The sequence below is a fragment of the Leeuwenhoekiella nanhaiensis genome (assembly GCF_002744755.1).
Taxonomy (GTDB): Bacteria; Bacteroidota; Bacteroidia; order Flavobacteriales; family Flavobacteriaceae; genus Leeuwenhoekiella; species Leeuwenhoekiella nanhaiensis.
The window spans coordinates 57672-262916 of record NZ_KZ319291.1 but is presented as its reverse complement, the minus strand read 5'-3'; the positions used below and the strand labels follow the sequence as shown (position 1 = coordinate 262916).

The 205245-nt window shown below is 43.2% G+C and carries 160 protein-coding genes, 4 tRNA genes, 2 rRNA genes and 1 other RNA gene (2 of these 167 running past the window's edge); 95 read left to right on the top strand and 72 right to left on the bottom strand.

Annotation, left to right across the window (positions count from 1 at the left end; translation table 11 throughout):
* The 4 genes from CJ305_RS11740 to CJ305_RS11725 form a co-directional block, all read right to left on the bottom strand.
* Positions 1-1903, bottom strand: a 23S ribosomal RNA gene (locus CJ305_RS11740) (its annotated part extends 604 nt beyond the left edge of the window); the annotation flags it as partial.
* Positions 1904-2143: 240 nt separating this feature from the next.
* Positions 2144-2220 (bottom strand) — tRNA-Ala (locus tag CJ305_RS11735).
* Positions 2221-2424: 204 nt separating this feature from the next.
* Positions 2425-2498 (bottom strand) — tRNA-Ile (locus tag CJ305_RS11730).
* Positions 2499-2635: 137 nt separating this feature from the next.
* Positions 2636-4163 (bottom strand): 16S ribosomal RNA (locus CJ305_RS11725).
* A gap of 933 nt (positions 4164-5096) precedes the next feature.
* Here CJ305_RS11725 and CJ305_RS11715 point away from each other — a divergent pair.
* On the top strand, positions 5097-5507 hold the full coding sequence (locus CJ305_RS11715) for a DUF2141 domain-containing protein (RefSeq protein ID WP_099646473.1): 411 nt from the start codon (positions 5097-5099) through the stop codon (positions 5505-5507).
* A 107-nt stretch (positions 5508-5614) separates the two neighbouring features.
* Positions 5615-6568: a hydrogen peroxide-inducible genes activator gene (locus CJ305_RS11710; RefSeq protein WP_099646458.1), complete on the top strand. Its 954-nt coding sequence runs from the start codon at positions 5615-5617 to the stop codon at positions 6566-6568.
* 36 nt (positions 6569-6604) lie between these two features.
* Here the strand turns inward: CJ305_RS11710 and CJ305_RS11705 are convergent, their stop codons facing one another.
* From CJ305_RS11705 to CJ305_RS11695, 3 genes are all read right to left on the bottom strand, one after another.
* The gene (locus tag CJ305_RS11705; protein ID WP_099646457.1) at positions 6605-6802 is read right to left on the bottom strand and encodes a hypothetical protein; all 198 of its coding nucleotides are present in this window, start codon (positions 6800-6802) and stop codon (positions 6605-6607) included.
* 143 nt (positions 6803-6945) lie between these two features.
* The gene (locus CJ305_RS11700) at positions 6946-7746 is read right to left on the bottom strand and encodes a TIGR00266 family protein (protein ID WP_099646456.1); all 801 of its coding nucleotides are present in this window, start codon (positions 7744-7746) and stop codon (positions 6946-6948) included.
* Positions 7747-7937: 191 nt separating this feature from the next.
* Entirely contained in the window at positions 7938-8393 is a 456-nt protein-coding gene (locus CJ305_RS11695) for a DUF4442 domain-containing protein (protein ID WP_099646455.1), read from the bottom strand.
* 145 nt (positions 8394-8538) lie between these two features.
* Between CJ305_RS11695 and CJ305_RS11690 the strand changes: the two genes are divergently transcribed.
* The 10 genes from CJ305_RS11690 (at position 8539) to CJ305_RS11645 (ending at position 19964) form a co-directional block, all read left to right on the top strand.
* Entirely contained in the window at positions 8539-9051 is a 513-nt protein-coding gene (locus CJ305_RS11690; RefSeq protein ID WP_099646454.1) for a DUF4870 domain-containing protein, read from the top strand.
* A 73-nt stretch (positions 9052-9124) separates the two neighbouring features.
* Positions 9125-9469 carry a PadR family transcriptional regulator gene (locus CJ305_RS11685; RefSeq protein ID WP_099646453.1) on the top strand — a complete coding sequence of 115 codons (345 nt, stop codon included), beginning with the start codon at positions 9125-9127 and terminating at the stop codon, positions 9467-9469.
* Positions 9462-11186 carry a PspC domain-containing protein gene (locus CJ305_RS11680; protein WP_099646452.1) on the top strand — a complete coding sequence of 575 codons (1725 nt, stop codon included), beginning with the start codon at positions 9462-9464 and terminating at the stop codon, positions 11184-11186. The genes CJ305_RS11685 and CJ305_RS11680 overlap by 8 nt, the downstream gene beginning before the upstream one ends.
* A 40-nt stretch (positions 11187-11226) precedes the next feature.
* Positions 11227-11961 (top strand): head GIN domain-containing protein, encoded by a 735-nt coding sequence (locus tag CJ305_RS11675; protein WP_099646451.1) that lies wholly within the window; start codon positions 11227-11229, stop codon positions 11959-11961.
* A gap of 155 nt (positions 11962-12116) precedes the next feature.
* The gene (locus CJ305_RS11670; RefSeq protein ID WP_143469379.1) at positions 12117-13028 is read left to right on the top strand and encodes a geranylgeranylglycerol-phosphate geranylgeranyltransferase; all 912 of its coding nucleotides are present in this window, start codon (positions 12117-12119) and stop codon (positions 13026-13028) included.
* Positions 13029-13030: 2 nt separating this feature from the next.
* Positions 13031-13618 (top strand): Maf family nucleotide pyrophosphatase, encoded by a 588-nt coding sequence (locus CJ305_RS11665; protein ID WP_099646449.1) that lies wholly within the window; start codon positions 13031-13033, stop codon positions 13616-13618.
* A gap of 32 nt (positions 13619-13650) precedes the next feature.
* On the top strand, positions 13651-14544 hold the full coding sequence (locus tag CJ305_RS11660; RefSeq protein ID WP_099646448.1) for a septum formation inhibitor Maf: 894 nt from the start codon (positions 13651-13653) through the stop codon (positions 14542-14544).
* Between the two features lie 90 nt (positions 14545-14634).
* Positions 14635-17130, top strand: coding sequence for a PIG-L family deacetylase (locus tag CJ305_RS11655; RefSeq protein WP_099646472.1), 2496 nt, complete (start codon positions 14635-14637; stop codon positions 17128-17130).
* A 108-nt stretch (positions 17131-17238) separates the two neighbouring features.
* Positions 17239-18969 (top strand): sodium:solute symporter family protein, encoded by a 1731-nt coding sequence (locus tag CJ305_RS11650; protein ID WP_099646447.1) that lies wholly within the window; start codon positions 17239-17241, stop codon positions 18967-18969.
* 14 nt (positions 18970-18983) lie between these two features.
* Positions 18984-19964, top strand: a complete 981-nt coding sequence (locus CJ305_RS11645; RefSeq protein ID WP_099646446.1) for a Gfo/Idh/MocA family protein — start codon at positions 18984-18986, stop codon at positions 19962-19964.
* 74 nt (positions 19965-20038) lie between these two features.
* Here the strand turns inward: CJ305_RS11645 and CJ305_RS11640 are convergent, their stop codons facing one another.
* Complete coding sequence (locus CJ305_RS11640) at positions 20039-20878, bottom strand: DUF2911 domain-containing protein (protein ID WP_099646445.1); 840 nt, start codon at positions 20876-20878, stop codon at positions 20039-20041.
* A 291-nt stretch (positions 20879-21169) separates the two neighbouring features.
* On the opposite strand from CJ305_RS11640, the gene CJ305_RS11635 reads away from it, so the two are divergent.
* The 4 genes from CJ305_RS11635 (at position 21170) to CJ305_RS11620 (ending at position 24027) form a co-directional block, all read left to right on the top strand.
* The gene (locus tag CJ305_RS11635) at positions 21170-21682 is read left to right on the top strand and encodes an SRPBCC family protein (protein ID WP_099646444.1); all 513 of its coding nucleotides are present in this window, start codon (positions 21170-21172) and stop codon (positions 21680-21682) included.
* A 5-nt stretch (positions 21683-21687) separates the two neighbouring features.
* Positions 21688-22386 carry an SDR family NAD(P)-dependent oxidoreductase gene (locus CJ305_RS11630; RefSeq protein WP_099646443.1) on the top strand — a complete coding sequence of 233 codons (699 nt, stop codon included), beginning with the start codon at positions 21688-21690 and terminating at the stop codon, positions 22384-22386.
* A 53-nt stretch (positions 22387-22439) separates the two neighbouring features.
* Positions 22440-23744, top strand: a complete 1305-nt coding sequence (locus CJ305_RS11625; RefSeq protein WP_099646442.1) for a cryptochrome/photolyase family protein — start codon at positions 22440-22442, stop codon at positions 23742-23744.
* Between the two features lie 85 nt (positions 23745-23829).
* Positions 23830-24027: a quinol oxidase subunit 4 gene (locus CJ305_RS11620; protein WP_143469378.1), complete on the top strand. Its 198-nt coding sequence runs from the start codon at positions 23830-23832 to the stop codon at positions 24025-24027.
* 27 nt (positions 24028-24054) lie between these two features.
* Here the strand turns inward: CJ305_RS11620 and CJ305_RS11615 are convergent, their stop codons facing one another.
* Genes CJ305_RS11615 through CJ305_RS11605 form a run of 3 tightly spaced genes read right to left on the bottom strand, consistent with a single transcriptional unit; the run spans position 24055 to position 25777 of the window.
* Positions 24055-24810, bottom strand: a complete 756-nt coding sequence (locus CJ305_RS11615; RefSeq protein WP_099646440.1) for a class I SAM-dependent methyltransferase — start codon at positions 24808-24810, stop codon at positions 24055-24057.
* 3 nt (positions 24811-24813) lie between these two features.
* Positions 24814-25500 carry an ATP-binding cassette domain-containing protein gene (locus CJ305_RS11610; RefSeq protein WP_099646439.1) on the bottom strand — a complete coding sequence of 229 codons (687 nt, stop codon included), beginning with the start codon at positions 25498-25500 and terminating at the stop codon, positions 24814-24816.
* Positions 25481-25777 carry a hypothetical protein gene (locus CJ305_RS11605; RefSeq protein ID WP_099646438.1) on the bottom strand — a complete coding sequence of 99 codons (297 nt, stop codon included), beginning with the start codon at positions 25775-25777 and terminating at the stop codon, positions 25481-25483. The genes CJ305_RS11610 and CJ305_RS11605 overlap by 20 nt, the downstream gene beginning before the upstream one ends.
* A gap of 133 nt (positions 25778-25910) precedes the next feature.
* Between CJ305_RS11605 and CJ305_RS11600 the strand changes: the two genes are divergently transcribed.
* Positions 25911-26432 (top strand): 5' nucleotidase, NT5C type, encoded by a 522-nt coding sequence (locus CJ305_RS11600; RefSeq protein WP_099646437.1) that lies wholly within the window; start codon positions 25911-25913, stop codon positions 26430-26432.
* A gap of 104 nt (positions 26433-26536) precedes the next feature.
* Here CJ305_RS11600 and murA read toward each other — a convergent pair whose 3' ends face one another.
* The 3 genes from murA to CJ305_RS11585 all read right to left on the bottom strand — a co-directional run bounded on the left by murA (position 26537) and on the right by CJ305_RS11585 (position 28985).
* Positions 26537-27850: a UDP-N-acetylglucosamine 1-carboxyvinyltransferase gene (gene murA, locus CJ305_RS11595; protein WP_099646436.1), complete on the bottom strand. Its 1314-nt coding sequence runs from the start codon at positions 27848-27850 to the stop codon at positions 26537-26539.
* A 19-nt stretch (positions 27851-27869) separates the two neighbouring features.
* On the bottom strand, positions 27870-28514 hold the full coding sequence (locus CJ305_RS11590; RefSeq protein WP_099646435.1) for a DUF4290 domain-containing protein: 645 nt from the start codon (positions 28512-28514) through the stop codon (positions 27870-27872).
* Between the two features lie 177 nt (positions 28515-28691).
* Entirely contained in the window at positions 28692-28985 is a 294-nt protein-coding gene (locus CJ305_RS11585) for a DUF493 family protein (RefSeq protein ID WP_099646434.1), read from the bottom strand.
* Positions 28986-29128: 143 nt separating this feature from the next.
* Here CJ305_RS11585 and CJ305_RS11580 point away from each other — a divergent pair, with 143 nt between their 5' ends.
* From CJ305_RS11580 to CJ305_RS11560, 5 genes are all read left to right on the top strand, one after another.
* The gene (locus CJ305_RS11580) at positions 29129-29668 is read left to right on the top strand and encodes an AAA family ATPase (RefSeq protein ID WP_099646433.1); all 540 of its coding nucleotides are present in this window, start codon (positions 29129-29131) and stop codon (positions 29666-29668) included.
* Positions 29665-31569 carry a RecQ family ATP-dependent DNA helicase gene (locus CJ305_RS11575; protein ID WP_099646432.1) on the top strand — a complete coding sequence of 635 codons (1905 nt, stop codon included), beginning with the start codon at positions 29665-29667 and terminating at the stop codon, positions 31567-31569. The genes CJ305_RS11580 and CJ305_RS11575 overlap by 4 nt, the downstream gene beginning before the upstream one ends.
* Positions 31566-32522 (top strand): methionyl-tRNA formyltransferase, encoded by a 957-nt coding sequence (fmt, locus tag CJ305_RS11570; RefSeq protein WP_099646431.1) that lies wholly within the window; start codon positions 31566-31568, stop codon positions 32520-32522. Before CJ305_RS11575 ends, fmt begins: the two co-directional genes overlap by 4 nt.
* A gap of 190 nt (positions 32523-32712) precedes the next feature.
* On the top strand, positions 32713-32985 hold the full coding sequence (locus tag CJ305_RS11565; RefSeq protein WP_099646430.1) for an HU family DNA-binding protein: 273 nt from the start codon (positions 32713-32715) through the stop codon (positions 32983-32985).
* Positions 32986-33093: 108 nt separating this feature from the next.
* Positions 33094-33654: a YqgE/AlgH family protein gene (locus CJ305_RS11560; RefSeq protein WP_099646429.1), complete on the top strand. Its 561-nt coding sequence runs from the start codon at positions 33094-33096 to the stop codon at positions 33652-33654.
* Positions 33655-33658: 4 nt separating this feature from the next.
* Here CJ305_RS11560 and CJ305_RS11555 read toward each other — a convergent pair whose 3' ends face one another.
* Both CJ305_RS11555 and CJ305_RS11550 read right to left on the bottom strand, forming a co-directional pair.
* The gene (locus tag CJ305_RS11555; protein ID WP_099646428.1) at positions 33659-34498 is read right to left on the bottom strand and encodes an aminotransferase class IV; all 840 of its coding nucleotides are present in this window, start codon (positions 34496-34498) and stop codon (positions 33659-33661) included.
* 53 nt (positions 34499-34551) lie between these two features.
* Complete coding sequence (locus CJ305_RS11550) at positions 34552-34944, bottom strand: START-like domain-containing protein (protein ID WP_099646427.1); 393 nt, start codon at positions 34942-34944, stop codon at positions 34552-34554.
* A gap of 625 nt (positions 34945-35569) precedes the next feature.
* Here CJ305_RS11550 and CJ305_RS11545 point away from each other — a divergent pair.
* The 11 genes from CJ305_RS11545 (at position 35570) to CJ305_RS11500 (ending at position 53117) form a co-directional block, all read left to right on the top strand.
* Positions 35570-35643 (top strand) — tRNA-Met (locus CJ305_RS11545).
* Positions 35644-35973: 330 nt separating this feature from the next.
* Entirely contained in the window at positions 35974-36468 is a 495-nt protein-coding gene (locus tag CJ305_RS11540; RefSeq protein WP_099646426.1) for a hypothetical protein, read from the top strand.
* Entirely contained in the window at positions 36461-36607 is a 147-nt protein-coding gene (locus tag CJ305_RS19480) for a hypothetical protein (RefSeq protein ID WP_189319435.1), read from the top strand. The genes CJ305_RS11540 and CJ305_RS19480 overlap by 8 nt, the downstream gene beginning before the upstream one ends.
* 100 nt (positions 36608-36707) lie before the next feature.
* Entirely contained in the window at positions 36708-37214 is a 507-nt protein-coding gene (locus CJ305_RS11535; protein WP_099646425.1) for a hypothetical protein, read from the top strand.
* A gap of 253 nt (positions 37215-37467) precedes the next feature.
* Complete coding sequence (locus CJ305_RS11530; protein WP_099646424.1) at positions 37468-40755, top strand: VCBS repeat-containing protein; 3288 nt, start codon at positions 37468-37470, stop codon at positions 40753-40755.
* 124 nt (positions 40756-40879) lie between these two features.
* Positions 40880-41917 (top strand): LacI family DNA-binding transcriptional regulator, encoded by a 1038-nt coding sequence (locus tag CJ305_RS11525; protein WP_099646423.1) that lies wholly within the window; start codon positions 40880-40882, stop codon positions 41915-41917.
* Positions 41918-42034: 117 nt separating this feature from the next.
* Positions 42035-44185: an alpha-glucuronidase family glycosyl hydrolase gene (locus CJ305_RS11520; protein WP_099646422.1), complete on the top strand. Its 2151-nt coding sequence runs from the start codon at positions 42035-42037 to the stop codon at positions 44183-44185.
* 1 nt (position 44186) lies between these two features.
* The gene (locus CJ305_RS11515; protein WP_099646421.1) at positions 44187-44927 is read left to right on the top strand and encodes an SDR family NAD(P)-dependent oxidoreductase; all 741 of its coding nucleotides are present in this window, start codon (positions 44187-44189) and stop codon (positions 44925-44927) included.
* Positions 44928-46094, top strand: a complete 1167-nt coding sequence (gene uxuA / locus CJ305_RS11510) for a mannonate dehydratase (protein ID WP_099646420.1) — start codon at positions 44928-44930, stop codon at positions 46092-46094.
* 16 nt (positions 46095-46110) lie between these two features.
* Positions 46111-48915 carry a glycosyl hydrolase 115 family protein gene (locus tag CJ305_RS11505; protein ID WP_099646419.1) on the top strand — a complete coding sequence of 935 codons (2805 nt, stop codon included), beginning with the start codon at positions 46111-46113 and terminating at the stop codon, positions 48913-48915.
* A gap of 152 nt (positions 48916-49067) precedes the next feature.
* Positions 49068-53117: a hybrid sensor histidine kinase/response regulator transcription factor gene (locus tag CJ305_RS11500; protein ID WP_189319434.1), complete on the top strand. Its 4050-nt coding sequence runs from the start codon at positions 49068-49070 to the stop codon at positions 53115-53117.
* 12 nt (positions 53118-53129) lie between these two features.
* Here the strand turns inward: CJ305_RS11500 and CJ305_RS11495 are convergent, their stop codons facing one another.
* The 16 genes from CJ305_RS11495 to CJ305_RS11420 all read right to left on the bottom strand — a co-directional run bounded on the left by CJ305_RS11495 (position 53130) and on the right by CJ305_RS11420 (position 78724).
* Complete coding sequence (locus CJ305_RS11495) at positions 53130-54491, bottom strand: glucuronyl esterase domain-containing protein (RefSeq protein ID WP_099646417.1); 1362 nt, start codon at positions 54489-54491, stop codon at positions 53130-53132.
* A 62-nt stretch (positions 54492-54553) separates the two neighbouring features.
* On the bottom strand, positions 54554-55873 hold the full coding sequence (locus CJ305_RS11490; RefSeq protein ID WP_099646471.1) for a family 43 glycosylhydrolase: 1320 nt from the start codon (positions 55871-55873) through the stop codon (positions 54554-54556).
* Positions 55874-55893: 20 nt separating this feature from the next.
* Entirely contained in the window at positions 55894-57471 is a 1578-nt protein-coding gene (locus tag CJ305_RS11485; protein WP_099646416.1) for a glycoside hydrolase family 43 protein, read from the bottom strand.
* 6 nt (positions 57472-57477) lie between these two features.
* A complete protein-coding gene (locus tag CJ305_RS11480) occupies positions 57478-58623 on the bottom strand; it encodes an endo-1,4-beta-xylanase (protein ID WP_099646415.1) in 1146 nt (381 codons plus the stop codon).
* 297 nt (positions 58624-58920) lie between these two features.
* Positions 58921-61092, bottom strand: coding sequence for an endo-1,4-beta-xylanase (locus CJ305_RS11475; protein WP_099646414.1), 2172 nt, complete (start codon positions 61090-61092; stop codon positions 58921-58923).
* Positions 61093-61121: 29 nt separating this feature from the next.
* Entirely contained in the window at positions 61122-62156 is a 1035-nt protein-coding gene (locus tag CJ305_RS11470; protein ID WP_099646413.1) for a DUF5627 domain-containing protein, read from the bottom strand.
* A 30-nt stretch (positions 62157-62186) separates the two neighbouring features.
* Complete coding sequence (locus tag CJ305_RS11465; protein WP_099646412.1) at positions 62187-63929, bottom strand: RagB/SusD family nutrient uptake outer membrane protein; 1743 nt, start codon at positions 63927-63929, stop codon at positions 62187-62189.
* Positions 63930-63954: 25 nt separating this feature from the next.
* Entirely contained in the window at positions 63955-66990 is a 3036-nt protein-coding gene (locus CJ305_RS11460; protein WP_189319433.1) for a SusC/RagA family TonB-linked outer membrane protein, read from the bottom strand.
* A gap of 46 nt (positions 66991-67036) precedes the next feature.
* Entirely contained in the window at positions 67037-68932 is a 1896-nt protein-coding gene (locus CJ305_RS11455; protein WP_099646411.1) for a RagB/SusD family nutrient uptake outer membrane protein, read from the bottom strand.
* An 11-nt stretch (positions 68933-68943) separates the two neighbouring features.
* Entirely contained in the window at positions 68944-72135 is a 3192-nt protein-coding gene (locus CJ305_RS11450; protein WP_099646410.1) for a SusC/RagA family TonB-linked outer membrane protein, read from the bottom strand.
* Positions 72136-72736: 601 nt separating this feature from the next.
* On the bottom strand, positions 72737-73078 hold the full coding sequence (locus CJ305_RS11445; protein WP_099646409.1) for an L-rhamnose mutarotase: 342 nt from the start codon (positions 73076-73078) through the stop codon (positions 72737-72739).
* The gene (gene fucP, locus CJ305_RS11440) at positions 73075-74409 is read right to left on the bottom strand and encodes an L-fucose:H+ symporter permease (RefSeq protein ID WP_099646408.1); all 1335 of its coding nucleotides are present in this window, start codon (positions 74407-74409) and stop codon (positions 73075-73077) included. The genes CJ305_RS11445 and fucP overlap by 4 nt, the downstream gene beginning before the upstream one ends.
* A 3-nt stretch (positions 74410-74412) precedes the next feature.
* The gene (locus tag CJ305_RS11435) at positions 74413-75210 is read right to left on the bottom strand and encodes an SDR family oxidoreductase (RefSeq protein ID WP_099646407.1); all 798 of its coding nucleotides are present in this window, start codon (positions 75208-75210) and stop codon (positions 74413-74415) included.
* A gap of 3 nt (positions 75211-75213) precedes the next feature.
* On the bottom strand, positions 75214-76041 hold the full coding sequence (locus CJ305_RS11430; protein ID WP_099646406.1) for an amidohydrolase family protein: 828 nt from the start codon (positions 76039-76041) through the stop codon (positions 75214-75216).
* Positions 76042-76050: 9 nt separating this feature from the next.
* Positions 76051-77067: a zinc-binding alcohol dehydrogenase family protein gene (locus CJ305_RS11425; RefSeq protein WP_099646405.1), complete on the bottom strand. Its 1017-nt coding sequence runs from the start codon at positions 77065-77067 to the stop codon at positions 76051-76053.
* Between the two features lie 13 nt (positions 77068-77080).
* Entirely contained in the window at positions 77081-78724 is a 1644-nt protein-coding gene (locus tag CJ305_RS11420) for an alpha-L-fucosidase (protein WP_099646404.1), read from the bottom strand.
* A gap of 206 nt (positions 78725-78930) precedes the next feature.
* Between CJ305_RS11420 and CJ305_RS11415 the strand changes: the two genes are divergently transcribed.
* From CJ305_RS11415 to CJ305_RS11385, 7 genes are all read left to right on the top strand, one after another.
* Entirely contained in the window at positions 78931-79809 is an 879-nt protein-coding gene (locus CJ305_RS11415) for a helix-turn-helix domain-containing protein (RefSeq protein ID WP_099646403.1), read from the top strand.
* Positions 79810-79818: 9 nt separating this feature from the next.
* A complete protein-coding gene (locus CJ305_RS11410; RefSeq protein ID WP_099646402.1) occupies positions 79819-80688 on the top strand; it encodes an AraC family transcriptional regulator in 870 nt (289 codons plus the stop codon).
* A 102-nt stretch (positions 80689-80790) separates the two neighbouring features.
* Complete coding sequence (locus CJ305_RS11405; protein ID WP_099646401.1) at positions 80791-82110, top strand: L-fuconate dehydratase; 1320 nt, start codon at positions 80791-80793, stop codon at positions 82108-82110.
* Between the two features lie 4 nt (positions 82111-82114).
* Complete coding sequence (locus CJ305_RS11400; RefSeq protein WP_099646400.1) at positions 82115-82891, top strand: SDR family NAD(P)-dependent oxidoreductase; 777 nt, start codon at positions 82115-82117, stop codon at positions 82889-82891.
* Positions 82892-82909: 18 nt separating this feature from the next.
* Entirely contained in the window at positions 82910-83767 is an 858-nt protein-coding gene (locus tag CJ305_RS11395) for a fumarylacetoacetate hydrolase family protein (protein ID WP_099646399.1), read from the top strand.
* Between the two features lie 256 nt (positions 83768-84023).
* Positions 84024-87146 carry a SusC/RagA family TonB-linked outer membrane protein gene (locus CJ305_RS11390; RefSeq protein WP_223248866.1) on the top strand — a complete coding sequence of 1041 codons (3123 nt, stop codon included), beginning with the start codon at positions 84024-84026 and terminating at the stop codon, positions 87144-87146.
* 16 nt (positions 87147-87162) lie between these two features.
* Positions 87163-88779, top strand: coding sequence for a RagB/SusD family nutrient uptake outer membrane protein (locus tag CJ305_RS11385; RefSeq protein WP_099646397.1), 1617 nt, complete (start codon positions 87163-87165; stop codon positions 88777-88779).
* A 117-nt stretch (positions 88780-88896) separates the two neighbouring features.
* On the opposite strand, the gene CJ305_RS11380 is transcribed toward CJ305_RS11385, so the two are convergent.
* Positions 88897-89595 (bottom strand): FadR/GntR family transcriptional regulator, encoded by a 699-nt coding sequence (locus tag CJ305_RS11380; RefSeq protein ID WP_099646396.1) that lies wholly within the window; start codon positions 89593-89595, stop codon positions 88897-88899.
* Between the two features lie 124 nt (positions 89596-89719).
* Between CJ305_RS11380 and CJ305_RS11375 the strand changes: the two genes are divergently transcribed.
* From CJ305_RS11375 to CJ305_RS11350, 6 genes are all read left to right on the top strand, one after another.
* A complete protein-coding gene (locus CJ305_RS11375) occupies positions 89720-91132 on the top strand; it encodes a glycoside hydrolase family 28 protein (RefSeq protein WP_099646395.1) in 1413 nt (470 codons plus the stop codon).
* Positions 91133-91134: 2 nt separating this feature from the next.
* Positions 91135-93294: a sodium:solute symporter family protein gene (locus tag CJ305_RS11370; protein ID WP_099646394.1), complete on the top strand. Its 2160-nt coding sequence runs from the start codon at positions 91135-91137 to the stop codon at positions 93292-93294.
* 75 nt (positions 93295-93369) lie between these two features.
* Positions 93370-94233, top strand: coding sequence for an inositol oxygenase family protein (locus CJ305_RS11365; protein WP_072982827.1), 864 nt, complete (start codon positions 93370-93372; stop codon positions 94231-94233).
* Positions 94234-94254: 21 nt separating this feature from the next.
* Positions 94255-96513 (top strand): alpha-N-acetylglucosaminidase, encoded by a 2259-nt coding sequence (locus tag CJ305_RS11360; protein WP_099646393.1) that lies wholly within the window; start codon positions 94255-94257, stop codon positions 96511-96513.
* A 9-nt stretch (positions 96514-96522) separates the two neighbouring features.
* Complete coding sequence (locus CJ305_RS11355) at positions 96523-97653, top strand: acyltransferase family protein (RefSeq protein ID WP_099646392.1); 1131 nt, start codon at positions 96523-96525, stop codon at positions 97651-97653.
* A 37-nt stretch (positions 97654-97690) separates the two neighbouring features.
* Positions 97691-100183: a glycoside hydrolase family 95 protein gene (locus CJ305_RS11350; protein ID WP_099646391.1), complete on the top strand. Its 2493-nt coding sequence runs from the start codon at positions 97691-97693 to the stop codon at positions 100181-100183.
* 87 nt (positions 100184-100270) lie between these two features.
* Here CJ305_RS11350 and CJ305_RS11345 read toward each other — a convergent pair whose 3' ends face one another.
* Together CJ305_RS11345 and CJ305_RS11340 are read right to left on the bottom strand one after the other, a co-directional pair.
* Entirely contained in the window at positions 100271-101233 is a 963-nt protein-coding gene (locus CJ305_RS11345) for a glycoside hydrolase family 43 protein (protein ID WP_099646469.1), read from the bottom strand.
* Positions 101234-101395: 162 nt separating this feature from the next.
* Positions 101396-102115, bottom strand: a complete 720-nt coding sequence (locus tag CJ305_RS11340) for an NUDIX hydrolase (protein ID WP_099646390.1) — start codon at positions 102113-102115, stop codon at positions 101396-101398.
* A gap of 120 nt (positions 102116-102235) precedes the next feature.
* On the opposite strand from CJ305_RS11340, the gene CJ305_RS11335 reads away from it, so the two are divergent.
* From CJ305_RS11335 to CJ305_RS11315, 4 genes are all read left to right on the top strand, one after another.
* Positions 102236-103726, top strand: a complete 1491-nt coding sequence (locus CJ305_RS11335; RefSeq protein ID WP_099646389.1) for a xylulokinase — start codon at positions 102236-102238, stop codon at positions 103724-103726.
* 10 nt (positions 103727-103736) lie between these two features.
* A complete protein-coding gene (gene xylA, locus CJ305_RS11330; protein ID WP_099646388.1) occupies positions 103737-105047 on the top strand; it encodes a xylose isomerase in 1311 nt (436 codons plus the stop codon).
* A 432-nt stretch (positions 105048-105479) separates the two neighbouring features.
* Entirely contained in the window at positions 105480-105752 is a 273-nt protein-coding gene (locus CJ305_RS11320) for a hypothetical protein (RefSeq protein ID WP_099646386.1), read from the top strand.
* Positions 105753-106054: 302 nt separating this feature from the next.
* Complete coding sequence (locus CJ305_RS11315; protein ID WP_099646385.1) at positions 106055-106513, top strand: GNAT family N-acetyltransferase; 459 nt, start codon at positions 106055-106057, stop codon at positions 106511-106513.
* Between the two features lie 16 nt (positions 106514-106529).
* Here CJ305_RS11315 and CJ305_RS11310 read toward each other — a convergent pair whose 3' ends face one another.
* The 12 genes from CJ305_RS11310 to CJ305_RS11255 form a co-directional block, all read right to left on the bottom strand.
* On the bottom strand, positions 106530-107420 hold the full coding sequence (locus CJ305_RS11310; RefSeq protein ID WP_099646384.1) for a transglutaminase family protein: 891 nt from the start codon (positions 107418-107420) through the stop codon (positions 106530-106532).
* Positions 107420-109981, bottom strand: a complete 2562-nt coding sequence (locus CJ305_RS11305) for a circularly permuted type 2 ATP-grasp protein (RefSeq protein ID WP_099646383.1) — start codon at positions 109979-109981, stop codon at positions 107420-107422. Before CJ305_RS11305 ends, CJ305_RS11310 begins: the two co-directional genes overlap by 1 nt.
* 15 nt (positions 109982-109996) lie before the next feature.
* A complete protein-coding gene (locus CJ305_RS11300; RefSeq protein WP_099646382.1) occupies positions 109997-113350 on the bottom strand; it encodes a transglutaminase family protein in 3354 nt (1117 codons plus the stop codon).
* 206 nt (positions 113351-113556) lie between these two features.
* Positions 113557-114582 (bottom strand): threonine aldolase family protein, encoded by a 1026-nt coding sequence (locus CJ305_RS11295; RefSeq protein WP_099646468.1) that lies wholly within the window; start codon positions 114580-114582, stop codon positions 113557-113559.
* 61 nt (positions 114583-114643) lie between these two features.
* Complete coding sequence (locus tag CJ305_RS11290; RefSeq protein ID WP_099646381.1) at positions 114644-115453, bottom strand: SDR family oxidoreductase; 810 nt, start codon at positions 115451-115453, stop codon at positions 114644-114646.
* Complete coding sequence (locus tag CJ305_RS11285; RefSeq protein WP_099646467.1) at positions 115447-116544, bottom strand: type III polyketide synthase; 1098 nt, start codon at positions 116542-116544, stop codon at positions 115447-115449. Before CJ305_RS11285 ends, CJ305_RS11290 begins: the two co-directional genes overlap by 7 nt.
* The gene (locus CJ305_RS11280; RefSeq protein WP_099646380.1) at positions 116520-117221 is read right to left on the bottom strand and encodes a methyltransferase domain-containing protein; all 702 of its coding nucleotides are present in this window, start codon (positions 117219-117221) and stop codon (positions 116520-116522) included. The genes CJ305_RS11285 and CJ305_RS11280 overlap by 25 nt, the downstream gene beginning before the upstream one ends.
* Positions 117218-118366, bottom strand: coding sequence for an NAD(P)/FAD-dependent oxidoreductase (locus CJ305_RS11275; protein WP_223248864.1), 1149 nt, complete (start codon positions 118364-118366; stop codon positions 117218-117220). Before CJ305_RS11275 ends, CJ305_RS11280 begins: the two co-directional genes overlap by 4 nt.
* A 122-nt stretch (positions 118367-118488) precedes the next feature.
* Positions 118489-119193 (bottom strand): YiaD family glycine zipper/OmpA-like lipoprotein, encoded by a 705-nt coding sequence (locus CJ305_RS11270; RefSeq protein WP_099646379.1) that lies wholly within the window; start codon positions 119191-119193, stop codon positions 118489-118491.
* Positions 119194-119241: 48 nt separating this feature from the next.
* Positions 119242-119727 carry a lipocalin family protein gene (locus CJ305_RS11265; protein WP_099646378.1) on the bottom strand — a complete coding sequence of 162 codons (486 nt, stop codon included), beginning with the start codon at positions 119725-119727 and terminating at the stop codon, positions 119242-119244.
* A gap of 28 nt (positions 119728-119755) precedes the next feature.
* On the bottom strand, positions 119756-119914 hold the full coding sequence (locus CJ305_RS11260) for a DUF1328 domain-containing protein (RefSeq protein ID WP_072984756.1): 159 nt from the start codon (positions 119912-119914) through the stop codon (positions 119756-119758).
* 155 nt (positions 119915-120069) lie between these two features.
* Positions 120070-122049, bottom strand: coding sequence for an alpha-ketoacid dehydrogenase subunit alpha/beta (locus CJ305_RS11255; protein ID WP_099646377.1), 1980 nt, complete (start codon positions 122047-122049; stop codon positions 120070-120072).
* Between the two features lie 118 nt (positions 122050-122167).
* On the opposite strand from CJ305_RS11255, the gene CJ305_RS11250 reads away from it, so the two are divergent.
* The 7 genes from CJ305_RS11250 (at position 122168) to CJ305_RS11220 (ending at position 129970) form a co-directional block, all read left to right on the top strand.
* Entirely contained in the window at positions 122168-123811 is a 1644-nt protein-coding gene (locus tag CJ305_RS11250; RefSeq protein ID WP_099646376.1) for a carboxypeptidase-like regulatory domain-containing protein, read from the top strand.
* Positions 123812-123903: 92 nt separating this feature from the next.
* Positions 123904-124854, top strand: coding sequence for an isopenicillin N synthase family dioxygenase (locus CJ305_RS11245; protein ID WP_099646375.1), 951 nt, complete (start codon positions 123904-123906; stop codon positions 124852-124854).
* 3 nt (positions 124855-124857) lie between these two features.
* The gene (locus CJ305_RS11240; protein ID WP_099646374.1) at positions 124858-125190 is read left to right on the top strand and encodes a translation initiation factor; all 333 of its coding nucleotides are present in this window, start codon (positions 124858-124860) and stop codon (positions 125188-125190) included.
* Between the two features lie 11 nt (positions 125191-125201).
* Complete coding sequence (locus CJ305_RS11235) at positions 125202-126137, top strand: DUF1835 domain-containing protein (protein WP_099646373.1); 936 nt, start codon at positions 125202-125204, stop codon at positions 126135-126137.
* A gap of 1 nt (position 126138) precedes the next feature.
* Complete coding sequence (locus tag CJ305_RS11230; protein ID WP_099646372.1) at positions 126139-127011, top strand: nucleoside phosphorylase; 873 nt, start codon at positions 126139-126141, stop codon at positions 127009-127011.
* 73 nt (positions 127012-127084) lie between these two features.
* Positions 127085-129133: a polyphosphate kinase 1 gene (gene ppk1 / locus CJ305_RS11225; protein ID WP_099646371.1), complete on the top strand. Its 2049-nt coding sequence runs from the start codon at positions 127085-127087 to the stop codon at positions 129131-129133.
* A 3-nt stretch (positions 129134-129136) separates the two neighbouring features.
* On the top strand, positions 129137-129970 hold the full coding sequence (locus CJ305_RS11220) for a substrate-binding domain-containing protein (protein WP_099646370.1): 834 nt from the start codon (positions 129137-129139) through the stop codon (positions 129968-129970).
* Positions 129971-130296: 326 nt separating this feature from the next.
* Here the strand turns inward: CJ305_RS11220 and CJ305_RS11215 are convergent, their stop codons facing one another.
* Positions 130297-130962, bottom strand: a complete 666-nt coding sequence (locus tag CJ305_RS11215; RefSeq protein WP_099646369.1) for a uracil-DNA glycosylase — start codon at positions 130960-130962, stop codon at positions 130297-130299.
* 75 nt (positions 130963-131037) lie between these two features.
* On the opposite strand from CJ305_RS11215, the gene CJ305_RS11210 reads away from it, so the two are divergent.
* The 4 genes from CJ305_RS11210 (at position 131038) to CJ305_RS11195 (ending at position 136275) form a co-directional block, all read left to right on the top strand.
* Positions 131038-133212, top strand: coding sequence for an endonuclease MutS2 (locus tag CJ305_RS11210; RefSeq protein WP_099646368.1), 2175 nt, complete (start codon positions 131038-131040; stop codon positions 133210-133212).
* Positions 133209-133610 carry a thiol-disulfide oxidoreductase DCC family protein gene (locus CJ305_RS11205; RefSeq protein ID WP_099646367.1) on the top strand — a complete coding sequence of 134 codons (402 nt, stop codon included), beginning with the start codon at positions 133209-133211 and terminating at the stop codon, positions 133608-133610. Before CJ305_RS11210 ends, CJ305_RS11205 begins: the two co-directional genes overlap by 4 nt.
* A gap of 73 nt (positions 133611-133683) precedes the next feature.
* Complete coding sequence (locus CJ305_RS11200; RefSeq protein ID WP_099646366.1) at positions 133684-135603, top strand: DUF4139 domain-containing protein; 1920 nt, start codon at positions 133684-133686, stop codon at positions 135601-135603.
* 9 nt (positions 135604-135612) lie between these two features.
* Positions 135613-136275, top strand: coding sequence for a haloacid dehalogenase type II (locus CJ305_RS11195; protein ID WP_099646365.1), 663 nt, complete (start codon positions 135613-135615; stop codon positions 136273-136275).
* Here CJ305_RS11195 and CJ305_RS11190 read toward each other — a convergent pair.
* The 3 genes from CJ305_RS11190 to aroC all read right to left on the bottom strand — a co-directional run bounded on the left by CJ305_RS11190 (position 136255) and on the right by aroC (position 140180).
* Positions 136255-137379 (bottom strand): lamin tail domain-containing protein, encoded by a 1125-nt coding sequence (locus CJ305_RS11190; RefSeq protein WP_099646364.1) that lies wholly within the window; start codon positions 137377-137379, stop codon positions 136255-136257. The genes CJ305_RS11195 and CJ305_RS11190 overlap by 21 nt on opposite strands.
* A gap of 126 nt (positions 137380-137505) precedes the next feature.
* Positions 137506-138957, bottom strand: coding sequence for a dicarboxylate/amino acid:cation symporter (locus CJ305_RS11185; protein WP_099646363.1), 1452 nt, complete (start codon positions 138955-138957; stop codon positions 137506-137508).
* A 158-nt stretch (positions 138958-139115) separates the two neighbouring features.
* On the bottom strand, positions 139116-140180 hold the full coding sequence (aroC, locus tag CJ305_RS11180) for a chorismate synthase (protein WP_099646362.1): 1065 nt from the start codon (positions 140178-140180) through the stop codon (positions 139116-139118).
* A 158-nt stretch (positions 140181-140338) separates the two neighbouring features.
* Here aroC and CJ305_RS11175 point away from each other — a divergent pair, with 158 nt between their 5' ends.
* Positions 140339-141163, top strand: a complete 825-nt coding sequence (locus CJ305_RS11175) for a UDP-2,3-diacylglucosamine diphosphatase (RefSeq protein ID WP_099646361.1) — start codon at positions 140339-140341, stop codon at positions 141161-141163.
* Here CJ305_RS11175 and CJ305_RS11170 read toward each other — a convergent pair.
* Both CJ305_RS11170 and CJ305_RS11165 read right to left on the bottom strand, forming a co-directional pair.
* Complete coding sequence (locus CJ305_RS11170; RefSeq protein WP_099646360.1) at positions 141160-141651, bottom strand: hypothetical protein; 492 nt, start codon at positions 141649-141651, stop codon at positions 141160-141162. The genes CJ305_RS11175 and CJ305_RS11170 overlap by 4 nt on opposite strands.
* Before the next feature lie 59 nt (positions 141652-141710).
* The gene (locus CJ305_RS11165) at positions 141711-144032 is read right to left on the bottom strand and encodes an ATP-dependent helicase (RefSeq protein ID WP_099646359.1); all 2322 of its coding nucleotides are present in this window, start codon (positions 144030-144032) and stop codon (positions 141711-141713) included.
* Positions 144033-144280: 248 nt separating this feature from the next.
* Here CJ305_RS11165 and CJ305_RS11160 point away from each other — a divergent pair, with 248 nt between their 5' ends.
* Genes CJ305_RS11160 through CJ305_RS11135 form a run of 6 tightly spaced genes read left to right on the top strand, consistent with a single transcriptional unit; the run spans position 144281 to position 149428 of the window.
* On the top strand, positions 144281-144826 hold the full coding sequence (locus CJ305_RS11160) for a DsrE family protein (RefSeq protein ID WP_099646358.1): 546 nt from the start codon (positions 144281-144283) through the stop codon (positions 144824-144826).
* A 29-nt stretch (positions 144827-144855) separates the two neighbouring features.
* A complete protein-coding gene (locus CJ305_RS11155; RefSeq protein WP_099646357.1) occupies positions 144856-146139 on the top strand; it encodes an amidohydrolase in 1284 nt (427 codons plus the stop codon).
* 12 nt (positions 146140-146151) lie between these two features.
* Entirely contained in the window at positions 146152-147768 is a 1617-nt protein-coding gene (locus CJ305_RS11150) for an FMN-binding glutamate synthase family protein (RefSeq protein ID WP_099646356.1), read from the top strand.
* Positions 147769-147771: 3 nt separating this feature from the next.
* Positions 147772-148290, top strand: coding sequence for a DUF7935 family protein (locus CJ305_RS11145; protein ID WP_099646355.1), 519 nt, complete (start codon positions 147772-147774; stop codon positions 148288-148290).
* An 11-nt stretch (positions 148291-148301) separates the two neighbouring features.
* Positions 148302-148814, top strand: a complete 513-nt coding sequence (locus CJ305_RS11140; protein WP_099646354.1) for a DUF3124 domain-containing protein — start codon at positions 148302-148304, stop codon at positions 148812-148814.
* Positions 148814-149428: a MarC family protein gene (locus CJ305_RS11135; protein WP_099646353.1), complete on the top strand. Its 615-nt coding sequence runs from the start codon at positions 148814-148816 to the stop codon at positions 149426-149428. The genes CJ305_RS11140 and CJ305_RS11135 overlap by 1 nt, the downstream gene beginning before the upstream one ends.
* A gap of 3 nt (positions 149429-149431) precedes the next feature.
* Here CJ305_RS11135 and CJ305_RS11130 read toward each other — a convergent pair whose 3' ends face one another.
* Positions 149432-150355: a patatin-like phospholipase family protein gene (locus CJ305_RS11130; RefSeq protein WP_099646352.1), complete on the bottom strand. Its 924-nt coding sequence runs from the start codon at positions 150353-150355 to the stop codon at positions 149432-149434.
* On the bottom strand, positions 150356-152425 hold the full coding sequence (locus tag CJ305_RS11125) for a M1 family metallopeptidase (RefSeq protein ID WP_099646351.1): 2070 nt from the start codon (positions 152423-152425) through the stop codon (positions 150356-150358).
* 198 nt (positions 152426-152623) lie between these two features.
* On the opposite strand from CJ305_RS11125, the gene recG reads away from it, so the two are divergent.
* The 4 genes from recG (at position 152624) to CJ305_RS11105 (ending at position 158566) form a co-directional block, all read left to right on the top strand.
* Positions 152624-154729, top strand: a complete 2106-nt coding sequence (recG, locus tag CJ305_RS11120) for an ATP-dependent DNA helicase RecG (RefSeq protein ID WP_099646350.1) — start codon at positions 152624-152626, stop codon at positions 154727-154729.
* A 120-nt stretch (positions 154730-154849) separates the two neighbouring features.
* Complete coding sequence (gene pheT, locus CJ305_RS11115) at positions 154850-157276, top strand: phenylalanine--tRNA ligase subunit beta (protein WP_099646349.1); 2427 nt, start codon at positions 154850-154852, stop codon at positions 157274-157276.
* Positions 157277-157343: 67 nt separating this feature from the next.
* Positions 157344-158063 carry a hypothetical protein gene (locus tag CJ305_RS11110; RefSeq protein ID WP_099646348.1) on the top strand — a complete coding sequence of 240 codons (720 nt, stop codon included), beginning with the start codon at positions 157344-157346 and terminating at the stop codon, positions 158061-158063.
* Positions 158060-158566, top strand: coding sequence for a putative signal transducing protein (locus CJ305_RS11105; RefSeq protein WP_099646347.1), 507 nt, complete (start codon positions 158060-158062; stop codon positions 158564-158566). Before CJ305_RS11110 ends, CJ305_RS11105 begins: the two co-directional genes overlap by 4 nt.
* Before the next feature lie 79 nt (positions 158567-158645).
* Here the strand turns inward: CJ305_RS11105 and CJ305_RS11100 are convergent, their stop codons facing one another.
* Together CJ305_RS11100 and CJ305_RS11095 are read right to left on the bottom strand one after the other, a co-directional pair.
* Positions 158646-159185: a hypothetical protein gene (locus CJ305_RS11100; RefSeq protein WP_099646346.1), complete on the bottom strand. Its 540-nt coding sequence runs from the start codon at positions 159183-159185 to the stop codon at positions 158646-158648.
* 46 nt (positions 159186-159231) lie between these two features.
* The gene (locus tag CJ305_RS11095) at positions 159232-160857 is read right to left on the bottom strand and encodes an ABC-F family ATP-binding cassette domain-containing protein (RefSeq protein WP_099646345.1); all 1626 of its coding nucleotides are present in this window, start codon (positions 160855-160857) and stop codon (positions 159232-159234) included.
* A gap of 173 nt (positions 160858-161030) precedes the next feature.
* Here CJ305_RS11095 and CJ305_RS11090 point away from each other — a divergent pair, with 173 nt between their 5' ends.
* Complete coding sequence (locus CJ305_RS11090) at positions 161031-162443, top strand: TlpA family protein disulfide reductase (RefSeq protein WP_099646344.1); 1413 nt, start codon at positions 161031-161033, stop codon at positions 162441-162443.
* 78 nt (positions 162444-162521) lie between these two features.
* Here the strand turns inward: CJ305_RS11090 and fsa are convergent, their stop codons facing one another.
* The 3 genes from fsa to ffs form a co-directional block, all read right to left on the bottom strand.
* Positions 162522-163178: a fructose-6-phosphate aldolase gene (gene fsa / locus CJ305_RS11085; protein ID WP_099646343.1), complete on the bottom strand. Its 657-nt coding sequence runs from the start codon at positions 163176-163178 to the stop codon at positions 162522-162524.
* 133 nt (positions 163179-163311) lie between these two features.
* Positions 163312-164115: an SDR family oxidoreductase gene (locus CJ305_RS11080; protein WP_099646342.1), complete on the bottom strand. Its 804-nt coding sequence runs from the start codon at positions 164113-164115 to the stop codon at positions 163312-163314.
* Between the two features lie 48 nt (positions 164116-164163).
* Positions 164164-164263, bottom strand: an RNA gene (gene ffs / locus CJ305_RS11075) — signal recognition particle sRNA small type.
* 88 nt (positions 164264-164351) lie between these two features.
* Between ffs and CJ305_RS11070 the strand changes: the two genes are divergently transcribed.
* The 5 genes from CJ305_RS11070 to CJ305_RS11050 all read left to right on the top strand — a co-directional run bounded on the left by CJ305_RS11070 (position 164352) and on the right by CJ305_RS11050 (position 171288).
* Positions 164352-165410: a glutaminyl-peptide cyclotransferase gene (locus CJ305_RS11070; protein ID WP_099646341.1), complete on the top strand. Its 1059-nt coding sequence runs from the start codon at positions 164352-164354 to the stop codon at positions 165408-165410.
* Positions 165411-165417: 7 nt separating this feature from the next.
* Entirely contained in the window at positions 165418-166965 is a 1548-nt protein-coding gene (locus tag CJ305_RS11065; protein WP_223248863.1) for a hypothetical protein, read from the top strand.
* Positions 166965-169457, top strand: coding sequence for a T9SS type B sorting domain-containing protein (locus CJ305_RS11060; RefSeq protein ID WP_099646340.1), 2493 nt, complete (start codon positions 166965-166967; stop codon positions 169455-169457). Before CJ305_RS11065 ends, CJ305_RS11060 begins: the two co-directional genes overlap by 1 nt.
* 17 nt (positions 169458-169474) lie before the next feature.
* Positions 169475-169795, top strand: coding sequence for a gamma-glutamylcyclotransferase family protein (locus CJ305_RS11055; protein ID WP_099646339.1), 321 nt, complete (start codon positions 169475-169477; stop codon positions 169793-169795).
* A 182-nt stretch (positions 169796-169977) separates the two neighbouring features.
* Positions 169978-171288 (top strand): hypothetical protein, encoded by a 1311-nt coding sequence (locus CJ305_RS11050; RefSeq protein WP_143469377.1) that lies wholly within the window; start codon positions 169978-169980, stop codon positions 171286-171288.
* 23 nt (positions 171289-171311) lie between these two features.
* On the opposite strand, the gene CJ305_RS11045 is transcribed toward CJ305_RS11050, so the two are convergent.
* Positions 171312-176585, bottom strand: coding sequence for a DUF7379 domain-containing protein (locus tag CJ305_RS11045; protein ID WP_099646337.1), 5274 nt, complete (start codon positions 176583-176585; stop codon positions 171312-171314).
* 235 nt (positions 176586-176820) lie between these two features.
* On the opposite strand from CJ305_RS11045, the gene CJ305_RS11040 reads away from it, so the two are divergent.
* From CJ305_RS11040 to CJ305_RS11005, 8 genes are all read left to right on the top strand, one after another.
* Positions 176821-177522 (top strand): HAD family hydrolase, encoded by a 702-nt coding sequence (locus CJ305_RS11040; protein ID WP_223248862.1) that lies wholly within the window; start codon positions 176821-176823, stop codon positions 177520-177522.
* An 84-nt stretch (positions 177523-177606) separates the two neighbouring features.
* The gene (locus CJ305_RS11035) at positions 177607-178656 is read left to right on the top strand and encodes a M28 family metallopeptidase (RefSeq protein ID WP_099646336.1); all 1050 of its coding nucleotides are present in this window, start codon (positions 177607-177609) and stop codon (positions 178654-178656) included.
* A 93-nt stretch (positions 178657-178749) separates the two neighbouring features.
* Positions 178750-179352, top strand: coding sequence for a GNAT family N-acetyltransferase (locus tag CJ305_RS11030; protein ID WP_099646335.1), 603 nt, complete (start codon positions 178750-178752; stop codon positions 179350-179352).
* A 586-nt stretch (positions 179353-179938) separates the two neighbouring features.
* Positions 179939-182230 (top strand): catalase/peroxidase HPI, encoded by a 2292-nt coding sequence (gene katG, locus CJ305_RS11025; protein WP_099646334.1) that lies wholly within the window; start codon positions 179939-179941, stop codon positions 182228-182230.
* Positions 182231-182461: 231 nt separating this feature from the next.
* Complete coding sequence (locus tag CJ305_RS11020) at positions 182462-182692, top strand: putative signal transducing protein (RefSeq protein ID WP_189319432.1); 231 nt, start codon at positions 182462-182464, stop codon at positions 182690-182692.
* A 66-nt stretch (positions 182693-182758) separates the two neighbouring features.
* Positions 182759-183595, top strand: a complete 837-nt coding sequence (locus tag CJ305_RS11015; RefSeq protein WP_099646332.1) for a hypothetical protein — start codon at positions 182759-182761, stop codon at positions 183593-183595.
* A gap of 168 nt (positions 183596-183763) precedes the next feature.
* Positions 183764-184489, top strand: a complete 726-nt coding sequence (locus CJ305_RS11010) for a phytanoyl-CoA dioxygenase family protein (RefSeq protein WP_099646331.1) — start codon at positions 183764-183766, stop codon at positions 184487-184489.
* Between the two features lie 49 nt (positions 184490-184538).
* Positions 184539-184946 carry a hypothetical protein gene (locus tag CJ305_RS11005; RefSeq protein ID WP_099646330.1) on the top strand — a complete coding sequence of 136 codons (408 nt, stop codon included), beginning with the start codon at positions 184539-184541 and terminating at the stop codon, positions 184944-184946.
* Positions 184947-185004: 58 nt separating this feature from the next.
* Here CJ305_RS11005 and CJ305_RS11000 read toward each other — a convergent pair whose 3' ends face one another.
* The 4 genes from CJ305_RS11000 to CJ305_RS10985 form a co-directional block, all read right to left on the bottom strand.
* On the bottom strand, positions 185005-186174 hold the full coding sequence (locus tag CJ305_RS11000) for a hypothetical protein (protein ID WP_099646329.1): 1170 nt from the start codon (positions 186172-186174) through the stop codon (positions 185005-185007).
* 154 nt (positions 186175-186328) lie between these two features.
* A tRNA-His gene (locus tag CJ305_RS10995) sits at positions 186329-186404 on the bottom strand.
* A gap of 165 nt (positions 186405-186569) precedes the next feature.
* Positions 186570-187286: a bacillithiol biosynthesis deacetylase BshB1 gene (gene bshB1, locus CJ305_RS10990; RefSeq protein ID WP_099646328.1), complete on the bottom strand. Its 717-nt coding sequence runs from the start codon at positions 187284-187286 to the stop codon at positions 186570-186572.
* 98 nt (positions 187287-187384) lie between these two features.
* Positions 187385-188560 carry a trans-sulfuration enzyme family protein gene (locus CJ305_RS10985; protein ID WP_099646327.1) on the bottom strand — a complete coding sequence of 392 codons (1176 nt, stop codon included), beginning with the start codon at positions 188558-188560 and terminating at the stop codon, positions 187385-187387.
* 123 nt (positions 188561-188683) lie between these two features.
* On the opposite strand from CJ305_RS10985, the gene CJ305_RS10980 reads away from it, so the two are divergent.
* The 5 genes from CJ305_RS10980 to CJ305_RS10960 all read left to right on the top strand — a co-directional run bounded on the left by CJ305_RS10980 (position 188684) and on the right by CJ305_RS10960 (position 192016).
* Positions 188684-189148, top strand: coding sequence for a GNAT family N-acetyltransferase (locus CJ305_RS10980; protein WP_099646326.1), 465 nt, complete (start codon positions 188684-188686; stop codon positions 189146-189148).
* 111 nt (positions 189149-189259) lie between these two features.
* On the top strand, positions 189260-190060 hold the full coding sequence (locus tag CJ305_RS10975) for an MBL fold metallo-hydrolase (protein ID WP_099646325.1): 801 nt from the start codon (positions 189260-189262) through the stop codon (positions 190058-190060).
* A gap of 148 nt (positions 190061-190208) precedes the next feature.
* Positions 190209-191339, top strand: a complete 1131-nt coding sequence (locus CJ305_RS10970; protein ID WP_099646324.1) for a lactonase family protein — start codon at positions 190209-190211, stop codon at positions 191337-191339.
* Between the two features lie 37 nt (positions 191340-191376).
* On the top strand, positions 191377-191688 hold the full coding sequence (locus CJ305_RS10965) for a nucleotidyltransferase family protein (protein WP_099646323.1): 312 nt from the start codon (positions 191377-191379) through the stop codon (positions 191686-191688).
* On the top strand, positions 191669-192016 hold the full coding sequence (locus tag CJ305_RS10960; protein WP_099646322.1) for a HepT-like ribonuclease domain-containing protein: 348 nt from the start codon (positions 191669-191671) through the stop codon (positions 192014-192016). Before CJ305_RS10965 ends, CJ305_RS10960 begins: the two co-directional genes overlap by 20 nt.
* A 124-nt stretch (positions 192017-192140) precedes the next feature.
* Here CJ305_RS10960 and CJ305_RS10955 read toward each other — a convergent pair whose 3' ends face one another.
* The 4 genes from CJ305_RS10955 to CJ305_RS10940 form a co-directional block, all read right to left on the bottom strand.
* Positions 192141-193775, bottom strand: coding sequence for an amidohydrolase (locus tag CJ305_RS10955; protein WP_099646321.1), 1635 nt, complete (start codon positions 193773-193775; stop codon positions 192141-192143).
* A gap of 98 nt (positions 193776-193873) precedes the next feature.
* On the bottom strand, positions 193874-195625 hold the full coding sequence (locus CJ305_RS10950; RefSeq protein WP_099646320.1) for a TonB-dependent receptor: 1752 nt from the start codon (positions 195623-195625) through the stop codon (positions 193874-193876).
* Positions 195626-195661: 36 nt separating this feature from the next.
* Positions 195662-196039: a four helix bundle protein gene (locus CJ305_RS10945; RefSeq protein WP_099646319.1), complete on the bottom strand. Its 378-nt coding sequence runs from the start codon at positions 196037-196039 to the stop codon at positions 195662-195664.
* Positions 196040-196101: 62 nt separating this feature from the next.
* The gene (locus CJ305_RS10940; RefSeq protein WP_099646318.1) at positions 196102-199119 is read right to left on the bottom strand and encodes a tetratricopeptide repeat protein; all 3018 of its coding nucleotides are present in this window, start codon (positions 199117-199119) and stop codon (positions 196102-196104) included.
* A 224-nt stretch (positions 199120-199343) separates the two neighbouring features.
* Here CJ305_RS10940 and CJ305_RS10935 point away from each other — a divergent pair, with 224 nt between their 5' ends.
* Entirely contained in the window at positions 199344-200027 is a 684-nt protein-coding gene (locus tag CJ305_RS10935) for a cell division ATP-binding protein FtsE (protein ID WP_099646317.1), read from the top strand.
* A gap of 55 nt (positions 200028-200082) precedes the next feature.
* Here the strand turns inward: CJ305_RS10935 and CJ305_RS10930 are convergent, their stop codons facing one another.
* A complete protein-coding gene (locus tag CJ305_RS10930; RefSeq protein WP_099646316.1) occupies positions 200083-201189 on the bottom strand; it encodes a glycosyltransferase family protein in 1107 nt (368 codons plus the stop codon).
* Between the two features lie 61 nt (positions 201190-201250).
* Between CJ305_RS10930 and CJ305_RS10925 the strand changes: the two genes are divergently transcribed.
* A complete protein-coding gene (locus CJ305_RS10925; RefSeq protein ID WP_099646315.1) occupies positions 201251-202183 on the top strand; it encodes a glycosyltransferase family 2 protein in 933 nt (310 codons plus the stop codon).
* A gap of 104 nt (positions 202184-202287) precedes the next feature.
* The gene (locus tag CJ305_RS10920) at positions 202288-202806 is read left to right on the top strand and encodes a transposase (protein WP_099646314.1); all 519 of its coding nucleotides are present in this window, start codon (positions 202288-202290) and stop codon (positions 202804-202806) included.
* A gap of 61 nt (positions 202807-202867) precedes the next feature.
* Here CJ305_RS10920 and CJ305_RS10915 read toward each other — a convergent pair whose 3' ends face one another.
* On the bottom strand, positions 202868-203878 hold the full coding sequence (locus CJ305_RS10915) for a glycosyltransferase (protein ID WP_143469376.1): 1011 nt from the start codon (positions 203876-203878) through the stop codon (positions 202868-202870).
* Between the two features lie 111 nt (positions 203879-203989).
* On the opposite strand from CJ305_RS10915, the gene CJ305_RS10910 reads away from it, so the two are divergent.
* Entirely contained in the window at positions 203990-205132 is a 1143-nt protein-coding gene (locus CJ305_RS10910; RefSeq protein WP_099646312.1) for a glycosyltransferase family protein, read from the top strand.
* Between the two features lie 2 nt (positions 205133-205134).
* Here the strand turns inward: CJ305_RS10910 and CJ305_RS10905 are convergent, their stop codons facing one another.
* On the bottom strand, positions 205135-205245 hold the end of the coding sequence (locus tag CJ305_RS10905; protein ID WP_099646311.1) for an O-antigen translocase. It continues 1185 nt past the right edge of the window; the window shows 111 of its 1296 coding nt (coding positions 1186-1296); its start codon lies off the right edge, out of view — the gene reads right to left on this strand; the stop codon is at positions 205135-205137.

Below are 205245 nucleotides of genomic sequence, written 5' to 3'. Positions count from 1 at the left end.
ACTTACCCGACAAGGAATTTCGCTACCTTAGGACCGTTATAGTTACGGCCGCCGTTTACCGGGGCTTCAATTCAATGCTTCGCGTAAAGCTAACATCTCCTCTTAACCTTCCGGCACCGGGCAGGTGTCAGGCCCTATACTTCATCTTTCGATTTCGCAGAGCCCTGTGTTTTTGATAAACAGTCGCCTGGACCTCTTCACTGCGGCCCATCCGAAGATGGGCGACCCTTCTCCCGAAGTTACGGGTCGATTTTGCCTAGTTCCTTAGCCATGAATCTCTCGAGCACCTTAGAATCCTCATCCCAACCACCTGTGTCGGTTTACGGTACGGGCTGCTTCACTCGCTTTTCTTGGAAGGATCTCCTCTGGATTATCACCGTGGCCGTAGCCGTAGTGTACTATCACAACCTTAACAGTTGCTTCAACGTGCTATTCCGTCAGCACGCACCAAACTTGATCCTCCGTCACTTTTAACGTGAGCAGGTACAGAAATATTAATCTGTTGTCCATCCACTACCCCTTTCGGGTTCGCGTTAGGTCCCGACTGACCCCCGGCTGATTAGCATGGCCGGGGAAACCTTGGTCTTTCGGTGTGCGGGTTTCTCGCCCGCATTATCGTTACTTATGCCTACATTTTCTTTTGTAACCAATCCAACATACCTCACAGTACATCTTCAACTTTGTTACAATGCTCCCCTACCCATCTTAAAGATGCCATAGCTTCGGTAGTATGTTTATGCCCGATTATTATCCATGCCGGACCGCTCGACTAGTGAGCTGTTACGCACTCTTTAAATGAATGGCTGCTTCCAAGCCAACATCCTAGCTGTCTGGGCAGTCCAACCGCGTTTTTTCAACTTAACATACATTTGGGGACCTTAGCTGATGGTCTGGGTTCTTTCCCTCTCGGACATGGACCTTAGCACCCATGCCCTCACTGCTGATCAACATTTTATAGCATTCGGAGTTTGTCAGGAATTGGTAGGCGGTGAAGCCCCCGCATCCAATCAGTAGCTCTACCTCTATAAAACTATAAATCAACGCTGCACCTAAATGCATTTCGGGGAGTACGAGCTATTTCCGAGTTTGATTGGCCTTTCACCCCTACCCTCAGGTCATCCCAAGACTTTTCAACGTCAACGGGTTCGGTCCTCCACTATGTGTTACCACAGCTTCAACCTGCCCAAGGGTAGATCACACGGTTTCGCGTCTACTCAACCTAACTAAACGCCCTATTAAGACTCGCTTTCGCTACGGATCCGATGCTGAACATCTTAACCTTGCTAGATAAAGTAACTCGTAGGCTCATTATGCAAAAGGCACGCCGTCACCCCCAAAGGGGCTCCGACCGCTTGTAAGCGTATGGTTTCAGGGTCTATTTCACTCCCTTGTTCAGGGTTCTTTTCACCTTTCCCTCACGGTACTGGTTCACTATCGGTCTCTCAGGAGTATTTAGCCTTAGCGGATGGTCCCGCCAGATTCATACAGGGTTTCACGTGCCCCGCACTACTCAGGATACCACTATCTATAACATTCTTTACCTATACCGGGCTATCACCGTCTATGGCCACGCTTTCCAACGTGTTCTAATTCATTATGCATAAAATGTTGTGGTCCTACAACCCCGGGCCTGCCGTAACAGAACCGGTTTGGGCTAATCCGAGTTCGCTCGCCGCTACTATCGGAATCACTATTGTTTTCTCTTCCTCCGGGTACTTAGATGTTTCAGTTCCCCGGGTTTGCCTCCTTGCGGATACTTGACCTTCAATCAAGTGGGTTGCCCCATTCGGATATCTGCGGATCAACTTGTATGTGCCAATCCCCGCAGCTTTTCGCAGCTTATCACGTCCTTCATCGCCTCTGAGAGCCTAGGCATCCCCCATACGCCCTTATTTAGCTTATTGTACTTCTTGCTCTTATAAGGACTATAGTTATTACACTAAGCCTTTTATTATTGTATTCTAATGAGTTCTATCTATAACTTTAATTAACTATTACTAGTAAACTAAAAATTTGTTTCTCTCGTATTCTTATTATTTCCCAATATGTCAATGAACGATCGCGAGTCGCGATAGACAATTAAATCATCTATGCTGCTCACTGCAAGCTCTGAAGATAATATTTCATATCTCCAGGCATTGCCTGGTGGAGAATATCGGAGTCGAACCGATGACCTCCTGCGTGCAAGGCAGGCGCTCTAGCCAGCTGAGCTAATCCCCCATTTTTTATAGCCGGCAGTTTCAGTATTCAGTACACAGTCTTAATTACTGCTAACTGCTCCTGCTTACTGCAAACTGGGTTACCCAACTTCTAAAATTTCCTTCAATTTCTGTTTATGAACTTCCTCTAAAACAAAGTCTGTGACTCTAATCTTAAAGATATCCGCCTGCGCGGATAGTACTTTCGCAGCATAGCTGCTTCAAGTAGTCTCAGGCAGACTCGAACTGCCGACCTCTACATTATCAGTGTAGCGCTCTAACCAGCTGAGCTATGAGACTGTCCTATTAATCAATTGAATGGTCCTGAAATAAATTCAGGACCATCAACTGAAAAATATCTTGAATTGACAACTAAAAACTAAAACGAATCCTTTCCTTATAGTCGTGGCTTTGTCTGCTAAGCAGCAAAGCTCTAGAAAGGAGGTGTTCCAGCCGCACCTTCCGGTACGGCTACCTTGTTACGACTTAGCCCCAGTTACCGGTCTTACCCTAGGCCGCTCCTTGCGGTGACGGACTTCAGGTACCCCCAGCTTCCATGGCTTGACGGGCGGTGTGTACAAGGCCCGGGAACGTATTCACCGCATCATGGCTGATATGCGATTACTAGCGATTCCAGCTTCACGGGGTCGAGTTGCAGACCCCGATCCGAACTGTGATAGGTTTTATAGATTCGCTCCGCCTTGCGACGTGGCTGCTCTCTGTACCTACCATTGTAGCACGTGTGTGGCCCAGGACGTAAGGGCCGTGATGATTTGACGTCATCCCCACCTTCCTCACGGTTTGCACCGGCAGTCTGGCTAGAGTTCCCGACATTACTCGCTGGCAACTAACCACAGGGGTTGCGCTCGTTATAGGACTTAACCTGACACCTCACGGCACGAGCTGACGACAACCATGCAGCACCTTGTAATCTGTCCGAAGAAAAAGGTGTTTCCACCCCTGTCAGACTACATTTAAGCCCTGGTAAGGTTCCTCGCGTATCATCGAATTAAACCACATGCTCCACCGCTTGTGCGGGCCCCCGTCAATTCCTTTGAGTTTCATTCTTGCGAACGTACTCCCCAGGTGGGTTACTTATCACTTTCGCTTGGCCACCCAGCCCTCAATTAGGCCGGACAGCTAGTAACCATCGTTTACGGCGTGGACTACCAGGGTATCTAATCCTGTTCGCTCCCCACGCTTTCGTCCATCAGTGTCAATATATTGTTAGTAACCTGCCTTCGCAATCGGTATTCTATGTAATATCTATGCATTTCACCGCTACACTACATATTCTAGTTACTTCACAACAATTCAAGACTAACAGTATCAATGGCAATTCTACAGTTAAGCTGCAGACTTTCACCACTGACTTATCAGTCCACCTACGGACCCTTTAAACCCAATGATTCCGGATAACGCTTGCACCCTCCGTATTACCGCGGCTGCTGGCACGGAGTTAGCCGGTGCTTATTCTTACGGTACCGTCATCGTGCTACACGTAGCACTTATTCTTCCCGTATAAAAGCAGTTTACAACCCATAGGGCAGTCTTCCTGCACGCGGCATGGCTGGATCAGGCTTTCGCCCATTGTCCAATATTCCTCACTGCTGCCTCCCGTAGGAGTCTGGTCCGTGTCTCAGTACCAGTGTGGGGGATCTCCCTCTCAGGACCCCTACCTATCGTTGCCTAGGTGTGCCGTTACCACACCTACTAGCTAATAGGACGCATGCTCATCTTGTACCGTAACCTTTAATATAAAATTGATGCCAATTCTATATACTATGGAGGATTAATCCAAGTTTCCCTGGGCTATACTCCAGTACAAGGCAGATTGCATACGCGTTACGCACCCGTGCGCCACTCGTCAGCGGAAAAGCAAGCTTTTCCCTGTTACCGTTCGACTTGCATGTGTTAGGCCTGCCGCTAGCGTTCATCCTGAGCCAGGATCAAACTCTTCATCGTAGTGTCTTTAATAATATCCCACGATATAAGGAAATTTAATCACACTCTTAAAGAGTGCTCAAAATGGTCGTTCTAGTTTTAATTCAATCCTGATAATTATCAGGACGCGTTGTCAATTCAATATGTCAAATAACTTTTCTCCTTAATGAATAAAGAAGAAATCTCTGCTAAGTGTAAGGGAATCGAACCCTGTTTCTAAATCACCAAATCACTCTGTTTCAATGTGCGTTGCTCCCCTCGAAAGCGGCTGCAAATATACAACCTTTTTTGAATAACAAAGAAACTTTTTTAAAATTATTTTTTCTTTTGTTTAGCAACTCTTTTAAGGAACGTAAACCGCTTTTTTATCAGCGATTTTGGAGCGGCAAATATAGAACGAATATCCTATCCCGCAAGCACTTTTTAAAAACTTTTTTTCAAGTATTCAACTAGACCCTTATTGCCAATTACTTAGGACTGAAAATAATTTTAAAATTTTCTAAAATACCAGCTTAAGAAACACTTCTACTCAACCGAACATCCGAGTAAAAACCGCAAATCCCTTGATAATTCCACAAAAAAACGTCGAAATGCAATTAGGCGTCCTAGACTATCAACTTTAAATTTTTCTCCCAAACTTTATTTTCAGCACAAGACATCCTTCTTCAAGACGTCAACAACCGAAAAAAGTCCAATCAAAATATGCCTTTTAAACTCAAAAGAAGCACCCTCACCTATGGCTTAGCGATGGAGCGGCTTGTTTGAGCTCTTTTTTACGACCGCAGGGAAGTGAAAAAAGCGAGTAGCGACAGCGCGGTGATTGCCTAAAGCAATCAAAGCCCCCTAAATAAAACACAACTCATACCTTATATATGACAATTGAGTGCTTTATACTTTTTGATCTGCTTTGACCTGTATAGTTTAGCTCTACTATTCACTTATACACGATTTATTATGAAAACTCTTTTTACTCTTTGTTTATTAGCTATAAGCACTTACGCCTTTTCTCAGGAGCCGGTTAACCTTACAGTTACTGTCACTAATGCGACAAGTGATGAAGGTACTGTCCAATTTGGTCTTTATAGTCAAGACAATTTTATGAAAGCACCGCCATTAGAAAGTGCGAGTAGTAGTATTAAAGACGGAAAGGCATCTATAGTATTTGAAAATCTTGAACCGGGTGTCTATGCCGTAATCTGTTTTCACGACGCCAACGGCAATGATAAAATGGATTTTGAACCCAACGGGATGCCTAAAGAATCTTACGGCACTTCAAATAATATTATGACTATGGGACCTCCAAATTGGGATGCCAGTAAGTTTGAGCTAGGAAAGGAATCTACTGCTATTGAAATTCGGTTTTAGATTGCACACTATACCGACCGGGATTTAAATCAAAAGTTTTTATTTTCCTTTTGTTTTTCATTAAAAAACCAAATGGTCATTCTATTTTTGAACTATAATATATACGTATGACCATTACACAACTGAAATATGTTTTGGCAGTTGCCGAAAATCAAAATTTCACCAAAGCGGCCGAAAAGACTTTTGTCACCCAGCCTACTTTAAGTATGCAGATTCAAAAGCTGGAAGACGAGCTGGATGTTTTGATTTTTGACCGAAGCAAAAAACCTATTGAACTCACCGATGTGGGTCAAAAAATCGTTCAGCAGGCTCGCAATATTGTTAATGAAGCCAATCGCATCAGCGATATTGTTGATCAGCAAAAAGGTTATATAGGCGGAGAATTTAAGCTGGGGGTGATCCCAACGGTGATGCCTACCCTCCTACCGATGTTCCTGCGGAACTTCATCAAAAAATATCCCAAGGTAAAACTGAAGATTGAAGAGCTACCGACTGAAACTATTATAGAGCGGCTTGAAGAAGGACATCTGGATGCAGCCATTGCAGCAACACCACTGATGCTGCAAAATATTAAAGAGCGCCCTTTGTATTATGAACCTTTTGTGGCCTATATGCCTGAAAACCGGGAGCTGGAGGTTAATGAAAAGATCGATGTTTCAAGCCTGGATCTTGATCACATGCTGCTATTAGAAGACGGACATTGTTTTAGAGACGGGGTTATCAATCTCTGCAAAACCAACCGTAATTATGATGATGAGATTTTCTCACTAGAGAGCGGAAGTTTTGAAACGCTGGTAAAACTTGCTAATGAAGGCCTGGGAATGACTTTACTGCCTTATTTACATACCTTAGAGATCAAAGAATCAGAGCGGAAACACCTGCACCATTTTAAAGACCCGGCTCCGGCTCGTGAAGTAAGTCTCTTATATCATAAAAGCGAGTTGAAAATGCAAATCATTGAAGCTCTGCGCACCACCATTGCCGGGGTGGTGAAAGGAGCCATTACCTTTCAAAATGTGCAAATCATCAGTCCGTTGCCACAGGGCAAGCAAAAGAATTAAAAAAGAAAAGGCTTCTCGTTTGAGAAGCCTTTTGATTTATACATTAAGATAAATAATACATTGATTTAATTCGGGATTTGCCTTGGTCAGGTCCTGAATCCAAACTCGTAATTCCTCAATTTCATAAGGAAGTAAACGTTTTGCAGCTTTTTGTAATTCTTTGCAAAAAAGCACACTATCAAAACTCACTTTTTTTAAAACAGTTTTGGTGTACTCAAACATTGCTCTTGCCATATTTGAATTGTTTTTGGTTAAAGTATTGTTTAAGTAGTTTTGGGTCGAATATGATTTGGTTTTTATTTTAAAGACTCTTAAAAATAGCTTTTTAATTCATAACAAATTGTTAAAATCTGAAAAACCTATCAACCAAATAGGGATTAAAATCGATTATCGCCATCCAGCAAATCGCCAAGTCCTCCCAGGATACTGCCTTCCCCTTTATCTTTACCACCTCCCTGCGGTGCTGCTGCCCAAACGCGTTTAGCCAGACGGCTAAAAGGTAAGGACTGTACATAAACAGTTCCGGGACCGGTGAGGGTTGCAAAGAACACACCTTCACCGCCAAAAAGCGTATTTTTAATACCGCCTACAAACTCAATATCGTAATTTACCGTATGGTCAAAACCTATGATACAGCCGGTGTCCACTTTAAGCTTTTCACCTGGATGTAATTCTTTTTTAAAGGTTGTACCGCCGGCGTGAACGAAAGCCATCCCGTCGCCATCAAGGCGTTGCATAATAAAGCCTTCTCCACCAAAAAGTCCGCGGCCCAGTTTTCTGGAAAACTCGATTCCAATTGATACACCTTTAGCTGCGCATAGAAAAGCATCTTTTTGACATATAAAGCGACCTCCATTTTTAGAAAGGTCAATAGGAATGATTTTACCGGGATAGGGTGAGGCAAAGCTTACGCGCTTTTTGCCCATCACGGTATTGTAATAAACCGTCATAAACATGCTTTCCCCGGTAAGCAGTCGCTTTCCGGCACCGAAGATTTTATTTAATAAGCCGGTGTCGTTCTTTGAACCGTCGCCAAAAATGGTTTCCATCCTGATCCCGTCTTCCATCATCATAAAGGTTCCGGCTTCGGCAATAACGCCTTCCTGAGGATCGAGTTCGATCTCTACATATTGCATTTCTTCGCCGAAAATCTGATAATCTATTTCGTGTGCTTCCATAGTATATTCGTTTTTGATTGGATTGGATTTAACCAATAAGTAGCGCGAAATTTGGTTTTGTTACAATAGCTTTTTCAATCCAATCAGAAAAATTCAGAAAAAAAGGAAGAGAGGAACAATCAGATGTATGAACAATTCCGGATTCAAATTCTCGAACTCGAATTGAATTTTGAGCTTTGAACTTTGAATTATTAACGCTTAACCCTTACTGTCCATTCAAAATCAAAGGTGCTTACCACTACCCCATCCTGGTTTGTACCCACACTTTGCATCCAGAAGGTTTGGCCCTCTCCGGTTTCTACCGTGGCGCGAATGGCCTCTTCGATCTTATCTCCATCTTTACAGACAAAGGTAATTTTACCGGTTGCTTTCTTGGTAAACGAAGCCTTGTTGTTGGCGACCAGCATCGAGATTTTATGACCGCTGTTGCGTATTTGATCAATAACCATAGTTCCGGTGCTTAACTCCGCAGCCATACCCTGCACTGCCCAAAACATCGAATTAAAAGGATTTTGATTAATCCACCGGTGCGTTACGGTTGTGGTACAACTTGTCGCAGAAATTTTACGCACCCGCACACCACAAAGCCAGGCAGACGGCAGCTTAAACATTAAAAAAGTATTGAATTTCCCTGCAGTAACAGCCATAACTAGTGATTTTAGACTCCAAAAATAGACTTCTAAAATGACATTCCACAGCTTTTTAATATGTTAAGTAAAAGTTAATTTTTAGTACTTTGCATTGCATAATACCTTTTTTTAGATATATATTTGCATAAGAAATTAATAAGCAATGGAAACTAGCATTACCACAAGTCAGAAAAACACCGCTACTTTTATACACCTTTCGGTGTTTAGTCAGTTCCTTTTTACGTTAGGAAATTTTATTGCGCCGCTAATAATCTGGGCAGCTTTAAAACGGGATTCGCTATTTGTAGAAAATCACGGAAGACGGGCCCTGAATTTTCAGATGAGTACCTTTCTCTACGCCATCGGCTTAGTTCTTATAGCCATTCCCTTTCTGGTTTGGCAAGGTCTTATAGCTGCCGGGGAACAAGGCTATATCAGCGAGGAGACTTTTGACAACATGGTTTTTCCGGGACAGGCCAGCGGACTCATCATTACCGCACTGGTATTTGCCCTGCTCCTGCTCGCGTTATTTGTCATCACGCTATTCTCGGTTATTTCGGCCGCAGTAAGTGCCAGTAATGGAGAAGAATACAAATACCCGCTTAGTATCAACTTTTTAAAACCGCTTAAGTTTTCTGAACAGGAAACCGCTTCAGCCTCATCAACTGAAGTTTAGGCAACCATCATCAATCAATTTCCGCTTTGCGGAACAAAACGAACAGTTATTAATCGCTTAACAATGAGAATCTATGAAGATTGAAAACACAAAGGCGCAGATGCGTAAAGGTGTTTTGGAGTACTGCATTCTTTCTATCTTAAAAGATGAAGATGCTTACGTAGCCGAAATACTAGACACGCTCAAAGACGCCAAGCTACTGGTAGTTGAGGGTACCATTTACCCGCTTCTAACCCGTCTTAAGAATGCCGGCTTACTCAATTACCGCTGGGAAGAATCAACTAGCGGGCCTCCCCGTAAATACTACGGTCTTACCGATACCGGCAAGCTCTTCTTAAATGAACTATCATCAACCTGGGACGATCTTCAAAAGGCCGTAACCCTGGTAACCAATCAAAAAGCTAAAAACAATGAATAAGACAATTAATATAAATCTAGCAGGCTTGTTTTTTCATATTGATGAAAACGCATACGCCAAATTGCAGCGCTATCTTGATGCCATAAAACGCTCGTTTACCGATGCTCAGGGTCGCGACGAGATCATTCAGGATATTGAAGCCCGAATAGCGGAGCTTTTTACTGAACGTATCAAAACCGAACGTCAGGTTATAGGTCTGGCCGATGTAGATGAAATCATCAGCATTATGGGGCAGCCCGAAGATTATCGTCTGGACGAAGAATTGTTTGAAGACGAACCTGCCAAAAAACAAAGATACACTCAGGAATCGGGTAAAAAACTCTATCGGGATACTGAAACATCCTATATAGGTGGAGTTTGTGCCGGGCTGGGTCATTATTTTCAGATTGATGCCGTCTGGATCCGCATCGCACTGATCCTGCTCACCATATTCTCATGGGGTGGTTTTGTATTGATTTATATCGCTTTCTGGATTTTTGTTCCGGAAGCGAAAACCACCTCAGAAATACTGGAAATGCGGGGAAAGCCCGTCAACATAGACAATATTCAGCGTAAGGTCAAGGAAGGTTTTGACTCGGTTGCCGAATCGGTAAAAAATGTTGACTATGTTAAGTATGGAAACAAAGCTCGTGAAGGAGCAGGTTCGGTTGCCGGTACGCTGGGCAAGATGATCATGTTTGTACTTAAAGTGTTTGTCAAATTTATAGGCATACTGCTTATCCTCATTGGCGGAACCACCCTGATTGCTCTTTTTGTTGGCTTATTTACTGCAGGGAGTCTGGACTTTTTTGGGGGCAGTATCGCAGATTACGTAGAGATGGCAAACACCTCGGGAGCTCCGTTTTGGTTTCTGGTGATTCTGACCTTTATCGCAGTAGGTATACCCTTTTTCATGCTGTTCTATCTGGGCTTACGCATCCTGGTTACTACACTTAAAAGATTAAGCCTTACGGCGAAATTAAGTCTGCTCGGGATTTGGCTTGTAGCTTTAATTACAATTGCCGTTCTAGGCGTACGTCAGGGAATTGCGACAGCTGTAGAAGGGGAATCTGTCACGACTGAAGTTTTACAAATTCAACCCAGCGATACCCTGACCGTCAAGATGAAAACGCAAAACAAATATGGTGCAGATAAATACCACAACCGCAACTGGAAAATTCGCACCGATGCAGAGGGTAATAAAGTAATTTACAACAGAGATGTAGAGTTGAGCATTCAGAAAAGTGATTCTCCGGAAGCTAAGCTGATCATTAAGAAAATCGCTCAGGGAAGCTCGTATGACGACGCTCAGGCTCGTGCAGAGAACATCGTGTACAATTTTGAAACAGAAGGAAACACCTTGCTGCTTGACAATTTCTTTGTTACAGAGCTGAAGAATAAATTCAGAGATCAGCAGATAGATCTTATTCTGGCGATCCCTGAAGGAATGACCTTGTTTACCGATGAAAACGTCGCAAGCTATCACAGAAATTGGTATTCTGATCTATTAGATCGCAAATCCATAGGTCATCATACGATTATGCAGGATTCCAAACTCGTCTGTACAGATTGTCCTCCTGAGGAGGTTAAAGCAGAATCTAATGACTGGGAATATTCAGAAACCGTTGAAGATACTACGGTAACCAATAATCCTGCTGAGTACAAAGAACAGGTTGCTCCTGATCGCGATGCGGTTCAGGTTCAGGAAACTGTAACAAAACGGGATTCTATAGACTAAAGAAGTAAACCAAATTCATCAACCAAAAAAACAATCAAAAATGACAACACTAATCAAAATTATCGTCACTGCACTTACTGCAGCATGTATGACCTCCTGTAATTTCAGTTTTGAAATGGGGCAAATAGAAGGTACCGGGAATGTAAAGACTAAAGACCTCAACATGACTCAGGCTTTTACGAAAGTGCACAGCAGCAACGGCTGGGATGTAGTACTTCAAAAAGGAACCTCTCCTTCAGTAACCGCAGAACTCGATGAGAACCTCTTCGAATATCTGGATGTACATTATGAAGGAAGTACCTTACGTATAGAAACTACAGACAATTCAAACATAGGCAGTGCGACTTCCAGAAAGGTTTTCGTCACCTACGTAGATGCTCTCGAAAGCTTAAAAGCCAGCAGTGCTTCAACAATTATTGCGGAAAGTACGCTGACCGGAAGTCATATTGATCTTGATGTTTCGAGTGCCGGAACGATTAAGATTCCGGTAGAAATACGAGAGATCAATGCCGAAGCCAGTAGCGCCGGAACTCTTGACCTTAATGGCGAAGCGCAGAGCCTCAAGTTTGAAGCCAGTTCGGCAGGCACCATCAATGCCAAAGATTTAAAAGCACAGGTATGTAATGCTCAGGCTTCAAGTGCCGGAACGATTAAAGTTTACGTAACCAAAGAACTCGAAAGTCAGGCTTCAAGCGGTGGTGACATCAACTACTGGGGTGAGCCTGAGAAAGTAGCAGTTTCTGAAAGTTCAGGGGGTGACGTAAGTAAACAATAGCGAATTCCATCAATCAAAAATCAATCAGTTAAAAACCGCCTTAGATCTTAAGGCGGTTTTGCTTTTGGTCTCAATTGTAAATTTTACAATTCTAAGTGCGGTTTACCTTCAACTTATCGAAATTGCTATATTTGAGTTTTTACTAATCCGCTCCTTTGGCTTTATTACATTTTATACGTTTTAAAAACCTGTTGATGATCCTGCTCACTCAGGTATTGGTGCATTACGGCTTTTTAAAAGCGCTAAATATTCCGGTTGCACTTACTGATATTCAGTTCTGGATGTTAGTTACAGCTACCCTTTGTATAGCTGCGGCCGGCTACATCATCAACGACATCAATGATATCGATAGCGATCGCATCAACAAACCCGCTAAAACCTATATCCCCAAATATTTTTCAGAATCGGGCGCGTTTAACCTGTACCTCGCTTTTAATATTGGCGGTGTGGGACTTGGCTTCTTGCTGAGCTATCAGATGGGATTGACCAATTTCGCTACTGTTTTTGTTCTCATTTCGGCATTGCTTTACGTGTACGCCAACTTTTTAAAACGGGTCATTTTGGTGGGAAACCTCGTCGTAAGCATCGCGGTAGCAGCTTCTATTTTTATCCTGATCATTTACGATATGCTTCCGCTGCTCAACCAGTATCGGGAAGAACTTGTAACGCCTGTTTCTGTACTCAGAGACTACGGGCTTTTTGCGCTGATGCTTAATTTCTTACGGGAAATTATTAAAGACATCGAAGACGCACGCGGTGATCACGCCGTAGGAATACAATCCCTGCCTATTGCACTGGGTTTAGAACGTACTGCGAAGCTTTCGGCTTATATCGCTGTGGTGTATATTTTTACAATTCTGGGATATATCTACGTATGGCTGCAAACAAACGTATGGACTTCGATCTACCTGGTTGCTGCAGTGGTTGTTCCTCTGGTTTATTTTTGTATCAAAGCCCGCTATGCGGATAAACAGGCTCATTACGCACACCTTTCTTCAGTATTAAAACTGATCATGTTCCTAGGGATTTTAAGTTTAGGTGTATTGACGTTGACTTTAAAATTTTGAACATGCTCCAACACCTCCTTAAATCCAAAAAACTCATTCTCGCTTCACAATCGCCACGCCGGCAGGAATTACTCGCTGCGCTGGAAGTGAATTTTGAAGTCCGTCTTAAGCCGGTTGATGAATCCTTCCCTTCCGGTATGCAACCCGGTGAAATCGCGGAATACATTGCCCAAAAGAAAGCGGCTGCTTTTGAAGCAGATTTACAGGCTGACGAAATTCTGATTACCGGAGATACGCTTGTTTTTAAGAATACGGAGGCTCTGGGCAAACCCATAGATGCTGCAGAAGCTAGGCAGATGCTTCAGCTGTTGAGCGGTACTTCACACGAAGTTATTTCTTCCGTTTGCGTGACGACCTCAACTCAACAAGTTGTAGGTCACGATAAGGCTACGGTTCATTTTAGAACATTTACAGAAGCTGAAATTTCGCATTATATCAATACCTATAAACCTTTTGACAAAGCCGGTGCCTACGGTATTCAGGAGTGGATAGGCCACGTGGCTCTTCAGAAATTAGAAGGTTCGTACAACACGGTGATGGGCTTGCCCACACACCTGCTATATGATTTGCTAAATAAGGTGGTAGTCTAAAGACTTTTAGTAATTTAGATAAAAATTACGCCATGCAAAAAAAGCTGTTTTCCTTGAGTTCGTTATTCCTGTTCCTGTTCACATTGCTACTCTTTTCGTGTAAAAATCAGGAGAATTTTGAGTCCGTAGCCCGCGCTGAAGACCGCCAGCTTTCTCAGGAATTTAAAGACTATTGGTATTCCGGCGAAGCCGAAATCACTTCCTATCAATTAAAACAACCCCGATATGGCGAATTGCGCAGTGGTGAGGCGGTTTTGATCTTTGTTACCGAAGATTTTCTACCAAAGGTTCAGGTAAAAGCCAATGCGCAAAACCCCGATAATATTCCGGTTTTAAAACTGAATACCACCAAAAATTACGTGACGGGCATCTACCCCTACTCGATTATGACGAGTTCCTTTTTGCCTTTAAACGCCAAAAATCACGCCATCAAAGTCACTAACAGCACTCAGGAATGGTGCGGGCAAATGTACACCCAGCTCAATAATCGCGGGGAATATTACGTAGAATCACACACCTATTTTGAAGGAGAAGCCGATCAAAAATTTACCTTACCCCGTGGTACGGTTGAAGATGAAATCTGGGCACTTCTGCGGATTGACCCCAAGGAGTTGCCTCAGGGAACAAAAAAGATCATTCCATCTATTGAATACCTGCGTCTGCACCATCTCGAACTCAAACCTTACAAAGCGGTTTGCACCTTGTCAAACGGCAGCTACAGCATTGATTACCCTGAGCTCAGCCGCACGCTTACCATCAATTTTGAGAAGGCTTTCCCCTACGCCATCACCGGCTGGACCGAGCGTTTTCCTAGCGGAAATAGCGAGATGACCGCTACCGCCACACGCATCAAATCGCTTAAAACGCCCTATTGGAAACAGAACGCTGAAAAATTCACTTCCTTACGAGATAGTCTGGGGCTTTAGAATTGTTAAAGAAGCTTTAATAGAATGGGCTTAGATAGCGTTTTACCTATCTTTGAGAGCATCTCAAAAATCACTAAACCTGACCTTATCATGCGCTTTTTAATCGCTATGCTCTGTTGTGTTTCCTTACAGTTACACGCTCAAAAACCCAAAAAGCCATCCTCTTCTGAAATTTATGAGCAGCTGCAGCAGCTTAATTTTTTAGGCACCGCCTTATACCTTGCGGCGCATCCTGACGATGAGAACACCGCATTAATTTCGTATTTGGTCAACGACGTTCACGCACGCACCGGCTACCTTGCCCTTACACGGGGTGATGGAGGGCAAAATTTAATTGGTCCTGAAATCAGAGAACTTCTGGGCGTCATCCGTACGCAGGAATTGCTGGCGGCACGCCGCACCGATGGTGGCGAACAGCGTTTTACGCGCGCAAATGATTTTGGTTATTCTAAAAACCCCAAAGAAACGCTGGAGTTTTGGGAGAAAGATGAAGTGCTACGCGACGTGGTTTGGGCGATTCGCAATTTTAAACCCGATGTAATCATCAATCGTTTTGACCATCGCTCTCCCGGAAGCACTCACGGACATCATACGCTCTCTGCGATGCTGGGCGTACAGGCTTTTGATTTGGTAGGCGATGCTTCGGTTTTTCCCGATCAGTTGAAGTATACCGAAACCTGGCAACCCAAACGCCTATTTTTCAACACGTCTTGGTGGTTTTACGGCAGCCGTGAAGCGTTTGAAGAAGCCAACAAAGACAATCTGGTTTCAGTTGACGTGGGCGGCTACTACCCTGCTTATGGACTCAGCAATACCGAAATTTCGGCCCTCAGCCGCAGTCAGCATAAATCGCAGGGTTTTGGCAATACCGGTTCGCGTGGCGAGCAAATAGAATACCTCGAACTGCTTAAAGGAGACCTGCCTTCAAACGGAAATCTTTTCGAAGGGATTGACACTTCATGGAATCGCGTTCAGGGCGGTGCTGCAATCGGCGAAATTCTAAATGAGGTTGAAGCAAATTACGATTTTAAAAATCCGGCGGCGAGTTTACCGGGTCTGCTTAAAGCCTATCCACTTATTCAAAATCTGGAAGATGCACACTGGCGCGAACTCAAAACCAAACAACTTACCCAGCTCATCAAAGCCTGTGCAGGTCTGTATGTAGAAGCCGCGACAGGCCAACAAACCGCAGTGGCTAATGAAAACATAAGCCTCAATCTGGAAGCCATCAACCGTAGTGAATTCCCTATAACGCTGCAAAGTGTTGTATTGCCTGGCGGCGAAAAAATTGAAGTATTAGAAAACCTGGTATTCAATAGCGACTTTGAAAAACAGGTAAACATCAATACCGGTGCTGCCGATCTTACAACGGCGTATTGGCTGAAAGAAGAAGGTTCGGTAGGAATGTATAAGGTTACCGATCAAAGACTCATTGGTCTGCCCGAAACACCCCGGGAGTTTAAAGCGATTTTCAATCTGCAAATGGGAGATCAGTTTATCCCGATAGCGACTGATTTGGTGTACAAATACAACGACCGTGTAGATGGAGAGGTTTATGAGCCTTTCGAGATAGTTCCGGAAGCTTCGGTAGCCGTGAAAGATCCGGTGATCATTTTCGCGAATGCGCAACCCAAAACCATTACCGCTGAAGTCACGGCTTATATTTCCAATCTTAAGGCTCAGGTTGCGCTAAAGGTGCCACAGGGCTGGCAAGTAAGCACACCTCAGCAAATTAGCATTGCTCAGAAAGGGGAAACCAAAGGAATTGATTTTACGGTTACGCCACCTGCAAATGCCAGCGAGGGCGAACTCAAACCGCAACTGCAAATCAATGGAAAGACCATCACTACGAAAACGGTCACGATAGATTACGATCACATCCCCTTACAAACTCTGGTACTGCCCTCCACCAATAAACTGGTACGGCTAGATATCGCTAAAAAAGGAAATTATATAGGCTATATCGCAGGCGCCGGAGACGTGATCCCCGAAAGTTTACAGCAAATAGGGTATACGGTTGTGACGGTAGATCCAGATCAAATCACTGCAGAAAATCTTGCGGAATTTGACGCTGTGGTAATGGGTGTACGGGCATACAACGTCGTTGAAGAACTTCAGTATAAACAACCCATCCTGCTCGATTATGTAAAAAATGGAGGGACCATGGTGGTACAGTACAATACCGCCCGGGGTTTTGATTTCCCAAATCTGGGGCCTTACCCACTTGAGTTAAGCAGCGACCGGGTTACCGATGAAACCGCAGAAGTAAAAATCCTCGATCCCAATGCAGAGGTTTTAAACTATCCCAATAAAATAACCCAAAAGGATTTTGAAGGCTGGGTGCAGGAGCGCGGTCTGTATTTTCCGGATCAATACGACGCGTCTTACGAGCCGGTGATTTCCATTGGCGACGAGGGCGAAAAACCCAGCGAAGGGAGTTTACTGATAGCTAAATACGGAGAAGGTCATTATATTTATACCGGCCTCAGCTTTTTTAGAGAGCTACCCGCCGGAGTTTCTGGGGCGTACCGGCTTTTTGCCAATATGCTTTCGATAGGAAAGAACGACCAAAAAATCAAACAATGATAGAACCAAAACGAGAAGGCTGGTCTAATTTTTACACGCTTGTACTCGTGCTGAACGTGGTGTACATCATTGTTTTTTTTATACTTATGAATACTTACGCCTCCTGATATGCAAGATATAGACTGGATTGTTCTTGTTGCTACACTCGCCTTTATCGTTATCTACGGTGTTTACCGAACGCGCGGGCGTAAAAATGTGCAGGATTACATACGCGGAGGTAATGAATCGAAATGGTGGACGGTAGGTCTTTCAGTAATGGCGACTCAGGCCAGTGCCATTACATTTCTAAGTACACCGGGGCAGGCTTTTAATGACGGAATGGGCTTTGTTCAGTTCTATTTTGGGCTTCCCATCGCAATGGTCATCATCTGTCTATTCTTTATTCCCATTTACCACCGCCTGAATGTCTATACCGCTTATGAATATCTCGAAAACCGCTTTGATCAGCGCACGCGCTCTCTGGCTTCAGGTTTGTTTTTGCTTTCCCGTGGTCTGGCAGCCGGGATAACTATTTTTGCACCTTCCATAATTCTATCAGCCGTTTTGGGCTGGGATCTCAATACCCTAAACATCATTATTGGTTCGCTGGTGGTGATTTATACCATTTCGGGAGGAACCAAAGCAGTTACCGTCACCCAAAAGCAACAAATGGCGGTCATCTTTTTAGGGATGTTTGTCGCCTTTTTCCTCATCATCAGCTACCTGCCGCAAGACATCAATTTTGCCAATGCATTAGAAATCGCCGGAGCCAGCGATAAGATGAACATCCTCGACTTTTCGTTTGACTTTGATAACCGCTACACTGTATGGAGCGGTATCTTGGGTGGTACATTCCTGATGCTTTCTTATTTTGGAACCGATCAAAGTCAGGTACAGCGCTACCTGAGCGGGAAGTCGATGCGCGAAATGCAGCTGGGTATGATTTTTAACGGCATACTAAAAGTACCGATGCAGTTCTTTATTCTGCTGGTTGGGGTTATGGTTTTTGTGTTTTATCAATTCAATCCTACCCCGCTCAATTTTAACCCTGCTGCGACTCAGGCTGTACAGGGTACACCATTCGAAAAGGAATACAACCTGCTTCAAAACGAACTTAACGAATTGCGCTCAGACAAGTCTGAACTCAGTCACAAAGTTGTCTCTTCTCCGGAGGCTTCGATAAGGCAGCCCGGCGGCAGCGGCGAAGTTTCAGTTTCTGAGGCTTTACGGGAAATCAATCAAAAAGAGGATGCCATTCGTGAAAAAGCCCGTATGGTAATAAGCCAGGCTGATAAAAATGTAGAAACTAATGATAAAGATTATGTCTTTATCCATTTCATCTTAAACAATTTGCCGCGTGGTCTTATAGGTCTATTACTCGCTGTGATACTTTCGGCAGCGATGTCATCTACCGCCTCAGAGCTTAATGCGCTTGCCGCTACGACTACAGTAGACTTTTACCGGCGCAATCTGGATGAGGAGAAAGACGAAGCCCACTTTGTAGGAGCCACCAAGTGGTTTACGCTAAGCTGGGGAATTCTGGCCATTTTAATCGCCTGTACCGCAAACTTATTTGACAATCTCATTCAGCTGGTAAATATCATTGGTTCTATTTTTTACGGAACGATTCTGGGGATATTTATGAGTGCCTTTTTCATCAAAAAAATCAAAGCCAAAGCGGTCTTCATTTCTGCTCTGATCACACAAGGCGTGGTTATTCTACTCTTTAGCCTTGATTATTATGAAGTGATCAGACTGCCCTATTTATGGCTCAATTTTGTAGGTTGTGGTCTGGTTATTTTATTGGGGCTGATTTTACAAAGCTCCCTCGGCACCAAAGACAAACAACTAACAAACTAAACTAACTTAGTACTATGAAAACGATACGCTGGGGAATTCTCGGGCTGGGAAAAATTGCTAACAGTTTTGCAAAAGATATGCAGATCGTGGAAGGCTCTGAAGTTTATGCCGTGGCCTCACGCTCACAGGAAAAAGCAGATGAATTTGGGGCAACCTATAAGGCTGTGAATTGCTACGACAGCTATGAAAAGCTGGCTAAGGATCCCAATGTCGACGCTATTTACATAGCAACTCCACACGTACGGCATCATCAGGATACCTTACTCTGCCTACAGCACGGGAAAGCGGTTTTATGCGAAAAGCCTTTTGCAATGAACCTAGCCCAGGTTGAAGAAATGATCGCAACCGCAAAACAGCATGATGTTCTGTTGATGGAAGCCCTTTGGACGCGTTTTATGCCGCATTTTAAATTTGTACAGGATGAATTAGCCACCGGAAAATATGGCGCTGTAAAAACACTAACAGCCGATTTCTGTTTTGATGCTCCCTTTAATCCCGAAGGCCGGTTATACAACAAAGACTTAGGTGGCGGTTCGTTGCTTGATATTGGTATTTACCCCGCTTTTCTGGCTTTGGCTATGTTAGGTAAACCCGAGACTATTTCGGCGAAAGCCAAAATAGGAAAAACCGGGGTTGACGAAGAAACCGAAATGACCTTTACCTATTCCTCTGGCACCAAAGCGCATCTGGCTTCCAGCATTAAAATTAAAACTCCGTCACTAGCGACCTTTGTTTGCGAAAATGGGATGATCATTATGCAGGGGCAGTTTCATATGAAAGATAAAGTCACCACCGTTCTTGACGGCGTAAAAGTAGATCACGATTTTGGTTACCAGGCAAAAGGCTACCACTTTGAGATTATGCACTTTTCAGACCTGCTTAGAGCAGATAAAAAAGAAAGTCCTATAATGACTTATGATTTCAGCCGGATGCTGATTAGCACGTTAGACACCGTGCGTGAGCAGATAGGTCTTGAGTACGATCTTAAAAGTTAAAAGCTAACTTGAAGACATAAAAAAACCGCCGTTCACTTCGTGATCCGGCGGTTTTATATTTTAAAGAACTAAAATTACATCGCTCCCCACTCTTTTAAAGAGTCGGTATTCATTTTGATATAATCTGCATTGCCGTAAGCCTTAGCTCCCTCCAGTGATTTTTTAGCAGCTTCGATAGCAGCTTTCTTATCTCCTGCTTTAGCAAGAATTAAGGATTGCTGACGATATTGCCAGAATCCCGGCTTTTCAGTCATATCCATAGCCTTGTTCATCCACATTTTAGCTTTCTCAATGTCCTTGCCTGAATTCAGGTAATAAACAGCCGCATTGTAATAGTCACCGGCACTTGGCCCGGCAAGCGCAAGATCGATGCTCTTCATAACTTCAGCATCGGTCATCACATTAAATTTAACAGGCACAACGGTATTTGCCCAAAGAATATTCAGCACTGCGCTGTCTGCCATCACATCATCTATTACAATCGTAAAGGTTTCCATATTCATAGGCATTTCCATCGGCTCAACCATTGTACGAAGTGCAACTTTCTCTTCTTCAAATTCAGTAATCAACGGGTTTGAATCATCGGTATAAAAAACCACTTCCCACATATCTTCACCGGGAACAGTGTAAAGGCTATAGGTTCCGGGCTTCAATTCCTTTCCGGAAATCATAACCGGCTTGTCAATCATAAACTTGGTGGTAGCATTTGCTCCGGTACGCCAGATCGCTCCGTAAGGAACCAGGTCTCCAAAGATCTCGCGCCCTCTCATGTTGGGTCTTGAGTAATCTACTTTAACCTCAGTCAGGCCTACTACCTGCTCCAACTCGGCGTGTGGGCTAGCCGCTGGTGTTTGAACCTGGGCATTTACGTTTAATGCAAAGATTAATAAGCCCGCTAAAAAAATTCGTTTCATGTGTAATAAGTATTTGATTATCAGAATATAGTTAAATTAAAAAAATGTTTTTGAATATACCTCATCTATAGGGAATTTAAGTTAATAGATTCTTAATAATCGCATTTCGGTCAGAGGTATTAGCCTGGCGGAGTTATTGTCGAAATATTCTGACCTCCCAATATTTTTATAACTAACTGCTGAACTTTAAATTTTGTTTAACTTTTAAGTCTTTAGCTTAGACAAAACACCTCCTATCTTTACAAAACTTGCTCTTATAAAGCGGGTTGTCCCAATTAAGAATTAGAATTTATGAAAATTTACACCCTGCACGAGAAACAGAAATTACCCATAAGCTTAAAGGAAGCCTGGGATTTTCTGTCCAATCCGGCTAATTTAAAGACCATCACGCCAGACTATATGGGTTTTGAAATTCTTTCGGGAGCAGACCGCCCTATGTATGCGGGGCAACTCATACAATATATAGTTACCCCTATTGCCGGCATTAAAACCAAATGGGTTACCGAAATCACGCACGTACAAAATCTGGAGTTTTTTGTTGACGAGCAACGTTTTGGTCCGTATTCCCTTTGGCATCATAAGCATTTTATAAAAGAAATTCCTGGTGGTGTGGAGATGGAAGATATTGTAGACTACAAACTACCTATGGGTATTTTGGGTCAGTGGGCCCATCCCTTTCTGGTAAAACCAAAACTTCAGGAAATCTTTAAATATCGAAAACAAAAGCTGACGGAACTTTTTGGCACTTACACTGAAAATCAGACTGCAGAAGATGGAATTACCCGTCACGACATATTAAACTAATAACTATGAAAAAGAATATTTTACTTATTGGAGGTTCACACGGTATTGGCCGCGCGATTGTTGAAAGCCTTAATCAGGATCATAATCTGTTTGTAGCATCACGTACAAGCGAGGAGCTTGGTGATGTCGACGTCACGCATATCGAATACGATGTAAACAGCGGTAGTCTCGATACTTCAGACTTACCAGACAGGCTTGATGGCTTTGTCTATTGCCCGGGTACTATTAACCTGAAACCTTTTAAAATGTTGAGTGAGGAAACCTTTGAAGAGGATATGCAACTCAACTTTTTTGGCCTCATAAAATCATTAAAAACAGTTACCGATCGCCTTAAAAAATCAGAACAGGCCAGTCTGGTGTTCTTCAGTACTGTGGCTGTAAAAATAGGTATGCCTTTTCATACCAGCGTAGCTGCTTCCAAAGGTGCGATTGAAGGTTTTGCCAAAGCTTTAGCAGCTGAATACGCACCGGCTTTTCGCGTAAATGTCATTGCCCCATCCCTTACCGATACGCCTTTGGCTGAAAAACTTTTAGGCAATGATAAAAAACGTGAGAAAATGGATGAGCGTCATCCACTTAAACGCGTAGGAACGCCGGAGGATATTGCGAAGATCGCAAGCTTCCTGCTAAGTGACGACAGCAGCTGGGTTACCGGTCAAATACTTGGTATTGATGGCGGTATGTCTACCTTAAACGTAAATTAGAAAGGAGTCCCTAAATCCGATCTAAACAAACCTAACCAACCGATATTGAAAGCATGAGTACAGTAAACATATTTTGGTTCCGAAGAGATTTGAGACTTGATGATAACGTAGGTTTCCTTGAAGCTTTAAAAGGCGATCATCCCGTTTTACCTCTTTTCATTTTTGACAAGGAAATACTCGACAAACTTCCTGAAGATGATGCCCGGGTGACCTTCATTTTTGAAACGCTCCAAAAAATGCGAAATACCTTGCAGGATGAGCACGGCAGTTCGCTGGCGATGTACTACGGCAAACCTGAGGAGATTTGGAAACAAATACTGAAAGATTACACAGTTAACAGCGTATATACCAATAGGGATTATGAGCCCTATGCCAAAGAACGCGATGAAGCCATTGAGAAATTACTAAAAGACCACGATATCGAGTTCAAAACTTTTAAAGATCAGGTGATTTTTGAAAAGGATGAAGTCGTTAAAAATGATGGTGATCCCTATATCGTATATACACCGTATAAAAATAAATGGAAGGAACACTTCGATGCAGATGAGCATTTAAAAATTCATTACACGAGTCAGCACCTTGACAATTTAATCGAAAACAGTCGTTTGCCGAATCTCAGTCTCAGCGATATGGGCTTCAAAAAGTCAAGTCTTGAAGTGCCCGATTATGATGTTACGCCTACCCTGATTCAAAATTATGAAGACACCCGAAACTTTCCGGCGCAGGAAGGTACTTCGCGCTTAGGTCCGCATTTGCGATTTGGTACCGTGAGCGTTCGTAAAATGGTGAAAAAAGCAATTGCAGAGAAAAACGAAGTATTTTGGAGTGAGCTGATTTGGCGCGAATTTTTTATGCAAATTCTGTATCACTATCCCGAGACGGTAGACAATGCTTTTTATAAAAAATACGATCGTATTGAATGGCGCAATAATGAAGACGAATTTGAAAAGTGGAAAAAAGGCCAAACCGGTTTTCTGCTGGTAGACGCCGGAATGCGCCAGCTCAACAAAACCGGATATATGCATAACCGGGTGCGTATGCTGGTGGCCAGTTTTTTATGCAAACATTTGTTGATTGACTGGCGTTGGGGCGAAGCCTATTTTGCTGAAAAGTTACTGGACTATGAGCAGGCCAGCAATGTGGGCAACTGGCAATGGGCAGCCGGAAGTGGTGTAGATGCCGCTCCCTATTTTCGCATATTCAACCCCATGACGCAGGTTGATAAATTTGATAAAGACAAAAAATACATCAAAGAGTTTGTACCCGAATACGATACAGACGATTATCCCGATAAAATGGTAGACCATAAAGAAGCCCGGGAACGCTGCCTCAACACGTATAAAGCTGCGGTTTCTTAAAACCTGCTAAAGTTCTTCTAAGCTTTACTTAACAGGCTCGGTATGTTCTTTGCAGCTTAATAACTTTACAGATAAAGAAAAGGTTATGAGAAAATTGATAATGATACTGAGTATGGGTGCGTTTGTACTAACCGGTATATCGTGCTCCAGCACTTATGGAGTGAATCGCTCTAACGGAAATAACGCTGCACCCGGCCAGGTAAAGAAATATTACGGAGCCCAAAATGCTAAAGCTTTCGCTCCCGGTCAGCAAAAGAAACGCAAGAAAAATAAAAGGAATTAAATTAGATCCAATTTAGAATCCCGGCCATCAGGTCGGGATTTTTGATTTTAGGGTTTTGCCTACCCGCACTAATAACGGAAACTCAAATACTCTAAATGCATCAGAACCCCAGTTTTTCTTCACTGCTTCAGCTATTAAATCAATTGGATTTAAATGATGCTTCTTTTCATAATGTTTTACTGCAGACCAGGTATTGAGATAATTAAGCAGTTGGTCCTGAGTCCAACTTACCTGCATTTGAAACTTCGGCAGTTCTACCTCTTCAAACGGAAACGGAATACTTTGATAATGGGCATCCAGATATTTTCGTTCGGGATCCCAATACTCATTCGTGATTTCGGTATAAAAATGCTGGATTATATCATTCAGTTTTCCATCAGTTCCTAAAACGGAATAGCCAATCACAGCCAAAACTCCTTCCGGCTTTAAATGCAAATAAACCTGTTCATAAAACTTTTCAAAATCAAACCAGTGAATAGCCTGTGCCACAGTTATTAGATCAAATTGTTCATACGCATCAAAATCTTCTTCGGCAGTTTGCACGCGATAAACAATATTCGGTATTTGAGGCGCCTGCTCCAGTTGTTGTGCGCTTAGATCTGTGGCCAAAACCCGCTTGAAGTTTTGAGACAAAACGGCTGCAACCTGCCCGTTACCCGTCGCAACATCCCAGGCAGCTTCGGTATTCTTCACTAAACTATAGAGGTGATTATATAGGGCTTCGGGATAAACGGGCCGATACTTCGCATAATCAGCGGCGTGGTTCGAAAAATTATCTTTCATCGTTTAATTAATAGATCGTAAATATCCGGCTTTTATCAATTCTTCCAGTTCAGTAATCGGAGTCAGTTTACCGCTTGTCAACACCATTTTCCGATCTGATAATTGCCAGACATCGTGATAATAATGATCGGTTATTAAAATTCCTTTTTTAGCTTTCAGCGAAACTAAAAACTCGTGAATCAAATCTTTAAACAGGGGTTCAACCATTGAAAAAGGTTCATCAAGTAGCAAAAAGGGATGATCCAGATTACCAATGAGCAATACTTCCAGGTAGCGCCGTTCACCCATGGAGAGTTCGCCTACTTTTCTACCCGCAATTTTGGGCATACGCGGTGCCTGAAACACCAAATCCTGCTCCTGTCCCTTAAGGTATTGCGGAATGACATCCCAAACCTTAGCCCCTTTTGGCAGAAAGCTGAACTGCGGCAGATATCCTATTTGCTGACTTTCAATAATTCGGGATTTGTGCCAAATGTTCTTACGAACCGGATAATAGCTCTCGTTCATCTTAAGCCTTCCCGCTTCAGCAGTTTGAGTGCCGAAAAGGATTTTTAAAAGCGTACTCTTTCCGGAACCATTTCGCCCAAAAACGCCCAGTATTTTACCGGTTTTTAACTCAAAATGGACCTCATCTAAAATGGATTTGGCACCGAAGTTTTTCTGTATGCAACTAACCTTTAAGAGCGCCAAAGCCAATCAATTTTAAGATGATAAAAACAAGAAGCAGCAACACGGGACTCACTAAAAAATTAACCATCCAGGTCCTTAAGATTAAGTAGCGCCTGCTAAAGCCCCGATTGTAATAGCCGTAAAACTCGTGCTTGTGAAAATAACTATACATCAGCAAACCCACCGGCGTTCCAAAAATGCCAAATACAACTACAGCCCCATACAAACCCGCCAGCGGTATGCTGACCAGAGCGAAAAGCAGTGCATAAAAGGTAATATCCTTATAGAATTTGAACATGGAGTTAACTGGGATTTTAAAAATACCCAATTTCAGATGCATATAAGGGCTTACGGAAGGTTTTTTAAGGAGAATTTAAAATGGTTTTCAATTCAAAAATGTATTTTGGCAACTTACCTAAACTCTAAAAATTATGACCCTATTTGTAGATATGGACGAGGTGATCGCAGATACGTATCAGGCGCACATCGATTTGTACAACAAAAAATACAACGCAAACCTTAAAAAAGAAGATTGCATAGGCTCTGAAGTCTGGCAGATGGTTCCGGAAGAGCATCAACACTACGTACGCAATCACGCCAACGAGCGCGGTTTTTTTATTGATCTTGAAGTGATGAAAGACAGTCAGGAGGTATTACGCGCCCTGCAGGATAAATACGAGGTATACATCGCCTCAGCTGCGATGCAGTTTAAAACCAGTCTTGAGGAAAAAGCAGATTGGCTAGATGCGCACTTTCCGTTTATACCCTGGCAAAACCGAATCCTCTGTGGACATAAACATATTTTAAAAGGAGACATTTTAATAGATGACCGCTCCTACAATTTGCAAGCTTTTGACGGCAGAGGCATTCAGTTTACTTCACCTCATAACGTGCACACCACAGGTTTTGACAGGGCAGACACCTGGGAGGATATCGCGAAGATGTTGCTTTAGTCTGATCCTATCCGGGAATACTCCCTTTTGTTGTACTCATTAAACATAAAAAAACCTCACCCGTTTCAGAAACCGGTGAGGTTTGTAGTTGAATCAGCTGCTTCTTAAGCAGTACGTATGATTTTGGCACCAATAGCGCGTAAACGCTCATCAATGTTTTCATAACCGCGATCAATCTGTTCAATGTTGTGAATAGTCGAAGTTCCTTTGGCACTTAAAGCAGCAATTAGAAGCGAAATACCGGCCCGTATATCAGGCGAGGTCATTGTAGTCGCTTTTAAGGTAGATTTAAAGTTGTGACCAATTACAGTAGCACGGTGGGGATCGCACAAAATGATTTTGGCTCCCATATCAATGAGTTTATCTACAAAGAATAAACGGCTTTCAAACATTTTTTGGTGTATCAGCACTTCGCCTTTAGCCTGTGTTGCCACCACGAGCACAATACTCAGCAAATCGGGTGTAAAACCGGGCCATGGAGCGTCACTGATGGTCATAAACGATCCATCAATAAACGTTTCGATCTCGTAACCGTCTTTATGTGCCGGGATATAAATATCGTCGCCTTTTTTCTCCAAGGTAATCCCAAGCTTTCTAAAAGTCGCCGGGATCAGTCCCAAATCATTCCAGCTCACGTTTTTAATGGTGATCTCACTGCGGGTCATAGCTGCAAGACCTATCCACGAACCGATTTCAATCATATCGGGCAGGATGGTGTGTTCGCAGCCATTCAGGCTTTCTACGCCTTCAATTTTCAGCATATTTGACCCAACTCCGCTAATTTTTGCACCCATCTTATTGAGCATTTTACACAGCTGCTGCAAATAAGGTTCACAGGCCGCGTTATAGATAGTGGTTTCGCCTTTAGCCATTACCGCAGCCATCAGGATATTTGCGGTTCCGGTTACCGAAGCCTCATCAAGCAACATAAACGTACCGCGCAGACCTTCAGGAGCTTCCACTCCATAAAAACGCTCCTCTTTGTTGTAGCGGAATTTCGCTCCCAGCTTAATCATTCCCTCAAAATGCGTATCCAGACGACGGCGACCTATTTTATCACCTCCGGGACGCGGAATATAGCCTTTACCAAAACGAGCCAGCAATGGGCCAACGATCATGATCGATCCGCGGAGACCACCCCCTTCTTTCTTGAAGCGCTCACTTTCGAGGTAATCGAGGTTGAGTTCGTCGCTGATAAACGAATATTTACCTTTACCCAGCTTCTGAATTTTCACCCCAAGATTGCTCAGGATATCGATGAGTTTATTTACGTCAACGATATCGGGGATGTTATTGATAATCACTTGCTCAGGCGTTAGCAATACCGCACAAAGAATCTGTAAAGCCTCATTTTTTGCACCCTGCGGCTGGATGGATCCTTTAAGCTGATGCCCTCCTTCTATCTGAAATGTTCCCATGAAATTGTAATACTAGAAATTAGTAACGCTTTTTACCACGTCCTGATTTTTTACGGTAGTTCGATTTGCCAGAATTGGATTTGCCGGACTTCTTACCACGCATCAGTTTTTGCGCTTCCTTAAGGTCCTCATCTTTTTTAGCCAGATTGATCTGACCATCACTCAGTTCAAACAGGTGTTTAAAGATCACCTCATCGTCAACCGTGTCTTTATTCCAATTGAGGAAACACTTTTTCATATGATTGGCGATCGTAAACTCAAGCGCTTCCCGCTTTTGACCTTTTTCCCACTGCACGGCCACATCAATCATACGCTTGATGTTGTTACCATAAAAACGGTACTTAGGATGGTTTTGTGGGTAATCAAGCGGCTCAGGACGCTCTTCGAGTTTTTCACGAGAGGGTTTCCCATAAGGCGAAACCGCATCCAGTTTAAAATCACTGATGATAAACAGCTGATCCCAAAGTTTGTGCTGAAAATCAGGCACGTCACGCAAATGCGGTTGCAGATTTCCCATCACCGCGATAATGCTTCGGGCGATGATGTTACGCTTTTTCTCGTCTTCTTCGGCTACTGCCTGATTGACCATTTTTTGAAGATGACGGCCATATTCAGGTATAATGAGCTTTTCACGCTCGGTATTGTATTCTAATTGATCTATCAATTGTAAAATTTTAAATGAATTACATCGGCAAAGCTCACCATATAAAACTTAATCTGTCGGGGCGAGCCACCGAGCTTTTAATCTCGATATTCGAGTGAAGTACGTTTCACAAAGAAACATTTAGCAAAGTACTAAAAAATGTCTAAAAGCCCACATGGAGCATCAATTTTAGCCTTCTTATAACGAAATTACGCCTTCAACCACCGATACTTCCTTGTATTTGTCGATCACAGCATCCGGATTTTCCATTTTTACGTGTATGGAAACACTGGTATAGGTGCCCTTGCTGGAAGCTTTAGTATTGATCACAGCTCCCATATTATCAAAGATCGCTTCAATCTCTGCGATTTTTTGATTGTCTGAAGGCACGATGAATTTATATAAATAGTCTAAAGGCCATTTGGCTGTGGTCTCTTCTAATCTTCCTTTTAATTTGGCATAAAATTCTTCCGGATTCTTCTCGGTGCTCATAGCATTATTTTAGGGCACAAAGATACCATTCTCCAGCTAATTTTTGAATCGAAAGCTATTTGAGTATTTTTACCGGCAATCGGGAGTGCAAATACCTTTTACGCGTACAGCCCGTTAACCTAAGGAACTAAATTCATAAGCATTTGATACCAAAACGTATAGTCCTGATTGGAGGCCCGGCTACCGGCAAAACAACTCTTTTAAATGCGCTGAGAAGCAGAGGCTATCAGTGTCTGGAAGAGGTTTCGCGACAGGTGACACAGGCGGCTCAGCAAGAAGGTGTTGAACAGCTTTTTTTAACCGAACCCCTGCTTTTTAGCGATAAATTACTCGAAAGTCGCATCAAACAATATTTTGAAGCGGCAAACCTCAAATCCAATTTGGTATTTATAGACCGGGGCATCCCTGATGTAAGCGCTTATATGGATTTTATAGGTCAGCAATACCCTGAACGTTTTACACAGGCTAACGCCAATTACCGCTACGATCATATTTTTCTCTTACCCATTTGGGATGAAATTCACGAAACCGATGAAGAGCGCTACGAAAGCCTGGAGGAAGCAAAAAAAATACAGGACGAACTCGTAAAAACCTATACGGGTCTGGGCTATGAGCTGATTGAAGTACCCAAAACTTCGGTGGAAAATCGTGTGGATTTTATTTTACAAGAACTCAACCCATGAAACGTACACCCCGGGATGTGCTCAAAACCTATTGGGGTTACGATTCATTTAGGCCGGGCCAGCAGGAATTGATTGATGCCGTGCTTAGCGGTCGCGATACCTTTGCCTTATTGCCGACGGGTGGCGGCAAATCGGTGTGTTATCAAATACCGGCATTGCTCCTAGAAGGTATTACACTGGTGATCTCGCCTTTGCTATCGCTGATGCGCGATCAGGTGATGCAGTTGCAAAAACGCAACATCAAAGCCTTATACATTCCCGGGGGCATTCCCTATAGCGAACTCGACACCTTACTTGACAATTGCATTTACGGGAATTACAAACTGCTTTACCTCTCGCCCGAACGTCTGCAAAGCGAGCTGGTACAAGAGCGCATCAAGCAGATGAATGTATCCTTAATTGCCGTAGACGAAGCCCATTGCATTTCACAATGGGGACACGACTTTAGACCGGCCTATCGCTCTATTTCACGCTTTCGCGAAAACCTTCCGGAAATAAATTGCATAGCCCTTACGGCAACGGCAACAAAAAAGGTTCAGGAAGATATTGTAGCGCAATTGCAGCTGGAAAATCCAGCGGTTTATAAAAATTCGTTTGAGCGAAAAAATCTCGCATACCGGGTCTTGTGGGAAGAAGATAAGCGCAACCGGCTTGTACAGGGATTTAAACGCGTTCCCGGTAGCGGAATCGTTTATGTACGCAGCCGCAAAACCGCAATAGACTACGCGGCTTTTCTGCAACAAAGTGGCATTTCTGCACAGTATTATCACGGGGGTTTAAGCAGCGGAGAGCGCCAGGTGCGTTTTGAAGCCTGGTCTGCCAATAGAGCTCAGGTGATGGTGGCAACCAGTGCCTTTGGTATGGGTATCGATAAAGCCGATGTCTCAACCGTCGTACATGTAGAACTTCCCGAAAGCATGGAAAGCTATTTTCAGGAAGCAGGACGTGCGGGTCGGGACGGAAAAGCCGCTCAAAGCATCATTCTCGTCAATCCTTCCGACGAATCGCGGCTGGCCAATCAATTTTTAAATGTTTTGCCTTCGGTCTCTTTCGTCAAAAAAGTATACAAAAAGCTCAACAGTTTTTTTCAGGTTCCCTATGGCGGCGGCGAGCAGGAAACCTTCCGCTTTGATTTCAGTTCGTTTTGCAAAACCTACAGCTTTAATACGCTGATTACCTACAATGCTTTGCAGCTTTTAGACCGCAACAGCATCATCATACTTTCGCAGGAATTCTACCGCAAGGCAAGCCTGCAATTGCGGGTTTCACCGGTGCAACTCACCTATTACCTCATTCAGAACCCGGCTTTGGAAAGCGTCGTTAAAAGCGTGCTGAGAACCTATGGAGGTATTTACGATCAGCCGCTGGCGGTAGACCACGTTTTGATTTCCAAAAAGGCCGGCGTATCGCTTCCTCAAGTGCACGAGGCCTTTCTGCAACTCCAAAAAGACGAGCTTGCCCTTTACGATCATACGCAGTTTGACACGGCGATCACCTTCCTGGTGCAGCAGGAAGATGAACTCACCATCAACCCGATCGCCCCCGCTATCAAAGCGCAAAATACACGCAAAGTAGAACAGGTACAGGCCATTTTAGGCTATGTAAAAAACAACGAGGTATGCCGCAGCAAACAGTTGCTGGCCTATTTTGAAGAAGATCAAAAAACGCGCTGTGGTATATGTGATGTGTGTCTTTCGCGCAAAAAAGATAAAAGCGCGCAGCCGGATTCAGATTTAAAAGAACACCTACTTTTGCTGCTACAGGAACGGGAGTATTCTTCCCGGGAGCTTGGTGAAAGGCTTGATGCTTATACCGAAAAGCAAATTATCAGCGCTTTAAAAGACTTACTTAACCAAAAAAACATACGATTAACCCCAACCAACCGATATACCATACTATGAGAGATTTACGCATTGTATTTATGGGAACGCCCGATTTTGCCGTGGCGGGCCTTCAGAAACTATTAGAAGAAAAGTACGAGGTCGTGGGTGTGATTACTGCACCCGATCGTCCTGCGGGGCGTGGTCAAAAGCTGAACGAAAGCGCGGTAAAGCAATTTGCCGTAAGCCAGGATCTGAAGGTTTTACAGCCTACCAATTTAAAAGACCCCGCTTTTCTAGAAGAATTGAAATCACTTAACGCCAACCTGCAAATCGTGGTGGCCTTTAGAATGCTGCCCGAAGCGGTTTGGAAAATGCCCGAATACGGTACCTTTAACCTACACGCTTCCCTCCTGCCCGATTACCGGGGTGCAGCACCCATAAACTGGGCGATAATAAATGGAGAGACCGAAACCGGCGTGACTACCTTCTTCATCGACGAAAAGATTGATACCGGCGCTATACTGCTTCAAAAAAAGACTGCAATAGGTTCTAATGAAGATGCCGGCAGCCTGCACGACCGCCTGATGCATTTAGGCAGCGACCTGATTTTAGAAACCGTAAAACAGATTGAAGCAGGAACGGCTGCTACCCAAAAACAGGAAGATCACAAGGAACTGAACACGGCCTATAAGCTAAACCGCGACAATACCCGCATCAACTGGGACAAACCGGCAAAAGCAATTTACAATCATATAAGAGGACTGAGTCCGTATCCTGTGGCTTGGACGCTTTTTACCAATGGAGACGATAGCGCGCAGCAGCTCAAAATCTATAAAGCCTCTTTGGAGGAAACAGGTACGCAAAACCCAGAATCTATCGGCAAACTAATTGTTAATGGCGACAAACTGTATATCCCTTTAAAAAAAGCCCGTCTAATGCTGGAAGAAATTCAGCTTCCCGGAAAGCGCAGAATGCCGGTAAAAGATTTATTAAATGGATTTAGTTTTCACGAAAAGGCAAAAGTTATCTAAGACCGCATCAATACTAGGCTGGCTGAAATTTTGTTAAAATACGCAATCGTTATCAACAAAACGTTAAAGTTATCAACATAATGCCCGATTTCCTGCGCTATTGCTTGCGTGGTTGAATTATCCGTCTAAATTTGTTTAAACAATAAACAAAAGTTTAACCGACAATTAATTTTTAAAATTCAATTACATTATGAACAAATCAGATTTAATCGACGCAATGGCAGAAGATGCTGGTATCACTAAAGCAGCAGCTAAAAAAGCCTTAGAATCTTTCTTAGGAAATGTTGAAAAATCACTTAAAGGTGGTGACCGTGTTTCTCTAGTAGGTTTTGGTTCTTGGTCTGTATCTAAACGTGCAGCTCGTGAAGGAAGAAACCCACAAACCGGAAAAACCATTCAAATTGCAGCTAAAAACGTAGTTAAGTTTAAAGCAGGTTCTGAATTATCAGACGCAGTAAACTAATTATTCTGCCTATACGATTCAAAAGCCCTCTCACGAGGGCTTTTTTTATGCCTGTTATTTTTTTGTTAATATCAAAAAATAGCTTAGTTTAGAAGAAATTGTTTCCCCATGACTACAAACAAACCTCAAAAAGGCCATTTACTTATTGCAGAACCTGCGATCATAGGGGATATTTCATTCAACCGCTCTGTGATTTTGCTTGCCAATCATAATGAAGAGGGTTCTGTTGGTTTTATTCTTAACAAACCTCTGAATTTCACCCTTGACGAACTCATTCCCGAGGTTGATGTGGAAATGCAGATTTATAACGGCGGCCCTGTAGAACAGGACAATCTCTATTTTATACATAAAGTGCCCGAATTGATTCCGGATAGTATCGAGATCTCAAGCGGTATTTACTGGGGTGGTAACTTTGATACGGTAATCGAATTGATTTCTTCTAAAAAGCTTTCTGAAGATCAAATTCGGTTTTTTCTGGGATATTCCGGTTGGGACAGCGATCAGCTGGAGCATGAGCTTCACGAAAACGCCTGGATCGTTGCTGAAAACAACTACCACAAAGAAATCATCAACAAATGTTTCCCCGATTTCTGGAAGGAGAAAATGATTGAACTGGGCGGCGAATATCTGATCTGGTCAAACGCGCCCGAAAATCCCAGCTACAATTAAAAGCCTAGCCCAAGCGTACTTTAGCATTCAGTTTACCCAGCAAATCTTTGGCCACTGTATTGTCGTAACTCTTTTTACGGTATTGGGTGATGGGCTGAATTCCGGTAATCGTATTGGTGATAAACAATTCATCAGCCTTCTGCAACTCAAAAGGAGAAATGGAGCTTTCTTCAAGCGTATAATTTTCAAGCTTCCCAATGATCTCCATAAGCTGCTTGCGCACAATCCCGCGTAAACACCCATCAGTAAGTGGCGGCGTTTTAATCGAATTCCCTTTCACTAAAAAAAGGTTTCCGTTTAAAGCTTCGGCTACCGATTTATTGGTATTGAGCAACAGGCAATTTTGAAAACCGTTTTCTTCGGCATAAATACTTCCGGTTACGTTGATCAATTTATTGGCTGTTTTTAAGGTCGAAAGCAAATCGGCATTCAGGTAATGATCTTTGTAAAGCTCTACCTCGTAGGGTCCGTCGCTGAGAGTATAAAAAGCCTGATCGAGTTTGCTCGCCATCGCGTAATAGAACACGCCCTTATCTGTAGGAAGGTATGTGCCTCCCTCATTTCGTATAACCGTAAGTCTGATGCGGGCCGGTTTTCCGGTTAAATCACAGGCTTCCACCAGTTTTAGGAGTTCGTCCTGAAAATACTCCGGTGTAAACTCCATTGGGATTTGCATACGTAAAATACGCATAGAAGCCATTAGCCTGAAGTAATGATCTTCCCAGAATGCAATCTTATCTCCCGTGTAACGCAGGGTTTCAAATACAGCATCCCCGTAAAATATGCCCCGGTTATTGGGTGAAAATTGCGGGTTTTCTGTAAGAGTTCCGTTGAAATTAACCATAAAAAAAGTCCCTTTTTTAAGAAGGGACAAATATACGTTTTATGTACTGCTTTCTAGTTAGAACCGATGATGTGTTTCAGTTCTGAAATTTGATTTTCCCAGAACATCTTGCCTTCATCCACTTCGTCAGGCTCAGCAAAATCAGTCACGATAAGCGAGACGTCTTTGGTGATCTCATCAACTACAATACGCAATTCAAAGAAGTACAGGTTTTCATCCTCTACATCATCCATCCAACGGAATTTGATGCGCTCGTCACTCTTTTTACCCAGGAGTTTTGCTTTCTCCTCGCTGCCGTTCCAGATAAAGGTATAATACTCGCCGCGGGAGTTTACATTATCTGCAAACCACTCAGACATGCCTGAGGGAGAGGACATATATTGATATAATAAAGACGGTGAAGCCTGTATGGGAAATTCTATTTCAAATTTTACTTTTTCTTCCATGGTACTTATTATGGTTGGGTCGCCAATATAAATATTAATTGTACAGTAAAAAAGATTAGGAGTATTTTTTTATTTTATCGATGCTTTCCAAAGGCTTCTTCGATGATTTACGGAAGAACATGCAATTAATACTACAACTAAATAAATTTTAATGATATGATCTAATATATTCTTTAGGCTTCTTTTTCTTCAGCATAGCAAAAGATCCCCGTTAAAAATTTTCGAAACCCTGGAGAAAATTTAGGGGGAGTTTTGCGGTTTTGCCTGCTAAGGCAAAAATGCCTTAGAAAAAGTGTCCTTTCTTTTGGTTCGTTTTCTTTGGACAAGCAAATCGACTTTAGGAGATTCACGAGCTCCAGAACCAACCAACAATAGCGAGCTAAAGAAAATGAACAAAATACTATATCACACTAATCACATTCTTAACAGAAGTGTTTTCTATAGAACTCAAAGCGATTTTTATATCGTAACAGGTTTCGAAGCCTACTACTAAAAGAGGAAACTTTTTACAGATGCATTTTTATTTGACAGCGGGGTGTTATTTTATAAATATCCTGCTTGCCAGCTAAACAAATGTTTTTATATTTGCACCCGCTTAGGGAAGGCCTGAGTAGATTTACATTTTGGCGAGGTAGCTCAGCTGGTTAGAGCGTCGGATTCATAACCCGGAGGTCGGGGGATCGTGCCCCCCTCTCGCTACACATTTTACAGGAAAGCAGTTGCATTTGATGCAGCTGCTTTTTTTTTGCGGTAAATTGAAAGTTTGGGTATTGCTAATCCTTGGTAAGAATAAAAAGTCTGGCTTTATCCTAAACCTGGTTTTTCTTTTATTTAGATAATGAGGTATTCCGTAACAGACTTATACTGTGTTGATTTATATTTAGAGAAATAGTAAAGTGGATATAACATAACTGGTTACATTATCCATACGTTGTGATACATTTTCATAAAACATTAACTGTCAATAGAATGTTAATAACCCAACTTTTATATTTCTGATTTTCAATTAATAAAAGCTAATTTTATTATATGAATAAAGTATGGTACGAATTAACCAATATAAAATATGGCGAAGTTTACTTATCTAAATATTTAAACTTTCAAAGAACGCTTAAAAAGACTTTTCAGATTTTAACACTATTAGTATCGTTAAGCGGTATTTTGAGCTGGAAACATTTTGAAAACTATGTTTGGATTGCATTCTCTCTTATCGCAATTGTACAATTATTGCTGCTAATTGAAAATCAAATTATTCGCTCGGACAAAGAAATAGAGGAAATTGCAAGATTGCGAATGATGTACACAAAGTATTTCAACAAACTCGAAAAGTTGTGGACTAAATATCAATACAACCAAATAACAGAAGAAAAAGGACTTGACAAATATTTTGACTACAGACAATCTGACTGGGAGCAAATTGAGGAAATTGACACAAAGCTGAATATTAAAAGATATAAATGGTTGATGAAAAAAACCGAAATAGAAACAAATAATTATTTAACTAAATATCACATCGATGGCTAAAAAGAATATACCGAATAGCAATCCTAAACCAACTGGACCAAGTGGAAAACCGACAAATAATCCTGGCGGAAAAGTAATAATAAAAGGAAATGTACCAACTATGCACAATCCACCGCCACCGCCACCGAAAAAGAAATAAAAAAAAGTTCCACAACATCGATAGTAGTTGCACAAGCCCATAATCCCTAGAAAAGATTCTATCTTATAGCCAGGAATAACCCAAACTGATCATTCACCAAATGGCCCAATCGGATCTGATTCTTTTTAACCTTAACGAAATACGAAGAAGAAGCATCAGACTTTGGGAAGCCTTCTCTGCCAAACCAAAAACACTATACCTTCTCCTAATTGGCTGGACAATTTTTGGCTTTTTTACAAAACTTGACTATACACTACTATGGGGTTGTATTGTTTCGTATGAGCCCACCTTTTCTACTGAAAATATCTTTTTTAGTGGAACGGCTATTGGACTTTTAAGCTTTGGGGTTTTTATTCCAAAAAAGCAGGTTGGAGTACTATTATTATTTGCTGAATTACTCTTTTGGCTCTTCAAACTTTTCTTCATTAAAGGCGGCTATGTCGTAGGAATTGGTGGGCCATCCTATGACGTGCTCACTTTTGATTTTATAGCCTTAAGTTTGCGACTGCTCTTACTAAAACAGCTTGGACTATTGCCTGTGCGCATTTTCAAAGTGTTAATTCTGGTTTTTCTCATTATGCTACTAAAGATCTTCTTTTTTATTTAATGAAATAAAAAAAGATCAACCCCGGTAACCGTCGCACAAGCCTCTAATCCCTAGAACAGATTCTATCCTTTACCCAAAAATTTTTTAAGAAGAAGCATTAGGATTTGGGAAGCACCACCTCCAAACTAAAACATAAACGGCTTAAAAGCCTGGGCTTTCCGCTTTCTAAATTCTCTTCAACTCAAAAGCTCTTTTGTCTTCAGGGGATATTATAGTATATTCGACTATTAGTATCCTGAGTTCCGTAAAAGCTATGAGTTTTAAGTTCCCTACCCTTTTGATTATTATGGTGTTGCTAATGACCAGTTCCTGTGAGCAAACTCCATCCAAAAAAAACAATCCAACTTACGAAACCCTGTTCACCAAAATCCCTGCAGAACAAACAGGTATCAGCTTTATCAATGCAGTACAGGAAAGCGAAGATTTTCACCCCTTCAACTATCCCTACATTTACAACGGCGGCGGAGTTGCCATTGGCGACATCAATAACGACGGCCTGGATGATCTGTATTTTACCGCAAATCAAACGGCAAATAAGCTCTACCTCAATAAAGGCGATCTAAAATTTGAGGACATCACAGACCGGGCCGGAGTCGCAGACGCGCAGGGTTGGACCACCGGCGTCTCGATGATCGATATCAATAACGATGGCTGGCTCGATCTGTATGTGTGTAAATCGGCTTCGCGAAATGAGCCGGCATTGCGTAAAAACCTCTTGTTTGTCAATCAGCAAAACGGGACTTTTAAAGAGGAAGCAGCCCGATGGGGTATTGACGACGACGGCTTTTCGGTGCAATCCTATTTTTTAGATTACGATAACGATGGAGATCTCGATTTGTTCCTCATCAATCACCGGGACGATTTTTTCAACTCCATAGATCTTGATGCGCTGCTGGCTGATAAAGACTTTTTTCCGCAGACTTCAGACCATTTGTACCGCAATGAGGGTTCGTTTTTTACCGATGTCACCCTCGAAAGCGGCATTATAAATAAAGAATTTAGCCTCAGTGCTTCGATAGGCGATTTCAATAACGACGGCTGGCAAGATATTTTTGTGGCTAACGACTTTATCACGCCCGATAAATTGTACCTCAACAACCGGGACGGTACGTTTAGCAATCACATCAACACACGGGTTAAACATACCTCGTACAGCAGTATGGGTTCTGACTATGCAGACATCAACAACGATTTTCTACCCGATTTGCTGGTGCTTGATATGTCTGCCGAAGATCACCAGCGCGGCAAGCAAAATATGCCCAGTATGGACACAAACGGGTTCCTGAAGACCGCCCTTTCCGGCTATCACTATGCCTATATGTCTAATGTGCTTAACCTCAACAACGGTAATGGCTATTTTAGCGATATCGCCCAGTATGCGGGCGTTGCCAAGACCGACTGGAGTTGGGCGCCGCTCCTGGCCGATTTTGATCAGGATGGGCATAAAGATATTTTTATCAGCAATGGGATCAAGCGCGAACTCGGCAATCAGGATTTTGGGAATCTCATTCACAATTCGGGTAAATTCAATGTGGGCGAAACGCCAATCGCCACAATTTTAGAGCAGTTGCCCAGCAATAAACTGAAGAATTACATCTATAAAAACACCGCAGATCTGGCTTTTGAAAACGCGATAACCGCCTGGGGATTTGACGAAGCCATCAATACCAATGGCGCTGCCTATGGTGACCTGGACAATGATGGCGACCTGGATCTTGTTCTCAACAATATGGATGACCGGGCTTCGGTGTATCGCAACAACTCAAACGCCAATTTCCTTTCGGTTAAACTTAAGGGTCCCGGGAAGAATACCACTGCATTGGGAGCTACCGTTCGTATTTACACAGACAGCCTTCAACAGGAACAGCAAGTGTATCTTTCAAGAGGCTTTCAGTCTTCGGTATCGCCCCGATTGATTTTTGGCCTGGGTACTGCTGAAAAAATCAATAAAATCGAAGTAATCTGGGGTGATGGCAAGGTATATACCGAAGAAGATCTGGATGCAAACCAGTTTCTGGAAATCAATTATGTAGATTCAAATCCGCTGAGCAAGGCTCGGGTTCAATCGCTGCCCGCTGAATGGAAAGCGATTAACCCCAAAAGTCTGGGCCTGGAGTACGCCCATCGTGAAAATTACTACAATGACTTTGACCGGCAGGTGCTGCTGCCTCAGAAGCAATCTCAAAAAGGCCCTGCCTTTGCTGCAGCTGACCTCAATAATGACGGTCTGGAAGACTGGTACATAGGAGGTGCTAAAGATCAACCCGGCATCATTTATTTGCGGGAACAATCGGGCGGGTTTAAGGCCCTGTCGCAACCCGTAATAGAAGCTGACCAAAAATACGAAGATCAGGGCGCGGTATTTTTTGATGCTGATGCTGACGGCGATCTCGATCTTTATGTTACCAGCGGGGCTTATGAGTTTGATGAAAACGATGCGCTATTGCAGGACCGACTGTACCTCAATGACGGAAGTGGCAATTTCTCCAATTCCAAAGCATTGCCACAAATGTTGACTAATACCAAAGCAGTCGTGGCTTACGATTACGACGGGGACGGAGATCAGGATTTAATTGTGGGTGGTCACGTGGTTCCCGGCAAATATCCCCTGAACGCACGCTCTTATATTCTGGAAAATACCGACGGAAAATTTACAGACGTCACACGTGAGGTGGCACCTGATTTGGAAAATTTAGGCATCATAAACGATTTGCGCATCAGCGATTTTGACGGCGATGGCAAAGACGAATTGATCGCTGTTGGCGAGTGGATGCCCATACAGTTTTTTGATCTTAAGGATTCAAAATTTTCAAGAAAAGAGGTTGATGCTCTAACAAAAACTTCCGGCTGGTGGAATACCATTGCCGAAATGGATTTTGACGGAGACGGTGACCTCGATTATTTTGTAGGCAATCTGGGCGGAAATAACAAATTTCATCCTACTCCTGAAAAACCGCTGTACATTTTTGGCAGCAACTTTGACAACGACAAAACCTACGATATGGTACTCAGTAAAACCTATCAGGGTAATTTGGTTCCGGTGCGCGGCAAAGAGTGTTCTACGGCTCAAAATTCCTTTGTAAGCGAAAAGATCAAAACCTTTAAAGAATTTGCAAACTCCTCAATGGAAGATATCTATGGAAGCGAACAGCTTTCCAATTCATACAAACAGGAAGTTCACGAGTTCAAATCCATCTATTTGGAAAATACCGGAAATGGAAACTTTAATCTGAAATACTTACCGGCAACCGCCCAACTGGGACCAACTATGTCTTTTGCCTTTGTTGATGTGAATAAAGATGGATACATCGATGTCATTGGCGCAGGGGCAATTTATGAAGCCGAAGTAGAGACCGTGCGTTACGATGCCAATGTGGGCTATATTTTGCTGAATGATACCAAAGGAAATTTCACGCCCTATAAAGACCGAAATTTTTACACCGGTGCAAACACGCGCAACATTCATCCGTTTACGATCGATACTGAAAATTACCTGCTAGTGGTTAATAACGACCGACCACTTTCGGTTTTCAGGTATTGAAACATGAAAAATTAAATGCCAGAAAAAGATGTTAAGCTAAAAAATAGAGAGTATTTAAGCCGTTTTTTGATTTTTCAGTAATGAAACCTTAAAAAGCTATATTTGTTCAACTAACCCTAAGCAAATGGAACAAAAGAAATCCTTTACCATTTACGACCTCGCGCGTAAACTGAATTATTCTCCCAGTACGATTTCACGGGCTTTAAAAAATCACCACAGTATCAGTGACAAGACCATTGCTATCGTTAAAAAAGCTGCGGAAGAAGAGGGTTACCGGCCTAACATTCTGGCGGCCAGTCTGCGCAACAATCAAAGTAAAACTATCGGGGTTTTGGTCACGCGCATCAACCGACCGTTTATCTCCTCGCTGATCAGCGGAATCGAGAACGCAGCCAGCAAGGAAGGTTACAATATTCTCATCAGTCAGTCTAATGATGTTTACAAAAACGAGGTGACCAGTGCAAAAGCACTTTTTGACAGTAGGGTTTGTGGCATTATCGCCTCACTGGGAATGGAAACCGAAAGCATCAATCATTTTAAGCAATTTTCAAAAATGAACATTCCCGTGGTTTTTGTTGACCGCGTACCGGCAGATTTTAAAAGTTATACGGTGGTCATAGACAATTACACTGCGGCATTTAATGCCACTACTCATTTGATAGAACAAGGCTGCAAACGCATTGCGCATTTTGCAGGAGCACAACACCTCAATGTTTATAGAGATCGAAAAAAGGGCTATGTAGATGCTTTGGTAGAAAATGGTCTTGCTGTTGACGACTCGTTAATCATCACCATGAAGAGTTTAAGTGCGGAAGAAGGCGAAGCCTCAACCGAGCAACTGATGCAAACCACCAATCCGCCGGATGGTATTTTTTGTTCTAACGACACCACAGCGGTAAGCGCCATTTTAACCCTTAAAAAGATGGGAGTCAAAATACCCGAAGAAGTAGCGGTCATTGGCTTCAATGACGATCCTATTTCCTCCATTGTTGAGCCCGCGCTATCTACCGTATCGCATCCGGCCATGGAGATGGGCGAATTGTGTACCCAGCGCATCCTGCAACATGTGCTTAAAAAGGAAGGTACTCCTAAAATTGCCGAATGCAGCGTGCTCGATACGCATCTCATTATCAGAGCTTCCAGCACCCGAAAAAACACTTAAAAAAACAGATCTCGGCCGAAATACTTTGCAATTAACGCAATCGATTGTCTAATTTTCAGTAAATTTCCGTTTTTGATTGCCTCTGCAATCGATTGAGATTAAAGACTCCTTTCATTTATGAAAAACATCATTACGCTAGTTTTCCTATTCTTTGGTCAGATCCTGATGGCTCAGGATGGTTATAAACTTTGGCTTCAGTATGCCGAAATCAAAAATCCAAAGCTTGTAGAAGACTATAAAAATTTGAACGCTCAGGTACAGCTTGACACCACAACCGCAACCGGAAAAGTAATTCTTAAAGAGCTGAATCTGGCATTTGACGGAATGCTGAATCATACTGTTGCTAAGAGCTCAGAACAGCCGACGCTGCTGATACTCAAACATGCAGCCCTTCCACAAAGTCTAAAAAAAGAATTTAAAGAACTCGAAGATCTGCCGGAAGATGCATATAAAATACAGGCCACGCGCCTGGATAAGCGCGAGGTTATCGTAATCAGTTCTACTACTGAAACAGGACTGTTGTATGGTACGTTTGCCTACCTGCGAGAAATGCAGCGGCACAAAGACCTGTCGCAACTGGAAATCACCGATGCTCCGAAAATCAAAAAAAGACTGCTCAACCATTGGGATAATCTGGATCGCACTATCGAGCGCGGTTATGCCGGCTTCTCGATCTGGGACTGGCATTTGTTGCCTAATCTCATCAAAGAAGAGTATATAGATTATGCCCGCGCCAATGCGTCAATCGGCATTAACGGTACGGTTTTAAACAACGTAAACGCCAGCGCTTACATCCTTCAGGACGATTACCTGCAAAAAGTAAAAGCGCTTGCAGACGCCTTCAGACCTTATGGAATACAGGTGTACCTAACCGCACGCTTTTCGGCCCCCATAGAAATTGGCGGACTCCAAACTGCAGATCCGCTTAACGCTGAAGTTCAAAACTGGTGGAATGAAAAAGCAAAAGAAATCTATACGCATATTCCTGATTTTGGTGGGTTTCTGGTAAAGGCCAATTCAGAAGGACAACCGGGACCTAACAATTACGGCAGGTCTCACGTAGACGGCGCCAATATGCTGGCTGAGGCCGTGGAACCCTATAACGGAATTGTGATGTGGCGTGCTTTTGTGTATTCCGATGAAAAGCCGGAAGACCGGGCAAAGCAGGCCTATAGCGAGTTTGTTCCCTTCGACGGAAAATTTAAAGATAACGTACTGGTTCAGGTAAAAAATGGGGCTATCGATTTTCAGCCGCGTGAGCCTTTTCATCCTTTATTTGGCGCGATGCCCGAAACTCCATTGATGATGGAATTTCAAATCACTCAGGAATATCTGGGCGGAATGTCTCATCTGGCATTTTTACCCAAACTTTTCGAAGAAACGCTACAGGCAGATACCTACGCTAAAGGAGCCGGAAGCACGGTAGCTCAAGTGGTTGACGGTAGCCTAACAAACAAAAAATTAACCGGTATGGCTGGTGTCTCAAACATCGGTAATTCGCGCAACTGGACCGGGCATCCTTTTGCACAGGCAAACTGGTACGGCTTTGGCCGCCTGGCCTGGAATCCTGAACTCAGCGCAAAAACCATCGCCGAAGAATGGCTGGCACAGACCTTTACGCCTGATCCCGAATTTGTAAAGCCTATGACCTCCCTCCTGCTCGATTCGCGCGAAGCGGTCGTAAACTATATGACGCCGCTGGGACTGCACCACATCATGGCCGAAGGACATCATCAGGGTCCGGGTCCCTGGGTTAAAGATTTGGGCCGGGAAGACTGGACCTCGGTGTACTATCACAAGGCAGACAGCCTTGGGATTGGTTTTGACCGCACCTCCACCGGTAGCGGTGCGCTTGCTCAATACGCTCCTGAAATTGAAAACGCCTATAAAAACATAGAAACCACACCACAAGAATATCTGCTTTGGTTTCACCATGTGCCCTGGGATTATAAGCTTGATAATGGCCAGACGCTTTGGTACAATCTGGCGCGAAAATATCAGGATGGTGTGGAAGAAGTTGAAGCGATGATCAACACCTGGCAGGATATGAAGCCATATGTGGGCGAACAGGTTTATGAAAAAACGCGGATGCTTTTGAGCATTCAACTTGAGGAAGCCCAATGGTGGCGCGACTCGTGTCTGCTGTATTTTCAGCAGTTCTCAAATAAAGAAATGCCGGAGTTTATTCCGGAAGCCAAACACACTCTTGATTATTATGAATCCATCCGGGACCGGTATGCTCCCGGTATAAAACCCTCTTGGGATTAATATGAAACAACTTGTAGCATTAGTTACCGGCGGCAATGCCGGTTTAGGTTTCGCAACCGCAAAAAAACTCTGTGATGAAAACATCATCACCTACATCATAGGCCGCAACGCCGAAAAAACGGAGCAGGCCCGGCAGGAGCTGGGTCCCAATGCCCGGACCTATATTCTTGACCTGGCGGAACTCGATAAAATTCCGCAGGCCATAGCACATATTGCAGAAGAAGCAGGCAGCATTGACATTTTGGTGAACAATGCGGGGATTAACATGAAAAAAGACTTCCTCGAGGTTACCGATGACGAATTTCAGCGCATCATTCACACCAACCTGACCAGTGTGTTTGTGGTGTCTCGTGAAGTGACCAAAGTGATGAAAAGTCAAAATTCGGGCAGCATCATTAACATCAGTTCGATGGCAGCTCAGTACGGGATTCCCAAGGTGGTCGCCTACACGGCCAGCAAATCGGCGATTGAGGGAATGACGCGTTCTATGGCGGTTGATCTGGCGCCCTTTGGTATACGGGTGAATTGCGTGGCACCCGGGTTTATCAAAACCAATATGTCGAGCAAAGCGCTTGACAGCGACCCGGAACGCAAGAACAAGGTATTGGGCCGTACCCCGATGGGCAAACTGGGAGAGCCCGCAGACATTGGCGATACCGTTTATTACTATGCTTCCGATCTTTCTAAATTTACAACTGGCACCGTGCTTTGTGTAGACGGTGGAAACTCAATAGGATTTTAAATGAATACAACCATTATCAAAACAATGCGCTGGTATGGAGAGCGCGATTTATTAAGCCTTGAAGACTTACGTCAGGCAGGTATTACCGGAATTGTAACTGCTTTGCATCACATTCCGGTCGGGGATATTTGGTCTCCTGAAGAAATTAAAAAAACCAAAGATAAGATTGAAGCCGCCGGAATGACCTGGGATGTGGTAGAGAGTTTACCGGTGCACGAAAACATTAAAAAACGCACCGGAAACTATGAGGAGCTTATTGAAAATTATAAAGTAAGCCTTAAGAATCTGGCCGATCAGGGCATTTACACGATCACCTATAACTTTATGCCCATTCTGGACTGGGTGCGCACCGATCACCGCTTTAAAAATGCGGTAGGTGCCGAAATTTTAAAATACGATCCCGTAAAGTTTAAAGCTTTTGACCTGTTTATTCTGAAAAGACCCGGAGCCGAAAGCGATTATACCGAAGCGCAGGTCGCCGAAGCCAAAGAAAAATACGACTCGCTTTCTGAAGAAGAGCGCGAGGTGCTTAAAAAGAGCGTGATGCTGGGCTTACCCGGCAGCACCGTAGATTTCACTACCGAAGACCTCCTGAATCAACTCGCCGAATATAAAGATATTGATGAAAGCAAATTGCGCGAACACCTAGTACTATTCCTAAAAGCAGTAACGTCTACCGCTGATGCCGTGGGTGCCAAACTGGCCATTCACCCGGATGATCCGCCGTTTTCGGTTTTGGGATTACCGCGCATTGTGAGCACGGCAGAAGACCTCAACTACATCTTTTCGCAAATCGAATCAACCTCTTGCGGCCTTTGCTATTGCACTGGTTCGCTGGGCGCCAACCCGGCAAATGATTTGCCTCAGATTTTTGACACACATAAAGAGCGGGTACATTTTCTGCATTTGCGAAATGTTCAAAAATTTGAAGACGGTTCATTTTATGAATCAGACCATCTGGACGGCGACGTACCAATGAAGCAGGTGATGCGGCAAATCATCGATTATACCACCACCAACGGTAAGCGAATCCCGATGCGCCCAGATCACGGGTATTTACATGCACTGGAAAAGCACAAACCTTATTATGTGGGTTATTCCTTTATAGGAAGACTGAAAGGTTTGGCAGAACTCACCGGTCTGGAGCTGGGATTACAGAAGAATTAAATCAAACAAATCAATTATGTTTTTAAAATCATTCAAGCTAAACCTTCAAAAACTGGTAGTCGCTATTGCCCTGATATCTTTTCAAGGACTCTTTGCACAGCAAAATGTGGTATCCACCACACCTGCAACCGGAGCTTTTACGCTGAGTGATTCAAAAACAACCGCAAATCTGGTCGTCGACGCTGCAGATTACGAAGGCGTGCATATCGCCGCTAAAAACCTGCAGCTCGATCTGGAGCGGGTCACCGGTAAAAAACCGGAAGTTTTCAACAGACTTTCAGGCAAACCGCAATTGATTATTGGTACGCTTGGGAAGAGCAGCTTTATTGACTCGCTGGCACAAACCGGTAAACTGAATGTTTCCACTATTAAAAACCAGTGGGAAGCCTTTAGCATACAGCAGATAGACGGAAATCTGGTTATCGCCGGTAGCGATAAACGCGGTACGATTTACGGCATATACACGCTTTCGGAAGAAATAGGGGTTTCGCCCTGGTATTGGTGGGCAGATGTACCGGTCAAAAAATCAGAGCAGCTTTATGTGAATACGGCAAACTATACCAACCCGGGGCCTAAAGTACAATACCGGGGAATTTTCATCAATGACGAGGCCCCGGCTCTATCGGGCTGGGTGGGTGAAAATTACGGCAGTTTTAATCACGAGTTTTACGAGCACGTTTTTGAACTGATTTTAAGACTGAAAGGCAATTACCTCTGGCCGGCGATGTGGGGACGCGCCTTTTACGATGATGATCCTGAAAATGCCGTACAGGCCGAAAAATACGGCGTGGTGATAGGCACTTCGCATCACGAACCCTTGATGCGGGCTCACGTGGAATGGGATCGCTACGGGGAGGGCGACTGGAATTACAATACCAATCCCGAGGTTTTACGGGATTTCTGGAAAGCGGGCATAGAGCGTATGGGCGATAATGAAAGTATCGTAACCGTGGGAATGCGTGGTGATGGTGACGAACCCATGACTGAGGGAACCGCCATTGAACTGCTGGAAGGGATTGTAAAAGACCAACGTCAAATTATTGAAGACGTTACCGGAAAGCCTGCAAGTGAGACTCCGCAACTCTGGGCCTTGTATAAAGAAGTACAGGATTATTACGATCAGGGGATGCGCGTACCTGATGATGTTACGCTGCTTCTGGCGGATGATAACTGGGGAAATATTCGCAAACTGCCCAATCCGGAAGATGCAGAGCGCAGCGGCGGTTATGGTATTTACTATCACTTTGATTACGTGGGCGGACCGCGTAACTACAAATGGCTCAACACCAATCAAATTTCACGTGTTTACGAGCAGATGTCCCTGGCTTACGAATATAACGCCCGTAAAATCTGGATTGTAAACGTGGGCGACATTAAACCGATGGAATATCCCATCAGCTTCTTTCTGGACTATGCCTGGAATCCGGAAAGCTTCGACCTTGCCGATTTAAAAAAATACCCTAAACAATGGGCTGCAGCGCAATTTGGCGACAACTACGCTTCTGAAATTGCCGGGTTGATTCAGACCTACAGCACACTGGCAAGCCGTCGCAAACCTGAGCTATTGAGTCCGAAGACTTTCAGCCTCAATCATTTTAATGAAGCGGAACGCATCCTTCAGGAATATGACAAGCTGGAGCAGGAGGCGAAAAGAATTAAAGAACAACTCGACGCGTCGTATCAATCGGCTTATTACCAACTGGTTTTGTTTCCCATTGAAGCGATGGCAAACCTCAACAGGTTGTATATCGCCGCGGCAAAAAACCATTTATATGCCGAACAGGGCCGAAATACCGCAAACGCCTATGCGGAACAGGTAGCCGCATTTTTTGAAAAAGACAAAGAACTCACCAAAGCCTATCACAGCCTCAACGACTCTAAGTGGAATCATTTTATGGATCAAACCCACATAGGTTATACCTACTGGCAGGAACCCAGGCAAAATGTCATTCCCGAAACTAAACAGATTGAAGTTCCGCAGGAAGGAAATCTGGGAATCTCAGTAGCAGGAACCGAAGCCTATTTCCCAAAAGATCAGGTTTTGAATGTGTTGCCTTTTGATCAGTCGCATCAGCATCAGCAACTCACCCTGTTCAACACCGGAAAGGAAGAGGTAGACTACAAAATCAAGAAATTACCAAAATGGCTGAAAGTTGATCAGAAAAAAGGAGCCGTAAAAACGGAACAGCAGCTGACTTTAAGTTTAATTACAGGCAAATTACCTGCTTCAGATCAGGAGGGTATCATCACTATCCAATCTGACAATGGAACCGCAAACCTAAATGTACGTTACAATCCCTATCCTGCTGATGCTAAGGGAGCAGTATCCTACGCCGGAATGATCAGCATACCTACTAACGCATTTACCGCAAACACGGGTTGGGAGCAGATCCCTGATCTCGGCAGACAGGACATCGCCCTGCGACCTGAGAATACATTCTCAAAAGATATCACACCTGAAAACACCACTCTTACCTACGAGTTTTACGCTAACGAAGCTATTGAAGGTACGATCACGTTTAACCTGTCTCCCACCCTGGATTTTAAAAATCAGGGCGGACTACAATTTCAATATCAGATTGATGATGAGCCTGTACAAACGCTTAATATGCATAAAAACACTCCAGACAACTGGAACAGCAGCGTGGCTAATAATGTAACCCGTGTTGTGGCACCTGTAAATTTAAAAGCAGGTCAGCACACCTTAAAAATTTACGGTATAGATCCGGGAATTGTTTTGCAAAATCTGGTACTGAAAGCAGAATCAAATAATCAGTCTTTCTACCTGACTCCTGTAACGTTTGCGGGATTAAAAGACTAACTTGTGGAAACTGTTTTCAGTTCCTGAAAAAAGTAACATCTTGCAAGCTAGTCGATAGCTTGTAACCTGAAAATCTGTATATTAATCAAGTACTGACAGCCAAAATGAACATCGGCTTGCAAAGCGCGTTAAAACATCATAAACTGTTTATCTTGAATCTAAGAGTAAAATTTTTCATACTGCTGCATGTTCTTTTCGTTTTAAGTCTTTCGGCTCAAAATGGAAGGATTTTTTCTTCAGATTCAGAGTTATCAAGTAGCTTAATCAATGCTATTTATCAGGATCATAAAGGCTATGTCTGGATTGCCACTGAAGATGGACTCAACAAATACGACGGAGCTAAATTTGTCACCTATAAGAAGAATGCTCAGGACTCTACTTCTCTTTTAAACAATTACGTAAAAAGCATTTTTGAAGACGACAAAAACAACCTCTATTTTGGGTTTTTCAACGGGCTTCAAATTTACGATCACGCCACAGATTCTTTTAAACAGATTCCCCTCTCGATTAACGAAGAATACACTTATGACGCGCATGTGACCAATATTACCCAGCGCAAAACCGGCGAAATTCTTATAGGGACATCCGGGCGTGGGGTTTTTAGACTTCAAAAAAATGGAGATGATTTTCTGGCCGAAAACCTTCCAAACTTCTTGCCCACTGCTTTTGTAGATCATATTTTTCAGGATAGCAAGCATAAACTCTGGTTCATAACTCCCGAAAGTGGCTTGTATGTTGTAAATCCAAATAATACGGTTACGCCGTACTTTCAGAGAGATAGTGTTCGGGCGTCACTTTCTGCTATTGGGGAAGATCAGGAAGGAAACATTTACGCTGCCAGCTACACTCAGGGCTTGTTTAAATTAAATCCGAATCGTTCAGCTTTTGAAGCGATCCCAAACACTAAACATCTGGTCATTCACAGCCTGTACCTCAATTCAGAAAACGAGATGCTCGTGGGTACAGACGGGGATGGATTGTTTCGATTTGACCCTGATACGCAAACACTTTCCCCCTATCCCATTATGGTTTCAAGCTTTGATTCTTCAAAATCAAAGGTACACGATATAATTGAAGATGACTCGGGCAATACCTGGCTGGGACTGTATCAAAAAGGCGTAGTGCTGCTTCCTAAAAAGATCAATAATTTCAACTACATAGGCTATGAATCGAGTGAACTCGACATCATTGGCTCTAACTGTGTAATGGCCGTCTTTAAAGACTCTGAAGGTGTTTTATGGGTTGGTACAGATGGGGATGGTTTGTATGCCATTTCGCCAGAAAACGAAGTGATTCGGCATTACAAAGACCAGAATTATCTGGGCAGTAAACTAAACACCGTGGTCTCCATTTTTGAAGACAGCCGTAATACCATTTGGATAGGAACCTATCTTAACGGACTGGCAAAAATTGAAGAAAACACGGATCAAATACAATTTGTCAATAATCTGGTTGACGAGCTGGGGAATCCGGTTAAAAGTATTTATACCATTGTTGAAGACGACGGTGATAACTTATGGCTGGGCTCAATGGGATCGGGTCTTTTTAAACTAAACCTAAAAACCAATGCGATCACTTCGTGCAATGTAGAAATTGCAGACGGTCCTGAAGGTCCAAAATTTTTCAACAATAAGTGGATTAACAACCTCTTGCTCGATCGCTCAAGGGGAATCCTGTATGTGGCCTCTTACGACGGTATCAGTCAGTTTGACCTGACTGATCAAAAATTTATTACTTACAAAAACGGCATCCGGAAATTTGATGGAGAAATCATTTACACCATCCATACTGATGCCGATGACAATTTGTGGCTAGGAACCGCAAACGGACTCAAGAAAACAGACCGGGACTTTCAGCTGCTTGCCCATTATACTATTGAAGACGGTCTGCCCAACAATACCATTTGTGCTATAGAGCAGGACAGCAATGGGATGCTTTGGGTGAGTACTAATCATGGTATCTCTGAATTTAATCCGACTAAGAAGACCTTTCTCAATTACTATTTCAACGATGGTTTACAGGGCAACGAGTTCAGTAAAAATGCGTCCTATCTGTATCAGGAAAATCAGTTGATTTTTGGTGGAATGAACGGGATTACCTATTTCAACCCACAAACCATTGTAGATACTGAAAAGCGACCTGAAATCTATATCATAGACATCTACCTGCAAAACACACCCGTGCGTAAAGGAATGAAATCAGGCTCCTACGAGATTCTTGATAAAGCCATCATTGAAGCAGACACCATAAATCTGGCCTACCGGGATAATTCATTCAGCATTGAATTCTCTTCGATGGAGTACCGAAACCCAAACCGGATCTCCTATGCCTATTCGGTTAATGATGGGCCCTGGATCAATCTTACTCCGGGAGTAAATACGGTAGCTTTTGACAATCTGGAAGCCGGAACCTACAATTTCAAATTGCGCGCTAAAGACTATGATCAGTTTTCAGAAATTAGAAACTTCACAGCAATCATACACCCGCTCTGGTACCTATCAACCACTGCAAAACTCATTTATTTTCTCCTGTTTGTTATTGTAACAGCGATTGTAATCTATGAGTTAAAGCAGCGCCAGGAAAGTAAAAACCGCCTTCGTGAATATCAAAAATCGAAACAAATCAATGAGGCGAAGCTTCAATTTTTAACAAACATCTCGCACGATATACGCACCCCGCTTACAATGGTTATCAATCCATTAAAAAAATTGCTGCGAAATGATGAGGATCCTGTAAGACGTAAATCGTACGAGACGATGATGCGCAACACAGACCGTATTTACCATCTGGCTAATCAGCTTCTGGACGTTCGAAAAATTGATAGTGGGCAACTGGAACTTCATTTTGAACGTGTGGAATTAGTCAAATACATCGCTGATATCTGTGCCATTTTTGAAGATCAGATTGAAGCAAAACAAATTCAGTTTGAATTTAAACATCAGATGGATGAGCTCTTTGCGTGGGTAGACCCAAATTACTTCGACAAAATCATTCAAAATCTGGTGGCAAACTCGCTGAAGTTTGTGAGCAAAGGCGGAAGCATTGAAGTGTTGCTTGAAACCAAACCTCATCAAGAGCAGGCAAACCACCCGGGATTCTTTGAAGTAAGTGTTATTGATGACGGAATAGGAATCAAGAAAGGGATGGAAAAATTTGTCTTTGACCGCTTCTATCAGATTAAAGCAACACCCCACAATCTGGAAGGAACCGGCATCGGGCTCAACCTCACCCGTTCAATTGCAGAATTGCACCATGGTACCATCTATGCCGAAAATAATGAAAGCGGTAAAGGCTGTAAGTTTGTAACACGAATTCCTCTGGGCGATGCGCATTTAAAACCCCATCAGTTGTATCAGGGTGAGTTAAAAATGACGGCTTCCGAAGATATTGTAGAACCCTTAGCAGCCCATAATGGAAAAGAGATAAGCTCTACGGGTCACAAAATTCTGGTTGTTGACGACGATCTGGAAATTCGTAAATACATCAAACGGGAGTTGGCGCAAAGCTTTAGTATTGATCTCGCCACTAATGGGAAGGAAGCTTTAAGCTATATTCTGAAAGAAAATCCAGACCTGGTAATCAGCGATATTATGATGCCCGAAATGGATGGTCTCGAACTTTGCAAACGCATCAAGAAAAACATCAACATCAACCATATTCCGGTGATTTTGCTTACAGCGAAATCAACCCAAGAGCGTAATCTGGAAAGTTTGAATCTGGGTGCTGATGCTTATATTCCCAAGCCTTTTGACGTGGCTATTCTACAGAAAACAGCACTGAATCTCATTCAAAACCGCAAGCTTCTTAAAAATAACTACGATGGCAGTCAATTGCAGGAAGACAAGGTTAAACAGATAGAGCTGGAAAGTTCTGACGAAATTCTGTTGAAAAAGGTAATGGGCTATATCAATGAGAATATGGACAACCCTAACCTCAATGTCGAAATGATCGCTAATGCTGTAGGTATTAGCCGCGTGCATTTGTATCGAAAACTAAAAGAACTGACCAACCAATCGGCTAGTGATCTCATGAAAAACGTGCGTCTGAAACAAGCAGCAGATCTTTTGGCTTCAAAATCTATAAGTGTGGCTGAAGTAGCGTATGCGGTAGGCTTCTCTAATTTATCTACCTTCTCAACCAGCTTTAAAAACCTCTATGGGATTCCACCTAAAAAGTATCAGGAGACCCATCTTAAGGAATAAATTTAAATACTGTTAATCCCAGTAGCGCCGTGCCCAGGCAATCCAGGTACTCCAGTTGGGGCCGGTAGAATGCCCACCACCGTGCTGTCTAAAAGCGAGTTCGCCAGAGGTCAGCGCAGTTCCCATAAACGGAAAATCAGTGGTGCCAGGCCCACGGAGACCGTACAATTCATACACCGGCGCAGCTTCAACAGCTGCGTCAAACATTCCTTTAGCATCTACCCACTGTCCTTCAATTTTAGCAGAACCCGCGCTTATAAATACAGGTCTGGGTGCACAGAGCGCAATGAGCTGGTGTGCATCTACAGGAAGGTCATTAACGGTTTTGATACCGGCATATTTGAGAAAATTCCCGGCAAACCAATGGTATTCTGCCGGGGATGCGAGGTTTTCAAGCATTTCGCCAAAATTGCGGCGTAATAACGAAGCTCCGCCGGCTCCTGATGATCCAATAAAACCGAGTGAGATCCGCTTGTCAAAAGCCATAGCCACCAAGGCCGCTTTCCCGTATCTCGAGGTTCCTTCAACTGCAACCCGTTTGGAATCCAGATCTGTTCGTGTGTCGAAATAATCAACTAGTTTGCTCGCACCCCAACCCCACGCACGCAAAGCACCCCATTGTTTTGGAGTTCTGGATTGACCCTGATTGACCAAACCTATGATGCCAGCATCGAGGCCGGCACCGTAATCTGCCTGAATGGAAGAAACGTCTAAAACGGCATAAGCCCAGCCCTGATGCGCCAGTTGCTGTTTAAAGCCGGGCTCAAATGGAGAAATAAAAAAACTGCGGGGTTCTTCTACTTTTCCAAATGGAGAATTTAAAAACCCAAACTGAATTACCACAGGGACCGCTTTATCATTACTCTTTTTTGGAATCCCCAAAAGCGCTTCGATGGCTACACGGAGTTTGGGGTACCTGCTGTTATCTACGGTACCTATAAGATGCTGTTCGCGTATAGGAATACCGCCAATCACGGTATCTTTTTCCGATTTAATAGTCCAGGAAATTGAGGGTATGTCATCAGGCACAGCACCGTACATCTCGCTTTCAAATGCTGCAATTAGCTCCGGTCGTCTGTGATTTTCCCAATCTGCTACCGAATTGACTTCCATACCCGATTGGGTGGTCAATAGTGAGGGTAAAGAGTATTCGTGTACCTGACTCTCATCAAAATTAGCGGAATTGGGATCATTGGGATTTCCGGAAGGACCGGGCCTGTTTTCCTGCTCAATCCCAAGCGTTTTTTTCATCTGTAGAAAATCGGCATAACTATACCGATTGATACTGTCTCGTAATGCCGAAGTATTTTGAGCATAAAACGAAAAAGGGATGAGTACCACGATAAGAAAACGACACTGAATACGTCTGCACATAGGTTTAGTTTAAATTATATCTAAAAAACCAGCGCAAACACTCTTAGATTCTAAAACTACGCTTACCTGAACTGAATCCAGTCTATTGCTGCTGCGCCGGAAATTACTTTGATTCCAACATCGTGAACACCTTCAGTCACGGGGTCAAGATCAAAATCAAGAATACTCCAGTCTGCAGTGTTGGCAACTTTTAATTCTACGATGGGTTCATCCGAATCTGCAAATGTAAGTTCGAGCACTGCTCCTGCTTCCGATTTCACGTGAATCTTCAATTTAGAAAGCTTAGTCTCAAAATCAACCCGATTGTAGCGGATAAAGTCGCCTGTATTTAAAACCGCGTTCCAACCTTTAAACGGCGCTTCGGGATCGTTAAATTGAACCCTTGCCGAGTTACTTTTACTGCTGTAACGGTCTATTTGAATCGTTTCGGTAGCTTTATTTATTCCAATACCACGCAAAGTAGGCTGCACTTTTACAATAGTACCATCCGCATTAAATGAAAGGCTATCTGCCCGTATAGAGCGATTTTTATCAAAATCAGGAGACAGGTCATTATGATGGTAGAACAGATACCACTGGTCTTTAAAATTTACTATAGATTGATGGTTTGTCCAGCATCCCGTAGGGCTTTCATCCATAATGACTCCGGTTACCGTAAAAGGACCTTCAGGCGTGGGGCCCATAGCATACTCTAAACGTTCGGTTTTATTTTCAACGTGCGGATAGGTAAGATAGTAGCTCCCATTTCGCTCAAAAACAAAAGGCCCTTCCTTAAGACCTTCCTGTGGGAGGTTTGCAATTATTTGAGGTTCTGAAGCCAGTTCAGTCATATTAGGCTTCAGTTTGGCAACAAAAATATTTCCGCCAGACCAGTATAAGTAGGCCTGCCCATCGGCATCGATGAAAACATTAGGATCGATTCCGTTTACACCGGCAATCGGCTCTTCAAGTGGAACAAAGGGTCCTTCAGGCGAATCACTGATTGCCACGCCTATTTTGAAACCTTTCTCGTCCTTTGGCTTTGTTGGAAAGTAAAAATAATATTTGCCGTCGCGCTCCACGCAATCAGGCGCCCACATACTGTAGCCCGAAGGATCTGCCCAGGCAACTTCGGTCTGATTTAAAATCTCACCGTGATCTTTCCACGCTGTGAGATTATGTGACGAAAACACATGATAATCTTCCATACAAAACCAGCCAACACGGCCTTTATCTTCGGTACATAAAATATCGTGCGAGGGATAAACATACAACTTGTCATTAAAAACCCGAGCTGTAGGATCTGCGGTATACTGGTCTAAAATCAACGGGTTCTGAGCCTGAAGGGCAAAAGAATACAGCCAAACTGCACAAAGTGTAAAAAAGATGATTTTTGAACGCATACGCATAAGTGATCTTGCTTTTATTTCGAATGCCTGATGGCATCTTCGATCTCGAAATAATCAAAGTCTACCCAGCCTCCGGGAGTTTCTGTAGCATAGTTAAACAGGCCGAAGCGGTAACCCATAAAATGAGGCAAGGTGTACTGCATTTGCAAAACGCTGCCCAACTCATTCCAGGTTTTTCCGTCAAGACTGTAATAAAAATAGGCTTTGTCTGTGCGGTTTCTAAAATCGCATTCAATCTTAAAAAATACCTCATTCTGATTTAAGGGCACGGTTGCGATAACACCCCCGTCTTCCGCATTTTTACTCATGTAAATCTGCTTAGTATCTGCGTCACAACGTACTCCGATAATCCCATATTTTTTTTGAAGAACCGTGAGACCGGCGCGGTCACCGGCTTTCATTTGAGACACATCAAGTTTTACAGTTCCGCTAGAAACCGGTCCCAGCGTTCGTTGTGTCAATGTATTTTTAGCCTGAACAAAAGCGGTATCAATTCTTCCGGTTTTAAGTCTTAAAAAACCGGGGCGCTCTTCAACAGACCACAGGTCGTTATTCGGGTTGTGATTCCATTGCCAAACTAATGGTAAAGACCCGTCACCCTTCTCGCGACTGAAATCATCTGAATGGGCTATTCCCGGAATCAGACTTTTGTTTTCGGGTAAATCAAGTGTTTCGGGCACTTTACCCTCTACACCCAAAACGGGCCAGCCGTCTTTCCATTCTACCGGAACCAGATAGGGAATTCTACCCACAGCCCCGCTGTCCTGAAATAAATAAGCATACCAGTCGCCCTCTGGGGTATCGATGAGTCCGCCCTGAGCGACACCCTGATCTTGCAGGGCCAGGCGACCTTCATAGGGCCCCATGATATCATCTGCACGGTGAATGATCACCGTACGCATCCCCCCACGAGGCCATGCGATGTTGAATAGATAAAATTTACCGTCGTGCTTAAAAAGCTGTGAACCTTCCGCAGGTAAGATAATATTTGACCCAATAGGTGCGGTAGCATTTTCAATTAAGATCTTTTTAGTCTCTTCTTTTACCCCGGATAAATCAGCATTTAATTCCACAATACTTAACTCACCGGCACCCCAGATCATATAAATCTTTCCATCTTCAAAAAACAGCGTGTGATCGTGGTAAGCCGGTTTAAATTCGTGCAGTTCCCAGGGACCGTTTTCGATGTCTTTTGTGGTATAAATATGAGTCATCCCTGACGTAGCTGAAAAAGTTGACAGGTAATAGACACCCTCGTGATAGCGTAACGAACTTGCCCAGGAACCCCGTCCGTAGGTTTGCTGACCGTTATCCAGATTCATCGCATCATTAGCTACTAAGGTATCGTATGCATAATTCACCAGTTTCCAATTGGTTAAATCCTGAGATTTCATAATGGGCACACCGGGATTCATATGCATCGTCGTGCTACTCATATAGTAGGTATCTCCTACCCTGATTATGGACATATCGGGTACGTCAGCGTAAATCAGTGGATTTTGAGCTTTTTCCTGAGCCTGGAATTCACCAATCAATGCACACGTAAAAACTGAATAAATAAAAAGGGACTTGAGCAGGCCTTGTAAACGCATAGGTTTTTATTTTTTGGCAAGAAGTACAATAGAATCTACTACACCTTTAGGCTTGTTTTGACGATCAAAAAGCAAGGGGTAATCGGTACGCCCGCCAACCGGCCAGTTGTTTCTCCACGAATTGCCGTCGTTAACTCCCCACATGGTTACTTTATCAAGTTTATCCTCGTGCTTTAAAAAGAGCTTGAAAAATTCCAGACAACGGGCATTGAAAGCCGTGTTTACGCTATCGGGAAGCTTCTCTGGATATGGATTCATTCGATCTTCATAGTCAAAGTTTGCCGAAACCTCAGCCCCCTGATTTTTCCAGGGAGAAGGCAAAACGGTAATATCAAATTCGGTAACGGCAACTTTAAGTCCAAGATCTGAGAAAGCCTCAATGGTTTTTTCAAATTCCTCCAACTCCGGATAATCCATCCCTACGTGTCCTTGCATACCCACACCATGAATGGGTACGCCCTGAGCCTGTAGGTTTTTAATCATACGCACGATACCATCCCTTTTTTCAGGAACCGCTGTTGAATAATCATTGTAATACAGCTCTGCATCAGGATCGGCCTCGTGAGCTGCTTCAAAAGCTATTTTTATAAAATCCTCACCAAGTAATTTGTAGAATTTACTTTCTCGTAAACTTCCGTCATCTAAAACAGCTTCGTTAACCACATCCCATGATTTAATACGCCCCTTATAACGGGTGACCACGGTTGCTATATGCTCTTTCATCCGCTTAGTAAGTTCTTCCTTATCAATCTCATTACCCGCGTCGTCTTTAAAAAACCATTTAGGTGTTTGAGAATGCCAAATCAACGTATGCCCGTGTACGACCATACCATTCTGCTCTCCAAAATCGACAAACTTATCTGCGGTTTCCCACTCGTATTTTCCCTTTTCAGGAACCAGGCGTTCACTTTTCATACAGTTTTCGGCAACGATAGAATTGAAGTTTGCCTTTACAACCTCAAGCTCTTCCGGATTGAAACCATTTATTTGACGCGCATTGAGTGCAGTACCCATTAAAAATTTACCGGCAAGGGCATCTTTAAGAACAAGAGGTTTTTCCACCTCTAGCATAGCAGTGTCTTTTTCTGATTCCTTTGGTTTACAGCTTAGTACAAGCGTGAAGATTGTGAATAGATAGATTAGGTTTTTCATTAAATTAAATTTTAAACATACAGTGGTTTAGGATATTCTATTTCTTAAAAATGGGTATTCGATCTAAATGGTATTAAGCTATTGAAGTTCTCAAAATTAGAACTTTGCTAATTTAAGCAATCGATTGCGTTGTTCTACTATGATCCCAAAATAATTTTTGCTCGATTACTAGTTTCAGGGAAACCCTTCATTACCGGTAGATAATTAGGATGTATTTAAGTCGAATCGTGTAAGGCGATTTTAAAAACAAACCCCAATGTGTACAGGCACATTGGGGTTTGACTCTTAAAAAACCAACTAATTCATAACGTTTCCTCCGAGTCCTTCAACCACACCTCTATAGGCAGGTTTACGGGTCAGACCCTGCGTCCAGAGACCTATGGGTTCACCGGCTCTCCAGGAAGAATTTTCCGGGCTGTCTGTAGGACTCCAAATTGTAATGCCATATTGCTGCGCCTGAGGAATAAGGGTAAAGTATTGATCTAATACAAATTTGTACATTTCCTCCTGAGCCAGATACAATTCTTCGGTAGCATCTGTAGTTTGAACACCAACGCCAATATCCAATTCAGAAATTTTTATCATTTTACCGGTCGCTGCCAGTAGTTTGAACATTTCGGTAATATTTTCTTTATTTGAGTCTAGGCTAATGTGCATTTGGGTTCCTATACCGTCAACACGGGCTCCCTGTTCCTCTATATACTTCACATATTCAATAATCCCTTTACACTTGTCCAGATTGTATTCCAGATTGTAATCATTTATAAATAAAATGTCATCTGGATTGCCATACATTTCAGCCATTTTAAACGCCTGTACTGCATAATCTTTCCCCAGATAATCCTGCCAGTAAAATTCGTCTGCAGCCTTATCGGTTTTGCCTATTCCGGTTTTAAGCTCATAAGGATTACCATCATCCATAGGTTCGTTAACCACATCCCACGCACGTGTATTAGACTTGGAAACCTCCATAATACCCGATATCCATTTATTAAGATGGAAGGTGAGCGTATCTCTTTTCTCTTCGGGAGTTTTCTCAATAACAATATCCTGACCCGCTTCTTCATTGAACCAGCTTACCACCACATTATCAAAATAGTAGGTCGTTGCTGTATTACCTAAATTGAAAGCGATCGTATTACATCCTGAAGTATTGTCTGCGATGGTTACCTCAACGGCGATATGTTTCCATTCGGTCTCGGCAGCAATTGTTCCAAAGAAATTCCAATGTTTATAACCGCCAGGACTGGTCTGAGCCTGCGTGGCCATACTGGCATTGGTATCTGCCTTCACATCCATTTCCAATTTATACTTCTCTCCCACTGCAGTGGTTTTTGGAAAAGTCACAAATAATTGAGATTGCCAGTCATTGGTTTGTTTAGCAGGATTGGTAACTGTAAGTGCTCTACCGGTATTATTAGCACCTGCTCCATCAGCAGTGTACCCCAGCACAGCATTAGCTCCATTACTTTGATATCCTGTCGTTGCATCAGTCTCAAAAGATTGCTCCAGTAAATCTTCCCAATCTGGACCTGCGCCATTTTCATTAAATTTGAAAACTTCAACATTATCAAAATAATAGCTTGTTGCTGTATTACCCAGATTGAATGCAATTGTCGTACACCCCGAAGTATTTTCTGCAATGGTAACTTCTACTGAAATATGCTTCCATTCAGTTTCAGCAGAGATTGCTCCAAAGAAATTCCAATGTTTGTAACCTCCGGGACTCGTTTGAGCCTGCGTGGCCATACTGGCATTAGTATCTGCCTTTACATCCATTTCCAGTTTATAGACCTGACCAACTTCTGTTACTTCAGAGAAGGTTACAAATAACTGAGACCTCCAGTCATCAGTTTGCACAGCAGGGTTGGTAACCTTGAGTGCCCGGCCTGTTGCCTCTGCGCCTTCGCCGTCTGCGGTAAAAGAAAGTACTGCATTTGCTCCATTACTCTCATAACCCGATGCATCATCGGTCTCAAAGTCCAGATCTAATACTGACTCCCAGGTGGGTGCAGATGAGGCCGGTATAATAGTAGGAGCAATAGTGCTGTTTAAAAAAGTGGCATTTTGATTGGCATGCCATGCCAATGTATGCCCATATATAGAAACTTCATTCTTTGCTGTATTCTCCACAAATTGAGAAACAGCGTCAAGACTTAGGCTCCCATCATTCTGAACTACCGCACCGTGCTTCATCGCATAACCGGCGGTAACTTCCTGAAAATTGGTATTAGCCAGCATGTACATAGCCCCAAGATTATTGTACGAGCCCAGGCTTACACCCGCTCCTAGTTTGAAATTAGGATTAGCTACATAGGTCTTGAGGTTCTGTAAACCATCTATTTCTTCCTGATTCTCTATACTAAGAGGCTTTTCGACAGTATACTCAGGCATTTCCATTTCGGCGCAACTGCCCAAGCAAAGTGCCAAAACAGCCGCAGGAATCACTTTTAAATTTATACTTTTCATAATTCGTATTTTTTTAAAATCAAAAGATGCTATTCTAAAATTGGAGTAAAAGTTTCTATAGTCACACCGCGATTTCTAACCACAAGTGTATCTGTTGAAGTCACACGCACATCGTCGAGGTCTAATTCGTAGTTTAAATACAGAGCGTCACGGTCCTGACTACCCCAACTATTTTTTTCACCATCTTTTACGAAGGAACCACTTCCTGTTGCTGTATATACATCGGGTTCTGATGAGCTAACCGTAGCATTCCCCTCATCGTCAATAGTAACCAGCAGTACGATGTTACGATCAACACCTCCCCCGTCTTGTAAGGATAAAGGAAATCGTACCTGTCGCCTGCCTGTTGAAGTTAATTTCACCACCTCATCATCCTTAACATACTGCTCCTGACGGGTAATGGTCTCATTTAAATCTGTGTTACCATTTTTGCCCACGATCACATCTTCACCTCTACGCAGATAAAATGCCTCATAAGGATTGATGTATTTTACCGCATAAAAAATGAAATCCTTGGGTTGTGTAGCCCAGTCTGTACCTACCCCTCTGCGAGGATTAGCTACCTGAGGGTCTCCAGATAAAATGGTATCTACAACGGTAGCATTAGTCATACGTAAGGGGATCACGTAATTTCTCCCTAAAGATTTAGGGTCTGCGAAGAAAGCCTCTGTTAACTGAACTTCGACACCTCCTGCAATTTCACCGTTTGGAATTACAATTTGATCATCAGCCAAGGAATAATGAGTTGAAGGAAGCGCCAGTACAGGATCTCCCGAGCCTTCAAATACAAAACCATCTACCATAGAATTATCTACCTGAAAGTCTACAGTTACGTTCGACTCATTCTCGTACAGACCACCCAGAGTGGCCATAATCATACATTTACCCTCATTATCTAAAGTAGTATCAAATATATCCTCGCCTAAAGTGATTGTTCTCACGGGATATTGATAGGCAAAATAGACAACCTGATACTCGTAGTCAGGGAAATCCCATTCTCCGTTTTCACAAGAACTGAAAAGGGTGATAAGAAGTAAAAGCGTTATATAAATATTTTTTTTCATTGTCATCTCATTAAGTATTTAAATTGAGTTCTACCAACCCCGGTTTTGTTCAAGTGCATCAAATTTTAAGGTCTCATTGTAAGGCACAGGTCCATATTGCATATAATCCTGATACTCGCGTTCTTCCACTTCGATTCTGTTGTGAACACCATTTACTATTGATACGCCATCGGCAGTTTCGGTAAGATTGAGTCCCCAGCGACGTAAATCCCAAAAGCGGAAGCCTTCAAAGCAAAGCTCCAGGCGACGCTCATTGCGGATCAATGTGCGCATCGCGTTTTTATCTCCACGTATAGATTCTAAATACGCATCAGGTTGTGTAATCCCGGCGCGTTCACGTAGAGCTGCAATCACATCATAAGCCGAAAAACCAAAGGATCCGGTACCGGTAGGTCCCCAGGCCTCATTTGCGGCTTCAGCATAGATCAGATAAAGTTCGGTATACCTGATACGTGGTTTGTAGTGTAACTGCTGTGTAGTTGTTGCTGTGTTCAGGTTAACATCCTGTCTTAATAGTTTTCTCATATAATATCCCGTACGCGTTGAGGTAGCTTCGGCATTCAGGGCATCGTTGGTAGTTCCATCTGCAGCTGTTATAATGGTTGAACCATTTACACCGGCGGTTGCACGATTTACCAGAATATAGGTACGTAATCTTGGATCGCGATTCGTATAGGGATCATTAGGATCATAATTACTTGCAGGATCTGAAATAGGATAGCCATTTACTGCAGGAAAAGCATCTACCAGATTCTGAGTAGGATTAAGTCTTCCGTCTCCATTTAGGGTTGGTGGAAAATGATCTGACTCCAGGTTATTGCTATTCCCCACATCGCCTCTCCATAAAATTTCTTCCGGATTTGTTCCTCCGCCTAAATCTGCTATCTCTGAAATATTGGTGTACCAGGTATGACCGTTATCATCAATACCGCTTATTCCTCCATTCAGTGCGAGAACCTCTCCGGCGTAGTTTGCGGCCATATCCCAGTTGACATCACTTATATCACTATACGCCGGGCTAGCTGCCATAAGAGCAGCCTGAGCCTTTATAGCTTTTACAATTCTGCCACTTACCCGTTGTCTTCCACGCTCACCGAAAACCCGGTTAAAGTCATTTGTATTGGTAATACCGTTGGGTAATAAGCTGGGGTCGCTTATATCCTCATAATCTAAAGCTAACATTTCATCTGCCTGATTAAGGTCGTTCATTAACTGCGTCATACACGCATTGAATGTTGCTCTGGGAAGGTTAAAATCAGATTGAGGCGTTTCCGGTTCGAGAATGATAGGAACACCCAGCAAATCTCCATTTGCAAAACCTGCGTGCGATTGTAACAGGTAATACATATGTAGTCCTCTTAAGCCGTATGCTTCTCCCTTTAATCTTCGGTTGTATAAGGCATTAATATTAGGGTCTGTAGCCCATTCTACATTATCTGCTTCCGAAAGGAATATATTCAAATATTGTATCGCTGCTCTGGAGCGTTGCCACTGGGTAAAGGGGTCAAAGTTTGAAGCCCATTGTCCTGTAGCTGCTCTTCTATACGCATTTTCAATATCATTTGAAACGGCATCATCAGTAGCCACGTCGTTAAATGACCAGTTTAAAGTAGGGATTCGTAAATAGCCATTGAGTAATAATCCCTCAGCATAAGTAGGGTCATTATACGCGTCTTCTAAATCCCGGTTATTTTCAATTGCAGGTTCAAATAGATCGTCACAACCTGTAAGTGATACAATAGCGAGTAGAAAAAGTAAAATCTTAGTATTCATATTTTTTTGATACATATAGCATTAATTAAAACAGCGCTTTGAGGCCAAGGTTGTAAAATCGCGTTTGAGGAGCACCTCCTATATTCAGCTCCATCAACTCGCGCTCTGATGAGAATGTAAAGAGGTTTGCACCGCTTACATAAATGTTTAAATTTCTCAGAAATGAATCGCTACCCAGTATTTTAGAAGGGATATCATAGCTCACCTGAACTTTAGCGAGATCTATACGATCTGTACTATACATCCAGAAATCTGAAGATCTAAAATTATTCTCTCCATTTTGAGTGGTAAGTCTGGGATAAGTTGCCGTATCAGCCGTTTCTGGTGTCCAGCGGTCTCTAACCACAGTTGAATATTTATCTTCACCATCTATCCAGAAGTATGAACTGTTCTTCATAGCATGAGCACCAGTCTGTCCGGTAGCCAAGGCGAAGAAGGTTAAATTCTTCCATTTAGCGCTTAAGTGAATTCCGGCTGAAAGTGGTGCTCCGCTCCAACCCCATTTGCCCAGATAAACTTCGTCTTCATTATTGATAATGCCGTCACCGTTTTGATCTACATAACGTATATCACCGGGAGCTACATTACCCAGGGCAGACTGACTGGGTGCACTAGCGATTTCGTCTTCTGAATTGAAAAACCCATCGCTTTGCAGACCCCAGATTGCATCGAGCGGTTTACCTTCTCGGTTTTGATAATCGTTTTCATATAATTCTGCCCGTTGAGCTGCTTTGGTATCGTAATAAATACCTGCTAATCCCACCGTCCAGTCGATACTACCTATAGTTTTAGAATAGGTAATGTCAAAATCAAAACCTATACGATCATCGTTATTGTAGTTGATATATGGTATAAATGAACTTGCAGGGAAAAACGTTGAAAAATAATTAGGATATAAAACCGAAGCCTGAATGATATTCCCTTTCATTCGGTTAGCAAAAAATGCGGTTTGAAAGTTTATCGAATTATTGAAAAGTGACCCCTTTAGCTCTACATTGATTTCCTTTCTTCTGGCGAAAGTCAAATCAGGATTACCTCCCTGCAACGAATTTGTTGATCGTGTAAGCGCTCCATCTCTCCAGCTAAACCAGGCCCCTTCTGTTTGTGAAAAAATATTTTGATGAGCATAATATTGATTGGCTTGCAATCCCATATCAGTACTCAACACCCCCGCTGAAACCGAAAGTTCTAAATCATTTACAACCGATGAATTTTCCAGGAAGGGTTCACGCCCAATTTTCCACGCGATTGTAGCCGTAGGAGAATATCCTGTGCGCTCGCCCTTGGCAAAACGAGCAGAGTGCACAACGGCTTCATTAAACAATACGTAATATCTGTTTTTGTAATTGTACGCGAGCTGTAAACCTAAATTTGCACTACTAATGCGGTGGTACTGCCCCGAAATGGTCTGTTGCCAACCCGCGGCCACCAGCATTGCAGATAGATTATGATCTTCGGCCAACTCTGTTTCATAGTTTAATTGGCTTGAAAAAGAAATCGTTTGTTGGTAAGCACTATTATTGATGTTTTGAATACCTGTTCTGGCATCTTCACCATATCGTACTAAACGTTCTATCTCATCTTCTCCATTTACATTAACCCAATCTGCCGCATAAACGGAATACTCATTATTATACGATTGATTATAGGAAGTTGAATAATCAACACCAAACATCGTATTGAAAGTCAATCCTTTTAAAGCACGATTGAGATCTGCATCTATAGCGGTATTAAACTGAAATTCTCTGCTTGTAAACGTATTATATCCCCCTGCATAAATAGAAGCGAAAGCATTGGTTTGATCTAATTGAGAACCCCCCAGCAAAAATCTGTCATCTATAATATTTGAACTGTTTTGAGCCAGTATTCTGGTGCTCTCATTACCTTCAGATATAAAGTCTATAGGAATGAGGGGTGCAAAGCGATTGGGTCTCACAGTTGCTGCATCTCCCCAATAGTTTGCATTAACTCCTCTGCCGCTATAGTAGATGGCGTTTGCGCCTAAGGATGCAGAAATCCAGTCATTTAGTTTTAGGTCTACATTACCCCGTACATTAAAGCGCTCCGTTTTATTGTTTACGGCTTCACCAAAATCAATTTGGTTACCGGTTCTAAAAAAGCCTATATCGGTATAATAGCGTGCTGCTTCATTTCCGCCGGAAATTTCAACAGTAGCATCGTAACGCTCGTAAACCGGCTTTAAATAATCATCACTATAAAAATTGACGCTTGGATACCTATACGGGTTACTCCCTGATGCGTGATTGAATATTTCTTCCTCTGAATATAGAGGATTCAAACCGTCATTTGTTCTTGCCTCGTTATAATAGGTCATATATTCTGCAGAACCCAAATACTGCGGGTAACGCTTCGGAACAAACAAACCTGCATCTACACGTGCACTTATTTGCTGCTTGCCTACTTCACCATGTTTGGTCGTAATCTGAATAACTCCCTGTGCCGCGCGGCTACCGTATAATGACACTGCGGTAACACCCTTTAAAAAACTAACCTGCTCAATCTCTACAGGCAAAGCGCTTCCGGGACTTCGGGGCACTCCATCTACAAGAACCAGGTAATTACCCATTCCCCAGATATTGCCTCCGTTGAAGCCTCCTACAAAAGCATTTAAACCATCCAAACTATAGGTTGTATAATTCTTCTCCAGTATTTCGGGAAGATTAACATATGACGTACCTCCTGCAACAATTTCACCTTCTTCCACCTTTTGGAATGCAATCTGAACTTCACTGTTTGATCCTTTAACAAGAACCAGGTCTTCCTGGTACTCATCAGCAGTGATTGAAACAGATTTAAAACCTTCCGCAGTTATTTGGAGAAATGATCCCGGGTTTACCGAAATTGTAAATTGGCCGGTTTCATCAGTTATAGTAAAAACATCGTCTTGCTTATTTTGAACTATAGCGCCCTGAACCGGATCGCCGGATTCATCCAAAATTCGGGCTTCAACAACAATTTGCTCCTCGCTCTGAGCGGTTAGGTTAAGCGAAGTCAATGCAATTAAAGCAAACAAGACAAATTTTGTTCGTAAGTATTTCATTTAGTGTTTCGTTTGGATTATTTAATTAAAGTGCGGTCTTATGAAATTACCAACCCGGGTTTTGGCTAAACTCCAGATAAATATTTACATCTGAATTCTTAAGAGGAAGCCAGTAATGCTTCATAGCGTAGTCACGTTCCAGAATTACTTCTTCTCTTAGGTTAAGCACACGGTTTGCGGTTGGATCTTCAGTATCAAAATTACCGGCACGGTCAAACTCTAATGATGTTTTAAGCGTATACGGCTTTTCGATCAAAAGCAACCATCTTCTAAGATCATTAAAACGGTGTCCTTCAAAAGCAAGTTCTACTGCGCGCTCTCTGCGCAGTTCACTCATAAAGCCCTGAAGTCCTGCCGGTACAGCCCCTACTCCAAGTTGAAGACTTTCAACTCCCGCACGATCACGCACGGTATTGATAGCTTCGGTGGCATTCTTTGAAAAATTTCCTGATTTCCCTGTAGGGCTTCCATAACCCTGAGCAGCTGCTTCTGCATACATAAGGTATACATCGGCCAGACGCATCCAGGGTAAATGCAGGTTTAAGTTTGCACCATAGTTAAAGCCATCATCATATCTGTTTGCAGTAATGGGTATAAACTTATAGTTCAAAAACCCGGAGCGACTACCCGTACTTACATCACGATAACTACCACCTGTATATAAATTGGCATATCTATGCTGCTCTACATCGGCCGGCATTGCACCCTGCACTACCTGCACCCCATCGTAAATGATGTCGTGATAAAATCTCGGGTCGCGATCTCTCCATGGATATTCAGGATCATAACCTGATACCTCGTCTGGCTTGGTTATGTCTGGAATAGGCAACCCGTTAGCCATACCGTAATAGTTGACATAATTTGCAGTAGGCATAAAGTTGCTACCGTCCTGAATGATTGCCGGTTGGTATTGTTTACTCGTCCCCCAGTTTGAACCGTTTGCCCCAAAATAAGGACCTCTGAAAATAGCTTCGGTTCCTCCAGGAATTCTCCATCCCTGACCGGTAGTGTAAAAATTATTGCTATAATCTTCAAAAGGAAGTAGAGAGTAAGGCGTATCACCATTCTCTACCAAGGTAAGGAGTTCTCCGAAGGCATCTGCTGCTTTCCTTGCATAATCTGAGTTGTATTCACGAGAACCTGTTGATTCTAAATTCATCAAGGGACTAGCTGCCCACAGGTAATTTTTACCCAAATAGCCTAAGGCCATTATTTTATTGATTCTTAAATCATTCTTACCACTGGTTGCAGCACCAGGCTGCGTACCGTCCCAGTTCACCGGTAAAAGATTTGCAGCCTCTCTTAGATCTGCAGCTGCTCGATCGGCACACTCGTGGTAACTTAAGCGCGGTAAGCGTAAAGGTTCATCACTGGGAAGTACATAATCTATGTAAGGAAGACCTCCAAAATATTGGATCAATTGAAAATGGAACCATCCTCTAAAAAATAAGAGTTGTCCTTTTATAAAATCACGTTCTTCCGGTGTTGCATCTACCAGTAGATCAAGATTCTCTAATCCTAAATTTACCTTACGCAAACCATACCAGCCGTTTCTCCATAAATCCTTTTGGAACCGGTCGTCATTTCTTGAAGCATCAGCCTGATTTAACCAGGATGCACCCCAGCCGTCATACTCACTTTGCCAGCCCCAAAAATTACCATCGTCAAACTTATGAATGACGTGGAAGTTCATATCTGCGGAAGTGATCTCATCATCTCCCCAGTTCCAGGAATTGGTCCAGTAAGCATTAGAAAAATCGGGTATACAGTGGTATAATTCTTCTGTAAATCCCTGAAAGTTTCTGAAGTTTTTAAAAGCTTCTTCTTCTGAAATGATTGATTCAGGTTCCTTATCAAGGTACTCCTCACAAGAGGTCACCATCAAAACAGAAACAATCACCAGGCAATAGTTAATTAAATTTTTAGTAGTATACATTTTCATAATAACAATTTTTAAAAGGTGATATTCAATCCAAAATTGAATCGCTTTACGGTTGGGTAAGCTCCCTGAGAAGCCCATCCTGTACCTGCGAAGTTTGATTCTCTATCATCAGGCATTTTGGTCCAGACGTACAGGTTATTTCCATTCAAAAAGAGGCGAAGGCTATCAAAGCCGAAGGTCTTTAGTAGTTTAGAATCTGCAGTAAAGGTGTATGCGATCTCGGCATTCTTTAATCGTACATAAGAGGCGTCGTAGAAAAAGCGCGATCCGTTACTTGCTCCGTTTGGCGTGGATACCCATCTAGGCACGGGCGCGTCGGCATTCGTATTGTCTTTGCTCCAGTAGGAGCCTTCATCATAAACAATATTGTTTTGGTTACCCAAGCTGTTAAAAACAACCTGTCTGGTTACATTGTTTGCTCCAAAGAACTGTACAAAAGCGCTTAAGCCTTTCCAGTCAAAACCAACTGTAGCATTATAGGTGTTTTGTGGGGCTCCGGCAAAAGCATAAGGAGTCTGATCAAAGTCATCAATAACCCCATCCCCATTAAAATCTATGATTTGGTATCCTCCCGGAAGTTTTTGATTGTCGTTTGTATTATGTTGTGTAGTACCGTAGAGTTCATCCCAGGTATTATAGAAACCGTTGTCAATAAAAGTTCGCGCCTGATTAATAGCGTAGCCCTCAAACTTTTGATAGCCTGGTAGCAGTTCTGCATCATCGCGATCTATAGTAACGTTTTCGGCATGGGTCATGTTTAAGTCAGCCCACACTCTTAAATCTGGTGTGAAATTATGATTAAGGTTAAGTACCAGCTCATAACCTTTATTTTTAACTCGTCCCAGGTTAGCCACCGGCGCTTCCGTACCATAATAATCTGGAATTGCACGATCACCACCTCCTACTAATACGTCTATACGGTCATCACTGAAGTAATCAACACTTCCGCTTATAGCATTATTAAAAAATCCGTAATCAAGACCAATATTTGTTTTCTTTACCGATTCCCAGCTTACACCCGGGTTACCCACCTGGGTTTCTCTGTACCAAACATACGGGCTTGCTTCTGCCTGCTCGCCGGTCACTCCCAGACGAGATTGCCCGCCATAGCCCCAGGCTGTGAGGTATAAAAATCGGGCTCCAATATTATCGTCTCCTATTTGACCATAAGATGCTCTAAGTTTAAGGTTATTTACAAAGTCAGCTTTATCCATAAAGCTCTCATTCATAATATTCCATCCTATACCTCCTGAAGAAAAGAAGGCAAAGCGTTTGTCAGCCGCAAACTTCTCAGACCCGTTATAGGCCCCGTTGTATTCGATCAAATATCTGTTATCATAACCATAGGTAGCTCTAAACACCCAGTCTTCACGGTAAAAAGGGAGAATACTACCGGTGGCAAATTCATTTCTATTGAAAAGCCCCATCGCGGTTACATCGTGCTTATCCTCAATAGTCGTGGTATAATTAAGCTGTGTTTGATAAAATAATCTTCGGTAGGATGCTCCATTGTTTACACCTCCACCCTGAGCCGTCCATCTTACGCCCTGAGCATAGTCAAAGCCGGTATTGGCATCATAGGTTCTTCTATACGTTTCAATCCCGGTCGTAGGATCGATCCATTTCTCCTGAGGGTCATTGAATAAATCATTTACCCCCCGGTTGGCTTCAATAAATGTATTATCAAGAGCGATTGTACCGTTAAAAGTCAATCCTTTAGCAATTACATCTAATTTTTGTTCCAGGGTGAAATTGGTTTGTAATTGTGTGGTAGTCAGATATTGAACTCCACTAATAGCTAAATTACGTACCGCATTCCCCTGACCTCCACCTGATGGTGCATCGTAGCCCCAGGTACCGTCAGAATATTGTGGCAGATAAATATCTGGCGGTGTAGAATATGCTGCAATCCAATACACGTAATCGCCACCTCCAAAACCCCAGGGTGTTTTACGTACACCGTAAGAACCGGAAAGACCTACCTTAAGTACCGTACTTGGTGTAAGTTGAAAATCTAAATTGGTACGTACATTGAAGCGATTGTAGTTAAATCCGGGTTGGTAACCCCTACTATTATTATATTCTCTAATCAAATCGCCTTCGTATTGAAAATCAGCTCCGGCGAAGTATTTTACAAATTCAGATCCTCCACTTATATTTAAGTTTGCATTGTAAGCCGGTGCAAAATCTTTGAAAAGAGCCTCGTCCCAATCTACGTTAGGATAGCGCTCACTTTCAGCCAGATTTGCCGGAAAACGGTATTTATCTATAATATCCTGAGACATGTAGGCCCCCCAGGATTCCGGACGAATAGAAAGTTCGTTTTCAATAGCCTGATTACGCACCAAGAAGGTATCGTAAGAATCCTTTTTCCCCGGAAGTTTCGACGCTGTCTTTAAAGTTGTATTCAATCGCGCACGCAGAACTGCCCTGCCCGATTTTCCCCGTTTGGTCGTAATGAGTATTACCCCATTTGCACCCCTAACCCCATAAACTGCAGTTGCGGAAGCATCTTTAAGTACAGATATTGACTCAACCGAACTGATAGCAACAGTATTCATAGGTCTTTCTATACCGTCTACCAAAATCAGAGGTTCACCTCCATTAAACGTACTCAAACCACGAATAAAAATGCGAGGATCCTCTGCTCCCGGTAAGCCGGTACTCGAGGTGGTAATCACACCAGGAACATTCCCTGCAAGAGCAGAACCAATGTTCGGAACGTTACCCGCCCGCTCTAGTTCTTCACCGCTAGCCTGAACTATCGCAGCAACAACACTTTCTTTCTTTTGCTGACCATAACCTACAACCACAACCTCTTCAAGTGAGTTTTCATCTGTAGCCATTTGTAAGTCAATAGTTGTATTTGAACCTACCTGACGTTCTGCAGTTTTAAAACCTACAAAACTGAAAACCAGCACGCTTTCTGATGAAGGTACATTAATAGTGTACTTTCCATCAAAATCAGTAACAGCCCCCATCCCGGTCTGCCCTTTTACGATGACGTTTACACCCGGTAAGGGTAATCCATCATCAGCGGAAACAACCGTACCCGAAACGGCTACTTGTTGTTCAGTAATTTTCGTCTCGTAAGTCGTATAGGTATTAGACCTTTCTTCTGCTGTTGCAGTAAATAATGGGAATAGAATCCCTAAAACCAAAGTCTTTGAAACGTGAGCAGTTTTAATCAACGGTATTTTCATATTATAGTTTAGCTTTCCTGTTTTTGATTTAAGAAATCGATTTCGTAAATAGGCTCTTATGATTTATTTAAATGTTTATTTCGATAACACTCCTCCACTCCCGTAACATCAAAACTTCGTGTTTCCTTCCGTTTTAAAATGCGTTTTCTTCTTAAGAGAGCAACCTGGTTCTGTTAAGGTTATTCTAAAAATCAGCTCCGTATTATGAAATGTCTAAAATCGAGTGTTGTTCATTATCATATTCTCAACACAACATCACGTAACAAATGTATTTGCTAATACCAAAGCCCTGTAACAATGGTGTTACATATACTTTTGTGTAGGTTACATGTACACGCAAACAGGCGTTTTTTGTTACCTAATAGAAAAAAATACCCTTGAAAAAGGCGGAAAACAGGACTTGAAGCTGTTAATTTTTTAAGAAAATATTCCAATCATAAATGCTGCTAACTGTAAAATTTTTAACGAAAAGATTTCGAAAAGAAGAAGAGAAACCAAAAACAGTCCATATTGAAACTTGCACCAGATGCTCCAAAAAAGAAAAATCCCCGAAACGAATTTGCTTCGAGGATCTTTAATGTAAAAAATAGCCTGCCTGAGATTAATCAGGTAGTTTAAAAATTTGTTTCATTTCAACCCACTTTTCACCGGGATTGGCAAATGGAAGTGCTTGTTGATATTTCCACATCAGATTCTCCCATTCCTGAACTTTAGGATTGCTCAGGTCCATCTGCCTTTTACGTCCGGGGTCGTATTCGGGAGTGGTTTCCATTATCATAAAGAGGCGATTGCCGCAACGGTAAATTTCCATATCAATGATTCCGGCATCTTTAATGCTTTTCTGTATTTCGGGCCAGACCGCTTTATGATGGGTTTCATATTCAGCAATAAGCTGTTGATCATCTTTGAGATCACAGGCAAAACAATATCGGTTTGTTTTCATCCTTCAAGATTCAAATTGTACTTCTTATATACGTCTCTTCCGTAAATCCCAATAATCACAAAGCAGATAAAAGGCAGAATAAAAGAAAAATTGACTTCAGGCACTCCCAAAATGCTGATATCGGTATAACCTGCTCCACCTAAATCGAGAATCAGCCCCTGAAGTGTGGGCATCAGAGCGCCGCCTACAATCGCCATAACCAGAAAAGCTGCACCAAACTTCGCGTCTTCTCCCTGTCCTTCTAAGGCGATCCCATAAATGGTAGGGAACATAATAGACATAAAAAATGAAATACTCACCAAGGCGATTAGGCCTGTCATTCCCGGTACCATAATCGTAATCAGGGTAGCGAGCGCTGCTCCAATAGCAAAAAACAGCAACAGTTTCCCAGAGTCTACATACTTTAGCAATGCGGTTCCTACCCATCTGCCGATGAGAAAAACCACCAGCGCAGCGATCCCGTAGTTCACAGCTTCGGTATTTTCAATACCAAAAGATTCTGCATACTGATACAGATACGTCCAGCACATGATTTGCGCTCCTACGTAAAAAGCCTGCGCGATCACTCCGCCGGTGAATTTGCGGGATTTAAAAAGCCGTTTGATTGATCCGCCTATCTTCACTTTGCTTTCCTGATGCGCGTTTTGTGGCATATTTACCAGACTGATTACAACCAAAAATCCAATAACCACAATCCCGAGCAACACATAAGGATCGCGTATTACCGCCAAATCTGCGGTACGCACCACAGCCTTTGCCTCCTCACCTAGTGTCGAATAGACCGTGGTTCCGTCAGGTAATAAATCGTCTGATTGTAGCGAGGCTAAAATGAATTTTTGAGCCACAATCAGACCGAGCAAAGCACCCATCGGGTTAAAGGCCTGGGCCAGATTGAGACGCTGGGTTGCAGTCTTTTCGGCGCCCATAGACAGGATGTACGGATTTGCTGTAGTCTCTAAAAACGCCAGACCAAAAGTCAGAATATAAAGCGCCGCTAGAAAGAAACCAAACTCCTCATAAGCCGCAGCGGGGTAAAACAATAATGCTCCCACAGCATACAGGCCAAGGCCCAGCAAAACTCCCTTTTTATAGGAATAACGGTTTACAAAAATCGCCGCCGGCAGTGCCATTGTAAAATAGCCGCCGTAAAAAGCCAGTTGAACCAGCGAAGCCTGAAAGTTGTCAAGCTCCAGCACTTTTTTAAATGCCGAAACCATAGGGTTTGTGATATCGTTTGCGAAACCCCACAAGGCAAACAACGACGTGATGAGAATAAACGGCAGTAAAACCGATTTGGCCACTACCGGCACTTTTGATTGATTGGTATTCATAAATTAGTTTTTAGCCGGAAGCAATGCGCGATCCAGATGTACGTAACCGCCGTCTACGAATAGAAACTGACCAGTGGTATGTGATGATTTTTCAGAAATGGTAAATAAAGCCGTGTTTGCTATTTCCTGAGTGGTAGTCATTCGGTTTTCTAACGGAATGGTGTTGCGAATGGCCTCTAGTTTTTCGGAACCGTTGTCAAGGGTTTCAATCCAGTTTTCATAAGCCGGTGTGTAGCTTTCGGCAATGATAAGTGCATTGCTGCGTATGCCGTATTTGATGAGATCTACCGCCCACTCGCGGGTTAGTCCCAGTACGCCTCCTTTAGCGGCAGCATAGCCTGAAGTCCCGCCCTGACCGGTAATCGCTACTTTAGAGCCTACGTTCAAAATGTTTCCTTTGCTTGCTTTCAGCAAGGGCAGTGCATATTTTATGGTGGCATAAAAACTAACGAGGTTTAGCTTCAGCGAATACATAAAATCGTCAAGCGAACCTTCAAGCGAAACGCCGTCATTTACGCCCACATTATTGATAATAGCATCTATTCGCCCATATTTAGCCGAAAGTTGCTCTACAGAGTTTTTTATTTGTTCCGCGTCGGAAAGATCGGTTTGATAGAATGTACTATCCAATCCTTGTTCCCGCAACTGGGCTTCGTACTCAAAACCACGGGCATTTCGGTCTAACAAAACCGGAATTGCACCTTCTTCCGCAAGTGCGAAAATGATGGTATGACCTATACTTCCGGGCATTCCGGCAGAACCGGTTACCACAACGATTTTATCTTTTAAATTTAAATTCATGAATTATAATGTATAAATGCGCTGAGCATTTTTATAGAAAAAAAGTTCTTGTTCATCTTTAGAAAGTTGACCTGAAAAGGCTTTGGCTACATTAAGAACCTGAGCATAATTCCCGGCAACGAGGCATACCGGCCAGTCTGAACCGTAAAGGATTCGATTGGGACCAAAAGCCTCCAAAACCACGTTCATATACGGCATTAGGTCTGTAGTTTTCCAGCTTTTATAATCGGCTTCGGTAATCATTCCTGATATTTTGCAGCTTACGTTTTCATAACTGCCAATGGCTTTCATCAGCAAGGCCCACGAATCAATATAGCCTTGTTTGATGTAGGGCTTTGCGATGTGGTCGATCACAAATTGCTGCTCGGGAAAAAGCTTTACAAATTCGAGCACTGCCGGAAGCTGATGCGAAAAAACAAGAATTTCATACACCGCTCCGGTATTTTTCAGCTTTGAGATTCCGTTTAAAAAAGCGTTTCGCAGTAAAAAAGAGTTGTCAGCCTCGGCCTGCACGACATGCCGATAGCCTTTCATCAGAGGCATTTCGGCATAATAATCAAGATCAGCCTGAACGCTGTCACTTTGAAAATCAACCCAACCTATTACACCTTTAATGAAATCATAGTCAGAAGCAAGATTCAGTAAAAACGTATTTTCCTCAAGAGTTTGATCGGCCTGTACAGCGATACAGCCGGTGATATTGTGTTCCTCATAAACGGGTTGTAAATCCTGAGGCATAAAATCACGGCGTATCACAGCCATCTCGTCATCAATCCAGCTGTGCTTGACCGGATTGTATTGCCAAAAATGTTGATGCGTGTCTATGATCATATTGCTAAGTTAGTCATTGATCTCAACCAATGCTTTAATCACGTTATTTTCAGGAGCCAATAAAGCCTCAAAGCCCAATGGCAAATCTTTAAAAGCGATACGGTGTGTGATGTACTTTTTCGGGTTGATGGTACCGCTCTTGATACTTTCAATGACATACTGAAAATCTTCACGGGTAGCATTGCGGCTACTCATCAGGGTAGATTCCCGCTTGTGAAACTCGGGATGGCTAAAGCTCAACTCCCCTTTTTGTAAGCCTACTAAAACATAGCGACCACCGTGGGCCAGATATTGAAATGCGCTGTTCATCACATTGCGATTACCGGTTGCATCAATGATTACGGTAGGCATATCGCCGTTTGTAATTTCTGCCAAACGCTCTATAACATCAGCCTTCATCGGGTTTAAAGTCTGCCAGACACCCAATTCATCTTTACAAAAATCAAGGCGATGCTCGTTGACATCAAGGGCAATGACTTGTGCTCCTGCCTGCTGTGCAAACTGAATCAGGCCAATACCAATAGGGCCTGCTCCCATTACCAAAACCGTCTCTCCCTCACGCACTCCTGCCCTTCGCACTCCGTGAGCAGCAATGGCCAGAGGCTCAACCAGCGCGAGCTCATCAAAATCAAGACCTTCACCGTGCAACAGATACCCATCAGGTACAACTACATACTCAGCCATACCGCCGTCAATATGTACTCCAAAAACCTTGATCGAGGTACAACAATTGGTCAGCCCATTGCGGCAGGCGACACAACTTCCGCAGTTGAAATACGGAATAAAACTCACTGCATCCCCTGTATTAAAACCCGCAGCGCTGCCTTCCACATATTCTGCGGCAAGCTCGTGACCTAAAACTCTCGGGTAATTAAAGTACGGCTGGGTTCCGCCAAAGGCGTGAATATCAGTACCGCAAATACCTATTTTACGGATGCGCAGCAGCGACTCTCCCGCTTTAGGCTTCGGAATATCCTGTTCTTTTAATAAAAAGGTTCCGGGTTCTTCACAAACTATATAATTCATAGTATCTTTTAATCTAGTATTTGATTTCTAAAGCATTAGCATAGGAAACAGAAGGTTTTACCTGCGGAAAATACACTTCAAGTCCCTCAGCGTTTTGCTTAAATTTTAATTTTTTACCGGTACTCACGAGCTTCACCTTTTTGATGGATTTGCTTAGGTAAGGAGAATCTGAACGCAATGCGTTGATAAGCACTTTGCCGTTTTCGGGCCAGCTCATAACGGTCGCATAGAGTCTATCCCCTTTGGTTACAAACCTAAAATCGGAAGACGAATAAGGCTTGCCTTTACCCTCGTTAAAGCCCTGATGTGAAAGTTCAGCTGCAGTGGCCTGCTGCGGTCCTTCTCCAAAAATCTTCCAGGGACGCGTGCCGTAAATACTCTCGCCGTTAAGACGCATCCACAGCCCGATTTCTTCAACGATAGCCCGCTCGAGCTCATCAATGCTTCCATCGCCCTTAACCGGAATATTCAGCATCAGGTTTCCATTTTTGCTTACCACGTCAATGAGACTGTGTATGACCTGTTTGGCCGATTTATAGAGTTTATCGCGATAAATTCCCTGGTCGTAATGCCAGCTTCCTATGCAGGTATCGGTCTGCCAGGGTAAGGGTTCGATCTCATTACTTTGACCTTTTTCAATATCCCAAACCAGGGCCTTGCGCTGTTCCTCATCCAGAATTTTACCGGTTATCACAGCCTGAGGATTCCCCTTCTTATCGAGGGACTTATTGTACATATAGGCAGCAATCTCAAGTCCTACATTGCTTACCGGCCACAGCGGCAGCGCGGTGTCATCGAAGTATAACAGGTCTGGATTAAACTTATCTATCAGATCAATCGTACGGTTATAGAATTTCTCGCAATATTCTTTTGAGGGTGGAGTAACTCCATTGCCCCAGTTCCACTGGCTGTGAATTTTCCCGTTGTCAAGGCTGCCTTCACTCAAAGGATGGTTTTGAGCATACAATTCCTGTGGATCCAGACCTTCCCACCAGGTACCGGCTCCGTCTTCCGCAGTAAGATTCCCGTCATAAGGAACACCGGCTAAAGGTCCGTTTTGGTCTGCGCGTTGTGACGGCTCATACCAGCTCCATGCATGTGCAGCGTGAACACTTAGCGCAAAAGGTAAGCCTGCCTTGCGTGCTGCTTGCTCCCAGCCGGCAATAATATCTTTTTTTGGGCCCATTTTTACCGAATTCCAGTTTGGCTGATAGGTGCTATCCCATAAATCGAGGTTATCGTGATGATTGGCCATCGCCATAAAATATTTGGCTCCCGCGTTTTTATAGAGATCTACGAGCTCCTGCGGATTCCATTTATCTGCTTTCCAAACGTTGATCACGTCTTTAAAACCAAATTTTGACGGATGCCCATACTTTTTAACGTGGTAATCGTATTGCCAGGAGCCTTCCTGATACATCCCACGGGCATACCAGTCTCCCGATTCAGGTTCGCACTGAGGCCCCCAATGCGCCCACATGCCGAATTTCGCATCGCGAAACCACTCGGGCACCTGATATTTGGAGAGGGAATCCCAGTTAGGTTCAAAGACCTTCTGCGTGTTATTAAACAAATAATTAGCATGGGCAGTCCAGGGTTTTAGGTACAATCCTGCTGCCGCTGCAGCGCTTATTTTTATAACATCTCTGCGTTTCATAGTCTCTTAAAAGTTATATATTTCCGCCTTTGGCTACCTTTCAAATCGCGTTCATTCTATCTAAATTAGGTGATTACAACGATTTCGAATGGAATTTTACACGTGCAAATGTTCAAATATATTTTAGGCTTGCTTATATCTAATTATACAAAAACGACTTATTTTTATCTCTTTAAGAATAGACCCTTTCACATAAACCGGCAATTTTGAGTTCTAAACGCTTTACACATACCTTCTCCCTCCTCAACATTGACTGCGTAGAATTATCAAACCGATGGAACTACAAAAATGTGATCAGCCCCTATTACCGCATTTATTACATCGAGGCCGGTAGCGGTTCGCTGTCAAGTCCATCAAAAAAAGTAAATCTAAAACCCGGCTATCTGTATCTGATTCCCAGTTTTACGTTGTGTGATTTTAAATGCGATGGTTATATGCAGCAGTATTTTGTGCAGTTTTTTGAAGAATCACAAGATACCGGAGCGCTTTTTAAAGACAACCGGCAAATTATGGAACTTGAAGCTTTGGAAACCGATGTGATTCTGTTTAAAAAATTGCTAAAGCTCAATCCGGGTCGTGGAATAAACCGGTCTGACAATCCGGAAATCTATGAAAAAGAAGATTTTTACAAGGAATACCAAAATTTAAACCGAAACATGAAAGCTTCGGTGCAGTTTGAAACCCAAGGAATCATTTTGATTTTGCTTTCGAGATTTATTGAATCGATACGCTATTCAGAAAATCAAAGTCGAAAAATACCGTCCGTAGTTCTTGATGCAATGAATTACATTCAACTAAATTTAAATCAGGCCATAACCGTTACCGAACTCGCCGAAAAAGCCAATCAAAACCGGGATTATTTTTCACGGGAATTTTTGGAACATACCGGAAAACGACCTTTGGCCTACATTCACGAAAAACGCATCGAACGCGCCCAATACCTTATCGTGACAACAAACAAAACTCTGCTGGACATAGCCATCGAAACCGGCTTTAATAACCTGCCCCATTTCACCAAAGTCTTCAAAAAGCACCTCAACAGTACGCCGGGCGCATACCGAAAACAGAACCTGCAAATCACCTAACCCGCCGCCATGAAACTTATCAAACTCGACAGGCAAAGCCACGACGATTGCTCCTTTACCATCAATCATACCCGCGACCGGCATTTTCTGAAAATCTGGCATTATCATCCGGAACTGGAACTGGTGCTGATATTAGAAAGCACAGGAACCCGCTTTATTGGGGATTCGATTGCTAAATTCACTCCCGGCGAACTCGTACTTTTGGGTCCTAATTTGCCGCATATGTGGCTCAACGATCCGGTTTATTTTAAGGAGGAAAATGAGGAACTTCAGGCCCGTGCAATCGCTATACATTTTAAACAGGATTTTCTGGGAGCCGATTTTTTCACCAGACCCGAAATGCGTATTCCTGCCCGATTATTACAGGCAGCACAGCGTGGACTTGTATTTAAGAGCATTCCGCCAGAAGTGCCTGAGCAGCTCAAAAATCTGAAGCATCTTGAACCTTTTGAACGCAGCCTGAGTTTGCTTCAGCTTTTAAAAGAACTTGCCGCGCTAGATCATCATCCGCTCACCGGTGCGGGCTACCTGAGCGAAGCTTACAACACCGGCGCAGGCAATTTTGACAAGGTATATGAATACCTCTACAAAAATTTCAGGGAAAGCATAAGTCTTGAGGACGTGGCAGCACTTATCCCGATGAATCCTTCGGCCTTTAGCAGGTTGTTTAGCAAGTTTCACAAAAAAAGCCTGATGCGCTACCTCAATGAGATTCGTATAGGCTACGCCTGCAGACTATTGATGGAACCGCACGAACGAGTAAGCGAAATTGGTTTTGCTTCGGGCTACAACAGTCTTTCTAATTTTAACCGGCAGTTTAAAAAAGTGACCGGGAAAACTCCAAAAGAATATGCGGAAATTCACTCAAAAATGTCCTAATCAAACCAGGAAGCAAAAAAAGTATTAGCATCGGTAAAGAAATGCTCGGTAAAAAAAATGAAGCCTGGGTACATTTGAAACGTTCACTTTAATCATTCAAATATGAAAACAGAGGTAATTATTACCGGCTACGAGGTTGTTGACGTTCGGTTTCCCACCAGTCAGTTTCTGGATGGCTCAGATGCTATGAACCCCGACCCCGATTATTCTGCTGCCTACGTCATTTTAAAAACTTCTCAGGAAGGACTCGAAGGGCACGGCCTCACCTTTACCATAGGCCGCGGTAACGAGCTGTGTGTAGCGGCTATTGACTCGATAATGCCTCTCATTCTCAACAAATCCCTGGCTTCCTTTACGGCTAATATGGGTACGTTCTGGAAAATGATTACAGGCGACAGTCAGTTACGCTGGTTAGGGCCCGAAAAAGGAGTGATCCACCTCGCAACCGGAGCTGTGGTCAATGCCGTTTGGGATTTATACGCCAAGGCGGAAGACAAACCCTTGTGGAAATTGCTTGCCGATATGAGTGCCGAAGAACTCGTCTCATGTGTTGATTTCACTTACATTACGGATGCAATCACTCCGGCCGAAGCGATAAAGATGCTTAAAAAGCTGGAAGCCACCAAGCAGCAACGTATTGATACGTTGCTTCAAAAGGGCTACCCGGCCTACACCACCTCTGCGGGTTGGCTGGGCTATAGCGATGAGAAAATGCGCAAATTATGCCGCGAGGCCAAAGCCGAAGGTTTTAAGCATATGAAAATCAAGGTAGGTAAAGACCTTAAGGACGATATGCGCCGGGCTCAGATTATTCGGGAAGAAATAGGAGACGATCTGAAGCTGATGATGGATGCCAATCAAAAATGGGATGTGACCGAAGCCATCGCAAATATGGCCGAACTCAAAAAATTCAATCCCTGGTGGATTGAGGAACCTACCAGCCCGGACGATGTTTTGGGCCACGCGGCCATTGCCAAAGCCGTTACTCCTATTAAAGTTGCCACCGGAGAACACTGTCAAAACCGTGTGATCTTTAAACAACTGATGCAGGCAGGCGCTATTGAGATTTGTCAGATAGACAGCTGTAGGCTCGCCGGTGTAAATGAGGTGCTTGCGGTATTGCTAATGGCGGCCAAGTTTGAGATTCCGGTATGCCCGCACGCCGGTGGTGTAGGTCTGTGTGAGTATGTACAGCACTTATCGATGATTGATTATATTGCGATAAGCGGTTCGCTAGAAAATCGCATTATTGAATATGTAGATCACCTGCACGAGCATTTCTTTGATCCTGTAGTGATTAAAAACGGTGCGTATATGCCGCCACAGTTACCGGGTTACAGCATCACGATGAAACCCGATTCGTTAAAAGATTACGAGTTTCCGAAAGGTAAAATCTGGCGGGAAATCGCTCAAAAAAACTAAGATTATGCAACCATTTCAACTAACACATAAAACAGCTTTAGTCACCGGTGGCGCCAGTGGTATAGGTCGCGCTATCGCGGAAACATTCGCCAAAAACGGCGCTCGGGTAGTTATTCTGGACTTTAATGAAACTCAGGCTAAAGAAGTTGTTGAAGCTTTTAAGGCCGAAGGTTTAGAGCTTCAGTATAAAATATGCGACATGTCAAAAGCCGAAGAAGTACAGCAAATTGTTGATGCTATTGCCAGCCAAAATAAAATTGACATTTTGGTAAACAACGCCGGCGTTGCCCACGTGGGAAATATCGAAAACACCACCGAAGCCGACCTCGACCGTATTTATTCGATCAATATAAAAGGAGTGTACAATTGTGCCAAAGCGGTAATCAAACATATGAAAGGCAACAACGGGGTCATCATCAATATGGCGTCAATCGCTTCCTCGGTGGGCATTTCAGACCGTTTTGCCTACTCCATGTCTAAAGGAGCGGTGCTTACAATGACCTACTCGATTGCTAAAGATTATGTAGATCAGGGCATTCGCTGCAACAGCATCTCCCCTGCCCGCGTACACACCCCTTTTGTAGACGGGTTTATTGCCAAAAATTATCCCGACAATCAGGAGGAAATGTTTGAAAAACTCTCCAAAACGCAACCCTTGGGCCGTATGGGTAAACCTGCGGAAATCGCGCATTTAGCGCTGTACCTCGCCTCTGATGAAGCCTCCTTCATCACCGGGACTGACTTCCCGATTGACGGCGGATTTATAAAACTTAATGGATAACTTTTTAACTAGAAGATTATGAAACTAATACGTTTCGGCGCAGCCGGAAAAGAAAAACCCGGAGTACAACTCGATTCGGGTAAACGCATAGATGTATCGGCTTTTGGCGAAGATTACACCGAAGCCTTTTTTGAAAATGACGGTCTTAACCGCTTACAATCGTGGTTGAGCAGCGAACAGGATAATTGTCCGGAAGTTTCCGCAGAAACCCGACTTGGAGCACCTTTGGTTAGACCCTCCAAAATTGTATGTATAGGTCTTAACTACGTTTCGCATGCCAAAGAAACCGGAATGGAAGTGCCCAAAGAACCCATTTTGTTCTTTAAGGCCACTTCGGCCATCGTGGGTCCTAACGACGATGTCATCATCCCCAAAGGCAGCGAGAAAACCGATTGGGAAGTGGAGCTGGCAGTGGTTATTGGCAAAAAGGCCTCTTATGTGAGCGAAGCCGAAGCTTTAGATTATGTGGCCGGTTATACCCTGCACAACGATTACAGCGAGCGGGCTTTTCAGATTGAGCGTGCCGGTCAATGGGTTAAAGGGAAGAGCTGCGACACCTTTGCGCCTTTAGGTCCGTTTATCGCAACCAAAGATGAAATCAAAGATCCCAACAAACTCAATTTATGGCTAAAACTAAATGGGGAGCAATTGCAAAACAGCAACACCTCAGATTTTGTATTTAATGTGCAACAGGTGGTGAGTTACATCAGCCAGTTTATGACCCTGCTTCCCGGAGATATTATTTCTACCGGTACTCCTTTTGGGGTGGGAATGGGCTTTAAACCGCCTCGTTATTTAAAACCCGGGGATGTGGTTGAATTGGGTATTGAAGGTCTGGGCACTTCCAGACAAACAGCCCGTGCCTACTCGAGATAAAAGGTTAAGCATCTTCAACTTAGGAAGTCCTAAAAAGTTTTCGTTAGTATACTTTTAGGACTTTTTCTATATCTGGCATAACCTATTTTCATCCCAAATAGTTTGAATAACTCAACCCAAAAACTGCAATTTTCCATCAAATGTTAAAATTTTAACCCGTGCGCTGGGAATATCAAAATATTTTCTTAATCTTGTTATGTACTACATAATTACATAAATACATAATGATTTGAATATCAAAACTAAAACAACATTTATGAGAACACTTTTACAACTCAGGATGCTTAAACAGATCACACTCGTGGTACTGGCATTGCTGGGAACAACCACAATTATGGCTTCTCCGGCATTGGGAGAAGTTTTTGACAATTATGATCAGAAAACGATTTCGGGAGTTGTTTACGACACCGAATCGGGAGAGACACTTCCCGGCGTAAGTGTGAGTATTAAAGGAACAACAACAGGTACGATTACAGATTTTGACGGTTCTTTTCAACTACAGGTTGAGCCGGGCGCCGTATTGGTGTTTAGTTATGTAGGTTATATGAAGCAGGAAGTACCTGTAGGCGATCAAACCTCACTAACCGTTAATATGGAAACCGATGTTCAGTCGCTTGAAGAGGTGGCTATTATTGGTTATGGTAAAGTAAAACGATCTAACCTTACCGGATCTGTATCTACCGTAAGCAGTGAAGTACTTGAACAAACTAATAAAGTAGACGCGGTTTCTTCTATTCAGGGACAGGTTGCTGGTGTTACCGTGCAACGTACAGACAACAAGCCCGGTGCAGGAGGTTTCAACATTCGTGTACGGGGTGCTAACACCATTAATACCGGTGCGGGTAATGGAGGTTATAGCCCGGGACAAAACCCATTATTTGTAGTAGACGGAATCTTTGTTGATGATATTTCCTTCCTGAACCCCGCAGATATTGAACGTATGGATGTACTTAAAGATGCGGCTTCTGCTGCGATCTACGGTTCACGTGGTACCAACGGAGTTGTAATTATTCAGACTAAAAAAGGAAAAGAAGGTAAGGTAACCGTACGTTACAACAACTACATAGGTTTTAAAGAAATTTATAACCTTCCTCCTGTTTTTAACGGTCAGACCTATATTCCATTCTTAAGAGATGTGGTGGTAGGTAACCAGTTTGCTTCTAATCAGGATGGAAATTTCAGTCAGTATTCTGCCGAAGCAGTAAATATCAACGATTACCTGAGTGAAGAAGAACGTGAAAACATCGCGAACGGTGTAAGTACAGACTGGGTAGATTTGATTACCCGTAATGGTTTCCAACAGAACCACACCCTTGATATCAGTGGAGGTAACGACAAAACCGTTTATGCCGCCGGTTTGGGGTATACTGAAGATCAGGGAACTATTTACGGAGAAGACTTTAACCGTTATACCCTGAAAGGAAATATTCAAAGCGATCTTACAGATTGGTTAACCTTTGGGTATGATAACTACGTTACTTTGGCTACAACCAATGAAGGTAGTTTAGAAGCTTTCAGAAGTGCATACCGTCTAAAACCAATTGGTAGAGCCTATGACGACAACGGAGATTTGCTTTTCTTACCAACCCAAAAAGAAACTCAGGTAAGTAATCCTATTTTCGATACGCAAAACTGGAAACTTGAGAATAAGTACATCAATTTTATCGGTAATATTTCACTTAGCGTAAAGCCGGTAGAAGGTTTGAGCATTACTACAAAATTTGCTCCTAACGTAAAATACACACGGATAGGTGAATATCGCGGTTTGTTAACCAAAAGTACAATCGGTAACCAGAGTAATACCCGGGCAGAGGTCAACAACTTCCTCGATTATTCGTACACATGGGATAATATTGTTGACTACAGTCTTGACATTAATAAGGACAACAGTCTTGCTGCTACTCTGGTGTACTCCAGATTTTTACAGGACAATGAATCTTACCGCATCCAGGTTAGAAACTTTACTTCAGACAACTTTTTATTCTATAATCTGGGAGCAGGTTCTAACGTAAACTCCTACGGAAGTGGTTTTAGCAGACAAACTTTAGAGTCCTACACCGCTCGTCTTAATTACAATTTGATGGATCGATACATTCTTACCCTTACGGGTAGATATGACGGAGCATCTGTATTATCTGACGACAACAAATGGGCCTTTTTCCCTTCAGCTTCATTCGCTTACCGTGTGATACGTGAAGATTTTATGCGTAACCAAAAAGTATTTTCAGATCTGAAATTGCGTTTAAGTTATGGTCAGACCGGTAATAACGGTATTGGTGGAGGATTAAATCCATTAGGTACACTTTCATTACTTGAGTCAAGCTACACGAATATAGGCGACGCGAGTGTACCTACATTGTACGTTAACGGTCTGGCAAACCAGGACTTAAGCTGGGAGCGTACTTCTGAGGTTAACTTTGGTCTTGATTTCGGCTTCCTGAACAACAGACTTACCGGTAGTGTTGACATCTACAACAGAGATATTAAAGACATCATCTTCTACAGACCTTTACCTAACGTGACTGGTTTTGGAGGAACTTTTGATAACATCGGGGAATCTCGTAACCAAGGTATTGAAGTTGGTCTTAACGCCAAGATCTTTGATGGTGAAGACTTTAAATGGAGTACCAATCTAAACTTTGCCAGCAACCGTAATGAGATTGTTAACCTATACGGAAATAGTGACGAAATCATTTTTGGAGCTCAGGGAGGTACTTTCATCCACCGAGTAGGAGAACCTACGGGATCGCTTTACGGATTTAAATTTGACGGAATCTGGCAACTGGATGAAGCTGCAGAAGCGGCTACCTACGGTCAAAAGCCGGGTCAGGTACGTGTGGTTGACGTGAATGGGGATGGGCAAATCACAGAGCAGGGAGACCGCGTAATTCTTGGAAACCCACTCCCTAAATGGACCGGAGGTTTTACCAGTACAATGAACTATAAGAATTTTGACTTCTCTTTCTTTGTGTACACCAGCCAGGGTGTTACCATCTCCAGTAATTTCCACAATGCACGTGCATTCTCCTATGATGGTGAACCCGCTCGTTTATGGAATGGTTACGACACGAACTACTGGACACCAACCAATCCTACTAACAACTGGTTTCAGCCCGGTAACGGTGGTCCATACCAGGGAGCAATTAAGAACATGGATGTATCTTTTGTAAAAGTTGGTTTTATGACTTTGGGATACGCGCTTCCTCAGGAGACTATTCGAAAATTCGGAATTCAAAAATTACGTTTATACACTACCGTTCAAAACCCATTCACCTTTTCAGAATATGATGGTTGGGATCCTGAAAACGCCGGTAGAAATACTTATGGCGCCTCATTTATGGCACGCACCTACATGGCCGGTATAAACTTTACATTCTAAAAAAATAATTAGTATTATGAAAAAATCAATTTATACTTCAGCACTCGCTTTACTGCTTACCGGTACGCTGGTAACCGGTTGCGACGATTTCCTGGAGGAAACAAACAGACAGGCGATCAGTATTCCATCTTCACGGGAGAATTCGGAAAGTTTCGTCCAACTCGTTAACTACATCTACGAAATAACACGCGAAAACACTACCCACTATCAGCCAGACATGCTTTATGTACTGGAAGACCTGGGTACCGATATCGTGACAAGAGCCTCACCTCTTACCGGTACTGACGCCATAAATGACTATGTAGATCTAAACGCATCAAACTATGTATTGCAGGTGTACTGGTCTAATCAGTACAAGCAGATTGCTGCTGCAAATACCTTGCTCGCCAATGCAGATTTAATTGAAGGTGTTGAAGAAAGTCTGAAAAACAGAGGGATTGGCGAAGCTAAATTCTTCAGAGCCTGGTCTTATTTCAATCTGGTAGAGAACTATGGTGGAGTACCTATTGTCACCGAACCTATTACTACAGCTCAATCTGATTTCCCACGTGATGAAGAGCAGGAAGTTTATGAGCTGATCGTAAGTGACCTTAACGATGCCATCAATGCGGTTGATGAAAATCCGGAAGAATTTGGTCGTGTATCTAAAGATGCCGCACGTCACCTACTTTCTAAAGTTTTATTGACCCGTGGTTACAAGTCTTTTGCCGCATCAGACGATTATACCCGTGCGATTGCCCTGGCAGAAACCGTGATAGACAATCACCCGCTTGAGCCTACATTTGCAGATGTGGTTGATATTGAAAACCAACGCAACGACGAAGTGGTCTTCTCTTTCCTGTTTGGTACCGAAACCTCGAGTTTGGGCTGGGGTAATACCAAACACTTATTGTATAAGTTTGAATACTTCAACTATCCCGGTTTAGCCCGTGGTAGTTTATATCAAAATGGTATAGGAAGAATGCCTACTCCGTTTTTCTTCAATATGTTTGATGAGGAAGATACCCGTAATGAGGAAACGTTAAGATATGTTATTTACGCAGATGTAGCTGAAGACGGTCTTGAAGTAGGCGATACGGCTATTTATTTCCCAAAAACAGCCTGGAGTCAGGAGCGCATAGACAGTAAGCCTTACGCGGTAATCAATCCAGATCAGTATCTGGTTAATGATGGAGTTACGAATGTTCACTGGCCGATGTTCAAGAAGTTTGACGACCCGGGCGCTCCGTTTACGTATGCCAACGAGCGTGCCTTTGGAGATCGCGATATGGTTATTATGCGTGGAGCTGAGGCCTATCTGATTGCTGCCGAAGCTGCATTGCAAAACAATAATCCGGGTGCTGCTGCAACCTATCTTAATGCCGTACGTTCACGTGCAGGTATTACAACCCCGCTTACTGCAGGAGATGTGGATCTGGCTCTTATTCTAGATGAGCGTGCCCGTGAATTGGTTGGCGAAGTAAACCGCTGGATGGACCTAAAACGTACCGGTACATTAATATCACGCGTTTTAGAATACAACCCCCACGCAGCGCTTAACAATGCAATAGCCGAAAAACACCGTCTAAGACCCATACCACAGTCTGAGATTGATGCTTCCGGAAAAACAATTAGCCAAAACCCGGGTTACTAAAACTAGAAAATCCGTCAATCTCAAGGCAAGGCCCGGATTGACGGATTTTTTTTTATTCAGTATAGAAAAACTACCTCAGCTTATTATATCGTAAGGCTGAGCCAAACAAGTCAAATCTTAACTCAGTTTGCTAAAGTGCGGTGTAAGGTGATTGCGCATGTTTTCTCTAAATTCATAAGCAGTGCCACTACGCAAGGTTTCAACCAGATCATTATGTGAGATACTACCCCGCTTGGGTTCTGCCGCAGACTTTGATTCCTGCTGCATCATATAGTGAAAAACGGGTAAAAGCATAGACTGAAAACGGTTTAGAGTACCATTTCCAGACATCTTATAGAGATAGGAGTGAAACTCAATCTCGTAAGCCAGACGGGTTTGAAGATCGGTTTTACAAAGGGGGTCATTAGCCTCCCGGTCTACAATCTCCTGTAAATTAACAACATCAGAATCATTTTTTCTAATGAACAGCAATTCACTCATACCTACTTCAAGCACCAGTCGCAACTCAAATATGTGTTGCATAGCTTCTTCGCCAAGCAGGTCGGGGTCCATGATGCGTTCTATTCCACTTAAAATATCGGGTTCTGCTATAAACATTCCCTTGCGTTTTTTAGACTCAACGACGCCCAGCATACGCAAACGGCTAAGTGACTCACGCACGATGTTTCGGCTAACGCCCAGATTTTCGGCGAGCTCTATTTCTCCGGGTAAGGAATCTCCAGACTTGAAACGATTCTCTTTTAAAAATTCAAGAATACGTTGTTCTACCTGCTCTACCAGAGAAACTGATTTAATGGGCTTTATTTTAGAAGACATAGCGATTTGATGGTTAGTGGCAAATTTCTGATAAAAACATTGAAAACTTAAGACATTCCAAATGTAATTTTAACACATATTTTAAATATATTGCTATCTAAAATATGTCCTACATATAAAATTAATGAACATAACGAATATACATGAATTTGGAGCCGTAAATGATAATTTTACGAATAATGCGGTTTCCATTCAAAAGGCTATAGATAGTTGCGCTGCAAATGGCGGCGGCAAAGTCGTTATACCTGCTGGAAAACCCTTCCTGTCGGGCCCCTTTGACCTCAAATCAAATATTGAATTACACCTGGAGCAGGGCGCAGTACTCAAGGCCTTTCCTGACGAAAGTGTTTATGTAAAAAGCGCGTTCAGACAAAATCTGGGTGAAGGTACCATCTGGATAGGTGGAGAAAACCTCAGCCAGATTTCCATTACCGGTGGGGGCACTATAGATGGCAACGGTATCTTTTTTATGGGCGATGAGCTTCACGATTCCTATGAACTGAAGCCTTTTGAGACGATAGATCCCAGACCGCACATACTCACACTGGTATCCTGTAAAAATGTAAAAATGCACGGCATTACGGTTAGCAATGCTGCCTACTGGGCGCTGCATTTTATAGGTTGTTACGACGTTTCTATCGCAAATATTTCGATCTATAACGACCTTAAAGTACGCAACAGCGATGGTATTGATCTTGATCACTGCCAAAATGTACGCATCAGCAATTGCCATATCGAATCTGGTGACGACTGTATTTGCCTTAAAAACCGAAGAGAATACGAAGAGTTAGGCCCTTGCAAAAATATCGTAATTTCAAACTGTACCCTCATCAGCACTTCGTGCGCTATTAAAATTGGTTCTGAAAATATGGATGCCATCAGCCACGTTACCTTTAATAACTGCATTATTACAGGCAGTTGCCGGGGTATAGGTATTCAAAACCGCGATGAAGGCACCGTGTCAGACATCATTTTTTCGAATATTATGGTTGAATGCAAGCAGTTTTCTGACGTCTGGTGGGGAATGGCAGAGCCTATCTACATTACCGCCTATCCACGTGCCTCGCACGATCACAAAGACGCGGGCTGGAGACTAAAGCCCGGAGCTGCCGAAGCCGGTATTGGTAAGGTTTCTAATATCACCTTTGCAAACATCAGATGTAAAAGTGAAAACGGGATTTTTCTGGGAGCGGCATCGCCAGATCTTCTGGATAACATCCGCTTCAACGACATTGACCTCGAGATTTCAAAAACCACCGAATATCCGGGAGGGTATTACGATTGCAGACCGTGTAAGGATGCTGATTTCATCGGCGAGCAAACCGCCGGTTTTTATATGGTAAATGCCAGCAATGTATACATCTCAAATACCACGGTAAACTGGGGAGCTCAAAGACCCGATTATTACGGCAATGCGGTTTATGCGGAAAATATCACCCCACTGGTTCTCGATAATTTTAATGGTTCAGCAGCATTTGATCATTTGGAAAGCATCGTTAAGCAAGGACAAACACAACTCGAAAAAATTTCAAATTAATCATGATTTTAGGCTTATCATATCTGGATATAATAGTACTGGCGCTTTACTTTGGTGTCATCGTATATATCGGCATACGGTCTAGCCTCAAGATCAAAAAGGAAGAAGACTATTTTCTGGGAGGCAGAAAATTTGGAAAACTCTTCTCAACCTTCGCCAGTTTTGGGCAGGCTACCTCAGCCGATGGCCCCGCAGGAGTGGCGACCACAACCTTTAAAAACGGCGCCAGCGGCATCTGGAGTTCGCTTCTAATGCTTTTTGCCACTCCCCTGTTTTGGATTACAGCTCCCTGGTTGCGACGCCTACGCATCACCACGATGGGCGATTTTTATGAGGAGCGTTACGCTTCGCGAAAAATGGCCGCAACCTATGCCCTGGTGGGAACCATTGGCATGATGGGTTTACTTTCGGTAGGTTATAAAGCGGTGACCACCACGGCTCTGGCAATGACCGGAAAGCCGGAAACCGCGCTGACTGCAACCGAAAAGCTCGAAAAAGAAAAAGCAGATCGCCTTTTTGAACTTTCTAACGAAAACTTCACCTACCTCTCTCAGGCCGAGAAACAGGAATTAACTGAACTTAGACAGGAAAATCCACGAGCGCTCTTCAGTTATTTTTCTGAAGATGTACTCATCTGGACCATCTGTTTTATCGTGCTGTTTTATACGGCATTGGGAGGACTCGAAGCCGCGTTTTACACCGATTTGCTTCAGGGAATTTTTATCATTCTACTTTCAATCATTCTCATACCCTTCGCCTGGCAGGCGATTAATCAGCAATTTGGCGGTAGCGGCATGATGCAGGCGCTTACTAACCTACACGAGCAATTGCCCGAAAGTACTTTTGAAGTTTTTGGTTCGCCTGCGACCTTAGACTTTACCTGGTATTTTATCATTATGGCGGCCCTGGTATCGGGGATGACGGTCGTAGCTCAGCCCAACCAGCTGGTAACTGCCGGTGCTGCAAAAAGTGAAGACGCGGCACGCACAGGATTTGTTACTGGTACTTTTATGAAACGTATTGTGACCATCCTCTGGGGAATGGTAGGACTTTGCGCCATTTTGCTCTATGGGGGTAAAATCATGAACTCCGATTTCGTTTGGGGTCATGCCACCACACAACTACTGGCACCGCTGGGATTAGGTCTGGTAGGATTGATGCTGGCCAGTCTGATGGCGGCCTTGATGTCAACGGCAGATTGCCTGATGATTACCGTTTCCGGACTCATCGTCAACAACTTTTATAAGTATTTCTACCCGGAACGCTCTGCCCGACATTACATCTGGGCCGGTAGAATATCGGGCGCTATTTTTCTCATAGGGGCTGCGGTAATCACAACTCAGTTTGATACGATTCTTCAGATTTTAAAGTTTATCTGGGAGTTCTTTGTGGTGTTTGTCGCCGCATTCTGGCTGGGACTAAAATGGCGACGTGCCAACCGAATTGCAGCCTGGTGTTCGATCCTGCTCACCTTTCTGCTCTTTTACCTGATTCCTACGATCCTGCCGGTAGTCTTTCCGGCGATGCGCACCGATGAAAGCCTTACGAAGCTCACCGAATCACGCATCGTTACCCGAAATTACGAGGTAAAAGAAGGAGATCTTGAAAACCGAAAACACGATATCGCGCAGTGGGAAAAACTTCCGCAAAGCGAAAAAGATCAAATCAAAAAACCGGAAGCACTTGCGCTGGGAGGTACTAACGCGGTAGACTACGCGATGCCGCAACAGGCTATATTTTGGTCTAAAGGAGTTTCGGTAACCAAAGCTGATGAGCGCTACGGCCGCGGCTACATTTATCTGGAATTGTACCTGCTAGACAGTCTGGGCTGGGATCTTTCCAGGAATCCCTATGCTTTAAACGAAACCATAAGACTCGGTATCCGTTTGTTATTTCCTTTTTTGGTACTCATCTTCATCGCTTTGGCAACAAAACCTGATCCTGACGATCATTTAAAGTTCTTCTACCAGAAGATGCGCACCCGGGCAATTGACAACAGTACCTTAAAAAATCAACCGGTTACGGAAAGGCTTTTGTTCCCCAACAGCAATTGGGAATTGTACACTTGGAATAGAAAGGACAGCACGGGCTTCCTGCTCGCCTGTCTTGTTGTTGTACTCATTATTGGTTTGCTCTACCTGATGGTTTCCCTCGGGTCCTGATTAATGAATTGATAAAATGGAAATAGAAAAACCGCAAAAAAATAAAAAAGAACTGTTTAACCTGAATTTATAGTTATGAAAGATAGCAATCAAAACGCGCAGCCGCTGGGCAGTCTTGACGAGTGGGAAGATGACGTGGTGCGCCGTTATCCTGAAGAGGCTCATAAAGCCAAGGAAGAATTTCGCAATTACGAAGCTCCGGCTCGTGATACGGTAAAAGAGTTTTACCGCATCAATCACATCAACCAGACCTATGATTTTGTGCTCGAAAAGAAAAACGACTTCCTCAAATTTAACCGTCGTGAGATGTCGCTTTGGGATGCAGTCGAATTTTTAAATACGCTCGTTGATGACTCTGACCCGGACATTGACCTCGATCAAACTCAGCACTTACTGCAAACCTCTGAAGCCATACGTGCAGACGGGCATCCGGATTGGTTTGTGCTTACCGGTTTCTTACACGATCTGGGTAAAGTATTGTGCCTTTTTGGCGAACCGCAGTGGGCTGTTGTGGGCGATACCTTTCCGGTAGGTTGTGCCTATTCAGACAAAATCGTGTATCCGGAATTTTTCAAGCAAAATCCCGATTATACTAATGAGCGCCTCAATACCAAATACGGGGTTTACAAACCCAACTGCGGCTTAGACAATGTGCACATGTCCTGGGGTCACGATGAGTACCTGTACCACATTATGAAAGACTATCTGCCCGAGCCGGCTTTATATATGATACGCTATCATTCGTTTTACTCACAACACCGTGAGGGCGCTTATGATCACCTGATGAGCAAACACGATCACGAGATGTTTAAGTGGGTAGAAAAATTCAATCCCTATGATTTATATTCCAAGGCTCCTACCCCGCCAAACGTAAAAGAATTGCGTCCCTATTACGAGGATTTGGCTGCCAAGTTCCTGCCGGACACCCTAAAGTTTTAGATTATTTTTATAGTACCTGTTATGATTCTTAAACCGAAATACCAATTTGTCTTAAAGCTTGCCTGTTGCATTTTTATGCTTGCAGGGCTTAATTCCTGTAAAAAAGAAAAAGAAGCAGAAATTCAGGCTCAGGAAGAAACGCCCTACAAGAGTCTCCTAAAACGCGTGGTGCCCGAGTATGCAGACCAATTCAGTATTGATTCGCTACCCGGTGTCGGCGATCAGGCTTTTGAAATCGCAGCTCAGGATGGTAAAATCAGTTTAAGGGCAAATAACGGCGTGGCTATTGCTTCGGCCCTGTATTATTATATCAAAGAGTATGCTCACGGGCAGATCACCTGGAATGGCACCAACCTCAACTTCCCGGAAACCCTGCCCCTGCCTGAACAACCGGTACGCAAAGAATCGCCTTACGAGTACCGCTACTACCTCAACTACTGCACCTTCAACTACTCGATGAGCTGGTGGGATTGGGAACGCTGGGAAAAGGAAATCGACTGGATGGCGCTTCACGGTATCAATATGCCTTTAGCCATAACCGGTGAAGAATACATTTGGGACGAAGTTTACAAGTCGTACGGCTTTACCGATGAAGACCTCAACGACTTTTTCAGCGGTCCTTCGTATTTCTCCTGGTTTTGGATGGGAAATCTGGACGGCTGGGGCGGCCCGCTTCCGCAAAGCTGGAAAGAAAGCCATCGCGATTTGCAGAAAAAGATTTTACAGCGCTCACGCGAACTGGGAATGAAGCCCGTACTTCCGGCATTTACCGGTCACGTTCCGGCTTCTTTCAAAAAATTCTTCCCCGATGCCAATCTCAAAAAGACCAATTGGGGTAATGATTTTGGCGACACTTACATCCTGGATGCAGGCGATCCGCTTTTCGCAGAAATAGGAAAACGCTTTTTAGAAAAACAGGAAGAAGTCTTTGGTACAGATCACCTTTACACGGCAGATACCTTTAACGAAAACGAGCCACCTTCAGACGATCCGCAGTATTTGGGTGAGTTGAGCGAAAAGATTTTTGAAGGCATGAAAGCCGCAGATCCCGAGGCAACCTGGGTGATGCAGGGCTGGTTGTTTTACAGCCACAAAGACTTTTGGAAAACCCCTCAAATAAAAGGTTTGCTCAGCACGGTGCCCGATGATCGCATGATCATTCTCGATCTGGCTACCGAAATTGAACCCGTCTGGAAACAAACCGAAGCCTTCTACGGCAAACAATGGATCTGGAATATGCTGCACAATTTTGGCGGAAACATCAGTATGTTTGGCCGTATCGAGACGGTGGCACAGGAACCTGCAAAAGCTTTAAACGACAGCACTTCGGGGAATTTAAAAGGAATCGGTCTTACGATGGAAGCCATTGAGCAAAACCCGGTGCTTTACGAACTGATGACCGATAATACTTGGCGTGACACGCCTATCGAGCTCAAGCCCTGGCTGAAGCAGTACACCCGCAACCGTTATGGTGCGGTAAACGATAGCATCACCAAAGCCTGGGATATTCTGGTAGAAACGGCTTACAACGGTACCACGATACGCGATGGTGCCGAGTCTATCATCGCTGCGCGTCCTACTTTTGAAGGCTACCGCCGCTGGGCACGCACCAAGATGAATTACGATCCGCTTGACCTGCTGCCCGCCTGGGATTTGTTTATTGGCACAAGTGATACCTTCAAAAATGCTGATGGTTTTGAATACGATCTGGTTGATCTTACCCGTCAGGTGCTTGCCAACTATGCGCTGCCTGTGCAGCAACAGATGACTATAGCCTACCGCAATAACGATAAGGAAGCTTTTAAAAAGCACAGCGAAGAATTGTTGACGCTTATCAGTGATTTGGATCAATTGCTTGCTACGCGAAAAGACTTCCTGCTGGGTCTCTGGATTGCTGATGCACGAAGTTGGGGCAATACACCTGAAGAAAAAGCCCTTTACGAGCGGAATGCCCGCGACCTCATCACGCTTTGGGGCGGTCCTGACAATCCCCTGCACGAGTATTCCTGCCGCCAATGGAGCGGGGTGCTTAACGATTTTTACAAACCACGCTGGCAACAATTCATCAACGATGTTCAATCCGACTGGGGCAATTTTGATCAGGAAGCTTTTGATGAAAAAATCAAACAATGGGAATGGGAATGGGTTAACAAAGAAGAATCGTACAACACTGAGCCCAGCGGTGACGCTTACCAAATAGCAAAAGCACTTCACACCAAATACCGAAGCAAAATCACCCCGATCACGAAGATCATGCCGCCTATTGACTACAACTATTAACCGCTGCTTATGACCGTAAAAACTTCAGAACGCTTTTTATCGCTCGACGTATTCAGAGGGCTTACCATCGCCCTGATGATTTTGGTAAACACGCCGGGCACCGGTGCCGAAATGTATCCGTATCTGGTGCACGCGCAATGGTTTGGATTTACACTGGCAGATTTAGTCTTCCCTTCATTTCTATTCGCCGTGGGTAATGCGATGAGCTTCTCGATGCGCCGCTTTCAGGAGGCTGCACCTGCAGATTTCTGGAAAAAAGTGCTGAAGCGCACCGCAATCATCTTTCTGCTGGGCTTTCTGATGTACTGGTTTCCCTTTTTTGAATACAATGACGGGCAACTGCAGTTATCCCCATTTTCGGAAACCCGGGTTATGGGTGTTTTGCAACGTATTGCTCTTTGCTACTTTTTTGGTGCGGTGATGGTAAGGTATTTTTCAGTCAAAGCTATTTTCATCGCGTGTATTGTGATGCTTCTCGCCTACTGGGGAATTCTGTATGCTTTTGGCGAACCGGGACGCGAACTCGAAATGGCTACCAATGCCGCTGCTAAATTTGACTTTGCCATTTTGGGCGAGGGCCATATCTATAAAAAAGACGCCATCCCTTTTGACCCGGAAGGTATTTTGAGCACCCTGCCCAGTATCGTAAACGTGCTTGCGGGTTATCTCGCCGGTGTGTTTATCAGACGAAAAGGGAAATCCTTTGAAACCATTGCCAAACTGATGCTGGCCGGGTTTATCATTTTTGCTTTAGCCGAATGGTGGGGCTTAATTTTTCCCATTTCGAAAAAATTGTGGACAAGTCCCTTCGCGATGCTAACCATAGGTCTTAACCTGTCTATGCTGGCCGCACTCATCTTTGCAGTCGAATTGAAAAACATCAAATTTGGTAGCGATTTTTTCAACACCTTCGGGAAGAATCCGCTGGTGATTTACCTGTTTTCTGAATTGTTTTACATCACGCTACGCCTCATTCCGGTGAATGAAAATCAGGATGCTTTTGAATGGGTAAGTGAAGAAGTTCTTCAGCGCATCTTCCCGGGATCCTTCGGGGCACTGATGACCGCTATTGTCTTTATGCTCCTGTGCTGGGCTTTGGGCTACTGGATGGACAAAAAGAAAATCTACGTCAAAATATAATTCCCCTAAAACCTACTCTTTAATTTCAAATACCGTCATGAACCTGTTTTTTCGCTTTCCACATATCCTAACACTTGTATTTTTTTCACTTCTTTCCTGTAAAAAAGAAGAAATACAAGAGCCTGATTTAGCAAAAGCTGAACTACCCGGGCTTTGGTACGATGCACCGGCACGGGAATGGGTTGAAGCCCTTCCGATAGGAAATGGTAAAATTGGTGCGATGGTCTTTGGGCGTGTGAGTGACGAATTGATTCAGCTTAATGAAAGTTCGCTTTACAGTGGCGGCCCAGTACCTCAAAGCATTAATCCCGATGCAGCTTCCTATTTACAACCCTTACGCGAAGCTATTTTTGCCAAAGATTACGAGCAGGCAACCCTTCTAGCCAAAAAAATGCAGGGCTATTACACCCAGTCTTATATGCCTATGGGTGATTTGCTTTTGCATCAGGACTTGAAAAACGATTCGGTGCAAAACTACAAACGTACGTTGAACCTGGCCGATGCTATTACCACCACGGTATTTGAAGCAGATGGCGTAAAGTATAACCGTGAGCTCTTTACTTCGGCACCCGATAATGTTTTGGTTATGAAACTTACCGCAGATGCCGCAAAAACCTTGAGCCTGAATCTTTCTGCGCAAAGCCAGCTGCGCTCTGAAGTTTCGGTAACTGAAGATCAGGTGTTGGTCGTTAGCGGGAAAGCTCCGGCAAACGTAAACCCCAACTATTACAATCCCGAAGGCGTAGAGCCTATTACTTACGAAGATCCTGAAGGATGTGACGGGATGCGTTTTCAATACCGCATCAAAGTGCTTAAAACCGATGGTAATCTCAGTGTGCAAAATAACAGTCTGGCTATCGCTGATGCTTCCGAAGTGGTTGTACTGCTTAGCGCAGCAACCAGTTTTAACGGTTTTGACAAATGCTCGGATAAAGATGGACTCGACGAAGCAAAACTCGCGAGTGAATCTATGCAGGCGGCTTCGTCTAAAACTTATGACCAACTCAAGGCAGATCACATCGCCGATTTTTCGGCCTATATGACCCGTGTCGCGCTTGATTTGGGCACAACTCCGGAAGACCTTTTAAAACAACCTGTTGATGCCCGTTTAAAAGCCTATTCCCAGGGAGCTAACGATCCCAATCTGGAAGCTCTGTATTTTCAGTATGGCAGGTATTTACTGGTTTCTTCCTCAAGACCGGGCGGAATCGCAGCCAATCTTCAGGGAATCTGGAATAACGAAATGCGTCCGCCGTGGAGTTCAAATTACACCACAAACATCAATGCCGAAATGAATTACTGGCCGGCAGAAACCACTAATTTGAGTGAAATGCATCAGCCGTTTTTGGCCTATATTCAAAATGCTTCGGTTACCGGAAGCCGTGTGGCTAAAGAGTTTTACAATGCAGAAGGCTGGGTTTTGCACCACAATTCAGACATCTGGGCTACGGCAAACCCGGTGGGTGATCTTGGTGACGGTGATCCGCTTTGGGCAAACTGGTATATGGGTGGCAACTGGCTTACGCTGCACCTCTGGGAGCACTATGCTTTTACTCAGGATGAAGGCTATCTGGCAAAAGTATATCCGGTAATGAAAGAAGCAGCTCTTTTTACTTTAGACTGGCTGGTAGAACGCGACGGTCAATTGACTACAGCACCTTCTACCTCTCCTGAAAACCTCTTTTTGGTAGACGGAAAAGGCTATGCAGTTACCGAAGGGGCAACTATGGATCTCGCGATCATTCGCGAATTATTCAGCAATACCCTTAAAGCTTCAGAAGTACTGGGTACCGACGCTGAGTTTAGAGAAAAGCTTGTTGCTGCTCAGGAGCGTTTGATTCCCTATCAAATAGGAGCGAAAGGCCAGTTGCAGGAATGGAATCTGGACTTTGAAGAAGAAGATCCGCATCATCGTCATGTTTCGCACTTATTTGGGTTACATCCCGGCACTTCCATCTCTCCGCTCACCACTCCTGAGCTTGCTGCGGCTACCGAAAAAACCTTTGAACTGCGCGGTGATGAAGGGACGGGCTGGAGCAAAGCCTGGAAAATAAATTTCGCTGCCCGCTTGCTTGATGGCGATCACGCGTATAAGATGATCCGCGAATTGATGCAGTACGTTGACCCCTACTCCAAAGAGCATAAAGGCGGGACCTATCCCAACCTGTTTGATGCGCATCCGCCGTTTCAGATTGACGGGAATTTTGGAGCCACTGCCGGCATAGCCGAAATGCTGTTGCAGAGCCATTTGGGTGAATTGCACCTGCTTCCTGCCCTGCCCGGTGCCTGGGAAAACGGTTCTGTAAAAGGTCTTAAAGCCCGCGGAAACTTTGAAGTAGCTATCGAATGGACAGAAAACAAACTGAAATCTGCAACAATACATTCAAAGTCCGGTGGAACCCTAATACTCCGTACTGCTCAACCTATTCAGGTGGAAGGAATTTCCGCAGAAAGTCAAAAAGAAGGGGCTTATTACCTTACTCAAATCGAAACGAGGGCCGGGGAAACCTACCAGGTTTTAGCACCATAAAAATTTAGTAATTAGCCAAAGAAAAAGGCTGTCGTAAGTGTTATTGATAAACACCTAAGACAGCCTTTTTTATTTTAAGACCAAAATTTATTGACCTTCTATAGTCTTGATTCGGCCTTCAGTATCATATTCCAGTTCTACCACTTTCATACTTCGCAACCAGGTTTTTCCACCAGAAGGCACACTGTCGTGGAAGAATAAGTAGCTCTTTCCTTTAAATTCGATGATAGAATGATGCGTGGTCCAACCCACCACCGGAGTCAAAATCACTCCCTGATAGGTAAACGGTCCGTAAGGATTGTCTCCCGTTGCATAACACAGCCGGTGCGTGTTTCCGGTAGAATACGAGAAGTAATACTTGCCGTTATACTTATGCATCCACGAAGCTTCAAAAAAGCGGCGATCGTGGTCTCCCGCAGTTAGCGGCTTTCCGTTTTCATCTAAAATGACAATTGCTTTGGAAGGCTCTGCAAACTCGAGCATAGTATCAGCCAAACGGGCTACACGAGCCGGTAAAGCAGGTTCATCTTCTTTAGGTTCTAACCCGCACTCGATGGCTTTCCCATCCCGGTAACGTTGTAATTGTCCGCCCCAGAGACCGCCAAAATACATATAGTGTTTCCCATCTTCCTCAAAAATACAGGGATCTATAGAAAAGCTGCCCTTCATGGGTGCGTCAAGTGGCTTGAAAGGCCCTTCGGGCTTGTCACTGGTAGCCACACCAATGCGGAAAATATCCGTTTGATCTTTCAGCGGAAAATACAAGTAATACGTCCCGTCCTTATGGGCGATATCGCAATCCCATAGCTGGCGACCGGCCCAAGGAATGTCTTTTACGTCAAGTGCCTTACCGTGATCGGTAACTTCCCCGTCAATAGATTCCATCGAAAAGACGTGATAATCCCGCATATCAAAGTGATCGCCGTTGTCGTTTTCAGGAATGCCCGATTCTACATCATGAGAAGGATAAATATAAATTTTGCCGTTAAAAACATGTGCCGAAGGATCTGCCATATACGCATGATCCACCAGATATCTGGGTTCTTTCATAGGATTTACTTTAAAGTTTAGTCTTGTATTTCCGGTTATTTCAAAGCCGAAAAACAACTTATAGTATTATTGACTACAAGTTTAACAAATATAAATGAGTTTCCCTAACTTTTTTAAATCAGGTGAGTACCAAAAGTGGAAAAGTTAAGCGGAAGTTGAAGCTTAAAATTCGAAGTTGAAACCTTTCTCCAACAGCTTCTTGTAGGTTTCCGGATTGAAGCGATAGAGCTTCGCAGCGCGGTGCGAAACGTCCTTTTGCTTTTCGGCCAATGGAGTAAGCAAATCCATTTTAAGAATTTTACGCCTGAAGTTGGGCTTATCCATTTCATAACCCAAAATCTGTTCGTACAAATGCATCAATTGCAATAAGGTAAATTTTTCAGGCAGTAAATTGAAACCAATAGGCTCTTGTTTGATGCGTCTGCGCAGGCGTTTTTGACCTATTTCCAGAATCTGCTGGTGATCGTAAATCAGATCTTTGACTTCAGAGACTTTAAACCAGGCTACCTCAGCAGCCGTATAACCTGCTTTCAAATCGTAATCTTCTTCTTTAATTAGCGCATAATAGCCTACGGTAATTACGCGCGAAAGTGGAAAACGATCGGGTGCACCAAATGCCCGTAACTGTTCCAGATAAACATCTTTAATCCCGGTAAGTTCAAGAAGGAGGCGGTTTGCGGCATCATCAATACCTTCATTTTCATAGATCCAACCTCCGGGTAAACCCCATTTGTCTTTACTAATCCCCTCTTTGTGTTTTACCAAAAGAACCTCAAGCTCTTCATTTTTAAAACCAAAAATCACGCAGTCAATGGTGATACTGTCTAAAATCACTGACTTTTCTGCTTCGGGAATTTGCATTGAGGTAGATTGGTGCTCCATAGGTTAAAAATGTACAGCTAAAGTATAAAAAATTGACCAGTTTTAGATTTTTATCCGTATACTTGTAGTCAAATATACTATAAGAGTATTAAAAACTGAATTCATTCAAAAAAAGATCCTATGTATTTTTTAGGAATTGACCTGGGTAGTTCTTCCATTAAACTTGCTGTTTTAGACGGTAATACCGGAAAAGGTATCGCTCATATTACCGTACCCGATCGCGAAATGCAGATGCACGCCGCGCAGGCCGGTTGGGCAGAGCAAGACCCGGAAAGCTGGTGGCAATACACCTGCGACGGAATTAAAAAACTAAAGGCTCAGGGTGTTGCTGTTGATCAGATTAGAGCTATTGGCATCTCGTATCAAATGCACGGACTCGTACTTACCGATAAAAATTTAAAGGTTTTGAGACCCTCCATTATCTGGTGCGACAGTCGTGCAGCAAGCATTGGACGCGATATTTATCAGGATAAAGGCAGTGCCTTTTTCCATTCCCGCATTTTGGGAAGTCCCGGAAATTTTACAGCTTCCAAGTTAAAATGGGTGCAGCAACATGAGCCGCAACTTTTTGAAAAGGCAGCTTATATGATGCTTCCGGGAGATTATCTCGCCGCGAAGTTTTCGGGCGTAGCCCAAACCAGTAAATCAGGCCTTTCTGAAGGAGCATTGTGGAATTTCAAAAAAGGAACTCTGGCAACAGATGTTCTGGAAGCTATGGGACTACCCGAATCTCTGATTCCTGAAGTTGTTTCCAATTTTGGGCATCAGGCCGAAATTTCGTCTGAAATTGCAGCCGAACTGGGACTTTCTAAAGATGTCAAAATAACCTACCGTGCCGGCGACCAACCTAATAATGCCTTGTCATTAAATGTTAACGAACCCGGCGAAATAGCTACCACAGCAGGAACTTCAGCCGTAATTTATTCGGTGACCGATCAGGATTCGTTTGATCCTGAAAATCGTGTGAATACGTTTTTACATGTCAATAATGAAGAGCAACAGAAGCGTAACGGCGTTTTACTGTGTATTAACGGCTCAGGAATTCTATATCAATGGCTTAGAAAAACCGTTTCAGCCGGTTCTAAAGATCTGGTTTCCTACGAATTCTTGAACGAGCAGGCTTCAAAAGTAAAAGCCGGCAGCGATGGCTTGCGTTTTTACCCTTTTGGAAATGGTGTAGAACGCATTTTCAATAATAAAGATGCCACCAGTGGTTTACAGAACTTAAACTTTAACCGCCACGAAACCTCGCATCTGGTTCGTGCCGCTTGCGAAGGAATTGTATTTGCTATGAATTACGGTTTCGAAATCATGCAAAAAATTGGTGCCGGAGGTCAACGCGTAAAGGCCACGCACGCCAACTTATTTTTAAGTCCGGTGTTTCGCGAGATTTTTGTCAACACCACGCAAACCACGCTCGAATTGTATGAAACCAATGGGGCTGAAGGAGCCGCACGAGGAGCCGCATACGGTTTTGGGCATTATAAAACACTTAACGAAGCCAATGAGGGTCTGAGTCTGATAAGTACTCAGGAGCCTCAAAAGGACCAGGGCAAAATCTATTCAGACTGGTATCAAACCTGGAAAAACAACATAAAAATAAACGAGTAATTCAAAAACTATGAGTACCTATTTTAAGAACATTGATAAAATCAAATTTGAAGGAAAAGGCAGTGACAACCCATTAGCTTTTAAATACTATGAAGCAGATAGAGTGGTTGCCGGAAAAACCATGAAAGAGCATTTTCGCTTTGCGATGGCTTACTGGCACACGCTAAATAATAAAGGGGGAGACCCGTTTGGTGCACCTACCGAAACCTTTGAATGGGATAAAAATCCTGATCCGGTAGGACGTGCAAAAGATAAGATGGATGCTGCTTTTGAGTTTATGACCAAAATGGATCTGCCTTACTACTGTTTTCACGATGTTGATGTGGTAGATGAATCTCCTTCATTAAACGAGTATGAGAAACGTATGCACCAAATGGTGGAGTACGCACAAATGAAGCAAAAAGAAAGCGGAATCAAATTGCTTTGGGGTACTACAAACCTGTTTAGCAACCCACGCTATATGAACGGCGCTTCTACCAATCCTAATTTTGACGTGGTTGCCTACGCCGGCGCTCAGCTAAAAATTGCCGTAGATGCCACCATCGCTTTAGGTGGTGAGAACTACGTGTTCTGGGGAGGTCGCGAAGGGTATATGAGCCTGTTGAATACCGATATGAAGCGCGAGCTCGACCATATGGGGCGTTTCCTTACTATGGTAAAAGACTATGCACGCAAGGAAGGTTTTAAAGGAAACTTCCTGATCGAGCCTAAACCGATGGAGCCTAGCAAACATCAGTATGATTTTGACGCAGCTACAACCTTAGGGTTCATCAATAAATACGGTTTACAGGATGATTTTAAACTGAATCTGGAAGTAAATCACGCTACGCTTGCCCTTCATACGTTTGAACACGAATTGCAGGTTGCTGTAGATAACGGTATGCTGGGAAGTATAGATGCAAACCGTGGGGACTACCAAAACGGTTGGGATACAGACCAGTTCCCTATTGATATTTACGAAATCACCCAGGCCATGCTTATCATTCTAGAAGGTGGTGGTATTCAAGGGGGTGGTGTAAACTTTGATGCTAAAGTACGTCGCAACTCTACCGACCTAGAAGATAAATTTATCGCGCATATTTCCGGAATGGATGTATTTGCACGCGGACTTATCGCAGCAGATCACATTCTTCAGAATACCAAATACAGCGAATTGCGTAAAACACGCTACGAGTCTTTTGACGGTGGTAATGGTGCCAAATTTGAAAAAGGAGAACTTACTCTAGAGCAACTGAGCGAAATCGGGAAGCAAACCGGCGAGCCAAAACAGTATAGTGGTAAGCAGGAGTTGTTTGAGCAGATTATTGCCAACGCGTTCTAAGCAACAAAATCGAATTAATTGTCTGAAAAAGCACCCATCTGGGTGCTTTTTTATTTAAAAGAAGAGCTGAAGCGGCTTGCGGTGACTAAAGTTGTACGCCAAAAAACAAAGCTTTTAAAACTGAATTACCAAGTTTCCTTAAAGCCGAAATGAGCACATTAAAAAACTGATTATCAGATAACAAAACAGTATTCAGAGCTAATCTAGAGTGCCAAATGCCACGCTTCCTTCAAAGAAGCTTTGTGTTTTTGAATAAAATAAGCGCTTTGCCTAAACCGATTTAGCGAAAAAATTTCCATAAAGTATTCATTATCAATTACTTTTTGAAGTAACTTTAACGTTGTAACCCTAGTGAAATAAGTAGCTAAGCCGTTATAAAGAACTCCCCTACACAACTTAAAGTTTCTGCTAAACTCTAAAACCGGGATAATCATGAGAGCGCAATTACAACTAACGGAAGCTAAAAATTCATTTCAGCAGGAGGCACTCGTACGTTGCCTGAACCGCATTATGGAAGTACGAATACTGGATTGCAACCTCAAAAAAAGAATTCTTTTTGTAGAATTTACAGGACCCAAGGTTTTCCAGAAAATTCAGAAAGAAATCGAGAGGCTTGGATTAGCGATTGGCGAGAAAAAAATACTTCCAGATCCATTTGCATTGACAACAAGTTCAGCAGATAGCCTGAAGACTTCACAAGCTTGATTTACGAGATTTTGACAATCAAGCTTCCGTTTTTTCGCTTACACTTTATAACTTTTTTTAATCTAATAAATTGATTATCAGACCATAACTAATCATCCTGGCAAATACTTCCTGTACGTGCCAAAATTCCTTCCGGAAAAACTTCAATAAACCTTTTAAGTTATCAAAAATTAACTAAATTTAACAGTGCTTATTGTCACAAGCGCAATCATTTAGCCATTTAATTTTTTAAATCATTAATACTGTCTTAGTGTACAGCTTAATCTGTACGCCAGTATGCTAATCAACTAAAGACCCCATACATGCTAAATCTTGTACGTACCGATTCAAAGAATCCGGATTTCTTGAAAATGGTAAAAGAACTAGACGAAACATTGAAACTTACAGATGGTGACGATCATGAGTTTTACAATCAGTTCAACTCCCTTGACCGTGTAAAAAACGTGATCGTAGCCTACGACGGCGGCCTTGCCGTTGCCTGTGGAGCTTTCCGGGAGTACGGCCCTAAGAGTGTTGAAATCAAACGTATGTATACCAAGCCCATTCATCGTAAAAAAGGCTATGCCAGCGCCATTCTGGAAGCCTTAGAAAACTGGGCTCACGAGATAGGCTACACCAAATGCATTCTGGAAACGGGAATTTTTCAGCCTCCAGCAATTGCGCTTTACAAGAGACGTAAATACGACATCATCCCCAACTACGGGCAATACAGCGGCATTGGGGGCAGTATGTGCTTTTTAAAATACCTGGGGCCGCAATAATAAAAGGGAAAAGGCTCTAAGATATTCGGGCGATATCAACCTCAACGTTGAGTTTGCTTCTTCCGCTGCCGTAAACCACTCCTTTCAACGGCGGGACATCATAATAGTCCCGTCCCCAGCCGGTTACCAAATGCTGATTACCGGGAATCTGATTGTTAGTGGGATCAAAATCTACCCAGCCAAAACCGGGAATAAAGATGGAGAACCAGGCGTGACTGGCATCTGCCCCTACCAGCTTTTCTCTTCCGGGAGGTGGTAAAGTTTCGATATACCCGCTGATGTACCGCGCCGGTAATCCTATAGACCGAATGCAGGCAATAGCAATCTGAGCAAAATCCTGACACACGCCCTTACGCTCTTCCATCACTTCATTTATGGGTGTGGAAACACTGGTAAAACCCGATACGAAATCAAAATCCACATAAATACGTTGCATCAATTCTTCTGCCGCTTCAAAAACCGAACGCCCGGGTGTAAAACTCTTATTAGCATATTCCCGTATGTTTTCGCCCCAATGCCTTATAAAAATAGACTCCAGCACAAATTGTTTGGCTTCCAGAACATCGGCTTCCGTTTTTTGAAGGGTTTTACGCGCCTGCTCCAGCGTGATTCCTGTACAGGCTTCGGTGCGAAAGGATGCCCGATGCGATTCATAATCCCGGTTGAGCTTACTCACCGTGGTAACCTTAAGCTGCTTATGCTCTTTTTGTATCGAAAAACGGGTGATATAATTTCCGAAGAAATCTACCCGCTCTGAAATTTCATCAGCTTCGGGACTGATTTGCATTTTATATTCCAGCAGTTCCTGACCCGGTGATTTTCGGGGTTTGAGTACCGCGATATTGTGGCAGTAACTTACCGGTGCATCGTAATTATAGGTCGTGGTATGCGAGACAGCGTATAACATTAAATGGAAAAATTTTGATCTACCAGCTGACTCTGCTTATAGGTATGATTGAAATAGGTGTTGGTGATAGATTGTGAAGTTTGAAACAACAATTCGCTCAACTCTTCGAGCAGGTCATCCAGATCTTCACGCACATAACTTTCGGGGTTGGCAGTCATCGCGAGAGCTTCTGAACTTGCTAAACGCAACTTGCTGAATGCCTCAAAAACATTCTTCTCGTATTGGGTTAACGTATCAGATCGCTGTGAATGCGGCAACCTGGCGATATCCTTCTGCAAGCGACCTAATAAAAAGGTAAGCGAGCGTGGATATTTCAAATCCATCAACATGAGGTTAATCACCGGTTCTACCCTGATAAACGAGCGGTAGCTGTAGCGGTATATATTCAGGCTTTCGTGACTGCTAAGCAAAGCTTCGAGAATCTCATATTCGGTTTGACCGGCCTGTTTATTTACCAAAAGCGCCCGGCATTTGGTGATGGTAAGGCTGCTGTGTTCGAGCTGTAAACCTATAAAATAGAGCAAAAGACCCTGCTCTACCATAATACTTTCCTCAATAAGCCCCATAAAAGCGATAAGACGGGTGATGAGTTGGTTAAGACCTTTAATAAGCTTGGTAACCGTGAGGTCTTTTTCGTTTTCCAGATTGCGCCATAGTTTTTGAATGGTTTCAAAAACACGCCACATATCGCTGCTCCACAAATTGCGAATGGAATAATAGGAGCTGCTAAACATACTCATCGTATGCGCCAAACTTCCTACCCGTTCCCGGTTGAGAATGACATCAAAAATCTCCTCTAACGGATTACTCATCGCATAGGTACCATCTTCCCGTTTTTCCATAAAACCGGGATAGGTGCCGGTCATCTGGGTTACAGCTTTGTAAAGAATATTCAGTTTTACCGAGCATTCTTCCTGAAGAATGGTTTCAGTAGCGCTGGTTTGCTTTAAAACCATCCGTAAAAAGCGGGCGTTAACCAGGGTTCGACCCACGTATCTACCGGCCCAGTAGAGGTTTTCGGCCGTAAGACTTGGCAAATCGGCAAGACCGCTTACCGAAATCGCCGAGCGGCGGTTCCAGTTAAAATTTGGAGTTTCCTCACTCCGATCGGGGTCAATAATCCAGAAATCCTTGCTCGTACCTCCACGCTGATTGCTTACCCTTAAGGTATTACGGTCGGGTGCAACGCGTACGAGGCCGCCGGGCATCACATTATAGCCTTTTTTACCGGCAATGGTGAACGTACGCGCTACCATATTGCGCGGCTCAAAAGTTCCCTTAGTAAAATTGGGTGCCGTAGAAAAGCTGATGCGCTCCTGGGCTACAAAATGATAGGGCTTGCGTTGAATTTCGTTTTTCAACTTTTCGAGCTCTGCCTTAGACATCAGCGAACCAAAATGTATATGTTCCCTATTGGTACGATCTATGGGTTTTATGACCAAATTGTGCAGATTTTCGAGCACGTAATTTTTTTCCTTTTCCTGTCCGCACCACCACGAAGCAATCTGCGGAAGCATTAAGGGTTCATTCAGGAAAAATCTGCAAATAGCCGGCATAAAAGGAATCAATCCCGGGTTTTCAAGTACTCCGCTGCCTATGGGGTTCACAATAGCAACATTTTGCCTGCGAACCACATCGAGCAAACCGGCAACACCCAGATGTGAATCTTCCCGTAGCTCCAAAGGATCGGTAAAAATATCATCTACCCTTCGCAGTACCACGTGTACCCGTTTTAAGCCCTTCAGGGATTTCATATACAGATTGCCTTCCCGCACCACCAGATCATTCCCCTGAACCAACGGATACCCTAAAAAGGAAGCTAGATACGCATGCTCAAAGTAGGTCTCGTTATGCGATCCCGGCGTAAGAATCACGATGTTCGGATTTTCAATCTTTTCGGGCGAAGCCTCAACCAAGAGGTCATTAAATTCTTTGAAGAATTCAGACAGGCGTCTGACGTTCATATCCACAAATATATCAGACAAAACCCGGTTTGTTGTGGAGCGGTTTTCAAGCGCATATCCCATACCGGACGGTGCCTGGGAGCGGTCGTTTACCACCCACATACGGCCATCACTTCCGCGAGCCAGATCGGCCGCGTACAAAAGTAAATGTTTGTCGAGTTTATACTGAATTTTGTCGCATTGCCTTAAAAAACCACGATGCCCATAGATCACCTCGTGCGGCACCACCCCTTCTTTGATGAGACGCCGCTCGCCATAAATATCTTTTAAAACCAGATTGAGCAGCTCTGCCCGTTGTTTCAATCCCTTTTCAATTTGCTGCCACTCGTCTGCGTGCAGTAAAAAAGGAATCACATTAAGATTCCACGGGCGGTTGAGTCCGTTGGGATCGTTATATACGTTGTAGGTTACCCCGTTTTCTTCAAGCAACCAGTCAATATCATTCTGCCGCTGATTGAGACCGTCTATACCTATGCGCTTGAAATTTTCAAGCAGTTCTTTCCAGTTTCCTTTCACAGAAAGATCGGGAGAAAACATCTCGTCATAGGTATTGTCTGTAAAATACCGGGTAAACCAGGTGTTTGTGGCAACGGTCATAGTTAGGGGTCTAGCTTAGTATTTCTTTCGTAAATCTAATAAATGTGGGAATTCCGGGTTCACAGGTATCTCTTTAAAATCAAAGGTTTTTTCCACAGTATTGGTCTTGAGCGTACGCCCTACTAACTTTGGATTAGGTTCTGATTCTGAATGCGTTATCGTTCCCTGGGTATGACCCATTTCCCAAAAACGGTTAATACGTCTCGATTCGGCTTCCAAACTGTTGATAGGATACGTCTCGTAAGACCTTCCGCCCGGATGCGCAACAAAATAGGTACAACCGCCAACCGAACGCTCGTTCCACAGATCGACAATATCAAAAACCAAAGGTGTATCTACCCCTATCGTAGGATGCAGGGCAGACCAGGGCTGCCAGGCCTTGTAGCGCACCCCGGCAACATACTCGCCTTCCACTCCCGTATTGCTCATTTGGACCTTAACCCCGTTACAGGTTACCACATAACGTTCCTGATTAAAGTTAGTCACCTTAACCTGCACGCGTTCCAGCGACGAGTCAACGTATCTGGAGGTACCACTGCCGGTCATTTCTTCTCCCAAAACATTCCAGGGTTCAATAGCAGAGCGCAATTCAATCTGAATACCCTTGACCTCAACCTGCCCGTAAAGCGGGAAACGAAATTCAAAAAACGGATCGAACCAGTCTAATTTAAATGGATATCCTGCAGCATTAAGCTGAGTCACTACATCCTTAATATCCTCTTTCACGTAATGTTCCATCAGGAATTTATCGTGCAGGCGGGTACCCCAGCGTACCAGTTTGTGCTTGTAGGGTTCTTTCCAAAACCATGCGACAAGGGTACGCACCAGCAACATCTGCGTAAGGCTCATGCGTGCGTGCGGCGGCATATCAAAGCCGCGCAACTCAAGGATTCCCAGTCTACCGCTGGACGAATCGGGTGAGTATAATTTATCTATACAAAACTCTGCACGGTGCGTGTTTCCGGTAATATCGGTAAGCAGGTGACGGAATAAACGATCGGTAAGCCAGAAGGGCACATCCTCATCCTCAGGAATCTGGCTGAAAGCGATTTCCAGTTCGTACAGGTTTTCCATTCGGCCTTCATCAATACGCGGTGCCTGGCTCGTAGTGCCAATGAACGAACCCGAAAACAGATACGACAATCCCGGATGGTGTTGCCAGAAGGTAAGCAGACTGCGCAGCAAATCGGGTCTGCGCAACAGCGGAGAGTCAGCCGGAGTGATTCCTCCCAGCGTGACGTGATTACCACCACCGGTACCCGTATGCTTACCGTCAAGCATAAATTTTTCGGTACTCAGACGGCTCTTTTTGGCCTCCTCATACAGCGTAAAGGTATTTTTAGAAAGTTCGTCCCAGTTTTTTGCAGGATGTACATTCACCTCGATCACACCGGGGTCTGGTGTTACTTTAAGTACTTCAAGACGGTAATCGCGCGGCGGCTCATAGCCTTCAATCAGCACCGGTATGTTTAACTGTTTCGCCGTAGCTTCAATAGAAGCCATAAGATCCAGAAAGGTTTCGGCATTATCCAGAGGCGGCAGAAATAAGTACAACTTCTTATCGCGCACTTCAGCACATAAAGCGGTACGTGCAAAAGGGTTCTTCTCCTTTTTATCGGCGTTATAATCTATTTTTCCTTTTTTCTCTTTCGCGGAAGCTTTACGTTTCTCGAGCGCTTCTGCGTAGTCACCAAAAGGCTTTCGTTTATCAAAAAGATCTGGATCTGTAATGGGTTGCGACGGAACATCAGGTTCTTCAATGAGTGAGTTTAACGGCAACCGAAGACCTATGGGTGAATTCCCCGGAATCAAAAACAGATGCTTGCGTCTAAACTGCCAGGGGCTGGTCACCCATTTTCCTTGAATGTTGGCCAGCGGCAAAATATGGCCTATTTTTTTATCAAGACCCTGCTGTAAAATTCGCGCCAGCCGATTACGGACTGATGTGACTGTATCGTCGCTGTCAAGCGGATCAACGTCTACCGGCAAGCGGCCTTCTTCCCACATAAAATAAAACACATCTTCGTATGCAGGCATAATGTATTCCAGACGCACCCCGAGATTTATCGCGAGTTCCTGCAGAAACTTTTTAGAAATGCCTTCCGGCAGATCGTATTCTTTGGTAAAAGAGGCCATCAGACTTTCGTCCTTCCAGATGGGCTTACCATCTTTTCGCCAGTGAATTCCTATCGACCAGCGCGGTATGGGTTCGCCGGGATACCATTTACCCTGAGCGTGATGAAACATACCCCCTGGCGCAAATTTATGCAGTAAGCGGTTTGAAAGACCTTCTGCCAGCTTGCGCTTTTCAGGACCGTCAGCTTCGGTATTCCACTGCTCAGATTCCATATCGTCAACAGAAACAAATGTGGGTTCACCACCCATCGTAAGCCGCACATCGCCGTCCTGTAACTCCTGCTCCACCTTTTTACCCAACGCATCTATGGCTTCCCATTGATCTTCGGTATAGGGCTTGGTAACCCGTGGCGATTCAAAAATTCGTGTAACCGAATTCTCAAACTCAAACTCGGTTTCTGCAGGATCTGAAAAGCCGGTCACCGGGGCCGCACTTTCAAAAGAAGGCGTGCACGCCAGCGGAATATGACCTTCTCCGGCCAGTAATCCGGAAGTCGAGTCAAGACCAATCCATCCTGCACCGGGCACATAAACCTCAACCCAGGCGTGCAAATCGGTAAAATCTTCTTCAGGGCCAGACGGACCATCCAAAGCTTTTTCGTCAGACTTCAGCTGCACCAAATATCCCGAAACAAAACGTGCTGCGAGACCCAGATGACGCAACGACTGTACTAAAAGCCAGGCAAAATCCCGGCAGGAACCTAGTTTCTTTTCAAGCGTTTCTTCGCAGGTTTGCACACCCGGCTCCATACGCACCGTGTAATTCAGGTACTGGTTGATATGCTGGTTGATTCCTATTAAAAAGTAGATGGTTTTTTGTTTGCTTGTATCTACAGTTTTTAGAAACTTCTGTAGCAGAGGCCCGTCATCGGTCACTTCCAAATAGGGCAATAATTCTTTTTTAAGTGATTCTTTATAGGTGAACGGAAACTCTTCAACCGCTTCTTCTACAAAAAAATCAAAGGGATTGATGGTTTTGAGATCGGCCAGAATTTCTACGTCAATAGAGAGTTCGTCGGTCTTTTCCGGAAAAACCACGCGCGCCAGATAATTCCCAAAAGGATCCTGTTGCCAGTTGAAGAAGTGATTTTCGGGCTTTATTTTTAACGAATACGCTTCAATGGGTGTTCTGCTGTGCGGTGCAGGTCTTAATCTAAAAATATGCGGAGACAGCGAGATGCGCTTGTCGTATTTATATTTCGTTTTATGAGAAATAACGACTTTAAGAGCCATAAAAGGAAGGTTTTGGTTAGGGTTGTACTACATTCAAAATACATTACAACCTCTACTAAGATAGTGTTCCAAACCTAAAAAAGCCGAAGCTTTAGTCAAAAACTCCGGCTCTAGCCTCTATTTTTAGAAAATCGCTAATGAGATGGGTTTATAAAACGGCATTCGCTATCTAAACGGGGATTTAAATCGTTTTTCAAAAATCTTAGTTACAGATTTTTAGACGAAAGCAAATCGAGCAAATGCGCATGCATCGCATCGGTATAATCGTAATGGGTTACCATACGCAGCTTACCCTTACCCAAAGCGCTGATGAAAATCTGTTTTTCTTTTAGTTGCTGAATGAACTTCAACTCATCAACTTCCGGCCTCAATTTAAAAATCAAAATGTTGGTTTCTACGGGCTCTACCAGAGCGACTTTAGCGTGTGCCGCCAGCGCCGTGGCCAGCTCCTGAGCCTTGCGATGGTCTTCTGCCATACGCTGCCAGTTATGCTCTAAAGCATAAAGGCCGGCTGCGGCCATAAAACCTACCTGACGCATCCCGCCACCCAAAACTTTGCGGACGCGCATCGCCTTATCCATAAATTTTTGTTTCCCTACGAGTACCGAACCCATAGGCGCACCCAGGCCTTTTGACAGGCACACCGAAATCGTATCGAAAACCTCCCCGTAATCTTTTGGAGATTCATCGGTAGCAACCAGCGCGTTCCAAAGGCGGGCACCATCCAGATGTAAGCCCAAGCCGTGCTCGTCGCAAACTTTTCTGATTTTGACAATTTCCCTAAAATCATAACAGGCCCCGCCGCCTTTATTGGTCGTATTCTCTAGACAGACCAGTGATGTCAACGGACTGTGGTAAAAATCGGGGGGATTGATGTTTTCTTCCACCTGTTCGGCGGTAATCATCCCGCGATGGCCGTCTACAAGCTTGCACGAAACCCCGCTGTTAAACGAAACCCCGCCGCCCTCATAGTTGTACACGTGGGCATACTTATCGGCGATGAGTTGTTCGCCGGGCTGGGTATGAATTTTAATCGCAGCCTGATTGGTCATACTTCCGGTAGGGAAATACAGCGCCGCATCCATCCCAAAAAGATGTGCGATATGCTCCTCGAGTTTATTAACCGTAGGATCCTCTTTGTATACATCGTCCCCAACTTCGGCCTGCATCATCGCCTGCAACATTTCGGGGGTGGGTTTGGTAAGCGTATCGCTCCTTAAATCTATAATCATAAATTCTTTCAAATTCTAAACGGTTTTAAAGCTAAAAAAATCCGTTATATGTTGTATTAGTTTATCTCAAATGCTCCCCGCCATCCACCGGAATCACGGCTCCATTAATCCAGTTTGCTTCAGGCCTGGTAAGCAGGTAGACTGCATTAGCGACATCTTCGGCGGTTGTAAGTCGTTGGTATGGATTGCGGGCCATCGCCTGCTCAATTAAAAGTTCACTTCCCGGTATCAACCGCAGGCTTTCGGTATTGGTCACTCCCGCCTGAATACAGTTTGCCGTGATTTTTAAGGGCGCAAGCTCAAAAGCAAGACTGCGCACAATAGCCTCGAGGGCTGCTTTTGCAGCTGATACCGCGGCATAATTTGGCAAAGGTTTGGTACTGCCCTCGCTGGTAAACGCAAGGACTTTGCCGTGGGATGCAAATAATTTCGCATTCGCGAAAGCGCTTGCCCAGTCGTATAGGCTAACCGCCATAGCTTCCGCAGTAAGCATAAAATCTTTCCCACTCAGGGTCGCTTCCGAAGGGTTATCGGTATAAATGGGTTTCAAATTTCCCTTGGCAATGCTGTGCAGCATTAACTGAAGCCGGCCTTCTTTCGCCCTAAAAAAATCAAGTAGTTTTTGAATGGTTTCAGCACTTAAGGCATCGGTATTGAATTCGGACACTTCTACGCCAAAGGCTCGCATTGCGTCAAGTTCGTTTTCAAAATCACCCAGTTTGCTGCGCCGGGTGCGGTGCACGATGCAGATGTTCAGGCCTTTTTCAGCCAGTTTTTTTGCCGAAGCCAGTCCCAATCCGCTGCTACCTCCCAGGATTAATGCCCATAAGTTCGCTTCAGGGTTGGTGTTAAATTCAAATGCTGTTACCATTGTATCAAAATGCGTTGTGCCGAAAATCCGGGTCCAAAACTAAGCATCAGACCGTAATCTCCATCAGGAATTTTGCGGTTTAAGAAGCGCTCCAAAACATACAACACCGTAACGCTGCTCATATTGCCATACAGCCTTAAAACTTCTTTGGTGTCGTCAATAGTTTTGCCGCGCTCGCCAAAGAGGGCTTCAACCGTTTGCACAATCTTTTTGCCTCCGGGGTGAAATACCAGATGGTTTACCGCATCGATATCTATGTTGTTTTTTGCCAAAAACGGATCGATGATTTGCGGAAAATGCCCCGCTATGGTTTCGGGGACCGAAGGATCTAAAATCATTCTGAGTCCAGTATTGGTAAGTTTAAAACCCATCATATGCTCGGCATCAAAAAAATGATACATCCCCGTATCAACCACTTTTGGCCCCTCGTCTTCCGCTTTTGATGAAAGCAACACACAAGCACCGCCATCCCCAAAAATTGCCGCACTCACCACATTAGCCATAGAGTAATCGTTAAGCTGAAAGGTGGCCGTAGGGCTTTCTACCGCAATAACAGCCGCCCGTTTTCCGGGATTGGCCTTAAGAAAATCATTAGCATATAAAATCCCTGAAATTCCCGCTGCGCAGCCCATCTCCGTAACCGGCAGGCGGGTGATATCCTGCCGCAAATGCAGTTTGTTGATGAGATAGGCATCCAGCGAAGGGATCATAATGCCGGTGCAGCTCACCGTGATGATGTAATCGAGGCTTTGCGCATCCCAACCGCTTTTCTGTAAGGCATCGGTAAGTGCCTGCTCACCCAGTTTGATGACCTCACGCGTGTAAATATCATTTTTGTCTTCAAACGAAGTTGCGGTAAACACCTCTTCGGGCGCCATAATGCTGTAGCGCTTGTCTACAGCTGCATTGCTAAATATTTTTTTGACCTTACGGCGAAAGCGCTCGTCCTGACCTTCAAGCCAAAGATCTACAAGGGGAAGTATTTCGTGAGTCTTGCGGTGATATTGCGGAATAGCTTTGGCCACCTCACAAATTTTTACCGGATTTTTAGTTGGTTCTGGGGAGTTCAATGCTGTTTTTCTAATATCCATAAATAGCGAAAAGCCCAGCGCCAACTCAACTGATAGTGGGTAACCGGAAGCTTTTTTGTGAAAGTTACTAATTCCTTTTTTGTAAATGCCCGTTTGATGGAGATCAAACCATCGTAACGCGCAATGTGACTGCGCATAAAAACCCGGCTGAAGGCCTTAAAAAGTACGTAGGCTATTTGGCTGCGCTGTAAATCATTGATCACAACCCCCAGGCGGGATAACTGTAAAAACTGATTCAAAAACCGGTCGATTTCGGCATTGGTAAAATGATGCATCGTAAGCACCGAGAGAATGATATCGCACGAAAAACGATCAGCATCCAACTTTAAAATATCCTGAACCTCAAATTGAATCTCGGGATAATCCGTTGATTTTTCGCGTGCTAACGCAATACTTTTGGGATTAAAATCATAACCCAAAAGGCTCACGGAAATTCCTTTTTTTCGGCAATAGCCGGCTACGGTGCGAAGCGTCGCCCCATCTCCGCAACCCATATCTGCGATGCTGTAGTGTTCCTTCGGGAATTTTTTAAAAAAATAATCAAGTCCACGGGTGGTGACTTTATTTCCTCCCAAAATGCGGTTTACGAGAGTTACCTCGTTAAGCGCCTGCTGCAAGGCAACCGCATCAAGCGAGGGATCGTCCATCAATTCGGGAAGGAGGCTTCGTTCTTTCAAATTTCCAGAGGTTTACCGTGGGTTAAACTGATGATTTTTGGCAGGACTCCGGGCATCCATTGCAGGCTCTTTATACCCAGATTGGTGGCTGTTTCGTGCTGCAAAATCCGCTGTAAAATCCGGCCGGCCTGCAAACGACCAGAAAATGTGCTCTTCCAGCGTTTGCTGTAGCTTTTCTCAAGCTCTTCACGGGATTGGGATTTGAGGTGATACTCCACAATACATTCTGACAGAATTTTAGCCGAATGTACCGCCATTGCCATCCCATTACCGCAAAGCGGATGAATGAGCCCCGCACTGTCACCGCACATCAAAATATGATTCGTTATTAATTCTTTAGGCTGAAAAGAAATCTGGCTGATGCTGAGTGGCTTTTCAAACACAGGCGTTGCCTGGTCAAAAAAGGATTTAAGTTGTGGGTTCTGCGAAAGTACAGTGTGCTGAAAACCTTCCAGATTGCCGGAAGCTTTAAAAGCATCGAGATGTGTGAGGTAACACACATTTACCCGATTGTTTTCAACTTTTGAAATACCGCAATAACCGCCATTAAAGGAATGAAGGCTTACCACGTTTTCAGGAACTTCTGCCTCGTAATGGGCTTTGACGCCCATCCAGGGGGTTTTGTTGCTGAAGAATTTTCGCGAAAGCGCAGCATCTAAAACCGAACGTTTACCGAAACTCCCGATGACCAAATCGCTTTCAAAGCTTTCACCGGACCTGCAAAAAATCTCAAAACCGGCGTTTTTATATTCGATGCGTTCAACAGTATCCTGCTTCCACGTGCCGCCTTTTTCTTTTGCCAATTCAGCCAGTTTAGAATCCAGCGTATAGCGGCTGATGCCAAAACCACCCAGCGGCAATGCGGTTTTAAGCGTTTTCCCCGAGCGAGAGCTGAGTTCAAATACTTCAATTTGCACAGCGCCCCAATCGAAAGGGTTGATACCCAGAGATTGCCAGTAAGGAAGAATTTCATTGGAAATGTACTCACCGCAAACCTTATGTTTAGGATACGCGTCTTTCTCAACTAGGTGTACCTCAAAACCTGCGCGAAGCAAATCTATTGCTGCCGTCAACCCGGCCAGACCGGCACCTGCTATGGCTATTTTTAAGTTCTTTTTCAATGCAGGCTCAAGATACTCATTCAATTGCTAATTCAAAGCTTCTTTGAGAGTGAAACCGAGTCTTGGAATATGTAAAAAAACAAACCTCCTGACAGTTAATACTGCCAGGAGGTTCTCTAAAATCCTGTCAAAAGGAAATTAATTTATTATTGACCCTCGCCTGCCTGTTGCTTAGCCTCGTTTACCATTTCCTGATTAGGAACGATAGCAAGAGTTACACGACGGTTTTTAGAACGTCCTTCGGCAGTCTCGTTGGTGTATTTTGGTTGTTCTTCACCATACCACTGCGTTGTAAATCTTCCGGCAGCGATACCCTGACCTACTAAATAGTTAGTAACTGCCTGAGCACGATTCTTGGAAAGTGTCATGTTGTATTCCGCAGAACCGGTGCTGTCTGTATGACCCACCACAAGAACGTTAGTTTGAGGATATTCGGTCATCACTTTAGCTAAACCATTAAGTGTTTGCTGAGAAGCGGCATTAATGCTGTACTGGTTTGTAGCAAAATACACCCCACTGTTTTCGTCAAAATTAACCACGATACCGTCGTCAATTCGTTCTACCTCAGCTCCGGGAATTTCCTGCTCAATACGCTTGGCCTGCTCATCCATACGCTTACCAATTACGTTACCAGCAGCACCACCTACAACACCACCAATTACAGCACCCAATGCACCACCATCACCTTTAGTACCCACATTGTTACCAATTACGGCACCAATAATAGCACCGCCGGCTGCACCGATAGCAGTACCTTTTTGTTGATTATTTGCATTTCGAGTTGCCTCACAAGAAGTTAGCATCGTTAAGGCTACTGCAACTACAGCAGCTTGTTTCAATATAGATTTCATAAAAATTGTTTTAATTAAATTAAGGGGTTACCCATTCTGAACTCTTACTTATTCAGATATTTTTGAAAAATTCATTACAATCTTGAACGGTTTTCCATCAACCTGTACAGTCTGAGTAAATGTCAATTCGTTTTCAGACAGGTAATTGATATTTAAGCGAAAACCGGCATCATTCATTATTGAATTCATTTTCTCATCAGTAGGTTTTAACAAAATATCGTAAGAAATCGCGTTTTCCTGGTCTGGAATACTCCATACGAAATAACGCTTACCGGGATTACAGGTTGTACTGGTAATTTCATAATTACCGAAATTGTTATTCGGTATAAATCTCCAGGTACTTCCTACCATACATTCAGACGAAACATCTCCGAAAAGAGTTACATCATAAATTCCGGTTGCATTGTTATAATTGATGTTATCTAAATTCCAGTAACCTTTAAGTGTTTTACGCGATTGTTTAACCACTTCACTCGTTCCCCCACAGGAAACCAGAATAACACTCAAGATTAAAATGCTGATTACTTTTCTCATATCTTATATAGGGTTTAAAAGATCTAAATTATCTGAACAATCTTGACAGCAAGCTGATCAGGAAAAGAACAATAAAAATGAAGAATAAGATCTTAGCGATTGATTCTGCACCAGAAGCAATTCCTCCAAATCCAAAGATTGCTGCAACAATTGCAATGATGATAAATATAACTGTCCACTTAAGCATAATTGTAAATTTTATTGGTTAGTAATGAGTCAAAAATAACAGCGATATACAGATCGATGCTATTTATTAATAGTGTTTAACTCGCCGCTGTTAAAATGCGTTAACGAAAGAAACTCCAAACAAATAAATCAATAAAATTTTAACATTTACAATTTTTAAAAGGCTCTCAGCTCCTGTAAAGTCTGGGCTATGCGCTGTTTGGGCAAATATTGCTGTTCCAAATTTTGAGCGAAAGGTATTGGGGTGTCTAAACTGCTCAAACGTTTTACCGGCGCATCTAAATACTGGAAACACGCTTCTGCAATAAAGGCCGCAATGTCTGCCATAATATTACCAAAAGCGCTGTCTTCACATAGAAGCAAAACCCTTCCTGTTTTCTGAACAGACTGCTTTATTGCATCACGGTCTAATGGAACCAGTGATCGCAGGTCTAGAAGATCAGCTTTTAGGTCCGGTTCATCCTGAAGCGTTTCAAGCGCCCAGTGAACGGCTGCTCCATAGGTAATGATCGTAACTTCATCGCCCGACTTTAAGAGCGCGGCTTTACCAAAGGGTAAATTGTAGTAAGCTTCAGGAACCTGTCCCCTGATGTTACGATACAGGGCTTTATGCTCAAAAAATAGAACCGGGTTAGGGTCTTCAATTGCAGTAGCAAGTAAACCCTTAGCATCTTCAGGAAATGCAGGATACACCACTTTTAAACCCGGAGTGTGTGTAAACCAGGCTTCGTTAGTCTGGCTGTGAAAAGGACCCGCACCCACTCCCGCCCCACAGGGCATTCTAATAACCACATCCGCACACTGACCCCAGCGGTAATGGGATTTAGCTAAATAGTTTACAATAGGATTAAATCCGCTGCTTACAAAATCTGCAAACTGCATTTCGACTACAGATTTAAATCCATTAATCGAAAGTCCCATCGCAGTCTCAATGATACCCGACTCGCATATAGGCGTATTGCGCACCCGGTCTCTTCCGTATTTTTCAACAAAGCCTTCGGTAATTTTAAAGACACCGCCATATTCAGCAACATCCTGCCCCAGAATAATTAGGTTCTCAAAGCGCTGCATACTTTGGTCGAGACCCTGACTGATGGCATCAATAAACCGAAGTTTTTGTGCAGATCCTTCGGGAGGTTTGGGAACGAAATCAAAAGGCGCGTAAACATCGGTAAGCTCCTGCTCAGCAGTTGAGGATATAGGTTCTTCAGCAAAAGTTTCCGCAAGGGCAGCATCAATTTCTTCAAGAATTGTTGCACGCATTTGTAAATCCTGATCTTCAGACAACAAATCTGATTCTTTTAAATAGCTGCGGAAATTTTCAATCGGGTCACGTTTTTCCCAATGATCCATCAATTCCTGAGGTACGTATTTCACTCCACTGGCTTCCTCGTGCCCACGCATTCTGAAGGTTTTAAATTCCAACAGTACAGGTCGCGGATTTTCCCGTACTGATTGCGCCAGTTCTGAGACGCGCTGATAAACTTCTAAAATATTATTACCATCTATGATGTGACTTTCCATCCCATAACCCACTCCGCGATCGGCCAGATTCGCGCAACGGTATTGTTCTGATGTGGGAGTTGAAAGTCCGTAGCCATTGTTTTCAATACAAAACAGAACCGGCAGATCCCATACGGAAGCAATGTTCAGTGCTTCGTGAAAATCGCCTTCACTGGTCCCACCCTCGCCGCTAAACACGGCAACAAGGTTTTGCTCTTTACGTAGTTTATGAGCCAGTGCAATACCATCTGCCACGCCCAGCTGAGGACCCAGATGCGAGATCATCCCAATTATTTTGTACTCCTGAGTGCCAAAATGAAAACTTCGGTCGCGACCCTTTGTGAAGCCGTTGCGCTTGCCCTGCCATTGGCTAAACAAGCGCTGCAACGGGATATTTCGGCTCGTAAAAACCCCCAGATTGCGATGCATAGGCATAATGTACTCATCCTCGTAAAGGGCTGCGGTCACTCCGACCGCGATGGCTTCCTGCCCAATACCGCTAAACCATTTGGAGATTTTCCCCTGTCTCAGCAGCACAAGCATTTTCTCTTCTACTAAACGGGGTTTAAGCAGTTGTTTATATAAGCCTAAAACCTTGTCGTGGTCAATTTTATAATTCGAATAATTAAGCATCAAAACGTATATAAATGAAAGCGGTAAATTAAAATATCTCCTTGATCTAATCAATATTATTACTATTTACTGTTCAAAATCAATTATATTTAAAAAAACCGTTCTTAAAAGCCTAAATATGCAAAAGTGGACAGCAAGGAAAATCTTATTCTTTATAATATGCAGCCTTTTTTTAAATAAAATATGTGCTCAAAAAGAAGATTTCCTTATTGGAAAAATAATTGATTCACAAACAGAAAATCCAATCGCCTTTGTTACAATACGCCTTTTGAAAACGAATTCTGGCTTGATTGCAAACGCGGACGGTGGATTCAAAATCCCAGAGAATTTGAAAACCGTAATTGATTCTATTTCCTTTACCAGCATAGGCTATGAGAAAAAAAATATCGCTCTAACCAATTTAAAACTTGGGGAGTTAAATCTTGTGAAATTGGTTCCAGCAATAGAAGATTTGAGTGAAATACGTGTCATTTCAACAAAAAATAAAGAGCAGAAAAATCAGAAAAAATTAAACTTATCACCCTCTGAAATAATCTCTGAAGCCATTAAGAGAATCCCAAACAACTACCCTAATCAACCATTTTCTTATGTTGGTTATTATCGGGATTATCAAATGCAAAATGATTCCTATTTAAATCTGAATGAGGCCTTGTTGAAAGTATATGATCAGGGTTTTTATGCACGAGATCTACCTAATACCAAAACGGTGATTTATCAATTAAAAAAAAACACTGATTTTAAGCGAAATAGAGATGCTGAAAAGAAATATGATTATTTTACTCAACGAAAAATTGTTGACAACGATATCAAAATAGGCGAGCTTGACATAAACGAATTTTATCTTCTAAGAGTACACGATCCAATTCGTAACCATCGGACAAATAGTTTTGATTTCATTAACCGCATGGACACCGATTTTTTGCGCAATCACAGTTTCACACTGGGGAATGAGACAACAAATGGAAGCTCTCTACTTTATCAAATTAAAATATACAGAAACATTAATGGTATAATGGTGAGAGGAAAAATTTATATTGAAAAGGAAAACTTTGCAATTCATAAAATAGAATATACTGTAATGAGAGGTAGCGATGAGGAATCGCAAAAACACAATACTTATGGTAGTCCATCATTAAGCGATGCCGGTAGGGATGAGGAGGAAACATCTATTTATTCATTAACAGAAGAATATCAAAAAATCAATTCCAAGATGTACCCAAGTTATATCTCATTCAATAATGTCTTTAAACTACAGGCAACACCCAAATTCAGGGCTATTGAAATGCGCGTATTTACGAAGGATCAATATTTTTCTCTAGTTTTCAACAATAATATTGACGAAACTGACGCCGATAGAATTAATAATTACAGATTAACAGTGAATGATAAGCGTATCCGGCTAGATAAAGTTAGAATTGAACGCAACATTGCTCATTTATACCCCAAAAATCCGGATGAATTGTTTAAAGAATATGCTGATTACTTCGAAAATATAACAGAAAATAATATTGTAGACATTGGGGTAAAAAACATAGAAGACGTATTTGGAAACAGAGTAAACGAATCAAATACACAATTTTACAATCAATATAGAGAATTCTTTATTCAGGAAATAACAGATTATTCACTACCTCCTGAAGATTATGTAATGGATCCTTCAAAGCCAATTTTTGGAGATCAGCCTATACATTCAGGCGATAGTCTATCCGGATATTGGATGAACACCCCACTAAAGCAAAATTACATTTCCAATGAAAACTAAACATCAGACGGTTTTTTAAGTTTAGTTTAAAATTACCCCCTCTTAAAATTTGATATATTTACGTACTTATAAATTTTCAGTATTCCTTAATTATGAATAACATCCCCAGTGTAGATCTCTCTGATTTTCTGAGCAGTGACCCTTCCAAAAAGCAAAAATTTGTGAATGAAATAGGTCGCGCTTATGAGGAAATTGGTTTTGTTTCGTTAAAAAATCATTTTCTGGATGACAATCTGGTAGACGATCTCTATAAAGAAGTAAAAGCATTTTTTGACTTACCGGAAGACACCAAAAAAGCTTATGAAATTGAAGGCCTGGGCGGTCAGCGGGGCTATATTTCCTTTGGAAAAGAACACGCTAAAGGCAAAAAAGAAGGCGATCTTAAAGAGTTCTGGCATTTTGGTCAGGACCCTGAACCTGATGCTAACCTTACTGAAGAATATCCTGAAAACGTTCATGTAAAAGAACTGGAGCACTTTAACGAAACCGGGATGCAGGCTTATAGAATGCTTGAAAAAACCGGTATTTATGTGCTGCGAGCTCTTGCTATCTACATTGGCCTTGAAGAAATGTATTTTGACAACTGGGTCAAAAACGGAAACAGTATTCTCAGACCCATACACTACCCTCCAATCACCGAAGAACCAAAAGGTGCTGTACGCGCCGGGGCACACGGTGATATCAATTTAATCACCCTTCTTATGGGTGCTTCTGCCGGTGGTTTGCAGGTGTTGCGCAAAGATGGAGAGTGGATTGATGCCATTCCTAATGAAGATGAACTGGTGATCAACGTGGGCGATATGCTGGAGCGTCACACCAACAATAAACTGCGTTCTACCATTCACCGTGTCGTGAATCCGCCACGGGAAGAATGGGACACTCCGCGCTACTCGATTCCGTTTTTTATGCATCCGCGTAGCGAAATGCCCTTAAATTGTCTCGAGGAATGTATTAATGCCGAACATCCCAAAGCCTATGAAGATATTACCGCCGGCGAATTTCTGCATCAACGCCTGGTTGAAATAGGACTTATTAAAAAATAGTTTATGGATTTACAGGACCAACTCAAAAACTTATTTCCCGATCATGAGCCAGAGCCTCAGGAAGAGACTGAAGATGCTAATGATCTGGGGATTTGGATGCAGGATGATCCACTAATCTGCAAATACGAAAAACGAAAAGGCAAGCCCGTGACCATTATCGAAGGCTATACCGGTGCTGATTCAGATTTCAAAATTCTTGCAAAAGAGCTTAAAACCATGCTGGGTGTAGGCGGAAGTTTTAAAAAAGAAAGCATTCTAATCCAGGGGGATTACCGCGATAAAATCATGACTTTTTTAAAAGAAAAGGGATTTCGGGTAAAACGCGTGGGTGGTTAAAACCCTATCATATGAATTCAAATACCTTGCATATCACCAACGGCGATATGGTACTAAAGCGCCTTGACGCCCTAAATTTTAATGGAGATCGAATTGTTTGGCGCGAAATGCTCTGCGAAGGCCCCACCGTTGAAGAAGTGGGATCTGAACAGTTTGTCGAAGCCCGTAAACACTTTTTAAAAGAGAATTACAACATTACCGAAGCAGATTACGAGGAAAAGTTTGTCGCAGAACTTAACAAACTCGCTGCCATAAACGGTTATGATAAAATTGTACTCTGGTTTGAGTTTGACTTATTCTGCCATGTGAATATGCTTGCAGCAATCAGCTACCTCATTCAGAATAAAAAAGTGATGCCTATCTACGTCGTGTGCAGTGGTTGGGTAGATGGCGAACTCCAGCTTAAAGGTTTATCAGAGCTTACTGATGAGCAATTCATTAAGCATTATGAAAACAAACTTAAACTTGCTCCAGAAGACCTTGCGGTTGCACATCACATCTGGCAGTTGTACTGCGATGAGAAACCCATAGAACTTAAAGCTGAAATTACCAAAAGCTCGAATTTCAAATACCTGTCAAGCTGTTTACGTGCCCACGTAGAACGCTTTCCCAACAGCAAAACCGGCCTGAATACGCTGGAAACCAACATTCTTAAACTAATCGATCTACACGAAGTTTCTTCAGAACACCAACTTTGTGGTTATGCATTGAAGTACCAGGGTTATTATGGTTATGGTGACATGCAAATTGAAAGGATGATCAAAGCCTTAAAACCTTTCTTTAAAATGCACGAAGGTAAACTGGTACTCAATACCAAAGGGCAGGCTGTTCTGGACGGTTCTCAAAACTTTTACGATGCCCTTAAAGACCAGTCCTTTTACGGGGGCACACACAAGTACGACTTTCTCTACAATTCAAACAATCACGAACTGGTAAGATCACACTAATATGCCTTTAGCCCCATCTGAGCTTATCTTAAACGAAGATCAGAGTATTTATCATTTACACCTTAAGCCTGAAAATCTTGCCGATGTTGTTATAACTGTAGGCGATCCTGACCGGGTATCTGAAGTTACAAGGCATTTTAAACATATTGAATTCAGTACGCAAAAGCGGGAGTTTAAAACCGAAACGGGAACCTTTAAAGGCAAACGCATTTCAGTAATTTCTACGGGAATTGGCACAGACAATATAGATATCGTACTCAACGAGCTAGATGCTTTAGTCAATATCGATTTTAAAACACGTGAAATAAAAGAGTACAAAAAATCACTGCAACTAATACGACTCGGTACCAGTGGAGCTATTCAGTCAGACATTCCTGTAGATTCCATTCTTCTAAGCAAGCGCGCGTTAGGATTTGATTCTTTACTGCATTTTTATCAAAGTACTTCGGTACGTGATCGCGCATTTGAACAGGCATTTTCAGCACACCTGCAATTAAATTCTGAAAAAAGTACGCCGTACTGTGTCGAGGCCGATTCCGCTTTGCTCAATCACTTCAAAAATCCCAACTATTTTGAAGGAACCACAGTCACTAACGTAGGTTTCTACGGTCCGCAAGGGCGTACCCTACGCCTTCAGACCGAAGATGCGACACTTAATGACAAACTACAATCCTTCCGCCATGATTCCAAAAAAATAACCAATCTGGAGATGGAAACTTCAGGCATTTATGGCCTGAGTAAACTTCTGGGGCACCGGGCATTATCTGTAAATGCAATTCTGGCCAATCGCGCCACGGGAAAATTCAGCAAAAATCCTTCTCAGGTCGTAGAACATATGATTACCGAAGCCCTAGAACGCATAGCAGAACTCTAAAGGCTTTTTAACAAAAGCTTAATTTTGCGCGAGACGGCCTTTCGTATTTTTGGTCAAAATACAAGCCTAACCTATGGAAACTGACCAATCCCGACATTTAAAGCACAGAGACTTAAACTGGCTGAGTTTTAATGAGCGTGTGCTACAGGAAGCGGAAGACCGCGAGCACAATCCGCTTTACGAGCGTATGAAATTCCTTGCGATTTACAGCTCAAATCTGGATGAGTATTTTAGGGTTCGCGTGAGTCAGTTGAGACAAATGAAGCGTATTGAAAAAAGTATACGCAAAAAACTTTCCCTACAACCTAATAAAACGGTCAAAAAAATCCTGGCCCGGGTAAAAAAACAGCAGGAACGTTTTGGTACTATTTTTAAAGATCAGATCATTCCCGATCTTGCTAAAAACAACATCAGGTTAGTAAGCGATACCGATTTTACTTCGGTTCACGGAGATTTAGCAGACATCTGGTACACCACACATCTTAAAAATACGCTGGAAACTAAGCTGGTTGTCCCTTCAAAAGGCAATTCGATCTTTATTGAAAATCAAACACTTTATTTCTGTGTGACTTTTGAAGATGATAAGCAATTTGGTTTTGTAAAAATACCTACAGACAGTAACTCGCGTTTTGTAGATCTGGGCAAACATCAGGGCAACTATTATATCACGTTTATTGATGATATCATACGCTACAAGGTTCAGAGCCTTTTTGATCATACCGTTAAAGGTGTTTATGAAATGAAACTTTCGCGGGATGCCGAATTGTACATCGATGACGAACTCGACGGAATTTTAGCTGAGCGCATTTATAAATCCCTGGAGCAGCGTCAGGAAGGTCAGCCTACACGCTTGCTTTACGATTCGGCTATGCCGAAAGATGAGGCTAAAAAGCTTCGCAAGCTGCTTAATTTGGGGAAAATAGATATGATGCCCGGTGGCAGGTATCACAATTTTAATGATTTCTTCAAATTCCCTGATCCTACTGAAAACCCGGAATTGCATTATGCCGAAAAACCTTTCATCCCACATAAAGTTTTAGAAAAATCGAAAGATTACTTTAAAACGATCAGAGCGAAAGATCAGTTGGTGCATTTCCCGTTTATGACCTTTAATTACATTGAACGTCTTGTAGAGCAAGCCTCAACAGATCCTGATGTAACGCATATTAAAATTTCCCTGTACCGTGTTGCAGATGAATCGGTATTGACCACAGCGCTGCTTCAGGCCATTGATAATGGTAAGGATGTCACGATCTTTATTGAGGCTAAAGCGCGCTTTGATGAAGAAAATAACATCAGCTGGGGCCGAAAATTTGAAGATAAAGGTGGTCGCGTGATATACAGCTATCCGCGCATCAAAGTGCATTCTAAAATTTTGATGATTATACGCAATGAAGACGATAAAGCCCGAAGATATGCCTACATAGGCACCGGAAACTTCAATGGCGAAACCTCAAAAATTTACTGCGATCACGGACTTTTTACCGCGCATCCAAAAATCACCAAAGAAATACATCGGGTTTTTAAAGTTCTTGAAGGGGAGTTAATTATCCCCCGAAACAAGCATTTGCTTATTTCTCCATTTACCACCCGTCGTATTTTTGAAAAGCTGATACAACAGGAAATTGACACTGCTCTTGAAGGTAAACCGGCTGCCATTACAGCAAAAATGAATAGCCTTGAAGATCCTGATATCATTGCGCTGCTGTACAAAGCGAGCCAGGCCGGAGTTAAAATACGTCTCATCGTTCGCGGCTTTACCTGCCTGATACCCGGAGTTGAAGGATTAAGTGAGAATATCGAAATGACCTCAATTGTAGATCGTTATCTGGAGCATGGTCGTATCTATTTATTTCACAATGGCGGCGATGAGCAAATGTATATGGGTTCGGCAGACTGGATGACACGTAATCTCGACCGACGCATCGAGGTGTTGACCCCTATTTATGATGAAGATTTGTTTAAAGAATTGAGAGCAATTTTGCTCATTCAGCTTCAGGACAATGTAAAGGCACGTGTACAGGATGCCGAAGAAACAAACACCTATGTAACTCAAAAGCCCGGAGAATCTGCAATAAGGTCCCAATATGCGATCTATGATTTTTTAAAGGCCAAAAACTAAAACATGAAAACTTTAAAAGTGGGCGGAGTGCCCGAGCATTTTAACCTGCCTATACATTTATGTATCGAAGAAGGCCTCTTTAAGGCTGAAGGACTTGAGGTGCAATGGGTGGAATTTCCTGGAGGAACCGGAGCGATGAATGCCGCTTTACGCGATGAAGAAATCGACGTTGCCGTTATTTTGACCGAAGGTATCATACGTGACATCGCAAACGGGAATCCGTCAAAAATCATTCAAAATTATGTGTCGAGCCCATTGATCTGGGGTGTTCACGTTGCCGCTGAAAGCAACTATGACCGTATTGATGATTTAAAAGACGCCAGGCCTGCCATTAGCAGGTTCGGTTCAGGTTCTCACGTAATGGCTTTTATTCAGGCACATCAGTTGGGATGGGATACCTCAAAACTGGAGTGTGTGGTCGTAAATAATCTGGATAACGCCATTGTTGCCTTACAAAATAAAGAGGCTGATTATTTTATGTGGGAGCATTTTACCACAAAACCTTTGGTAGATCGGGGTATCTTCCGTCGTGTGGCAGACTTCCCAACACCTTGGTCCAGTTTTGTTTTTGCAGCTACCGAAAATGCTACCAAAAATAAAAGCCAGGAACTTTCAATCTTCTTAAAAACTATTAACACCAAAACGATAATTTTTAAAAATATTGAGGGAATTGATCACATTCTTGCAGAGCGTTATGATCAAAAATTGAAGGACATTCAGAAGTGGTTATCCCTTACACACTGGTCGCAGAAAGCCTTGCCTAAAGAGGAAATTGAGCAGGTTGTAGATTTCTTAAAAGAATTAAATATGGTGGAAATAAACTATTACTTTGAATAGTATTTAACTAAGATTTAATGAAACTTTTACATTTAATTGTCTCATTACTAGAAAAATATTGCACACTTTTGTACCGAAACAATCAAACACTAAAAATTTTTTAAACATGGTTACCTTTTTTACAATTTTAGGTGTCTTGCTATTGGTTAACATTTTACTGTTTAAGTTTAGTGTAGCAGGAGGTCCCGCAAAAAAACCGAAAAAACGTGTAGCCCCTATTGAAACAACGTTTAAAGAGTCTGCTTATGCGCTTAACAAAGCGTCCTAAGCAACTTGATTGAAAACCAAACCCCATAAAAAATGCCCTGATTTTTCAGGGCATTTTTTTACCATAGTATCGGTTCTTTGCCTCGTTCCTCTAGAGCTGCATTAGCCTTACTAAAATGCCCGTTACCAAACCAATATCCGCGGTTTGCGCTTAAAGGTGAAGGATGCCCGCTGGCAAGAATGATATGCTTACTCCCATTGATTTTTGAAGCCTTTTTCTTAGCAAAACCACCCCAAAGCAAAAAAATAACTCCTTCTCTATTTTCGGAAATAGAACTTATTACCCTATCTGTAAAGGTTTCCCAGCCTTTACCCTGATGGGAACCTGCCTGATGAGCACGTACCGTCAGCGTAGCGTTTAAAAGCAAAACACCCTGTTTAGCCCAGTGCTCCAGATTTCCGCTATCAGGAAAAGGCTTACTTAAATCAGTCTCCAGTTCTTTGAAAATATTGATCAGAGAGGGCGGCATCGCAATGCCTTCCGGTACTGAAAAACAAAGTCCGTGTGCCTGCCCCGGCCCGTGATACGGATCCTGACCTAAAATAACCACCTTAACGGCATCAAAAGGACAAAAATCAAAAGCTTTAAATATATCCCGTCCTTTAGGGTAACAGGTGTGATTTTTATATTCCTCGCGCACAAAAGCTGTGAGCTTCTTAAAATAGGGTTTTTCAAATTCGGGTTCTAATACAGCTTTCCAGCTGGGATGTATGTCAACGTTCATGAATATCTTAAATTTACAGGGCTGAATCAAAATGCGTTTAAAAATTCAGCTACGCCTTAAAATTAGGCATTTGCTATGATAAAAATCCATCCGAAAACCCTTGCAGATTTAGAGTTCCATACCGTTTGTTCTCAGGTAAGTGCGCTTTGCGTTACCGAAAAAGGAAAGCTAAAAGCCCTTAAACTACAACCGCAACGCAGCTTTAAAAAGACACTTTTTGTTCTTGATCAAACACAGGAATATATAAACTCTGATACACACGAAACACCTATCCCGAACCACGGGTTTGATGCACTAGATCACGAACTCAAAATGCTGAGTATCGAAGATACCACGCTCGAGCTGGGGAGTTTCCGTAAAATCGGCAGCCTGTCTGAAACCGCTAACAATCACCTCAGGTATTTTAGAAAATTCCAGGAGACTTTTCCTGTACTTTACAGAACCGTTCGCGATACCGAATATACCACGGCAATTACTGACGAAATCTCCAGGATTATAGATCGTTTCGGTGAAATAAAAGACGACGCTACACCCCTGCTTCAGCAAACCCGGCGAAGCATCAATATCGAAAAAGGAAAAATCAACAGCAGCTTTGCCAAGGCACTTTCAGAATATGCCTCTTACGGTTATCTCGATGAGATTAGAGAATCTATCGTAGATAACGTGCGGGTTTTAGCCGTTACTGCGATGCACCGCCGCAAGGTGAAAGGTTCTATAATGGGTAATTCCAAGACCGGAAGCATTGTGTACATTCAGCCCGAAGCTACTCAACACGCTCAGCGCGAACTCAACAACCTGCTTTACGACGAGCACGAGGAGGTAAAACGCATTCTTAAAGCGCTTACCAATTATGTGCGCCCGTTTTCGCCTTTGCTTAAAGACTATCAAAAGCTGCTGAGCACTATCGATGTCATTTCCGCGAAAGCGAAATACGCCAAAAAACTCAATGCCGTATTACCTAAAATCACAGAAAACCGCGAACTGGAGATTAAAGAGGCCTATCATCCGCTTTTATACCTCACCAACCAGAAAAGAGGTGAGAAAACCTATCCGCAAGACATCAGTTTAGACCCCGAAAATCGAATCATTGTTATTAGCGGTCCCAATGCCGGGGGTAAAAGTATAACCCTTAAAACCGTGGGGCTGCTGCAAGTCATGCTGCAAAGCGGACTGCTCGTTCCGGTACACGAATATTCCCGATTCTGCCTGTTTGAAAAAATCCTGACCGATATTGGCGACAATCAAAGTATAGAAAACCACCTGAGTACCTACAGCTACCGTCTGAAGAATATGAATTATTTCCTGCGGAAATGCGACGCCAACACGCTCTTCCTAATCGATGAATTTGGTACCGGTAGCGACCCCGAGCTGGGTGGCGCGCTGGCGGAAACCTTTCTCGAAGTATTTTACGAACGTGGCAGTTATGGTATTATCACGACACACTATGCCAATCTCAAAATGATGGCAAATGAGACCGAAGCCATCACTAATGCAAACATGCTCTTTGACTCTCGCACGCTAGAACCCTTATATAAATTGTATGTGGGTGAAGCGGGCAGTTCTTTTACCTTTGAAGTTGCGCAAAAGAATGGTATTCCGTATTCGCTGATCAACCGCTCAAAAAAGAAAGTAGAGCGTGGTAAAATACGCTTCGATAAGAGTATCGCCGATCTTCAGAAAGAACGCAGCAAGTTGGCCAAAACCACTAATGCGCTTAAAACTAAAGAGCAGCAGGCACAAAAACAGCAGCAGGAACTCGATAAAACCAATGCGCGCATTCAGGAAAAACTGGAAAGCTACCAGGAACTCTACGACAGCAATCAGCGTTTGATTTATTTAGGCCAAAAACTGGATGATCTGAGCGATAAGTTTTTTACCAACAAAAACAAAAAACAGCTTATGGACGAGCTGTATAAAGTAGTTCAGATCGAAAATTCGAAGCGTGCCAAGCAATCTGCAAAAGAAAAAAGAGCTCAGAAAGCCAAAGAACGCAAAGTAAAACAGGAAGCCGAGAAAAAGGTTGAAGTAATCCGCGAGAAGAAAAAAAAGCAAAAACAAAAGGCCATTAAGACGGAGGCCGAAAAGCCCAAAGTAGAACTTAAAATAGGCGACCGGGTGCGCCTGCCGGATGGCCGGGCAACTGGAACGCTTGATAAAATCGAAAAAGGAAAAGCGACGGTAAACTACGGGATGTTTACCACGCAGGTAGATCTCGACACGCTCGAATTTGTGCTAAGACCCAAAAAATGAGTGCTGAAAAAATCATATTGTTTGACGGAGTTTGCAATTTGTGCAATGGCGCTATCAATTTCATCATAAAGCATGATCCCAAAGCACAGTTTAAGTTCGCATCCCTTCAGGGAGCAACCGGACAAAAACTTCTTGCGAAGCATCACATCAATCCTAAAGAAACCGCTTCTATCGTTTTGATAGAACCCGAGCGCGTCTCTGTAAAATCTTCTGCAGCCCTGCGCATTGCCAAATATTTAGACAGAGGCTATCCCCTACTCTACGGTTTTATGATCATTCCGGGTTTTATTAGAAATGCTGTTTATGACTTTATCGCCGCCAACCGGTACAAGTGGTTTGGTAAAAAAAATAGCTGTATGATTCCCACACCTGAGCTGAAAAGCCGATTTTTAGATTAAGAAATTACTATATCTCTATTTAATGCATTGTAAACTAAAGATTTCGTTTATTTTTAGGTAAACTTTTCATTCTATGCGCGCTATAACTTATTTACTCTGCCTTTTTATTTCTACTTTCCAAATTTGGGCTATTACTAATCCAGTTCTTCCTCAAAAGTCAAAAATCGAAAAGGTAACCGTTTTTCTTCAGGGCGCGACTATTGAACGATCAGCTTCTGTAAATGTGGTTGGAGGTGTCAACGAAATCGTGTTCAATAACCTTTCTCCAGATATTCTAGAAAACAGCATTCAATTGCGCGGACTTGATAAAGCCAGTATTTTATCCATTGGCTTTAACCTCGATTTTTTAGATAAAAAGGAAACCTCTACAGAATATGAAACACTCAAAAGTGATTTGGATAAACTTCTAATGGAGAAAAACACACTCCAAAATTCAATCGAAGGCTATGAGCGTGAACTTAGATTATTGAGTGAAAACCAAAAAATAAATAGCGATAACACAGACCTTTCCCTTGAGAAAGTAAAGCAGATAAGCGCCTATTACCGGGAACGCAGCACCGAAATTCAAAATACCATTTACAAATTAAAACGGGATACTCAGGATCTAGACCGGAAGATAAACGACTACCGGCAGCAGATGAGCAATCTGGAAGATTCGCGCAAAGAAACCCGTGGCGAGATTACTGTGAAACTACAAAGTGAACGTGCTACTACGTTAAACATTGAGTTATCCTATAACATTCAGAATGCCGGTTGGTTTCCCTTATACGACATTAGGGCTGAAAATGCTTCAAGCCCTATTCAGCTTAGTTACAAAGCCAATGTTTATCAGCAAAGCGGAATAGACTGGCAGAACGTTAAATTGATTCTTTCAACAGGAGACCCTAATACCAATAATTTTAAACCCAATCTAGAGCCTAAATACCTCAATTTTGTAAGCCGAAACTACCGCAATTCTTCAGCCGTAAGCCGAAGTAATTACAAATATAACCCAACACTTCGCAGTGTTTCAGGTATCGTAACAGATGATTCCGGCGAACCTTTAATAGGTGTAAATGTGGTTCAAAAAGGAACTAATAACGGTGTTCAAACTGATTTTGATGGACAGTACCGCCTAAATATTCAAGATAATGGAGGGGAAGATTTAGTGTATAGCTATATAGGCTTTGATACAGAATCCAGACCTATCTACGGTTCAATAATGAATGTTACTTTAAACGTCGCTCAGGAAGCTCTTGAGGAAGTTGTTGTAGTTGGTTATGGTACTCAAAAAAGGAGTGCGGCGGTAACTGCTTTAGAAGGCAAAGCTTCAGGAATAAGCATTAGAGGGGCTTCAATGCCTATTCCTCAAGCATACAATGAAACCGTTGAAGCAAAACAGGAAAGCCTTACCAATACGCGTTTTGAGATCAAAAAACGCTATACCATTGTCTCAAATCAGGACATCACAACCATTGAGATTGACCAATTTGATTTACCCGCGAGCTATCAGCACTATGCTGCTCCTGAGCTCAATGAAAATGTATTCTTAACTGCGACGGTCACAGACTGGGAGCGCTATGATTTACTGCAAGGTGAAGCCAATATTTATTTTGAAGGAAGCTACGCAGGCAAAACTGCTATTAGTCCGCTTGCTACTACAGACAGTCTTGAAATTTCTCTGGGCATCGACCCGAACATAATAGTAAAACGAGAAAAGAAAGACAACTTTAAAAGTAAATCCCTTTTAGGCTCCACCCGGGTGGTTGATAAAGCTTATGAAATTACCGTACGAAATAATAAAAGTACTGCTGTCAATTTACTTCTTGAAGATCGAATCCCCGTTTCCCAAAACAAGGATATAAAAGTCTCAGATCAGGAAACAGGAGACGCTTCATACAACGAAGAGACCGGTATTTTAAAATGGGAACTCCAATTAGAGCCCCGGGCTTCTGTCACAAAAAGCTTTTCGTATGAAGTGCGTTATCCGAAAGGTCGAAATATAAACCTGTAATTACCTGTTTTGAAACCCAAACTCATACTTTTTGACGTAAACGAAACCCTGCTTGACCTCAAGCCTCTGGCGCGGCGAATCAATACCACATTGAGCAACAATCTGGCTTTTGATCTTTGGTTTAGCAGTCTTTTGCATTACTCACTGGTGGAAACGACCACAGGAAATCACGAGGATTTTAGCAAAATTGCTAAGGCAACTTTTGAGATGACCGCTTTGAAATTTAAAAAAGTAGTTCCTGAAGAAGAAATCGAGTCCATTTTGGGATTGATAAAAAAACTACCCCCACATCCTGATACGGTAGAAGCTTTACAGGTTTTGAAACAAAAAGGCTTTCGGATGGCTGCGCTTACCAATGGAAATCCAACTGTTGCTCAGGAGCAACTTGCTTTTGCAGAAATCAAACAGTTCTTCGAACGGATTTTTAGTGTGGATGAAGCGGGGGCATTTAAACCCAATCCAAAGCCGTATATCTTCGTTCTCGATCAATTGAAGGTCAAACCTCAGGAAACTATGATGGTTGCTGCGCACGGCTGGGATATCACCGGCGCCCGGCGTGCCGGTCTGCAAACCGCATTCATTGCAAGGGACGGTAAGTTCAAATATCCACTGGCCGAAGCACCTACCTTTGATTGTAAAGACCTCAAAGATTTAGTTAAACGTTTGTCCTGAGTTTATTGCGTCAACAGTATCTGGTAAGATAGCCCAGTTAAAATCGTTATAGGTATTTCCTAAGCCTGTAAGCTGTAGTGACATACCAATTGCAACCGCCGGATCTTCTGATATAGGCAATAGCGTTGAAGTCATCCCCGCTGCCGGACCTTCGGTAGCCGTAACTAGGCCTTCATAACTTAGAAATTGAATTACACTACCAGCAGGGTCTACCAGTGCAATAGCCTCTGCATCATTTTGAAGACCCGCAAACGGAATATTCTTAACTCCAAGACCCCCAGCAATCTCAAGGATTATACCTGAAATCGATTTAAAAGAAAGTATTGTACCACCCGTACCATTATAATGGTAAATTCGATATCCAGTCAAATCAATACCTGCAGAACCAGCGATTTCAATTCGCTCGTTAACGTCTCCTCCTACGTTATCATAATGAATTTCGTTAATCCAGATTTTAACATCATTATCAATCACGGTAAGGTTAAAAACAGAATTTACTCCGATCGTTGGTGCTCCCGAACCTCCGCTTATATTGGTAATTGTAAATTGAATTTGTTCATTACCTTCTGTAATTGTATCATCAAGCAGAGAATAAACTGCCGTCGCATTATAAACACTAACTCCAGCAGGAATGACAACAACCTGTGAGGTGCTTTCGTTTAAATCTTGAAATGATGACGCCGCTACAGTAACACTCAAACCGTTCGTAGCCGAAGGATTTGCAATATTAAATTCGAGATTAATCTCTGCAATTCCTTCACTTTGGGATTTATCCGTGAGTGTAAAATCTACTGCTGTAGGCTGTACAGAATTTTGTAGCAGATATACATTTTCCCAAAAATTTCCGTTGAATACCTGCAATCCATAGATAGAAGCAAACGGATCATTGATAAAGATCAGCAATCCGGCATCATTGGCTGTAACTGGAATTAAATCGCGCTGGACTACTGTTAATCGTGGAGGCATCAGACCTCTAAAACCTCCATCTGATGATTCACTGCTGATTTCTAGCATTGAGGCCGGACTCGGCGTAGTCGTGCCAATACCTACCTGAGCCTGAATTGAACAACTTACTAAAGCTAAAACGAAATAAAAAACTTTCATACCTATCTATTTAAGTTAATAAATGGTAAGTCAAGTTTTAAAGTTGTGTAGGGCCAACATCTTGGTAGTTGGGTATCACCAATTTAAAAAAATATTAAATACGAAAATCAGAAATCTTAATCTGCTCTATTTTTCTTCATCTATATCGAAAGCAGCATCCGGTTCTTTATTTGGATTGTAATTAAAGAGTCCTTCGCCTTTAGCTATTACAGAAGAAACCGTAGCGTCGCCGGTAACATTCACCACCGTTCTGCACATATCTAAAATACGATCTACAGGAAAGATAATGCCAATCCACGCCGGATTTAAACCTACAGATTCCAACACAATAATGAGCATTACCAAACCTGCACTGGGCACGGCAGCAGAACCTATAGACGCAAGAGTAGCGGTTAATACAATGGTTAATTGCTGTCCCAAAGTCAAATCAATCATATGCAGTTGTGCCAAAAAGACCACCGCAACCGCCTGATACAGGCAGGTTCCGTCCATGTTTACAGTGGCACCAATGGGAAGTACAAAACTGGTCACTTTCTTATCAACGCCCAGATTATCTTCTACACATTCCATAGTAACCGGAAGCGTCGCAGCGCTACTTGAGGTAGAAAAAGCAAGGGTTTGTGCGGGTCCCATCGCTCTAAAAAATCCAAAATAGGAAACCTTGCGCACGAAAATTTTAAAGATAAGTGGGTATACTCCGAAAATCATCAAGGCCAAACCAAGAACTACGGTGAGTGAATACCAACTTAAGCCTTTAAATATTTCAACCACTTTACCTATATCATTACCGGCCATTTGACTCACGACACCGGCAAGTAAGGCGAAAACAAAAAACGGTGCCGCCTGCATCGTGAGGTCTACCATTTTTAAAAATACCTCCATAATGCCATCAACCGCACGGGTTACAGGAGCTGACTTCTTAGGGTCAATAAACAACATACTTACCCCGAAAAACAATCCGAAGAAAATCACCTGAAGCATCAGACCGTTATCAGCCAAAGAATTGAAAAAGTTATCGGGAACAATGTCTACCAGCGGTTGAAGGGGTCCGGCATCTTTAGTAGCATCTGCGGTAGCCATCTTATCATTTACCGATGCATCCTGAAGCTCACTGCGCGAAAGGTCGGAAATCTCTTTAGCCCGATCCATAAATTCAGGATCCTGTAAATAGTTGATTCCATCTTTGATTACGTAGCCTTCATCTGCAGCCCAAATCTCATAACCAATACGGTTATCAATTCGGCTTTGCTCATCTACCAGTTTCCCGGGACCGATAAGGTTTACCAGAAAAAGTCCCATAGCCACAGCCAGAACGGTAGTAACCAGATAAGCCAGAAGGGTCTTACCACCCATTCGACCCAGACTGGCCGGGTCTCCCAGGTTTGCAACACCACTTATAATTGAAAAAAGCACTAGTGGCACTGCTATTAATTTCAGCAAATTGATGAAGATTTTACCAAATGGTGCAATCCAATCTATGGTAAATTGGCTCCAGCCCAATTGACTGGAAATTAAAGCCCAAATTATACCCAGAACCAGACCTATTATAATCTTCCAGTGCAGTGCAAGTTTTTTCATGAAATGATGTTTAGTATATTGAATTAGCCTTAAGGCGAAAGATAAACAAAATCGATTTATTTTAACCCGATGCTCAAGCATTAAGGTCTCCTCGAAATATAAAAAAGCCTGAATGCTTTTGCATTCAGGCTATTAGAATTTCATAAATCGGCTTTCAATTAGATCTTAGCCGCTTTGTTAATCAGCATGTAATCGGCCAGCACCAGTGCAGCCATAGCTTCAACAATAGGCACCGCGCGTGGCACAACACAAGGATCGTGACGCCCTTTGCCTTGCATTTCGGTCTCGTTTCCTTCCTTATCTATGGTAGGCTGATTCTGCATAATAGTCGCTACCGGTTTAAAGGCAACTCTAAAATAAATATCCATTCCATTACTGATTCCACCCTGAATACCGCCGCTTAGATTGGTTTTGGTGCTTCCGTCTTTATTAAACAGATCGTTATGCTCACTGCCCAGCATAGAGGCTCCGTGGAAACCGCTACCGTATTCAAAACCTTTCACCGCATTAATCGAAAGCATCGCTTTACCCAACTCTGCGTGCAATTTATCAAAAACGGGTTCGCCCAGACCCACGGGTACATTTTGTATCACGCACATCACCGTTCCGCCAATGGTGTCACCGGCTTTGCGTATTTCTTTGATTTTATCGATCATCTTTTCGGCGAAGGCCTCGTCGGGACAACGCACCATATTTGATTCGATCTTATCAAAATCAAGCTCCTGATAAGGTGTGGTCATACGTATATCACCCACCTGATCAACAAAAGCATTGATTTTAATATCTTTTAAAAATTGCTTAGCAATCGCTCCTGCTGCCACTCGGCTAGCAGTCTCACGTGCGGAAGAACGGCCTCCGCCACGGTAATCGCGTATTCCGTACTTCTGATCATAGGTATAATCAGCGTGAGACGGGCGATAGGTATCTTTAATATGGCTGTAGTCGTGAGATTTTTGATTGGTATTTACGATGTTAAAACCAATAGGCGTACCGGTAGTTTTTCCTTCAAAAATCCCTGAAAAAAAGTTCACACTGTCCGGCTCCTTGCGCTGGGTAACAATCTTAGACTGTCCCGGCTTACGACGTTCCATATCTTTATAGACCAAATCCAGATCGATCTCCACTCCTGCCGGACAACCGTCTATGATCCCTCCTATCGCCTCGCCGTGAGATTCCCCAAAAGTGGTAAGTGTAAATAATTTTCCGAAAGTATTACCTGCCATAACGTGTATTTGAGCGGCGAAATTAAAATGTTTTCGGCTAAAAGCCTTGTTATTAATTGCCTATTTGAGACTAAAACCCTGAAAAGACTAAAATTATTTAATGCTCCCCTAATACTCAGGTAACACCAATTGAAGTAATTTGTTAAAAATCATATTCTTTGAAACGTAAAGTTGATCTTGTCATCCTCTCTGACGTACACCTGGGCACCTATGGTTCACAGGCCAAAAACCTGGTAAACTACCTCCAAAGTATCAACCCCAAAACCCTTGTCCTTAACGGAGACATCATTGATATCTGGCAGTTTAGGAAACGGTATTTCCCCAAATCACATCTGCAGGTGATCAAAAAAATCATCTCGCTTGCCGCGAAAGGGACTAAGGTCTATTACATAACCGGAAACCACGATGAGAAATTGCGTAAGTTCAGTCCGGTGGAACTGGGTAATATTTCGGTGCTTGATAAACTGGTTTTAAATCTGGACGGAAAGAAAGCCTGGATTTTCCATGGAGATGTATTTGATGCTTCGATACAGCACACCAAATGGATTGCAAAACTGGGCGGCTGGGGCTATGATTTTTTAATTGTGCTGAATAGTTTTATCAACTTTTGCCTGGTACAACTGGGAAGACCGAAATACTCCCTTTCTAAAAAAATCAAGAACAGCGTCAAAAAAGCGGTGAGCTTTGTAACCAATTTTGAAGATACCGCCGCCGAACTCGCCATCGAAAATCACTTTGACTATGTCATCTGCGGGCACATTCACCAGCCGCAAATGCGCGAGATAAAGACCGAAAAAGGATCTTGTCTCTACCTCAACAGCGGCGACTGGATCGAAAATCTCACCGCACTGGAGTATCACAACAAAACCTGGTCACTGATGGAATATGAAAAGCAAAATCTCGCTTTGGCTCAGGAAGACGAGTCGGTTAATACCGAGATTGACCCAGTAAGCCTGTTGGCATCCATAAAAATGATGAGTTAATCCTCAAGTCTGGAATAGTTGATTTTGTCAATACAATTTTCGGTTGGCCCACATGGAGGAAAATCGATGGTGAGTAGAGATTTATTTTCAGTAATCTTATAGCCCACAGCCTGGCGCTCTGAGATATCTCGAATATCCAAATCCTCAAGGGCTGGCACGTAAGCTGGTGTTCCTGCAGCGATATAAAATTGCTTTGTTGGAAAAAAGGTAAGAGAATCTCTGCTTAGCTCATAATCGCCGGAAACTTTATAATCATAGCCCAATAATTCATTGGTTTCAGCATCCCTGAAGGTACTCACTCCCTCAAAAGTACCGTCTAAATTAAAGGTATAAGTGAAGCGATATAAGGTTGAACCCTCGTCCAGTTCGCTTCCATTATACCAACTCCCATTTAAATCAGAATTTTCTAAGCGAATAATATCCTGATTATCCTCATCACACGAGACTGAAAAGACTAATAAAAGAGCAAATAAAAATAAATTTTTCATGGGTTGATTGATTAGATGTTCCCCACTTAGATACATTAATTCTCAAGAGGTTGCGTGGCCTAGTCTAAAATCTTCAATTTCGCGAAGCGTAATAACAGCTTCTTGATTCCACCTGTCTGAAAACGGATTTCTGCCTTTTGATCCTGACCTATACCTTCAATACTCAAAACCTCTCCCTGCCCGAATCGACTGTGCTCCACACGCATTCCTTTTGAAAGGTTATCATTTAAATCATCAGTCCGAATACTGGGGGTTGACTGAGGTCTTAATTTACGCAGCTTTTGCAATTGCTCTTCGGTAGGTTTACCCACTGTTGGGGGTGTGCCGCCCACAGGTTTCTTGAGGCGCAGTTTACTTTTATCAGGTTCCCCAAAAATATCGCTGTCAATCATCGGTTTATAGCGATACGTATCTAACGGTGTTTGGATATCCAGAAATTTTTCATCGATCTCTTCAATAAACCGACTGGGTTCTGCATCGATGAGTTTACCCCAGCGGTAGCGCGATTCGGTATAAGTCAAATACGCCTGTTTCTCAGCTCGGGTCAATGCCACGTAGAATAAACGACGCTCTTCCTCAAGTTCGCTGCGCGTATTCATACTCATCCCGCTGGGGAACAAATCTTCTTCAAGACCTACGATATATACATACGGAAACTCCAAACCTTTAGCCAGATGAATGGTCATCAACGACACGCGGTCCACATCGTCGATGTCTTTATCCATATCGGTAGCGAGGGCTACATCTTCCAGGAATTCCGAAAGGCTTCCGGTGGCATCTGCGATTTCCTTTTGTCCTTCCACAAAATCGCGCATCCCGTTAAGCAGTTCTTCAATATTCTCGATACGCGCAATCCCTTCGGGCGTACCGTCTTTCTTCAGTTCCTGCAGCAAACCGGTTTTTCGGGCAACTTCTTCGGCAACCACAAACGCATCGGCATTTTCCGCTGTAATCTGAAAACTGCGAATCATATTAACAAAGTTGTACAGCTTGTTTTTGGTGCTTGAGTTGATTTTAATATCCAAATGCTGAATATTCTCCATCACCTCAAAAATAGAACGCCCGTACTGCTTGGCCGCAATCACCAAACGATCAATGGTAGTTGCCCCAATCCCTCTCGCCGGATAATTGATGACCCGCTTAATGGCTTCTTCGTCGTTAGGATTCACCAGCAAACGCAGATAAGCGAGGACGTCTTTGATTTCCTTTCGCTGATAAAAAGACAAACCACCAAAAATACGATAGGGGATTTCACGCTTACGCAGCGCATCTTCCATCGCACGAGACTGGGCATTTGTACGGTATAAAATAGCAAAATCACTGTGCTTGAGCTGGTTGTTCATCTTATTTTCAAAGATGCTGCTGGCTACATATCGACCTTCTTCCCCATCGGTCAGGGAACGGTGCACGATGATTTTAGGACCCTCATCATTTGCCGTCCAGACCACTTTGTCCAGTTTGGTCTTGTTGTGTTCAATCACCGAGTTTGCTGCCTCTACAATGTTTTTGGTGGAGCGGTAATTTTGCTCGAGACGGTACACTTTTACGTCATCATAATCCCGCTGAAAGTTGAGAATGTTGTTGATGTTCGCTCCGCGGAAGGCATAAATACTCTGCGAGTCATCACCCACCACACAAATATTTTGAAAACGATCTGCAAGTGCCTTAACAATCAGGTACTGGGAATGGTTGGTATCCTGATACTCATCAACCAGAATGTATTGAAAGCGTTTTTGGTACTTGGCCAAAACTTCGGGAAAACGTGCTAAAAGTTCATTGGTACGCAGGAGTAAATCGTCAAAATCCATCGCACCGGCTTTAAAGCAACGGTCGACGTATTCTTTGTAGATTTCGCCCATACGCGGCTTTTTAGACATCGCATCAGCTTCCTGCAATTCCGGGTTTTGGAAATAGGCTTTAACGGTAATCAGGCTGTTTTTAAAGGACGAAATGCGGCTGTGCACCTGCTTATACTTATAAATATCCTTGTCAAGACCCATTTCTTTGATTATGGCTGAAATAAGCCGTTGCGAATCCTGTGAATCGTAAATGGTAAAATTGGGTGGAAACCCCAGATGATGCCCTTCAATACGCAAAATCTTTGCAAAAACCGAGTGAAAGGTTCCCATCCACAGATTTTTAGCTTCGCTGTTACCCACGATCGTGCCGATACGGTTTTTCATCTCCCGCGCGGCTTTGTTGGTAAAGGTAAGTGCCAAAATATTAAAAGCGTCTACACCTTGTTGCATCAGGTAAGCGATACGCATCGTCAGTACCCGGGTTTTGCCCGAGCCTGCACCTGCAATTACCATCATCGCACCGTCTTTCTGTAATACCGGTGCGCGCTGCGCGTCATTCAATCCTTCTAAAAGTGCCTCCAAAACATTCTCTTTTTTAAATTTTTCTCCTTCTAATCACAAGAGCGGAAAATTAAGGAAACTTCCTATTTTTGCAGTCCCGTTCTACATATAGTTATCAAAAAAATATCAAATAGAGTCCGCCTTTCTAAATGAAAAAAACTCTGGTTTGTGTATCTAAAAATTTCTGATTTTTCGCCAACTCAGAAAAAGAGGCTTTTAAGAATGGGTTCCCTACATTTTAAATATCTTTAAAACATTAAAGCAGTCCTATGTCATTTTACAAATCAACGCTTCTTTTGTTTTTTAGTATCGCATTCGCCAAAACAACACAGGCACAGGAGCTTATTTCAGGCCCCTTGATTGAAGGATTTGGAGATACGTTTACAGTATCTGAAGCCGATTTACCTGCTGACACTAAAAAAATCTACAAAGTGGTCTTTGATATTGCTCAGGCGCCCGAAGATCCCGCTGAACTAAACCTGTACTTCAACACAGTTGCCCGTTTTTTAAATATGCACGCGGCAGCTGGTGTACCTCAGCAAAACCTGAAACCCGTTCTGGTTGTTCACGGCAGTGCCGCCTTTAACCTGCTGAGAAATGAATTCTACAAGGAGAAATTTGGTGTTGATAATCCCAATCTTTCACTTCTGGAACAGTTTCACAAACTAGGTGTCCCTGTCATCCTCTGTGGACAAACAGCCGCTAAACGAGAGATCTCAAAAGACAAACGTTGGGAGCATACGCAACTGGCACTTTCTGCAATGACCGCTTTAATTCATTATCAGGATTTGGGCTACGCGCTAATATCTTTCTAACTTTAAAACCAATTCTTTAAAATACAACTATGAAATATTTACACCTTTTGGCCTTACTTGGCTTAAGCACCAGTGCTTTCGCCCAGTCTCCCGATGAGGAGCTAATGGCTGCAGCAGAATCTATAGAAGATGAAGTCATACAATGGCGACACGAAATTCACCAGAATCCCGAGCTCAGCAACCGCGAATTTGAAACAGCGGCAAAAATTGCAGCGCATCTCAAATCATTGGGAATTGAGGTACAAACCGAAGTTGCTAAAACCGGTGTGGTAGGTATTCTTAAAGGTGATCATCCTGGTAAAGTAGTGGCACTGCGCGCAGATATTGACGCGCTACCCGTAACCGAACGGAATGATTTACCCTTTAAAAGCCAAAACACCGCCACCTTTCTAGGCAGTGAGACCGGCGTGATGCACGCCTGCGGTCACGACACACACGTAGCCATTTTGATGGGTACTGCCGAAATCCTGGCTCAGCATAAAGACAAAATACACGGTACGGTTAAGTTTGTCTTTCAGCCTGCTGAAGAAGGACCGCCACCGGGAGAAGAAGGAGGTGCAGCTTTAATGATCAAAGAAGGGGTGCTAAAAAACCCTGATGTGGATGCTATTTTTGGTCTGCATATCAATAGCGCAACACCGGTAGGGCAAATCAATTACAAACCCGGCGGTACGATGGCGGCTGTAGAGCGTTTTGTCGTTAAAGTAAAAGGAAAACAAACCCACGGCTCACAACCCTGGGGCGGAGTTGATCCCATTTACATTTCTGCAAAAATCATTGACGGTTTTCAATCAATTATCAGTCGGGAGTCCAATCTTTTGGTAGAACCGGCTGTAATCACCGTGGGTAAAATTACCGCAGGTGTGCGCTTTAATATTATTCCGGAAGAAGCGGAACTGATAGGAACCGTACGTACTCTTGATCCTCAAATGAAAGAACTCATAATCCGTCGTATGACCGAAATGACCGAAGGACTCGCTAAAACCTACGGAGGCAGTGCGACAATTGAGTTTCAAAACAACACGGCGATTACCTACAACGATGAGGAACTTACCGCGCAAATGCTGCCTACCTTGCAAAACGTAGCGGGAGCCGAAAACGTGAATCTGGTAAAAGCCACTACCGGCGGCGAGGATTTCAGCTTTTTTCAGGAAAAAGTACCCGGCTTTTATTTCTTTTTAGGTGGAATGACTCCCGGAAACACCACTCCCTATCCACACCACACCCCAGATTTTATGATAGATGATGACGGTTTGCTGCTCGGTGTAAAAGCTATGAGTCAGCTTACCCTTGATTATCTGAATGCGCAGTAATTTTAAAAGTCAATGACTGAATTTTTTGATCTCCTAAAAAACATACCCTGGTGGGCCTGGGTACTTATAGTGCTGGCCGTAATCGCCATTCGAGATGTGTTTTTCAATAAGAAGCATATCATCACTCATAACTTTCCGGTAGTAGGACATATACGCTATATGCTTGAAAGCATAGGCCCCGAGCTGCGCCAGTACATTGTTGCCAATAACCGGGAGGAGCTTCCGTTTAACCGAATTGAACGCGGCTGGATTTATGCTTCCGCTAAAAACCAAAACAACTACGAGGGTTTTGGTACTGATCAAAACATCTACGAAGCCAACTATATTTTCATCAACAATGCGATGATGGGTTTCCGCATTCCACCTGATCATCCCAATGCCAAAAACCCGTACTTCCTGCCCTCGGCAAAAGTAATGGGACTATATAACAAGCGGCGTAAACCCTATCGGCCTGCTTCGGTGATCAATGTTTCGGCAATGAGTTTTGGTTCGCTTTCTGCCCGCGCGATCGAGTCGCTCAATAAAGGGTGCAAACTGGCTCACGCCTATCACAACAGCGGTGAGGGCGGACTCTCCCCCTATCACAAACAGGGCGCTGATGTGATTTTTCAGATTGGTACCGGTTATTTTGGGGTACGCGATGAGGCGGGTAACTTCTCGATGGAAAAACTGGTAAAGCTGGTTGAAGAAAATCCGCAGGTAAAAGCCATTGAAGTCAAACTTTCTCAGGGAGCCAAACCCGGTAAAGGTGGCGTGCTTCCGGCATCAAAAATCACTAAGGAAATCTCTGAAATACGCCATGTTCCTATGGGCAAAGATGTGATTTCGCCAGCAACCCACACGGCTTTTACTGATGTGGAAAGCCTTGTTGAATTTGTGGAAGCCATCGCCGAAGCTACCGGACTTCCGGTTGGGATTAAAGCGGCAATTGGGAAATTACACGATTGGGAAAAACTCGCCCAGATTATGGTCAAAACCAATAAAGGGCCTGACTTTATTCAGGTTGACGGCGGCGAAGGCGGTACCGGCGCAGCACCACCCAGTTTTGCAGATCACGTTTCCCTGCCCTGGGTGTACGCGTTTAGCGACCTCTACAAAATCTTCAAAAAACACAACCTTACCGAACGCATTGTCTTTATTGGTAGCGGTAAGCTTGGGCTTCCGGCGAAGGGCGCTATGGCTTTTGCTATGGGTGCAGATATTATAAACGTCGCCCGCGAGGCTATGCTTTCCATAGGCTGCATTCAGGCTAAAGCATGCCATAATAACACTTGCCCCAGCGGGGTGGCCACGCAAAACAAATGGTTGCAGTCTGGTATCAACATCGAAGATAAGGCGGTACGTACCAATTTCTACTTTAAAAATTTCCGGAAAGAATTGCTTGAAATTACACACGCATGTGGCTACGAACATCCGTGCCAGTTGACTACAGAAGACGTAGATTTGTCCCTTGGAGATAAGAATCTTACCCAGACGCTGGCCGCCTGCTTTACCTATCACAAAGTGGAAGTGCCATTTCAATCGATGCAAGACCTCATCGACTGTCCATATCTGGGAGGTTGTTACGACCCCAAAACAGCAAAAACTGAAAAAGAAATTCAACAAAACCCTGAAAAAGTACGTTATTAATTTATGGACCAAATTCTGGAAATCGCGATTGCTGTAGGACCCGCCATTGTCGTGGGCGTCATCGCCTATTACTTTTTTGATTCCTTTTTAAAAAATGAAGAAGGTCGCAGACGTTTTTTATTGCATAAAGAAAGTCAGAAAGACGTACTACCCGTACGCCTGCAGGCTTACGAACGATTGACCCTTTTTCTGGAACGTATTAATCCCAACCAGTTACTGATCCGCGTAAAACCGGTTACTGAAGATAAGAAGGCTTATGTTGATCTGCTTGCGGCAACCATTGAGCAGGAATTTGAACACAACCTTACTCAGCAAATCTACATCAGTTCAGAAGGCTGGGGCGCTGTCAAATCGGCTAAAAACACCCTTATTCAACAATTGCGAAAAGCTGCTGCAAAAAGTGAAATTACAACGGCTCAGCAACTGCGGGAGCACATTTTACAAAATCCCGATGGGCAGGAAAATCCAAGCCGGGTGGCTCTAGAATATTTGAAAACTGAAGTCCAGGAACTTTTTAACTAAAACAGAAGCTTATGCGCGTTACTCTTTTTTTCATCCCCGTATTGCTTCTGCTTTTAGCCTGTGACAATACCAAACCGGCTTCAAAATCCTTAGATCCTATCAACTGGGAAAAGCGTCGCATCGAAATACCGACCGCCGACTCTCTGACGCCTGCAAAAACCTATCTGGGTATTTATTCTGAAATCTACAGTACTTCAGAACACAATACCCATGACCTTACGGTAACGGTAAGCCTCCGCAATACGAGCGAAAGCGATACGGTAATTCTGACCAAAGGAGTTTATTACGATACTGAGGGTAGTCCTATACGTACTTATTTTGATTTTCCCATTCAGTTGAAACCTCTTGAAACGGTTGAAATCATCATTGAAGAAGGCGACAAAACAGGAGGCACAGGCGGTAATTTTATCTTTGATTGGCTTGATGATCCTGAAGTAACAGACCCACTTTTTGAAGGAATCATGATTTCAACCCGCGGTACTCAGGGACTTTCATTTACCGTGCAGGGGAAACGCATACAGTAATGACTGAAATCATCACCAAAATCTTTTTTTTGATAGCGGTTATTGATCCGTTAGGCTCTGTACCCGTATATCTGGAAGCTACTAAACAATTTGACAAACGGCACAAGAAAAAAATTGCTGTAAGAGCTTCTTTAGTAGCCTTTGGAATCCTGCTATTCTTTATCGTAATCGGTCAACTTATACTTGAGGGAATGCAGGTTTCCCTCAACGCATTTCAGATTTCAGGTGGGGTAATCCTGTTTTTGTTTGCGCTCACAATGATTTTTGGGGAAGGAAAACCCAATTCTGAAAAACATCAGATTCAGGATTACAAGCACGTCACCATTTTTCCGGTGGCCATTCCATCTATAGCCTCTCCGGGTGCTATAATGGCTGTCGTCTTAATGACTGACAACAATTTATTCTCGATCTCACAACAAGCGGTAACCACAGTGCTGGTACTACTGGTGGTAGGCTTAACCTGTTTGTTACTTCTTGCGGCAACAAAAGTGCAGGAAAAAATAGGAGAATATGGGATTTCGGTGATTAGTAAGATTATGGGGCTCATTCTTGCCGCCTATGCGATTCAAAGCATACTTAGCGGACTTCGGGATTTTTTCGTGGTTTTAAAATAAGACCTATTCGGTTTCTGAAATTTCGCGCAGTTTATTTTCCTGAGCCTGTTTTGCTTTCGCGGCAGCGTAATCCCAACCCTGCTGCCACCAGCTGCTCATCAGTTTCTTATTGAAAATCAGGCTGTTTTCGGTAAGTTTTGAAGGCGTATAATACAAATTAAGCGGTACATCTTTGTTGATTGCGGCCAGTTTACCCACGATCACATCATGATATTCTACCTGATCCATCAAAAAACCAAAGAGATTTACCATCAGCGAAAACGGATTCTTCCCCAGCACCTTGTTGTACTCCATATTCTCAGATTCCAGAATAATCGCATCCACCTCAGTAGCTCCGCGGCGTATGGCCTCGCGTATAGGCACAATACAACCAAAACCGCCATCGGCATATTCAAAACCGTTCTTTTTAACCAGACTCATAAAGGGCACGTAGTTGCAACTAATCCAAATCCACTCGCAAAAATCGTCGTATTCCCAGTTTTTAATAGACTTGTATTCTACCGTGTTTTTAGTGAGGTTTGAGACGGTAACCACCACATCTGCGGTTTGCCTTTTTATGTCTTCAAACTCTGCTTTAGATAAATTCTTTCGAATGTTTTTAAGCAAATTTTTGCTTTCGCCAAAAGTGCGCTTGCGCTTTATAAACTGCCAGACGGTATTCCAATAGTTGATAGACACGTACTCACGGTCACCCTTTTTCTTGATGTTGAAAGGATTAACGTTGAAAATAGTGTTTTGGTTAACCTGTGTATAGACCTCGTATGCCCGCTTAATGTTATTATTGGCAAGCTGAGAAATAAGCAAACTCCCGGTTGACGTACCTAAAAATAAATCGTACTTGTGCCCCTGCTCTTCAATAAGATGCTGAGCCACACCACCCGCGTAAGCGCCCTTACTTCCTCCACCAGAAATAACTAAAGCACGCATTTAGAGTAATTTTTCATTTACCAAAGCCTGCTCTTTTTCATTATCAAACTTCAACTTCTCCAGTTCTTTACGATAATCAGGGTTTTTAACGACCTCATCCAGGATGGCTTTACAAGCCTGCGCAAAACGCCAGTTGTGATGAAAACAGGCCTCAACCAGATTGGCCAGACTTTTGGGCTCGTACAACTGCAATTGGTATAGTTTTTCAAAGGCGTTCAATCGGGTCTCAAACGCATAGCGATTACCCGTATATCGGGTCAATCTGAAAAAATGATCGCGTATGAAAGCTTCCTCATAATCTAAAGTTGAAATAGCAAGCGCCAGCCATAAGATTTCAACGTTGTGATCTGCAAAACCCTGCACGCCTTTCATCTTGTCTAAATACTTGTGACGCTCTGCCGGAAAGGATCGCCACAAATTGAAGAAAGCATATTCACGGGTGAGATACGAGTCATCGTTAAGCAAACGCTCGTAATTGGTTTTCATAAATGCAGGTACGTCTGTAACCGTCTCTGCAATAGCCTGGCGTACCCAGGCATTATTGGTGTAAAAGGCCCGCTCGTAAATACGCGCTGCAGAAGATGCGGGTACTTTAGCCAACTGGTAAATAGCTTCCCGACCGCTGTATTTATCGGGCAAAGCCAAAAGTTCAAACAACTTGTTCTGTTTTTGACCAAAAGATTGCGGACGCAAGGCCACCACGCGCTTATACCGCTGTATCACTGGTGAGTCTTTTAAAAGCTCCTGTGCCTCGGGGTATGGAAACTCAGTTCCCTCGAGCCAGGTTTCTGTAAAATCCATCAAATCTTCGCCGCTGGCCGCACGAGCCTCGACCAGAAAATCTTCGGTCTCCACGTTGCCAAACTTATGCTTGTTTAAATAATTTTTTACCGCGGTTTTAAAAGCCTCATCCCCTATTTTATTCCGCAAAGCGAAAAGCGCCCAGGCTCCTTTTTGGTAAAATGTAAGTGAGCTCGCATTGGGATTCAGCAATTTTTCGCCTTTCCCCTGCTTGCTGAGCGCATGAAGCTGTTCAGCAGACTCGTAAAGCTTCCAGTAAAACTCATCATCTCCCAGAAATTTTCGCTCTGCGAGTAAGGCATAATAGGTAGCAAAACCTTCCTGAAGCCAGTGATGCGTTCCGGAGGTTTCGGTCACATAATCGCCAAACCATTGATGGGCGAGCTCGTGCGCATTAACACTCACATAATTGCGGTCGGTGAAACCGGTGCGATCTACCACATACTGATCGCTAAAAATAGTCACGGTGGTGTTTTCCATCCCCGCATACAGAAAATCCTTTACGGGAATTTGTTTGTAATTGGGCCAGGGATAGGGCACCCCTATTTCCTCTTCGAAGTAATCAAAAATATCGTCGCTGTAGCGGTAGGTGGTCATCACCTTCATAGAATCTTCCGGATAATAATACAGCTCTATCGGAATCCCGCTATCAGACATTCGCTTTTGTTTGCGGTAATCCCCCAGCACAACAGCTACCAGATAACTCGACATAGGCTCAGACATCTCATAATGCCAGATAAACTTCTCTTCAACCTCTTCCTTCTCCTTTAAAACTCCGTTTGCCACAACTTCCTGACCGGGATAGGCCACGATGCTCAGGTCAAACTCGATTTTATCATTCATATCATCGATACTGGGCAGCCAGTTTGAGGTGTATTTGCCCTGACCCTGCGTCCAGATTTGCTGAAAACCGCCGTTATTTACAAAATAAAGTGCTTTGTCCGGTTTGGCGGTGTACTTGAGTTTAAGGTGATAGGTCTGCCCTTTTGCGAAGCTTTGTGTAAAAATGATACGCCCGTCATCGGTATGTGTGCTTACAAGTTTATCGTTAAGCATAGACTCATAACGCAGAATATTCTTAGCATCGAGATACACAAAATCAGCATCGTCAAGCATGGTAAATTTGATTTCCAGATCGCCGCTCACGGTAGCTTCGGCAAAATTAAAGTCGAGCAAGGCATAGATGCGTTCAAAATCTACCGTTTGCGTTTGCTGGCTATAGCCTGTGCTTATCAAAAGCGTGGCGATAAGCGAAAAAAACCATTTCATCAATACATCAATTTATAAATCTGTACTACAGATTTGATTAGACAGCTTGCACTTTTTCGCTGTTGCGAAAAGCTTCTTAACTGTCATTTTTAGTTAAAACCAGAATAGGCTGCCAAATTAAGGATTTGATTTTAAAAGCGCTTGTTTAATAGTGGTGAATACACGTATAAAATTGAGACGTTTTATATATTCGTTGCGATGAACGCGGGCAAACTACAAACACCTATAGATTACTTGAAAGGCGTGGGCCCCAGCCGGGCCGATTTGCTGCGCTCAGAGCTGGGCATTCACACCTATCAGGATTTGCTCAACCTCTTCCCCAACCGCTACATCGATAAAACCCAATACTATACCATAAATCAACTGCAGCCCACCAGCGCAGATGTTCAAATCATAGGTAAAGTCACCCACATCAAAACCGTGGGCGAAGGCCGCTCAAAACGCCTGGTTGCTACCTATATAGATCAAACCGGCGCGATGGAACTGGTGTGGTTTAAAGGCCTGAAATGGATTCGCGAGCGCCTTAAAATCAATGTGCCTTATGTGGCTTTTGGCCGCGTGCAGCGTTTTGGCAGTACCTACTCGATCGCACATCCCGATCTCGAACTGCTTGAAGAACATGAGAAAGGACTGCGGGCGGCGATGCAACCCGTTTATCCTTCCACCGAAAAACTGAGCAATCGCGGTATTACAAACCGGGTGATGAACGGGCTGATGCAAACCCTGTTTCAGGAAGTACATAAAGAGTTGGACGAATCGCTATCGCCGGGAATTATTGAAGCCCTCAAGCTGATGTCGCGCAAAAAAGCTTATCTCAATATTCACTTTCCGCAGAAACAGGAAAATCTGGCACGGGCGCAATTCAGGCTGAAGTTTGAAGAATTGTTCTTCATCCAGTTTCAATTACTGGTTAAAAACCTGCTGCACAAGAAAAAAATCAAGGGCTATGCCTTTGAACATATAGGTGAAAATTTTAGCGAATTTTACAACAAACACCTGCCTTTTGAACTTACAGGAGCTCAAAAACGGGTGGTAAAAGAAATACGCAACGATCTGGGCAAGCCCGCACAAATGAACCGCTTATTACAGGGTGATGTGGGTAGCGGAAAAACCATAGTTGCTTTACTCACGATGCTCATTGCGATAGACAATGGCTTCCAGGCCTGCCTGATGGCGCCCACCGAAATATTGGCTATTCAGCATTATCAGGGACTTAGCGAGTTGTGTCAAAAACTGGACATTAAAATCGCCTTGCTCACCGGTTCGTCAAAAACCAGAGAACGCCGAGTGATTCATGAAAGCCTTGAAGACGGCTCGCTACACATCCTGATAGGCACCCACGCTCTGCTCGAAGATAAGGTGCAGTTTAAAAACCTGGGACTGGCGATTATAGACGAGCAGCACCGTTTTGGCGTAGCCCAGCGCAGTAAACTTTGGCACAAAAACGATTTGCCGCCACACATTTTGATTATGACCGCAACGCCCATTCCCCGTACGCTGGCGATGAGTGTTTACGGTGATCTCGATGTTTCGGTGATTGACGAACTGCCTCCCGGAAGAAAAGCCATTAAAACCGTACATCGCTACGATAACAACCGTCTGAAAGTTTTCGGTTTTATTAGGGATGAAATCAAAAAAGGCCGTCAAATCTATATCGTATATCCGCTGATTCAGGAAAGTGAGGCGCTAGATTATAAAGATTTGATGGATGGTTATGAAAGCATCAGCCGCGAGTTCCCGATGCCCGATTACCAGATTTCTATCGTTCACGGCCAGATGAAACCCGACGATAAAGACTACGAAATGAACCGTTTTGTAAACGGCGAAACTCAGATTATGGTTGCCACCACCGTGATTGAAGTAGGCGTTAACGTGCCCAATGCTTCGGTGATGGTGATTGAAAGTGCCGAGCGTTTCGGGCTTTCGCAATTACACCAGTTGCGGGGCCGTGTGGGACGTGGTGCAGACCAGAGTTATTGCATTTTGATGACCGGTCATAAGCTTTCGGAAGACAGCAAAACCCGTTTGCAAACGATGACCCGCACCAATGATGGTTTTGAAATCGCAGAAGTAGATCTCAAATTGCGTGGTCCCGGCGATCTGATGGGAACACAGCAAAGCGGTATGCTCAACCTGAAAATCGCCGATATCGTTAAAGATAACGAGATCATGAAAGCGGCCCGCGGCTATGCCTCGGCCGTTTTGAAAGAGGATCCACAATTGCAAAAACCCGAAAACCTGCCCATTCGCCAGACCTACGCAGCCCTGATGAAATTCAAAAACATCTGGAATTACATCAGTTAGCCCGCATTAATTCTGAATTCACAACTCCAATTTCCGAATTATTTGAGTTGTGTATTTTCGATAACTCAGAGTGCCAAAAAGCCGTGTAAATAGTATATTTGCCCTTTCAAAAACAAAGGCATGCAAATAAGTTACAACTGGCTAAAACAGTTTATAAATATTGATTGGGAAGCTGAAAAAACCGGTAATCTCCTTACCGATTTAGGTCTTGAAGTTGAAGGTATTGAAGACTTTCAAAGTGTAAAAGGCGGACTGAAAGGTATCGTGGTAGGTCACGTGCTTACCTGCGTTAAGCATCCCAATGCAGACCGTTTAAAACTGACCACGGTTGATCTTGGCGAGGGCGAACCTGTACAGATTGTTTGCGGCGCGCCAAACGTTGATGCAGGTCAAAAAGTTCCTGTAGCTACTGTAGGTACAACCTTATTTGATGATAAAGGCGAAGCCTGGAAAATCAAAAAAGGAAAAATACGCGGGGAAGTGAGTAACGGAATGATTTGCGCCGAAGATGAACTCGGACTTGGCGAAAGTCACGACGGTATTATGATTCTTGATGACGATCTTGCCCCGGGCACACCGCTTGCCGATGTTTTTGAAGTAGAAGATGATTTGGTTTTTGAAATCGGGCTTACGCCTAACCGCGCCGATGCGATGAGTCATATGGGAGTCGCGCGCGACCTGCGTGCCGGTCTGATTCAACTGGGCAAACATCCGGAATTCATCACTCCATCTACAAGTTCATTTAGAATAGATAACCGCACCCAGAAAGTAAGTGTTGAAGTACTTGACACGCAAAAAGCACCACGTTACTGCGGGGTTACGATGACCGGTCTTACCGTAAAAGAATCTCCAGCCTGGATGCAAAACCGATTAAAAGCGATAGGGCTTACGCCGAAAAATAATCTGGTTGACATTACCAATTACGTTTTACACGAACTGGGGCAACCGCTTCATGCTTTTGATCTGGCGAAAATCGCCGGAAAGCAAATCAACGTTAAAACCGTAGCTGCGGGCACTAAGTTTACCACTCTTGATGGCGTAGAACGTGAATTGGATGCTGAAGATCTGATGATTTGCGATGCCGAAAAGCCGCTGTGTATTGCGGGTGTTTTTGGTGGTGCAAACAGCGGTGTAACCGAAAATACGACGTCAATATTTCTGGAAAGTGCTTACTTCAATCCGGTAAGCATTCGTAAAACTGCAAAAAGACACGGTTTAAATACCGATGCGTCGTTCCGTTTTGAACGTGGCATTGACCCAAGTATTACCGAGTATGCGCTGATGCGTGCCGTATTGCTTATTAAAGAATTAGCCGGCGGTGATGTAACCAGCGATGTTGTGGATATTTATCCCAAAAAGATTGAAGACCATCAGGTCATTTTAAATTTTGAACGGGCTCAAAAGCTCATTGGGGAAGAAATTCCTAAGGAGACCATCAAGTCTATTCTGTCTTCATTAGACATTAAAATCAATAACATTACCGAGTCTGGTATCGGGATGACTATCCCGGCCTATCGTAACGATGTGACTCGTGAAGTAGATGTTATCGAAGAAATTCTTCGGGTTTACGGCTACAACAAAATCAAATTTAAAGCAAAGCTGAATGCTTCCGTTTCTAAAACCAGCCGTTTTGCAGATCACAAAGTGCAGCAAATCACAGGAAGTTTACTGGCGTCTCTTGGATTCAACGAAATTCTCAATAATTCGCTAACCAATCCGGAATACGCTACTTTAAATGAAGCTTACAAAGAGGCACACAGCGTTAAGATGCTTAATCCGCTGAGTACCGATCTTTCGGTAATGCGCCAATCGCTTTTATTTTCGGGTCTTGAAGTCGTTGCCTTTAACAGCAACCGCCGCCAGTCTGACCTCAAGTTGTTTGAGTTTGGCAAAAGCTATCATCAGTATGGCGACAAGCGTGAAGAATACAAGCATTTGAGCTTGCTTCTATGCGGAAAACAAAATCCGGAAAACTGGTATCAGCAACAGCAAAACACTACGTTTTTCAATCTGAAAGGAATGGTTGAAGTGGTGCTCAACAGGCTGGGCATAAAAGACTGGCAGGTTAAGCCGGTTAAAGGCAATGAATTCTCAGAAGGACTTACCTATTCTGTAGACAAAAAGCCTGTTGCTCATTTTGGTCTGGTTGCCAAAGCCATTCGCAATCACTTTGACATTGATCTCGAAGTGTTGTACGCAGATTTTAACTGGGATACTATTTTAGAGCTGATACAGCAAAATAAAATAAGCTACGCGCCAATTCCTAAAAATCCTGCGGTGCGTCGCGATTTTGCACTCCTGCTGGATAAGCAGGTGAGTTTTGAAGAAATCTACGATGAAGCCTACAAAACTGAAAACAAGCTGCTTAAAAAAGTAGCCCTGTTTGATGTGTACGAAGGTAAAAATCTACCTCAGGATAAGAAAAGTTACGCAGTGAGCTTTACGCTTCAGGATGAGCACAAGACCCTTACCGATGCCGAGATTGATAAAATAATGGGCAAACTGCAGAAACGCTTTGAAGATCAGCTACAGGCGGTATTGCGCTAATACTTTAGCACTTACAAGGTTGTAACTTTGATGCGTATTGGTTAATTTTATGCATAAAAAAAGAAAAATGCTATTAAAGAAAACCAATATTCACGATAAACTGTATCGTGAAGAGTTTAAGAATGCAGATGAGCGGGTTATTGATTGGGTAAATGAATTGATCTCCAATAATTCAGGTCCTAATGAGCGTATTCTGAATAATCTCGCAGCTACTTCAGGAGACGATCAGATCGATTTCAATTTTGATCTGTTAGACAGACACCGTATTTTCCACGAAAAGAGCATAAAAAAGATCTGCATTGATTACCGTTTGCGCTTTTTGGATTCGCGGTATTTTAAAGGAAAATTTCCACAGGAAGCGCTTTCCGAAATAAATCGTCTGGAGCAGGAACATGAGACCCACCTCAGTGGTTTTAAAATTATGGCGCCCTCTAAGCTGTTTGTATTGAGTAAAACCGACGACCCGTTGCTTTTTGCGCCAATGGGCAACGGATACTACTACCTGATTCATAAATGGGGTAATGATTTGCATCCGCTTCGAAAGCTGATGATGTGGCCATTTAAGAACTTTGAAAATCTTATTTTTACCATCTTACTCTCCAGTATTTTGGCCACGGCATTAGTGCCAGACGGGCTGTTTACCAAAGAGCAAAGCTTCAGCCAGGATGTGATGGTTTTCTTTTTTATGTTTAAATCTATAGCTGCGGTAGTACTGTATTATGGATTTGCTGCCGGTAAGAACTTTAACACTGCAATCTGGCGTTGTCAATATGATAAAGCCCAATGATGATAAAAGATTCTAACTACGAACGCGTCTATGCGGGTTCTGAAATCAATGCCAACTACATTAAAAACTATCTGGAAGACGCCGGTATCAAAAGCGTTTTAAGAAATGACAAGGAAAGCGCATTGCGCGGTGGCTTTGGTAATTTTGAAAGCGAAGCTTTGGTTTTTGTTGAAAAAGAAAATCTGATTAAAGCCAAGCATTTGGTCGAAAAAGCCTTCGCCGAAGCACAGCATACCGATACTGAACTTGAAGTTGAAGCATCGCAGAGCAGGCTTGAAGAGGAAAAAAACGTTTCTTCTGAAGGAAGACCGCTTATTCAGAAAGGAGAAAAACCGAAGCGCTCCAAGTGGAATTTAATTCTCAATTTGGCACTACTGGTCTATTCGCTTTGGAGGCTCTACCCGCTCACTCAGGGAGAAGAGCTATCGACCTTTCGTATTTTCCTAAGCGGATTTATCGCTGCAATAAGTGCATTTGCGCTGATCAACCACTTTAGAAAGTAGAATTAAACGGAATTATTTTGATTTTGCATTTACTACACAGGGATAGTCTGGCATGGCATTAGGCTATCGAGTAACAATGTTACTCATTGAGATTTAAATAAGCTCCGCTGTAGTTGCCGTAAATGACCTTACCGTCATTTCGGGTAAAGCTGAAATCAATTGAAATTTCGGTTTCACTCAGAGTATTTATGGTTACCTGAATTTCAGTAGCCTGCTGTGTTGTTTCAGCATAATTTAAAATTGAAGTACCTCGCTCATAACTCCCTCCGGACACCGCGCCGTCAACAAAAAATTCGTAATCAGAAGCATTTACATAGTTGACTGATTTTAGCACATCATCAGTCAGGGCAAAATAAATCGCAACCACATCCTGCAAATCCTCACCCGAACTTATCTGCTCTGTAGTCTTGTTGAAGAAATTGATTCCGATTTTTGAAGGCTCATCGGTACTGGTGTTTTCATCAAAAATCCAAAGCGTCTGTACATCAAAAAGCATCCCGTCAAATACAAAAGCATTTACGGGATCTTCTATAGTTTCCTGAATGTTTGAATTGTCATCAGAAGAGCACGCTCCTAAAATGGGTAAAATAAACAGTAGAGTAAGAAACCTGATTTTCATAGTAGTCTTCACGATTTGGGGTCAATGCCGACTAAGATACTAAAATTTAGGCCTCTACTGCATACATTTGATTACGTTGCTCCTTGATCTTAGGATCATTCATATAATCGTCAAAACTCATATAGCGATCTATCACACCTTTTGGCGTAAGCTCCACGATACGGTTACCTACGGTTTGTGCAAACTCGTGATCGCTTGTCGTAAGTAAAATGGTTCCTTTAAAATTTTTCAGACTATTGTTGATTGCGGTGATCGATTCCAGATCCAGGTGGTTTGTAGGCTCATCAAACATGAGTACGTTTGCACGCTGCATCATCATTCTACTCAGCATACAACGCACTTTTTCACCTCCTGACAATACATTTGCAGTTTTAAGCGCTTCTTCGCCGGAAAAGATCATTTTACCTAAGAATCCTCTTAAGAATACTTCCTCACGCTCCTCTTCGGTCTTGGCATATTGACGTAACCAGTCAACCAGGGTCAAATCGTTTTCAAAATATTCCTGATTATCAACCGGAAGATACGACTGGTTTGTAGTTACCCCCCACTCATACTTACCTTCCAAGGCTTTCTGCTTTCCGTTTATAATCTCATAAAAGGCTGTAGTAGCACGGCTGTCTTTAGAGTACACCACTACTTTATCGCCTTTAGCCAGATTGAGATTTACATTTTTAAATAGAATCTCCCCGTCAATTGATGAAGCCAGTTTATCAATATTCAAAATCTGATCTCCTGCCTCACGCTCACGCTCAAAAATAATTGCTGGATATCTTCGGCTTGATGGCTTAATCTCGTTTACGTTAAGTTTTTCAATCATCTTCTTACGCGAAGTAGCCTGCTTACTCTTGGCTACGTTTGCGCTAAAACGACGGATGAATTCTTCCAATTCTTTCTTCTTTTCTTCGGCCTTTTTATTTTGCTGTGCGCGCTGACGGGCTGCCAACTGAGAAGACTCGTACCAGAAGGTGTAGTTACCACTAAAGTGTGAAATCTTACCAAAATCAATATCCGAAATGTGCGTGCAAACCGCATCCAGGAAGTGACGGTCGTGAGATACCACAATCACACAGTTATCATAGTTGGCCAAAAAGTTCTCAAGCCAGTTGATGGTTTCATAATCCAGGTCGTTTGTAGGCTCATCCATGATCAACACGTCAGGATTACCAAAAAGGGCCTGAGCCAAAAGCACACGTACTTTTTGCTTACTATCCAAGTCTTTAACCAGATTGTAATGCAGATCTTCGGCTATACCGAGGTTTGAAAGCAACGCAGCCGCATCGCTGTCGGCATTCCAGCCGTTCATTTCTTCAAACTCTACCTGAAGTTCACCAATTCGGTCTGCGTTTTCATCAGAATAATCTGCGTATAGCGCATCGATTTCGGTCTTTATTTTAAAAAGAGGCTTATTCCCCATAAGCACGGTCTCTAAAACCGTATGCTCGTCATAAGCGTAGTGATCCTGCTCCAGCACAGACATTCGTTTACCCGGCTCCAGATGCACATGTCCGCTAGTGGGGTCTTCTTTACCTGAAATGATCTTTAAGAAGGTTGACTTACCGGCGCCATTGGCACCAATGATGCCGTAGCAATTACCTTGAGTAAAGGAAATATTCACCTCATCAAACAACACGCGCTTTCCAAACTGAACAGATAAATTAGATACTGATAACATAGTCGTTCCTCTTTTTAATTAAGGGCGCAAAAGTACAGCTATTGAGGGAAAAGATGAAAGATTAACTTTTTAATTCTATAGTTTAACTTGTAATTAACAGCGTAAAACGCCTGACACGGCTACATTTAAACGCTCAAGCAATTTTCGTCCCAAAACTCAAGATCCAACTTTTTATGAGTGAAAAGCTACTTTTCTTCATACTTATCGCATTTTTAACCTCTTGTGCCGATGACACTCCAAAGGCCGAGAGTGGCACGTACCTTGGCGGAGAGGTTATAAATCCGGTTTCTAACTACGTGATTCTTGAAAAAAATGATGTTTTCTTAGACAGCATTTCGCTTGATCAGAACAATAAATTTCTTTACAAACTTAGCGATACTCAAAAAGGCATATACACCTTCAGGCACAATGAAGAGCAAATTGTCTACCTCGAGCCGGGTGATAGTCTACTGTTGCGGGTAAATACGTTTGAATTTGACGAAACACTTACCTACAGCGGTTTTGGTGCTCCTGAAAACAATCTGCTAATCGAATTTTTTCTCAAAAATGAAGAGGAAAATGATTTGATGATTCAGCGTGAAATTTATCAGCAGGATCCTGCAACCTTTAGTAGAAGCGTATTGGCATTTAGAAAAGAGCGTCAGGACAGACTGGATGAATTTCTAAAAAAGCACGAAGTGAGTATCTATTTTGAGCGATTGGGGCAGGCCATCGTTGACTATGATTATTTTGCGCGTCTGGAGGTCTATCCTATGTCCCATTTTGGTGTAGATCGTGTCGAATTCATAAAATCGCTTCCCAACTCATTTTACGACTACCGAAAAGAGGTCGACTTTAATGCGCCTGAGTTTTTAGAGCTTTATCCCTATCAGCGTTTTTTGTTTAATTACTTCAATCAGGCTGCATTTAAAGAATATTTTACTGATGAGGCCTATGATCCGCTTTCCTTCACGCATAACCTGCACAAACTACGCCTGATTCAAACCGAAATAAAAAACGATTCGGTTAAAAGTTTTCTCCTTACCCGCACCATTAAAGACTATCTGGCAAACAGCAATGATAAAAAAGGCGGAGAGACACTCTATGAGATGTACATGAATCAGGTTCCTTCTGAACGCGATAAGAAAGAAATCAGAGACTTGTACACTGCAAACAAGAAGATTGAAACCGGTAAACGCATTCCTGACGAGCAATTGCTCACTTTAGAAAAAGATACGGTCACTTTTGAAACCACAATAAAAAAACCGGCCTTCATTTTCTTTTGGTCTAATGAAAATAAGAATCACGCCAAGCGCGCGCAGCGATTGGCAGATAGCTATATTGAGAAATTTCCGGAATTTACCTTTATGGCTATTAATGTAAGAGACAATTACTCGAGCTGGAAAAAAAGCATTGACCGCTACGGCTTTGAACCGGAACAACAATATTTATTTACCGGCGACTACAACAGGCTGGTTAAAGATTTAGCCTTAAGCTCTACACTAAAAACGTTTATTGTAGATGAAGAAGGATTTATCATAAACGCGCACACCAATCTCTTTAGCACTACGTTTGAAAACGAATTGCTCAGCGCATTAAATAATTAAAACTGGATTGAACTAAAAGAAATTAAAAAGCCCGTCTTCTCCAAGACGGGCTTTTAGTATTTATAATGGAAATTCTTCTTAATTATTTCCTTTATTGTAATCTGCTAAAAACTTCTCAAGACCAATGTCTGTAAGTGGGTGACTTAAAAGACCTTCGATAGATGAAAGCGGTCCGGTCATCACATCAGATCCTAATTTAGCACAGTCAATAACGTGCATCGTGTGACGAATTGAAGCAGCAAGAATTTCAGTTTCAAAAGCATAGTTGTCATATACCAGACGAATGTCTGCAATAAGCTGAAGACCATCTGTAGAGATATCATCAAGACGTCCTAAGAATGGAGACACATACGTAGCTCCGGCTTTAGCAGCAAGCAATGCCTGCCCTACTGAGAATACCAACGTACAGTTTGTACGTATTCCCTTGTCGCTAAAGTATTTTAAGGCTTTAACGCCATCTTTAATCATTGGGATTTTAACTACGATTTGCTCGTGTAATGCAGCAAGCTCTTCACCTTCCTTAACCATTCCGTCAAAGTCTGTAGAGATTACCTCTGCACTCACATCACCGTCAACAAGATTACAGATGTCTACATAATGTTTAAGAATATTTTCCCTTCCGGTAATGCCTTCTTTAGCCATTAATGAAGGGTTAGTGGTTACACCATCAAGTACGCCCAGATCCTGAGCTTCTTTAATCTGATCAAGGTTTGCGGTATCAATAAAAAATTTCATGAGGATATTTTTGGTTTATCAATTGTTTTATGGTCAAAATTAAGCAATTAAAACTTGAATTTTCGTAAAGTTACGTTATTATACAAATTAAGTGTTAATGTTACATTTACATAACATAACATCAAATCACACTTTAAAGCTGATAATGCTTCAATAATAAGCGCTCATAGGTTTTACCGGGCAGCACGCCTTTTAAAAAGGTAGAAAAGCGTTGCATAAACGCGCCCACTTTATAGTCAACCTGAGGTTCTTTTGTGTTAATAATGTCGAAAACTGCCTTAGCCATAAGCATAGGATCCTCCCCTTCATCTACGTGCTCGTCCATCAGAGACAATGACTTGCCATAATTTTTAGCATAGTCTGAATCTTCAAGCAAAGGGGCATGATAACGTCCTGAAGCAATATTGGTTGCAAAGTCTCCGGGAGCGACATTAGTTACTTTTACATTAAATTCTTTAAGCTCCATACGCAAAGCTTCGGTGGTTAAACTCAGTGCACCTTTAGTTGCCGAATATGCGCTGCGATAGGGCAAACCCATATAACCGGCTATAGACGTGACATTGATGATTAGACCTTTGCGATGTTTACGCATCGTAGGCAGCACTGCTTTCATCACCGCAATGGGACCAAAATAATTGGTTTCAAAAACCGATTTCAGTTCTTCTTCAGGGATTTCCTCTAGCGGACCGGTAATACCTTTCCCGGCGTTATTGATGAGCACATCTAATTTGCCTTCCTTCTCCAGAATGTTCTCAACCGCAGTCTTAATGGTTTCCGATTTGGTAACGTCAAGCGGAATAAGATGCACACCATTTAGATTATCAGATTTGGGATTGCGACTGGTACCATAAACCGTAAAGCCTTTGGTGACTAGATATTCAGCTATTGATTTCCCAATGCCTGAAGAGGCTCCGGTAATCAGGACAACTTGTGACATAATGTGTATTTAAAAAAGGGAAGAATTTACGCAAATATAAGGCATAAAAAAAGGCAAGCTACCTACATCACACCGCTACGACCATCTACCCTTGCTGCGTTCCCGCCCTGGGGGAATTCGACAGGAGCTGGTTGTGTAGGACTTGCCGGGTGCAAATATAAGGCACCTATCTGCTTTGCCAAAGGTTTTTTTAACTGAATTTATTGATTTAACTTCATCGCCTAAATCTGTAAATCATGCGCATTTCTAATCTTCTCGTTTTCTTCATGTTAAGCACCTTGCTGCTTTCCTGCGGAAACGGAAAAGATCTCAATAAAAGTTTTTCCATCGTTGTTGACAAGCCTGTAGAAAGCTTAAAAAATGGCGAAAGTCTTTCTATAAGTTTAAAACCAAAGGGGGATGCGGTGCTCGATTCGGTTGTTTATCAGCTCGACAATACAAGAATTGGAAGTCAGCCGGGACTTGATGCCATTTCATATACTCTTAATGAACAAAAGCTTGGTAAAAAACAGCTTCAGGCAACTTTGTACGCAGGCGATAAAACCGCTGTTCTTACTGAAACAATCACGCTGCTTGCTTCGGAAACACCGGTGCTTTATACTTACGAAATCGTCAATACCTTTCCACACGACACCCAGTCTTACACTCAGGGCCTTGAGTTTCACAATGACACTTTATACGAAAGCGTGGGCGAATATGGAGAGTCTGCCCTGCTCAAAACCAATTTGCAAAGCGGAAAGATTCTTAAACGCATCGATCTTGACAAAACGTATTTCGCCGAAGGCTTAACTATTTTAAATGAAAAATTGATACAGTTAACCTGGCGGGAAAAGACCGGTTTTATTTACGACCTCAACAGCTTTTCAAAGACCGGAAGCTTTCAGTATGGTCAGAGCAAAGAAGGCTGGGGCCTCTGTAACGATGGCCAAAACATCTATAAGTCTGACGGTACCGAAAAAATCTGGATTTTAGATCCCGAAACCTACGCCGAGACCGGCTACTTTGAGGTAGTTGATAACAAGAAAGTTCGTTCCAAGTTTAATGAACTGGAGTGGGTAGAGGGTAAAATCTATGCAAACAGCTACCAGTTTGACAGCATCACCATCATCAATCCGGAAACGGGTGCTATTGAAGGTGTGGTTGACCTGAGGTCGCTTAAAAAAGAGATTAAATCAATCGCTGACGACGCTAATGAAGTGCTCAACGGGATCGCTTACGACGCAGCATCCCAAAAGCTCTACGTCACCGGAAAACATTGGGACAAACTCTTTGAGATACGGATCCTAAAAAAATAATCAAACCTTGACCAAACCGCTCACTATCCTCTTCAAGACATTTTTTGTCCTTATCGCCCTTGTGAGCCTGACGTCCTGTCGCGATGATTTTGAGCCTGAGCGCAGTACGGGGAATCTGCAGTTTTCGAGGGATACCGTATATCTTGATACGGTTTTTTCAAACATTGGCAGCAGTACCTACACACTTAAGGTGTTTAACCGCAGTGATGCATTTATACGCATCCCACAGGTTGGTCTGGCCAGAGGCGAAAATTCGGCGTATCGCCTAAATATTGACGGGCGCGCGGGCAAAATATTTACCGAGGTTGAAATTTTACCGAAGGATAGCATTTTTATCTTTATAGAAACCACGGTAGATGCTCAAAATAATGATCAGATTATCTACACAGATCAGATTATTTTTGACGCTGAGCCTTACACCCAGCAGGTCGAACTCGTGACCCTTGTGCAGGATGCTGAATTTCTTTTTCCACGGAAAAATGCCCAGGGTATCAAAGAGACATTACAGATAGGGATTGATGAAGCGGGCGAACCCATCCTGATAGAAGGTTTTGTACTTGCTGACGAGCAACTGCATTTTACTAATGAAAAGCCTTATGTAATTTACGGCTACGCCGGAATCGCTGACGGTAAAACCCTGATTCTTGATGCCGGAGCACGGCTGCACTTTCACGACAACAGCGGCATTATTGTTGGCAACGGCGGAAGAATTGAAGCAAACGGAAGCTTAAGCGTAGACCCCGAAACTTTAGAAAATGAAATTATTTTAGAAGGAGATCGTCTGGAGCCCGAGTTTGCTGATGTCCCCGGGCAGTGGGGAACCCTTTGGTTTACACCGGGAAGTACGGGAATTTTGAATTATATAACCATAAAAAACAACAATCTGGGTATTCTCGCCGATGGCAATACCGGGAATGCGGAAGCCGATATTCAACTCAAAAACATCCAGATCTACAACAGCGCTCTGGTAGGTGTATATGCCATCACGGCGTCGCTTAATGCTGAAAACCTGGTGGTTGGTAATTCCGGCATTTCAAATCTGTGGATCAGGCTGGGTGGAAGCTACAGCTTTACGCACAGTACGTTTGCTAATTATTGGAATCAAAGTTTTCGCAATACACCTGCCGTACAGGTGGACAATTTTTTGGAGACCGAAGCTGAATTGCTTACCGCAGACCTAACAAAAGCTGATTTCGTAAATTGCATCATCTACGGTAACAGAGCCGAAGAATTGGGATTACGGTCTGTAGATGAAAATGCTTTCAACTTTTCGTTCAGCAACAGTTTAATACGTTTCGATGATCGTTTTGGTGAATTTTCGGCTCTGCCAAATTATGATTTTACCGATGCTACGAAATACGAAATGAATACCATCAGCGCAGATCCTGATTTTGAAAACACCGCAAAAAACAAGTATCGTATAGGCTTAAATTCGGCTGCTCAGGAATTGGGAAATACTGCAGGAGCCGTAAAGGTACCCTTAGATATCACTGGGGCCGAGCGCAACAACACCCCTGATGCCGGGGCTTATCAGGCTACAAATCTTGACAATTGATGCTCAGAAAACTACTTTATACCGTCATTTTTACGCTCAGCCTCTTAGAAGCATACGCCCAGAGCCCTGAGCTTGAAGCTACAGGCGACCAACTCTACTGTCCCGGTTCTGAGATTTCTATCGTCGAGGATTTTACACTGACTAATGCTTCGGGAACTGCGATAAATGCGATTTACATTCAGATTTCAAGTGGCTATGAGCAGGGCCGTGATTTTCTACGTTACAACGGGAGTAATACGGCAATAACTGCAAGTTTTACAGCTTCCAGCGGTAAGTTACAGCTTAGCTTCCCCCCTACCTTAACTCCTGCTGAGATAGAAATGGCTGTGAGAAATGTAGGCTATCGAAGTACTAATGCCAACGTAAGCGGTACTAAAGAGATTGCAATCACCATTGGCGATGCAAATTACTTACCTTCAACAGGTCACTTCTACAAATATTATGAGGACATAGAAATAACCTGGCAGGATGCCCGCGTCGCAGCGGCAAATGAACCCTATTATGGACTAACCGGTTACCTTGCTACCCTTACTACAGAAGAAGAAGCCATATTATGTGGGGAACAAACTCAGGGCGCAGGCTGGATAGGCGGTACCGATGAAGAAACCGAAGGCGTCTGGAAATGGGTTACCGGTCCGGAAGGTCTTGCAGGAGGTGTAGTATTCTGGAATGGTGGAGTAAACGGTACAACTCCCAACTTCGCGTATTGGAATACCGGGGAACCAAATAATGTAAATGGCGGTGAAGATTACGCGCACATTACAGACCCTTCTGTAGGTCTACCTGGTTCCTGGAATGACCTGAGAACCATAGGTGAACCACCGGGTCCTTTTCAGGCCAAAGGTTATATTGTAGAATTTGGTGGTATGCCTAACGATCCCGTTCTTAAAATAGCTACCTCATCACAAATACGTGTTGCGGCAATAGTAAGTACAACCGGGGACTCCCGTTGCGGACCGGGAACAGTAAGTCTAAATGCTCAGGGAACCGGAGGCGAACTACACTGGTATGACAGTGCTACAGGCGGTAACCGCATTTTTACAGGAGCAAATTTTACAACCAACATCAATACCACTACTACGTTTTATGTTGCTGCAGAACCTACTGGTTGTGCGGCAGGCGCGAGACGTGCCGTTCAGGCTGTGGTGCTCACACCCGTAAATGCGCCGGCTCAGATTGAGGTGTTTAATTGTGATGAAGACGGTACTCCTGACGGTTTTACTATTTTCAACCTGGATGCTATTGCTGCCGATATAAGCACATCATCCTCAGAAAGCCTTGATTTTTATTCAAACCGTACAGATGCTGAGAATAATCTGACTGCGACCCGAATTGACAATCCGGACTACGACAGCAGTAATGGAAATACGCTTTATGCCCGTACCCAGAACACCAGTGGTTGCTTTGCAATTACGGAAGTAAACCTGGAAGTTTCAACCACCTCGTTCCCTTCCGGTTTTGTTTATGAGCTATCCAGTTGTGATACCGATGACGCCATTGACGGATATTTTGACTTTGACCTCAATGAGGCTACACCGGCTATGCTGGCTCAGTTTCCGCAAGGCAGTAATCTAAACGTTTCGTATTACCGAACGCAGGAAGAGGCTCTTTTAGACCAAAATGAAATTCCCCTAAATAACCCCTATCGCAACGAGACTCCAGACGAGCAGATCCTCTACGTGCGGGTTGAAGAAAATTCCGGTAACCGCTGTTATGGAGTAGGACCTCATTTACGATTACGTGTACTACCTGTTCCTGAATTTGAAATTTTAAACGAAGGCCGTTTTTGCAGTACAGCTGCTTCTTTTACGCTCGAAACCGTAAATGCTCAGGGCTCATACAACTACGAGTGGCGGGATGAACAGGGCATCTTATTGAGTACTGAATCTTTTGTTGTGGTCAATTCCCCCGGTATTTATAGTGTTAGCGCAGATAACGGCGCCTGTTCCTCCACAACTCAGGAGATTGAAGTCATCGCTTCTGAAGCCGCTACACTTACTGTTGAAAATATTGAAGTGACCAGCGACGGAGAACTAAACGCAGTACGGATTATCAACCTGCCTAACCTGGGTCAGGGTGATTATGAGTATGCTCTGGGAGACGAACTAGGACCTTACAGAGACGAGCCTCTTTTTGAACGGGTTACTCCGGGCTTTAAAACCCTCTTTGTTCGCGATAAAAACGGATGCGGAATCAGCAGTATTGAGATTCCGGTATTGGGTTTTCCAAAATTTTTTACACCTAACAACGATGGTTATCACGATACCTGGGAGCCTCTTGGGCTAAGTACACAGGACTATACCGCCGTGAGTATATTTATTTTTGACCGCTATGGCAAACTTCTTAAATCACTGTATGGCTTTGGTGAAAGCTGGAACGGCACCACCCGGGATCGTGCATTACCTTCAGACGATTACTGGTATCGCGTAGAACTTACAGACAACGAGGGAGTAACAAGCCAATTTAATGGACATTTTACCTTGAAACGTTAAGTATTGATATCAAGACGATGTATTTATTTACCTACGGAACACTTCAACTGGAGCACATACAATTGCAGATCTTTGGAGAAAAACTGAAAGGCTCTGCCGAAATTCTATCGGGCTATAAAATAGGAGCTATTCAACTTCAGGAAAGTCATCATACTGCTAAAACATATTTAATCGCGATATATACCGGTAATGAAACCGACCGGATTGAAGGTATTTGCTATTCAATTAAAGCAGATCACCTGCATCTACTTGACACATATGAGGGTGCTTCATATGAACGGATAGAAGTGGATTTGGAATCAGGCAAAACAGCCTGGGTTTATCGAAAACCGATCTAAAATTTAAAACTAGTATCCTCTGAATTGAATTCTGCTTGTTTTTAAAAATCCAAGCTAATCATCTATTTTCTTTAACAATAAAATAGACCATATTCTACTTTATCGGTTCAACTACGCAATTTGATTTTTTTTTCAGGATTTGGCCAAAAACCTTATAGATTCGTGTAAAATCCGACTAGAAAATGCGTCTATTATTCTCCTTTTTATGTTTGTTTTTTGTTCAAATTGGTATTGCTCAGGAACAAAGTCATATGGATGCCTCGGTGTCTATTTCACTGTCAGAAGAACGTTTTGATGCAGTATACACTTTGAGTAATTTACCTGTAAACTCCCAAAAACTATCCTTTAAACTGAACAAACATTTTAAAGTAAAACAGGTTTACCTGAATGAAGATCCTATTGCTTCAAGCAAATATCCTCAAAATTGTAACGACTGTCTTACGCATAACATTAATATCAACAGACCACTCAACGATCTGGACCGTTTAAAAATTGAAATCTCAGGTGAACTAAAAAACCTGGAAACCGAAAGAGATGTCAGACGCCATAAAGGAGAAGTTGTTTTGGTAGATGGGGTACTTTTTGCCGGTGCTAATGATTATTGGTATCCACAGGTCGTTCGCACGAGCGGTTCGCTTTCAGAATATATTAATCCCTTTAATATGACCTATTCGATCACGGCAACCTGTACAGACTGTGATCAAATTTATCTTGGTAAAGGAACTCCAAAAACCAGCGGTTCCACCTTTGTCAATGACCGGGCTGAAGGAGATATTACCTTGATTGCCGGTAATTTTGATTTTAAAGAAGGAACCTATGCCAACTACATCAATGTCTCTGATGCTGACATTCAAAGAATACAGTCACGCTTCTCCAAAACCCAGAAATTTCTGGAAGAATTTACCCAAATTGAAGGAAATCAAAACAAAACGGTGTACGCGCAATTGGAGTCTCCCATATATGGCAACGAAGCTAATTACAATACCATTGTAAATACCTCGCCCAAAGTAGATATCAATAAAGTTGACGAAAATCTGACTGAAGATGCTGCCTACTATTATTTCGCCAGTAATTTTGAACCGAAAACGAAAATTGACAAGTTGTATTTACAGGCTTTGGCTAAATATGCACGCATAAAATACCTGGAATTAAATAATCGTGTGCAGTATGACCGCGTAACCGGAATTATACAACCCAGATTTGTACCTCAGGAACCCGCCGTTGTGTCTCAACCTCAGCTTCAGGCATTGCTTATTACCCCCAGCCAGTTTATTGAGCTAGAACAAAGCATCGGTGCTGAACAGATGAAAATCTTCCTTAAGAATACCTTTCAGAACCTGGCTTACGGCAAATCGAGCTTTGATGCCTTTACCGAAAGTATCACCAGTATTGACGCACCCAACACAGATCTGGAATCTTTAGTGACCCGTGTTCAAAATCAATTTGAGCTTAGAGCCGCAGAGCGAAACACCGATGTTATTGTAGGCTTCTAAGTATTGATTGAGTGCAAAACCTGCTATTTAAACCGCAACAACGACTCCTTAACCTTAAGTAAACTACTCAGTTTTTCTTTTGGAATTACTGCATCGTGACTCAATAGAAATTCCAGTTGCGCCAGTTCGATACGTATTTGTCGCGAACTGTGTAAAATCTGGAAGGCTTCAGCAAAACGCTTATTGATTTCATCTAAAATAACCTGATCCCCACCTTTTTCGGTATTGATTAAAAGCATCCCGAAGCTCACCTCAGTCATTCCCAAAAGCACCGAAATATCAAGATCTGCCGGGTCCACGTCATCCAGATGCTTTAAAAATTCAGACAGGTAGACAAAAACCGGCTTCCTGGTATATTTTTTCAGTTGGTTTTTCAGGTTTCCTTTACCATAAGCTTCCAAGAGATAACTCAAAAACACAATGTTTGAAAAAGCATCCAGTGTCTTGCCATCATACGGATTGGTACTGTGGTCGTAGGCTTCGGCATAATAATCTAAAGCGGTCTGCAGATAGTGTAATTGCTTTTCCCCTTTTTCGTGCATCGAAGCAAACTTGTAGCAATTGCCCACAATGCCCAGCCTTAAAGTAGTTTTACCTATGAGTGCCAGCTTGGTAATCAGATCAAGTTCCTCCTTTCGTTCTGCGGCGTCCTTAGAGAAATTCAAAGAGCGTAACAGGCAAAAATGTTCCAAAACCTTCATCGAAAAATTAGCATCTTCGAGTGTAAGAACCGCCCTAAACGTATCTAAGGCCTCAGTGGGCATATCCAATTCATCATAAATCAGGGCCTCCTTCTCTCTGATCACTCCATCTATCAGATCATTTCGGCTGGCGTTTTCAAGAATTTCATCAAGCTTACGCTTTACGGTTTTTGGATTAAAACTGCTGTGACGTATAGACGCATAGAGATTTTCAAGATCTGTGTAAACCTGCGAACTCAGCACATAATCAAAGACTTCTTCTTTCTGGCGGACGTGTTCAAAAAACTTATAATGCTGATTCCCGTAGCATTGGTAAGCGCCCCAGGTATTGGTATGCCGGTGATTTTGATAGCATTTTTTACGCGCCATTTGTACGGCTTCGCCAAATTCATAACCGGAAAGCATACGGCTGTAAAAGGCTTCTGAAAAAGTCTCTGCAGCTGCATCATCTACCGCCCAGCCAGTTACAATAATGGCTTTAACCCCCATCGCAATAAGCTGGGTTCCTATATTAGCCGCCAGTTTATAACGCGAACGGCTGAACGCATCGTCAGACGCATTCATAGTACCGGAAAAGCAACAATTGATAAACACAAACTCAGGCACGTAACTCAATTGCTTGATCATCGCAGGGTCTATACAAATCCCGTTACCTATGGCGATACCTACGCGATGCGTTGCCGGGTCGTACAAGCCGTGACCTGCAAAATGCAGAATCTTGTACTCATTGGTATAGAGCTGCAGCATAATGTCTGAAGCCGTACTGTTAAGCAACGGAAAGGTTTCAAACCCCGCGTTTTTTAGTTTATCATCAACCAACTGTGCCTCGGCTTTGGCAGCGGGCAATTGTGGTAAAAGTTCTTCATTGTAAATGGGGTCGCCTATAATCAGAGTTTTGTTGCTTACACTGCGCAATTGGTTCGTCTCATAATCTGAGGTCAGCAACTGGCGAATAAGTCCGCTGTTTACGGCTGCCGGTGTTTCGTCAGACTCAAAGTCGTGAAACAATTCCCACGGAAACTGAGCCGCTTTTAAATCGAGCTTAAACAAAATATTGTTTTGATTGCGGATGATATCTTTAAACTGATTGGGGATGAGCAATTCAAACAGGGTTTTAGAAAGGCGCTTATCCCAGACCGAATTGCGCGACATCTGCTCCAGTAAAATGCCTACCTGTTCCAGCCCATTATGCACTTCTTCTTCCTCTACACGGGCCAGACCACTTGACGAATTGTACGCAAACCCGGTAATGCGATCGCCTTCGCAAATACTTTTTACATTAAAATGATGCCACCAGTCTTCAGACTCATCTACAAAAGCGCGTTTTTTCTTGGCTCCTTCTTTCCGTTCAATGCCTTTTACCAGTTCAAAATTGAACCGGTTATCTGAATTTTTCAGCCTGCTCAATGCCCAGTACGCCTGGCTCGCCAATGACTCGTAGTGGTTTACAAACTCTACCTGTGTGACTTCCTGCAGGCCTTCGCCGTGATCTTTTATAAATCGGTTAGCACTGCTTACTCCCAGTAAAATTCCTTTGATTGAATCTTCAATCTGTAATCTGCCGTATCCCGTACCCATGAGGATAAAAGAAATTCCTTCGGCATAGGATTTGGCTTTCGCCAGCGTGTAATTATCCCGCATAAACATGGCATACTTCAGCGTAGCCATCTCTACGGTTTTAGCCAGCAGATAATGCGTAAGCTCCTGCGAATTGCCCAGACCGCATACGATTGCTCCCCGCGGATTGGTATTCAGGTTGAAGAACACCTCACTTTCACCGATTTTTCCGGGGTAATACCCCATATCATAGCGCTGCATCAGGCGACCATTGAGGTAATTATCAAGAGCTTTTTCGGCGCTGTGCACACCGTCGTTATTAAAATGTCCCAACATCACCGGAAAACGCGACACCTTTAAATCGGCATTTACAACTTCGACATTCAAAATGCTACGCTCAGGCTGGGTTGCCCGTGCTACAGGCTGAATACCAAAAAGCGCATCGCTCACCCGGTTAGGATCACTACCCGGCGCAGGTACCGCGTGAATCTCACTAATGACCTCCCCAGCGCGGGAAACCGGTTTGGTTTTCAGAAGTCTATTGGTTTTACCTTCCAGCAAAAGATCAACAATCCCGTCGTAAATTTTGGGGTCATTTGCGAGTTCGCCGTGCGAAGTATGGGTGTAATACACATTGTCTTTTGGAATGCGCGACGGGATGCCCGTTACCCAGGTTACGCTGCTGTCGCCTGCGGTGGTTGCGAGGTAAACCAGTTTTTTCTTTTTAGACAGAAAGCGCGACTCTGTTTTATAATCGTAAACCGTTTGCTCGGCATGACCGGCTACATAGTACACATCTTTAAGGTCGTCTTCGGTAAGATGCGTTACAAAATCGAGGACGGCATCGCGGTATTTTTTAAACTGGTCGAGATCTTTTTTAAGCGGAACAACCATAGGCTCGGTACTTTCCGCTTTGCGATCTTTCCAGAACTGCGACTCCCAGAAAGGGCGTTTGGTATTGTTTTCAATAGGAAGCAATTCAAAAATCCCGGGATATTCTCTAAACACCTGAAGCAATTCTTCCTTTGAATTTTTAAAATCGATCATCGCCAGCTGCTTTACGCGACTGCTGTGGCCGGTGAGCACTTCCATAATCAGATATGAACCCAGCCAGGGTGTGCCCAGCATCACAAATTTATTGGCGGGTTTTTCGATAAAGCGTTTCCAGATTGCTGATGCATCCATCATAAACTGGCGCACAACAAGACCACCCATAGAATGCGCGATGATGTGAATGGGCTGGTTGTAGGTGTCCAGTAAACTTTCAACCTTTTTAGCGAGCTGTTCTGCAGAACCTTTGACGCTCTTTCGCCAGTCAAACGGAAAGGTGACTACATCGTGCGTTTTAAGCAGGTGCTTCACAAAGTCATCGTAGTATTTTTTAATCACCCCCGAAGCTTCCACCCCGCTCATATTGATTTCGAGATCATCCTTAATTGCCCCTCTGTTCAATTCTCTGAAATCAATCCACTGTGGATTGCCGTTGTGATCGAGGCTCGAACCCATAATGCCGGGAAGCAAAATAGCGATTCGCTTATTGCCACTCACGTGATCGTAATGCACGCCTTCCATAGAAAACATGCTGAGCAATACCCCACGGTTGCCTGCACCTATAAATTTTTGGGTATAGAAACCGGCCTGACTCCCCTGCGGAGTAATGGCTGCCTGTAAAATGGCATCGCAGGTATTTTGATTGCGGAAGTAATTGAAGTGATTGGTGCTTCCGTCTTTAGATAAAAAGTACTGCATACCGCCCAGGCGTGGCGCTCCCTGTTCCATTCGGTCTGAATCGACCACCAGGTCGTTTGCCTTCCAGTAAAATAAATTGGCCAAAATCACCTTGAGTGAATCGCCCAACTGCCCTCCTACTTCGGCATCACCGGCAATCACATACAAATCGTTAGACACAAAGTTCCCCGAAAAATTGAGCATTTTTTGAAACGTACTGTCGGGCACCATACTGTAGAGCCCGGGCATTGCCTCGTGGTTTGCTTTTTGCTTGACCACTTCAAGCAGAAAGAGCCTTACGGTGTTATAAACCACATTGGCCTGAGCGCCAACGGCAAGACCAAGCGCATTAAGCATAACGTTTAGAAAATGATCGGTGCGTCGCGAAAGCAGGGTTGTACCGCTGGCCGGGGCCGCTACCCGTATCACCTTGCGTACTTCCAGCTTTTTCTTTCGGGCGATGGTATTGATTTTTTTCATCAACTCGCAAGCCCCCGGATCTTCGTTGGCCATCATCCCAAGTTCCAGATCACTAAACCCCACCACCTCATTGCGATGGTCGCATTTTGCCAAAACATCTGCAACCAGACCGCCACGCGAGTGACTGAGAATCTCAACCGTAGCCGACTGATCTAAATGCTCCAGAAAATCGAGTGCATTTTGCAAAGGGCTCAAAGACAGCGTGCGATGATCTAAAGCCAAAATCCCGGCATTGTATTGCTTGTGCAATTGATCCCAGATGGGATTTTGCCCCAGACGCAGTTCGGCAAAGGCCGCAAAAGTGTTGGAGAGCGTGCCGTGAATGAGCAGTAAATACGGAGTAGTCGCGGCAGCTATTTTATTTACGGGCATATATTGAAAGCCCGCGTCCAGCTTATAAAGTCCGGGCTGTGGCATCGCCCGTTTGTCATAGGCGATGGCGAGGTTTTTTGCGGAAGTTTCGGCTGCGTTGCCTATGGTTTTAGCGCGCAAAAGTTTCAGTGTTTTAATGACCACACTGCCAATACCGCCTCGCGAAGCCTGTTTTCCGGTAACCTGAGCTTCAAAAACGAAATGATCTCCCGAGCGGTTTGCGTTTGCGGGTGCATTGTAAATCTCTTCGATATCAAGCGCGTTACCTATCCATTGAGTTTGATCTGAAAACGTGAGTTCAATGATATCTTCATCCTTCAGCTCGAGTTCAATGCGGCGATTTTCAGCTCTGCTTTTTTCGAGCTGTACCGCGGTAACAACTTCAAATTCTGCAAACTGGGCGGTCTGTGCATGTAATTCTTCGGTAATCAGGGTTCCGTAAACGAGTGCTTTGGTCATAATCAGGTGATTGATTTGCTGTTGGTACTTAAAAGTACCTAAAACACAGCCCCTTGAGTGCCTTACACCTGCAATAAGGGGTAAAATCCCTGTCTCCTATCGGGAAAAAGGCGTAGTGCTCAGGGCAGAGCTACCCGAAATCCTTAGATTTTGATATGAATAATGGTATTTTTGAAGTTGAAAACGTGAATTTTCCGAAAAGCCGAAGCATTCCACACCCATAAAAAGTCGAACTGTGCAAAAAACAATTCCTGCAAACAATATCCGTATACGCGCCCTCCTATTTGATATGGACGGCACGATGTTTAACAATATGATGATTCATCATCGCGCGTGGCAGAAAAAACTGAGTGAACTGGGGCTTGAGATGACGCTTGAAGAAGTAAAGCGCGACATTCACGGGGTTAATGAAGAAATTATCAAACGTCTCTTTGGCGATCGCTTTGATGAAGCCGAGCGCAGGCAAATCGCCTGGGATAAGGAAGCTGCCTATCGTGAAATTTACGCCGACAAAATCAAGCTGCTTCCGGGATTACAGGATTTTTTAGACCGGGCGAAAGAACTCAAAATCCCAATGGGAATCGGCACTGCCGCACCTAAGGAAAATGCAGAGTTTGCTATTGAAGCGCTTCAGCTTGAGACCTATTTTACAACCGTGGTGCACAGCGATATGGTACAACGCGGCAAGCCCGATCCGCAGGTTTTTGAAATGGTAAGCGCAGCTTTAAATATTCCCCTTGCGGAAAGCCTGATTTTTGAAGACAGCCCTACCGGTGCCAAGGCTGCTGCAAACGGAGATTCAAAATCAATCATTCTCACCACCACGCATACGCCTGAAGAATTTGAAAAGATTGACCGCATTCAGCATTTTATGCAGGACTATGAGCAGGTTGAACTAACCGACGCCGGGGAAGGCTGGTTTGAACTGCATTTTTAAACCTCCCTTTCGCTAAAAAAATGCTAAGCCTCTTCAACTTCTTGGCTAAAAACGTATTTTTAACGCTTTAAATTGAAAAAATCTATGAAAAAAGTACTCTTGCTGGGCGTTGTACTCAGCTCCACGATGTTTGTAAAATGTGGACCAAAAATAACCAATTCTACTCCATCAAACTCAGATAAAACAACTCTCAGCGATGTAGACCCGATGCCTTTTGCCGAAAGTATTACGGCAGACGAACTTAAAGAAATGCTTTATGTCTATGCTTCAGACGAGTTTGAAGGTCGAAATACCGGCGAACCCGGACAGAAAAAAGCTGCTGAATGGCTTAAGAATTTCTATGTGGAGCATGGCATTCCGTCTGCTCAGGAAGACAGTTATTTTCAGATTGTACCGGAGAGTTTTTTCCGCGCCGGAAGCGGAATTAAAGCTTCTGAAAACGTAGTTGCCTTTATAGAGGGCAGCACCAAACCCGAAGAATATATTGTAATCTCCGCCCACCTGGATCACGTAGGTGTAAGTGAGGATGGTGAGGTATTTAACGGGGCTGATGATGACGGTTCTGGTACCGTAGGCGTTTTAGAAATCGCCGAAGCTTTTAAACAAGCCGTTGAAAAAGGATACAGACCGCAGCGCTCTATCGTGTTTTTACACGTAACCGGTGAAGAAAAAGGATTGTACGGTTCGCGTTATTACGCCGAAAACCCCATTTTCCCCATCGCAAATACCGTTGCTGACCTCAACATTGATATGATAGGCCGCGTTGATGAGGCGCATAAAGACAATGAAAATTACATTTACCTGATTGGTTCAGATAAATTGAGTACCGAACTCGATAGCATTTCGACTGCGGTAAACAACAAGTATATGAACATTGATCTGGACTATACCTATAACGACGAAAACGACCCAAACCGTTTTTACTACCGTTCTGATCATTACAATTTTGCCAAGAAGGGTGTGCCTATTATCTTTTACTTCAACGGGGTTCATGAAGATTACCACAAAGTAACCGATACTCCGGATAAAATCAATTACCCGATGCTTGCAAAGCGTGCCCAACTGGTATTTTTAACCGCCTGGGAACTCGCTAACCGTGCCGAGCGTATTGTGGTGGATAAAGAGGTGGAGTAAGACCCTTAAGTTTTAAAATAGTTAAGCCCTTAAACAATTTGTTTAAGGGCTTTTTTTTGGAAAACCGTACATTTAAAATCCAAGAAGAAAATCATGCACCACTGGATTGACCCTCAATTAGAACTGGTAAACGAAATAGTAAAACTGGTTCCCCTGAGCCCGGTACATCGGGATGACCTGGTAGAAGCCGCGACAGACGGAAAACTGTGGGAGTTGTGGTATACTTCAGTTCCTGATGTGTCGAAGATTGACGATTACATCAAACTCGCCCTTGATGAGCAGTCTAAGGGTTTGGCTAAGCCTTTTACGGTAGTCGACGCCAAAACCGGGAAAATCATCGGTTCCACCCGATTTTGCAAACTCCAACCTCAACACCGTAGGCTTGAAATAGGTTATACCTGGTATGCAAAGCGCTATCAGCGCACCGGCGTAAATACGCACTGTAAACTATTGCTTTTACAATATGCTTTTGAAGAACTGAATTGCATTGCCGTGCAATTTATGACCGACTGGTTTAATCTAAATTCTCGTGAAGCCATCGCACGCCTGGGTGCAAAACAAGATGGTATTTTGAGGCATCATCGGCTTAATAAAGACGGAAGCTACCGCGATAGCGTAGTATTTTCAATCACCAATACCGAATGGAGCGGCGTTCAAAAAAACCTGCTGCTAAAACTTCACAACTATAACCCATAATTCATGTATCAAAAAATAGCCCTGCTTCGCGGAATTAATGTAGGCGGTCATCGCCTTGGTAATTCAGAATGCTGAGTTCAGAGTGATGAGTTATTTCGTATTTCTAATTTTGTATTTATCAGGACCCTGAGTGATGCGACCTAAGGAGCATCGTATCGAAGGGTCAACCTACAAGCTTTGGCTTCGATACAAATTTTACTGCGCTACGCTGCGCAAAATTCACTCAGCCAGCGCTTTTGTAATTCAGAATGCTGAGTGATGAGTTAGGAGTTATTTTGTATTTCTAATTTCGTATTTATCAGGACACTAGTTACTGCGCGATTGTATCGCGCAGTAATCAACCAAAATGAAATGATCCCCTATCAAAGCACGATTGCGTCTTGCGGTAGTTAATTCGAATCCTTCTCTTACCCCAACTTTAATTAAAGTTTAACGCCCTCTTAAACGCTTCTCCTTCCAAGAACCGATAACTTTAAAAAGACGTAGTCCTTCTTATCTTTTACAGCTGCAAAGCGGTTTTTTAATCCTTTTGATAGAGAGACTTGAGCAGGCTGCGTAAATTCTATAAACTAAACCAAAAATTGTTATGAAAGACATTGAGAATCCGCAAGGGCTTAGTGAGTGTCCCTTTCGAGGCACGCGTATTGGCGGCGCACTGGGCACCGCTCCTCAAAATGAAGACTGGTGGCCGCAACGCCTTCCGGTAGATTTACTGCATCAAGAACAGCCCGTGGCAAACCCGCTGCGTGATGAGAATTACAAGGAAGCTTTTAGCAACATTGACTACGAGCAACTCAAAAAAGATATCAAAGAATTACTGGTTTCTTCGCAAGACTGGTGGCCTGCAGATTATGGCAATTACGGTCCGCAGATGATTCGTATGGCATGGCACTCGGCTGGTACGTATCGTATTGCAGACGGTCTCGGCGGGGCATCACAGGCGATGCAACGCTTTGCGCCTATCGGATCCTGGTGGGATAACGGAAATATCGACAAGTCACGCAGACTCATCTGGCCTATTAAGAAAAAATACGGAGCTGCGCTTTCCTGGGCAGATCTTATCGTACTCACCGGTAACTGCGCCCTGGAGATTATGGGCTTCCCTACTTTTGGCTTTGGCGGCGGGCGTCGTGATGCCTGGGAACCGGATCGTGGCACCTATTGGGGACCGGAATTCTGGGATGGAAAATACATTGATGAAATACCAAAAACCACAGATCATAAAGGCCATCCGGGCGAAATGGTCAATAATAATTTACGCTGGGTAGGCGGTCCTAAAGACGAATACCACGATTTGGAAAATCCACTGGCAGCCACGCATTCCAATTTGATTTATGTGAATCCTGAAGGACCGGGTGGTAATATGGATCCTATAGATTCTGCCCGAAACATTCGCGAGTCCTTTAAACGTATGGCGATGAATGACGAGGAAACCGTGGCGCTTATTGCCGGGGGCCACGCCTTTGGTAAAAGTCACGGTGCCGTGCCTGCAGATAAAATTGGCGCAGCGCCCGAAGCCGCTCCGATGCATCTGCAAGGTTTTGGCTGGCACAACCCGGTAGGTAGCGGGAATGCCGAGTTTACCTCAACGAACGGAATTGAAGGTTCGTGGACTCCAAATCCTACACAGTGGGACAACGATTATCTTACCAACCTGTTTAAATATGAATGGGAACAAAAGAAGAGCCCTGCAGGTGCCGGGCAATGGACCCCTGTAGATCCTGACGCGCCTAAAACGCCGGATGCGCACCTGGATAAACAGGAAGATCTGATGATGATGACTTCAGATTTAGCGCTTAAAATGGACCCTGAGTACCGTAAAGTCTGCGAAAAGTTTATGAATGACTTTGACTACTTTACCGATGCCTTTGCAAAAGCCTGGTACAAGCTTACGCACCGCGATATGGGACCAAAAGACCGCTATCTGGGGCCAGAAGTTCCTAAGGAAGATATGATTTGGCAGGACCCCGTTCCGGCCAGGGATTATGAACTTGTAAATGCTGTAGATATCGCTGCGCTGAAGCAGGTGATTTTAAACAGCGGCTTAAGTGTTTCGGCGCTGGTGAATGCTGCCTGGTCAGCCGCTTCGGTATATAGGCACAGCGATAAGCGTGGTGGAGCCAATGGTGCCCGCATTGCTTTAGAACCTCAAAACAACTGGGATCTCAACCGTCCGGCTGAGCTTAATCAGGTCTTAGATACGCTAAAAGGAATTCAGTCTGATTTCTCAGGCAAACTTCCCGGAAAGCAGATTTCGCTTGCTGACCTTGTGGTTTTAGGCGGTTGCGCTGCAGTAGAGAAAGCGGCTAAAGATGCCGGTTTTGATGTTGAAGTTCCTTTTACTCCCGGTCGTACCGACGCCACGGCAGAGCAAACCGATGTAGAAAGCTTCGACTGGCTGAAACCGGTATCAGACGGATTTAAAAACTATCATAATGACAAGGTAGGTTATAAGATTCCGGCAGAGCGTATTTTCTTAGATCGTGCGCATTTGCTCAATCTTTCGGCACCGGAATGGACCGTGCTAACCGGTGGACTTCGCGTTTTGGAACAAAACTTTGATCATTCGAAGCACGGGGTGTTTACAGAACGTCCCGGTCAGCTGACCAATGATTTCTTCCAGGTACTCACAAGTATGGATTATGAGTGGAAACCTCAAAACTATGAGGAAACCCTCTTCAACATCAACGACCGCGCTACCGGAAGCACCAAATACACCGCGACACGTTGCGATCTGGTTTTTGGTTCTAACGCGCAGCTGCGCAACCTGGCCGAAGTTTACGCCGCAGACGACGCTCAGGAGCGTTTTGTAAACGACTTTATCAAAGCCTGGGACAAGGTGATGATGTTAGACCGTTACGACGTTAAAGACGAATAAGACCTTAAAAGGTCTATTATTATAATTTACGCGATAGCTTTTACAGCTGTCGGGTATTTTTTTGCTTGATCTCTTCTATAAATTGAAAATAGGGAAAGCCGTAGGATAAGGCGTTTAATTCGCTATCTTTAAATACAACCTGAATTGATTTCGATTGTAAGAACTTCTCTTTGCATTATTTTAAAATGCTAACGAAAGACCTTAAATCAGACTTTAACAAAAACTGAAATTATGAGCGATTACCAAAAACTATTGACCAGTAGCTCCATCATCATTAATAGAGCCGCTTTTCTGTTAGATCAGGAAAATATTAAAACGCGTATAAAAGACCATGTTGAATCGGCCCGTTTGGGTGGTTTTGGAGTACCCCAAAATGATGTGGAATTATACGTACCACAATCCGATTTTGAAAAAGCTCAGGATATTATTGAAAAATCCGATTTAGATGCTATTTCTAATTAACTCAATAAAAGTAGCTTCTCCCTTACCGAACGATAAAAGCGCTAAAAAAAATGAGAAATTAATTAAATGGCTCTACAAGATAAAATCACGCAAATTTGGGTAAAAGCTACTGGTCGAAGAATAGATCCAAATGAATTTGAATGGCTTATAGCACCAAGCGGAGGCACTACAATAATTGGAGATAGATTTATTTTTGACCTCGCCCAGAAGGAAGATTTAGAACTTCTAAAGAATTTACCTAATTCTGGACTTCTCGAGAGTGTAGAGCAAATAGGCATTTCAAAAGATGAGCTAAACCCAAAGGTTGCTGACTTTTATGAAAACACTTCAAATTATGATTTTGAGATCTGGTCAGAATGGAAAGGTCCATTTCGCCCATTTGGAAAACTTCTTTCCATAATTTTTAGCAAACGACTCCAACAGCTTAATCTACCCTTAAATTCTATTGACACTGCAAAAGGACTAAAAAGTGAGATTATTAAACTAAAGGATAAACGTACTAAAAAAACAAAATGGACCATCTGGTACCGTATAATTAAAAGTACTAATGACGTCATCTATTCCGGGATTTACACAACCTGTACTCATCCCAAATATGATCAACCGCTTCTTAAGGTTGTTTTTCCCCTTCCCAATGGCAACGCCTCTGTTATAATGACTGAAACGGTGGAGGCTGATGGGTCTTTGCTCCTTAGTTCTGATGGTAAAAAATTTGGGGATAACGGGTTTTACTTTACACTTGCTGATGGTAATGGAAACTATTGGGCTCGTTTTGTTCGACCAATGCACGAATGGATAAGGGTTTATGAAGACGAGGAAGAAGTTTTACGAGCAGATCATAATCTCAATTTCTATGGAATGCGCTTTCTGAACTTACATTATAAAATGAATAAAAAAAGTTAATACTTCGGTCAAATCTTAAACGTCCTTTTTTAACTCATCGTATGAGTGCATCTTAAGATAGTTTGAATCTTCCAGCAGCCTGATACAATCTCTCAAAACAGGAGTATTTCTATAGAACTTAATTAAGTATTTGTATAGATTTACCTTGAGTCATTTACTTGAATTGATATGAACTACGAGCAACAAAAAACTGAGCTGGCGAAGAACGGATTTTCAATCATAAATAACTTCTACACCGCAGAAGAGGTTGATGAAATACTTAAGTGTATTGAGACCAGTGAGCAAACTGGTGATTCTTTTATGAAAACCAGGGATTTATTTGCCATCAGACAACTCATTAAAAATATTCCTGATTTAAAAAAGCTCATATTTAATTCAAATTTATTGACCCTGTTGGGCTCTGACTATTTTCTAACCAAAGCAATCTATTTTGATAAACCCAGCCAATCAAATTGGTTTGTGGCCTATCATCAGGATTTAAGCATTTCAGTAAATGAAAAGGCAGCATTGCCTCATTACACAAACTGGACCTACAAAAAAGAACAATATGGCGTTCAACCACCCATTCAGATCTTAGAAGATACTGTGACGGTTCGCATTCATCTAGACAAAACCAATAGCGAAAATGGCGCATTAAAGGTTATCCCAAAGTCGCATCTTAATGGAGTTATTCGCCCCGAAACTAAAGAATGGAATCTTGAAAACGAATCAATTTGTGAAGTAGATCAAGGCGGTGTTATGTTAATGAAACCACTAACCCTACACGCCTCGAGTAGAACTACCAACGGAAAAAGAAGAAGAGTCATTCATTTAGAGTTCAATAAACATTCTCTGCAAAAACCACTTACCTGGCTGGAATACTATGATTTTAGCTCAAGTTACCACAGCGTTTAATCGTATCATAATTCATTAGAATTTTATCAATACAAGAACAGAACAATAAATGAAAGTTAGTATCAAAAATTCTGATCAAAATCAAAAGCTTCTTTATCTGCTTATCGAAAACAGGATTTACGATGGGTATGTTTATAACGACAGTTTTGAAATGACTTCTGGAAAATTCATCAATAATTACCGTTTAGTAGGTACATTAAATATTTCAGGTCGTTATGATGTGAAATTTGGCTATAAATTTCCTCTTAATAAGCTGGTTCTTATCGCAACGCCATTGGCAATCACAACCGCTTTGGTCCTTATTTTTACTGAATACTGGGAGTTATCTCCTATTATTTTCATCTTAATAGGTATTAAGTTCTCCCTTTTTAAGTATCACGAAAGAAAGGAACTCAATCGTTTTGAAACTGAGTTTTTAAAGCTCTATAAAACTCAGGAGTTAAAGTATGAGTTTTAGTTTTAAACTCAATATACCCAAGCAAAAACTAAAAGACTTACATAGCCAACAATAATGGCTACTGCACCCGAATCTCATTGACCAGAATATCCTTAAAAAGTAGTTTTAAGCTTTCGCCCGAGTCGTAAACCATTTGCTCATTAGTGGGAAAAGGTATCGGTCGGTTGCCCAGAAGCGGTAGCATTCTAGGGTCGATGGCTTCTTTATCCCCCGTATAGGTTGCGTAAATATGATTAAAAATAAAGCCGTCATTCAGCGGAAACGTAGCCTCCAGCTGGTTTGTATTTAAATCGATCAGGTCTACCCGAGCTGTGATCTGCGTGCTTTTAGACTGCGTAAACTCATGAATATCGGCACGCAGGGTTTTAAATTTAACAACCTTGATGTCATTGCCCAGACTGTCTTTTTTTACGTTTCCGTTTTTATCTAGCACATAGTCAAAACCATCTTTCACCTTTTTTTCCTGCTTTAAAATACGCTCCGTCACCAGCTCGGGACTAATCTGAATCCCTCTAAAACTTAGGATCAGGTCATAATCGTAGGCCAGATTTTCGATCTCGCGATTGTGGTATTGCACCCAGGGTCTGTTGAGTTTGTAGGTGTCTATATTCAGCAAATCGTTCTCCAGCCGGGCGGGAATCGTCATTTCGGTTTCATTAACCAGCGCCAATCGTACAAATGTGGTTCCTTTATAGCGTGCATCTTCCAGTAAAGCCGCGGTATCGGCATAACCGGGATTGATTTCTTCCAGATAAGCGAGGTCGTCGTAGGCCAGACGGGCATCGGCTTTGGTTCCTTTTTCGAGCAGTTGCGTACTCGATTCAATCAGGTGTTTAGAAAGGTCGTTTTTGATGCTGATAATTGCATCCGAATAGTCTGTAAAGCTGAATTTCGTTCCCGGCAACGGCAAAATGGGACGTATACGATCCTGTCTCAAACTCAAACCGGTAACCAGGGCATAACGTTCCCGGAGTGTATTGGGATTGTCTTCCTTTTCCAAAAAATCCAAACGGCGTTCATCACGATCCACAGCTTTTACAAAAGCGCCTTTCAATAAAGCGATGTAGGGTTCTTTACGTTCCGCCGACTTATTGACGCGCAGGTTATCAAGCGTTTGTATAATTACCTGATCGTAATTGCCACGGGCCAGGTCTTTTTCAGATTTACGCACGCCGCCACAGGCGCTAAGCAAAAGCGCGGTTACCAGGAGTAGGCCAACATTTTTCATGAATTGCAGTATTTGGGAGGCGCCAAAATACTAAAAAATGTTAAAACAAAATGTCTTGAAATGAATTCTGCCGGCAGACTACATCCTGTTTCCATTAAAACCAGGAAGGCATAAACGAAAAAATCCCCACGTTTCTGTGAGGATTTTTCTTTCCGGGTGGAAGATCGGTCTCGAACCGACGACCTCCTGAACCACAATCAGGCGCTCTAACCAACTGAGCTACAACCACCATTTAAAAAGCATATTTCGCTAGCGATTTATGCGGCTGCAAATGTAATGCAAATCCGTATTATGAGCAATATTTTCTAATAAAAAATAAGAGCTCATTTAAATTTAAGCGAGATCGTCTGCATCTGAGATTGAAACAGGCTTCTATTTCAAACTCGCAATGCGAGTTAAATTAAATCAAAAATTGAATCAACCGCGGGATAGCGCTCTACCGTAAAACCTTCGGCATAATCAGTGCCTATGAGTCGGCCCAAATCGCGCGCGCGGTACTTGATGCTTTCCTGAAAGTTTTTACTGCTTATAGGGGTATTGTCCTCCCCTTTCGACGGATCGTAAAACTGAGAAGAATAAGCCATTACAGCTTCCATCTTTTGATCAATAAAACCGGTGATATCTACCACCACATCGGGCTGCAGGTTTTTCCATTGTATGTAATGATACACGTTTTTCGGTCTCCAGGCTTCCTGTGGTTTTCCGTCGAGGCTGGTTTCGATCTTCTTGAGGCCGCTGAGAAAACAGGCATCACTGGCGAGCTTGCTCCCGCGACCGTGATCAATATGCCGGTCGTCAATAGCATTGCACAACACAATCTCAGGTCTGTATTTACGTATGATTTCAATGATACGCAATTGAGACTCGCGGTTGTTTTCAAAAAAGCCGTCAGCCAAAGCGATATTTTCGCGTGCACTAAGCTTTAATATTTTCGCAGCATCAGCAGCCTCCTGATCCCTGATTTCCGCCGTACCCCGAGTACCGAGTTCGCCCCTTGTCAAATCAAGCACTCCGGTTTTCTTACCGCGGCTTTGTTCTTTGGCCAAAACGCCCGCACAGGACAATTCAACATCATCAGGGTGTGCGCCAATGGCAAGTATATCTAATTTCACTATACGTTACGTGTTATCGGTTCATGGTTATTTGGTGGAATCGTTGAATCGTTTAAGTATAAACTTTTCACTTTCTACTTTTCACTTCTCACCTCTCTTTAGAGACTAAAATTCAAGCTATCTTTAACCACCTTTTCCAGTGCCTGCTCGAGGTCTGCGATCAAATCCTTTCGATCTTCAATACCTACCGAAAAGCGAAGCAAACCATCATTTATGCCCTGATGTGCACGTTCTTCGGCACTTAACAAGGCGTGGGAGGTTTGCGTGGGAGACAAAATGGTAGATTCTACTCCGGCAAGGCTCATAGAGGGCTTAATCAGTTTCAATTCCTTTAAAAAGGCTTTAGCATCCAGCTCGTCTGCAAGTTCAAACGAAAGCATTCCACCAAAACCACCCATCTGTTTTTTAGCCAATGCATAATCAGGGTGCGACTTTAAACCGGGATAGTACACCGCTTTTACGTGACCGTTTTGTTCCAGCCACTTCGCCAGTTTTTTAGCATTCTTATTTTGTTGCTTAACCCTAAGCACAAGCGTCTTAAGACTCCGCTCCAGCATCCATACGCTAAAATCACTCAAGCTACCACCCAGGTTTTTGGCTTTATGCCAAATCTGCTCCATATGTGCGTTTGAGGCCGCAACAGCGCCCGCCAAAATATCACTGTGCCCACCCATATATTTGGTTGCCGAGTGGATGATGATATCGATGCCAAATTCCGCCGGATTCTGATTTACCGGGGAGGCAAAGGTGTTATCAATCATGGTGATGATGCCGTTTTCTTTAGCCAGATCGGCAATCATTTGCATATCGGTCACCGTCATTAACGGGTTAGACGGGGTTTCGATATACAGCACTTTCGTGTTTGGCTTAAGGGCTTTTTCAAAATCAGCACGCTCAAGACCTTCGGTAAAACTGTACTCGATTCCCATCTTAGAAAATTCCTCTTCTACCAGATTGAAGGTTCCGCCATAAAGGGTTTTCTGCAACACAATATGATCTCCCGCATTTAAAAAGGCTAAAAGCGCGGTGCTTACTGCCGCCATTCCGCTGCCAAAAATCATTCCGGCTTCAGTACCTTCAAGAGCCGCAATTTTTTTTGCGAGCATTTCCTGATTGGGCGTATTAAAATAACGCGGATAGCGCTTTACTTCTACATCTTCATAGGCGTAAGAAGTCGACATATAAAGCGGCGAAATCGCGCCTTTAAACTGCTGGTCTTTTACCTCGCCTACGTGGGTGCAAATGGTGTTTTTTCCGAATTTTGAGTGATTCATAGCGGTTATTATTAAAGCCGTGAATTTACAAAAAAGCCAAGGGAATACCTTTGACTTTGCGCTATAAATCGGCTGGAAAGCCGGGTCTATTGATGCTATATTTGCAAAACCGAATTCAACACGATGCCTACATTAGTATTTGACACCTATAAAACCGAGTATGCGGAAGCTTTTAAAGCCCTCAACCTGCACTGGTTACAGGAGTATTTTGTGGTAGAACCCCACGACGAGGAAGTTCTGAGCGATTCTGAACGCTTTATCCTAAAACCGGGCGGAGAAATTCTGGTTGCAAAAATCGGTGAGCGTGTAGTGGGCGTAGTGGCCCTGATGCCCGATGAAAACGGAATTTTTGAACTCACTAAAATGGCGGTGGATAGTGACTTACGGGGTCAAAAGATCGGTCAGCAATTGCTTCAGCATACACTGAATTTTGCCCGTCAAAAAGAATTGGAAACCCTCATTCTGTATTCAAATCGAAAGCTTGAAAACGCGATCTACTTGTACGGAAAGTATGGTTTTGAAGAAATCCCACTGGAGCAACCCAATCCCTACCTGCGGGCAGATATCAAAATGAGAATCAGTCTTTAAGCAGTATTCGGCACTATGAGCTTCAGGAATTGCAGTTTACCATTTCTTTAATACGCTTTCTTTCAATTTCTTAGTTTCTTTAGGGTATTCTAAACCTTATACACATTAAAAATGAAAAAAGTACTACTTATGGCTCTGGTTGTTACGGCCTCATTCAGCTGTAAAAATGAAGCCAAGAATCAGGAAGAAGCCACTACCGAAAATGAAGAGATGGCTATGACTGAAGAATCTGAAATGGAAGCCGATTTTGATATCACTCCTATTGAACATGCTACGGCCGTGTTTACGCTGGGAGATGCCGTTTTTTATATTGATCCCGTAGGCGGCGCCGAAGCCTTTGAAGGCCAGCCAGCTCCCCAGTATATTTTGCTTACCGATATTCACGGCGATCACTTAAACCAGGCTACGCTTAAGGCTGTGGCTAAACCCGACACCAAAATTTTTGCTCCTCAGGCGGTTTTTGATCAACTAGAAGGCCCCATTCGTTCGCAGGTTACGGTGATGAATAACGACGATACGCAAAGCTGGGAAGGCTATACCCTGACTGCTATACCGATGTATAATTTGCGCGAAGAGGCCAAGCAGTTTCACGTAAAAGGTCGTGGTAATGGTTATTTGCTGGAAAAAGACGGAACTCGTATTTATTTCTCGGGCGATACCGAAGACATTCCTGAAATGCGCAATCTGGAAGATATTGACAAGGCTTTTGTATGTATGAATTTGCCGTACACAATGACTGTAGAAAGTGCCGCAGACGGCGTGATTGCCTTTGCTCCAGATGAAGTATACCCATATCACTTTAGAGGTCAGGGAGGTCTTAGCGATACCGATACATTTAAAAGCATCGTAGACTCGGCCAATGTAGGCACCAAGGTCATTATGCTCGACTGGTATCCCAATAAAACCGAATAAACCACTTCGTGGCAAACCTCTCAGCAGTAAACCCTTTGGCGGAGCAAATAAGATCCCAATCGCACCGGTTGGGATTTTTTGTTTTGGACGAAAGGATAACGAAACCGTGTAAATGTGTACTTTTAAAATCGCTAAACGGAACTACCTTATGAAAGCACCTCTTTTCGCTTTAAGCCTTATATTTTTCTTCTCGTGTAAAAACACCGAAACCAAAACCGAATCTGTTATGACCGAAACTCCACAAGAACATTCAGAAGGAATGCCTTTTTATATAGGAACCTATACCAATGGGGACAGTAAGGGTATTTACAAAGCGGTTTTAAATGCTGACGGAAGCCTTACTGAGCCCGTACTTGCTGTCGAATCTGAAAATCCATCTTTCCTGGCTTTTTCAAAAAATAAGGACATCCTTTTAGCCGTAAACGAAAATGAAAACGGCAGTATTGAATCGTTTCAGGTTGATGGAGATCAATTACTTAGAGTTAACCAAAGCCCTACCGGCGGAGCCCATCCCTGTTTTGTGGCGGTTAATGACGAAGAATATGTACTGGTAGCCAACTATACCGGAGGCAATATAGGCCTGCTCAAACTCGACCCCAAGGACGGGAGCCTTTCTGAACTTCTCGATGTGGAGCAGCACGAGGGCAAAGGCACTACTGACCGGCAAGAAGGTCCGCACGCGCACTCCGCCTGGTTTATTCCCGATGGCAGCGGCATCATTTCAGCCGACCTGGGGACCAATCAATTGTGGTTTTCAAAAATCAATACTGAAACCAACAAACTGGAACCGGCTACCACTCAAAAACTCGGTTTACCCGAAGGTGCAGGCCCACGGCATTTGGTCTTCCACCCTGATAATGGCTTTATCTACGTACTAAACGAACTCGATAATACCATCAGCCAGATTGAGAATAAAGACGGAAACTACAGCGTGCTAAGATCCTTCTCTATTCTTCCGGAAGGTTTTGCGGAATACAGTAAAGCAGCAGATATTCACGCGAGTGCAGATGGTAAGTTTATTTATGCTTCAAACCGCGGTCATAACAGCATCGCCATTTTAGAAGTTCTTGAAGATGGAAGCTTAAAACTCGTGGCTAACGAACCTACAAAAGGAAAAGACCCGCGTAACTTTCAGATCTCACCGGACGAAAACTTTATTCTGGTTGCCAATCAAAACGGAAACAACCTGGTTTCTTATAAACGGGATACCACAACCGGCTTAATGACCTTCGTTGCTGAAGTTGTAGCGCCTGCGCCGGTTTGTATTTTGTTTGAATAGTTATAATTACCAAGACTATTTTGATTAATTTTAATTAATGAACCTGATTATCAGACATAAAGACCAACTACTGGAACTTTGTGAAAAACACAAAGTGGCAAAACTATATCTTACAGGTTCTGCCCTCTCCAAGCATTTTAATTCCAAAAGTGATTTAGATTTTATTATACGTTTTAAAGAAATCAAACTTGCAGACTATTTTGATAACTATATTAACTTTAAAAATAGTCTGAGTAAATTGTTTAAAAGACCGGTTGATATTATTGAAGAACAAACGCTTAAGAATCCGGTTCTAATAAAATCACTAGATCAAAACAAAGAGTTGATTTATGGATCAGAGAATTCATAAATGGTTGTTTGATATCAAGGAAGCCATTGAAGAAATTGAATCTTTTTTTGATGGTAAAAACGAGACTTTAGAGTTTTACAAATCAAACACGATGCTTAGGCGTGCTACCGAAAGAAATCTTGAGATTATTGGAGAGGCAGTAAATCGGATCATCAAACGCGATGCACTGTTTAAATCAAAAATCACTAAAACGACCGCAATAATTGCATTGAGAAACGAAATTATTCACGTTTATGATGGCGTTTCAGATGAATTAATTTGGTCAATTCTCATTCATCACCTTCCTATTCTGAAAAAAGAAATTGACACCTTGCTCGAACAAGCCTAATTTTAAAGTTTATCTCTCGCTGCTCAAACAGATTCTCAATGGCTTACTTCCGCCCAATCTGAATCCAGGACAGTTTCGAGCTCACACTAGGTAGGAATAACAATGATAATATCTTCCAAAGACGCTACTTCACCTGCTTCCCGCCCAGCCAGGTTTGATTTACTTTTAAATCAGGGATTTCATCTTCGGGAATGGTCATCAGATCGGCATCCATCACGATAAAGTCTGCGAATTTACCGGGCTCGATGCTTCCTTTCTCCGCTTCTTCAAAGTTGGAAAAGGCCGCCCAAATTGTCATACCACGCAAAGTTTCTTCGCGGCTCAGCGCATCTTTCATTTGAAAACCACCTTCGGGGTATTGCATCAGGTCCTTTCGGGCTACCGCAGCATAAAAGGTATAAAACGGATTCACCTGCTCTACCGGAAAATCTGTTCCCAAAGCGATGATTCCGGCTTCATCAAGTAGTTTTTTATAGGCATAAGCACCCTTCATTCGGCGCTCACCCAAACGATCTTTTGCCCAGTACATATCACTTGTAGCGTGAGTAGGCTGGACTGATGGCAAAATGTTTTCGTCAAAATAATTGAAATCATCAGGCGAAATCACCTGCGCGTGCTCAATCTTCCAGCGACGGTCTGACTGATCATTCAGGGCTTCGGCGTAAGCTTTCAAAATTACCGTATTTGCCGAATCCCCGATAGCGTGCGTATTCATTTGGAAAGCCGAAGGAGCTAATTTTTGCGCCAGGCTGTAAATGCTGTCAACCGGAGTCACCATCGCCCCGTAATGACCTGCCCTGTCTGAATACGGTTCGCGCAAAGCCGCGCCGCGTGAGCCCAAAGCCCCGTCTCCATAAACTTTTACCGAACGCACATTGAGTTTATCGGTCTTTAGAATACCGTGTTTGAGGAAATAATCTACATCTGCGGGCGTATTGCTGATCATCGCATACATACGCATATCGAGTCCTCCCGCTTTCTGTAGACTGTCAATCAAAAAAATAGTCTCCTTATCCAGACCGGCATCGTTAACCGTGGTTAACCCGTAATCAAAACAGTATTCCTGAGCATCCTGAAGGGCGGCAGTTGCCTGTTCGCGGGTCATTTGTGGCATAATGGGCGTGATCAAATCCATAGGATTATCAACCAGTACGCCGGTGAGTTCGTTGTTTTCCTTCACAATCTCCCCACCTTCGGTGATGGTAGTGTTGTCTATTTTTGCCAGATCTAAAGCCTTTTGGTTAACCAAAAGCGCGTGCCCATCAATGCGCTGCAATACAACCGGAGTATCGGGAAAAAGCGAATCGAGCTTGCGCTTGTTAGGAAATGCCTTGTCTTCCCAGTCGTTTTGATCCCAGCCCCTTCCGTAGATAAAATCAGAAGGTTTTTGAGCCTGAAATTCCTGCACCCGTTGTACTACTTCGTCAAAACTTTTAGATCCAACTAAATCCACGTTTTGCAAGGAAGCGCCAAACCTAAAAAAGTGGCAATGCGCATCGATAAAACCGGGATACACGATTTTACCCTGAAGATCTATAGTTTCGGTCGCCTGGTATTTCGCCTGAATCGAATCGGTTAGGCCAACAGCTACAAACTTATCTCCTCTGATCGCAAAGGCCTGAGCTTTTGAAAACTCCGCATCAACCGTATAAACCGTGGCATTGATAAAGATTTTATCTACTGCCGTTTTGGCCTCAGGCGTGTCGTTACAGGCAGTTAGTAAAATAGAAAGGAAAATCAAAAACAGGTAATTGCGCATAGCTGAAATTTTTACCGAAAGTACAAATTAAGACATCAAAGCCTAAAACAAAAAAACTCCTTTTTACAGGAGTTTCTTTTATGATTAATTAAGACTTTTTACCAGTCAAAGCGGTACGTGGCACCCGCCATTCCCTGAATACCCTGTACAGGATAATTAACCCAGCGCTGGTAATTGTTACCCAAAGCATTGTTTACGCGCACAAAAAAAGACAACTGCTCGTTTAAGCGGTATCCCGCGTGAGCATTAGCATCAAAAAACGAATCCAGAGTTACCAACTGCGGGTTACCAACTGTGTTAAACGGTCCTACCACATTAACTTCATCATTGCGCTCGCCCACATAAAACAGGGTGACACCGGCAAACCAGTGCTCGTCAATCTGGTAATCTGCAAAAAACGAAGCTTTAAAGTCGGGAAGGTTCCAGGCTTCAGCTTCTGTTTCGGTCTCATAAGTAAAGACTTCCCCGTTTACGCGCATCTTCAGATTGCTGTTTACGTCAAAGTTGAGTTCGCCGAACAAAGACAAAGTCCGCAAATCGTCATTGATTACGCCAAAGGAGTTCCCGAACTGATAATTATCTGTACCCAGATTGCCGTTATTGTCATCAAAACGTGCATTGTTTTTATAAAATAAGCGGTTGTTCTGTGACAGATAGCTGGCGCGCAGGTTGTAGCTCATCGCGCTGCTCAATTTCCCTTTAATCCCTGCGTACAGATCGTATTTCTGATCGGTAGGAGAAATGGAATCCAGCGTAGGTGATACAAACGGATTTTCGGTTGCAAGCTCCTGATAGCTGTTTTGCATCAGTCCCCCTTCAAGCCCACCATAAGCAATGAAATACTCATCAACCACACGATAGGAAGCACGTACTGCCGGGTAAATATTTATATCGGTTTCCGGTGCATTTGGAGTAAAATGCGCTGCTGCATTAATCCCTAAATCAAGCGTTAAATCATCTTTCAACACCTGAATGCTGGGATTGGCGCTTACGATTAAATGGCTGTATTCTATTCCTGCGGAATTTTGATAATTGCGGTCAAAGCTGCCATCTACATAATCCAGTTTCAGATCAAGACTCAGTTTTTGACCGGCAACGGGCAACTTAAATTCGGGTTTAGCAATCGCTCTGATTTCGCCCGACTGATAATTATCACCAAAATAACCCACACGAGCGTAAGCTTTTTCGAAGAAACCGTCATTAAAAGCGATGGTTCCGCTTAGCCCTGCCTGAAAATAATTATGCGTAGGGTTGATCAAATCGAGCATAGTAGGCATTGCCTTGACATCATCGGCCACACCATACCAGTTGTAAGATTTATGACCCAAATCCAAATCGGTATTCAGCGTAAAATCACGCGTATTAGAAGTGTAGTTCAGGTTCAAATCGGTGTCGTAAAAGAAGTCGTCAAGCACTACGCCTTCTATATCCCCTTGCGACGAATTGTGATTGAGGTATACTCCAAAATTGGAATCGCGGTCTATCTCCCAATTGCTGTAAAATTCAGCCAATGCCGTGGTGTAAGTACCAAAGCCCAAACGCACATAGTTGTCATACAGCTTGATTCTCTTTGATTTTTCAATCTGCGCCGCCTGCCCTTTCGCCGGGGTGAAGGTCGAAGCTACGGGCACCGAAAAAATACCGTAAGTTACTTTCTTCTTGGCCGTATTCACTGAATCATTCAGCATAGGGGTTGCCTTGACCTTAAAAGCATCACCAATCTCAGGCGTGTAGGGTTTTACCACATTTACCACTTCGGTGCCCAGGTTGTCTTTGTCCTGAGCTTTTGCCAGCTGTATTCCTGCAAAGAGAAAGGTTAGTAAGTAGAATTTATTTAGTTTCTGAATCATAATTTTTGAATTAGGTAAGAAGTAAGTGGTAACAGGTTAGAGGTTGCAAAATTGAGAAGCTTTCAACATCATAGAATTGAGCATCCTATTTATTGCAAGGCAATCATTTTTCAGGGTTTCAACAGTTTCTGAACTTAAATATTCACAATCACGAGCCACCAATAACCAATGCTGCGTTTCAAGCTGCTCGGCATCAGCATCAGTAAGTTTGCTCACAAAATGCTTTTCATACCTTCTTTTACCCCAGGCCTCTGAAATATTAGCTCCTATAGATCTGGACGAACGTCTAATTTGATCTGTAAGCGAATACATTTCTTCCTTTGGAAAAGTCCGGCTTACCGCAAATATTTTCTTTGATAATTCACGTTGAAATTTATAAACCTCCAGATCTTCAAATGTTTTTACAAAAGCCATAATCTCAATTTAATCCCTGAATGACACTTTTTACTTCTAACATTTTACCTTTTACTTAGCGATTAGTTTCCATCCAATGAAGAATTGGTCTGCGCCTCAGCGGCTTTGATACGGGCGAGTTCCTGCCTGGCTTCCGCAACTACTTCGGGATAATCGGTAAAGTTGGTAATCACGTTATCCAGAATATAAGTAGCCTGATAGGCATCTTTAAGTTCGTAGAAATTTTTAGCCATCAGCACCAAACCTTTAGCGCCGTATTCTTTATATCCGCTAAAGTCTTTTGCCAGTTTCTGTACCGAAGCATTAGAACCTTTGTAATCGCCGTTTTGGTTTTTGAAATAGGCATCATAGTACAGCGCCTCGGCTCCGAGTTCGCCTGTAGCGATTTTTGAAACCTCAGCATACGCTTCGGCAGCGCGGCGCTCGTTACCGGTCTGCATCGCACTGCGCGCGATAATCACCTGCGCGTCACTCTTCACATTGTTGTCAATCTTGCTATTTGCCAAAACTTTTTCGGCGTATGCCACCGCATTATCATACTGCTTGAGTTCGTAGTACGATTTCATCAAGTTGCTCTGCGCGAAAATGGTATTCTGCGGAATGTCTGACTCATTTTCCAAACGCTGCAAGACAGGGACTGCCTCAGCATATTTGCGTTCGCTGAGGTACACCTGCCCCAAACGGGCCAGAGCCTGCTCGGTAAACTCGCTGCGTTCTTTTTCGATCACATATTTATAATGCGGAATGGTCTTGAGGTATTCATTTTGACCAAAGTACAACTGACCAAGGTAAAAGTGTGCTTCCATCGCACGTTGTCCGTTAGGATATTCGCGCAGGTATTTTTCGAAATTCTGGATCGCCTGAGGATTGTTGCTTCCTACCAGTTGCTTTTCTGCAGAAGAAAACGCGGCATCATCCAGTTCTGAATCTTCCACCGAAATATAATCGAGGCTGTTTGCCCAACGCCCATAGGCATCTACCTGACCATTATCGATATAAATCAGTTTTGCGGAAGCTACTGCCTGAACGCCTTCGGGAGTACCGGGATAGTTTTCGGCTACGCTTTTAAACAAGCGTAAAGCTTCATCGCTTCGGCCGGTATTGTCATAAATCAAAGCTTTTTTAAGCTGAGACTTGGCGGCGAACTTGCTTTTTGGTATTTCGCGTACCAGACGATCATAAGCCTGAATACCGCGCTCGTTGTCGCCGGTTGCTACATAGGTATTTCCGAGTTCGTAAAGCGCGTCATCACGATAACTCGACTGAGGAAACTGATTAGCAAAATTGCTCAAAGCTTCTATTTTTTGGGCGTTTCGATCTACGAAACCATAACTGATCGCCTTTTGAAAGGTCGCATAATCGCGTTCTACCCCAGGCATCGCGATGGCTTCATTATAGGCTTCCATTGCAGGCCAGTACTTACTGTTGATGAAGTAGCTATCGCCCAAACGCATATAGGCATCAGCCTTACGCACATTATCATTGGAGCCGCTCTTCACATAACGCTCAAAATAACTGGCCGCCTGATCGTAATTTTTCTTTTTGAAATAAGCATAGCCCAGATTGTAAGCCAAATCACCGTATTCGGGCAGGGAGCGGGCTGCACTGCTTTGCTCAAACTGCTTAAAAGTTAGAAGGGCTTCATCAATACGATTGATGGTGTACTCACTTTCGGCTTTCCAATACAGCGCGCGGGCGGTAAATTCCGGCGAAGCCGAAGCCTTCAACGATTTTTCAAAATTGGCAATCGCTTCCTGATAATCCCCGTCATTATACAATTCGATTCCACGGTAAAACGCCACTTTTTGATAAGCTTCCTGATCCTGATAATTGCGGTTGCTTTCCAGCAGGTCCATCGCAGCTTTGTAGTTTTTGGAAGTGATATAGGAATCAATCAACAGGTTTTCCAGTTGCTGACGCTGGGGTGCGTTAGGATAAGCTTCCAGGTAATTGCCTATCGCCTGCGGAGCCGGCTCGTACGCATTACCAATCTCGTAACTCAGTTTGGCGTAGTTTAGACCACTATCTTCTTTGATTTTGGGCTCAAAATCCATTTGATAGGCATTGCGAAAAGCATTCAACGCTTCCTGCTTTTTGCCGGTTTGTAAATACGCGTCGGCTAAGTGATAATAGGCATTTTGTGCCACGCTGTTTTTACCGTCTATAATTTTGTTGAATTCGCTAATGGCATTATCAAAATCGCCCTGCTTGTAATAGGCGTAACCCAGCTGATAGTAATCGGTATTGCTCCATTTGCCGCGTTTTCCTTTATATTCTTTCAGGTAGGGTAAGGCTTTATCAAACTCACCAAGATTGAAATAACTCTCCCCAATAATTTTATTGAGCTCAGACTGCTCATTGCGATTGGCTGTGGGTAATTGCTCTTCCGCCAGGCGAATGGCTTCTCTAAAATTTCCTTGTTTAAAATTAAGGTCGGCTTTAAAATAACTCAGGTCTTCGCGAGTGCCTTCTTCGGCCTCCACTTCTTCAAACAGCTGACTCGCCTCCTCATAATCGTCGTTTTCGTAGGCCATAAAACCTTCGTAATACTTCGCCTGAGCTCCGTATTTTTCAGAATTACGCACGCGACTGAAATAGACCTTTGCTTCCTCCGGACTTCTGGTCTTCAAGTGCGTATAACCCATATTGAAGTTATACTTTTCCATTTCGGCCCAACTTAAACGGCTGATGTCTACCTGCTCGTACCAGCGTTTGGCAGCCGAATATTTTCCATTTTCGAAGTAATAATCAGCTACATCTTTGTAAGCCGAATTGCGCTTGGTGCTGGTAGGATATTCTTCCACAAACTTCTGCATGCGTGCATCTGCCCCACTCTGATTGAGTCGCACTGCGGCGTTTGCGATATAATACGCACAATCGCCCTCAATCGTCGGGTCTGTTGTCTCCTGCTTGATTTCGTTAAAAAGTGTCTGAGCGGCCAGATATTGCTTGCTGTTGTAGAGCGTAAGCGCCTTGTCGTATTTGGCCAGATCATTTGTAAAAGCTTCAGTCTGCTGGGCTGCAGCCGTTGCGCCGGTTAGAAGGATTACCAGAGCGGTAAACACATATTTTTTAATCATAAATATCAGATTTGATAGCAAAGAGCCTAGTTTCGTGTATCTGAAACAAAAGCCTGCTTCACATACTAACGCTGCAAAACTAGGATAATTATATCTAGCGCAAGGTTCTTAAAAAGAAGTTCTGCCCGCTTATTTTGAACGACTTTTCAACAGCGGGATTTTTTATCAAACACAAGAAATAGTGTACTTTTGATCGCGTACACCACGTTATCTTAGAAAAAACTATGTCACAACCGGTCTTAAAGCTGCACAACGCTTCTATTTTTCAACGCGAAAGCCTTATTCTTTCAGATGTAAGTCTTACCATCAACAAAGGTGAATTTGTGTACCTTATTGGGAAAACCGGAAGCGGAAAAAGTAGTTTTATGAAAACCCTTTACGGTGATTTGCCCCTGCAACAGGGAGAGGGTACGATTGTAGACTACGATCTCGCAACTCTAAAAGAAAAGCAGATTCCTTTTTTACGCCGAAAACTGGGCGTGGTGTTTCAGGATTTTAAATTGCTGAATGACCGGACGGTTAAAGAAAATCTCAAGTTTGTACTGAAAGCTACCGGCTGGAAAGATCAAACGCAGATGGACAACAAGATTGACGAAGTACTCGATAAAGTGGGGATGAAGACCAAAGGTTTTAAATATCCCTATCAGCTGTCTGGTGGCGAACAGCAACGTGTTGCCATTGCACGTGCCTTGCTCAACGATCCCGAGTTGATCCTGGCCGATGAGCCCACCGGAAACCTGGATCCGCAAACTTCGGTTGAAGTGATGGGCGTTTTACAGGAAATCAACAAAAACGGAAATACCATTCTGATGGCCACGCACGATTATGCGCTGCTCTTGAAATACCCTTCTAAAACCCTGAAGTGCGACGGTAACAAGATCTTTGAAGTGGTACAAAAAACCATTTAGTCCGGTAACCGGATTTTAAAATTTATCGCTTCAAAATATTTTTGATTCAGCATGCTTACGAAAAAATGCTTTGCTTAATTTTTTGAGCATTCTTTCGATTGTTAAAGATACCTTCCAATAGCTTTTGGCGCTTTTCAAATTCGGTAAACGGCTCTGAACGTAAATCCCTGATTTTTTCCTGAATAGCTACTACCGAAGTACACAGGTGGCTGGCGGCCAATGCTTCCGGCTCATCAATCACATTTTCATTGACGATACAATGCCTGCTTTTAAACAGCGCATTCATCACTTTTAATTTGGTTCCCGACCGCTGAAAAGAAAGGTTTAAAGTAATATGCGCGCGGGCCAGAAGAGCATCCAGTTTTTCGGCAGTTTCAATCGGCTCAAAGCTTAGGTGTTTGTAATTTTTAATCTTTTTTTGGATTACTTCCTGCCGAAAACTCCCTGCGATAACCAGAGGATAATCGACCTCTTTAAATACGTCTATTAAAAAACATGCGGTTTTCAAATTATCAGCTACCGAAAGATTACCGTGGTAAAGAGCAAACTCACCAAACTCAGAACATTGTTGAACAATTTCATTTTCGTGAAAAACGGGTACATAGACCGAAGCATTCAATTGAGAATAGTAATGCTGCTCGTGATGGGAAAGGGTAAACAGGGTCTGAGGCGACTTAAGACAGGGTTCAAAACTCTCAAATTTACGGGCCTCCCAGTTATAGATCAGGGCTTTCAACGGATTATTAATCGCATTTGCCAACCCCCGATAATACTGCTGTTCGATATTTTGAATACGCAGATAAACCGCTTTGCTATTGCCTAAACCATTCACAAGCATTGCCGCAGATTGCAAACCCTGAAGCAAAACCGGTGCGTCAGATTGCGACAATCTTTGAGTAAGCATTCGGTTTTCCCGGGTTGCCAGTGCAATGGGTTTTTTGGAAAATAAGGCTTTAAAGCGTGATGTTTTGGGATAGGTATAAACCGCATCGCAAAAAGACTCCACCACTTCAAAATCCCGTCTTGTATCGGTAAAACAATGCAATTCGATGCTAACTCCCAAAGCTGCCAGTGCCTTGATCTGATAAAATACATCAATGACTCCGCCATAATTGGGCGGAAACGGATTATCAAAAGCAACAATTTGTAATTTTTGAGCCATAGGCGACTGATCATGCGTCGGGCGTGGTGAGAATCCCTATTTTTGATTAAAACTAAAGCTTTTGACCCGGTTTTCTGTCATTATCCCCGTTTATAACAAGGCTAATTTTGTAGCTCAAACCATCCAATCAGTATTGGCGCAAAGCTTTACGGACTACGAAATCATTCTGATCAACGACGGCTCTACCGATAACAGTCTGCAAGTTCTTCAAACTTTTAACGCATCAAATATCAGACTGATCAATCAGGAAAATCAGGGCTTGAGTGCAGCGCGAAACAAGGGGATTACTGCTGCTAAAGGTGAAATCATCGCTTTACTCGACGCCGACGATCTTTGGGCTCCGCAGCATTTGCAAAGTCTCTTTGAGTTAAGTCAAGAATTTCCGGAAGCTAAATTATACGGCACAGCCTATGCTGAGCTATTCAGCGATGGAAACTGCGTACCTCCTAAAATCAACCTCAAAACAGCAGAGTCTCAACTTTTAATTCCTGATTTTTTCGAAGCCTCTCTTTTTCAGCCCCTGGTACCACCCAGCAGTTTTGCTTTTAAAAAAGAGATCATAAAAACTATCGGCGGTTTTGATTCACAGATTACCTATTTTGAAGATGTAGATTTTTACATCAGAGCACATTTAAAATTTAAAATGGCTTACGCTACCCGCGCCACTTTGCAATATCGTTTTGAAAGTGAAAATCAGGTTACCCACAGCAATCTGCACCGGGAACGCATTGCCAATCTAGAGCCTTACCTTCACGAAAATCCCAATCATAAAAGCCTGCACAAATACATCCACCGCTATTGGTATTTTCTCTGCAATCACTTTAAAACCGAAGGCGCACAGGAGCAGTATTACCTGATGCGCAAAAAACTCAATACGCGATACCTAAACCCTCAACAACGTCTGCTACTCGCTCTCCCTGCCCCACTCTTACGAGGCTTAAGAAGCTTTAAAAGCCGGTTGCTTAAAAAAGGATTTCGGGTTACGAGTTTCTAGGTTGAATTCGAATATTCAGAAATGGACAAGGCAGTGGATTTTTGATTAATTTCAACGTAAATAATTCATTGATAATTATTTAAATCGATTTGACTTTATTTAAAATGGATAAATACAAAGGCAAATACCGCAATGAATCTGCACGCCATCCTACCTGGGATTACGCGAATGCAGGTCTTTATTTTATTACCATTTGCACCCGTGACCGTAAACACTTTTTTGGCGAAATCAATCTGGGAAAAATGGAATTGTCAGACATTGGAAAAATTGCCGAACAGGAATGGTTAAAAACATTTGAAATGCGTCCCGATATGAATTTATGGATGGGCAAATTTGTGGTGATGCCCGACCATTTTCACGCCGTTATCGGAATTGGTGAAAATGAATTCAATACCCAAAACACATCACGCCCGAATAAATTTGGCCCACAATCAAAAAATCTGGCATCCATTATACGTGGATTTAAAATTGGGGTTACCACAAACGCACGAAAAACCAATCCCGATTTTGCGTGGCAATCCCTATATCACGATCGCATTATCCGAAACGAAAAATCGCATCTTGCCATTTCAAATTATATTGAAAACAATGTACGTAATTGGAAAAAGGATAAATTGAACTAGCGCAATGCGCTATTAATAATGTACGGTCGCAATGCATTGCGACCCTATTTCTGAATGCAAATCATTGCATCCCTTCAATAAACGCTTTCCACAATTTATTGACCTCCTGATGATCGTAACGGGCAATACTGGCCTGTGCATTTTCGCGGTACTGGTTTAATAAATCGGTATCGCCTGCCAATTGATTTAAGGCGTTTTTAAACGCCTCAAAATCGTGATGGGGTACAAGGATTCCGTTGCTGCCGTCGAGCAATTCTGCCGGACCTGTGGGGCAGTCGGTAGAGACCACCGGAGTGCCGCAAGCCAGACTTTCGAGCAACACCCGAGGAAAACCTTCAAACTTGCTGCAAAAAGCGAAAAACAGCGCACCGGCGAAATAGGTTTCGGGCTTTTTGACAAAGCCTTCAAAGTGCACGCGATTTTTCAGTTGTAGTTTTTCAACCTGCTTTTGAAGCCTCTTCAATTGAGGCCCCTGTCCCAAAATACGCAGATCGATTTGCTTACCGGGCAGTTCGCTTTCGGCGTAAGCCTTAATCAGCTCATCAAACTGCTTGTGATCGTACAGACGACCGGCCGTTACGATGTATGGATTATCAAATTTTTTCGTCTTTACTTTTTGGTAAGTGGCAACCGAGATACTATTCGGTATGATGTGAATATGTTCCAAACCATAACGCTGCTCAACAAGTTCCTTCATCTGGTCGGTTAACACACAAATGGGATCATTTTTAAACAGTAAGCGAGTCGCCGAAGTACTTTTAGGGAAGTAATAATTGAGATTGGCGCTGCGCACCATGTATACAGGTTTAAAATTTCGGTACAGCAGTTTTTTGACAAAATATTCCTTAACGGCACTTTTCCGAAAGCGAAAATCAAGCACATAATCAATCGCTTTAACCTTCAGAAATTCACGCGTAATGCGCAACCTTCGGTATTTGTCTAACGGATCATTCAACTTGTTTTTATACAAACCCAGATTGAAAAGTTCGCCGCTATGCTCGTAACCAATCTGATCTGTAATCGAGATGATAAACACCTTATTCCCTATTTGGGTAAGTTGTGTGCTCAGCAAGGCAGCCGAGCGTTCTGCTCCTCCTCCGGCTAGGGATTCAACCAGAATAGCGATATTTTTGGGGATGGGTCTCAGGGATTATGTATAATTTCGGCTTAAGATACTAAATAGATGAGAATTTTACTCGTAGGCGAATACAGTAACCTACATAACAGTCTAAAAACGGGTTTACAAAGCCTGGGGCACGAAGTCACGCTCGTGAGTCCCGGTGATTCGTTTAAGAAATACCCTTCAGATGTACTGTTACAGGCCCGGCGTATTGAAGGTTTTGCTCCGCTCAACTGGTATCGCAAAGCCTTGTTTCGGTTTACGGGTTTTGACATCGCAACCATGGAAATAGGCTATCGGGCGATGGATTTTCTCTTTGATCAAAAACCGTATGACGTCATTCAACTCATCAACGAATACCCGCTTAAGAGTCCGTATTTTATGGAAAAGCGCGTCATCGAACGCCTGCGTGCCCTGACCAAAAAACTGGTAATTTTAGCCTGTGGCGATGATTATGTGTACCTGAATAACCTTGACAAACTACTGCATCATCCCGCATTGCAACACCCGGATATTCATTTTCCATACAGCGAAAAATACCTCACACCTGCCCATAAAAAATACCACGAGTTTATTTTTGCTAAAAAAGATGCAATCATCAGTACCGATCTGGATTATCACCCTGCTTACGCGGGAAAACCTGATTATCTGGGGATGATCCCAAACCCGGTTTGTGTGGAAAAACTGGAGTTTAAACCCAACACCAGTCTAGAGCCTATTGTTATTTTCCACGGAATCAATCAGACCAACTACTATAAAAAAGGAAATGACTTTTTTGAAGCCGCTTTAGAACAGATTCAGGAAAAATATGGGAATCGCATTGAGGTACGCACCGCTCGCAGCCTCCCTTACACCGAATATTTAAGGACGTACGAAGATGCGCATATCGTTCTCGATCAGGCTTACGCACTTGACCAGGGCTACAACGCACTTGAGGCAATGGCTCAAGGCAAAGTCGTGTTTACCGGAGCCGGTAAAGCATTTTGTAAAAGCTATAATTTGGAAAAAAACGAAGTGGCCATAAACACTATTCCTAATGTGAGCAAAATCGTTAGGGATCTGGAAACCTTGATCGAAAACCCAAAACGCATTTTGGAAATAGGCCAAAACGCCAGAACTTTTATCGAAAAACATCACGATGCTACCGAAGTTGCCGGACAATACCTCAAAGCCTGGGAGCAGATTAAAGAACGAACGGAAACATAAAATTACTGAGTTATCCTCGCGAATAATTTCTTTCTAAATAGAATCACAACCACCAGTAAATACAAGGAATAACTCAGCAAATGCGCCATCCCAGCACCTACAAATCCGTAGCG

Coding starts and splice junctions, on each gene's coding strand:
- CJ305_RS11450 (WP_099646410.1), bottom strand. CDS start 72,135: ATGAAAATACCGTTGATTAAAACTGCTCACGTTTCAAAGACTTTGGTT.
- fmt (WP_099646431.1), top strand. CDS start 31,566: ATGAGAGATTTACGCATTGTATTTATGGGAACGCCCGATTTTGCCGTG.
- CJ305_RS11310 (WP_099646384.1), bottom strand. CDS start 107,420: ATGTTATACGCTGTCTCGCATACCACGACCTATAATTACGATGCACCG.
- CJ305_RS11035 (WP_099646336.1), top strand. CDS start 177,607: ATGAAAAAAGTACTCTTGCTGGGCGTTGTACTCAGCTCCACGATGTTT.
- CJ305_RS11420 (WP_099646404.1), bottom strand. CDS start 78,724: ATGAAACGCAGAGATGTTATAAAAATAAGCGCTGCAGCGGCAGCAGGA.
- CJ305_RS11625 (WP_099646442.1), top strand. CDS start 22,440: ATGAGTACAGTAAACATATTTTGGTTCCGAAGAGATTTGAGACTTGAT.
- CJ305_RS11290 (WP_099646381.1), bottom strand. CDS start 115,453: ATGGTAACAGCATTTGAATTTAACACCAACCCTGAAGCGAACTTATGG.
- CJ305_RS11215 (WP_099646369.1), bottom strand. CDS start 130,962: ATGAACGTTGACATACATCCCAGCTGGAAAGCTGTATTAGAACCCGAA.
- CJ305_RS11485 (WP_099646416.1), bottom strand. CDS start 57,471: ATGCGTTTACAAGGCCTGCTCAAGTCCCTTTTTATTTATTCAGTTTTT.
- CJ305_RS11630 (WP_099646443.1), top strand. CDS start 21,688: ATGAAAAAGAATATTTTACTTATTGGAGGTTCACACGGTATTGGCCGC.
- CJ305_RS11535 (WP_099646425.1), top strand. CDS start 36,708: ATGGCCCAATCGGATCTGATTCTTTTTAACCTTAACGAAATACGAAGA.
- CJ305_RS11210 (WP_099646368.1), top strand. CDS start 131,038: ATGATAAAAATCCATCCGAAAACCCTTGCAGATTTAGAGTTCCATACC.
- CJ305_RS11650 (WP_099646447.1), top strand. CDS start 17,239: ATGCAAGATATAGACTGGATTGTTCTTGTTGCTACACTCGCCTTTATC.
- CJ305_RS11575 (WP_099646432.1), top strand. CDS start 29,665: ATGAAACGTACACCCCGGGATGTGCTCAAAACCTATTGGGGTTACGAT.
- ppk1 (WP_099646371.1), top strand. CDS start 127,085: ATGGAAACTGACCAATCCCGACATTTAAAGCACAGAGACTTAAACTGG.
- CJ305_RS10985 (WP_099646327.1), bottom strand. CDS start 188,560: ATGAATCACTCAAAATTCGGAAAAAACACCATTTGCACCCACGTAGGC.
- CJ305_RS11425 (WP_099646405.1), bottom strand. CDS start 77,067: ATGAATTATATAGTTTGTGAAGAACCCGGAACCTTTTTATTAAAAGAA.
- CJ305_RS10975 (WP_099646325.1), top strand. CDS start 189,260: ATGAAAAAAGTACTACTTATGGCTCTGGTTGTTACGGCCTCATTCAGC.
- CJ305_RS11070 (WP_099646341.1), top strand. CDS start 164,352: ATGCGCATTTCTAATCTTCTCGTTTTCTTCATGTTAAGCACCTTGCTG.
- CJ305_RS10945 (WP_099646319.1), bottom strand. CDS start 196,039: ATGGCTTTTGTAAAAACATTTGAAGATCTGGAGGTTTATAAATTTCAA.
- CJ305_RS11375 (WP_099646395.1), top strand. CDS start 89,720: ATGAACATAACGAATATACATGAATTTGGAGCCGTAAATGATAATTTT.
- CJ305_RS10930 (WP_099646316.1), bottom strand. CDS start 201,189: ATGGCTCAAAAATTACAAATTGTTGCTTTTGATAATCCGTTTCCGCCC.
- CJ305_RS11695 (WP_099646455.1), bottom strand. CDS start 8,393: ATGGCTGTTACTGCAGGGAAATTCAATACTTTTTTAATGTTTAAGCTG.
- CJ305_RS11140 (WP_099646354.1), top strand. CDS start 148,302: ATGCGCGTTACTCTTTTTTTCATCCCCGTATTGCTTCTGCTTTTAGCC.
- CJ305_RS11615 (WP_099646440.1), bottom strand. CDS start 24,810: ATGAAAGATAATTTTTCGAACCACGCCGCTGATTATGCGAAGTATCGG.
- CJ305_RS10980 (WP_099646326.1), top strand. CDS start 188,684: ATGCCTACATTAGTATTTGACACCTATAAAACCGAGTATGCGGAAGCT.
- CJ305_RS11645 (WP_099646446.1), top strand. CDS start 18,984: ATGAAAACGATACGCTGGGGAATTCTCGGGCTGGGAAAAATTGCTAAC.
- CJ305_RS11400 (WP_099646400.1), top strand. CDS start 82,115: ATGCAACCATTTCAACTAACACATAAAACAGCTTTAGTCACCGGTGGC.
- CJ305_RS11185 (WP_099646363.1), bottom strand. CDS start 138,957: ATGAAAAAACTTGCACTGCACTGGAAGATTATAATAGGTCTGGTTCTG.
- CJ305_RS11350 (WP_099646391.1), top strand. CDS start 97,691: ATGAACCTGTTTTTTCGCTTTCCACATATCCTAACACTTGTATTTTTT.
- CJ305_RS11135 (WP_099646353.1), top strand. CDS start 148,814: ATGACTGAAATCATCACCAAAATCTTTTTTTTGATAGCGGTTATTGAT.
- CJ305_RS11390 (WP_223248866.1), top strand. CDS start 84,024: ATGAGAACACTTTTACAACTCAGGATGCTTAAACAGATCACACTCGTG.
- katG (WP_099646334.1), top strand. CDS start 179,939: ATGAAAGACATTGAGAATCCGCAAGGGCTTAGTGAGTGTCCCTTTCGA.
- CJ305_RS10970 (WP_099646324.1), top strand. CDS start 190,209: ATGAAAGCACCTCTTTTCGCTTTAAGCCTTATATTTTTCTTCTCGTGT.
- CJ305_RS11170 (WP_099646360.1), bottom strand. CDS start 141,651: ATGAAAAATTTATTTTTATTTGCTCTTTTATTAGTCTTTTCAGTCTCG.
- CJ305_RS11495 (WP_099646417.1), bottom strand. CDS start 54,491: ATGTGCAGACGTATTCAGTGTCGTTTTCTTATCGTGGTACTCATCCCT.
- CJ305_RS11050 (WP_143469377.1), top strand. CDS start 169,978: ATGCGTCTATTATTCTCCTTTTTATGTTTGTTTTTTGTTCAAATTGGT.
- CJ305_RS11010 (WP_099646331.1), top strand. CDS start 183,764: ATGAACTACGAGCAACAAAAAACTGAGCTGGCGAAGAACGGATTTTCA.
- CJ305_RS11255 (WP_099646377.1), bottom strand. CDS start 122,049: ATGCTTAATTATTCGAATTATAAAATTGACCACGACAAGGTTTTAGGC.
- CJ305_RS11030 (WP_099646335.1), top strand. CDS start 178,750: ATGCACCACTGGATTGACCCTCAATTAGAACTGGTAAACGAAATAGTA.
- CJ305_RS11435 (WP_099646407.1), bottom strand. CDS start 75,210: ATGAATTTAAATTTAAAAGATAAAATCGTTGTGGTAACCGGTTCTGCC.
- CJ305_RS11480 (WP_099646415.1), bottom strand. CDS start 58,623: ATGAAAAACCTAATCTATCTATTCACAATCTTCACGCTTGTACTAAGC.
- CJ305_RS11550 (WP_099646427.1), bottom strand. CDS start 34,944: ATGGAAGAAAAAGTAAAATTTGAAATAGAATTTCCCATACAGGCTTCA.
- CJ305_RS11155 (WP_099646357.1), top strand. CDS start 144,856: ATGAAATATTTACACCTTTTGGCCTTACTTGGCTTAAGCACCAGTGCT.
- CJ305_RS11380 (WP_099646396.1), bottom strand. CDS start 89,595: ATGTCTTCTAAAATAAAGCCCATTAAATCAGTTTCTCTGGTAGAGCAG.
- CJ305_RS11265 (WP_099646378.1), bottom strand. CDS start 119,727: ATGAGAAAAGTAATCAGCATTTTAATCTTGAGTGTTATTCTGGTTTCC.
- CJ305_RS11340 (WP_099646390.1), bottom strand. CDS start 102,115: ATGGAGCACCAATCTACCTCAATGCAAATTCCCGAAGCAGAAAAGTCA.
- CJ305_RS11600 (WP_099646437.1), top strand. CDS start 25,911: ATGACCCTATTTGTAGATATGGACGAGGTGATCGCAGATACGTATCAG.
- CJ305_RS11150 (WP_099646356.1), top strand. CDS start 146,152: ATGACTGAATTTTTTGATCTCCTAAAAAACATACCCTGGTGGGCCTGG.
- CJ305_RS11515 (WP_099646421.1), top strand. CDS start 44,187: ATGAAACAACTTGTAGCATTAGTTACCGGCGGCAATGCCGGTTTAGGT.
- CJ305_RS11710 (WP_099646458.1), top strand. CDS start 5,615: ATGACCATTACACAACTGAAATATGTTTTGGCAGTTGCCGAAAATCAA.
- CJ305_RS10920 (WP_099646314.1), top strand. CDS start 202,288: ATGGATAAATACAAAGGCAAATACCGCAATGAATCTGCACGCCATCCT.
- CJ305_RS11555 (WP_099646428.1), bottom strand. CDS start 34,498: ATGGTTAATTTCAACGGAACTCTTACAGAAAACCCGCAATTTTCACCC.
- CJ305_RS11220 (WP_099646370.1), top strand. CDS start 129,137: ATGAAAACTTTAAAAGTGGGCGGAGTGCCCGAGCATTTTAACCTGCCT.
- CJ305_RS11315 (WP_099646385.1), top strand. CDS start 106,055: ATGCTAAATCTTGTACGTACCGATTCAAAGAATCCGGATTTCTTGAAA.
- CJ305_RS10940 (WP_099646318.1), bottom strand. CDS start 199,119: ATGATTAAAAAATATGTGTTTACCGCTCTGGTAATCCTTCTAACCGGC.
- CJ305_RS11130 (WP_099646352.1), bottom strand. CDS start 150,355: ATGCGTGCTTTAGTTATTTCTGGTGGAGGAAGTAAGGGCGCTTACGCG.
- CJ305_RS11245 (WP_099646375.1), top strand. CDS start 123,904: ATGAATAACATCCCCAGTGTAGATCTCTCTGATTTTCTGAGCAGTGAC.
- CJ305_RS11690 (WP_099646454.1), top strand. CDS start 8,539: ATGGAAACTAGCATTACCACAAGTCAGAAAAACACCGCTACTTTTATA.
- CJ305_RS11045 (WP_099646337.1), bottom strand. CDS start 176,585: ATGACCAAAGCACTCGTTTACGGAACCCTGATTACCGAAGAATTACAT.
- xylA (WP_099646388.1), top strand. CDS start 103,737: ATGAGTACCTATTTTAAGAACATTGATAAAATCAAATTTGAAGGAAAA.
- uxuA (WP_099646420.1), top strand. CDS start 44,928: ATGAATACAACCATTATCAAAACAATGCGCTGGTATGGAGAGCGCGAT.
- CJ305_RS11680 (WP_099646452.1), top strand. CDS start 9,462: ATGAATAAGACAATTAATATAAATCTAGCAGGCTTGTTTTTTCATATT.
- CJ305_RS11405 (WP_099646401.1), top strand. CDS start 80,791: ATGAAAACAGAGGTAATTATTACCGGCTACGAGGTTGTTGACGTTCGG.
- CJ305_RS11445 (WP_099646409.1), bottom strand. CDS start 73,078: ATGAAAACAAACCGATATTGTTTTGCCTGTGATCTCAAAGATGATCAA.
- CJ305_RS11530 (WP_099646424.1), top strand. CDS start 37,468: ATGAGTTTTAAGTTCCCTACCCTTTTGATTATTATGGTGTTGCTAATG.
- CJ305_RS11250 (WP_099646376.1), top strand. CDS start 122,168: ATGCAAAAGTGGACAGCAAGGAAAATCTTATTCTTTATAATATGCAGC.
- CJ305_RS11700 (WP_099646456.1), bottom strand. CDS start 7,746: ATGGAAGCACACGAAATAGATTATCAGATTTTCGGCGAAGAAATGCAA.
- CJ305_RS19480 (WP_189319435.1), top strand. CDS start 36,461: ATGGCTAAAAAGAATATACCGAATAGCAATCCTAAACCAACTGGACCA.
- CJ305_RS11090 (WP_099646344.1), top strand. CDS start 161,031: ATGAGTGAAAAGCTACTTTTCTTCATACTTATCGCATTTTTAACCTCT.
- CJ305_RS11160 (WP_099646358.1), top strand. CDS start 144,281: ATGTCATTTTACAAATCAACGCTTCTTTTGTTTTTTAGTATCGCATTC.
- CJ305_RS11305 (WP_099646383.1), bottom strand. CDS start 109,981: ATGACCGTTGCCACAAACACCTGGTTTACCCGGTATTTTACAGACAAT.
- CJ305_RS11560 (WP_099646429.1), top strand. CDS start 33,094: ATGACTACAAACAAACCTCAAAAAGGCCATTTACTTATTGCAGAACCT.
- CJ305_RS11715 (WP_099646473.1), top strand. CDS start 5,097: ATGAAAACTCTTTTTACTCTTTGTTTATTAGCTATAAGCACTTACGCC.
- CJ305_RS11430 (WP_099646406.1), bottom strand. CDS start 76,041: ATGATCATAGACACGCATCAACATTTTTGGCAATACAATCCGGTCAAG.
- CJ305_RS11365 (WP_072982827.1), top strand. CDS start 93,370: ATGAAAGATAGCAATCAAAACGCGCAGCCGCTGGGCAGTCTTGACGAG.
- CJ305_RS11095 (WP_099646345.1), bottom strand. CDS start 160,857: ATGTTATCAGTATCTAATTTATCTGTTCAGTTTGGAAAGCGCGTGTTG.
- CJ305_RS11455 (WP_099646411.1), bottom strand. CDS start 68,932: ATGAAAATGTATACTACTAAAAATTTAATTAACTATTGCCTGGTGATT.
- CJ305_RS10960 (WP_099646322.1), top strand. CDS start 191,669: ATGGATCAGAGAATTCATAAATGGTTGTTTGATATCAAGGAAGCCATT.
- CJ305_RS11410 (WP_099646402.1), top strand. CDS start 79,819: ATGAAACTTATCAAACTCGACAGGCAAAGCCACGACGATTGCTCCTTT.
- CJ305_RS11345 (WP_099646469.1), bottom strand. CDS start 101,233: ATGAAAGAACCCAGATATCTGGTGGATCATGCGTATATGGCAGATCCT.
- CJ305_RS11200 (WP_099646366.1), top strand. CDS start 133,684: ATGCGCGCTATAACTTATTTACTCTGCCTTTTTATTTCTACTTTCCAA.
- CJ305_RS11080 (WP_099646342.1), bottom strand. CDS start 164,115: ATGTCACAAGTTGTCCTGATTACCGGAGCCTCTTCAGGCATTGGGAAA.
- CJ305_RS11660 (WP_099646448.1), top strand. CDS start 13,651: ATGCAAAAAAAGCTGTTTTCCTTGAGTTCGTTATTCCTGTTCCTGTTC.
- aroC (WP_099646362.1), bottom strand. CDS start 140,180: ATGGCAGGTAATACTTTCGGAAAATTATTTACACTTACCACTTTTGGG.
- CJ305_RS11300 (WP_099646382.1), bottom strand. CDS start 113,350: ATGGCTCTTAAAGTCGTTATTTCTCATAAAACGAAATATAAATACGAC.
- CJ305_RS11360 (WP_099646393.1), top strand. CDS start 94,255: ATGATTCTTAAACCGAAATACCAATTTGTCTTAAAGCTTGCCTGTTGC.
- fsa (WP_099646343.1), bottom strand. CDS start 163,178: ATGAAATTTTTTATTGATACCGCAAACCTTGATCAGATTAAAGAAGCT.
- CJ305_RS10910 (WP_099646312.1), top strand. CDS start 203,990: ATGAGAATTTTACTCGTAGGCGAATACAGTAACCTACATAACAGTCTA.
- CJ305_RS10950 (WP_099646320.1), bottom strand. CDS start 195,625: ATGATTCAGAAACTAAATAAATTCTACTTACTAACCTTTCTCTTTGCA.
- CJ305_RS11385 (WP_099646397.1), top strand. CDS start 87,163: ATGAAAAAATCAATTTATACTTCAGCACTCGCTTTACTGCTTACCGGT.
- CJ305_RS11585 (WP_099646434.1), bottom strand. CDS start 28,985: ATGAGCACCGAGAAGAATCCGGAAGAATTTTATGCCAAATTAAAAGGA.
- CJ305_RS11675 (WP_099646451.1), top strand. CDS start 11,227: ATGACAACACTAATCAAAATTATCGTCACTGCACTTACTGCAGCATGT.
- CJ305_RS10935 (WP_099646317.1), top strand. CDS start 199,344: ATGTCACAACCGGTCTTAAAGCTGCACAACGCTTCTATTTTTCAACGC.
- CJ305_RS11520 (WP_099646422.1), top strand. CDS start 42,035: ATGAAAAACATCATTACGCTAGTTTTCCTATTCTTTGGTCAGATCCTG.
- CJ305_RS11000 (WP_099646329.1), bottom strand. CDS start 186,174: ATGAAAAATGTTGGCCTACTCCTGGTAACCGCGCTTTTGCTTAGCGCC.
- CJ305_RS11705 (WP_099646457.1), bottom strand. CDS start 6,802: ATGGCAAGAGCAATGTTTGAGTACACCAAAACTGTTTTAAAAAAAGTG.
- CJ305_RS11525 (WP_099646423.1), top strand. CDS start 40,880: ATGGAACAAAAGAAATCCTTTACCATTTACGACCTCGCGCGTAAACTG.
- CJ305_RS11395 (WP_099646399.1), top strand. CDS start 82,910: ATGAAACTAATACGTTTCGGCGCAGCCGGAAAAGAAAAACCCGGAGTA.
- CJ305_RS11565 (WP_099646430.1), top strand. CDS start 32,713: ATGAACAAATCAGATTTAATCGACGCAATGGCAGAAGATGCTGGTATC.
- CJ305_RS10955 (WP_099646321.1), bottom strand. CDS start 193,775: ATGCGCAATTACCTGTTTTTGATTTTCCTTTCTATTTTACTAACTGCC.
- CJ305_RS11055 (WP_099646339.1), top strand. CDS start 169,475: ATGTATTTATTTACCTACGGAACACTTCAACTGGAGCACATACAATTG.
- CJ305_RS11620 (WP_143469378.1), top strand. CDS start 23,830: ATGAGAAAATTGATAATGATACTGAGTATGGGTGCGTTTGTACTAACC.
- CJ305_RS11100 (WP_099646346.1), bottom strand. CDS start 159,185: ATGAAAATCAGGTTTCTTACTCTACTGTTTATTTTACCCATTTTAGGA.
- CJ305_RS11475 (WP_099646414.1), bottom strand. CDS start 61,092: ATGAAAAGTATAAATTTAAAAGTGATTCCTGCGGCTGTTTTGGCACTT.
- CJ305_RS11235 (WP_099646373.1), top strand. CDS start 125,202: ATGAATTCAAATACCTTGCATATCACCAACGGCGATATGGTACTAAAG.
- CJ305_RS11285 (WP_099646467.1), bottom strand. CDS start 116,544: ATGGATATTAGAAAAACAGCATTGAACTCCCCAGAACCAACTAAAAAT.
- CJ305_RS11370 (WP_099646394.1), top strand. CDS start 91,135: ATGATTTTAGGCTTATCATATCTGGATATAATAGTACTGGCGCTTTAC.
- CJ305_RS11110 (WP_099646348.1), top strand. CDS start 157,344: ATGCTATTAAAGAAAACCAATATTCACGATAAACTGTATCGTGAAGAG.
- recG (WP_099646350.1), top strand. CDS start 152,624: ATGAACGCGGGCAAACTACAAACACCTATAGATTACTTGAAAGGCGTG.
- CJ305_RS11540 (WP_099646426.1), top strand. CDS start 35,974: ATGAATAAAGTATGGTACGAATTAACCAATATAAAATATGGCGAAGTT.
- CJ305_RS11605 (WP_099646438.1), bottom strand. CDS start 25,777: ATGTTCAAATTCTATAAGGATATTACCTTTTATGCACTGCTTTTCGCT.
- CJ305_RS11295 (WP_099646468.1), bottom strand. CDS start 114,582: ATGATTATAGATTTAAGGAGCGATACGCTTACCAAACCCACCCCCGAA.
- murA (WP_099646436.1), bottom strand. CDS start 27,850: ATGGGAACATTTCAGATAGAAGGAGGGCATCAGCTTAAAGGATCCATC.
- CJ305_RS11270 (WP_099646379.1), bottom strand. CDS start 119,193: ATGAAATCTATATTGAAACAAGCTGCTGTAGTTGCAGTAGCCTTAACG.
- pheT (WP_099646349.1), top strand. CDS start 154,850: ATGCAAATAAGTTACAACTGGCTAAAACAGTTTATAAATATTGATTGG.
- CJ305_RS11465 (WP_099646412.1), bottom strand. CDS start 63,929: ATGAATACTAAGATTTTACTTTTTCTACTCGCTATTGTATCACTTACA.
- CJ305_RS11685 (WP_099646453.1), top strand. CDS start 9,125: ATGAAGATTGAAAACACAAAGGCGCAGATGCGTAAAGGTGTTTTGGAG.
- CJ305_RS11105 (WP_099646347.1), top strand. CDS start 158,060: ATGATGATAAAAGATTCTAACTACGAACGCGTCTATGCGGGTTCTGAA.
- CJ305_RS11260 (WP_072984756.1), bottom strand. CDS start 119,914: ATGCTTAAGTGGACAGTTATATTTATCATCATTGCAATTGTTGCAGCA.
- CJ305_RS11205 (WP_099646367.1), top strand. CDS start 133,209: ATGAGTGCTGAAAAAATCATATTGTTTGACGGAGTTTGCAATTTGTGC.
- CJ305_RS11635 (WP_099646444.1), top strand. CDS start 21,170: ATGAAAATTTACACCCTGCACGAGAAACAGAAATTACCCATAAGCTTA.
- CJ305_RS11655 (WP_099646472.1), top strand. CDS start 14,635: ATGCGCTTTTTAATCGCTATGCTCTGTTGTGTTTCCTTACAGTTACAC.
- CJ305_RS10965 (WP_099646323.1), top strand. CDS start 191,377: ATGAACCTGATTATCAGACATAAAGACCAACTACTGGAACTTTGTGAA.
- CJ305_RS11355 (WP_099646392.1), top strand. CDS start 96,523: ATGACCGTAAAAACTTCAGAACGCTTTTTATCGCTCGACGTATTCAGA.
- CJ305_RS11005 (WP_099646330.1), top strand. CDS start 184,539: ATGAAAGTTAGTATCAAAAATTCTGATCAAAATCAAAAGCTTCTTTAT.
- CJ305_RS11060 (WP_099646340.1), top strand. CDS start 166,965: ATGCTCAGAAAACTACTTTATACCGTCATTTTTACGCTCAGCCTCTTA.
- CJ305_RS11240 (WP_099646374.1), top strand. CDS start 124,858: ATGGATTTACAGGACCAACTCAAAAACTTATTTCCCGATCATGAGCCA.
- CJ305_RS11320 (WP_099646386.1), top strand. CDS start 105,480: ATGAGAGCGCAATTACAACTAACGGAAGCTAAAAATTCATTTCAGCAG.
- CJ305_RS11460 (WP_189319433.1), bottom strand. CDS start 66,990: ATGAAATACTTACGAACAAAATTTGTCTTGTTTGCTTTAATTGCATTG.
- CJ305_RS11190 (WP_099646364.1), bottom strand. CDS start 137,379: ATGAAAGTTTTTTATTTCGTTTTAGCTTTAGTAAGTTGTTCAATTCAG.
- CJ305_RS11230 (WP_099646372.1), top strand. CDS start 126,139: ATGCCTTTAGCCCCATCTGAGCTTATCTTAAACGAAGATCAGAGTATT.
- CJ305_RS11470 (WP_099646413.1), bottom strand. CDS start 62,156: ATGAAAAAAAATATTTATATAACGCTTTTACTTCTTATCACCCTTTTC.
- CJ305_RS11505 (WP_099646419.1), top strand. CDS start 46,111: ATGTTTTTAAAATCATTCAAGCTAAACCTTCAAAAACTGGTAGTCGCT.
- CJ305_RS11665 (WP_099646449.1), top strand. CDS start 13,031: ATGCTCCAACACCTCCTTAAATCCAAAAAACTCATTCTCGCTTCACAA.
- CJ305_RS11490 (WP_099646471.1), bottom strand. CDS start 55,873: ATGCGTTCAAAAATCATCTTTTTTACACTTTGTGCAGTTTGGCTGTAT.
- CJ305_RS11125 (WP_099646351.1), bottom strand. CDS start 152,425: ATGAAATGGTTTTTTTCGCTTATCGCCACGCTTTTGATAAGCACAGGC.
- fucP (WP_099646408.1), bottom strand. CDS start 74,409: ATGAATACCAATCAATCAAAAGTGCCGGTAGTGGCCAAATCGGTTTTA.
- CJ305_RS11640 (WP_099646445.1), bottom strand. CDS start 20,878: ATGAAACGAATTTTTTTAGCGGGCTTATTAATCTTTGCATTAAACGTA.
- CJ305_RS11020 (WP_189319432.1), top strand. CDS start 182,462: ATGAGCGATTACCAAAAACTATTGACCAGTAGCTCCATCATCATTAAT.
- CJ305_RS11015 (WP_099646332.1), top strand. CDS start 182,759: ATGGCTCTACAAGATAAAATCACGCAAATTTGGGTAAAAGCTACTGGT.
- CJ305_RS11335 (WP_099646389.1), top strand. CDS start 102,236: ATGTATTTTTTAGGAATTGACCTGGGTAGTTCTTCCATTAAACTTGCT.
- CJ305_RS11145 (WP_099646355.1), top strand. CDS start 147,772: ATGGACCAAATTCTGGAAATCGCGATTGCTGTAGGACCCGCCATTGTC.